At 52.4% G+C, this 230,686-nt stretch carries 153 protein-coding genes, 1 tRNA gene and 9 pseudogenes (2 of these 163 only partly in view); 85 read left to right on the forward strand and 78 right to left on the reverse strand.

Going from position 1 to position 230,686, the window contains the following annotated elements; translation table 11 throughout:
- The 14 genes from DCX48_20820 to DCX48_20885 form a co-directional block, all read left to right on the forward strand.
- Positions 1–203: the end of a thiamine pyrophosphate-binding protein gene (locus DCX48_20820; protein ID QXE16741.1), read on the forward strand. It extends 1,594 nt beyond the left edge of the window; only the last 203 of its 1,797 coding nucleotides appear in the window; the start codon falls outside the window, past its left edge; the stop codon is at positions 201–203.
- Positions 204–208: 5 nt separating this feature from the next.
- Positions 209–1,144, forward strand: coding sequence for an NAD(P)-dependent oxidoreductase (locus DCX48_20825; GenBank protein ID QXE16742.1), 936 nt, complete (start codon positions 209–211; stop codon positions 1,142–1,144).
- A 27-nt stretch (positions 1,145–1,171) separates the two neighbouring features.
- Positions 1,172–2,062 (forward strand): acetaldehyde dehydrogenase (acetylating), encoded by an 891-nt coding sequence (locus DCX48_20830; GenBank protein ID QXE16743.1) that lies wholly within the window; start codon positions 1,172–1,174, stop codon positions 2,060–2,062.
- 4 nt (positions 2,063–2,066) lie between these two features.
- Positions 2,067–3,098, forward strand: coding sequence for a 4-hydroxy-2-oxovalerate aldolase (gene dmpG / locus DCX48_20835; GenBank protein QXE16744.1), 1,032 nt, complete (start codon positions 2,067–2,069; stop codon positions 3,096–3,098).
- Between the two features lie 2 nt (positions 3,099–3,100).
- Positions 3,101–4,156, forward strand: coding sequence for an SDR family oxidoreductase (locus DCX48_20840; protein ID QXE16745.1), 1,056 nt, complete (start codon positions 3,101–3,103; stop codon positions 4,154–4,156).
- 237 nt (positions 4,157–4,393) lie between these two features.
- A complete protein-coding gene (locus tag DCX48_20845; GenBank protein QXE16746.1) occupies positions 4,394–5,713 on the forward strand; it encodes an MATE family efflux transporter in 1,320 nt (439 codons plus the stop codon).
- Positions 5,676–6,455, forward strand: coding sequence for a glycosyltransferase family 2 protein (locus DCX48_20850; protein QXE16747.1), 780 nt, complete (start codon positions 5,676–5,678; stop codon positions 6,453–6,455). Before DCX48_20845 ends, DCX48_20850 begins: the two co-directional genes overlap by 38 nt.
- A gap of 53 nt (positions 6,456–6,508) precedes the next feature.
- Positions 6,509–7,078: an acyltransferase gene (locus tag DCX48_20855; protein ID QXE17333.1), complete on the forward strand. Its 570-nt coding sequence runs from the start codon at positions 6,509–6,511 to the stop codon at positions 7,076–7,078.
- Between the two features lie 15 nt (positions 7,079–7,093).
- Positions 7,094–8,239, forward strand: coding sequence for a glycosyltransferase (locus DCX48_20860; protein ID QXE16748.1), 1,146 nt, complete (start codon positions 7,094–7,096; stop codon positions 8,237–8,239).
- A gap of 425 nt (positions 8,240–8,664) precedes the next feature.
- Positions 8,665–9,438, forward strand: coding sequence for a hypothetical protein (locus tag DCX48_20865; GenBank protein QXE16749.1), 774 nt, complete (start codon positions 8,665–8,667; stop codon positions 9,436–9,438).
- An 11-nt stretch (positions 9,439–9,449) separates the two neighbouring features.
- Entirely contained in the window at positions 9,450–10,580 is a 1,131-nt protein-coding gene (locus tag DCX48_20870; GenBank protein ID QXE16750.1) for a glycosyltransferase family 1 protein, read from the forward strand.
- 118 nt (positions 10,581–10,698) lie between these two features.
- Positions 10,699–11,616: a glycosyltransferase gene (locus DCX48_20875; protein ID QXE16751.1), complete on the forward strand. Its 918-nt coding sequence runs from the start codon at positions 10,699–10,701 to the stop codon at positions 11,614–11,616.
- 18 nt (positions 11,617–11,634) lie between these two features.
- The gene (locus DCX48_20880) at positions 11,635–13,044 is read left to right on the forward strand and encodes a mannose-1-phosphate guanylyltransferase/mannose-6-phosphate isomerase (GenBank protein ID QXE16752.1); all 1,410 of its coding nucleotides are present in this window, start codon (positions 11,635–11,637) and stop codon (positions 13,042–13,044) included.
- A 12-nt stretch (positions 13,045–13,056) separates the two neighbouring features.
- Positions 13,057–14,427, forward strand: a complete 1,371-nt coding sequence (locus DCX48_20885; protein QXE16753.1) for a phosphomannomutase — start codon at positions 13,057–13,059, stop codon at positions 14,425–14,427.
- 75 nt (positions 14,428–14,502) lie between these two features.
- Here the strand turns inward: DCX48_20885 and rfbD are convergent, their stop codons facing one another.
- The 3 genes from rfbD to rfbA are packed head-to-tail and all read right to left on the reverse strand — an operon-like array spanning position 14,503 to position 16,758.
- Positions 14,503–15,354: a dTDP-4-dehydrorhamnose reductase gene (gene rfbD, locus DCX48_20890; GenBank protein QXE16754.1), complete on the reverse strand. Its 852-nt coding sequence runs from the start codon at positions 15,352–15,354 to the stop codon at positions 14,503–14,505.
- Positions 15,351–15,887: a dTDP-4-dehydrorhamnose 3,5-epimerase gene (rfbC, locus tag DCX48_20895; GenBank protein ID QXE16755.1), complete on the reverse strand. Its 537-nt coding sequence runs from the start codon at positions 15,885–15,887 to the stop codon at positions 15,351–15,353. Before rfbC ends, rfbD begins: the two co-directional genes overlap by 4 nt.
- A 1-nt stretch (position 15,888) precedes the next feature.
- Complete coding sequence (rfbA, locus tag DCX48_20900) at positions 15,889–16,758, reverse strand: glucose-1-phosphate thymidylyltransferase (protein QXE16756.1); 870 nt, start codon at positions 16,756–16,758, stop codon at positions 15,889–15,891.
- A gap of 246 nt (positions 16,759–17,004) precedes the next feature.
- On the opposite strand from rfbA, the gene DCX48_20905 reads away from it, so the two are divergent.
- Both DCX48_20905 and gndA read left to right on the forward strand, forming a co-directional pair.
- Positions 17,005–17,901, forward strand: a complete 897-nt coding sequence (locus DCX48_20905; protein QXE16757.1) for a GalU regulator GalF — start codon at positions 17,005–17,007, stop codon at positions 17,899–17,901.
- A 230-nt stretch (positions 17,902–18,131) separates the two neighbouring features.
- Positions 18,132–19,538 carry an NADP-dependent phosphogluconate dehydrogenase gene (gene gndA / locus DCX48_20910; protein QXE16758.1) on the forward strand — a complete coding sequence of 469 codons (1,407 nt, stop codon included), beginning with the start codon at positions 18,132–18,134 and terminating at the stop codon, positions 19,536–19,538.
- A gap of 525 nt (positions 19,539–20,063) precedes the next feature.
- Here the strand turns inward: gndA and DCX48_20915 are convergent.
- Positions 20,064–20,129 (reverse strand): annotated as a pseudogene (locus DCX48_20915) (signal peptide protein).
- Positions 20,130–20,349: 220 nt separating this feature from the next.
- Between DCX48_20915 and DCX48_20920 the strand changes: the two are divergent.
- From DCX48_20920 to adrA, 8 genes are all read left to right on the forward strand, one after another.
- A complete protein-coding gene (locus tag DCX48_20920; GenBank protein ID QXE16759.1) occupies positions 20,350–21,009 on the forward strand; it encodes a YjbF family lipoprotein in 660 nt (219 codons plus the stop codon).
- Positions 21,010–21,018: 9 nt separating this feature from the next.
- Positions 21,019–21,801: a hypothetical protein gene (locus DCX48_20925; GenBank protein ID QXE16760.1), complete on the forward strand. Its 783-nt coding sequence runs from the start codon at positions 21,019–21,021 to the stop codon at positions 21,799–21,801.
- Entirely contained in the window at positions 21,798–23,915 is a 2,118-nt protein-coding gene (locus tag DCX48_20930) for a YjbH domain-containing protein (protein QXE16761.1), read from the forward strand. Before DCX48_20925 ends, DCX48_20930 begins: the two co-directional genes overlap by 4 nt.
- Positions 23,916–24,305: 390 nt before the next feature.
- The gene (locus DCX48_20935; protein ID QXE16762.1) at positions 24,306–24,863 is read left to right on the forward strand and encodes a chorismate mutase; all 558 of its coding nucleotides are present in this window, start codon (positions 24,306–24,308) and stop codon (positions 24,861–24,863) included.
- A gap of 19 nt (positions 24,864–24,882) precedes the next feature.
- Positions 24,883–26,502 carry a peptidase S53 gene (locus tag DCX48_20940; GenBank protein ID QXE16763.1) on the forward strand — a complete coding sequence of 540 codons (1,620 nt, stop codon included), beginning with the start codon at positions 24,883–24,885 and terminating at the stop codon, positions 26,500–26,502.
- A gap of 293 nt (positions 26,503–26,795) precedes the next feature.
- Positions 26,796–28,220, forward strand: coding sequence for a glycoside hydrolase family 1 protein (locus DCX48_20945; protein ID QXE16764.1), 1,425 nt, complete (start codon positions 26,796–26,798; stop codon positions 28,218–28,220).
- 95 nt (positions 28,221–28,315) lie between these two features.
- Positions 28,316–29,146 (forward strand): PRD domain-containing protein, encoded by an 831-nt coding sequence (locus DCX48_20950; GenBank protein QXE16765.1) that lies wholly within the window; start codon positions 28,316–28,318, stop codon positions 29,144–29,146.
- Between the two features lie 225 nt (positions 29,147–29,371).
- Positions 29,372–30,433, forward strand: a complete 1,062-nt coding sequence (adrA, locus tag DCX48_20955; GenBank protein QXE16766.1) for a diguanylate cyclase AdrA — start codon at positions 29,372–29,374, stop codon at positions 30,431–30,433.
- Positions 30,434–30,504: 71 nt separating this feature from the next.
- Here adrA and DCX48_20960 read toward each other — a convergent pair whose 3' ends face one another.
- Positions 30,505–30,792 (reverse strand): antibiotic biosynthesis monooxygenase, encoded by a 288-nt coding sequence (locus DCX48_20960; GenBank protein ID QXE16767.1) that lies wholly within the window; start codon positions 30,790–30,792, stop codon positions 30,505–30,507.
- A gap of 47 nt (positions 30,793–30,839) precedes the next feature.
- Positions 30,840–31,697, reverse strand: a complete 858-nt coding sequence (locus tag DCX48_20965) for a MurR/RpiR family transcriptional regulator (protein ID QXE16768.1) — start codon at positions 31,695–31,697, stop codon at positions 30,840–30,842.
- Positions 31,698–32,042: 345 nt separating this feature from the next.
- On the opposite strand from DCX48_20965, the gene DCX48_20970 reads away from it, so the two are divergent.
- The 12 genes and pseudogenes from DCX48_20970 (at position 32,043) to iolB (ending at position 46,290) form a co-directional block, all read left to right on the forward strand.
- A complete protein-coding gene (locus DCX48_20970) occupies positions 32,043–33,554 on the forward strand; it encodes a CoA-acylating methylmalonate-semialdehyde dehydrogenase (GenBank protein ID QXE16769.1) in 1,512 nt (503 codons plus the stop codon).
- Between the two features lie 356 nt (positions 33,555–33,910).
- Positions 33,911–35,842: a 3D-(3,5/4)-trihydroxycyclohexane-1,2-dione acylhydrolase (decyclizing) gene (gene iolD, locus DCX48_20975; protein ID QXE16770.1), complete on the forward strand. Its 1,932-nt coding sequence runs from the start codon at positions 33,911–33,913 to the stop codon at positions 35,840–35,842.
- A 29-nt stretch (positions 35,843–35,871) separates the two neighbouring features.
- Positions 35,872–36,060, forward strand: a complete 189-nt coding sequence (locus tag DCX48_20980) for a hypothetical protein (GenBank protein ID QXE16771.1) — start codon at positions 35,872–35,874, stop codon at positions 36,058–36,060.
- A pseudogene (locus DCX48_20985) lies at positions 36,057–36,149 on the forward strand (addiction module killer protein). The gene DCX48_20980 and the pseudogene DCX48_20985 overlap by 4 nt, the downstream one beginning before the upstream one ends.
- Positions 36,150–36,596: 447 nt before the next feature.
- Positions 36,597–37,583 (forward strand): inositol 2-dehydrogenase, encoded by a 987-nt coding sequence (iolG, locus tag DCX48_20990; GenBank protein QXE16772.1) that lies wholly within the window; start codon positions 36,597–36,599, stop codon positions 37,581–37,583.
- A gap of 74 nt (positions 37,584–37,657) precedes the next feature.
- Positions 37,658–38,596, forward strand: coding sequence for a sugar ABC transporter substrate-binding protein (locus tag DCX48_20995; GenBank protein QXE16773.1), 939 nt, complete (start codon positions 37,658–37,660; stop codon positions 38,594–38,596).
- A gap of 205 nt (positions 38,597–38,801) precedes the next feature.
- The gene (locus DCX48_21000; protein ID QXE16774.1) at positions 38,802–40,349 is read left to right on the forward strand and encodes a sugar ABC transporter ATP-binding protein; all 1,548 of its coding nucleotides are present in this window, start codon (positions 38,802–38,804) and stop codon (positions 40,347–40,349) included.
- A gap of 12 nt (positions 40,350–40,361) precedes the next feature.
- A complete protein-coding gene (locus DCX48_21005) occupies positions 40,362–41,393 on the forward strand; it encodes an ABC transporter permease (GenBank protein ID QXE16775.1) in 1,032 nt (343 codons plus the stop codon).
- A gap of 39 nt (positions 41,394–41,432) precedes the next feature.
- Positions 41,433–42,566 carry a Gfo/Idh/MocA family oxidoreductase gene (locus tag DCX48_21010; protein ID QXE16776.1) on the forward strand — a complete coding sequence of 378 codons (1,134 nt, stop codon included), beginning with the start codon at positions 41,433–41,435 and terminating at the stop codon, positions 42,564–42,566.
- Positions 42,567–42,608: 42 nt separating this feature from the next.
- On the forward strand, positions 42,609–44,513 hold the full coding sequence (gene iolC / locus DCX48_21015) for a 5-dehydro-2-deoxygluconokinase (GenBank protein ID QXE16777.1): 1,905 nt from the start codon (positions 42,609–42,611) through the stop codon (positions 44,511–44,513).
- Between the two features lie 35 nt (positions 44,514–44,548).
- Positions 44,549–45,439, forward strand: coding sequence for a myo-inosose-2 dehydratase (gene iolE / locus DCX48_21020; GenBank protein QXE16778.1), 891 nt, complete (start codon positions 44,549–44,551; stop codon positions 45,437–45,439).
- Between the two features lie 26 nt (positions 45,440–45,465).
- Positions 45,466–46,290, forward strand: a complete 825-nt coding sequence (gene iolB, locus DCX48_21025; GenBank protein QXE16779.1) for a 5-deoxy-glucuronate isomerase — start codon at positions 45,466–45,468, stop codon at positions 46,288–46,290.
- Between the two features lie 114 nt (positions 46,291–46,404).
- On the opposite strand, the gene DCX48_21030 is transcribed toward iolB, so the two are convergent.
- Genes DCX48_21030 through DCX48_21040 form a run of 3 tightly spaced genes read right to left on the reverse strand, consistent with a single transcriptional unit; the run spans position 46,405 to position 49,837 of the window.
- Positions 46,405–47,085, reverse strand: a complete 681-nt coding sequence (locus DCX48_21030) for an ABC transporter ATP-binding protein (GenBank protein ID QXE16780.1) — start codon at positions 47,083–47,085, stop codon at positions 46,405–46,407.
- Between the two features lie 21 nt (positions 47,086–47,106).
- Positions 47,107–48,804 (reverse strand): iron ABC transporter permease, encoded by a 1,698-nt coding sequence (locus DCX48_21035; protein ID QXE16781.1) that lies wholly within the window; start codon positions 48,802–48,804, stop codon positions 47,107–47,109.
- Positions 48,788–49,837, reverse strand: coding sequence for a Fe(3+) ABC transporter substrate-binding protein (locus tag DCX48_21040; GenBank protein ID QXE16782.1), 1,050 nt, complete (start codon positions 49,835–49,837; stop codon positions 48,788–48,790). The genes DCX48_21035 and DCX48_21040 overlap by 17 nt, the downstream gene beginning before the upstream one ends.
- 256 nt (positions 49,838–50,093) lie before the next feature.
- Between DCX48_21040 and DCX48_21045 the strand changes: the two are divergent.
- A pseudogene (locus tag DCX48_21045) lies at positions 50,094–50,351 on the forward strand (hypothetical protein).
- On the opposite strand, the gene DCX48_21050 reads toward DCX48_21045, so the two are convergent.
- Both DCX48_21050 and DCX48_21055 read right to left on the reverse strand, forming a co-directional pair.
- Positions 50,332–50,670: a DUF1869 domain-containing protein gene (locus DCX48_21050; protein QXE16783.1), complete on the reverse strand. Its 339-nt coding sequence runs from the start codon at positions 50,668–50,670 to the stop codon at positions 50,332–50,334. The pseudogene DCX48_21045 and the gene DCX48_21050 sit on opposite strands and share 20 nt — an antisense overlap.
- A gap of 8 nt (positions 50,671–50,678) precedes the next feature.
- Positions 50,679–51,011: a DUF1971 domain-containing protein gene (locus DCX48_21055; protein QXE16784.1), complete on the reverse strand. Its 333-nt coding sequence runs from the start codon at positions 51,009–51,011 to the stop codon at positions 50,679–50,681.
- Between the two features lie 241 nt (positions 51,012–51,252).
- Here DCX48_21055 and DCX48_21060 point away from each other — a divergent pair, with 241 nt between their 5' ends.
- Entirely contained in the window at positions 51,253–51,843 is a 591-nt protein-coding gene (locus DCX48_21060; GenBank protein QXE16785.1) for a flavin reductase family protein, read from the forward strand.
- Between the two features lie 86 nt (positions 51,844–51,929).
- Here the strand turns inward: DCX48_21060 and DCX48_21065 are convergent, their stop codons facing one another.
- Together DCX48_21065 and DCX48_21070 are read right to left on the reverse strand one after the other, a co-directional pair.
- Positions 51,930–52,334, reverse strand: coding sequence for a DUF4440 domain-containing protein (locus tag DCX48_21065; protein ID QXE16786.1), 405 nt, complete (start codon positions 52,332–52,334; stop codon positions 51,930–51,932).
- Between the two features lie 311 nt (positions 52,335–52,645).
- Positions 52,646–52,924 carry a hypothetical protein gene (locus DCX48_21070; protein QXE16787.1) on the reverse strand — a complete coding sequence of 93 codons (279 nt, stop codon included), beginning with the start codon at positions 52,922–52,924 and terminating at the stop codon, positions 52,646–52,648.
- Between the two features lie 132 nt (positions 52,925–53,056).
- On the opposite strand from DCX48_21070, the gene DCX48_21075 reads away from it, so the two are divergent.
- On the forward strand, positions 53,057–53,956 hold the full coding sequence (locus DCX48_21075) for an AraC family transcriptional regulator (protein QXE16788.1): 900 nt from the start codon (positions 53,057–53,059) through the stop codon (positions 53,954–53,956).
- 9 nt (positions 53,957–53,965) lie between these two features.
- A pseudogene (locus tag DCX48_21080) lies at positions 53,966–54,031 on the forward strand (MmcQ/YjbR family DNA-binding protein).
- Positions 54,032–54,108: 77 nt separating this feature from the next.
- Here DCX48_21080 and DCX48_21085 read toward each other — a convergent pair.
- Positions 54,109–55,011, reverse strand: coding sequence for a LysR family transcriptional regulator (locus tag DCX48_21085; GenBank protein QXE17334.1), 903 nt, complete (start codon positions 55,009–55,011; stop codon positions 54,109–54,111).
- A 91-nt stretch (positions 55,012–55,102) separates the two neighbouring features.
- Between DCX48_21085 and DCX48_21090 the strand changes: the two genes are divergently transcribed.
- The 3 genes from DCX48_21090 (at position 55,103) to DCX48_21100 (ending at position 57,414) form a co-directional block, all read left to right on the forward strand.
- Positions 55,103–56,119: an NADP-dependent oxidoreductase gene (locus tag DCX48_21090; GenBank protein QXE16789.1), complete on the forward strand. Its 1,017-nt coding sequence runs from the start codon at positions 55,103–55,105 to the stop codon at positions 56,117–56,119.
- Positions 56,112–56,372: an antibiotic biosynthesis monooxygenase gene (locus DCX48_21095; GenBank protein ID QXE17335.1), complete on the forward strand. Its 261-nt coding sequence runs from the start codon at positions 56,112–56,114 to the stop codon at positions 56,370–56,372. The genes DCX48_21090 and DCX48_21095 overlap by 8 nt, the downstream gene beginning before the upstream one ends.
- Positions 56,373–56,775: 403 nt before the next feature.
- Complete coding sequence (locus DCX48_21100; GenBank protein ID QXE16790.1) at positions 56,776–57,414, forward strand: thymidylate kinase; 639 nt, start codon at positions 56,776–56,778, stop codon at positions 57,412–57,414.
- A gap of 247 nt (positions 57,415–57,661) precedes the next feature.
- Here DCX48_21100 and DCX48_21105 read toward each other — a convergent pair whose 3' ends face one another.
- Positions 57,662–58,591 (reverse strand): LysR family transcriptional regulator, encoded by a 930-nt coding sequence (locus DCX48_21105; GenBank protein ID QXE16791.1) that lies wholly within the window; start codon positions 58,589–58,591, stop codon positions 57,662–57,664.
- A gap of 139 nt (positions 58,592–58,730) precedes the next feature.
- Here DCX48_21105 and DCX48_21110 point away from each other — a divergent pair, with 139 nt between their 5' ends.
- The 3 genes from DCX48_21110 (at position 58,731) to DCX48_21120 (ending at position 60,463) form a co-directional block, all read left to right on the forward strand.
- Positions 58,731–59,306 (forward strand): flavodoxin family protein, encoded by a 576-nt coding sequence (locus DCX48_21110; GenBank protein QXE16792.1) that lies wholly within the window; start codon positions 58,731–58,733, stop codon positions 59,304–59,306.
- Between the two features lie 15 nt (positions 59,307–59,321).
- Positions 59,322–59,600, forward strand: coding sequence for a hypothetical protein (locus DCX48_21115; protein ID QXE16793.1), 279 nt, complete (start codon positions 59,322–59,324; stop codon positions 59,598–59,600).
- A 134-nt stretch (positions 59,601–59,734) separates the two neighbouring features.
- Positions 59,735–60,463: an antibiotic biosynthesis monooxygenase gene (locus tag DCX48_21120; protein ID QXE17336.1), complete on the forward strand. Its 729-nt coding sequence runs from the start codon at positions 59,735–59,737 to the stop codon at positions 60,461–60,463.
- Positions 60,464–60,780: 317 nt separating this feature from the next.
- Here the strand turns inward: DCX48_21120 and DCX48_21125 are convergent, their stop codons facing one another.
- The 14 genes and pseudogenes from DCX48_21125 to DCX48_21190 form a co-directional block, all read right to left on the reverse strand.
- Positions 60,781–62,445 carry a cyclic peptide export ABC transporter gene (locus DCX48_21125; protein QXE16794.1) on the reverse strand — a complete coding sequence of 555 codons (1,665 nt, stop codon included), beginning with the start codon at positions 62,443–62,445 and terminating at the stop codon, positions 60,781–60,783.
- 86 nt (positions 62,446–62,531) lie between these two features.
- Positions 62,532–83,609 (reverse strand): annotated as a pseudogene (locus tag DCX48_21130) (non-ribosomal peptide synthetase).
- Complete coding sequence (locus tag DCX48_21135; GenBank protein QXE17337.1) at positions 83,602–87,435, reverse strand: non-ribosomal peptide synthetase; 3,834 nt, start codon at positions 87,433–87,435, stop codon at positions 83,602–83,604. The pseudogene DCX48_21130 and the gene DCX48_21135 overlap by 8 nt, the downstream one beginning before the upstream one ends.
- 2,683 nt (positions 87,436–90,118) lie before the next feature.
- A pseudogene (locus DCX48_21140) lies at positions 90,119–109,343 on the reverse strand (amino acid adenylation domain-containing protein).
- 607 nt (positions 109,344–109,950) lie between these two features.
- Positions 109,951–110,026: transfer RNA gene (locus tag DCX48_21145), tRNA-Asn, on the reverse strand.
- A 142-nt stretch (positions 110,027–110,168) separates the two neighbouring features.
- Complete coding sequence (locus tag DCX48_21150; GenBank protein QXE16795.1) at positions 110,169–111,431, reverse strand: MFS transporter; 1,263 nt, start codon at positions 111,429–111,431, stop codon at positions 110,169–110,171.
- A 142-nt stretch (positions 111,432–111,573) separates the two neighbouring features.
- Positions 111,574–114,696: a beta-galactosidase gene (locus DCX48_21155; protein QXE16796.1), complete on the reverse strand. Its 3,123-nt coding sequence runs from the start codon at positions 114,694–114,696 to the stop codon at positions 111,574–111,576.
- A 295-nt stretch (positions 114,697–114,991) separates the two neighbouring features.
- Positions 114,992–116,068, reverse strand: coding sequence for a LacI family DNA-binding transcriptional regulator (locus tag DCX48_21160; protein QXE16797.1), 1,077 nt, complete (start codon positions 116,066–116,068; stop codon positions 114,992–114,994).
- 150 nt (positions 116,069–116,218) lie between these two features.
- Positions 116,219–117,268 (reverse strand): ferric ABC transporter ATP-binding protein, encoded by a 1,050-nt coding sequence (locus DCX48_21165; protein ID QXE16798.1) that lies wholly within the window; start codon positions 117,266–117,268, stop codon positions 116,219–116,221.
- Positions 117,269–117,282: 14 nt separating this feature from the next.
- Positions 117,283–119,361 carry an iron ABC transporter permease gene (locus tag DCX48_21170; protein ID QXE16799.1) on the reverse strand — a complete coding sequence of 693 codons (2,079 nt, stop codon included), beginning with the start codon at positions 119,359–119,361 and terminating at the stop codon, positions 117,283–117,285.
- Between the two features lie 200 nt (positions 119,362–119,561).
- Entirely contained in the window at positions 119,562–120,596 is a 1,035-nt protein-coding gene (locus DCX48_21175; protein ID QXE16800.1) for an ABC transporter substrate-binding protein, read from the reverse strand.
- Between the two features lie 160 nt (positions 120,597–120,756).
- On the reverse strand, positions 120,757–122,082 hold the full coding sequence (locus tag DCX48_21180) for an MFS transporter (GenBank protein ID QXE16801.1): 1,326 nt from the start codon (positions 122,080–122,082) through the stop codon (positions 120,757–120,759).
- An 89-nt stretch (positions 122,083–122,171) separates the two neighbouring features.
- Positions 122,172–123,749 carry a sensor histidine kinase gene (locus tag DCX48_21185; GenBank protein ID QXE16802.1) on the reverse strand — a complete coding sequence of 526 codons (1,578 nt, stop codon included), beginning with the start codon at positions 123,747–123,749 and terminating at the stop codon, positions 122,172–122,174.
- Positions 123,750–123,752: 3 nt separating this feature from the next.
- The gene (locus tag DCX48_21190; protein QXE17338.1) at positions 123,753–124,382 is read right to left on the reverse strand and encodes a response regulator transcription factor; all 630 of its coding nucleotides are present in this window, start codon (positions 124,380–124,382) and stop codon (positions 123,753–123,755) included.
- A gap of 372 nt (positions 124,383–124,754) precedes the next feature.
- On the opposite strand from DCX48_21190, the gene DCX48_21195 reads away from it, so the two are divergent.
- Together DCX48_21195 and DCX48_21200 are read left to right on the forward strand one after the other, a co-directional pair.
- Complete coding sequence (locus DCX48_21195; GenBank protein ID QXE16803.1) at positions 124,755–125,570, forward strand: MetQ/NlpA family lipoprotein; 816 nt, start codon at positions 124,755–124,757, stop codon at positions 125,568–125,570.
- Positions 125,571–125,786: 216 nt separating this feature from the next.
- Positions 125,787–126,731 carry a pectate lyase gene (locus DCX48_21200; protein QXE16804.1) on the forward strand — a complete coding sequence of 315 codons (945 nt, stop codon included), beginning with the start codon at positions 125,787–125,789 and terminating at the stop codon, positions 126,729–126,731.
- A gap of 157 nt (positions 126,732–126,888) precedes the next feature.
- On the opposite strand, the gene DCX48_21205 is transcribed toward DCX48_21200, so the two are convergent.
- Positions 126,889–127,605, reverse strand: coding sequence for an aspartate/glutamate racemase family protein (locus DCX48_21205; protein ID QXE16805.1), 717 nt, complete (start codon positions 127,603–127,605; stop codon positions 126,889–126,891).
- Between the two features lie 222 nt (positions 127,606–127,827).
- On the opposite strand from DCX48_21205, the gene hypT reads away from it, so the two are divergent.
- The gene (hypT, locus tag DCX48_21210) at positions 127,828–128,727 is read left to right on the forward strand and encodes a hypochlorite stress DNA-binding transcriptional regulator HypT (protein QXE16806.1); all 900 of its coding nucleotides are present in this window, start codon (positions 127,828–127,830) and stop codon (positions 128,725–128,727) included.
- Positions 128,728–128,813: 86 nt separating this feature from the next.
- Here hypT and DCX48_21215 read toward each other — a convergent pair whose 3' ends face one another.
- From DCX48_21215 to DCX48_21230, 4 genes are all read right to left on the reverse strand, one after another.
- A complete protein-coding gene (locus DCX48_21215; protein QXE16807.1) occupies positions 128,814–130,121 on the reverse strand; it encodes a dicarboxylate/amino acid:cation symporter in 1,308 nt (435 codons plus the stop codon).
- Positions 130,122–130,803: 682 nt separating this feature from the next.
- Positions 130,804–131,697: a GntR family transcriptional regulator gene (locus DCX48_21220; protein ID QXE16808.1), complete on the reverse strand. Its 894-nt coding sequence runs from the start codon at positions 131,695–131,697 to the stop codon at positions 130,804–130,806.
- A 109-nt stretch (positions 131,698–131,806) separates the two neighbouring features.
- Entirely contained in the window at positions 131,807–133,120 is a 1,314-nt protein-coding gene (locus tag DCX48_21225; protein QXE16809.1) for a citrate transporter, read from the reverse strand.
- Between the two features lie 789 nt (positions 133,121–133,909).
- Entirely contained in the window at positions 133,910–136,060 is a 2,151-nt protein-coding gene (locus tag DCX48_21230) for a formate dehydrogenase subunit alpha (GenBank protein ID QXE16810.1), read from the reverse strand.
- Between the two features lie 537 nt (positions 136,061–136,597).
- On the opposite strand from DCX48_21230, the gene DCX48_21235 reads away from it, so the two are divergent.
- From DCX48_21235 to DCX48_21270, 8 genes are all read left to right on the forward strand, one after another.
- Positions 136,598–138,277, forward strand: a complete 1,680-nt coding sequence (locus DCX48_21235; GenBank protein QXE16811.1) for a methyl-accepting chemotaxis protein — start codon at positions 136,598–136,600, stop codon at positions 138,275–138,277.
- A gap of 545 nt (positions 138,278–138,822) precedes the next feature.
- The gene (locus tag DCX48_21240; GenBank protein QXE16812.1) at positions 138,823–140,727 is read left to right on the forward strand and encodes an FTR1 family iron permease; all 1,905 of its coding nucleotides are present in this window, start codon (positions 138,823–138,825) and stop codon (positions 140,725–140,727) included.
- A gap of 116 nt (positions 140,728–140,843) precedes the next feature.
- The gene (locus tag DCX48_21245) at positions 140,844–141,371 is read left to right on the forward strand and encodes an iron transporter (protein QXE16813.1); all 528 of its coding nucleotides are present in this window, start codon (positions 140,844–140,846) and stop codon (positions 141,369–141,371) included.
- A 223-nt stretch (positions 141,372–141,594) separates the two neighbouring features.
- Positions 141,595–142,992 carry a DUF2318 domain-containing protein gene (locus tag DCX48_21250; protein ID QXE16814.1) on the forward strand — a complete coding sequence of 466 codons (1,398 nt, stop codon included), beginning with the start codon at positions 141,595–141,597 and terminating at the stop codon, positions 142,990–142,992.
- A gap of 2 nt (positions 142,993–142,994) precedes the next feature.
- Positions 142,995–144,284: an ABC transporter permease gene (locus tag DCX48_21255; protein QXE16815.1), complete on the forward strand. Its 1,290-nt coding sequence runs from the start codon at positions 142,995–142,997 to the stop codon at positions 144,282–144,284.
- 7 nt (positions 144,285–144,291) lie between these two features.
- Positions 144,292–145,413: an ABC transporter permease gene (locus DCX48_21260; GenBank protein ID QXE17339.1), complete on the forward strand. Its 1,122-nt coding sequence runs from the start codon at positions 144,292–144,294 to the stop codon at positions 145,411–145,413.
- Positions 145,414–145,417: 4 nt separating this feature from the next.
- On the forward strand, positions 145,418–146,134 hold the full coding sequence (locus DCX48_21265; protein QXE16816.1) for an ABC transporter ATP-binding protein: 717 nt from the start codon (positions 145,418–145,420) through the stop codon (positions 146,132–146,134).
- The gene (locus DCX48_21270; protein QXE16817.1) at positions 146,121–146,618 is read left to right on the forward strand and encodes a TlpA family protein disulfide reductase; all 498 of its coding nucleotides are present in this window, start codon (positions 146,121–146,123) and stop codon (positions 146,616–146,618) included. Before DCX48_21265 ends, DCX48_21270 begins: the two co-directional genes overlap by 14 nt.
- Positions 146,619–146,668: 50 nt before the next feature.
- Here DCX48_21270 and DCX48_21275 read toward each other — a convergent pair whose 3' ends face one another.
- Together DCX48_21275 and DCX48_21280 are read right to left on the reverse strand one after the other, a co-directional pair.
- Positions 146,669–147,640, reverse strand: coding sequence for a DMT family transporter (locus DCX48_21275; GenBank protein QXE16818.1), 972 nt, complete (start codon positions 147,638–147,640; stop codon positions 146,669–146,671).
- 119 nt (positions 147,641–147,759) lie between these two features.
- Entirely contained in the window at positions 147,760–148,593 is an 834-nt protein-coding gene (locus DCX48_21280) for an AraC family transcriptional regulator (GenBank protein ID QXE17340.1), read from the reverse strand.
- A gap of 555 nt (positions 148,594–149,148) precedes the next feature.
- Between DCX48_21280 and cbl the strand changes: the two genes are divergently transcribed.
- From cbl to DCX48_21295, 3 genes are all read left to right on the forward strand, one after another.
- The gene (gene cbl, locus DCX48_21285) at positions 149,149–150,102 is read left to right on the forward strand and encodes an HTH-type transcriptional regulator Cbl (protein ID QXE16819.1); all 954 of its coding nucleotides are present in this window, start codon (positions 149,149–149,151) and stop codon (positions 150,100–150,102) included.
- Between the two features lie 423 nt (positions 150,103–150,525).
- Complete coding sequence (gene gltP / locus DCX48_21290) at positions 150,526–151,842, forward strand: glutamate/aspartate:proton symporter GltP (GenBank protein QXE16820.1); 1,317 nt, start codon at positions 150,526–150,528, stop codon at positions 151,840–151,842.
- Between the two features lie 170 nt (positions 151,843–152,012).
- Positions 152,013–152,909 carry a hypothetical protein gene (locus DCX48_21295; protein QXE16821.1) on the forward strand — a complete coding sequence of 299 codons (897 nt, stop codon included), beginning with the start codon at positions 152,013–152,015 and terminating at the stop codon, positions 152,907–152,909.
- Positions 152,910–153,532: 623 nt separating this feature from the next.
- Here the strand turns inward: DCX48_21295 and DCX48_21300 are convergent.
- From DCX48_21300 to DCX48_21315, 4 genes are all read right to left on the reverse strand, one after another.
- Positions 153,533–154,636, reverse strand: a complete 1,104-nt coding sequence (locus DCX48_21300) for an iron-containing alcohol dehydrogenase family protein (protein ID QXE16822.1) — start codon at positions 154,634–154,636, stop codon at positions 153,533–153,535.
- A 117-nt stretch (positions 154,637–154,753) separates the two neighbouring features.
- Positions 154,754–155,620 carry an ABC transporter permease gene (locus tag DCX48_21305; protein ID QXE16823.1) on the reverse strand — a complete coding sequence of 289 codons (867 nt, stop codon included), beginning with the start codon at positions 155,618–155,620 and terminating at the stop codon, positions 154,754–154,756.
- Positions 155,580–156,446 carry an ABC transporter ATP-binding protein gene (locus DCX48_21310; protein QXE16824.1) on the reverse strand — a complete coding sequence of 289 codons (867 nt, stop codon included), beginning with the start codon at positions 156,444–156,446 and terminating at the stop codon, positions 155,580–155,582. Before DCX48_21310 ends, DCX48_21305 begins: the two co-directional genes overlap by 41 nt.
- A gap of 57 nt (positions 156,447–156,503) precedes the next feature.
- Positions 156,504–157,526 (reverse strand): sulfonate ABC transporter substrate-binding protein, encoded by a 1,023-nt coding sequence (locus DCX48_21315; protein QXE16825.1) that lies wholly within the window; start codon positions 157,524–157,526, stop codon positions 156,504–156,506.
- A 326-nt stretch (positions 157,527–157,852) separates the two neighbouring features.
- On the opposite strand from DCX48_21315, the gene DCX48_21320 reads away from it, so the two are divergent.
- The 6 genes from DCX48_21320 to DCX48_21345 are packed head-to-tail and all read left to right on the forward strand — an operon-like array spanning position 157,853 to position 163,275.
- On the forward strand, positions 157,853–158,875 hold the full coding sequence (locus DCX48_21320; protein ID QXE16826.1) for a malate/lactate/ureidoglycolate dehydrogenase: 1,023 nt from the start codon (positions 157,853–157,855) through the stop codon (positions 158,873–158,875).
- Positions 158,876–158,933: 58 nt separating this feature from the next.
- Positions 158,934–159,947 (forward strand): taurine ABC transporter substrate-binding protein, encoded by a 1,014-nt coding sequence (locus DCX48_21325; GenBank protein QXE16827.1) that lies wholly within the window; start codon positions 158,934–158,936, stop codon positions 159,945–159,947.
- Positions 159,948–159,953: 6 nt separating this feature from the next.
- Complete coding sequence (locus DCX48_21330) at positions 159,954–160,727, forward strand: ABC transporter permease (protein QXE16828.1); 774 nt, start codon at positions 159,954–159,956, stop codon at positions 160,725–160,727.
- Positions 160,724–161,527: an ABC transporter ATP-binding protein gene (locus DCX48_21335; protein QXE16829.1), complete on the forward strand. Its 804-nt coding sequence runs from the start codon at positions 160,724–160,726 to the stop codon at positions 161,525–161,527. Before DCX48_21330 ends, DCX48_21335 begins: the two co-directional genes overlap by 4 nt.
- Positions 161,528–161,548: 21 nt before the next feature.
- Positions 161,549–162,562 carry a D-cysteine desulfhydrase gene (locus DCX48_21340; GenBank protein QXE16830.1) on the forward strand — a complete coding sequence of 338 codons (1,014 nt, stop codon included), beginning with the start codon at positions 161,549–161,551 and terminating at the stop codon, positions 162,560–162,562.
- Positions 162,559–163,275, forward strand: a complete 717-nt coding sequence (locus DCX48_21345) for an aspartate/glutamate racemase family protein (GenBank protein ID QXE16831.1) — start codon at positions 162,559–162,561, stop codon at positions 163,273–163,275. Before DCX48_21340 ends, DCX48_21345 begins: the two co-directional genes overlap by 4 nt.
- 303 nt (positions 163,276–163,578) lie before the next feature.
- Here the strand turns inward: DCX48_21345 and DCX48_21350 are convergent, their stop codons facing one another.
- The 8 genes from DCX48_21350 to DCX48_21385 form a co-directional block, all read right to left on the reverse strand.
- Positions 163,579–164,919 carry an anaerobic C4-dicarboxylate transporter gene (locus DCX48_21350; protein QXE16832.1) on the reverse strand — a complete coding sequence of 447 codons (1,341 nt, stop codon included), beginning with the start codon at positions 164,917–164,919 and terminating at the stop codon, positions 163,579–163,581.
- Between the two features lie 868 nt (positions 164,920–165,787).
- Positions 165,788–167,158: a peptidase gene (locus DCX48_21355; GenBank protein QXE16833.1), complete on the reverse strand. Its 1,371-nt coding sequence runs from the start codon at positions 167,156–167,158 to the stop codon at positions 165,788–165,790.
- Between the two features lie 2 nt (positions 167,159–167,160).
- Positions 167,161–168,519, reverse strand: a complete 1,359-nt coding sequence (locus DCX48_21360; protein QXE16834.1) for an HlyD family type I secretion periplasmic adaptor subunit — start codon at positions 168,517–168,519, stop codon at positions 167,161–167,163.
- 64 nt (positions 168,520–168,583) lie between these two features.
- Positions 168,584–170,443 (reverse strand): type I secretion system permease/ATPase, encoded by a 1,860-nt coding sequence (locus tag DCX48_21365; GenBank protein QXE16835.1) that lies wholly within the window; start codon positions 170,441–170,443, stop codon positions 168,584–168,586.
- Positions 170,444–170,702: 259 nt separating this feature from the next.
- Positions 170,703–171,320, reverse strand: coding sequence for a hemophore HasA (locus tag DCX48_21370; GenBank protein ID QXE16836.1), 618 nt, complete (start codon positions 171,318–171,320; stop codon positions 170,703–170,705).
- Positions 171,321–171,437: 117 nt separating this feature from the next.
- Complete coding sequence (locus tag DCX48_21375) at positions 171,438–174,116, reverse strand: TonB-dependent receptor (protein ID QXE16837.1); 2,679 nt, start codon at positions 174,114–174,116, stop codon at positions 171,438–171,440.
- A 259-nt stretch (positions 174,117–174,375) separates the two neighbouring features.
- Positions 174,376–175,344: a DUF4880 domain-containing protein gene (locus DCX48_21380; protein QXE16838.1), complete on the reverse strand. Its 969-nt coding sequence runs from the start codon at positions 175,342–175,344 to the stop codon at positions 174,376–174,378.
- Positions 175,345–175,443: 99 nt separating this feature from the next.
- Complete coding sequence (locus DCX48_21385; protein ID QXE16839.1) at positions 175,444–175,953, reverse strand: sigma-70 family RNA polymerase sigma factor; 510 nt, start codon at positions 175,951–175,953, stop codon at positions 175,444–175,446.
- A gap of 472 nt (positions 175,954–176,425) precedes the next feature.
- Between DCX48_21385 and patD the strand changes: the two genes are divergently transcribed.
- The gene (patD, locus tag DCX48_21390; GenBank protein QXE16840.1) at positions 176,426–177,850 is read left to right on the forward strand and encodes an aminobutyraldehyde dehydrogenase; all 1,425 of its coding nucleotides are present in this window, start codon (positions 176,426–176,428) and stop codon (positions 177,848–177,850) included.
- Positions 177,851–178,155: 305 nt separating this feature from the next.
- Positions 178,156–179,586, forward strand: coding sequence for a putrescine aminotransferase (gene ygjG / locus DCX48_21395; protein ID QXE16841.1), 1,431 nt, complete (start codon positions 178,156–178,158; stop codon positions 179,584–179,586).
- A 158-nt stretch (positions 179,587–179,744) separates the two neighbouring features.
- Here ygjG and DCX48_21400 read toward each other — a convergent pair whose 3' ends face one another.
- Entirely contained in the window at positions 179,745–180,731 is a 987-nt protein-coding gene (locus DCX48_21400) for a class I SAM-dependent methyltransferase (GenBank protein ID QXE16842.1), read from the reverse strand.
- Between the two features lie 122 nt (positions 180,732–180,853).
- Between DCX48_21400 and DCX48_21405 the strand changes: the two genes are divergently transcribed.
- Together DCX48_21405 and proP are read left to right on the forward strand one after the other, a co-directional pair.
- Positions 180,854–181,789, forward strand: coding sequence for an AraC family transcriptional regulator (locus DCX48_21405; GenBank protein QXE17341.1), 936 nt, complete (start codon positions 180,854–180,856; stop codon positions 181,787–181,789).
- Positions 181,790–182,071: 282 nt separating this feature from the next.
- Positions 182,072–183,574 (forward strand): proline/glycine betaine transporter ProP, encoded by a 1,503-nt coding sequence (gene proP, locus DCX48_21410; protein ID QXE16843.1) that lies wholly within the window; start codon positions 182,072–182,074, stop codon positions 183,572–183,574.
- Between the two features lie 106 nt (positions 183,575–183,680).
- On the opposite strand, the gene DCX48_21415 is transcribed toward proP, so the two are convergent.
- The 10 genes and pseudogenes from DCX48_21415 to DCX48_21460 form a co-directional block, all read right to left on the reverse strand.
- Positions 183,681–185,141, reverse strand: coding sequence for an AMP nucleosidase (locus tag DCX48_21415; protein ID QXE16844.1), 1,461 nt, complete (start codon positions 185,139–185,141; stop codon positions 183,681–183,683).
- A gap of 133 nt (positions 185,142–185,274) precedes the next feature.
- Positions 185,275–187,053, reverse strand: coding sequence for an ABC transporter permease subunit (locus DCX48_21420; GenBank protein ID QXE16845.1), 1,779 nt, complete (start codon positions 187,051–187,053; stop codon positions 185,275–185,277).
- 37 nt (positions 187,054–187,090) lie between these two features.
- Entirely contained in the window at positions 187,091–188,602 is a 1,512-nt protein-coding gene (locus tag DCX48_21425; protein QXE16846.1) for an ABC transporter substrate-binding protein, read from the reverse strand.
- Positions 188,603–188,612: 10 nt separating this feature from the next.
- Positions 188,613–189,860, reverse strand: coding sequence for an MFS transporter (locus DCX48_21430; protein ID QXE16847.1), 1,248 nt, complete (start codon positions 189,858–189,860; stop codon positions 188,613–188,615).
- An 87-nt stretch (positions 189,861–189,947) separates the two neighbouring features.
- Positions 189,948–190,775: an ABC transporter ATP-binding protein gene (locus tag DCX48_21435; protein ID QXE16848.1), complete on the reverse strand. Its 828-nt coding sequence runs from the start codon at positions 190,773–190,775 to the stop codon at positions 189,948–189,950.
- A complete protein-coding gene (locus DCX48_21440) occupies positions 190,775–191,551 on the reverse strand; it encodes an ABC transporter ATP-binding protein (GenBank protein ID QXE17342.1) in 777 nt (258 codons plus the stop codon). The genes DCX48_21435 and DCX48_21440 overlap by 1 nt, the downstream gene beginning before the upstream one ends.
- A 241-nt stretch (positions 191,552–191,792) precedes the next feature.
- Positions 191,793–192,185: pseudogene (locus DCX48_21445) on the reverse strand (transposase).
- Between the two features lie 398 nt (positions 192,186–192,583).
- Positions 192,584–194,377 carry a thioredoxin gene (locus tag DCX48_21450; protein QXE16849.1) on the reverse strand — a complete coding sequence of 598 codons (1,794 nt, stop codon included), beginning with the start codon at positions 194,375–194,377 and terminating at the stop codon, positions 192,584–192,586.
- A 16-nt stretch (positions 194,378–194,393) separates the two neighbouring features.
- Positions 194,394–195,203: an ABC transporter ATP-binding protein gene (locus tag DCX48_21455; GenBank protein ID QXE16850.1), complete on the reverse strand. Its 810-nt coding sequence runs from the start codon at positions 195,201–195,203 to the stop codon at positions 194,394–194,396.
- Positions 195,200–196,801 (reverse strand): ABC transporter permease, encoded by a 1,602-nt coding sequence (locus DCX48_21460; GenBank protein QXE16851.1) that lies wholly within the window; start codon positions 196,799–196,801, stop codon positions 195,200–195,202. Before DCX48_21460 ends, DCX48_21455 begins: the two co-directional genes overlap by 4 nt.
- A gap of 238 nt (positions 196,802–197,039) precedes the next feature.
- Here DCX48_21460 and DCX48_21465 point away from each other — a divergent pair, with 238 nt between their 5' ends.
- Positions 197,040–198,170 carry an alkanesulfonate-binding protein gene (locus DCX48_21465; GenBank protein ID QXE16852.1) on the forward strand — a complete coding sequence of 377 codons (1,131 nt, stop codon included), beginning with the start codon at positions 197,040–197,042 and terminating at the stop codon, positions 198,168–198,170.
- A gap of 12 nt (positions 198,171–198,182) precedes the next feature.
- On the opposite strand, the gene DCX48_21470 is transcribed toward DCX48_21465, so the two are convergent.
- The 3 genes from DCX48_21470 to DCX48_21480 form a co-directional block, all read right to left on the reverse strand.
- Positions 198,183–199,121, reverse strand: a complete 939-nt coding sequence (locus tag DCX48_21470; GenBank protein ID QXE16853.1) for a LysR family transcriptional regulator — start codon at positions 199,119–199,121, stop codon at positions 198,183–198,185.
- 147 nt (positions 199,122–199,268) lie between these two features.
- Positions 199,269–200,027 carry a CDP-diacylglycerol diphosphatase gene (locus DCX48_21475; GenBank protein ID QXE16854.1) on the reverse strand — a complete coding sequence of 253 codons (759 nt, stop codon included), beginning with the start codon at positions 200,025–200,027 and terminating at the stop codon, positions 199,269–199,271.
- Positions 200,028–200,518: 491 nt separating this feature from the next.
- Entirely contained in the window at positions 200,519–201,256 is a 738-nt protein-coding gene (locus tag DCX48_21480) for a LuxR family transcriptional regulator (protein ID QXE16855.1), read from the reverse strand.
- A gap of 551 nt (positions 201,257–201,807) precedes the next feature.
- Here DCX48_21480 and DCX48_21485 point away from each other — a divergent pair.
- Positions 201,808–202,422, forward strand: coding sequence for a TetR/AcrR family transcriptional regulator (locus tag DCX48_21485; GenBank protein QXE16856.1), 615 nt, complete (start codon positions 201,808–201,810; stop codon positions 202,420–202,422).
- On the opposite strand, the gene DCX48_21490 is transcribed toward DCX48_21485, so the two are convergent.
- From DCX48_21490 to DCX48_21510, 5 genes are read right to left on the reverse strand one after another with little or no spacing between them, the layout of a single operon-like run.
- Complete coding sequence (locus tag DCX48_21490) at positions 202,400–203,023, reverse strand: membrane integrity-associated transporter subunit PqiC (protein QXE16857.1); 624 nt, start codon at positions 203,021–203,023, stop codon at positions 202,400–202,402. The genes DCX48_21485 and DCX48_21490 overlap by 23 nt on opposite strands.
- Positions 203,020–204,666, reverse strand: a complete 1,647-nt coding sequence (locus DCX48_21495) for an MCE family protein (GenBank protein QXE16858.1) — start codon at positions 204,664–204,666, stop codon at positions 203,020–203,022. The genes DCX48_21490 and DCX48_21495 overlap by 4 nt, the downstream gene beginning before the upstream one ends.
- Positions 204,663–205,286, reverse strand: a complete 624-nt coding sequence (locus DCX48_21500; protein ID QXE16859.1) for a paraquat-inducible protein A — start codon at positions 205,284–205,286, stop codon at positions 204,663–204,665. The genes DCX48_21495 and DCX48_21500 overlap by 4 nt, the downstream gene beginning before the upstream one ends.
- A complete protein-coding gene (locus DCX48_21505) occupies positions 205,276–205,914 on the reverse strand; it encodes a paraquat-inducible protein A (GenBank protein ID QXE16860.1) in 639 nt (212 codons plus the stop codon). Before DCX48_21505 ends, DCX48_21500 begins: the two co-directional genes overlap by 11 nt.
- Before the next feature lie 35 nt (positions 205,915–205,949).
- Positions 205,950–206,612: a DUF3313 domain-containing protein gene (locus DCX48_21510; protein ID QXE16861.1), complete on the reverse strand. Its 663-nt coding sequence runs from the start codon at positions 206,610–206,612 to the stop codon at positions 205,950–205,952.
- Between the two features lie 544 nt (positions 206,613–207,156).
- Here DCX48_21510 and DCX48_21515 point away from each other — a divergent pair.
- A complete protein-coding gene (locus DCX48_21515; protein QXE16862.1) occupies positions 207,157–208,128 on the forward strand; it encodes a chemotaxis signal transduction protein CheV in 972 nt (323 codons plus the stop codon).
- 345 nt (positions 208,129–208,473) lie between these two features.
- Here the strand turns inward: DCX48_21515 and yghU are convergent, their stop codons facing one another.
- Both yghU and DCX48_21525 read right to left on the reverse strand, forming a co-directional pair.
- On the reverse strand, positions 208,474–209,313 hold the full coding sequence (gene yghU, locus DCX48_21520) for a glutathione-dependent disulfide-bond oxidoreductase (GenBank protein QXE16863.1): 840 nt from the start codon (positions 209,311–209,313) through the stop codon (positions 208,474–208,476).
- A gap of 400 nt (positions 209,314–209,713) precedes the next feature.
- Positions 209,714–210,718 (reverse strand): threonine/serine dehydratase, encoded by a 1,005-nt coding sequence (locus tag DCX48_21525; protein ID QXE16864.1) that lies wholly within the window; start codon positions 210,716–210,718, stop codon positions 209,714–209,716.
- Positions 210,719–210,770: 52 nt separating this feature from the next.
- Here DCX48_21525 and DCX48_21530 point away from each other — a divergent pair, with 52 nt between their 5' ends.
- Positions 210,771–211,121, forward strand: a complete 351-nt coding sequence (locus DCX48_21530) for a transcriptional regulator (GenBank protein QXE16865.1) — start codon at positions 210,771–210,773, stop codon at positions 211,119–211,121.
- A gap of 64 nt (positions 211,122–211,185) precedes the next feature.
- Here DCX48_21530 and DCX48_21535 read toward each other — a convergent pair whose 3' ends face one another.
- Both DCX48_21535 and DCX48_21540 read right to left on the reverse strand, forming a co-directional pair.
- Complete coding sequence (locus DCX48_21535; GenBank protein QXE16866.1) at positions 211,186–212,385, reverse strand: Bcr/CflA family efflux MFS transporter; 1,200 nt, start codon at positions 212,383–212,385, stop codon at positions 211,186–211,188.
- Between the two features lie 169 nt (positions 212,386–212,554).
- Positions 212,555–213,790: an MFS transporter gene (locus DCX48_21540; protein ID QXE16867.1), complete on the reverse strand. Its 1,236-nt coding sequence runs from the start codon at positions 213,788–213,790 to the stop codon at positions 212,555–212,557.
- A gap of 66 nt (positions 213,791–213,856) precedes the next feature.
- Between DCX48_21540 and DCX48_21545 the strand changes: the two genes are divergently transcribed.
- The 7 genes from DCX48_21545 to DCX48_21575 all read left to right on the forward strand — a co-directional run bounded on the left by DCX48_21545 (position 213,857) and on the right by DCX48_21575 (position 218,686).
- Positions 213,857–214,318 (forward strand): MerR family transcriptional regulator, encoded by a 462-nt coding sequence (locus tag DCX48_21545; GenBank protein ID QXE16868.1) that lies wholly within the window; start codon positions 213,857–213,859, stop codon positions 214,316–214,318.
- A gap of 332 nt (positions 214,319–214,650) precedes the next feature.
- Complete coding sequence (locus DCX48_21550) at positions 214,651–215,274, forward strand: hypothetical protein (protein ID QXE16869.1); 624 nt, start codon at positions 214,651–214,653, stop codon at positions 215,272–215,274.
- A gap of 365 nt (positions 215,275–215,639) precedes the next feature.
- Positions 215,640–216,179: a DUF2058 domain-containing protein gene (locus DCX48_21555; GenBank protein ID QXE16870.1), complete on the forward strand. Its 540-nt coding sequence runs from the start codon at positions 215,640–215,642 to the stop codon at positions 216,177–216,179.
- 159 nt (positions 216,180–216,338) lie between these two features.
- Positions 216,339–217,229: an oxidoreductase gene (locus DCX48_21560; protein ID QXE16871.1), complete on the forward strand. Its 891-nt coding sequence runs from the start codon at positions 216,339–216,341 to the stop codon at positions 217,227–217,229.
- A 189-nt stretch (positions 217,230–217,418) separates the two neighbouring features.
- On the forward strand, positions 217,419–217,901 hold the full coding sequence (locus DCX48_21565) for a cold shock domain-containing protein (protein ID QXE16872.1): 483 nt from the start codon (positions 217,419–217,421) through the stop codon (positions 217,899–217,901).
- A gap of 132 nt (positions 217,902–218,033) precedes the next feature.
- On the forward strand, positions 218,034–218,279 hold the full coding sequence (locus DCX48_21570) for a DUF2543 family protein (protein ID QXE16873.1): 246 nt from the start codon (positions 218,034–218,036) through the stop codon (positions 218,277–218,279).
- A 224-nt stretch (positions 218,280–218,503) separates the two neighbouring features.
- Positions 218,504–218,686 carry a hypothetical protein gene (locus DCX48_21575; GenBank protein QXE16874.1) on the forward strand — a complete coding sequence of 61 codons (183 nt, stop codon included), beginning with the start codon at positions 218,504–218,506 and terminating at the stop codon, positions 218,684–218,686.
- Positions 218,687–219,583: 897 nt separating this feature from the next.
- Here DCX48_21575 and DCX48_21580 read toward each other — a convergent pair.
- The 4 genes and pseudogenes from DCX48_21580 to DCX48_21595 all read right to left on the reverse strand — a co-directional run bounded on the left by DCX48_21580 (position 219,584) and on the right by DCX48_21595 (position 221,781).
- The gene (locus DCX48_21580) at positions 219,584–219,721 is read right to left on the reverse strand and encodes a DUF2256 domain-containing protein (protein ID QXE17343.1); all 138 of its coding nucleotides are present in this window, start codon (positions 219,719–219,721) and stop codon (positions 219,584–219,586) included.
- Positions 219,722–219,745: 24 nt separating this feature from the next.
- Positions 219,746–221,284, reverse strand: coding sequence for a cryptochrome/photolyase family protein (locus DCX48_21585; protein ID QXE16875.1), 1,539 nt, complete (start codon positions 221,282–221,284; stop codon positions 219,746–219,748).
- Positions 221,285–221,437: 153 nt separating this feature from the next.
- Positions 221,438–221,542: pseudogene (locus DCX48_21590) on the reverse strand (AraC family transcriptional regulator CmrA).
- A gap of 73 nt (positions 221,543–221,615) precedes the next feature.
- Positions 221,616–221,781, reverse strand: a pseudogene (locus DCX48_21595) (AraC family transcriptional regulator).
- A gap of 160 nt (positions 221,782–221,941) precedes the next feature.
- Between DCX48_21595 and DCX48_21600 the strand changes: the two are divergent.
- From DCX48_21600 to DCX48_21610, 3 genes are read left to right on the forward strand one after another with little or no spacing between them, the layout of a single operon-like run.
- Entirely contained in the window at positions 221,942–222,700 is a 759-nt protein-coding gene (locus tag DCX48_21600) for an SDR family oxidoreductase (protein QXE16876.1), read from the forward strand.
- Positions 222,701–222,747: 47 nt separating this feature from the next.
- A complete protein-coding gene (locus DCX48_21605) occupies positions 222,748–223,440 on the forward strand; it encodes a glutathione S-transferase family protein (protein ID QXE16877.1) in 693 nt (230 codons plus the stop codon).
- A 52-nt stretch (positions 223,441–223,492) separates the two neighbouring features.
- A complete protein-coding gene (locus DCX48_21610) occupies positions 223,493–223,876 on the forward strand; it encodes a limonene-1,2-epoxide hydrolase (protein QXE16878.1) in 384 nt (127 codons plus the stop codon).
- 129 nt (positions 223,877–224,005) lie between these two features.
- Here the strand turns inward: DCX48_21610 and DCX48_21615 are convergent, their stop codons facing one another.
- The 3 genes from DCX48_21615 to DCX48_21625 all read right to left on the reverse strand — a co-directional run bounded on the left by DCX48_21615 (position 224,006) and on the right by DCX48_21625 (position 229,986).
- Positions 224,006–228,802, reverse strand: coding sequence for an ATP-dependent helicase (locus DCX48_21615; GenBank protein QXE16879.1), 4,797 nt, complete (start codon positions 228,800–228,802; stop codon positions 224,006–224,008).
- Between the two features lie 7 nt (positions 228,803–228,809).
- Entirely contained in the window at positions 228,810–229,160 is a 351-nt protein-coding gene (locus DCX48_21620) for a TfoX family protein (protein ID QXE16880.1), read from the reverse strand.
- 88 nt (positions 229,161–229,248) lie between these two features.
- Positions 229,249–229,986, reverse strand: coding sequence for an MmcQ/YjbR family DNA-binding protein (locus tag DCX48_21625; protein ID QXE16881.1), 738 nt, complete (start codon positions 229,984–229,986; stop codon positions 229,249–229,251).
- 314 nt (positions 229,987–230,300) lie between these two features.
- Between DCX48_21625 and DCX48_21630 the strand changes: the two genes are divergently transcribed.
- Positions 230,301–230,686, forward strand: partial view of a helix-turn-helix domain-containing protein gene (locus DCX48_21630; GenBank protein QXE16882.1) — the 5' portion only. The gene runs 550 nt beyond the window's last position; only the first 386 of its 936 coding nucleotides appear in the window; it begins with the start codon at positions 230,301–230,303; the stop codon falls past the right edge of the window.

Here is a 230,686-nt window from a genome sequence, read left to right on the forward strand (position 1 = left end):
ATACAATTAAAGAAGCATTGGAAATAGATGGACCGGTGCTTGTTGAAGTCATCACAATGAAGAATCAGCGTATTATTCCTACCGTTGCGTCTAAACGCTTGCCAGATGGAAGAATGGTGTCAACTCCTATTCATGAGATGCAGCCTGCTTTACCTGACGATGTTATTGAAAAGGAAATGTCAGCGGCTATCTTAGAGGATTAATTACCATGCATATTGCGATTCTCGGGTGTACCAGCCAAATAGCTAAAGATCTTATTCGTTCTATCTATGTTTATAGCCAGCACGATTTGATTCTCTTTGGCCGAACACCTCAGCAGACACAGTCGTGGCTTGCTGAAAATGGCATAACATCACGCTGTAGCGTGAATCAATACGAAGAATATCCCAATATTGATCATGATGTGGTCATTAACTTCGTTGGTATTGGCGATCCCTCTAAAGCTGCTGCTATGGGGGGAAGTATCTTCGATATTACGCTGCATTATGATGAGTTAGTGCTTAACGAGCTAAAAAAACATCCCGATCGTCGCTATCTATTCTTATCCAGTGGTGCGGCCTATGGTTCATCATTTTTAGAACCTGCGGACGCCGACACACCATCAACGATTAATATTAATAATCTGCTTCCACAAGAATATTATTCGGTAGCAAAACTGCATGCTGAATGCAGACACCGTTCGTTAAAAGAGTATGCCATCGTTGATTTGCGTGTATTCAATGTCTTTAGTCGGACCCAAGACTTAGAGGCGCGTTTCTTCATTACCGATATCGTCAGAGCGATTCAGTCCGGTACGGAGTTGATCACCTCATCCGATATGATTTATCGCGATTTTATGCATCCTAAGGATTTTTATCAACTGGTTGAACGTGTGCTCAATACGCCGCCGATGAATATCTCCTTGGATTGTTATAGTCGGCAACCAGTGGACAAAGCTACATTACTTGACGAAATGAAAAAGACATTCGGTTTATCCTATCGCGTTAAGGAATCGAATATGTCTATTAATGCGACGGGTATTAAACCCTGCTACTACTCAAAGAACAAAAGAGCTGCCAAGTTTGGCTATCTGCCAGAGTATTCATCTCTTGAAACCATCATCGAGGAGACCAACGCTATTTTAGGTCTCCAGAAAACAGTCTAGAGAGAAAAATTCAGTAGAGACTAATAGATGACAAATCTAAATAAAAAAGTACGTGTTGGCATTATTGGTAGCGGTAACATTGGTACTGATTTGCTAATCAAAACTATGCGTTCTGAATCGCTTACATGCACAATTTTTGCCGGAAGAAACTTCAACTCTGCCGGCATGAAACGAGCAAATGAGCTCGGGGTACACATTTCAGATCGCGGGATTCAGGCTATTCTGGACGATCCTTCTATTTGCGATGTCGTTTTTGATGCAACTTCCGCTCAAGCTCATATTGAGCACTGGCGTGAGCTGGAACCGCTTGATAAAACCGTTATTGATATGACGCCTGCCAAGGTCGGTGGTTTCTGCATTCCTGCGATTAATGCTGAAGAGATATTGGCGTCAGGTAATCGAAATATCAATATGGTCACCTGTGGGGGACAATCCTCGATTCCCATTGCTAATGCGATTTCGTCCGTTCATCCTGAGTTTGAATATATCGAAGTGGCATCAAGCATTGCCTCTCGGAGTGCAGGGCCAGCCACGCGTGCAAATCTGGATGAATATATTGATACGACAGAAAAAGCGCTTAAGCAGTTCACTGGGGCTCATCGGGCGAAAGCCATTCTGATATTGAACCCTGCGGTGCCACCGATTGATATGCAGACGACGATTTACGCAAAAATAGATCGCCCAAATATTGCTGCAATTGATGCCGCGGTAAGAGAAATGGTTGAACGGCTAAAACGCTACGTACCTGGATATCAGCTAGTGCTGCCGCCAACACTTGATGGCAACCGTGTTGTCACTACGGTTAAAGTCATGGGTAATGGCGACTACCTGCCACAATACGCTGGCAACCTTGATATTATTAATTGTGCGGCGATTGCTGTAACGGAAATGATTTCTTCATTGAGATATGGGAAATAAGACGATGGCGAAGAAAATTCTATTATGTGATCCAACTCTCCGTGATGGTAATCATGCTGTAAGACATCAACTGACGCGTGAAAGCTTTGCCGCTTATTGTCAGGCGGCTGAGGCTGCCAATGTTCCGGTTGTGGAAGTCGGTCACGGTAATGGCTTGGGCGCCTCGTCAATGCTTGTTGGCGAATGCTTGTTGAGTGATGAAGATATTTTTACCATATCGCGTGAGCACTTACACAAGTCTCGTATGGCGATCCACCTGATCCCTGGGTTTTGCACCATCAAGAAAGATCTGACCCGAGCTCTGGAGCTTGGCGTCGATTTATTCCGTGTTGCATCGCATTGTACTGAAGCTGATATTACCGATCGTCACATTCACTTTGTCAGAAATTCGGGCAAAGAGGCATGGGGGATCTTGATGATGAGCCATATGACTTCTCCTGCGGTTCTTTTAGAAGAAGCCAGAAAGATGGAGTCCTATGGCGCAGAAGCGATTGTCATCATGGATTCGGCTGGGGCGTATTTCCCTGATGATGTGAAAGAGCGTATTTCGACGCTGGTCAATGGACTAACCGTACCTGTCGGTTTTCACGGTCATAATAATCTGGGTATGTCAGTCATTAACTCGGTGGTTGCAGTGCAGGAAGGTGCAACAATTATTGACGGAACTATTCGTGGATTCGGCGCTGGCGCTGGGAATACTCAACTGGAAGTCTTGGTTGCCGTGTTTGAACGCTTGGGTTACGAAACAGGTATCGATCTCTATAAAATTCTGGATGCAGCCGATATTGCTGAAAAAGGATTTAACCCTGTCGCACCGTCAATATCGCCTTTATCGATTGTAAGTGGTCTTGCCGGCGTATTTTCAGGATTTGCCAAACCTGTGGCAAAAGCTGCGAAAGATTACAATGTTGATCCCAGAGATATCTTTTTTGGGCTGGGTGAACGTAAAGCGGTTGCAGGCCAGGAAAGCTTGATTTACGAAGTTGCGCGGGATCTTGCCAAACGTAATGAAAACTCCGTTGAAAAGGGACAATAATAATGAAAACATCATCATTGTCAGAATGTCGTTCAGATTGCTTGCTTGCCTGTGCTGGGGCTGAAGACGTAAGAAAGGTATTAGCTGGAAAGCATATCAGCATAACCGGCGGAACCGGATTCCTCGGTACCTGGATTGCGGAAATGATATCGGCACTGAACGATGAATATAATGCGGGCATTACGTTAGATATCTATGCGACTCGAGTGCAGGAGTGGGCGAGACGATTGCCTCATTTGGCTGCAAGATCGGATATCAATATTTATAGTCAGGATGTCAGATCGCCTTTTGAATTTTCAAAGGCAACGAATTTTATTATTCATGCTGCAGGTATCCCTAATACGCGGGTTCATTCCTCAGATCCTCTGAGAGTTTATGAAACTACCGTCACAGGGACTGCAAATTGTCTGGAAGCGGCGACCAAGCTTGGTTCGCTTATTCGGATGGTCAATGTCAGTTCATGTCTGGTAAATGGTCAACCCGATCGTTCTGGAGCAACATCGGAAGATGATGCATTTATGCAGCGTTCCGGCGAATTGCACGGTGTGTATGCCGAAGCCAAACGTGCCTCTGAAACATTAGCGACTATCTACCGTAATCAGCATCGTTTACCTATTTCTACCGTTCGACCATTTACTTTGGCTGGGCCTTACCATGAGCTTGATCTGCCGTGGGCGATTAATAACTTTATGAGAGATGCGCTCAATGGTTCAACCGTTCGTATCCATGGCGATGGTAATGTTCGCAGAAGTTATTTATACGGTAGTGATGCGGCGTGGTGGACACTCACTGCTCTGGTAAAAGGAGGAGATGGTGATGTCTACAATCTGGGTAGTGCATATTCAATAAGTCATATTGAGCTTGTGAAGATGATTGGCGATCTTCTTGGAAAAGAACTCAATGTTGAGATTAATACTAATCCGGCTAAAAAAAATAAAGTTGATGATTTATATCCTAACACGCAACGTGTATCACAGCGGCTTAAGGTTGCTGAAACGGTAGATAGCTTAAGCATCCTTAGAAAAATGTACGCGTGGCACAAGTCGTCAACCAGATAGTGAGATAGGTATTACGCTTCTTGTGAGGATATCATCTCGTTCTATTTGGTACGGATATTTATTTTTGATGCTTTTTATTCCTATATCATTTTATATAGTCATTTATAACTAGCTTGAGATGCTTATTTTGCATCAATCCGGTTTCCTCAATTTTACATTGAGGTTTTTTGTTATGATTTTTAAGAAAAACCAGCCTGGCTATTTTCACCAGGCTGGGTGAAATAGAAGAAGAGCAAGATGATAAATGCGAAGTCAATTCTCATAACAACCCTATTTTCATGGCTTTCTCGTATAATAATAATTGCCGCGCAGCTAATAAGTATAAGAATATTACTTAAACACTCTAGCTTGGATGAATTTGCTGCATATTCGCTTCTGGTTAGTATTGGTGGTTGGTTTATATTAATGGACTTCGGGATTGCAATTGCTCTGCAAAATTATATTTCCGAACGGCTAGCGAACAAAGAGCGATATCAAGATCTAATATCTAAGGCAATGTACTTTATTATTCCATGGTACGCGGTTTTAGTCGCGATTTTATATCTATTTTCAACTAACATAGCATCTTTTTTGCTCCCGTTTAGTAATGTCAGTATTGATGTCAAAGCTGACATGATTTTTATTACAGGGCTAATTTTTGCCACGACAGGGATTGGCAATGTATGTTACAAAATTTGGTATGCTGAAAATAAAGGATACATATCAAATATTCTTCCGGCAATTGGAGCAATAATCGGATTTTTTCTCCTTTATTTATTTATTGACCGCATGGAGAATAAATCTCTTGGCGGAATAATGTTATTTTATTCTCCAACCGCGTTAATTGCTTTATTCGCTTTGTTGAAAAAGACCGCACCCTGCATCTCTCTTCCTAGGTTTGAATTATCTTTAGTCGTAAGAGGTAGTAAGTTTTGGGTGTTATCTATCATGGTGGCGTTAACGCTGCAGGTAGATTACGTTATTATGTCTCGATTCCTTTCTGCTGAAGATATTGTCATCTATACGCTAACAACGCGAATATTCGGTTTTGGATACTTTCTATATTCATCTGTACTTGCAGCAACGTGGCCAACTTTTACTGAACTCTCAGTAAAGAAAGATGCAGAAAAGATTTTAAGCATACTTAAGAAGTATGTTTTTTTTAGTTTGCTAGGTGTAGTGATTTTTACTTTCATATTTATTCTCACCAAAGATATCGTGGTAAGTATATTTACATCAGGAAGCGGGAAGGTAATAACCATACCCAACTCCTTTATTCTATTAAATGGCACTTACCAGCTCGTTCTGATATGGACTGCATTATTTTCAACCATTTTGCAAAGTGTTAATTTAGTGCGCCTCTTCCTGATTCTTACGCCTATTCAGGCGGCAATTAGTGCCTCACTCCAATGGGTGCTGGCTGAGAATATTGGGCTGTATGGGATTACGATCGGGCTATTGGTTTCATATCTGGCAATTGCGGTTTGGTTGCTGCCAATAAAATGCATAAAATATATAAAATCATTGGATAAGAACGAAGATGAAAAAGATATTAGTGGGCATACCAAATTACAATAATGCGGCCTATATTGTTGATACGATTGAGTCGGTATTGAAGCAATCTTATTCAGGAGTCGACGTTGTCGTTTTTGATAATGCTTCAACAGATGATTCTGTCGAAATAATAGAAAATACTTTTCTGAACAACCCTAAAGTTTTACTAAAGAAAAGCGCGAGTAATGTTGGTCCTACGATGAATCATAACCGCTGTCTTGAGTATGCTATCGACAATGAATATGATTATCTTAAAGTGTTATCGTCAGATGATGTATTACTGCCAAATATCATTCAGGAACAGTTTGAGTTACTTGAGTCTGAGCCGAGAGGGGCATTTGCTACGTGTAATATGATCGTTACCGATGACAAATTGACGAAAATAAAAGATCACGATTTTTTAGGCAGTAATACAGACGGAAATGCAGTTATTAAAAAATGTGCCTCGCATTCTGCCAACTATATTGGCGGTCCTTCTAACGGATTACTTCGAGTCAGCTGTATTGGCGCCACTCGATTCAGCCCTGAGTATAAATGGCTGTCAGACTTGAAGTTCTACTGTGATCTGTTAGCCAATCGGCCTTTCATCAATACCGGCACTAATGGTTTCTTTTACAGAAGACACGACAATACCGATTCAAGTCATGTTTCAAAGATAAAAAATCTGCAAAGGAAAGAGTCTATTCGATTTTCGGGGGAGTACGGTGGGAATTTCTTGACGAAAATAAAAATATACTTGAGGGATATCAAGTCAAGGTTATTATGAAATTAAAAAATAGCTACCCGGTTAAAACTGTTCTTTATTTTTTAGCCCTCTTAATGTCGGATACATTAAAAACGCTAAAATCTTATCTTCGAAGAGCTCAATTCAGGGCGAATGGTATTTATATTGATAAGTCCGCTATCATTAGAAGCGATGACAGAGGAAGTATAACGCTGAATGAAGGGGTAAGAATTTCTCATGGCGTTGTTGTTATCTGTACTAATGAGAAAGCAAGAGAGGGTGTTTCCTCTCAGTTGGTTATTGGAAAAGGAACCACAATTAATGAGTACTCAAATATAAGAGCATCAGGCGGGATAATTAGAATTGGCGAAAACTGTATGATCGCCCAATTTGTGAGTGTGGTCGCGTCCAATCATGTCGTCAATACTGAAAAACTGATGATTGATGAAAGCTGGGATGATAAAAAGAATGAGATCACAATTGGGAATGACGTATGGATTGGCGCAGGGGCCGTTATTTTGCCTGGCGTTACTATTGGTGATGGTGCAGTCGTTGCCGCTGGTTCCGTAGTGACGAAAGATGTAGATGCATTTACGATAAATGCTGGAGTGCCCTGCAAGAAAATAAAAGACAGGGAATTGTTTTTTAAAAATATCAATAGTTGATTTTTATAAGACCATATGAAAGAAAATAACTATACTTCATCCTTTATTTTCCCGAACCACCTGTACGGTGGACATGAAGTTATGACTATAAATATTTTGAATTATATCGCGAGTCATAACTCTTTTGGCATTGAGTGCCACGTAAATAAAAGAAACGATAAGGTATTGAATTCTCTGAGTGCACTGAATGAAAAATTTGGCTATGAGAGAATAAAAATATTTTCTCACTCTTGGTCATCAGACAAGAACCCGCTTCTTTCTTTTTTTCAACCTGCATCTTTTGTTAGAAAACTCCTTTTTATCAAGAAGCTCTTTGCTTTAAGACGCAGGGCTGTCCTTGTTCAGGGGAGCATTGAGCTTGGTGCTGAGTTCATTTGGATTTCTTATGTTCTTGGATGCCGAAATCTGTTGATAAGCTATATCCCAATGTGTCATACGTTTAAACATATGGGTTTTAAGCTTGGCGAGTTACGTGATGTGGTTTCTGCATTGACCTATAAAATGTGTATGAATTACATAACGATATCCAATCCTAACGAGGCTCTGTTAAAGAAAAGAAATGCTTCAGCGAAAGTCAATATTGTTAATAACTTCGTTTCTCCTCTTTCTAATGTCATTCCAGTCGATGGCCGCTCGTCTGAAACGATTAATCTAGCCATTATTGGCAGGGTGGAGATAAAGCAAAAAGGACACGATATATTAATCAATGCATTAAAATATATTGATGATGAAATCGTTAATCGAGTACATCTCATTATCGTCGGTGATGGACCAGATATGAGTACGTTGAAAGATATGATAGACAATAATCATCTTTCCAATAAGGTATCATTTACTGGTTGGGTCGACAAATGGTATAAAATAGATGAAAAAATTGATTATGTAGTTATGCCGTCGCGTTTTGAAGGTGTTCCTTTGACGATGCTGGAAGCGTTATCCCTTGATATTCCTTGCATTGGTGCAAATAGAGACGGTATGAGCGACTATATTTCGGATGAATTGCTATATGATGTAGGCGGTAGTGATGATATTGAGTCAAGAAATCTCGCCGAAAAAATTAACTATGCCTTATCTAACAATGAAATGACTAAAATGAAAATAAATCGCGATGATTTATTCTATCCTAAAGGCATTGAAGTATTAGACGAGACTTTTTTATGAAGATTGTATTTATATTGTCATCTCTTTTTATTTGGTCGATTCTATATTACTTTGTCTATAAAAGAAGCAAGAGTATCGTAAATATATTCACTCCTTTGGTTTTTATGATTGTACCGCAATACTTTATTTTTGAGTTTTTTTATGAGTATTATATTGGGAGTTCTTACAGTAACTTAAGTTACCTATTTATTTATTTATGTTATACGGCTTCTTTTTTATTTCTTTTTATTGGTTACTTTTTCCCATTAAAACTGAAAGATGTATCTAATCATGATGTCGCGCCAATAAATTATGATAAATATCTGATCTTCTCCATTCTGTTAACTGTTGTTGCGTTCTATTCATTCCTTCCTATTATGCGAGAGTTTAAAGAGTATCTTCTTACTCCTCGGATAATCTATGAGAGAACAAGAACAGGATATGGGATGAGTTTCTTCCTTTCCATATTGTTTAGTCAATTGGCTATATTCTTAAGTTTTTATACGACATCTAAATATCGTTTTTTATCGATCGCGATTATTTTAATTAATCTGATTCTTATCTATTTTCATGGTAATAAATCACCATTGCTTACGGTCGCCATAAATTATATTATTTATCAGCGCTATGTTTTGAATAAGATTATTTCTATCAAAAAGTTTTTTATCTTCTCTGCTGTGGTTTCTTTTCTTATCGCGTTTATCTTTGTTTTCACGTTCGGTATCGATTTTAAATCAGCCATATTAGTAATGGCGGGATATTCTGACTATACCAGAAACTTCGCTTTGCTTATCGATAGTGGTTATGAACCTCAATTTGGTCGATTACTAATGGAGAGTGAATTTTTCTCAAGGATTCCCAGGGCTATATATCCTGACAAGCCAGTTGATTTTGGTTACTTTGAGTTGGCTCGTCGCTTTTACTCTGAAAGTTTTTATAACAATCAGGGAGTCCCGTCCTTTGGACTCGGCGACTTTTATGCGGATTTTGGATTCTTTTCCATCGTCATTATTTCTGTTACTTATTTTATTAAAGGTATATTGCTTAAAGTAACCGTTCACATCCTTAAGGGTAATAAAAATATTTACTACTTTATTCCTTTCGCATTTTTATGTGGAGCGAACCTTCTCCCAATTGGTTTTGGCTGGTTATTCTTTGAGCATTGTGTTCTCGCGTTGATTTTGTATTTCTTTTTAAATGTACGTTTAAAAACAAAATAGGTCAGATAGTCATGAAAGTTGAAAAGATAGCATTGAATTTATCAAGGGTAGGAAAACATGGTACAGGGATGTGGAATTATTCCAAAAACATTGCTGACATGTTGCACGAATCTGGCTTTCTCGACTCAATCATATGTTCTAAAGACCACGTTGAGTACTTCTCCAATAGATATAAAGATCCCAAGGTTGATATCATTATCACGCCAGAAATAGTATCCAATACTATGAAGGTGTCAAAATTCAGGCCGTTAATATGGCTTTCATACAGCTATTTTCTGGGCTGTAAGCTTGTTCTGAGTAAAAAGAAAAAAGATGTAGCATTGCTAAGCACAACACACCACTCGATACCTTTTTTTAAAAATCAATTTATTACCATTCATGATTTGCGCCCGGCATTTTATCCAGACTCGAAACTGCAAGAAATCTATTTCTCTCATTACTTGCCACGTAAGGTCAAGGAGCTCAGAGGGGTGTTTACTGTTTCAGAGACAGTGAAAAATGAAATAGAAGAGCATATGGGCGTTGCACGATCTGATATACAGGTTGTTTATAACTCTGTCGATCCCTCTTTGCGTCCTGATGGTACGGACAATAGCGAACAAGCGACAATAAAAAATACCTTCTTAATGGTTGGGGCAAGCTGGAAGCATAAAAACGCGCATTCTTTTTTGAAAAATTTCCTTACATACCATAAAGACAATTACAGCGCCGTTATTGTTTGTGGCCAAACAGATTACTTTGATGAATTGAAATCACTGGTTGCCACGTTGGGACTTGAGAATAATGTAACATTTAAACATCATATCAGCGAACAGGAACTAAGTTCGTTATACAAAACCTCTTTTGCACTTGTCTATCCTTCATTGAGTGAAGGCTTCGGGATACCACCTATTGAAGCAATGAGCCTGTCTTTACCTGTTATTGTTTCAGATATCCCAGTGTTTAAAGAAATACTGGGGGAAGCCGCAGTATATGTCGATCCTAATGTCAGAGAAAGTTGGGAACATGCCGTTGACACGCTGAAAGTGTCTCGTGAAAACGTTATTGATACTGGGTTGCAACGAGTCAACTTATACAGCTACGATCGATGCAAGGATATGCTTATGCTTGCATTAAAAAACATCAATGAGAAGTCTCGCTGAGTCTTATATAAGTGGTAAGCACTTTTACTACTATATAATGATTATTTGAATTTATAGGCAACCTTAAAATAAATAACCTGATTAATTTAATTTTTGATTAAATTATTTGGAAGTGATTATGCAATTTTCTCTTGTTATACCGGTTTATAATGCAGGAATGATGTGGCCAGAGGTTATTCGTTCAATTAAATCTCAAACCATACAACCTGAATGCGTTATTATTATTGATTCAAGTTCTACAGATAATACCGTGGCGTATGCCATTGAAGCAGGCTTTGAAGTCTACCATATAGATAAATCTACTTTTGATCATGGCGGCACACGTTCCATGGCATTAGAGAAAGTTAACACTGAGTTTGTTATTTATATGACCCAAGATGCGATATTGCAGAATGATGAAGCGTTTTTCTATCTTCTCAGCGCATTTAATAATGAAGAAGTGGGAGCCGTCTATGGGCGTCAACTCCCTCATCATGATGCGAATCCGCTGGCCACACATGCTCGGTTACATAGCTATGGCGAAGTCGGATACGTGACATCCATGAAAGATGATTTTCCTCAGGGCTTCCGTAAAGCGTTTATGTCCAACTCCTTTTCTGGCTATCGAGTCAATACGCTGCGGCAGATTGGTGGATTTCCCGCGAAACTTATCTTGGGTGAAGACTCTTATGTTGCTGCGCGTATGCTATCGACAGGAGTGTCTGTTGGTTACATACCGCAAGCCCTTGCTCGACATTCCCATAATTATAGTGTTGGCGAAGAATTTAAGCGCTATTTTGACATTGGAGTCTTCCATAAAACACAAGAATGGATGTTGGCAAGTCTTGGTAAGGTCGAGGGGGAGGGGGTAAAATTTGCCCTTGGCCAAATTTGTTATCTGTTAAAAAGTAATTATTACCACTACATCCCTTTTTCTATTGTAAGTTCAGGTGCAAAATATTTGGGATATAAATTAGGCAAGAATTATCATCGCCTAAATCGTACGTTGTGCAAAAAATTGTCTATGTACAAAAGTTATTGGAATTCTTCTGTTTGAGATATATAAGGATGTAACATGATTGTTCCCGTTATTATGGCAGGTGGCTCAGGTACTCGCCTCTGGCCTCTATCCCGAGCCTTGTATCCCAAACAGTTATTGGCACTGCATAGCGATGTCACCATGTTGCAAGCTACGATTAGTCGATTAGCAGGATTTGAGTCAGAAGCTCCGCTCGTTATTTGTAATGAGGCGCATCGCTTTATTGTCGCTGAGCAACTTCGCGAATTGCGCTGTGAAGGGAAAATTATTCTTGAGCCGTGTGGCCGTAATACTGCACCGGCTATCGCTGTGGCTGCGTTGCAAGCAATGCGGTTTGCCCCAGATGTTGACCCCATCTTGCTTGTGTTAGCTGCAGACCATGTCATTGAGAATGAGGATGCTTTTACGCAAGCCGTAAATCAGGCGCAGCCGCTTACTGCTTTAGGGAAATTAATTACTTTTGGCATTGTCCCGACGGAAGCACATACGGGGTATGGCTATATTCGTCGAGGCATCAGTGTTAACGATGCGGCATTTACCGTCGATTGCTTTGTTGAAAAACCTGATGCGAGTACCGCAGAAGCTTATGTTTCATCAGGCGATTATTATTGGAACAGCGGTATGTTCATGTTCAAGGCGAGTGTCTACTTGAATGCGCTGAAAGAACATCGGCCTGACATTTTTGCCGCTTGTGAGCAGGCTTGTGCTAACTCGCGCGAAGATCTAGATTTTACTCGTCTTGATGAAGCCGCTTTTACAGATTGCCCGGATGATTCTGTCGACTATGCCGTCATGGAGAAAACCAGTGATGCGGTAGTTATTCCATTGGCCGCTGGATGGAGTGATGTCGGTTCATGGTCATCGCTATGGGACATTTTAGAAAAGGACGAGTCGGGTAACGTTAATATTGGTGAGGTAATCGCGCTCGATAGCCATAATAACTACATCTCTTCTGACTCAGCATTGGTTGCAACAATCGGCATTAATGATGTTGTCATTGTTAATACCGGAGATGCGCTTTTGGTCGCCGCTAAAGATAGATCGCAAGATGTAAAAAAAGTGGTCGATCGGCTGAAAGAAAGTAATCTCCATCACTACCGTGAACACCCTGAGTCATTTCGTCCTTGGGGTAAAATTAGCAATATTGATTCTGGCGATCATTACCAGGTAAAAAAAATAATCGTTCACCCTGGGCACGGCCTCTCTCTGCAACAACATTTCCATCGGGCAGAGCATTGGGTTGTGTTAGTGGGCACGGCCAAAGTTAATATTGATGAAAAAGAGTTTTTCCTTTCAGAAAATCAATCTACGTTTATTCCGCCTGGGGCTGTTCATACTTTAGAAAATCCTGGCGTTATTGATCTTGTAATGATTGAGGTACGTTCAGGACACTATTTGGCTGACGATGACATCGTCAGACTGCAAGATCGATACGGCAGAATATAAAAGGTATTATTGATGTCTACGCTCACCTGTTTTAAAGCCTATGATATTCGGGGTCGTCTGGGCGACGAACTTAATGAAGATATTGCTTACCGGATTGGTCGGGCTTATGGTCAGTTTACAAGAGCCAAAAATGTTGTTGTTGGAGGCGATGTCAGGCTAACCAGCGAGAGTTTGAAATTAGCGTTGTCCAATGGTCTACGGGACGCAGGGACAAACGTATTAGATATTGGATTAGCAGGTACAGAAGAGATCTATTTCGCGACACATCATCTGGGGATTGACGGAGGCATTGAAGTCACCGCAAGCCATAACCCAATTGATTACAACGGAATGAAATTGGTTTGCAAAGGTGCTAAGCCAATTAGTGGTGATTCTGGGTTGCGCGATATTCAGGTATTGGCAGAGAACAATGTTTTTATCCCGGTTCTTGCCGAAGAGAAAGGTGAATACACAAAAACTTCTGTGCTTGATGATTATGTTGAGCATTTGATGACTTATATAGAGCCTGCGAATTTTAAACCGTTAAAGCTAGTCATCAACAGCGGTAATGGTGCGGCAGGACACGTTATTGATGCGCTGGAAGCACGTTTCAACCAATTAAATCTTCCCGTAACCTTTATCAAAGTACACCATCAGCCCGATGGCTCTTTTCCTAATGGTATCCCTAATCCGCTCTTACCAGAATGTCGAAAAGATACCTCTGATGCGGTTATCGCCCATTCTGCTGATATAGGGATTGCCTTTGATGGTGATTTTGATCGGTGTTTCTTGTTCAATCATCTCGGTGAGTTTATTGAGGGATACTACATTGTTGGTTTATTGGCCGAGGCTTTTCTCCAAAAAGAGCCCGGTGCCAAAATCATTCATGATCCTCGACTGAGCTGGAATACCATTGATATCGTTAATTCCTGCCAAGGCGAACCGGTTATGTCAAAAACAGGGCATGCCTTTATCAAGGAACGGATGCGGCAAGAAGATGCCGTTTACGGCGGAGAAATGAGCGCTCATCATTATTTTCGCTCATTCGCGTACTGTGATTCAGGAATGATTCCCTGGCTATTGGTCGCTGAATTGCTTTGTGTAAAAGATAAAAGCCTGCGAGATTTGGTGAGTGAAAGGATGCTGGCCTATCCAGCTTCTGGAGAGATCAACTCTATATTAAGCGAACCCGCTAAAGCGATAGAACGTGTTAAAGCTGCGTACTTGCCGGAAGCGCTGTCTATTGATGAAACCGACGGTATTAGTTTGGAATTTGAAGACTGGCGTTTCAACCTTCGTTCTTCTAATACTGAACCGGTTGTTCGCCTAAATGTAGAATCTAAAGCTAATAACGCTTTGATGGTTGAGAAAACGGATGCGATTCTGCATCTGCTACGGCAGTGATAGGTTATTTTTAATCGTATAAATTTTAATAAATTAAGACCTGCTTTATTTCTTATATTAAAGCAGGTCTTTCATTCAACGTGCCAAGACTTGTGACAATGCGTCAGTCCAGTCTGATGGTTTTATTGTCAATCTCGCGATTTTTTCACACGATAATGACGAGTATTGAGGTCGATGTGCCGGGGTAGGGTACTGCTCAGTTGTTATTGCAGTTAACTGTGGCTGTTTATCGATAATGTCTTGCTGTTTTGCCATTTCAAAAATGGTTTTTGCAAATTCATACCAGCTAACTTCTTTATCACCGCAATAGTGATAAATTCCGCATTCCGCATTTTTCTCAATAAGAGAAATAATCGCCTGCGCTAAATCCCCTGCATAAGTTGGGCATCCCTTTTGATCGGCAACGATACTTAATGCGTCACGTTCTTTTGCCAGCCTCAGCATCGTCTTAACGAAATTATTACCGTATTCACTGAACACCCAAGCTGTACGAACGATAATGGCGTCGGGGGCTGCTTTCGTCACGGCCTGCTCGCCAGCTAACTTTGTTTTACCGTATACGCTTAAGGGATTGGTGGTACTGGATTCAAGATAAGGCGTCGTGGCATTTCCATCAAAGACATAATCCGTTGAAACGTGGACTAATCGGATCCCCTTTTCATGTGCTACGGTAGCCAAATTATGGGGACCTGTAACATTTATCTTTTCTGCTAATACTGATTCTGACTCTGCTTTATCAACGGCTGTATAGGCTGCCGCATTAACAATCGCGTCTGGTTGATAACGTGCTATAGCCGCTTCAATCTGCGTTAAATCAGTGATATCAAGTTCGTTAGCATCCGTTGACCATATTTGCCAGTGGGTGGGAAGACGATCCTGAAAACAGCGACCCAATTGCCCATTTGCACCCGTCAGTAATATTTTCATTTTGCTAGATCCTTGAATAACTTGCCTACTTTGTCTTTCTCGGATAACTGCGGGGTTGATATTGGCCATTCGATACCAAGATCAGGATCGTTCCATAATAGGCAACCCTCATCGCTAGGGTCATAATAATCCGTACACTTGTACTCAAAATCTGCGATATCTGAGAGGACAACAAAACCATGTGCTAGCCCCGGAGGGAGCCAAAATTGCGTTTTGTTCTCTTCAGAGAGGAGTGCTCCATACCATTTCCCGTAGGTAGGAGAATCTTGACGAATATCTACTGCAACGTCAAAAACCTCGCCACGTACAACGCGGACAAGTTTCCCCTGCGGGTTTGTTTTCTGGAAATGCAGACCTCGTAATACACCTTTACTTGAGCGGGAATGATTATCCTGGACAAAGTCTACATCGATATCCAGCATCTCCTGATAACGTCTCTTTTCAAACGTTTCCAGAAAAAAACCTCGCGCATCACCGAATACTTTCGGCTGAATGATTTTTGCGCCGTGAACAGCAGTATCAATGATTTGCATGTTATTTTTCTGCGATGAGTTGGGTTAAATATTGTCCGTAAGACGTTTTGAGCATCACTTTTGCTTCATCGGCAACTTGCTGTATAGATAGCCACCCTTTACGAAATGCAATCTCTTCCAGGCAGGCAACCTTCAGTCCCTGACGCTTTTCGATGGTGTGAATAAATTGGGAGGCTTCAATCAGGCTGTCGTGTGTGCCGGTATCCAGCCAGGCGAAACCTCTTCCCAGCAGTTCGACATCCAGTCTGTTTTGTTCAAGATACATTTGGTTCAGCGTGGTAATTTCTAACTCACCGCGGTGCGACGGTTTTACCTGTTTCGCCATCTCTACGACATCTCTGTCATAGAAATAGAGCCCAGTAACGGCCCAGCTTGATTTCGGTTTTACCGGTTTTTCTTCTATCGACAGCGCTCTGAAATCTTGATCAAACTCGACGACGCCAAAACGCTCTGGATCGGTGACTTGATAGCCGAAGATCGTTGCACCTTCTTCTTTTGCCGCCACGGCTTCAAGTTTTTTACCAAAGCTTTGTCCGAAATAAATATTATCACCGAGTACCAGCGCACAGCGTTCCCCATTGATAAATTCTTCACCGATGATAAAGGCCTGGGCAAGTCCATCAGGGCTAGGTTGAATCGCGTAGCTAAGTTCGATGCCAAAACGGCTACCGTCTCCCAGAAGACGCTGAAATGCTGGCATATCCTCAGGCGTAGTGATAACCAATATTTCACGGATACCAGCGAGCATAAGAACCGAAATAGGATAATAAACCATCGGCTTATCATAGATCGGCAGTAACTGCTTGGAAATTCCGCGAGTAATTGGGTATAACCGAGTACCACTTCCCCCCGCGAGCACGATCCCTTTCATCAACTAGTCCACCCTTTGTCTTTATTTCATTAAAAATACCTTTGAATAGTCGAGCCATTATATCACTCTGCTCCACCAGAATTGTCTGATGTATCAGAAAAAGTCGATGCTTGAGATCGCTTTGTGGCTGATTGGGTGTAATCTTAGTGTCATGCGTGGCGTGTGGCATGACCCCCCGCAGGGTGAAAACGATCGGCCAGATCAACACAGTTAGATAAAAACCATCAGATTGAAGAGAGTCAATCCATGACATCATTGAAAGCTATTATCCCTGTAGCAGGTTTAGGGATGAATTTGTTACCCGTGACCAAGGCAATTCCTAAGGAAATGTTGCCGTTGGTTGACCGCCCGGTGATTGAGAAAATCGTCAACGAGTGTGTGAGGGCGGGGATTAAAGAAATTGTTCTGGTGACGCATGCGTCGAAAAATGCTATCGAAAACCACTTCGATACCTCGTTTGAACTTGAGTCTCTGTTGGAAGAACGCGCCAAGCGCCAGCTGCTGGCCGAAGTACAGTCCATCTGTCCGAAAGGCGTGACGATCATGAACGTCCGTCAGGGTGAAACGCTGGGATTAGGGCATGCGGTCTCCTGTGCTCGTCCAATCATTGGGGATAATCCGTTTGTAGTGGTGTTGCCTGATGTGGTGTTGGATGAAAGTACAGCCGATCAGACGCAGGAAAACCTGGCGCTGCTGATTTCCCGTTTTGAAGAAACTGGGCGCAGTCAAGTGCTGGTGAAGCATCGTCCTTATGAGGTGTTGCCAGAGTACTCTGTTGTCGATTGTGAAGCACAGCTGGTGAACCCAGGCGATGCCTCAGCGATTACGTCAATGATTGAGAAACCTGAAGCACCGTCCGAAACTGGGTCTGACCTTTCTGCGGTAGGACGCTATGTCTTAACGGCCGATGCCTGGTCATTGCTCGATAAAGCCGAACCAGGTGCATGGGGACGTATTCAGTTAACGGATGTGATTGCTGATATGATTGCGACCCAGCAGGTTGATGCTGTACAGATGTCGGGCAAGAACTTTAACTGTGGCCGTAAATTGGGTTACGCGCAGGCATTTGTGTCTTACGGGTTACGCAATCCTGAGTTTGGTGCCGAATTTAAAGAAAGTATTAAGGCGCTGCTGAAAAAGTAATATTGAGTGGTAACATGCTGTAAAACCGCAGATCGTTGAATCGTTCTGCGGTTTTTTATTTTCCCCGCCATACGTTCGGATTGCGGGTGCTTTCGCTATCAAACCAATCACTACCCACTCACGCAAAGCTGAGTTACCATGTCGACCTGTTTTTAAATTGCTTGCGAGGTCGCAACGCGAGGCGTTGTCGCCGTTGTAGGCAGGTTATCCTTCAGACAGGAGTTGCTTTAATGTCCAAACAGCAAATTGGCGTTGTTGGTATGGCGGTGATGGGGCGCAATCTGGCGCTGAACATTGAGAGCCGTGGCTATAGCGTTTCCATCTTTAACCGCTCTTCCGATAAAACCGATGAAGTTATCGCGGAAAATCCGGGTAAAAAACTGGTGCCTTCTTACACCGTTGAAGAGTTTGTCGAATCCCTGGAAAAACCCCGCCGTATTCTGCTGATGGTGAAGGCCGGTGAAGCAACCGATAAAACGATTGAATCGCTGAAACCTTACCTGGAGAAGGGCGATATTCTGATCGATGGCGGTAACACCTTCTATAAAGATACCATTCGCCGTAACCGCGAACTGTCCGCTGAAGGGTTTAACTTCATCGGTACAGGCGTATCCGGCGGAGAAGAGGGTGCACTGAAAGGGCCTTCTATTATGCCTGGTGGCCAGAAAGAAGCTTATGATTTGGTGGCACCGATTCTGGAACAGATCGCCGCGCGTGCTGATGGCGAAGCCTGTGTGACCTATATTGGCTCTGATGGCGCTGGGCACTATGTCAAGATGGTGCATAACGGTATTGAATACGGCGATATGCAGCTTATTGCTGAAGCCTATGCATTGCTCAAGCAGGCACTGAATCTGGACAACGACGAGCTTGCTACCACGTTCTCTGAGTGGAACAAAGGCGAGTTAAGCAGCTACCTGATTGAAATCACGGCCGATATCTTCAAGAAAAAAGATGAAGAAGGTAAATATCTGGTTGACGTGATTCTGGATGAAGCGGCTAACAAAGGTACCGGTAAATGGACCAGCCAAAGCTCTCTGGATCTGGGCGAACCTTTGTCTCTGATCACGGAATCCGTTTTTGCCCGCTACCTTTCTTCACTGAAAGATCAGCGTGTCGCTGCATCTAAAGTACTGACTGGCCCAACGGCTCAGCCATTTGGCGGTGATAAAGCCGAGTTCGTTGAGAAAGTACGTCGTGCGCTGTACTTAGGCAAAATCGTTTCTTATGCTCAGGGCTTCTCACAGCTGAAAGCGGCATCAGACGAGAACAGCTGGGATCTGAACTACGGTGAAATCGCCAAGATTTTCCGCGCGGGTTGCATCATTCGTGCGCAGTTCCTACAAAAAATCACCGATGCGTATGAGCAGAAAGCGGATATTGCTAACCTGCTGCTGGCACCTTACTTCAAAAAAGTGGCGGATGAATACCAGCAAGCACTGCGCGACGTCGTCTCTTACGCCGTTCAGCAGGGTATCCCGACGCCAACATTCTCAGCGGCAATTGCCTATTACGACAGCTACCGCTCAGCCGTGCTGCCAGCTAACCTGATTCAGGCTCAGCGTGACTATTTCGGCGCGCATACCTATAAGCGTACAGATAAAGAAGGTGTATTCCATACCGAATGGTTGGAATAATCGTTTCTTATGCTTATGCTTAGGTAAAGTGATTTGTTAATAAAACGCCAGATTAGGAAATATCTGGCGTTTTTTTATATTGGTGAATCAATGGATTGATATCGCTAAGATATCTATGACTTTTTTTCTGGAATACTGTAAATTTCATTAAAGAAATCTGCTTTTTTACCGAGATCATTACTGTTTATTACATCGGGATCTTGCTATTTTTAACAGTGTTGCAAAAATTGAGTTGTAGTTTTGCTTTCTGGTATTGCTTATCAGAGGTGGTCGCCTCTCAAAAATGCTTTGCGTGATAGAGAGTTTTATCGCCATTGGATTGTAACGCATTGCTGGGAGGATCCCGGTAACGGTCAGTAACGCGCTAAATAGAGATATTTGCTGTTGTGCTGACTGGAATGAAGGACGGGGTATGGTCTTTTTGACGGTACTCCACCCTGAAGTACTTCATGTTAAAAAGGAAATCGTAATGAAGAAAACGTTAATCGCGCTAGCCGCTGTCCTGGCTATGTCGTCAAGCGTGTATGCAGCTGGTCCTGCTGGTGCTGCTGCCGCGGGTAGTGCTGGTGCTGGTGCTGGTGCTGCTGCTGGTACTACCGCTCTGATTGCTGTCGGTGTTGCTGCCGCTGTCGCTGTTGGTGTTGCTGTTGCTGTTTCCAGCAATGACAACAACGATGCTACGAGCACCACGACGGTAACTACTGGTACTGCTCGTTAATTCCGTTTCAATTCTAAGGCCACTTCGGTGGCCTTTCTTTTTCTAGGCTGCGCTGTTCAACGAGAACTGCATTTCATGACAAAAATAAAACGAATGGCAAAGGTACGTTCGCTGATTGCCATACCTCTTTTATCGATTGTGTTGACTGGCTGTTCCCAAAATGTGGAGCAGGTGGGGAAAACGTTCAAACTGGCGTTTTTTGGTCAGGATGATACCCATGTGACGGCCAAACGGGTTTCCGATACACCCTATGCGTCGGCCTATCTAAAAGTGGGAGAGGCGCCACAGGCGTTTGTCATTCTCGTTTTTGCCGAACAGAACCAATTGAAATGGATTGGGGCTGATAAAAATATGATATCGACCCAACATGGTCGTGTAGTGAAAACGCAAGGCTTCGGCGAAGACATTACCTATGTGGATAACCTGCAACAGGATCCCCTGACATTAGGTTTATTGAAGACATCGACGCCAATGACATGGCAAAGCCGGGCTGAATGGGCTCAAGTCTTCCGCGGTGGTTACGATACCCGCTCTGTTTTTCAGGCCCGTGGCAAAGAAACGATAAAAATTCTGGATACCTCGCGTGAGCTGTTGCGCTTTGATGAGCAGGTTACCGTCCCCGCTTTAAATGAATCTTACACCAATAGCTACTGGCTCGATCCGACTAACGGAAGTGTGGTTCAAAGCCAACAGTATATGGGGCCGAGTATGGCATTGGTAACATTCACCGTATTAAAACCCTACGTACAATAAGGGGCTACTATGTTGGCACTTAACCGTATCGCTACCTTGTTGTTGCTGATTTCCGGCGTCGCGATGTCTGCGCAACTGACTGTGAAATCGCCTCAAGAGACGATCGCCGTCGTTAAACTGGACGACGGTACACGGCTTGAAAAATTTTACGAACAGGTTTCCTGGCCACAGAATATCAACTGGCAAACGGCGTTTATTTCTGATTTTGCGACGACACAGAAAGTTCGTGTACAGGGCGATGTCTTGTTGCAAAAGCTGGCCGAACTGGAAACGCGCTGGCGTAATTCAGGTGATGGCGATCTGGCGATCTCCGCCTGGCTTCTGAGAAAGGCGATTAACCCAATTAATGTTGCGGGTCGTATCCGCACTAATTTGGATCCTGACCGCGTGCGTGTTTATAGTGAAAATAACCGACCTTTGGTGGGGGAGTATGCGTTATATGTGGCTCCTCATGATGATAAGTTGGCGCTAATTGGTTTGGTGAATACCTCTGCGGATGTGGGTGAGTTGGAGACGTCGGGAAATGTTGTGCTACGTGCAGGATGGTCGGTCGAGAATTATCTCGCTGGACGGCGGCTTTTAGCGGGAGCAGATAATAGTTACGGCTATCTGATTGGGGGAAATGGCCAGTGGCGCAAGGTACCGCTAGCGCTGTGGAATCGTCAGCATATTGAACCTGCTGCGGGCGAAACGATCTTCATCGGTTTCAATCCTTCTGTTTTACCACAGGATATGTCATCACTTAACGAGCAGCTTGCTGACTACCTTGCTAACCGGATCCCACTCGAATGACCAAGAACAGAAACGTTAAACTAGGCTGTCTGTCGTTGGCGATTGGCGGCATTCTGAGTGCGCAGGCTATGGCGGCTGAAACAGAAAACAGCCGTACTGCGACGAACCCGAATCTGCGTTTTCAGCCTGCGGGTGTGTCGCAGTCTGATTTCGGTGGCACGGGCTTATTGCAAATGCCAACCGCACGTATGGCGGAAACGGGCGAATTTAGCCTTAACTACCGCGACAATGATGAGTATCGACGTTACTCCGTATCCCTCCAGCTCTTTGACTGGCTGGAAACGACGGTGCGTTATACCGATATTCGTACCCGGCTTTATAGCGGCGACGCGTCTTTCAGCGGTAATCAAACCTACAAGGACAAAGCCTTCGATCTCAAGGCCCGCTTGTGGCAGGAAAGCTACTGGATGCCGGATGTATCGCTGGGGTTGCGCGATATTGCTGGTACCGGGCTGTTCGATAGTGAATATCTGGTAGCCAGTAAGCGTATGGGGCCGTTTGATTTCACCCTGGGTATGGGGTGGGGCAATATGGCGGAGAGTGGGAATATTAAAAACCCAGCCTGTTCGCTGAAAGCCAGTTTCTGCAATCGTACTCAGAATACAGAAATCGGTCAGTTTGAGGTTAAGAATTTCTTACACGGTCCGGCGGCACTGTTTGGTGGAATTGAATATCAGACGCCATGGGATCCACTGCGCTTAAAGCTTGAATATGACGGCAATGACTACAGCCGTGAATTCGCCGGTGCCATCAAGCAGGATTCTCCTTTCAACATCGGAGCGGTTTACCGCGTGGGCGATATACTGGATACCACGCTGTCGTGGCAGCGGGGCAATACCCTGATGTGGGGCTTTACCCTACGTACCAGCTTTAACAGTTTGAAACCAAACTATTTAGATGATGCGCCACCGGTCTATGCGCCGGTGCAGGATGGGAAAGGGACAAACTGGCAGTTAGTCTCGAAAGAGCTGAATGATAAGGCTGGCTTTAAGGACGCTGATATCTACGCGGACCAAAAACAGGTCACCATTGTTGCCGATCAGACAAAATATCGTGATAGCGATCAGGCGACACAGCGTGCGGCGACGGTATTGGCGAACCACGTACCGGGCAGTATTGATGAATACCATATTGTGCAGCGCAGCCAGCGCTTACCGATTGCCAGTACGGAAGTCGATGCCAAAGCCTTCCATCAGGTTCAACAGGCTGCTATTCCGCTTGGTCAACCTGAACCTGCTACGCATCGCAAAGAGCCGGTATCTGACGTGCGTGGTCAGCAAGTGCTGCTCGCAGAGCCCGATCGTCTGACGTATTCATTAGATCCGACGCTGGTGCAGTCTTTCGGTGGTCCTGAATCCTTCTATATGTACCAAATCGCGCTTAAAGGCAATGTGGACTACCGTCTAAGCGATCACTGGAGCGTGGGGGGAACCGCGCTGCTGAATCTGGTGAATAACTATGACAAGTTTAACTATAAATCACCGCCGGCCGATGGCGCGGCATTGCCGCGAGTCAGAACCTGGGTGCGTGAATATTCCACATCTTCCGATCTGTTATTGACCAATCTGCAATTGACCCGCAGGGATAATCCCGCGCAGGACTGGTATACGCAGGTCTACGGCGGTTATCTGGAAATGATGTATGCTGGCGTTGGCTCTGAAGTGCTGTATCGTCCGTTCGGTAAAAGCTGGGCACTGGGGCTGGATGTTAACTATGTCAAACAGCGTGACTGGAACGACATCATGAGAATGGCCGATTACGATGTAGTGACGGGCCATCTGACCGCGTATTGGGAACTGCCGTTTGTGGAAGGTGCGGTGGCGAAAGTGAGCGTAGGTCGTTATCTGGCTGGTGATAAAGGGGTCACGCTCGACCTGTCTCGCCGCTTTGACAGCGGGATTGTTGCGGGTGCCTTTGCAACCAAAACTAACGTCAGCGCTGCTGAATACGGTGAAGGGAGCTTTACCAAAGGCTTCTACGTCTCCATACCGTTTGACCTACTGTTCACTGAACCGACGGTGAAACGCGGGGCAGTCGGTTGGGTACCGCTAACGCGTGATGGTGGTCAAATGTTGCAGCGCCGTAGCTCGCTGTATGGCCTCACCGATCACTAATCGACCCAGTTAGTTTAGGGTTAATAAAGCCCGTCATGGCCGAGTGCCGCGACGGGCTTTTTTGTGCGCGTTTGCTTTGCAGGTCAATATCGTCACTTGATAACCAATTTGAACTATTTCATTTGGTCATTGTTTGTATCTTAATTATCCGATGTCGAGAGTTGCGACTCTGAGATCTGATTTCGCAGTTGCTTGTAATTTAAAACGTTAATAGCAGGAATCGCGACAGGCCGGAAAACTGTTAAGAGGAAGTGTGTCCTATAGGTAATGATTGAAATAGTTTCGTCATGGAAGATTCATATAGCGAAATCTATTATCTCCTGCCGCAATGGCAAAATAAAAACATAGCCATAGATGTTAATGGCAGTGCTGACAGGAGAGTGCAACCCAATGAATTTGCCTATTTCCGCTGTTATCTCGTTAATGATGAGTTCTGCCTGGTGTCTCCCTCTGCATGCGGCCGTGCAGGATAATTCTCTTGGTATCTACCAACTGATCCAAGAGAGGATGGTGCTCATGAAAGATGTAGCGGGGTATAAAGCCCGCCAACACCTGCCCGTTGAGGATTTAAAGCAAGAGGACCGTATTTTGAGTAAGGCGCGGGAACAATCTGCTGCCGTTGGGTTATCCCCTCAGAGTACACAGATGTTTTTTACTTCATTAATGAATGCCAGCAAAGCCATTCAGTATCGCTACATGGCGGACTGGCTTGCGACACCTGAGGGCGACTGGACGCCCCTTTCGTTGAACGACACCATCAGGCCCACGCTACTCACGATTGACGACCAACTTCTGATTAGTATTAAACGTTATCTCGCGAATGGCGGGCATTTTGCGCCTCAGCAAGAGGCTACGTTTCTTTCTTCTATTAATGTTGAGCATCTGTCACAGAACGACAAACGCCAGATTTATGCGGCATTAAGTCACATTGAACCAGACGGCAAATAGCTGAGTGGGAGAGAAGACGATGACTTACCAATTATTGAAAGGGAGTGAGCGCGGAAATATCGCTGACGCAGCGTACCGCGAGCGCTGTAATGTTAATGAAAGCGTCAGGGTCATGCTGGTACTGCGTTTTACTACGCCAGATGATGAGTATTACACCGAACTGCACGATAGCATCGATCCGCAATTTGGTGGCATCAACGCTAATAAGCCGCTGTCGCGTGCCAGTTATGCCAGAAAGTTCAGCGCGGATGATGCTGATATGGAGCACGTTCGCGCGTTTGCGCGACATTATCGGCTATCTATCGAACGTGAACATCCTGCCAGTCGTACTGTCTTCATGACGGGTACTGCAGGGCAGATAGAGCAAGCGTTTCGCGTGAGCTTAGCTCGCTATGATCACAAAAATGGAGCTTTTCGTGGGAGATCGGGAGGGATTTATTTGCCCGAATATCTACAGGGCGTGGTTGTCGCTGTGCTAGGACTTGATGAGCGTCTGGCGACGGATTGTTGCCTACGTATGAATCGTCCGTTCTCTAATGCAGAGATGCGTCCGTCGGGCTATACGCCGCTAGAGCTGGCTGAGCATTATCACTTCCCTGAACATGATGGCGCAGGGCAGTGCATTGGCATAATTGAACTGGGGGGCGGGTATCGCTTACCGCAGTTGGAGCACTATTTTAAACGAATGGGCGTTAATCCACCGCAGATTGTCGATGTTTGCGTGGGCGGAGCCAAGAATGCCCCAGCATCGTTGGATAGCGATAAAGAGGTGAACCCGATTGATATCGAAGTACAGATGGATATCGAAATTGCGGGCACGTTGGCTCCGGCGGCCAAAATTGTGGTGTATTTTGCCCCGAATACCGATGCAGGGTTTTTAGAAGCGATCAATGCCGCGATTCATGATGAGAAAAACGCGCCGTCGGTAATTTCAATTAGCTGGGGTAGTAGTGAGTCGAAATGGACAGCGCAATCGTTGCGGGTTTACAACCAGGCTTTTCAAACCGCCGCAGCATTAGGTATCACTGTGTGCGTGGCCTCTGGCGATCAGGGGGCGAAAGATGGCGAGCTGCACGGGCTGCACGTGAACTTTCCTGCTTCCAGCCCCTACGTTTTAGCCTGTGGTGGCACTCGGCTGCAAAAAACAATGGAAGAAACCACCTGGCATAGCCGAGACGGCAGCGCGACGGGGGGCGGCGTCAGCCAATATTTTGCGCTTCCCGGTTGGCAGTTAGGGCTGTCTCTGGCAGACAAATACGGTGGCCATCACCCTCTGCAACACCGTGGCGTACCGGATGTCAGTGGTAATGCCGATCCCGAAACGGGCTATCTGATTGAAGTCAACGGACGGGAAGGCGTGGTTGGCGGAACCAGCGCCGTCGCGCCGCTGTGGGCGGGATTGCTGGCGCGAATGCTGGCACTGACCGAGTCGGCATCGCTGTTTATTCCCCCCTTGCTGTACCGCAATCGTAATAGCTGCAAGGATATCGTGCGGGGGAATAATGGGGCGTTTGTGGCTTCAGAAGGATGGGATGCCTGCACGGGGTTGGGTTCGCCCGATGGAATGAAGCTACTCAGGCTGTTGAAGCGGCTTGTCAGACTTAACGGTGCACGAGACCATGATGGTGGTGAACGGTAGTCTGCATTCCTGGAATGGCTGGCGTAGGGGACAGAACATCGTCAGGTGACGGGATTATCGGTGATATTCATCACAGATTGCCCGACCTTGGTTTGAGTCTACGACGGTTAGCAGATATAACCCGATAAGAAGGACGTGATCGGGCTTAGGCCTGAGCGGAACCTGATACGACGCATGTGATTTAGACATGTCCGTATCAGGTTTTTTTTTGCCTGAATTCAACCCGATCGCGTGCCACCCATAACATCAGTGATGTCTGCTGACATTATCTCGTTAAGGAAAGGAGAAAAACTGTGAAATACCGTCATCTTAAACGTTTCCCTGAGGGGTTTTTATGGGGCGCGGCGACATCGGCTTATCAGGTTGAAGGGGCATGGAATGAAGACGGCAAGGGGCCATCGGTGATTGATGCCAGAACATCCTATCCTGAGGGTACAACGGATTTTAAAGTCGCCAGTGACCATTATCATCGCTACAAGGACGATGTCGCACTGTTTGCCGATATTGGCTTCAAAACCTACCGTTTTTCCATCGCCTGGAGCCGTATCATCCCCGATGGCAGCGGTGAGGTAAACCCGGCAGGCATTGCGTTTTATCACAATCTTATCGATGAGTTGCTGCATTACGGCATTGAGCCGATCGTCACGATGTACCATTTCGATCTGCCGCAGGCGCTACAGGAAAAAGGCGGTTGGTACAACCGAGAAACGGTGGACGCGTTTGAACGCTTTGCCAACGTGCTGTTTGATGAATATGGCGACAAGGTGAAGTACTGGCTGACCATCAATGAACAAAACATGATGATTTTGCACGGTTCTGCATTAGGCACGTTGGATCCGACGCCGGAAAATCCTAAGCAGAATCTCTATCAGCAGAACCACAACATGCTGGTGGCTCAGGCAAAAGCAATGAATGCGCTACATGAAAAAGTGCCCGGCGCGAAAATTGGGCCGGCACCCAACATTGCGTTGATTTATCCGGCATCAGCGAAGCCTGAAGATGTGATGGCAGCGTTCAACTATAACGCGATCCGTAACTGGCTCTATCTGGATATGGCGGTATACGGACGTTACAACACGGCGGCCTGGCGCTATATGGAAGAAAAGGGTTATACGCCGGAGATTCTGCCCGGCGATATGGATATTCTGGCATCGGCCAAGCCTGATTTCATCGCGTTTAACTACTACACCTCGCAAACGGTTGAAGCCAGCAAAGGCGACGGGTCGGATGAAATTGCACGCGGAGGTGACCAGCACCTGAAATCGGGTGAAGAGGGCGTACACCGTGGCGCGAGCAATCCGTGGTTGCAGAAAAACGCCTTTGGCTGGGAAATCGATCCCATCGGCTTCCGCAATACCTTGCGTGAGTTACACGATCGCTATCATTTACCGCTGATTATTACGGAAAATGGGCTGGGCGCGTTTGATACGCTGGATGAAAACGGTGAGGTTCAGGACGATTACCGCATCGACTACCTGCAACGCCACATTGAGCAAATTCAGCTTGCGATTACCGATGGTGTGGATGTCTTCGGCTATACGCCATGGTCGGCACTGGATCTCATTTCCACCCATCAGGGATGCTCGAAACGCTATGGTTTTATTTACGTCAACCGTGAAGAATTCGATCTGAAAGATTTGCGGCGCATCCGTAAAAAAAGCGCATACTGGTATGCTGATGTCATTAAAAACAATGGGCTGGATAGCTCAGAAGTGTAAATGATGAAAGAAGACGCCTCGGCAATACGACGTTCGAGGCGTTAAACGGCAGGGAAGGCCAGCGTGCCTTCCCGTGAGACAGGACGGCTGATGCGATGATCATTGAAAAAATACTGAGCAATAACGCCGTGCTGGCTGATGACCAACGGGAAATTGTGGCGATTGGTAAAGGTGTCGGCTTTGGCAAAAAGGTCGGCGACCCTATCGATCCGCAGCGCATTGAAAGTCAGTTCGTAAAGAAAAGTGACGGTATCGCGGACGTGTTGTCACAACTGCTGGCGGATATTCCAACTGACTGTCTGGCGGTCACGCAGCAGATTATTACTCTGGCGCAAAAAACACTGCGGCTCGATGTGCAAGACACGTTGTTTCTGGCATTAAGCGACCATATCAACTTTGCAATTCAACGCCATAAGAAAGGGCAGGTGATCAAGAATCTGATGCTGTGGGATATTCGTCAGTTCTATCGCGGTGAATTTGCCGTTGGGTTGGAGGCGCTGGCGCTGATTCGCTCCAGATTGGATATCGATTTACCGGAGGATGAAGCGGGGTTTATTGCGCTGCATCTGGCGAATGCGGCGAATAACAGCGACATGCAGAGCACGATGCAAAGCGCGGGTATCATTAAAGATATTTTGACTATTCTGAAGTACGACCTGCATGTCACTTTTGATGAACATTCTCTCAATTATCAGCGTTTGATTACGCACCTGAAGTTCTTCGCTCTACGCTTGTTAAATCGGGAAACAGTGAGCCACGGTGATGACTCCATCTATCAGGGAATTACCGAACTGATGCCGCGGGCGTATGCCTGTGCGATGAAAGTGTATGACTATGTGGAGAAAAATTACGGCTGCCAGCTGACCACCGACGAAGTTATGTTTCTAACCATTCACATTAACCGTTTACAACCCTCTCTATCTTAGTCACGTCGGCCATCATGACAGGCATGGCTGCGGCAATAACAGGTACTGAACGAAGCCACGGGTAAGACCAGCTACCGTTAACATCCGTGTTACTCTGTTCAGCCGTTACGACACGAGTTCGTTATGTAACAGAATAAATTAAAATACTGCTCACTGATGCTGACATGCTTTCAGTCATAATGTTTTTTTTCTCACTATTCGTTAGTGAACCGCATGGGGGTCGTTATGTCAGCCTCGTCGCCGATGTTTTTGACGGTAGATGTACGTCGCTCAGGGTTACGTTTTTCCCAGCGGGTCTATATTCCACGTATTATCGGTACGATACTGTGCTCTCTTTTTATTTCCTCGGTATTGATTGTCAAACCTGTGCCAATTTTCGCGTGGGGACTCCTCTTTCTTAATGCCTTTGTCTGGCCTCATATTGCTTACACACTATCTCTTCGTTCACACGATCCGATGCGGTGCGAGAAACGTAATTTATTGATTGATGTGGTATTTGGTGGCATCTGGATAGGGTTTATGGGCGTGAATCTTTTGCCCAGCGCATTGATTGTCGCGATGGTTGGTATGAACGGGACGGCGGGTGGTGGAATCAAACTGTTTGTTCAGGGTATCGTATTACAGTGTGTTGCCTGCTTGCTGGTTCTTGTGCTGTTTGCTGTACCTATTTCTCTGAATACCACGCCGATACAGCTTTATGCCTGCCTGCCGATGTTACTGATCTACCCGATTTCTTTGGGCTATGTTACCTACACCACTGCGCTGAAGCTGGCGGAGCACAAGCGTATGCTGATGGAAGTCAGTATTCATGACGGTATGACCAGTCTCTATAACCGTCACCACTGGGAACGCCTGCTTAAGCACGAGTATGAGATTTGCCAGCGTTATAAGCGTATTGCGACGTTAGTCCTGTTCGATATCGACCATTTTAAAGCCTTTAACGATAACTTTGGGCATAACGTCGGCGATCAGGCGATATTGCTATTGGCGCGTGAGCTGACGTCAGGTTTTCGGGAGACGGATGTGATTGGGCGATTCGGCGGTGATGAGTTTGCCGTTATTTTACCCCAGACCAGCGCGGGGGATGCGTTGGACGCGGTGAATCGTATTCGAGAGAGTTTGTCGCTGAAGTTCCTGAACCAGACGCCACAGTTGGCGGTTTTTGTCAGTGTCGGGATTGCGGAGATTTCACCGGATATGGGCCAATATATTGACTGGTTAAAGGCGGCGGATATGGCGCTTTATCGGGCAAAAAATAAAGGCCGCCGCCGAACTGAAGTGGCTTGAGGATGCAAGATAACAGTCTGTTGTTCCGTCATTGTTACCGAGATAGGTTTTCCTCAGTGGGCGGTGAATCGTTACTCAAACGGATCCATCAACAGGAACGTGCACTCGGCCCGCTGGTGGCTATTTATCATGGGAACCAGACGCTGGAAGTGTTCGGTCTGGCAGTGAATGTCCAGAGCGGCTCTATCCGGCCAGGTTTCGATAAAGGTTAAGTGCCCTGGGTCTTTTTGATTGATAAAAAGCGCATACGAGATGCACAACGGCTCTTGTCGCGTTTTCTCTACTAACTCGCGGTACAGCGGCATGACGATCTCAATGCTCTCAGGCTTAATAAAATCCTGGGCTATGACTTGAAGCATAAAACGGGTCTCCCTACATGTTCATTCTGCTAAGTAAATAGTTCCGGCTAGCCGCGCTGCTGTTTTTCGCTCTGTTCTGCGCCGTTTCCCTGACGGTAGGCCAGTGATACCATCAACGACTGCACCAGACACAGCGTGGCAGACTGTGAACGGAACGCATCAACCTGCGCTTCTTTCACCACAAAACAAACGTCGCTGAGCGTTGCCAGCGGGCTGATCTGACTGTCGGTAATCACAATTTGTCGCGCACCGGCTTTCGCCGCCATCTCACTGACCATCACGGTTTCCTGTGAATAGGGTGAGAAGCTGATGGAGACCACCACATCGCGTGAGTTAACGCGGCTGAGCTGTTCGCGAAACATGCCTCCCAGGCCGTTGACCAGAATCGCACTGCTTTCCAGATGGCTGAGCGCATAGGCGAGGTAGGTGGCGACGCTGAACGAGCGTCGTAGCCCCACGATATAGATCGTGTCCGCCTGCGCCAGCAGATCGACCGCTTTTTGCAGATCCTCTTGCGGGGTGCGTGCTGCCAGCTGTTGCATTGCCTGCGCGTTTGAGCGTGCAAACTCATGCAGAATATCCAACGGCGTTTCTGGCACCGCGTCAGCTTCCATCGCCCGAAACAGCCGTGCCCGGTCGGTATAGCTGGCCGTTTCCTCCACCAGATTCATACGGAATAGCTGTTTCATCTCGTTGAAGCCGCTGAAATCAAAGGCGTTGGCGAAGCGAATCAACGTTGAGGGAGGAACATCCGCGCGTTCGGCTATTACCGCAACGGTATCGAACGCGATGCTGTTGGTATTATCCAACACATAGTGCGCCACCTGCTGTAATCGTTTGCTGAGCGAATCGTAACGCTCGCGGATCTGTTCCTGTAACTCTCTCAGGCTGGTTGCCATGGGCATATCGGGTCATCTCCCAAAGACGTGTAAGACTCACATATCACAATTCTGCTTGGTTTCCGTCACGCCTGTGATGATTGGCGTTTGAAACGGAACAGAAAATTCATTTCTGGATACGACTGTTTTATCTGTACGACATTTCTGGCGGCAAACCTTTTATCGATGAGGCTATTTTCAGAGGCTGCTCGCCTGTCTTTGTGGACAGCTGGCTTCAAGTTTACATAAAAATTCGCAGCGGATCACAATAATCAACATTTATTTTATTTTTCCATTAAATGGAATATTCATTTCATATACTGTAATCCGATGTCAGCCGTTTGTCTCCTCAAAACCCACAAAGGTGTAAACATGGAAACCGTATCTAACTTCATTCAGGGGGCGATTGCCTCCAGCAACAGCCAGCGCTACGCGGCGGTGTATAACCCGGCGACGGGCGAGCAGATTCGCCAGGTTGTGATGTCTGATAAGGCGGAAGTAGAGCAGGCCATTGCCAGCGCGGCGGCGGCATTCCCTGCGTGGTCGAAGCACTCTCCGTTACGCCGTGCGCGCGTCCTGTTTCGCTTCAAGGCGCTGTTGGAAGAGCGAATGGATACGCTGGCTCGGCTGATTTCACAGGAGCATGGCAAGGTCTATTCCGATGCTGTGGGAGAGGTGACGCGCGGGCTGGAAGTCGTTGAGTTTGCCTGTGGTATTCCGCATCTCCAAAAAGGTGAACACTCGGCGAATGTTGGCACTGGTGTGGATAGCCATTCGCTCATGCAGCCGCTCGGCGTGTGCGTCGGGATTACGCCGTTTAACTTCCCGGCGATGGTGCCCATGTGGATGTTCCCGATTGCACTGGCGACGGGCAATACCTTTGTGCTTAAGCCGTCGGAAAAAGATCCGTCGTTCTCGCTGTTGTTGGCGCAATTGCTGAAAGAGGCAGGCCTGCCGGATGGCGTGTTTAACGTGGTTCAGGGCGACAAAGAAGCGGTGGATGTACTGCTTACCGATCCACGCGTGCAGGCGGTGAGCTTTGTGGGATCGACGCCGGTGGCGGAATACATTTATCAGACCGCGTCGGCGCATGGCAAACGCTGTCAGGCGCTGGGCGGGGCGAAAAACCATTGCACCCTGATGCCGGATGCTGACATGGATATGGCCGCTAGCGCGATTATGGGCGCGGCGTTTGGTGCGGCGGGCGAGCGCTGCATGGCGCTGTCGGTGGTGGTGGCCGTTGGCGATGACACGGCAGACGCGCTGCACCAGCGTCTGAGTGCGCAGATAAAAGCGATGCGTGTTGGACCGGGTCTGGTTGACGGGCAGGAAAATGAAATGGGGCCGGTAATCAGCGCGCCGCATCGGGCGAAAATTGCCGACTATATTCAAAGTGGTGTCGATCAGGGCGCGACGCTGCGCATCGATGGCCGCACGCTGTCTGTTCAGGGGCACCCGCAAGGCTACTTTATCGGGCCGACGCTGTTCGATAACGTCACGCCGGAGATGAAGATCTATCAGGAAGAAATTTTTGGCCCAGTGCTGTCCGTGGTACGCGTGCCGGATTACCAGACGGCGGTGACGCTGATTAATAACCATGAATACGGCAATGGCACGGCTATCTTTACCCGAGATGGCGAAACGGCGCGTCAGTTCTGTGAAGAAGTACAGGCGGGCATGGTCGGTGTGAACGTACCGATTCCGGTGCCGATGGCGTTCCACAGCTTCGGCGGCTGGAAGCGCTCCATTTTTGGGCCGCTCAACGTCCACGGCAGCGACGGCGTGCGCTTCTACACCCGCATGAAAACCGTCACCAGCCGCTGGCCCGCCAGCGTCCGTCTGGAACACCACACCAGCAGCTTCATCATGCCCACGCTGGAGTGAGGATTTGACTGCTAACAGGTGATGAATGGAGTGCACTGGTTGTGCTCTTCCGGCGTCAAAAATTATGCTGAGGTAGGTGCACCGCCGAAAGAGCGACAAGGATGTTGCGAAAGCCAGTGCCGCGGAGGGACCGCGTCACTGGCGGTTCGGATGACGGTGACACATACCGAAGGGCCCGCGTAGCGGCATAATTTATCGCCATAAGCCTGGGTTCTCAGGGCGGCGGCGATTGAGCGCCCTGAGTCGGGCGCGTGCTACAACGTAGCATAAGAATAGCTAAATTTTTGCGCACGAAATACTCGCTGAATATACATAGTTCATTATAGAAATCAGATCCTTATTTAAGGAGTAGATCAATGGATACGTGTCGCATCACCATGGCGCAGGCGCTGGTCAGGTTTCTCAACCAGCAATACATCAGCATAGATGGTGAAGAATCCCCTTTTGTGCAGGGTGTCATGACCATTTTTGGTCACGGTAATGTGCTGGGCATCGGCCAGGCGCTGGAGCAGGAGGCAAACCGTCTCACCGTGCATCAGGGGTGCAACGAGCAGGGGATGGCGCATATTGCCGTCGGGTTTGCTAAACAGCACAAGCGGCGGAAAATCTATGCGGTGACCTCATCGGTGGGGCCGGGTGCGGCGAATATGGTGACCGCTGCGGCGACCGCGACCGCCAACCGCATCCCGGTACTGCTGCTACCTGGCGATCTCTTTGCCTGTCGCCAGCCGGATCCGGTGTTGCAACAGGTCGAGCAATATCACGATCTGTCGATTAGCACCAATGACTGCTTCAAACCGGTTTCCCGCTACTGGGATCGCATTAATCGCCCTGAACAGCTGATGAGCGCGTTGATTAACGCCATGCGCGTACTAACCGATCCTGCAGACACCGGTGCGGTAACGCTGTGCTTACCGCAGGATGTACAGGCGGAAGTCTGGGATTATCCGGCATCGTTTTTCCGCAAGCGCGTCCATCACCTCGAACGTCGTCCGCCGGATGCCGCGCGGCTGGATGAAGCCGCGGCGCTGATTGCGAGAAAACGTCGTCCAATGCTGATTTGCGGCGGCGGCGTTCGTTATTCCGGCGCCCATGATGCGCTGGCACAGTTTGCCGAGCAGTTTGCGATTCCGTTTGGCGAAACACAGGCGGGCAAGGGTGCACTTGTTTCATCACATCCGCTGAACTGTGGCGGCATTGGCGTCACGGGCGGGCTAGCGGCGAATCGGCTGGCGCAAGCGGCGGATCTGATTATCGGCGTCGGGACGCGTTTAACCGATTTTACTACCGGCTCCAAATCGCTGTTTCAGAACCCTGATGTCGAATTTTTACTGCTCAACGTTGCCGAGTTTGATGCGCTAAAACTGGACGCGTTGCCCCTGATTGCCGATGCTCGTATCGGGCTGGAAGCGTTGAGCGAACGGCTGGCAACGGTGTCGTATCATAGCGGCTGGCAGCAGGCTGTCGAACAGGTTCGTGCGGAATGGGAGCGCGAGCTAGGGCGGCTGTTTACCGTGCAGGATAAGGGTGAACTGGTGCCAGAAGTGGTGGATGGTCTGGAAGATAAGCTGGATGAATACCGCCAGATGCTGAATACCCATCTGACGCAAACGCGCGTGCTGGGCATACTGAATGATGAACTGGAGGATAACGCGATTGTGGTTGGTGCGGCGGGATCACTGCCGGGCGATCTACAGCGCGTGTGGCAGGTGAAAACACCGGACAGCTATCATCTGGAATATGGCTACTCCTGCATGGGGTACGAGATTGCGGCGGCCATTGGCGCACGCCTTGCGGCACAGCAGCAGCCAGTCTATGCGATGGTCGGCGATGGTTCCTATTTGATGCTCCATACCGAACTACAAACGGCGGTACAGGAGGGCATCAAAATCACCGTACTGCTGTTTGACAACGCGGGTTTTGGTTGTATCAACAACCTGCAAATGAGTCAGGGGATGGGCAGCTTCTGTACAGAAAACCGCTACCGCGATGCGGAATCGGGGCAACTGCGCGGTGCGCTTATTCCGGTGGATTTCGCCAAGAATGCGGAAAGCTATGGCTGCAAAGCGTGGCGGGTGCATGATGAAGCCTCGCTCAAGCAGGCACTGGTGGAATCACGCCAGCACTCAGGACCGGTGCTGCTCGATATCAAGGTGCTGCCGAAGACCATGACGCACGGCTATGAATCCTGGTGGCGTACGGGAACGGCGCAGATTGCCGACAACCCAGAGATTGAGTCTGCTGCCAATAGCGTGAAAGCCGCGCTCTCCCGTGCGCGGCAATATTAGGGGGCTATGCCAAGTGGCTGGTATGAGTTTTGCCGTTTCATTCCAGCCTCTGCGAAGGTTTCGGGCGTATTAAGCATACTTATTTCCTCAGTGTGTCCACACACGCCCGACAAGGCGCGCTCAATCGCCGCAGCGCCTTGACCACTGGCTTTTCGGCGCTAATGGCGTCGCTACGCGATACCTTCGGCGTTCGTGACCGCTGTTCGGGCCGTCAGTGACGCGTTCCCAACGCGGCACTGCCTTTCGCGGCGTCCATGCCGCTCACCCGGCAGTCACGCCCACCTCAGCGCAATTTTTTACGCCGAGGAAATAGAAACAGCAAGACACTCATACGGCTTTAGATATTGTTAGCTTAGCGTCATAGTGCTGCTTAGTGCTGCTTAAGGTTTCTCTTTGCTCTCACATGTAACATTAAACTGAAATATTTATTTCATTTTTAAACCGCGGTTTCATTTTCCCTCCTGCTATACGCCAACACCTGACCGATCCGCTGATAGTCATGTATATCCCCATAAACGTTCTCACCCGATGTGTGATTGTGGTTGCAGAAAACAGCGAAGATGTCATGAAAATGTTAACTGACGCGCAAAAACATAATTTTCAATTTATACAAAACTGAAATAAATGTTTTATTTTAGCTATCGGGATTTGCGGTAAAAAGTGAGTGATGGGGCTGGAGAGAATGCGACTAGCCGTTATCCCGTCACTTTATCAGTCTGGCGTTAAATACCACTCAGGTAGCAAGGGAGCATCTATGTTTAACATCGCTTTACTGGGCGCGGGCCGTATTGGCCAGGTCCACGCAGTGAACATCGCGGCACACAAAGAAACCAACCTGTACGCGGTGGTCGATCCCAACCCAACCAATGCCACCGCACTGGCCGAACGTTACCATACCAAAGTACAAACAGTTGACGAGGTCATGAACGATCCCGCCGTGCACGCCGTCCTGATTGCCTCCGCGACTGACACGCACGCCGACCTGATTGAGCTTGCTGCCAAGCATGGTAAAGCCATCTTCTGTGAAAAACCGGTACATCTGGATATTGCTCGCGTTCGCGACTGCCTGACCGTCGTCAAACAGCAGAACGTGCCGCTGTTTGTGGGCTTCAACCGCCGCTACGATCCGCAATTCCGCCGCGTCAAAACGCTGGCTAGCGAAGGCAATATAGGCAAGCCGGAATCTCTCCTGATTATCTCCCGCGATCCGTCCCCACCGCCTGCTGAGTATGTCCGCGTTTCCGGCGGTATGTTCCGCGATATGACGATCCATGATTTCGATATGGCGCGCTTCATTATGGGTGAAGAACCCGTGTCGGTCTTTGCACAAGGCAGTAATCTGGTCGATCCGGCGATTGGTGAAGCGGGGGACATAGATACCGCGTTTATCGTGCTGAAATTTGCTTCTGGCGCGATGGCGACCATCGTTAACAGCCGCCGTTCTGGTTACGGCTACGATCAGCGCCTTGAATTGCACGGCGCGAAAGGCGTGCTCACCGCAGGCAACATCCGTGAAAACGTAGTCGAGCAGTGGACGGATGACGGTTGTCTGTCTGCGAAACCTGAATATTTCTTCCTGCAACGCTATCACGCGGCCTACGCGGCAGAGTGGCAGCACTTTGTCGATGTGCTAAATGGTCGTACGCAGCCTGAGTGCTCTGGTCTGGACGGTGAACGCGCGTTGAATCTGGCGGATAAAGCGTTTGAATCACTGGCTCAGGGCAAGGAGGTCGCCGTGTAACCGCATCGGCACAGCGCGTTTTACCTGCTTTCAACCCTACAACCATACCCATAACAGAAGCAGAGAAAAGACATATGAAAAAGATCATTAGCGTTACCGCAATTGCCATCGCACTGGGTCTGTCTGGTCTTGCTCAGGCCCAAAATGAACAAATCGTTTTCAGTACGCCGAATCTCGCTATGCCGTTTGAAGTTCACATGCAGCGCACCGCCGTCAAAGCCGCCAAAGAATTGGGCGTGAATTTGCAGGTGCTGGATGGGCAGGGTAGCTCGCCGAAGCAGGCCGCCGATTTGGAGAATGCCATCACACGCGGTGCACAAGGTTTCGTGGTGTCACCGAATGACGTCAATGCAGTTTCCAGCGCCGTGACCGAAATTCAGGATGCCAAACTGCCAGTGGTGACGCTGGATCGTTCGGTGAAAACGGAAAAAGCGGTGCCGCATTTTGGCGCTAACAACTACAAAGGCGGTCAGGCGATTGCTGATTACGTCAAAACCAAATTCCCGAACGGTGCAGAGATCATTCTACTGACTGGTCAGCCGGGTTCTTCTTCCAACATTGAACGGACGCAGGGGATTCGTGACAGCCTGAAAGCGGGCGGCAGCAAGTACCGTATTGTGGCTGACCAGACGGGGAACTGGATGCGTTCAGAAGGAATGCGCATCGTTGAAAGTGTTTTTCCATCATTACCAAAACGCCCGCAGGTGATTCTCTCTGCGAATGACGATATGGCGCTGGGCGCGATTGAAGCGTTACAGGGGCAAGGTCTGAAACCCGGCGAGGTGCTGGTGACGGGATTTGATGCCGTACCGGAAGCGCTGGCTCGCGTACGCGACGGCTGGCTTGCGGTTACCGCCGATCAGCGTCCGGGCTATGCCGTGACCACGGCATTAACGCAGTTAACCAATAACATCCGCAGTAAAGCGCCTATCACCGGGGCAGACTACCAACCGACCATGATTACCAAAGATAACCTGAACGATGCCGAACGCATTGGTGAAGCGGGTAAATAAATCGTTTTCCACGCCATTGTTAAATCATATACCCCAAATAATTCGAGTGGCAGGAAGGCGGCAAGAGAGGGAATCCCGATGAGCTTACTCAGGTAAGTGATTCGGGTGAGTGAACGCAGCCAACGCACATGCAGCTTGAAGTATTACGGGTATAAAAGGTATTCAGCAGGCCGCATCCGTGCGGCCTTGCGGGAGGAAGGTACGCATGACGGAACCCCTACTGAACATCACCAATCTGGCAAAGAGCTTCTCTGGCGTCTGGGCGCTGAGCAGTGCGCAACTGACCGTACAGCCGGGAGAGATTCATGCGCTATTGGGAGAGAACGGCGCGGGTAAATCGACGCTGTTAAAGGCGCTGGCAGGGGCGCAGCCGCAGACCAGCGGTGATATCTGGTTTGGCGGCCAGCAGCTGTTACCGCTTGAATCGCCGGTTGAACGCCAAAAACGAGGGATTATCACCATTTATCAGGAGTTTAATCTGCTGCCTAACATGAGCGTCGCGGAAAACATGTTCCTGGGGCGTGAGCCGCAGCGCAGTGGATTATTTGTCGATGCACTGGTGGTCAATCGCGAGGCGAAAGCGGTACTGGATTACCTGAAATTAAATATTGCGCCGACGACGCAGGTGGCGCGTTTGAGCGTGGCCCAGCAGCAGATGGTGGAAATCGCCAGAGCGCTGACGCTGAACGCCAAACTGATTGTGATGGATGAGCCATCGGCGGCGCTGAGCGATAGCGAAGTTGACAGCCTGCACCGTGTGGTGCGTGAGCTAAAAGGGCGCGGTGTGAGCGTGGTGTATGTGACGCACCGACTGCATGAAGTCTTCCAGCTATGCGATCGCTTTACCGTATTTCAGGACGGCCGCTACACCGGTTCTGGGGATGTCGCCAGCACCAACGTGCAGGAAATTATTCGCTTGATGGTCGGTCGTGACGTGGTGTTTAACCGTCGTCCGCCTTCAGAAACGCATCATCAGGATAAGCCAGTTCGATTGGCGGTAAAGGGGTTAAGCCGGGAAAAGCCGCCACTGGATGCGCACGGCATTGCGCTAAAAGACATCAGCTTCCAGGTGCATGCCGGAGAAGTGCTCGGCATTGCTGGGCTGGTCGGTGCAGGGCGCACGGAAATCGCACGCTGCCTGTTTGGTGCCGATGGGTTCTCTACCGGTGAGTTTGTGCTGGATGATGCGCCTTATCATCCGTCCACGCCACTGCATGCGCTGTCGCAGGGTATTGCTCTGGTGCCGGAAGACCGCAAGAAAGAGGGCGCGGTACTGGGGTTATCGATCAGGGAAAACATCTCGCTCTCCAACCTCTCATCGCTCATGCGCTGGCGCTGGTTTGTGAACACCCGTAAAGAAGACGATTTGATTGACGCCTATCGTCAGGCGCTGCACATCAAGATGGTGAACAGCGATCAGGAAGTGCGCAAGCTGTCGGGCGGTAACCAGCAAAAGGTGATTCTTGCTCGCTGTATGGCGCTGAACCCTAAGGTGTTAATTGTGGATGAACCCACGCGCGGCATCGATGTCGGCACCAAGTCCGAAGTCCATCAGGTGCTGTTTGATATGGCGAAACGGGGTGTTGCCGTGATTGTGATTTCCTCCGATTTACCGGAAATCATGGCGATTTCCGACCGTATCATCACGCTCAGCGAAGGGCGGATCAGTGGGGAAATTCATGGCGATGACGCTACAGAAGAAAAACTGATGACGATGATGGCCATTTGCCACGACGCATTACACGCAGCATAACGGAGGTGACGCATGTCCCAGCAGCCGCTTTCTAAGACGATTACGCCGCCCAACACGCGTGGACGTTTTGACCCCATTGGCTTTTTTGAACGCTTTGGCGTGTTTATTTTCATGATTTTGCTGCTGATTTTCTTTCAGTCGCAGAACAGCAACTTTTTGTCCGAACGCAACATCACCAACATCCTTACCGAAGTGTCCATCTACGGCATCATGGCCGTAGGAATGACGTTCGTCATTTTGACTGCTGGGATCGACCTGTCTGTCGGCTCGATTCTTGCGGTATGTGCAATCACTGCCGCGTCGGTGATTAAAGGCGACAACTTCACCACCGTCGACCCCGATGCCTGGTACGGCTTGAGCTGGCTGGTCGCGTTGGGCGTCTGTCTGGCAATGGGCACCTTTATTGGTTTCCTGCATGGTTTAGGGGTGACCAAACTGCGTCTGCCGCCGTTCATCGTCACGCTGGGCGGGATGACCATCTGGCGCGGATTAACGCTGGTGATGAACGACGGTGCGCCGATTGCGGGCTTTGACCCCGGCTATCGCTGGTGGGGACGAGGAGAAATCCTCGGTATTTCGGTGCCGATCTGGATCTTCGCGCTGGTCGCCTTACTGGGCTATCTGGCGCTGCATAAAACCCGCTGGGGACGCTTTGTGTACGCCATCGGCGGCAACACCGAAGCGGCGCGACTGGCTGGTGTGAATGTGCAGCGTGTACTCGTCAGCGTCTACGTGGTGATTGGCTGCCTGGCTGGACTGGCGGGCTTTATTCTCAGCGCTCGTCTCGGCAGCGCAGAAGCGGTCGCGGGGATCACCTTCGAACTGCGCGTGATCGCTTCGGTGGTCATCGGCGGCACCTCGCTGATGGGCGGCTATGGCCGGATCAGCGGCACGATTATCGGCTCGATCATCATGGGCATTCTGATTAACGGACTGGTGTTGATGAACGTATCGGCCTACTACCAGCAGATTATCACCGGGTTGATTATCGTGCTGGCCGTGGCGTTCGACACCTATGCCAAGAGCCGTCGCGGCGCTATCTGATCCGCGCCTGTACCGAATCTTTTTTGCACTGAGGTGGATATGAAGGATGTACGCATTGGGTTAATCGGCACTGGCTACATCGGGCGTGCGCATGCTATCGCCTACGCGCAGGCACCGACGGTCTTCCCGCTGAAAGGGAATCTGGTGAAAGCCATGCTGGCGGAAGTGTCGCCGGAACTAGCGGCTAAACGGGCGCAGGAGTTCGGTTTTCAGCGTTCAACCGGTGACTGGCGTGAACTGGTGGCCGATCCCGACATTGATGTGGTGGATATCTGTGCGCCGAACTTTCTGCATAAGACGATGGCGATGGCGGCCATCCAGCACGGTAAGCATGTTTACTCAGAAAAACCGCTGGCGCTGAACGCGCGTGATGCCAGAGAAATGGTTGATGCTGCACAGCGGGCGGGCGTGAAAACGCTGGTGGGCTTCAACTACATGAAGAACCCGACCTCACAGCTTGCCAAAGAGATTATTGCCAGCGGAGAAATTGGCGAGGTAGTGCATTTTTACGGCACGCACAATGAGGATTATCTGGCCGATCCTAACAAACCTGCAGACTGGCACTGCTTTAAAGAAACGGCAGGGCTAGGGGCGTTGGGGGATCTGGCGGCGCACATCGTCAACATGGCGCAGTATCTGGTTGGCGATATCGCCAGCGTCTGTGGCGATCTGCAAACGGTAATTGCGCAGCGTCCGACGGCATCGGGCAGCAGCGAATGGGTACAGGTGGAGAATGAAGATCAGGCGCATGCCATGGTGCGGTTTGCTAGCGGCGCGCGCGGCGTGATTGAAACTTCGCGTATCGCCTGTGGGCGAAAAATGGGTCTGACCTACGTGGTGACCGGCACCAAAGGCTCGCTGAGTTTCACGCAGGAACGCATGGCGGAGCTGAAGCTGTATCGGCATGACGAGCCGGAAAATCGGCAGGGATTTAAAACGCTGCTGACCGGGCCACAACACCCGGATTACGCGGCCTTCTGTGCCAGCGCCGGACACGGTATTGGATTTAACGATCAGAAAACGGTGGAAGTGCGCGATCTGATCGATGGTATTGCGGCCGACGTACCCCTATGGCCGGATTTCGAAGAGGGCTGGAAAGTATCGCGAGTTCTGGATGCGATAGTGCAGTCACACGAAACGGCGCGCTGGGTGAACGTGGACGAGGTGGGCTAATTAAGGCTTTTTTTACGCGACTTTTTTACAGGGCTTGCTGCTATGAGTAAGGAAAAGACGTTTGATGTGATTTGCATGGGGCGCGTTGCTGTCGATCTGTACGGGCAGCAAATCGGCGCGCGTCTGGAAGATATGGGCAGTTTTGCCAAGTATCTGGGCGGGTCGTCCGGCAACGTGGCTTACGGTACGGCGCGGCAGGGGTTACGTTCTTCCATGCTAGCGCGGGTGGGCGACGAGCATATGGGGCGTTTCCTGCGCGAAGAGCTGAATCAGGTCGGCTGTGACACCAGCCATTTGATTACCGATAAGGAACGCCTGACGGCGCTGGTGCTGTTGGGCATTAAAGATCGCGATACCTTTCCGCTGATTTTCTACCGCGACAACTGCGCTGATATGGCGATTTCGTCGGAGGATTTCACCGAAGATTACATCGCATCGTCCCGCTGTCTGGCGATTACCGGCACGCATCTCTCTCACCCTAACACGCGTGCCGCGGTGCTGACGGCGCTGCAATATGCACGGCGCAACGGGGTGAAGACGGCGCTGGATATTGACTACCGTCCGGTGCTGTGGGGACTGACGTCGCTGGGCGATGGCGAAACCCGTTTTGTTGAAGCGCAGGCAGTCACGGCGCAGTTGCAGCAGGTGCTGTCGCTGTTCGACGTGATTGTCGGCACCGAAGAGGAATTCCACATTGCTGGCGGCAGCACGGATACCTTGCAAGCGCTGCGCACGGTACGGCAGCATACGCAGGCAGAGCTGGTGTGTAAACGTGGAGCGCTGGGCTGTTCGGTGTTTAGCGATGCCATTCCCGACCATCTGGATAAAGGCATCACGATCAAAGGGGTACGCGTGGATGTTCTCAACGTGCTGGGCGCGGGCGATGCGTTTATGTCCGGCCTGCTGCGCGGCTATCTCAACGGTGAAGGTTGGGAGAAAGCCTGTGCTTACGCCAATGCCTGTGGTGCGCTGGTGGTATCACGCCACGGCTGCGCGCCAGCAATGCCAAGCAAGATCGAACTGGATAACTATTTAGCCCGTGCGGCGAGCGTTCCGCGTCCCGATCTGGATGAAGAGCTTAACCATCTACATCGCGTTACGACACGCCGTAAACAGTGGAATGAACTGTGCGTGATTGCGTTCGATCACCGCAGTCAACTGGAAGACATGGCGCTGAACTGCGGCACGGAAATCAGTCGTATTCCGGCGCTGAAGATGCTGATTTTGCGTGCCAGCTATTATGCGGCTCAGCAGGCGGGGCTGGAGGGCAAAGCGGGTCTGCTGTGTGACGGCACGTTCGGTCAGGATGCGCTGAATGATATCACCGGAAAAGGCTGGTGGATTGGTCGACCGATTGAACTGCCGGGTTCGCGCCCCTTAATCATGGAGCGGGGCAACATCGGCTCACAGCTGGTGAGCTGGCCGCTGGAGCACGTGGTGAAATGTTTGGTGTTCTTCCACCCGGAAGATGCCCACGCGCTGCGGCGCGAGCAGGAAATGAAGGTGATGGAGGTCTATCAGGCCTGCCGTCAATCCGGCCATGAACTGCTGCTCGAAGTTATTCTTCCCGCAGGGATGGCGCACAGCGATGCGCTTTATCTACGCGCCATTCAGCGCTTCTATAACCTCGGCGTGCGGCCAGACTGGTGGAAACTGCCACCGCTGTCCGCCGAAGGCTGGGAGCAACTCACGCCTCTGTTGGCACAGCGCGATCCTTACTGTCGCGGCGTGGTCATCCTTGGGCTGGATGCGCCGCTGGAAACATTGCAACAAGGCTTTAGCGCCGCCGTCAATTTCCCGATCGTGAAAGGGTTTGCCGTCGGGCGCACCCTGTTTGCCCAGCCTGCGCAAAAGTGGCTGCGCAATGAGATCGATGACGCCGAATTGATTGAGCAAGTTAAACATAACTACCTGCAACTGATCGCCGTCTGGCGTCAGCGCGGTTAACCCGTTTCTATGTGATCGAATAAAGGGAAAATAACATGACTGTTCAACTTGGTATAAATCCACTCACCTGGACAAATGACGATCTGCCTTCTCTGGGCGCGGACACGCCACTGGAAACCTGTTTGACTGAAGGGCGGCAGGCGGGTTTCGCTGGTTTTGAATTAGGTAACAAGTTCCCACGTCAGGCCAGCGTGCTGGGGCCAATCCTGCAAGCGCACGACTTGCGCTTAGTTTCTGGCTGGTATTCCGGTGAACTGCTAACCCGCTCAGTAGAAGAAGAAATCGAAGCGGTGCAGGGGCATCTGGCGCTGTTGCGCGATCTCGGAGCGACGGTGCTAGTGTTTGCAGAAGTGACAGGTGCGGTCCACGGCGATCAGCAGAAACCGGTTCATCTGCGTCCGCGTTTCCCTGAAGAACGCTGGCCAGAATATGGCAAAAAGCTGACCGAATTTGCGCGCTACACGCAAAGTCAGGGCGTGCAGATTGCTTATCACCACCATATGGGCACGGTAATTGAAAGCGCGCAGGACGTGGACAATTTGATGGAACACACCGGGCCGGAAGTTGGACTATTGCTGGATACCGGTCACCTAACGTTCGCGGGGGCCGATCCGGTAGCGGTGGCCAAACGCTGGATTAATCGCATTAATCACGTTCACTGCAAAGATATCCGCCCAGACGTGCTGAAAGACGTGAAAAACCGCAAAACCAGCTTTCTGGACGCCGTGTTGAGCGGTGTCTTTACCGTGCCGGGCGATGGCTGCATTGACTATCCAGCGGTGTTCAGCATCCTGAAAGCCAATAGCTACAGCGGATGGTTGGTTGTTGAAGCGGAACAGGATCCGGCCGTCGCACATCCGCTAACCTATGCCACGCTGGGCTACAATAACTTGCAACGTTTCGCCCAGCAGGCGGAATTGATCTGATTTGTGGTGGTATAGGAGGTAACAAGATGTCCCGACTCTTATCTCGTCATCGTGCGCCTGATGAATACGGGCGTACGCAACACATCACACCGGAAACGGCGGGCTGGCGATATGTGGGGTTCGATATGTACCAACTGGCACTGGAGCAGGTGCTATCGCTACCCGCTAGCGATAACGAACGCTGTCTGGTGTTGGTCAGCGGTAAAGCTACCGTTGTCACGCCAAGTGAGCGTTTCGAGCAGATTGGCGACCGAATGAGCCCGTTTGAGCGCAGAAAGCCCTATGCGGTTTATGTCACTGCTGGCGAAACGATTACGGTGATGGCACACACCGCGCTGGAGCTGGCAGTGTGCGCTGCACCGGGGTTCGGCACACATCCGACCCGGCTGATCGCGCCGCAGGATATTGACGCCGAGCAGCGTGGTGTCGGCAATAACCAGCGCTACGTGCATAACATTTTGCCGGAGGATAAAGCGGCGGATAGCCTGTTGGTGGTCGAAGTGTACACCGACGAGGGCTGTACCAGCTCCTATCCTAGCCACAAGCATGACGTCGATAATCCGCCGCAGGAAACTTATCTGGAAGAAACCTATTACCATCGGTTGAATCCAGAACAGGGGTTCTGCCTGCAACGCGTCTATACCGATGACCGTTCATTAGATGAATGCATGGCGGTATACGATAGGGATGTGGTGCAGGTGCCGCGCGGCTACCATCCGGTCGCCACGATTGCGGGTTATGACAGCTATTATCTGAATGTGATGGCTGGCCCCACGCGCCAGTGGCGTTTCACTTGGGAAGCGGATCACCAGTGGATCAATAGCCCGGAATACGCGGATAAACACAGGTAGGGCAACGCGTAGTTATGCTGCGCCGGTAACAAACAAAAACAGGGAGCGTTGTTATGTGCTCCCTGTTTTTTCTTGTGTTTAAATTATGTGGTTTTTTAAATCATGTCGCCGCTGTTAGCGTTGTTCCCGCCATTGCAACGCGCCTTCTTTCAAATAACCAATATGGCTGGCCATGAGTTCGGCTTCCTGTTCGCTGTGCGTGACTAAGAGCGCGGTTTGTCCAGCGTCGCGCAGGATGTCGCGCACCTCCTGTCCTAGCCGCTTACGGCTATCGGGGTCGAGGCTGGATAGCGGTTCGTCGAGCAGCAGTACGGCAGGTTGGGGAGCTAATGCACGTGCCAACGCGATACGCTGCTGTTGTCCGCCGGACATCTCATGCGGATAGCGCTGCCCTAGCGCAGCGAGATCGACCAATTCAAGCATGGCTCGGACGCGCGATTGCTGAAGATCTTTCGGCTGTTTTCGCAGGCCAAACGCAATGTTCTGCGCGGCAGTCAGATGGGGAAACAGCGCGTAGTCCTGAAACACCATCCCGACGTTGCGCTGTTCCGGTGGTAGATGCATGTCTGGGCCCGCCACGCAGCGTCCGCCGACGTGAATCGTTCCCTGAGTCACGTGTTCGAAACCGGCAATGGCGCGCAACGCTGTGGTTTTGCCGCATCCGGATGCACCTAGCAAACAGGCCAACTCACCCGCTACTACCTGCATGGAGAAACCGTTCAGCACATGATGGAAATTATGCTTGTGCCCGTAGGCGACGTGGACATTATTCAGAACGAGTGTAGCCTCAGACACCTTGACTCTTCCTCATGATTTTCATTCTTTCTCAATCGACGTTTTTAACTGACTGCGTGCCAGCAGCACAACGGGGAGTGTACCGGCCAGCACGATCAGCAGTGCGGCAATCGCGCCTTCCTCATAGGTACCTCTGGCGGCCTCGGCATAGAGGACGGTCGCCAGCGTCTCGAAATTGACGGGGCGGAGCAGCAGTGTCGCAGGAAGTTCCTTCATTGCATCGGCAAACACCAGCAGCGCGCTGGTCACCAGTGCTGGGCGCAGCAGGGGAAGATGCACGCGGAAAAACGTCACCAACTCGCTTTCACCCAGCAGACGCGACGCCTGTTCCATCACGGGCGGAATGCGTGTCAGCCCGGCATCAAGCGCGCCTACCCCAATCGCCATAAAGCGAATAGCGCAGCAGACCACCAGCAGGATACCGGCGGAAAGCAGCGGTAATCCTTTATAACCGATCAGGTCGGCGAGGAAATTATCCGTCGCCATTCCGGGCGTCAGCAGGCCGATCGCCAGTACGGTACCGGGAACGGCATAGCCCAGTGAGGCGATTCTCAATAGGGTACGGCGTCGCTCTGGCGTTCGGTCAGTAATGGCAGAATGGCGGGCATACCACGCAATAATCAGGCTAATGACGGTAACGACCAGCGTGACACCAACGGCCAGCAGCAGCGAGTTCTGTAACGACTGTATCAGGCCCGCGGAGATCGTCACGCTATCGCCCAGTCGTTTTGCGCTTTCCCATGCGAGAAAGAGGGCTGGGGCGATAAAGCCAAGCAGAATCGGTAACGTGGCTGCGCAGGTCGCCAGCCCAGCACGGACGCCTTTCAATGGTGTCGGTATGATGCCGCGCATTTGTCGGCTGGTGCCGTAGCGCTGGTTTTTCCGACCATAATATTCCAGCGTCAGCAGCAGGATGACCACCGTTAGCATGGTGCAAGCGATCTGTGCCGCAGCGGGTAAATCCGAACGGGTGACCCAAGTCGTGTAGACCGTCACGGTCAGCGTATTCACCCCAAGGAATTCGGACGCGCCAATATCATTCAGCGTTTCCAGCAACGCCAGACTGGTGCCGACGGCCAGCGCAGGACGTGCCATCGGCAGGGCAACGTGCAGAAAGGTGCCCGTCGCGCTCAAGCCCAGTGTGCGTGCGGCTTCCAGCAGGTGTGCGGGTTGGCTGATAAACATGGCGCGCATGGTCAGGTAAACGTACGGATAGAGCACTAGCCCGAGCAGTAGAATCGCGCCCGTCATGGAGCGTAGGTCCGGTAGGCGGAACTGCCGTGGGCTGTCGTAGCCCAGCACGCTGCGGATCGCTTCCTGAATCGGGCCGATAGGGTGCAGCATATCGAGCCAGGCAAACGCGACAATATAAGTTGGCATCGCCAGCGGTAGCAGCAGCGCCCAGCTAACGAGCTGTCTGCCGGGGAAATCAAAGGCGGTCACCAGCCAGGCGCAGCCCGCACCAATCACCATCACTAATGTGCCGACGCCGACCAGCAGAATCAGCGTGTTGAGTGCAGCATCGGGCAGCACGTAGCGCATCAGGTGATCCCAATGACCAACACCTGCGCCCGCCGCTAGCCAAAGCAGGGAAACCAGCGGAGCCAGTACGCCAAGCGCAATAATGATAGCGGCGATGCGAAGCGGCGAAAAAAAGAGGCGCGGCCGCCCGAAGGCGCCGCGCCGGGTTGACGAACCGGTCTTATTGATCGAATCCAACTTTATCTACCAACTGACTAGCTTGTTTACGGAATTTAACGATATCAGTCAGCGGAATGCTATCCACATTCACTTCACCAATCGCGCTGCCGATGGTTGAATCCAGCGTAACGCCTTTGCGAACCGGGTATTCATAGTTCGCCTGTGCGTAGAGCTGCTGGGCTGGGGCGGAAACCAGATATTCCATCAGCTTCACGGCCTGATCTTTATGCGGAGCATGGCGTGCAACGGCTGCGCCGGTGATATTGACGTGCGTGCCGCCGTTTTCAAAGGTAGGCTGAACCACCTTGATGGCATCGCCCCATTTACGGGCATCTGTGCCTTCTTTGGCGTTCTTCATATGGCCGACGTAGTAGGAGTTAGCCAGACCCACATCACAGATACCGCCGAGGATATCGCGTGCGACGTCACGGTCACCGCCAGTGGCTTTACGTGCCAGATTATCTTTCACTCCGCGCAGCCAGGTTTCGGTTTTAGCTTCGCCATGGTGTGCGATCATCGCGGCAACCAGCGCGGTATTGTAAGGGTGTTGACCCGCACGGATACACACTTTGCCTTTCCATTTCGGATCGGCGAGATTTTCGTAAGTAATGCCGGTCAGCGGCAGTGATTTTTCCGCATAAAGTACGCGGGAGCGCATCGACAGGCCAAACCACTGATTGTCTTTATCGCGCAGCGCAGCTGGGATGACGTCGGTCAACGTGCTGGACTGAATCGGCTGTGTGACACCCGCTTCCACCAGATCGATCAGGTTGCCAGCATCAACGGTCATCAGCAGGTCAGCCGGTGAGTTTTGGCCTTCCGCCTTCACGCGTTCCAGCATGCCGTCCTTAATGAACACGGTGTTTACTTTGACGGATGTCTCTTTGGTGAACGCATCAAGCAGCGGCTGAATCAGCCCAGGCTCGCGCGTGGTGTAGAGGGTCAGGGAATCTTCTGCGGCGACAGCTGGCAATGCATAAGCCACCATCAGCGATGAGGCTAGCGTGAGCAGGCGCGCTTTTTTGCGCAGAACAGACAGCGTTTTTGACATGTTATTATCTTCTCCAGAGTGAATGTGATGCATAAATTAATAAAATAAGGAGATATTTTCGGCAGGCGATTAAAACAATATATGATAATCACTCTTGTTTGCAATCTCATTAACGCAGTTTGTTCACTATCGTGATAAGGGTCAACCTAGGCGTGCATCAGGAGAAATCAGCGTTTTACTTGTGGGCATCTTGATAAAAACAGTGATGATTGGCTGTCTTGAGTAAGACTATTGCTACGGCTTCAGGTCTTGCCTGGAAAACGAGTACGTGGTTTCTTCCTTTAGAGACAGTATTACGCTCCTGTTGAAGGGGAATTATCCGCTTGGTACGGTCAATATCGAATACTTAGGTGCAAGCATGGGGATCGTCACGGCAGATCCTTCCGTTGATGAGCCTGATGGTGTGATCCGTCGAGCCGATGCTGCAATGTACGCCAATAAAGTCATGCGAAAAAAAGCGCAAGCCAGCGCGGATCAGGATGACGCTATGCCGTTTACCAGCCGCAGACGTTAGTTTCTTCATCCGCATCGTAACCACGTACGATATTAACCAATTCTTTCACCGATTCAGCGGAAATCGTCTTATCTTTTAATTCTGCAAGCGCGGAGAAATCCTTATCAACGGATACGCCATTATTATTATTGGTTACCGTCAGCAAAAATCCGTTGTTATTATCGCTGGTTAAAGACAGATTGTTGACTAATTCATCAACCGCGCCGGCAGCGAAATCGGGTACATAAAAAGCCATCGGTTTAAGGTAAACCTTTTCTGCTTTTTCATTATTATTGCGGTTCAATAGTGTTAATGAGTACCCTTTATTTTCAGTTGTCATTTTTTACCTCAACCTTCTATCAGAATTTTTGGATCGACATAAAAATCTACGTTGAATAACGTATCATCAGATAACGCTTCAATTCTGTGCCATTTCTCTGGAGGGAATACGCCAAATTGTCCTGCTTCAATGGTCAGCGTTTCGACTGGCTCCGAACTGGTTTCATCGGCATAGCCATAATAACGAATTGTCCCTTGCATCACGCACAAACGCGGGTAAACACCTTGTCGTGTTCCTGCATCCAAATGGCGCCGCCAAATAGACGCGGGAGCAGTCTCCTTTGTCCAAAACGGTGTTGTACGGGTATGAACATAATTCGCTGGTATGACAATTCGTTCCATGTTTAAACCTCATATTTTACCCAACCACATTGTGGATCGGGAAGGAAAAAATCATATGATGCATAGCATATACCTCTTTTAATGCTTGTGAATTATTTTTTGCTAGTTAATTTTTACAATATCGAAATTCCTCGTGCAAAGGTTGTATTACCGATACTCAATTGTGGTTATTGTTAAGTGGAAATCAAAAGAGTAAAAATGGAAAGGTATAACGATAATCTATTATGAGGCCTGAACTAAAATGAAAAAGAATGTAAAACTCAGTTCGTTTTATTATGGATTTCCTGTTTTTCTTGTTACGACGACGGATAATAGTAACGGGGATACCAATGTCGCTTCTATATCATCATCAATTTCTCTTGGTGATAAAATTATTATTGGTGTCAGTAAAGGAAGTAAGACTTACAGTAATTTATTATCCGGTTCTGATGTCGTCATCAATATTCCTGATTACAAACTTTGGGAGAAGGTTGAAGAACTCGGTAAATTGACCGGAAGCGACACGCTATCTGAAGGGCAGATAAAATGGGGCGTTCAGGTATGCCACGATAAATTCTCCAAAGTAGGCCTTCATACTGAAGCCTCTACAGATATTACGCCACCTCGGGTTATTGAATGTCCTATCCAGGCAGAATGTAAGACTGTCAGTACCACAGACAAAGGTCGTTTTATTCTTGTCGAACTAGATATTGTCAATGTCTGGGTGGATAGCGAGCTATTAGGATCAAATGATGTCATCGACTCGTCAAAATGGAAGCCGCTGATCTACAACTTCCGCGAATACGACACCACCGGTGACGCCTTAGGATTTAATTTTAAATACGGTCATTAATCGCATAAAGTGAAGATTCCCGCTGTGTTAGCGGGTCATCTGAGCCTCTGTAAATTACCTGTTCCCGTGAGTCTGTTGATCAGACTTTATGGGCTGATCTTTGACGTGCAGTATCGCGCAGTCTGCCATGATCCGGTAGCCGACTTACGTAGCAGAAAAAGCTCCTGATAAGCCGCAGGTGTGACGACACCGGTCGCTTTGTTTGTTTCAGTTCCCTCGGTGGCGCTCCGAACGAAGGCCCAGTCAGAGCTAGTTTGCACAACCTCCTTTATTTCATAGGCCATGTCGAAGCCGACTGTTTCAAAGACGCTGAGATAGACCTCAGCAAGCTCGTCCTTCCCCACTGCCGCTGGCCTGCCAGGCCCCATCAGTACACCGTCATCAGTGTATGTTGCTATTACGGCCGGGATATCGGCACGATTGAAGGCGGTCAAGTAAGCGACCGCCGCCGCTTCAATAACGGCCAGTTCTTCATTAAATATCTTACTCATTATCATTCCTCACCAGTATTACTTTGAAGCCAAAAGAGTTCTTTCAAACAATAGTAAATTCACATGTCGCTAAACTGTGTCTTTCCTTTGCTTGTTCAATGCGGATTGAACACCGGTTGCGAAGTGTCATGCCATTTTCACATCGGAAATGCTCGAAAAGGAGGCCTAAATAGGGCATGAGATTTTCCATACAATGGATGCGGCAAAATTTTGATCCGGTAGGATCTAGCCACGGTGTTGCCGAGTAAGATAAGGGGGATCGATTAGGTAGACTAGATGTATAAAAACACTTAGCCTTATCATTTCAGTGATTAATCGTGAAGGGGAAAGCTTTGCGTCGTGCCAGCTATTTTCTGCATGAAGCTGGTATCAAAGTAATCTCTCCAGGCGATGATTTTATCGCCGTCAAGCTTGAGTATGCCCATCACTTTTGCTGCGCCAATCTCGCTGCCATCAGCACGTTCAAACCTGTCAAAGCGTCCAGTGAGCATCTTATTACCGTCAGCGGCGATCGAAAGCATTTCAATACGTACTGTCGTGATGCCAAATGCCTCTTCGAGTTTGTCAATTAGCGCCAATGCTTCATCGATGCCGGTAGTGGTGGCACGCCCTCATTGATTCAGACTGTGTGAGCTGTGTAGCCTACGCCTGATAAGCTCTTTTTCTTGCCTGATTATATCAGTCATCTTGCGTGGTAATGGGCCGTTGATATAATCAGCCTTATGAATAACGATCTTACACCGCACCTTGATATCGCCCTGCGGCACGCGTCGCTGGGATTGACTGTCACACGGATCCCGCGTGTAGACCTCTGCGTCGGACAAGGCTCGACAGACAAGGCTCCCTGCCTGTATCGCTCGATGATCTGTTTCATCCTGCAAGGCTCAAAGCGCGTTGCAATTAACGACACGCTTCTGAGTTACAACAGCGAACAGTATCTTATCAGTGCCCTTGATTTACCTCTTAGCGGACAGATCCTTGATGCTGAAGGGGGGCGGCCCTACGTTGCACTATCGCTGGTGCTGGATCCGGCCATACTAGCGGAATTAGCGGCAAACATGCCGCCGGTTCGCGAAAGTGAACAGAAAGGGATTGGCATCATGATAAATCCCATGACCGCTTCGCTCCGCAATACGTTACTCCGCCTAATGTCGTTGCTTGATACGCCTGACGATATCCCGATTCTTGGCCCCATGCTCGAACGGGAATTGCTTTATCGTCTCTTGCAGGGCCCTCAGGGGCGACTGTTGCGTCAGATTGCCCAACCCGATGGCGCACTCAGTCGCATCCGGCGCGCCGTTGGCTGGATCAGGGACAATTACAGTACCCGTCTTCGCATCGACGCGTTGTGCGAGGTAAGCGGTATGAGCCGAGCAAGCCTGCATCGCCATTTTCTGTCGATGACTGGCCTCAGTCCTGTCCAGTATCAGAAACAGCTTAGATTGCAGGAAGCTCGCCAGCTTTTGCTTGCCGGTGAGCATCGCGCGTCTGACGTGGCATTTGTTGTTGGCTATGAAAGCGCATCACAGTTTAGCCGTGAATATCTCCGGCAATTTGGCGCGCCGCCTGTCCGAGATGTGCGCGCCATACGGATGGCGATAGACGCGCTAGGTAAGGCGTAAACGGGAGTTATGATGAAAAGAGAGACATTATTCAGGTACGCTCGGGAACATTTTAAATCTGAGCCTGAATATATCGGATCATTACGCCAATATGCTGGATAAGCTCAATTAATATCATGGCATTCATTGCAACAGTGAGCATGTTTAAATAATTAAAACTGCTCAAGCATGAGATCTATAAATGCACGTACAGCAGGGTTAGAGCGACGGCTCTCATGCCAGACCGCCGAAATATTGTGACGCTCTATGGCAAAATCTGACAGAACAGGAATTAACGCTTTTTTCCTAACCAAAGAAGCGGTCATAAAGCTGGTAGCCATTCCTATCCCAGCACCGGCAGAAACTGCCGCTATTACTGCTTCACTTGCATCGACGATGATATTCGATGATGGCACGATTTCAATCTCCCTCTCTCCTACCCGGAAAGGCCAGCGAAAAACCTGCCCTGTATTTTGGTAACGCAGATTTACCGTTTTATGCCCTATCAGTTCATTGGGATGGCGTGGCGGCGGACATTTGGCCAAATATTCAGGAGATGCATAACAACACAACTTATATGGCGAGAGGCGACGCGACAGGAGATTTGAATCAGCGAGGTCGCCAAGTCTGATAGCAATATCAATACGTTCATCAATGATGCTTATCACGCGATCGCTCAAGCGTAGGTCAATTGCCACTTTTGGATGAAGTGCGCAGAACGTTGGGAGCACGGGAGCAATCATATGGAGGCCGATCGGAAACGATGCAGCTATTCGTAGTGTACCCGAAGGCTCAGCGCGTGAGCGCTTGGCTACCTGCTCAATCTCTTCAGCATCGAGCAGCAACCTTATCGCTCGCTCGTGTAATTCACGGCCTTCAGCAGTCAAAACCAGAGAGCGTGTTGTTCGGGTGAATAACGTAACGCCAAGATGCTGCTCCAGTCGCTGGATACTCTTACTGATCGCTGAGGGTGAAACTGACAGCGAGCGAGCAGCAGCGGTGTAGCTGCCGAGAGCTCCCGCACGTGCGAATGCAATTAGACCTGTGAGTCTTTCAAAACCTATTTGTTCCTTCATGGCAACATTAAAGCGAAATATAGGCTCATTATCAACCATCAGCATTGGTCATATTATCTCGCAACTGAACCCCTGTAGGAGTGAGATTGTGATGAGTGAAATGATGAAAGTAGTGCAACTAAATGCGTTCGGTGGCCCAGAAACTCTTCAGTATGGGGATGCACCTTTGCCCACTGTGGGATGTGACGGAGTACTTGTTCGAGTGTATGCGGCCAGTATCAATCCGCCAGACTTGTATTTGCGTGATGGTTATCGCGCTCTTCCGTCTGAATGGTGGCCCAATTCCTCCTTTCCACTCATCTTGGGAACTGATGTATCAGGTGTTGTCGCAGCGATCGGCGAAAATATTTCCGAATTCAGCCTTGGGGATGAGGTCTATTCAATGGTGCGTTTTCCTGAAGGAGTAATGCAAGGTAGTGGTGCGTATGCCGACTACGTGTGTGTTCCTTCGTCAGATCTGGCGTTAAAACCTCAGGGCATCGAACATGTCCAGGCTGCGGGCGCACCGATGTCACTGCTCACGGCCTGGCAGTTCCTTGTCGAATTAGGCCATAACGCTCCAAATCCTTTCCAGCTGTTCACACATACACCCGTTCAACTTGAGGGTCGTACGGTGCTGGTTAATGGTGCCGGAGGTGGCGTAGGACACCTTGCGGTTCAGATTGCCAAGTGGAAAGGTGCGCACGTGATAGCGGTAGCCAGTTCCCGGCATGAGGTGCTTTTACGTGATCTGGGGGCGGATGAGTTTATCGACTACACCAAAGTCGCTGTCGAGACTGTAGTTAAAAATGCCGATCTCGTCATTGATGCTGTGGGCGGGACTCACATGGAGCGCTTTCTAAGCTGTATCAAGCAAGACGGAGCACTATTTCTTGTTAATCCTTTAGGTTTTTCCGGACAGAATGAGGCCGCCACAAAAGGAATTACTGTGTCAGCAACGCAAGTGCGTTCCAGTGGTGCGCAGCTATCAGAAGCGGGTCAACTTTTGGAAAAAGGGGTTATCCGTGTCGTCATTGATAGTACTTACCCGCTAGCAATGGCATCAACTGCCCATCAACGCGCTTCATTAGGCAGTATTCAGGGAAAAATAGTGCTCACCAATTTTTGATTATCACATTGCCGTTCTGCCATTGGCTATATCCACTCGACAACGTGAAGGAAACCTCTCATATGATGTCGCCGTAGATAACCATTTGGGCGGACGATTGCTCATATCGAAACGCTGGAAAGATCACGACTCACTAAGTGCCTATCTCAAAACAACCGACATTATAGAATTTATCAACCGCTGGCAGGAACGAATGAAGGGGAAAGTCCTAAAGTATGGCGCCTTTAACGAAAGGGATTTGATGGAAGAGTAAGCATAAATTTGTTTACGACTAAGCCAACCCTTGTTATTGCGGTCCAGCACAATGATCGTCCGCTTCACGCTCAATGCTGCCCGTCAACGCCTGTCTACTTAAAAAACAGGCCTAACGTGGGATATTTTCCGTTTTCCAAGCAGATCTCTTAAACTACACCGCACAGGTCGTAACATATGAGCAATGACCACAAACGGCGATAATTCTGGGTTTTTAGACCCGTCAGTCAGAAGCATTGCTAGAGTGTTCATCAGCGTCTGTTTATAAGAACCCTCGATTCGTGCTGACGCGCCAGGCGTATCCAAAGAACGAAGAGGGTGGTCAGCGGTTCATACGAAGGAAGTAAGATGCTTTTGCCAGATTTGAGCTTTACAAAAACCGCATATCAATCGTCATTTCAAGAATGAGTCGTCCGCTGTTTATTTCTCTGGATGGGCCCAAGGGAGCCGGTAAAACCACACTGTTAGAGGCCATTACGAAAGTACTCAGGGCGGACAACAAGAAGGTGATCCGACTTTGCGAGAAAAAAAGCGACCCCTATAGGGGTGAAACTATGGCCCTCGTTAACAAGCTCGCCAGAAATCCCACTCTGGATTTGGAATGGGAGATTTGTGAGCGCTTTGCTGACAGCCGTGCCTGGATTTCCCTGCACGTGCTGACTAAACAGCCACCTGACAGCATTATCTTGATGGATCGCTGGTACCCGTCTGATGCCGCGTTTCGCCGGATGGTTCCATTTGCAGAGATTTTACAGCTTAACATTGAACGAAACGTGCGAACGCCAGACCTGCATGTCGGGGTTGTTACTGCGCCTGATATTTCATGGGCAAGGGCCGCGGCCCGACCGCGTGGGCTAAGCAGTACAGTGATTCATAAATTCGAAGAGCATGTCGCCTGTACTAAGGCGTTCGAGCGAGAAGTTGCAGAGCAAGGCTGGGTTTTATGCCGTAACGAAGGAATGATCGAAGACGCAACGATGCAGGTGATTTCTGAGATCTACAGAGTGCTCGGATGTCCCACCGACATGGTTTTTTCGGGCTGAGTTTTCGCCGCATTTCGCCAGTAATTGTACCCAGCTCGACCAGCTTCAGAGCAAAGACAATCTGTTCTTCGGTGAATCGTGAATTTTTCATCGGCGCCCCCTCCGTTTCGGGGAGTGTCGGTATTCTGTTTCTGAATGAGGCAGGATTTAGGGTCAGGGTCACATTTGTGCGAACAATTGACAACTTCCGCTTTTCGCTCGCAGCAGTCTGATGGCTCTATTTCGGGCCGTTTAGCGTATCAAACTGCTATGGACGTTTAGACTGGTTATGTGGATAGCTATTTTTTGTTTTCATGATTAAAAAATCAATCAGCGCTTTGACTCGCTTCGCCTTGCCGGTGCTTTTTAAGTAATAGAGATAAACCGGTGGATAGGTTTTCCAGTAAGGCATCATAACTGGGATAAATTGCTCTTTATCAGGCTGCAATTCATACACCGGCTCAAACATTCTGCCTATTCCAAGACCACTGCGTATTCCGTCGGCCATCACGTCAATATCATTACTGATTAGCTGGCCGGGCATATCAACGGTTAATTTCTCACCTTGATCGTCCAGCATCAGTGGGAGTATTCGGTTATTGGTAATAAAGCGGTAGCCGATAAGCTGGTGCTGATGCAAGTCCGCCGGTAGAACGGGTGTGGGGTGTTCTGCAAGATAGGCCGCTGAAGCATACAGGCCTTCACGAAATGGTTTCATCAGCTGACGAGCCACAACGCTCTCTCCCAGGATATCGCCAAAACGAATGCCTAAATCAAAGCGTTCATCAATCATGTTCACGGTTCCGTCATAAACGGAAATCTCAAGCTGTATTCCAGGATAGCTGTGGCAGAACTCGGCCATAAAAGGCTTCAGAATAAGCAGGTAAGCAAAGCGTGACAGCGTAATTCTGACCAGCCCAGACGGTTCCTGATTCAAGCTTTTGATACTTTCCAGCGCATTTTCCAGCGATTCCACAGCCCGCGACGTCTGTTGCAACAGTTGTTCCCCCGTATCCGTCAACTCAATGCGCCGCGTGGTGCGCAAAAAAAGCGGGTGGCCAATATGCTGCTCAAGGAGTTTTAGCGATTTGCTTACGGAAGGCGGCGTTATCTCAAGTTTCCTGGCCGCTGCAGTGATACTGCCTTCACGAGCGATGCTCTGGAAAATACGGATTTGATTGTAAATGACATTGTTCATGGCGTCATCCCGAGGAGGAAACAGAGTTTGATTATTAGCTATTGGCTAATAGTGTATAAGTTATTACTGTTCTAAAAAACAGAGTAAGGGTTGTTTATACTCACTTCCAGTTAAACAAACCTCTGTTAAGGAAGCCAAAATGCAAAATGTACTGATTATTTCGGGGCATCCAAATCTTAATGAGTCCATTGGCAATGCCACTATCCTGTTGGAAGTCGCGAAAGCATTGCCCGATGCAGAAATTCGCTTTCTTGACGCCCTGTACCCTGACTACCAAATCAACGTGGTGCAGGAGCAGGAAGCCTTACTCAATGCCGATGTGATTGTCTGGCAGTTTCCTTTTTCCTGGTATTCGGTGCCAGGGTTAATGAAGTTATGGATTGATCAGGTTTTTGTTCATGGTTTTGCCCATGGTTCAACCGCAAGACTGGGTGGCAAAAAGCTGATTATTTCCTTTACCGCCGGAGCACCAGAGAGCCTGTATTCCGCTGAAGGTTTGTTCGGTCACGACATTCAGCAATACATGACTCAGTTTGAAACCACAGCAGCGATGTGCAATCTGGATTTGCAGGGCAAGGTTTACACCTTGGGTATCAGCTATGCGGGGCGTGATGAAGCCAAAACTCGCGAACAGAAAATCATGGCCAAAGATCACGCTACACGCCTGATTACTGCGATTAAAGAAATTGCGCCTGCTGTAAACATGGCTGTGTAAAAAAGAGGAAGAAAAATGTATCTCATCAATATTGTGGTAAATGACGATATTTCTCCTGATCAACATGACGCGCTTTTCGCTCGCCATGTCAGCTGGTTTCAGCAGTATTTCAACGCAGGTAAGTTTGTTCTGATCGGCCCCTATTCGGATCGCGAACGGGCAGGGGTCATTATTGCTCAGACCGCAAGCCGGGAGGAACTGGACGCCATCCTGAGTGAAGACGCCTATTTTCCAAATCTAGCTCAATATGAGATCCGCGAATTTATCCCGAAAATGGTGGGAAGCTGGCAATAAAAGACGCCGCAATTCTCATTAAAAAACGTGGTAAGGAGCTAAGAATGCAGTATATGGCTGAGCGTAACGGCTGGACGCGCTTTGTTGGGAATAATGGTACAAAATTTAATGCAGCCGAAAAAGAGAGGTCGTTTATGAAAGCTGGGATTTCGTTGTCACTTTCATTGGCTCTGAGTTGTTCTGCCGTTGCGCAGGGGCAGAAAATATCTGTCCCACCCGTGTTTAATATTTTTGAGCTCGTCATCAGGCAGGATAAAAATAACGCCTACGACAGCCTGGCTGAAAAAAATATTACTGCTTCGGTAACCGGTGAATCTGGAACGCTGGCGATGTATTCAGCCAAAAAGAAAACGAACCCGGTAGTTGCTTATATGTATGAAATTTATGCTGACAGTGATGCCTACGATAAACACCTGAACTCAACGAGTTACAACGAATTTTTGCGCAATTCACCTGATATTCTGGAAACGAGTCAAACGCGTAGAATTGATGTGATACCGCAATTTCTGGCGGACAAAAAGATTGTGCAAAACGATAGCACGATAAATAACTTTGTCATCGTGGATGTGAAACCAGAGCTTGGGCAGGCTTTTCGCCATGTCGTTTTACCCGAAATGGTACAGTCGATTGAGCGAGAAGAGGGTGTTCTGGCAATGTATGCCGCTATCGATAAAGCTAACCGTAATCGCTGGTATTTTTATGAAATATACGCCAGCGAAAATGCTTATCAGGCTCATCGCCTGACACCACACTTTAAAGCCTACATTAATCAGACCGCAGAGATGACGACCTATAAAGAGGCCATTGCTATTAAGCCTGGCTTGTTGATGAATAAAGGCGGCATGCGGTATGAAAATGAGTGAGTTACGCCGTGTTACTGAAAATGCGGTAAAAAGTGTGAAAAAATGTGGTTATTACTTTTCCTGATTCTCTCAGTGTGTGGGAGGCGGTGACATCAGGCTGTCAGCCCATCGAAAATTCAGGCGGTGCGCTGAGCCGTTCGTTCACGGCTATTCTCTGACCCACCAAACCCCGGAACGCAAAAATCCCGCTTAAGTTTCCTTAAGCGGGATTTCTAAATTTTGCTCCTCTGACTGGGATCGCCTTCGCCATTAACTGGCTAATAAGTAAGCTAAGCCCGAATCCCCTTTCTGCCAAGACCACCAGAATGACCCCAGTGCTAAACAGTATTACCTTCATCAGCGATGAGTCGACCGTTTTCGAGCTTGATGCAATGATCGGCCAAGTGGAAAAAACGATCGTCATGTGTGATAGCCAATACGGCTTTACCACGAGCGGCCAACTCAGGCAGAAGTTCCTGATAAAACACGCGTTTGAATAACGGATCCTGATCGGCTGCCCATTCATCGAACAGATAGAAAGGGCGATCCTCAAGATAGGTCACGACCAGCGCGAGGCGCTTACGTTGCCCCTGCGAGAGGTTGCGAGTAGAAAAATAGCCGTTTTCCACCGTGACCTTATTCTCCAGATGCAGCTTGGCCAGTAGTGCATTAGCGCGTGAATCCAGCGTTGAGTCGGCATCATTCAACCCAATCAGTGATTCGAAAAGGTGAAAGTCAGAGAATACGGCGGAGAAAAGCTGCCGATAGTTGGCACGATTGCTGTCAACGACCTCGTGGCCGTCGACAGTAATGGTGCCACTTTCCGGCGTGTATAGACCGACCAGCAGCTTGGCGAGCGTTGTTTTTCCGCTTCCGTTACCGCCAATCAGAAACGTAATTTCCCCCCGCCTGAGCGTCATATCAATCGGCCCCAGTTGAAACACGCGGTCTTCTTTTTCACGGTAATAGCTATGGATAACGCCAGACAGACTGATAGTGTCGGCATTGCCAAATTCATTCGCGGAGACGGTATGATCGATGGAATCGCGTTCGTCCAGCTCAGATAATATCGCGCTAATTCTTCGTAATGAGACGCGCGCAGAATTTAACGTTGGAATGCTATTGAGTAATCCTTCCAGCGGCATCAGCATGAATAAAAATACGATGACATAGCCCGCCAGTGCTGTTGATTCAAGCCCCGGTATTATGGTCGGGGAAAAGATGACCAGACCAAGGAAACTATAGAAAAGGAAGAGGATCCAGCCAACGCCGAAAGCATAAACGCCGAAGGCGCGGGTACGATTTTTGCGTACGGCGTCGATTTCTTTACCGAGTGACTGATTGAGAAACGCATGCGCACGGGAGACATGCAATTTGAGTTCTTTTGCACCGGAAAATAGCGCATTGAAGTGGGTAAATAAGCGATCTTGTGCCTGACCTGCTGCTTTCAGGGAGGTGAACGCCGTGCTTCCGCCCAGACTGTAACCCAGTGAACCAATGACAACGATTGTCAGTGCCAGAAAGAAGATAGGGAGCGATAGCCAGGCAAGGTATCCCAGACAGCCGACGACGATAGAACCTTGCATCACGATGTTCGGCAGGGTGAAGAACAAGAGTGATACGCTGGTTGAGTCATCCGTGATGATCGACTGCGCACGTGAGGCACCCAGTTCTTCTATCTGACGGAAGGGCGCGCGAGCCACGCGGCTTGAAATTAGTTCGCGCATTTTTGCCATGGTGCCTTGGCTTAATCTGGCGAAAATGACGCCGCTGAGAATACGGCAGGAAATTGCCAGGACAGTCAATATGGCAAAATACCAGGCGAGTGGCACATAGTCATCGGTGGGCGTCAGCAGCGCTTTGTTGATTAAGGTAATCAGTAAAACGCTGGCAATGCCATTGGTGACACTGGCTACTGTGGCAATCGTCAATACCCGCCGTGAATCAAACAAGAGTGAGAGTAAAAGCTTTAGCGCTGGATTTTTGGTTGTCGACGTATTCATATTATGTCCATACGTTATTGAGGCCTACAAGATACCGAGATTCGCGACCAGCGTTGTAAGCTGGTCGCGCCAACAGCCAGCTTTTGCTATTTCCTAAGGTTCAGAGTCCTCCATAGCCAATCGGCAAGCCGTTCGACCTGTGGCATGGAGAGCATGGTCATGTGGTTGCCCGGCATTAAAACAGGGTCTAATTGAGTAACATGTGTGCTCCATTCGCTTTCGTTCGTCGTTCTTTCATCCGTGTCTCCCTCTTTGGCGCTGACCAGATAAACCGCACCGTCGTAGTGAGCGCGTGGCGTATACACCGTATTCAGGTTGGCCTGCATTACTTGAACAATTCCCTGCAACAGAGCAGTGGTTGTGTGCGTAGAGAAAATACCGGCTTTTACCAGCGCGCGGTGCAACCGTGTGATCTGTTCCTCCGGTGCCATATCCACAAATTGAGATCGCGTCAGCGCTAAAGGCTGCGCCAGAATCATGTTGTAGATGTCGATCAATTTCATGATCGTCTCAACGCGATCGATCGCTTTCGGCGGACACGCCTGAACGTCGGGAGCATCAGTATCGACCAGTATCAGACTGGCTACCGATTCCCCCTGTGCCTGTAGCTGTAATGCGATTTCAAAAGCTACCCATCCACCAAAGGAATGTCCTAGCAGGTGATAAGGTCCATGGGGTTGCTTTTGCCGTATTCCCTGAAGATAGGCTCGTGCTGCGCCCTCTACGCTGATATAAGGCGGTTGGCCGATTTCTGTCAGGCCGCGAGCCTGTAAAGCACTGACGGGTTGTTGCGTCGGTAGCGCCAGCGCCAGTTCAATAAAGCTGGAAGCATTGGCTCCTGCCCCAGGGATACAAAAGAGCGGAGGAATCCCTGGCGTACCGTTTTGGATAACGATGTTTGGCACATAGTCAGTGGGTAACAGGAACCCGCTAAACGAGTCGGCAACCTGATTCAGCAAAGGCGGCTGCATTATCGTGTAGTGGGTTCCACCGATAGGATGAAGCACCGAGTCCTTACCGACGATGCCTTGCCATTCTCCCCAGATATCATCATCGGTGATGTGCTCTGCACGGTAGAGGTGAACCGGCAGGGCTGACGCGGGAGCACGATAATGCCGGGATAACTGCAAGATCGTTCTTTGGCTGTTGAGGCGTAGAAGAATATCTTCTTTGGTGATGCCGGAAGGGAGCCATTGACGCTCATGGCAGCGTGCGATGGTTAGCTCGATGTCTCCCAATGCGCGTAGATCCTCCAGATCTTGTTCATCGGCTGTCGTCATGTGATTACGTAAATAGACGAAGAGGATATTAATGTTTTCCTGCTCATCACTTAAATCCCCGGAGGAATAGACGATTTTTTGCTCGCCAGACTGAGCGTCTGCCCGATTGAAATTATAGGAATCGATCATGCCAAGAAACGCGACCTCCTCGCCGCTATTAAGCAGCTGTAGCCCGATTTCATAGGCAATCGATCCACCTAATGACCATCCGGCAAGGCGATAAGGGCCGTGAGGCTGAATACGACGGATCGCATTCAGATGGTCAGTCGCCAGTTCCTCAATAGACGCTGGCGGTGACGGTAGCGTATGCAGGCCTAGAGACTGTAGCGCGTAAACAGGCAAGGCGGGTGGTAGCAGCGTGGCGAAGGTTGAATAAACCAACGGGTCACCGGTTGATTCGTGTATCAGGAAGAGCGGCAGAAGATTACCTTCAGGGCTGAGCGGCACAGGGTTCATATCAAACGGAGAACTTGATGTCGCTGAGGTATCACTGCCAACCACGAAGGCCAGATCGCATAGCGTTGGATGAGAGAAGAGCGTGGCAAGCGATACCTCCATGCTCTGTTCACGCATATGGTTCAGCAACTGCACCGCCAGCAGCGAGTGACCACCAAGTTCAAAGAAGTGGTCATGACGTCCTACCCGTTCCAGACCCAGTAGCATCTGCCAGATATGCGCCAGCTTCATTTCCACCTTGCCTTGTGGCGCTTCATAGCCATGGCTGACGACGGCCGTTTGGTCTGGTGCCGGTAGGGCTTTACGATCCAGCTTGCCGTTCGGCGTAAGTGGGAAAGTATCGAGCATGACAAAGGCCGACGGGATCATATAGTCGGCTAAATGTGTCGAGAGCTGCTGACGTAGCTCGGCAGGCATCAGTTCAATACCGGGCTGAGGACAGAGGTAGGCGACCAGCCGGGTGTCGCCGGGGCTGTCCTCGCGGGCGACGACCACGGCTTCCTGCACGCCGGGACATTGCATAAGGCGGGCCTCGATTTCCCCCAGCTCGATACGGAAGCCGCGCAGCTTGACCTGGAAGTCATTACGGCCGAGGTATTCGAGGCTGCCATCGGGCAGCCAGCGGGCCAGGTCACCGGTCTTGTAGAGACGGGCACCGGGCTGGTTGATGAACGGGTCGGGAATAAAGCGCTCGGCGGTGAGGTCGGGGCGGTTGAGATAACCGCGGGCGACGCCGACGCCGCCGATATGGAGTTCACCAGCGACACCGAGGGGCACAGGCTGGCCGAGGGTGTCGAGGATATAGAGCTGGGTATTGGCGATGGGGCGGCCAATGGGAACAAAACTGCGGTGGTCGTCAGGCTGACAGGCCCAGAAGGTGACGTCAATGGCGGCTTCGGTAGGGCCATAGAGGTTATGGAGCTGGGCGTTGAAGCGGGCAAAGAAGCGCTGCTGCAACTCGGCAGGCAGGGCTTCGCCGCTGCAGATGACACGACGCAGGGAGTCACAGGCACAGTCTGCATCGGCCCACTGAACGAACTGCTGGAGCATGGAGGGCACGAAGTGCAGGGTGGTGATGCCGGTACGCTCAATGAGCTGCGCGAGGTAGGCCGCATCCTTGTGTCCGTCAGGGCGGGCCATGACGAGGCGTGCACCGTAGAACAGGGGCCAGAAGAACTCCCAGACGGAGACGTCAAAGCTGAAGGGGGTCTTTTGCAGCACGCGGTCATCGGGGGTGAGACGATAGGTGTTCTGCATCCAGACGAGGCGGTTGCAGAGTCCGCGGTGGCTGTTCATGACGCCCTTGGGCTTGCCGGTGGAGCCGGAGGTGTAGATGACGTAGGCCAGATGGTGGGCATCCAGACCGGGGACGTGAGGGTTGTCCTCACTCAGGTGGCTGAAGTCGGCGGTATCGAGCAGGATGCGCGGGATGTCTCCGGTCAGCAGAGCACTCTGGTTCGCCTGAGTCAGCAGTGCCACGGGGCGGGCATCGTCAAGCATGTAGGCGAGGCGCTCGGCGGGGTAGCCGGGGTCAAGCGGGACATAGGCGGCGCCGGCCTTGAGAATGGCGAGCAGGCCGATGACCATGTCGAGCGAGCGCTCGACGCAAATGGCGATGCGGTCATCGGGTTTTACGCCGAGGTCGATGAGGTGATGCGCGAGCTGGTTGGCGCGGCGGTTGAGCGCGTCATAGGTAAGGTGCTGGTCTTCAAAGAGCACGGCGGTGGTATCGGGTGTGCGAGCGGCCTGGTCTTCGACGAGCTGATGGATAAGGGCATCGTGCGGGAAGTCGGCCTCGGTGGCATTGAAGTCGAGCATGACCTGCCGGCGCTCACTGTCCGGCAGTATCGGCAGCGACATGATAGGGCGCTCTGGCTCCGTGGCCAACGCTTCAATCAATTCCTTAATAGCAGTTTCCAGATAGTGGGCAATACGTGCCGAGTCGATTTCTGAGTTGGTTTGGGTAACCAGACGGAAATTTTTGCCGAGATCGTCTACCGATACGGTTAACGGATAGTTGGTGCGTTCCTCCACGGTTAACTGGCGCATACCCTGCCAGACTCCGGTGGTGGCGTCGTTGTTAGCCGCACTGTGCTGGCTGTGACGGTAGTTAAACAGCGTACTGAACAGTGGCAGAGGCGGTGTGACGCCGCTGCATCGTTGCGCTAATGCCAGCGGCGTTTGTTCATGCTCCAGAAGCGAGATGAGTTCATCATAGGTTGAACGGATTACATCAAGTACGCTGTGATCGTTAAGGGAAATACGCAGCGGCAACGTGTTAATAAACATGCCCATTACCCTGTCTGCGCCATCTGTACCCTGTAAGCGACCGAGCAGGACAGAGCCAAAAACCACATCATCACGATTGCTGATATGTGCCAGCACCTGTGCCCAGGCCACGTGGAACAGGACGCCGGGGCTGACTCCCAGTCGGTTTGCCCGGTGTCGTATCGCTTGGGCTAATGCAGGATCGAGATACTGCACGGTTTCATCCATATTCTCGCCACCGGATTGTATATCGACCAGACCAAAAGGCGCGGTAGGCGCATCGACATCGGCCAAACGGGAGCGGAAATACGTTTCATGAGCGGTCATTGGGACGCTTAAAATCTGAGCGATAAAGTTACGATAAGGCAGCGGCGTGGGCAGATCATTATCGCGACCCTGTAAGATCGTTCTTATTTCGTCAATCATCAGGGCGAGAGTGATGTGGTCGCAGACCAGATGATGGAAGCCTAGCGCCAGCAGCCATTCCTGATTTGCCACATCGTGAGCGATATCAGCAGTAAGCAACGGCGCCTCACCGAGATTGATGCGGCGCGTATGCGAATCGGTATGGGTGCGTAGCTGACTGAGCACATCGTTTTCCGAATCAGTCTCCAGCGTGTTTATCGGTAACTGCGCGTGACGCCAAACGACTTGGATCGGTTGGCTAAGACCTTGCCAGCAGACGGCGGTGTGCAGAATATCATGGCGATTGATAACGCGTTGCAGTGCGCTGAGGAAGGTATCAAGGCGCTCACGGGTATCAAAAGCAATCACGGTTTGCGACAGGTAGGTATCTCCCTGTTCCTGAAGCAGATAGTGGAACAAGATCCCCTCTTGCAGCGGCGCAAGCGGGTAAATGTCCTGCACATTAGCCGCGCCGCCGGGGACGGTCGCGACAATCGCGTCAATATCACGTTGTGAGAGGGAGAGCAGCGGCAGCAGTTCCGGTGTAATCGCCGTACAATCCGGTGAAATCAGGCTAGGAGGAACGACCTGGGGTTGTTTTGTGTGATTGGCCAGTATGGCCTGCGCCATATCGCAGAGTATGGGGGCAGAGAAAACACTACGAACGTCCAGTGTCTGACCGATATTGCGTAACCGCTCAATCAGGCTGACGGCCATGAGTGAATGACCGCCAAGTTCGAAGAACTGATCGTGGCGGCCAACGCGATCCAGCCCCAATAGGTCTTGCCAAATTTGTGCCAGAGCGGTTTCGAGTTCTCCCTGTGGTGTGACATAACCGCGTGTGGCAACGGCAGAGTGATCCGGAGCGGGTAGCGCTTTACGGTCAATCTTGCCGTTCGGCGTGAGTGGGAAGGTGTCGAGCGTGACAAAAGCGCTGGGCACCATGTACTCCGCCAGATGTTCGGCCAACTGTTGGCGCAGTTCCGTTGGATTGAGCTCAGCGTCAGGCTGGGAGCGGAGATAGGCAACCAGACGCGTATCGCCGGGGATATCTTCGCGCGCGGCGACCACCGCTTCCTGCACGCCGGGAAGCTGCATGAGGCGAGACTCAATCTCACCCAGTTCAATGCGGAAGCCGCGTACCTTGACCTGAAAATCATTACGGCCCAGATAGTCGATATTCCCGTCTGGCAGCCAGCGGGCAAGATCGCCCGTCTTGTACATCCGGGCTTCTGGTGAACTTGAGAAAGGATCGGGAATAAAGCGTTCCGCCGTCAGATCTGGGCGATTCAGGTAGCCCCGTGCCACGCCTGCGCCGCCGATATAAATTTCCCCCGCGACGTTGAGCAGCGTCGGACGCCCTTGCGGATCCAAAATATAGATCTGGCTATTGGCGATAGGGTGACCAATCGGCACGGTGAGCCGATTGCGTGAAGTCTCAGTTGACGTCACGTGGTAGACAGAGGCCCACACGGCGGCCTCTGTTGGGCCATATTCGTTATACAGTGCGGTTGACAGGCCGAGCTGTTCAATCGCGGTTTGAATTTCCGGCGGACAGCGTTCACCCGCAACAATCAGCGCTTTCAGAGAGGCCAGTTCCTCATTCTGGCTCATCTGCAAGAGGCTCAAGGCCAAGGACGGCACGCACAAAAGGCAGCAAATGTGGTGTTCATGCAGCATATGCAGTATGGCGGTTGGATCGACGGTTATCTCCTGCTGTGGCAGGTAGAGACTTCCCCCTCGGGTAAGCGTACCAAATACGCTGGCAAGCGCGCTGTCAAAGGCAATCGAGGACAGCAGCAGTACCCGCTCGAACATGGGGTAGGTTAATTGTCGGGCGTAGGTCGATGCCACAATGTTGCGGTGTTCGACCATGACGCCTTTAGGTTTGCCCGTCGAGCCCGAGGTATAAATGATGTAGGCCAGATGGTGAGGCGTCAGCCCGATTGCCTGAGCCGCTGGGTTGCTGTCTGAGCAGGCCTCGAACAGTGCCGTGTTATCCAACAATATCGTCGGAGCCGTGCTACTCAATGACGCCACCAAAGATGAGTGGGTCAAGAGTGCAACTGGGGCGGAATCCTCCAGCATATAAGTGAGACGTTCTGTGGGATAGGACGGATCAAGTGGTACATAGGCCGCGCCGGCTTTGAGGATACCCAGTAGACCGATCACCATTTCTGGGCTGCGCTCGACGCAAATCGCGATACGGTCATCAGGTTTTACGTCCAGAGAAAGCAGATGATGAGCCAACTGGTTGGCGCGGTGGTTGACTTCCGCATAGCTGAGTAACCGGTCTTCGAACACGATAGCGATGGCATCTGGCGTCTGCACGACCTGTTGTTCGAACAGATGATGAAGCAGCGCAGGTGGGATTTCGGCTTCGGTTGCGTTGAAGTCGACCAGCAACGTTTTGCACTCCGCTTCTGGCAGGACAGACAAGCTGAGAATAGGCTGCTGCGGATCAATCGCTAACGCCTCAACAAGTGCGCGTAAAGCCGTCATCATATAATTCACGATTCGGGCGGGATCGATCTCGCTCACGGTCTGAGCCACCAAGCTAAATCCTTCACCCAGATCGTCTACGGATAGTGTGATCGGGTAGTTGGTACGCTCTTCGGTTGCCAAAAGCTTGATGCCGTTCCAGGCGCTGTTGTCATGTGTTCCCGTCTGGCTATGACGGTAATTGAGCAACGTACTGAACAGCGGCATCGGGGGTGTCACCCCGCTACAGCGTAGCGCTACGGAAAGTGGCGTTTGCTCATGCTCAAGCAGGGCTGTGAGGTCGCGGTAGGTGGACTGTACGACATCCCGTACGCCGTGCTCGGCAAGGGAGAGGCGTAGCGGCAGTGTATTGATAAACATCCCCATGACCTGATCCGCACCTGCCGACCCTTGAAGGCGACCAAGTAAGACCGAACCGAAGACAACATCATCACGACCACTGGTTTGCGCCAGTACCTGTGCCCAAGCAACGTGGAACAGCACTCCCGGGCTGATCCCCAACTGGCGGCACTGTTTACGAATTGCCATGGCTAATGACGGGGCGAGTAACTGGCTGGCTTTCATCACATCGTCCCCGTCACCTTGCACATTCAGCAAATCGAAGGGGGCGGTTGGTGCATCGATATCCGCTAATCGGTCACGGAAATAGTCCTCATGTGCAGACGTTGGTACGCTGAGGTTTTGCGCAATAAAGTTACGATAGGGCAGCGGCGTCGGCAACGCTTCAGTATGACTTTGTAAGATCAGTCGAATTTCCTCAATGATCAGTGCCAGCGTCATATGGTCGCCGATCAAGTGGTGGAACGTCAGCGCCAACAGCCATTCATTACGCTCGCCGTCGTGAACAATGTCGGTAGAAAATAGCGGTGCCTGATTAAGATTAAGTCGACGCACGCTGGGATCGGTATAGGCCTTTAACTGCGCCAGAACCTGTTCTTCCTGCGCAGGAACAAACGTATTCACGCTCAACGGTGCCTGACGCCAGACAACCTGTACTGGCTGATTTAACCCCTGCCAGTAGAGAGCGGTACGCAAAATGTCGTGACGGTCAATGACGCGCTGTAGCGCATCTAAGAAGGCATCGAGACGTTCACGGGTATCAAAAGCGACAAGGTTGTTGAGCAGATAGGCGTCTCCCTGAGCCTGTAACCGGTGGTGGAATAAAATACCTTCCTGCAGCGGAGACAGCGGGTAGATATCCTGCACATTGGCTGCGCCGCCGGGGACACTTGCCACGATAGCGTCGATTTCGCCCTGAGAGAGTGTGACCAACGGCAACAGGTCGGGCGTAATTTGTTTGCAATCTCTAGGGATGATATTAGGCGCAACCTTGCTGAGACTACTCTCCTGATGTACCTGTATAGACTCCGCCATGTCGGCTAGCGTGGGTAATGAAAAGACGCTACGCACGTCAAGCCGGTAACCCAGATTACGCAATCGCTCAATCAGGTTGACCGCCATTAGTGAATGGCCGCCGAGTTCGAAAAACTGATCTCGGCGTCCGACATGCGTTAAGCCCAGCAAATGTTGCCAAATAGACGCCAGAATGGTTTCTTTTTCACCCACTGGTGCCTCGTAGGTACGCGTGACGATGGCTGTCTGATCGGGAACGGGTAACGCTTTGCGATCGAGCTTGCCATTCGGCGTGAGCGGGAAAGCCTCCATGGTGACAAAAGCACTGGGCACCATATATTCGGCTAAATGGTGAGCCAGTTGCTGACGGAGTTCAGCAGGCACCAGTTCAACACCGGGTTGTGCAATGAGGTAAGCGACCAGACGCGTTTCTCCCGGAGTGTCCTCACGGGCGATCGCGACGGCTTCTTTCACGCCAGAGCACTGAATAAGGCGTGCTTCAATTTCCCCCAGTTCTATACGGAAACCGCGTACCTTCACCTGGAAGTCGTTACGACCCAGATAGTCGATATTGCCATCGTTTAGCCAGCGACCAAGATCACCCGTTTTGTAGAGGCGAGCATCGGGATCGTCGGTAAACGGATCGGCAATAAAATGCTCTGCCGTTAATTCCGGGCGATTAAGGTAGCCGCGTGCGACGCCGACGCCACCAATATGAATTTCTCCGGTCGCGCCGATGGGAACCAATTTACCTTGCGGATCCAAAATATAGATGCGCGTGTTGGCAAGCGGGCGACCAATACAAGGCTCTCTTTCATCTTGAATGCGGCAGGGATAAAGCGTGGCGCAGACGGTGGTTTCCGTCGGACCATAAGCATTAAACATGCATCGTCCGGCTGCCCAGCGTTTGACTAACGCAGGCGGACAAATTTCACCGCCGACGACCAGCGTCTGTAATGTCTCAGGGATCTCATCCAGCGCTGCCAATGCCGTTGGTGTTATCAGCATGTGCGTAATCGTATTGTCTTCCAGCGTTTGACGAAGTGCTGCCCCCGGCAGGATAGCCGCACGTTCGGCAAGGTAGAGTGTCGCGCCTGTTAGCAGTGTCATGTAGCATTCCTGCATACAGACATCAAAGCTGAAAGAAGCCAACTGAATCACATGACTGTCTGCGGCAATATGCAAAGACTCGATCTGTCCGTTAAGCAGGTTACACATACTGCGATGCTCAACCATCACCCCTTTGGGTTTACCCGTAGAACCCGAGGTATAAATCACATAGGCCAAATGGCGTGGTGTGAGGCCAAACGCCTGAGGGACAGGATTGCTGTCTTGTCCCTCATCAGCGATAGCCGCAGGCAGATTATCGAGTTCGATCACGGGAAGATCGCTATGCAGCAGGGCGACTAGATCGGTCTGCGTCAGCAGTGCGACAGGGGCGGCGTCCTCCAGCATGTAAGTGAGGCGGTCAGCGGGGTAAGACGGATCTAACGGCACATAGGCACCGCCGGCTTTGAGTACCGCCAGCATGCCAACAATCATCTCCAGACTGCGCTCGACGCAAATCGCGACCCGATTGTCCGGCTGCACGCCGAGTGATAACAGATGGTGGGCGAGACGATTGGCGCGCCGGTTAAGCTCGTCGTAGCTGAGAGATTGTGTATCGAATATTACCGCCGTCGCGTCAGGGGTACGTTTAACCTGTGCCTCGAACAACACGTGGGCAAGTGCTGATTCTGGTAGTGCGACACCGGTGGCATTGAAATCGACCAGCAGTGCCTGGCGTTCATTTTCCGGCAGGACGGATAACGTCAGGACTGGGCGCTGTGGCTCATTCTCTAGTGCCTCAACTAGACCGTGGATCGCGGTGAGCAGATAGTGAGCGATTCGTGCAGGATCAATTTTTGTGCTGGTTTGCGCCAGGAAACTGAACCCGTCGCCGATATCATCCACCGAAAGCGTAAACGGAAAGTTGGTGCGTATATTCTCCGCCAGTACCCGAATGCCTTCCCAAGGGCGGGTATCTTTATTTATCTGCGTATGGCGATAGTTAAGCAAGGCGCTGAATAGCGGCATGGGTGGTGCTACGCCGCTACAGCGTTGGGCGAGCGCCAGCGGTGTCTGCTCGTGTGCTAACAGCGTTGTCAAATCGTGATAGGTTTCTTGTACCACGTCCAAAACGCTGCGCTCGGCAAGAGAAATCCGCAGCGGCAGCGTATTGATAAACATCCCCATGACCTGATCCGCACCCGCAGAACCTTGCAAACGACCTAGCAGTACCGTACCGAAGACGATATCGTCACGGCCGCTGGTCTGTGCCAGCACCTGCGCCCAGGCCACATGGAACAGCACGCCTGGGCTGATACCTAAGCGGCGAGACTGCTGATATATCGCGTTGGATAATGGCGCAGGAAGTGGCACGCGGACTTCAGCGATATTTTCGCCTTCTCCCTGTGTATCCAGTAAATCGAAAGGAATCGTCGGCGCATCGATATCCGCTAGTCGTTCGCGGAAATAGGCCTCATGTTCCGTGTTCGGAACGCTTAATATTTGGGCGATAAAGTTACGGTACGGAAGTGGGGTTGGCAGGGTGTCCTGCTGACCCTGCAACAGATGGCGGATTTCACCGACGATCAGCGTCAGCGTCATATGATCGCTAATCAGATGGTGTAACCCTAAGGCGAGCAGCCATTCACCTGTTGCAGCGTCGTGGGCAATGTCGGCCGAGAGTAACGGTGCCTGATTCAGATCAAGGCGACGGGTGCGTGGATCGGTCTGTTTCTTCAACTGAGCTGGAACATCATCTGCTGAGGTCGGCTCAAAGGTATTAATGGGTAAGACAGCCTGACGCCAGACAACCTGTACTGGCTGGCTTAGCCCCTGCCAGCAAACGGCGGTGCGCAGAATGTCGTGGCGATCGATGACTTGTTGCAGTGCGCCGAGAAACGCATCAAGCCGTGCGCGATCCTTGAATGCAAGCAAGTGGTACAGCAAATAAGTATCGCCCTGCTCCTGAAAGCGGTAATGGAAGAGAATGCCTTCCTGCAAAGGCGAAAGCGGGTAGATATCCTGCACGTTGGCGGCCCCGCCAGATACGGTATCCACCACTGTATCGATCTCCGGCTGGGTGAGCGTCACCAGCGGCAGCAGATCGGGCGTGATGGCGATACAGTCTGCCGGGATACGGTTGGCCGGCACGACAAATGCCGGTTTATCCTGATGCGCCAGTATCGCCTGTGCCATGTCGCTGAGCACCGGTGCGGAAAAAATGCTGCGCACGTCAAGCGTGAGTCCGGCATTACGCAGCCGCTCAATCAGGCTGACCGCCATCAGTGAGTGGCCGCCGAGCGCGAAGAAGTGGTCATGGCGGCCGACGCGCGTCAGACCCAGCAGGTCCTGCCAGACGGCGGCCAGCGCGGTTTCGACCTCACCCTGCGGGGCTTCATAGTCGCGGGTCGCCACGGCGGACTGGTCAGGGGCCGGCAGGGCCTTGCGGTCGAGCTTGCCGTTCGGGGTGAGCGGGAAGGCATCGAGGGTGACAAAGGCACCGGGCACCATGTATTCGGCCAGATGTTGCCCGAGCTGCTGGCGCAGGTCGGCCGGGTCGGGCGTGATGCCGGGCTGCGGGCAGAGGTAGGCGACCAGCCGGGTGTCACCGGGGCTGTCCTCGCGGGCGACAACCACGGCTTCCTGCACGCCGGGACACTGCATAAGGCGGGCCTCGATTTCCCCCAGTTCGATACGGAAGCCGCGCAACTTGACCTGGAAGTCGTTACGGCCGAGGTATTCGAGGCTGCCGTCGGGCAGCCAGCGGGCCAGGTCACCGGTCTTGTAGAGACGGGCACCGGGCTGGTTGATGAACGGGTCGGGAATAAAGCGCTCGGCGGTGAGGTCGGGGCGGTTGAGATAACCGCGGGCGACGCCGACGCCGCCGATATGGAGCTCACCGGCGACGCCGAGGGGCACCGGCTGGTCGAGGGTATCGAGGATATAGAGCTGGGTATTGGCGATGGGGCGGCCAATGGGAACGAAGCTGCGGTGGTCGTCCGGCTGACAGGCCCAGAAGGTGACGTCAATGGCGGCTTCGGTGGGGCCATAGAGGTTATGGAGCTGGGCGTTGAAGCGGGCAAAGAAGCGCTGCTGCAACTCGGCAGGCAGGGCTTCGCCGCTGCAGATGACACGACGCAGGGAGTCACAGGCACAGTCTGCATCGGCCCACTGAACGAACTGCTGGAGCATGGAGGGCACGAAGTGCAGGGTGGTGATGCCGGTACGCTCAATGAGCTGCGCGAGGTAAACTCCCAGACGGAGACGTCAAAGCTGAAGGGGGTTTAGCAGCACGCGGTCATCGGGGGTGAGGCGATAGGTGTTCTGCATCCAGACGAGGCGGTTGCAGAGTGCGCGGTGGCTGTTCATGACACCCTTGGGCTTGCCGGTGGAGCCGGAGGTGTAGATGACGTAGGCCAGATGGTGGGCATCCAGACCGGGGACGTGAGGGTTGTCCTCACTCAGGTGGCTGAAGTCGGCGGTATCGAGCAGGATGCGCGGGACGTCTCCGGTCAGCAGGGCGCGCTGGTTCGCCTGAGTCAGCAGTGCGACCGGGCTGGCATCGTCGAGCATGTAGGCGAGGCGCTCGGCGGGGTAGCCGGGGTCAAGGGGAACATAGGCGGCGCCGGCCTTGAGAATGGCGAGCAGGCCGATGACCATGTCGAGCGAGCGCTCGACGCAAATGGCGATGCGGTCATCGGGTTTTACGCCGAGGTCGATGAGGTGATGCGCGAGCTGGTTGGCGCGGCGGTTGAGCGCGTCATAGGTGAGGTGCTGGTCTTCAAAGAGCACGGCGGTGGTATCGGGGGTACGAGCGGCCTGGTCTTCGACGAGTTGATGGATAAGGGCGTCGTGCGGGAAGTCGGCCTCGGTGGCATTGAAGTCGAGCATGACCTGCCGGCGCTCACTGTCCGGCAGTATCGGCAGCGACATGATAGAGCGCTGTGGCTCCGTGGCCAACGCCTCAACCAATTCCTTAATAGCCGTTTCCAGATAGTGTGCGAGGCTGAGCGGATCGACCCCTTCAATAGTCTGGGAGACCAGGCGGAATTGCTCGCCAAGATCGTCGACTGAAAGTGTGAAGGGGTAGTTAGTGCGTTCTTCCGCTGTCAGCAAACGCATTCCACGCCATACCCTGTCTGTCGTTGTTCCCAACTGGCTATGGCGGTAGTTGAACAGCGCACTGAACAAAGGCATCGGTGGCATGACGCCGCTACAGCGTTGCGCCAAGGTGAGCGGTGTCTGCTCATGCTCTAAAATAGCCGTCAGATCGCGATAGGTATCCTGTACGACATCCAGCACGCTGCGGTCGCCAAGGGTGATGCGCAGAGGGAGCGTATTAATAAACATCCCCATGATTCGACTTACCCCTGCCGTACCTTGCAAGCGACCGAGGAATACGGAGCCAAAAACCACATCATCACTGCTACTGACATGAGCGAGCACCTGAGCCCACGCGACATGGAACAACACGCTTGGGCTGATGCCGAGCTGGCGAGCCTGTTTGCGAATCGCCTGCGCTAATCCGGTATCCAGAGCAAGACGCGCTTCCGCAATATGTTCACTGTCGTCTTGCGTATTCAAGATGCCGAAAGGCGCGGTCGGCGTATCGATGTCCGCCAGACGAGAACGAAAGTACTGCTCGTGAACAGAAGGCGGTACGCTCAGAATTTGGGCAATAAAATTCCGGTATGGAAGCGAGGGAGGTAACGTCTCCGCGCGTCCCTGAAGTAGGGTGGTGATCTCACTGACGATAAGATCCAACGTCATATGGTCGCCAATCAAATGGTGGAAACCAAATGCCAGCAGCCATTCCCCTGTCGCCGGATTATAGGCGATATCAGCGGAGAGCAGCGGTGCCTGATTCAGATTAAGGCGGCGGTGACGCGAGTCGGTGTAGGCTTTCAACTGCGAGAGAATATTGTCTTCAGAGACAGGGGAAAACGTACTCACCGGCAGCGGTGCGTGACGCCATACGACCTGAACCGGCTGAGTCAGCCCGTGCCAGCAGAATGAAGTACGTAAAATGTCGTGGCGGTCAATAACCTGTTGCAGGGCGTTCAGAAAGGTATCAAGTCGTTCGCGGTTATCAAAGGCCAATAAACTGTTAAGCAGATAAGCATCTCCCTGCTCTTGCAGGCGGTGATGGAACAAAATGCCTTGCTGAAGCGGCGAGAGAGAATAGATATCCTGCACGTTGGCCGCGCCGCCGGATACGGTAGCGACAACGGTGTCCAGCTCTGCCTGAGTGAGTGTAGCCAGAGGCAGCATTGTGGGGGTAAGCGCCGAGCAGTGTTTTGGAATACGGTTAGGCGGCACTGAGAACGCCGGTTTGTCCTGATTCGCTTGTACCGCCTGCGCCATTTCACACAGCACGGGCGTAGAGAAGATACGGCTGACATCAATCGTCCAGCCCAGATGGTGTAGCCGCTCTATCAAGTTGACGGCCATTAACGAGTGCCCGCCAAGCTCAAAGAAATGGTCATGGCGACCCACGCGATCCAGCTGCAGTAAGGTTTTCCAGCTATCCGCTAATGCGATCTCCACGTCCCCTTGCGGCGCTTCATAGCTGCGGGTTGCGACAGAAAGCAGGTCGGGAGCCGGGAGCGCCTTACGGTCGAGTTTTCCGTTAGGGGTCAGTGGAAACTGTTCCAGTGTGACAAAAGCGGCGGGCAACATATATTCAGCCAGATGCTGTGAGAGCTGTAGGCGCAATGCTGCGGGTTCGATTTCAGCACCGACATGGGGCCGGATATAGGCAACCAGCCGTTTATCGTTAGGATTATCTTCCCGGACGATAACGACGGCATCTTGCACTCCAGAACAGCCCATGAGACGCGCTTCGATTTCGCCAGGCTCAATACGGAAACCACGCAGTTTGATCTGAAAATCATTACGGCCTAAATATTCTATATTGCCATCGGCCAGCCAGCGGCCAAGGTCGCCGGTTTTGTACATCCTCGCACCGGGTTGGTCGGAGTACGGATCGGGAATAAAACGTTCAGCGGTCAGTTCGGGGCGGTTGAGGTAGCCGCGTGCAATGCCAACGCCGCCCAAATACATTTCGCCAGCAACGCCGAGTGGCGCGAGCTGACCCTTCGCATCAAGAATATAAACGTGGGTATTGTCGATCGGTTTCCCGATGGGCAAAAAATCGTCTCCGGTACGATGGTAATGATAGATCGTCGCACAGACGGTGCTTTCCGTCGGGCCATACGCGTTAATGACCTGTTTCGCCGTTGCCCAGCGTTTAGCTAATGCCGGAGGGCACGCTTCGCCCGCGAATATCAGCGTCGTCAAATCAGGAGGCTCAGCGGAGGCATCTAACGCACCCGCCGCAATCGGTGGAAGCGTCACATGAGTAATCGCCTGCGTTTGCAGTGTGTTGAGCAATGCATCGCCGGGCAAAAGCGCCTCACGAGAGGCCAGAATGAGGCTGGCGCCTTGGCACAGCGTGGTTGTCACTTCGGAAATGCAGGCATCGAAACTGAAAGAGGCAAACTGTAAAAGGCGGCTGTTTGCCGTGATGCCAAATGCGCGAATCTGTGCGTTAGCGAGATTACACAGACTACGATGCTCGATCATCACACCTTTCGGCTGACCAGTTGAGCCCGAAGTATAGATGACGTACGCCAGATGATGTGACGTCAACCCCAGCGCATGCGCATCCGGATTGTCTTGCGAGGCATGCTTAAAGACAGTGAATTGCGGATCGTCCAGTACCACCAGCGGCAACGTGCTGTTCAGCGTCTCAATCAGCGCCGTCTGGGTTAACAGTGCGACCGGTTTAGCATCATCCAGCATGTAGGCCAGACGCTCGGCTGGATAAGCAGGATCGAGTGGGACATAAGCCGCACCTGCTTTAAGAATACCCAATAGACCGACGATCATTTCCACGCTGCGTTCTACACAAATGGCAATACGATCATCCGGCTGCACGCCGAGTGACAGGAGATGATGGGCTAATTGGTTGGCACGACGATTAAGGCCGTCATAGCTGAGCGTCTGCTCCTCGAACACGACCGCAATAGCGTCAGGCGTTTGGGCAACCTGTTGTTCAAACCGTTGATGGATTAAGGCATCGTATGGGAAATCGCTATGGGTGGCGTTGAAACCCACCGATAATTGCTCGTATTCAGCAGCGGGCAATATATCGATAGCCTCTGCGAGCGTTTCCGGCGCATCGGTTAATAGGGTGACGAGCTGTTCTATTGCCTGCAACAGATAGGCATTCACCCGATTAGGATCGATAGGGCTGATGGTTTGGGTCGAGAGCGAAAAACACTCACGGTTATTATCAATTGAGATGCCCAATGGGTAGTTAGTGCGCTCACGGCTAAACAGGCTCTCTACACCGAACTGTCTTAAATTCGGCGCGTCGGCACCTCTGTCATTGGTGTGTCGACAATTGAGTAGGGTGCTGAACAGCGGCATAGTACCGAGCCCGCTGTATCGCTGGGCCGTGGACAGCGGTGTTTGTTCATAGCGTAATAAATTGGCGCAAATATCATTCGCGGTGTTGACTAGCGTTGCTACGCTCATACCCGCCAGTTTTATCCTGAAGGGCAGCGTATTGATAAACATGCCTAATGCGGTTGTACTGCCTTCAAGACCCGACATTCGTCCCGATAATGTCGTGCCGAACACAAGATCGTCTCGTCCACTGGTTCGTGCGATAACCAACGCCCAACTGGCGTGAAACAGCGCCGCTGGACTGATGCCGAACCGGCGGGCGGCGTCACGAATCGTTTGTGAAAGTTCAGGGCTAAGCGACTGACGTGCTTCTGCCGCGTTTTCACCGCTGGCTTGAACATTTGCTACACCAAATGGTGCTGTAATTTCGTCGATGTCCGCCAAATAGTCTTGGAAAAATGCTTCTGCTGCATGGTTTTTATCTTCCTGACGGGTATAAGCCACAAAGTTTCTATACGGGAATGATGGTGGAAGTGCCTCACCTTTTCCCATCAGAAACGCGGTCGTTTCCGCGAGTAGCTGACGCAGTGAAAGGTTGTCATCAATGATGTGGTGAAATTGAAGCAGTATATAAAGCGCCGGTGATGTTGAGTCAGGCGCTACGTACAGATGCATTAATGGTGCCTGTGACAAATCCATTGAGGCGTGTGAGGAGACGACTCTTTCCCGCATCGTGGTGACCACATCAACGCTGTTTTCTGGTTCCAGACGATGCACATTCAGCGTTGCATGGCGATGTACCACCTGAACCGGCTGCGTCAATTCCGTCCAGTGAATCGACGTACGTAGAATGTCGTGCCGGTTAATGACGGATTGTAGTGCTGCAATAAACGCATCCAGCTTTGTCTCATTCGCAACACGCAAGAGTGACGATACGACATAGGGATCGTTATCTGGGTGCAAACGATGATGGAAGAGAATCCCTTCCTGTAGTGAAGCCAGAGGGTAGATGTCTTGAATATTGGCGGCACCGCCAGAAACGGTGTCAGTAATGGCATCAATCTCCTGCTGCGACAGGGCTACCAGAGGCAGCATCTCAGGCGTGATTCTTTCAGCACCGTTGGGGATAAGGTTGTCTGGCGTAATGAAACGGGATTCGCCCCGATCGTGTTGAATGGCATCAGCCAGTTCGATGAGCGTCGGCGCGGTAAATACGCTGCGAACGTCGAGTTTTAAGCCGAGGTGACGCAGTTTTTCAATCAAACTGACGATCAGCAATGAATGGCCGCCGAGTTCAAAAAAGTGGTCATACCGTCCCACCCGTTCTAACCCTAGCAGGTCTTGCCAGATTTCAGCCAATGCCGTTTCAATGTCACCGACAGGCTCCTCATAGCCGCGTGTTACCACGGCGGAGCGTTCAGGCGCAGGCAGGGCTTTACGATCCAACTTGCCATTTGGCGTAAGCGGGAAGGCCTCAAGTGTGACAAACGCCGCCGGGATCATATAGTCGGCTAAATGCGTTGACAGCTGCTGGCGTAGATCGGCTGGTTCCAGCACCGCTTTGGGCTGAGGCTGAATGTAGGCCACCAGACGGGTATCTCCCGGAACATCCTCACGGGCGAGTACCACCGCTTCCTGAACGCCTGGGCACTGTACCAGGCGGGACTCGATTTCCCCCAGTTCAATACGGAAGCCGCGTACCTTGACCTGAAAGTCATTACGGCCCAGATAGTCCAGCGTACCGTCGGGCAGCCAGCGGGCGAGATCGCCGGTTTTGTAGAGTCGGGTTGCGGGGCTGTCAGAGAAAGGGTCGACAATAAAGCGCTCGGCAGTCAGGTCAGGACGGTTGAGGTAGCCGCGTGCGACACCTGCTCCGCCGATATAGAGCTCACCGGCGACGCCGACCGGCACCGGTTGGCCGTGCGGGTCAAGCAGGTAGGCACGTAGATCCGGCAAGGGCCGGCCAATAAGGCTACCGCGCCCGGCGGTGATATCGGCGGCGCTCAGTTCGCGGAAGGTGGCGTGAACGGTAATCTCGGTGATGCCGTACATATTAATCAGGCGGGTGCGCTCAAGCGGATTATCCGCTATCCACGGGGCCAGCATATGTAACTCTAGCGCTTCCCCGCCGAAGATGATGCAGCGCAGCGAATGATCGGTATCATCTCGCGCAGCAATCAACTGGCGGAACGCCCCCGGCGTCTGGTTAAGTACCGTCACACGCTCCCGACAGAGCAGGGAATAGAATTCCTGCGGTGAGCGGGCACAAAGCGTCGGTACGACAACCAGTTTGCCGCCGTAAGCGAGCGCTCCCCATATTTCCCAGACGGAAAAGTCGAACGCAAAGGAGTGGAACTGGGTCCAGACGTCGTTGCTGTCAAAGTGGAAATAGTCCTGCGTTGCGTCGAGCAGGCGGGTGACGCTGGCATGCTCGACCATGACGCCTTTGGGTTTACCGGTAGAGCCGGAGGTGTAGATGACATAGGCCAGATGGTCGGGCGTGACGCCCAGCGCGTGCGCGTCGGGATTGTGGTCAGGCTGCGCATCGAAGACGTCGTGCGCGTCAAGCAGTACGGTGGGCAGCGCGGTATCCGGCAGTGTAGCGGTCAATGCCGACTGGGTAAGGAGCGCTACGGGCGTGGCATCGTCGAGCATATAGGTGAGGCGCTCGGCGGGGTAGGACGGGTCGAGAGGGAGATAGGCGGCACCCGCCTTGAGGATGGCGAGCAGGCCAATAATCATCTCGGGGCTGCGTTCGACGCAAATGGCGACGAGGTCGTCGGGTTTGACACCGAGGCTGATGAGATGATGTGCGAGCTGGTTGGCGCGCTGGTTAAGTGTCTGATAGGTGAGCGAGTGTGATTCGTAGACGACGGCGATAGCATTCGGGAAGCGCTGTGCCTGATCTTCGACGCGAGCCTGAATCAGCGCAGGCGTTGGGCATACGGCATCGGCTGGATTAAAGTCAACCAGCACCTGCTGGCGTTCGCTGTCCGACAACATAGGAACGGACCAAAGAGGCTGTGTAACATCGGTGGCAATGGCCGTTAATACGTTCACTACGTAGCCAGCCACGCGTTCAATCGTTTCTCGATCGAAGAGATCGATGGCATATTCCAGTGAGCCAGTCAGACCATTTTCCGTCTCGTTAACCGATAACATCAGGTCAAATTGAGCGCTGTGTTTGGGTTGTTCAATAAAAGAGACGTCCAGATCGGGCAGCATTAATTTCTGTGAAGCTGTGTTATTCAGAGCCAACATCACCTGAAAGATGGGGCTGTAGCTGAGGCTGCGTGCTGGCTGTACCACTTCTACGACCTGATCGAACGGAAGATCCTGATGGGCATAAGCGGAAAGTGATTGTTCTCTAACCTGCGTCAGCAGTGCTTCCAAGGTTTTACATTCATCCAGTTCAATGCGGAGTGCCAGCGTGTTCACAAAGAAGCCTATCAGCCCTTCCAGCTCGTGGCGGGTGCGGTTGGCGATCGGCGTGCCAATAACGATATCATCTTGGCCACTGAGGCGAGACAGCACGAGACTCCATGCGGCAAGTACGGTCATAAACAGCGTGGTTCCCTGCTGATGACCTTGTGTTTTGAGCGCATTAAGAACATCAGCACTGAGACGGAAAGACACGTGGCTGCCCGCATAGCGCTGCACCGCGGGGCGTGGACGGTCAGTTGGCAGTTCTAACAGCGCGGGCGCGCCCTGTAACTGGCTATGCCAAAAATCACGTTGCTCGGCGAGCGTATCTTCTTTGAGCCAGCCGTGTTGCCAGGCGGCATAATCGGCGTACTGAATCGGTAGCGGTGGTAAATGTGCCGCATGGCCGCTGAGTGCGGCGCGATACAGGGCAGAAAATTCACGCACGAAGATCCCCAGAGACCAGCCATCGGAGATGATATGGTGTTGGGTAATGAGCAAAACATGTTCTTCATCGCTCAGCTGCAATAGCTGTCCACGAATTAGCGGGCCTTGCATAAGGTCGAATGGTTCACGCGCTTCACTCTCGGTCAACTCGGCCACCCGTTGGGCTCGCGCCGTCTCGTCAAGGTCGCGCAGGTCGAGGCTGGATAGACAAAAGCGGGTTTCTTCAGGGGCAATCTGTTGAGAGGGTTGACCATCAACCAGCGCAAAGTGTGTGCGAAGGCTTTCATGGCGAGCGATCAGACCATCTAGCGCCGTCGTAAGCGCCGGTTTATCGAGTTTGCCGGTCAGCCGTAGAGCCGCAGGAAGATGATAGGCCTGACTAGCGGCCTGATCGAGCTGACCAATAAACCACAGCCGCTGTTGAGCGAAAGAGAGTGGCAGCGGCATGTTCCGATCGACTTTCTTAATCGATGGGCGCTGTTGGTGTCCACGTTGCTTTAGCTGTTCTTTAACTTTTTTCTCCAGAACGGCGCGTTTTAGCTCTTCAATGCTCATGTTTTCTTTATTCATCGTTCGTATCTCCGTCTAAAATCGCCATTAATTCTTCTGCTGACATTGAGTCGAGATCGTGTGTGAGTGCATCGGTGTCATTTCCCCAGGCTGCGTGTATTTGTGCGGCCAAAATGACCTCCGCCAGCGCGGATAGCTGGGGATGTTGGAAAATGGCAACGATGGGGATATCGGTTAAAAATTCTGCGCGTATACGGGCATTCAATTGAACCGCAAGGAGCGAGTGCCCGCCGAGCTCAAAGAAATGGTCATGACGTCCTACACGCTCCACTCCCAGTAGCGTTTGCCAAATTTGAGCCAGCGCGTGTTCCAGATCACCTTGTGGCGCTTCATAGCCGCGAGTCGCCATCGCCGACTGGTCTGGTGCCGGTAGCGCCTTGCGATCAAGTTTGCCATTTGGTGTGAGCGGGAAGGCGTCCAGTGTGACGAACGCACTCGGGATCATGTACTCAGCCACCCCCTCGCTAAGTCTTTGTCGTAGATCGGCAGGTTCGAGCACCGTATCAGGCTGAGCGAGTAGGTAGGCAACCAGTCGTTTGTCGCCGGGGCTATCTTCACGGGCAATGACCACGGCATCGTGTACTCCGTGACACCGGGCGAGGCGAGTTTCAATTTCGCCCAATTCAATGCGGAAACCGCGTACTTTGACCTGAAAATCGTTACGGCCCAGATACTCAAGGGTACCGTCAGGCAGCCAGCGGCCGAGATCGCCGGTCTTGTACATCCGGGCTTCTGGTGCTCCTGAGAACGGATCGGTAATAAAACGTTCTGCCGTGAGATCGGGGCGACCAAGATAACCGCGCACAACGCCTGCACCGGCGATATGGATTTCGCCCGCGACGCCAAGAGGAACCACGCGCCCCTGCGCGTCCAGAATATAGATTTGGGTGTTGGCGATGGGGTGACCAATATAAGGCGTTGGTGTCGTCAGGCCGTTTAGCGTGGACCAGATCGTGGTTTCTGTCGGACCATACAGATTCCAGAGCGTCGTTACCTTCTGAAGCAGCGCCGTCGCCAGATTCTCAGGCAGAGCTTCCCCTCCACACAGCGCTTTAAAGCCCGGCGGCAGAGCGAAGTCGCGTAACTCCACTAACATACGCCAGGTCGACGGCGTGGCCTGCATGAAGGACACCGCATGGCGTTCGATCAGCATGGCCAACTGTTGTGCATCCGCCGCCTGTGCCTGTGTAGCCAGAATCAGCCGTGCACCGTTCAATAACGGCAGGAAAATTTCTAATATGGAGATGTCAAAAGAAAGTGATGTGACGCCGAGCAAAACATCCTCTTGGGCGATACCTGGTTCCTTACGCATTGAACAGAGGAAATTAACCATGTTGGCATGTTCAACCATGACGCCTTTAGGTTTACCCGTCGAGCCTGAGGTGTAAATCACATAGGCCAGATGGCGTGGCGTGAGCCCCTGTTTCCGGGCGTCAAGCGGGGTATCCGGTTCGTTATCAAACGGACGGGTTTCTCCGTCATCAAGCAGGATCACAGGCAGGCTGCCGTTCATTATCCCGAGATGGGCTGACTGGGAGATCAGTGCGACGGGTTTGGCATCATCAAGCATGTAGCGCAGACGCTCTACGGGATAAGTGGGATCTAATGGCACATAGGCCCCGCCGGCTTTGAGAATACCGAGCAGCCCGACAACCATGTCCAGACCACGCTCGACGCAAATCGCGACCCGCTCATCGGGCCGTACGCCGAACGAAATAAGGTGGTGGGCAAGGCGATTAGCCCGGCGATTAAGCTCGTCATAGCTGAGGGAGGCTTCCCCGAATACCACCGCGATGGCGTCGGGCGTGCAGGCAACCTGTGCTTCAAACAGCTCGTGGATAAGCGCGTGCCGTGGGATATCCGCGTCGGTTGCGTTGAAATCAACCAGCATCTGTTGACGTTCGCTGTCCGGCAGCACCGGTAGGTTCAGTATGGAACGCTGCGGTTCTGTTTCCAGCGCGTCGACCAGACTGCTGATTGCCGTCATCAGATAGTTCAACAGACGATGAGGATCGATGTCTTCCAGCGTCTGCGCAACCAAACTAAATCCTTCGCCCCGGTCGTCAACTGCAAGCGTGAGTGGATAATTGGTTCGTTCCTCTGAGGTCAGCACACGAATGTCGCTCAAGGTATTGTCGGTCGAGCTGGCCTGTGTATGGCGGTAGTTGAGTAAGGTACTGAATAGCGGCATGGGTGGTGCTACGCCGCTGCAGCGTTGAGCCAGCGCCAGCGGTGCTTGCTCATGCTCCAGTAGCGTCATCAAATCGTGTGAGGTGCGCTCAACCACCTCCGCTGCGCCGCGATCCGCAAGAGAAATTCGCAGCGGCAGCGTATTGATAAACATCCCCATAATACGGTCAGCCCCTTCAGCACCAGCAAGGCGGCCGAGCAGAACAGAGCCGAATACCACGTCATCACGACCGCTGGTCTGCGCCAGAACCTGCGCCCAGGCCACATGGAACAACACGCCTGGGCTGACGCCAAGATGACGTGCCTGTTGTCGAATAGCGGATGCCAGTGTGGCATCCAACACCAGACGAGCTTCGTGGATATCCCCGCCGCTACCTTGTACGTTGAGTAACCCAAAAGGTGCGGTCGGTTCATCAACATCAGCTAGCTTGTCGCGGAAATACGCTTCATGTGCTGAGTTCGGTACGCTTAGCGTCTGGGCGATAAAATTGCGGTACGGGAGCGGCGTCGGTAACGCGTCAGCCTGATGCTGCAATAACAAACGGATTTCACCGACGATCAGCGCCAGCGTCATATGATCGCTAATCAGATGATGGAAGCTCAGTGCCAGCAGCCATTCGTTTTGCAGGGGATCGTGAGCGATATCTGCCCTAAACAACGGCGCCTGACTGAGATCGATCCTGCGTGTACGCGGCTCGGTATGAGCCTGCAACTGTGCCAATACATCTTCCGGTGACGTCGGTTCAAAATGGTTGATTGGCAGTATTGCCTGACGCCAGACGACCTGCACCGGCTGGCTTAAATCCTGCCAGCACACGGCGGTGCGCAGAATGTCGTGGCGATCGATAACTTGTTGCAGTGCACTGAGAAACGCATCAAGACGTTCGCGGTGGGTAAAGGCCACCATGCTGCGGAGCAGATAAGTATCGCCCTGTTCTTGCAGGAGATGGTGGAAGAGAATGCCTTCTTGCAACGGTGCGAGCGGATAGATGTCTTGTATATTGCTCGCACCACCAGACACGGTATCGGTTATCCGGTCGATCTCCGGCTGAGTGAGCGTCACCAGCGGCAGCAGGTCGGGCGTGATGGCGGTACTGTCCGCCGGAATGCGGTTAGGTGGCACCACAACGGCCGGTTTATCCTGATGCGCCAGTATCGCCTGTGCCATGTCACTGAGCACCGGTGTGGAGAAAACACCGCGTACATCAAGCGCCAATCCTGCTCGGCGGAGTCGTTCAATCAGGCTGACGATCAGCAGCGAGTGGCCGCCGAGCGCGAAGAAGTGGTCGTGGCGGCCGACGCGCGTCAGACCCAGCAGGTCCTGCCAGACGGCGGCCAGTGCGGTTTCGACCTCACCCTGCGGGGCTTCATAGTCGCGGGTCGCCACGGCGGACTGGTCAGGCGCCGGCAGGGCCTTGCGGTCGAGCTTGCCGTTCGGGGTGAGCGGGAAGGCATCCAGGGTGACAAAGGCGCCGGGCACCATGTATTCGGCCAGATGTTGTCCGAGCTGCTGGCGCAGGTCGGCGGGGTCGGGCGTGACGCCGGGCTGAGGACAGAGGTAGGCGACCAGCCGGGTGTCGCCGGGGCTGTCCTCGCGGGCGACGACCACGGCTTCCTGCACGCCGGGACATTGCATAAGGCGGGCCTCGATTTCCCCCAGCTCGATACGGAAGCCGCGCAGCTTGACCTGGAAGTCATTACGGCCGAGGTATTCGAGGCTGCCATCGGGCAGCCAGCGGGCCAGGTCACCGGTCTTGTAGAGACGGGCACCGGGCTGGTTGATGAACGGGTCGGGAATAAAGCGCTCGGCGGTGAGGTCGGGGCGGTTGAGATAACCGCGGGCGACGCCGACGCCGCCGATATGGAGTTCACCAGCGACACCGAGGGGCACAGGCTGGCCGAGGGTGTCGAGGATATAGAGCTGGGTATTGGCGATGGGGCGGCCAATGGGAACAAAACTGCGGTGGTCGTCAGGCTGACAGGCCCAGAAGGTGACGTCAATGGCGGCTTCGGTAGGGCCATAGAGGTTATGGAGCTGGGCGTTGAAGCGGGCAAAGAAGCGCTGCTGCAACTCGGCAGGCAGGGCTTCGCCGCTGCAGATGACACGACGCAGGGAGTCACAGGCACAGTCTGCATCGGCCCACTGAACGAACTGCTGGAGCATGGAGGGCACGAAGTGCAGGGTGGTGATGCCGGTACGCTCAATGAGCTGCGCGAGGTAGGCCGCATCCTTGTGTCCGTCAGGGCGGGCCATGACGAGGCGTGCACCGTAGAGCAGGGGCCAGAAGAACTCCCAGACGGAGACGTCAAAGCTGAAGGGGGTCTTTTGCAGCACGCGGTCATCGGGGGTGAGGCGATAGGTGTTCTGCATCCAGACGAGGCGGTTGCAGAGTGCGCGGTGGCTGTTCATGACACCCTTGGGCTTGCCGGTGGAGCCGGAGGTGTAGATGACGTAGGCCAGATGGTGGGCATCCAGACCGGGGACGTGAGGGTTGTCCTCACTCAGGTGGCTGAAGTCGGCGGTATCGAGCAGGATGCGCGGGACGTCTCCGGTCAGCAGGGCGCGCTGGTTCGCCTGAGTCAGCAGTGCGACCGGGCTGGCATCGTCGAGCATGTAGGCGAGGCGCTCGGCGGGGTAGCCGGGGTCAAGGGGAACATAGGCGGCGCCGGCCTTGAGAATGGCGAGCAGGCCGATGACCATGTCGAGCGAGCGCTCGACGCAAATGGCGATGCGGTCATCGGGTTTTACGCCGAGGTCGATGAGGTGGTGCGCGAGCTGGTTGGCGCGGCGGTTGAGCGCGTCATAGGTAAGGTGCTGGTCTTCAAAGAGCACAGCGGTGGTATCGGGTGTGCGAGCGGCCTGGTCTTCGACGAGCTGATGGATAAGGGCGTCGTGCGGGAAGTCGGCCTCGGTGGCATTGAAGTCGAGCATGACCTGCCGGCGCTCACTGTCCGGTAGTATGGGCAGGGTGGCGACAGGTTGCGTCACATCGTCGGCCATCGCCATCAGGATATTCTCTACATAACCCACCACGCGAAGGATGGTTTCGCGGTCGAACAGGTCGGTGGCGTAGACCAGCCCACCGTTGAGGCCATTTTCAGTCTCGATAAGCGACAGCGACAGATCAAAGTGGGTGCTATGCTGCGGCCGCTCAACGGCAGAGAGCGTAAGATCGGGCAGCGTCAGGGCCTGTGCTGGGGTGTTGTTCAGCGACAGCATCACCTGGAAAATGGGGCTGTAACTGAGGCTGCGAGCGGGCTGCAGGATCTCTACGACCTGTTCGAACGGCAGGGCCTGATGGGCGTAGGCGTCCAGCGCCCGCTCACGCACCTGATCGAGCAGATCTGCGACGGCGTGGCAGCGGCCCGGCTCGGTGCGCAATGCCAGCGTGTTGACGAAGAAGCCGACCATGCCCTCCAGCTCCTGACGGGGACGGTTGGCAACCGGGGTGCCGATGACGATATCGTCCTGCCCGCTGAGGCGGGACAGCACCACCGACCAGGCGGCCAGCAGCGTCATAAACAGGGTCGTGCCCTGCTGCCGGTTCAGTGCATGAAGGCGACGGAGCTGTCCCGCATCCAGATGGAAGGGAACCTGATCGCCCGCATAGCGCTGTACCGACGGGCGGGGCCGGTCGGTCGGGATCTCCAGCAGGGCCGGTGCCCTGCAACTGATCGCGCCAGTAGTCACGCAGGTCGTTAAGTGTTTCCCCCTGCAGCCACTGACGCTGCCAGACGGCGTAGTCGGCGTACTGAACCGGCAGTGGCGGTAAGTTCGCCTCGCTACCCTCCAACGCGGCCTGATACAGGGCTGCCAGCTCACGTGCCAGAATGCCGATGGACCAGCCGTCGGAGATAATGTGGTGCTGGGTCAGCAGCAGCACATGGGTGTTGTCATCCAACTGCAGCAACTGACCGCGGATCAGCGGCCCCTGCGTCAGATCAAAACGCGCCCGCGCTTCCTGTTCGGCCAGTTCTGCCACGCGTGTGGTGCGGGCCGCCTCGTCCAGCTTACGCAGGTCATGGCTGGACAGGCTGAAGCCGAGCGTATCCGGATCAATCTGCTGGGCGGGCTGCCCGTCGATTGAGGTAAAGCGGGTGCGCAGGCTTTCGTGACGGGCGACGAGCCCGTTGAGTGCGGTCGTGAGTGCCGGGCGGTCAAGCCGGCCGGTAAGATGCAGTGCGGCCGGCAGGTGGTAGGCCTGACTGGCGGCCGGATCGAACTGGGCGAGGAACCACAGCCGCTGCTGGGAAAACGACAGCGGCAGGGGCTGAGTGCGGTCGGCCACGGGCAGGGTGAACGGCGCATCGTGCGCGGTGGCCGTGACGGCGGCGGCCAGATCGCACAGCGTCGGGTGGGCAAACAGTGTCGCCAGTGCGACGTCCATGCCGGCCTTGTTCATGCGGTTCAGCAACTGCACCGCCAGCAGCGAGTGACCGCCGAGGGCAAAGAACTGATCGTGACGACCGACACGATCCAGCCCGAGCAGCTCTTGCCAAAGCGCGGCCAGCGCGGTTTCGATCCCGCCCTGCGGCGCTTCATAGTCGCGGGTGGCAAAGGCAGTCTGATCCGGGGCCGGGAGGGCCTTGCGGTCGAGCTTGCCGTTCGGGGTGAGCGGGAAGGCATCGAGGGTGACAAAGGCACCGGGTACCATGTATTCGGCCAGATGTTGCCCGAGCTGCTGGCGCAGGTCTGCCGGGTCGGGCGTGACGCCGGGCTGCGGGCAGAGGTAGGCGACCAGCCGGGTGTCGCCGGGGCTGTCCTCGCGGGCGACGACCACGGCTTCCTGCACGCCGGGACACTGCATAAGGCGGGCCTCGATTTCCCCCAGCTCGATACGGAAGCCGCGCAGCTTGACCTGGAAGTCGTTACGGCCGAGGTATTCGAGGCTGCCGTCGGGCAGCCAGCGGGCCAGGTCACCGGTCTTGTAGAGTCTGGCTCCGGGCTGATTGCTGAACGGGTCGGGAATAAAGCGCTCGGCGGTGAGGTCGGGGCGGTTGAGATAACCGCGGGCGACGCCGACGCCGCCGATATGGAGTTCACCGGCGACACCGAGGGGCACAGGTTGGCCGAGGGTGTCGAGGATATAGAGCTGGGTATTGGCGATGGGGCGGCCAATGGGAACAAAGCTGCGGTGGTCGTCCGGCTGACAGGCCCAGAAGGTGACGTCAATGGCGGCTTCGGTAGGGCCATAGAGGTTATGGAGCTGGGCGTTGAAGCGGGCAAAGAAGCGCTGCTGCAACTCGGCAGGCAGGGCTTCGCCGCTGCAGATAACGCGGCGCAGGGAGTCACAGGCACAGTCTGCATCGGCCCACTGAACGAACTGCTGAAGCATGGAGGGCACGAAGTGCAGGGTGGTGATGCCGGTGCGCTCAATGAGCTGCGCGAGATAGGCCGCATCCTTGTGTCCGTCAGGGCGGGCCATGACGAGGCGTGCACCGTAGAGCAGGGGCCAGAAGAACTCCCAGACGGAGACGTCAAAGCTGAAGGGGGTCTTTTGCAGCACGCGGTCATCGGGGGTGAGGCGATAGGTGTTCTGCATCCAGACGAGGCGGTTGCAGAGCCCGCGGTGGCTGTTCATGACACCCTTGGGCTTGCCGGTGGAGCCGGAGGTGTAGATGACGTAGGCCAGATGGTGGGCATCCAGACCGGCGATGTGAGGGTTGTCCTCACTCAGGTGGCTGAAGTCGGCGGTATCGAGCAGGATGCGCGGGATGTCTCCGGTCAGCAGGGCGCGCTGGTTCGCCTGAGTCAGCAGTGCCACCGGGCTGGCATCGTCGAGCATGTAGGCGAGGCGCTCGGCAGGGTAGCCGGGGTCAAGGGGAACATAGGCGGCGCCGGCCTTGAGAATGGCGAGCAGGCCGATGACCATGTCGAGCGAGCGCTCGACGCAAATGGCGATGCGGTCATCGGGTTGAACGCCGAGGTCGATGAGGTGATGCGCGAGCTGGTTGGCGCGGCGGTTGAGCGCGTCATAGGTAAGGTGCTGGTCTTCAAAGAGCACGGCGGTGGTGTCAGGAGTACGAGCGGCCTGATCTTCGACGAGCTGATGGATAAGGGCATCGTGCGGGAAGTCGGCCTCGGTGGCATTGAAGTCGAGCATGACCTGCCGGCGCTCATTGTCCGGCAGCATGGGCAGGGTGGCGACAGGTTGCGTCACATCGTCGGCCATCGCCATCAGGATATTCTCTACATAACCCACCACGCGAAGGATGGTTTCGCGGTCGAACAGGTCGGTGGCGTAGACCAGCCCACCGTTGAGGCCATTTTCAGTCTCGATAAGCGACAGCGACAGATCAAAGTGGGTGCTATGCTGCGGCCGCTCAACGGCAGAGAGCGTAAGATCGGGCAGCGTCAGGGCCTGTGCTGGGGTGTTGTTCAGCGACAGCATCACCTGGAAAATGGGGCTGTAACTGAGGCTGCGAGCGGGCTGCAGGATCTCTACGACCTGTTCGAACGGCAGGGCCTGATGGGCGTAGGCGTCCAGCGCCCGCTCACGCACCTGATCGAGCAGATCTGCGACGGCGTGGCAGCGGCCCGGCTCGGTGCGCAATGCCAGCGTGTTGACGAAGAAGCCGACCATGCCCTCCAGCTCCTGACGGGGACGGTTGGCAACCGGGGTGCCGATGACGATATCGTCCTGCCCGCTGAGGCGGGACAGCACCACCGACCAGGCGGCCAGCAGCGTCATAAACAGGGTCGTGCCCTGCTGCCGGTTCAGTGCATGAAGGCGACGGAGCTGTCCCGCATCCAGATGGAAGGGAACCTGATCGCCCGCATAGCGCTGTACCGACGGGCGGGGCCGGTCGGTCGGGATCTCCAGCAGGGCCGGTGCCCCCTGCAACTGATCGCGCCAGTAGTCACGCAGGTCGTTAAGTGTTTCCCCCTGCAGCCACTGACGCTGCCAGACGGCGTAGTCGGCGTACTGAACCGGCAGTGGCGGTAAGTTCGCCTCGCTACCCTCCAACGCGGCCTGATACAGGGCTGCCAGCTCACGTGCCAGAATGCCGATGGACCAGCCGTCGGAGATAATGTGGTGCTGGGTCAGCAGCAGCACATGGGTGTTGTCATCCAACTGCAGCAACTGACCGCGGATCAGCGGCCCTGCGTCAGATCAAAACGCGCCCGCGCTTCCTGTTCGGCCAGTTCTGCCACGCGTGTGGTGCGGGCCGCCTCGTCCAGCTTACGCAGGTCATGGCTGGACAGGCTGAAGCCGAGCGTATCCGGATCAATCTGCTGGGCGGGCTGCCCGTCGATTGAGGTAAAGCGGGTGCGCAGGCTTTCGTGACGGGCGACGAGCCCGTTGAGTGCGGTCGTGAGTGCCGGGCGGTCAAGCCGGCCGGTAAGATGCAGTGCGGCCGGCAGGTGGTAGGCCTGACTGGCGGCCGGATCGAGCTGGGCGAGGAACCACAGCCGCTGCTGGGAAAACGACAGCGGCAGGGGCTGAGTGCGGTCGGCCACGGGCAGGGTGAACGGCGCATCGTGCGCGGTGGCCGTGACGGCGGCGGCCAGATCGCACAGCGTCGGGTGGGCAAACAGTGTCGCCAGTGCGACGTCCATGCCGGCCTTGTTCATGCGGTTCAGCAACTGCACCGCCAGCAGCGAGTGACCGCCGAGGGCAAAGAACTGATCGTGACGACCGACACGATCCAGCCCGAGCAGCTCTTGCCAAAGCGCGGCCAGCGCGGTTTCGATCCCGCCCTGCGGCGCTTCATAGTCGCGGGTGGCAAAGGCAGTCTGATCCGGGGCCGGGAGGGCCTTGCGGTCGAGCTTGCCGTTCGGGGTGAGCGGCAGGGCGTCAAGCGTGACAAAGGCTGACGGGATCATGTAGTCCGCCAGCGAGGCGGCAAGCTGCTGGCGCAGCGCCGCAGGATGCAGCTCAGCATCAGGCCGGGCGCAGAGATAGGCCACCAGACGCGTATCGCCGGGGCTGTCTTCGCGGGCTATCACCACGGCGTCCTGTACCCCCGGACAGCGCAAGAGACGGGACTCGATTTCACCCGCTTCGATACGGAAACCGCGCACCTTAATCTGGAAATCGTTACGGCCCAGATAGTCAATGTTGCCGTCGGGCAGCCAGCGGGCCAGATCGCCGGTCTTGTAGATCCGGGCCGCTGGGTCGGCGGAGAACGGGTCGGGAATAAAGCGTTCGGCGGTGAGGTCGGGACGGTGGAGGTAGCCGCGGGCGACGCCGGCCCCGCCGATATGGAGTTCACCGGTGACGCCAATCGGGACGGGCTGGTCCTGCGCATCCAGAATATAGAGGCGGGTATTGGCGAGCGGTTTGCCGATAGTCGGCAGCGGCTGGGTGCGGTCGACCACACAGGCGGTGGCATCAACGGTACATTCGGTCGGGCCGTACACGTTGATAAAGCGGGTGTCGGACAGCGACTGCAGGCGCGACCAGACGGCGGGCGAAATCGCCTCACCGCCGATGAGTACCTGCGCGGGCTGGTAGGCCGGGTCGCTGCCCAGTCCAGCGTCGAGCAGCCACTGCAACTGCACTGGGGTGCAGTCAAACAGGTCAACGGCGTGGCGGGCGAAATAGCGCCAAAGCTGATGGGCATCGGCGCGGAGGGCGTCGGGAACCAGCACTAGGGTGTGGCCGGACAGCAACTGTATCCAGTTTTTCACCGAGGCATCGAAGACAATGCTGGCGTTGAGGGCAATGCGGCTGGGGTGGTCGAGTGCCAGCAACGTGTGTAACCCAGTGGCGAGGTTAATCACGTTCCGGTGTGCGACCATGACGCCTTTGGGCCTGCCGGTAGAGCCGGAGGTGTAGATGACATAGGCCAGATGGGCGGCGTGCAGCCCCTGAACCACGGGATTGGTGTCCGGGCAGGCTGCGGCGGCAGGCGTATCGAGCAGCACGGTAGGCAGCGTGCTGTTGAGCTGCGCCACTTGCGCGGACTGGGTGAGCAGGGCAACCGGGGCGGCATCGTCGAGTATATAGGCAAGGCGCTCCGCCGGATAGGCGGGATCCATCGGGACGTAGGCGGCCCCGGCTTTGAGGATGCCTAGCAGGCCAACCATCATCTCCAGGCTGCGCTCGACGCAGAGGGCAACGCGGTCATCGGGCTGGACGCCGAGGGCGATGAGGTGGTGCGCCAGCTGATTGGCGCGGCGGTTGAGTTCGCGGTAGGTAAGGTGCTGATCTTCAAACAGCACGGCGATAGCCTCGGGTGTCTGTTCGGCCTGTGCTTCAAACCGTTGCTGAATCAACATCTCACGCGGGAAGTCTGCATCGGTGGCGTTGAAATCAACCAGCACCTGCTGGCGCTCGGATTTCGGTAATATAGGCTGACTTAGCGCTGGCTGCTGCGGTGTTTTCTCCAGCGACGTGACCAGATTCTCGATCGCGGTAAGCATATAGTGAACGATCCGTTCAGGGTCGACGCCCATGACGGTTTTTGCGGTCAGGTTAAAGCCATCGCCCAGATCGTCCACTGACAGCGTGATCGGATAGTTAGTACGCTCTCGCCCACTCAATTGGCGCATACCTTCCCAGAATTGACTGCTGGCATCTTTCTGAGAATGACGATAGTTGAATAGCGTGCTAAACAGCGGAAGAGGAGGAGGAACTTGACTGCACTGCTGAGCCAATGCCAGCGGTGCCTGTTCATGGGCTAATAACATCATCAGCTCATGAGACGTGGCCTGAACAACATCGTGTACGCTGCGTTCACGGAGCGATACGCGTAGCGGCAGCGTGTTGATGAACATCCCCATCACCCGATCGGCCCCCAAGTTCCCCTGCAAGCGCCCCGAAAGCACGGAACCAAAGACCACGTCATCACGACCGCTGGTCAGTGCAAGGACCTGTGCCCAGGCAACATGGAATAGCACACTTGAGCTAATCCCCAGATGGCGTGCCTGACGGCGGAGGGCATCAGCCAGTGAGGAATCGAGTGAAAGACGCGCTTCAGTGATGTCCTCGCCGTTACCTTGTACATCCACGAGATCGAAAGGTGCTGTCGGCGTGTCAATATCCGCCAGTCGGTTGCGGAAATACTGCTCATGTTCAGAAAGCGGGACGCTCAGGATCTGCGCGATAAAGTTGCGATACGGTAGCGGTTTAGGCAGGGCTTCCGGCCTATCCTCCAACAGCAGGCGGATTTCATCGATGATCAACGCCTGTGTTATATGGTCGCTGATCAAATGATGGATGCTCAACGACAATAGCCATTCGCCGCAAACCGGATCATGCGCTGTCGTCGCCGAAAGCAACGGTGCATTGCTGAGATTGAGCCGATGATTACTGGGATCGGTAGCCGCACGTAATTGCGCTGGGACAGTATCTGATGATGTTGTCGTCAGGGTGTTTACCGTCAGCGGCGCCTGCCGCCAAACCACCTGCACGGGTTGATGGAGCCCTTGCCAGCAGATAGCGGTACGCAGAATATCGTGGCGTGCGATAACCTGTTGCAATACATCGAGAAAAGCATCAAGGCGTGTCTGCGAGTCAAAGGCAAGCAGACTGTTTAACAGATAAGTATCGCCTTTCTCCTGTAACTGATAATGGAACAGAATGCCTTCCTGCAAAGGGGCTAGCGGGTAGATATCCTGCACATTGGCTACGCCGTCGGGTACCGTAGCGATAACGGTATCGATCTCTTCCTGAGACAGTGTGACCAGTGGCAACAGCTCAGGCGTAATGGCTGTGGCGTCTATGGCAATATGATTAGGCGGCACGATGAACGTTGATTTATCCTGATTCGCCAGTATTTCCTGTGCCATGTCGCAGAGAATCGGGGTAGAAAAGAGGCTTCGGGCTTCAGGTGTCCAGCCAAGGTTGCGTAGACGTTCAATGAGTCTGACTATTATTAGCGAATGGCCACCGAGTTCGAAGAACTGATCGTGTCGTCCGACGCGATCCAGCCCCAGTAGGTCTTGCCAGATTTGTGCAAGTGCAATCTCCAACTCGCCCTGCGGTGCTTCATAGTCGTGACGAGCGACGGCCGTTTGGCCGGGTGCTGGGAGCGCATTGCGATCGAGTTTACCGTTCGACGTGAGTGGGAAAACATCAAGAACGACAAATGCAGAAGGCACCATATACTCTGCCAGATGCCGACTGAGCTGTTGGCGCAGGTCGGTAGGGTGCAGTTCTGCACCTGGTTGCGGGCAAAGATAGGCGACCAGTCGGGCGTCGCCGGTGCTGTCTTCACGGGCAATCACCACGGCTTCGCCGACGCCGCTGCACTGTATCAAGTGCGTTTCGATTTCACCCAGTTCAATACGGAAACCGCGCAGTTTGATCTGGAAGTCGTTACGGCCCAGATAGTCGATATCACCGTTGGGCAACCAGCGGCCGAGGTCGCCCGTTTTGTAGAGGCGAGCATCAGGAGTATCGGTAAATGGATCGGCAATAAAACGCTCTGCTGTCAGTTCCGGACGATTAAGATAGCCGCGTGCGACACCCGCGCCGCCAATATAGATTTCACCGGCGACACCAAGGGGAACGGGCTGTTTTTGCTCATCCAGAATGTAGATTTGTGTATTGGCAATCGGGCGACCAATCGGCGGTGTTCCATTATGGCTTGCATCGCAGCAAGACAAGGTGGCACAGACGGTAATTTCCGTTGGACCGTAAGCATTAAACACTCGTCGGCCTGATGCCCAGCGCTTAACCTGCGCGGCTGTACAAGCTTCTCCTCCCAGAATCAGGGTCTTCAGCAGAGGTAATTCGGCATCGGATGGTAGGGCACTGGCGGCAATAGGCGGTAATAACGCATGAGTCACCGCTTGCGTTTTCAATGTCGTCAGCAGCGCCTCACCGGGCAATAATGCTTCTCTGGGTGCAAGTACCAAACAACCACCATGAGAAAGGGTCGTCGCAACTTCAAACACACAGGCATCAAAACTGAAAGAAGCAAACTGCAACAGGCGGCTGTCACGGGTGATATTGAAGGCATCAGCCAGCGCATCAACCAAATTACACAAGCTACGATGTTCAACCATGACCCCTTTGGGTTTACCCGTAGAGCCGGAGGTGTAGATCACATAGGCCAGATGATTTGGCGTCAGGCCGAACGCCTGTGGTGTCGGGTTACTGTCTGGTGTCTCGTCAGCGATAGCGGCTGGCAGATTATCGAGTTCGATCACAGGCAGAGGGCTATCCAGTAGCGTGACGAGAGCGGTTTGCGTCAGCAGCGCGACAGGGGCGGCATCCTCCAGCATGTAAGTCAGACGATCGACAGGGTAAGAGGGATCCAGCGGGACATAGGCGGCACCGGCTTTGAGGATGCCGAGCAGACCAACAATCATCTCCAGACCACGCTCGACGCAAATCGCGATCCGATCGTCCGGCTGCACGCCGAGCGTGAGCAGATGATGGGCGAGGCGGTTGGCACGGCGATTGAGTTGATCGTAACTGAGAGTGTGCTTACCGAATATAACCGCAACGGCATCCGGCGTCTGGCTCGCCACGTGTTCGATGCGCTCGTGAATCAGCGCGTGCGGCAGGCTATCCGTATCGGTGGCGTTAAAGCCAATCAGCAATTGTTGACGTTCTGATTCCGGTAGCACAGATAGGCTGCGTATCGGTCGCTGGGGCTCTGTTTCCAATGCGGCAGTCAGGCCGCTGAGCGCCGTGATCAGGTAATTCACCACGCGCTCAGGATCGATACCCTCAATAGCCTGCGCTTCCAGACTGAACGCGTTACCCCGATCGTTGACAGAAAGAATGAGTGGATAATTGGTGCGCTCTTCCGATGTGAGTAAACGCATTCCGCTCCAGGCAAGATCGTCAATATCTTGTGAGCTATGGCGATAGTTGAACAGCGTGCTGAACAACGGCATCGGCGGCGTCACACCGCTACAGCGTTGAGCCAATGCCAGAGAGGCTTGTTCATGTTCCAGTAGCGTCATCAAATTGTGCGAGGTGTGCTCAACCACATCTGCTACGCCGCGATCCGCAAGAGAAATTCGTAGCGGCAGCGTATTGATAAACATCCCCATGATCCGATCGGCATCGGCGGTGCCTGCGAGGCGTCCAAGCAGAACGGAGCCGAATACCACGTCATCACGACCGCTGGTCTGCGCCAGCACCTGCGCCCAGGCTACATGGAATAGCACGCTGGGGCTGACGCCGAAACGGCGAGCCTGACTGCGAATCGCGGATGCTAATACAGTTTCCAGAGGTAAATGTGCTTCGGTGATGCCGTCGCCGTCGCCTTGTACATCTAGCACCCCAAAAGGCGCGGTCGGTGCATCGATATCCGCCAGTCGTTCGCGGAAATAGGCCTCATGTTCTGAGGTCGGTACATTTAAGGTTTGGTAGATAAAATTACGGTACGGGAGCGGCGTCGGCAGAGCGTTCTTTTGTCCCTGTAACAGATGACGGATTTCACCGATGATCAGTGCCAGCGTCATATGGTCACAGACCAGATGGTGGAAACGCAGCGCCAGCAGCCATTCGTTTCGTTTAGGATCGTGGGCGATATCGGCCTGAAACAGGGGAGCCTGATTCAGACTGACGCGATAGGTGCGTGGGTCGGTATGGGCCTGCAACTGTGCCAATACCGCCTCTGGTGAAGCGGGTTCAAAATGACTTATCTGCAGTGAAGCCCTACGCCAAACCACCTGTACCGGCTGGTTTAGTCCCTGCCAGCACACGGCAGTACGCAGAATGTCGTGACGTTCAATAACCTGCTGAAGTGCGGTAAGGAAAGCATCGAGATGTTCACGGGTATCAAAAGCTGCCAGATTTCTTAATAGGTAGGCATCGCCATGTTTTTGCATTTGATGATGGAAAAGAATGCCTTCCTGCAAAGGCGAAAGCGGGTAGATATCCTGTACGTTGGCGGCTCCGCCAGATACGGTATCCACCACCGTATCGATCTCCGGCTGGGTGAGCGTCACCAGCGGCAGCAGGTCGGGCGTGATGGTAGTACTGTCCGCCGGAATGCGGTTAGGCGGCACCACAAGGGCCGGTTTATCCTGATGCGTCAGTATCGCCTGTGCCATGTCACTGAGCACCGGTGTGGAGAAAACACCGCGTACATCAAGCGCCAATCCTGCTCGGCGAAGTTGTTCAATCAGGCTGACGATCATCAGCGAGTGGCCGCCGAGCGCGAAGAAGTGGTCGTGGCGGCCGACGCGCGTCAGTCCCAGTAGGTCCTGCCAGACGGCAGCCAGCGCGGTTTCGACCTCACCCTGCGGGGCTTCATAGTCGCGGGTCGCCACGGCGGATTGGTCGGGGGCCGGCAGGGCCTTGCGGTCGAGCTTGCCGTTGGGGGTGAGCGGGAAGGCATCCAGGGTGACAAAGGCGCCGGGCACCATGTATTCGGCCAGATGCAGGCTCAACTGCTGGCGCAGGTCGGCGGGGTCGGGCGTGATGCCGGGCTGCGGACAGAGGTAGGCGACCAGCCGGGTGTCACCGGGGCTGTCCTCGCGGGCGACAACCACGGCTTCCTGCACGCCGGGACAGTGCATAAGGCGGGCCTCGATTTCCCCCAGCTCGATACGGAAGCCGCGCAGCTTGACCTGGAAGTCATTACGGCCGAGGTATTCGAGGCTGCCGTCGGGCAGCCAGCGGGCCAGGTCACCGGTCTTGTAGAGTCTGGCTCCGGGCTGGTTGCTGAACGGGTCGGGAATAAAGCGCTCGGCGGTGAGGTCGGGGCGGTTGAGATAACCGCGGGCGACGCCGACGCCGCCGATATGGAGCTCACCGGCGACGCCGAGGGGCACCGGCTGGTCGAGGGTATCGAGGATATAGAGCTGGGTATTGGCGATGGGGCGGCCAATGGGAACGAAGCTGCGGTGGTCGTCCGGCTGACAGGCCCAGAAGGTGACGTCAATGGCGGCTTCGGTGGGGCCATAGAGGTTATGGAGCTGGGCGTTGAAGCGGGCAAAGAAGCGCTGCTGCAACTCGGCAGGCAGGGCTTCGCCGCTGCAGATGACACGGCGCAGGGAGTCACAGGCACAGTCTGCATCGGCCCACTGAACGAACTGCTGGAGCATGGAGGGCACGAAGTGCAGGGTGGTGATGCCGGTACGCTCAATGAGCTGCGCGAGGTAGGCCGCATCCTTGTGTCCGTCAGGGCGGGCCATGACGAGGCGTGCACCGTAGAGCAGGGGCCAGAAGAACTCCCAGACGGAGACGTCAAAGCTGAAGGGGTCTTTTGCAGCACGCGGTCATCGGGGGTGAGGCGATAGGTGTTCTGCATCCAGACGAGGCGGTTGCAGAGTCCGCGATGGCTGTTCATGACACCCTTGGGCTTGCCGGTGGAGCCGGAAGTGTAGATGACGTAGGCCAGATGGTGGGCATCCAGACCGGCGACATGGGGGTTGTCCTCACTCAGGTGGCTGAAGTCGGCGGTATCGAGCAGGATGCGCGGAATGTCTCCGGTCAGCAGGGCGCGCTGGTTCGCCTGAGTCAGCAGCGCCACCGGGCTGGCATCGTCAAGCATGTAGGCGAGGCGCTCGGCGGGGTAGCCGGGGTCAAGGGGAACATAGGCGGCGCCGGCCTTGAGAATGGCGAGCAGGCCGATGACCATGTCGAGCGAGCGCTCGACGCAAATGGCGATGCGGTCATCGGGTTTTACGCCGAGGTCGATGAGGTGATGCGCGAGCTGGTTGGCGCGGCGGTTGAGCGCGTCATAGGTGAGGTGCTGGTCTTCAAAGAGCACGGCGGTGGTATCGGGGGTATGAGCGGCCTGGTCTTCGACGAGCTGATGGATAAGGGCATCGTGCGGGAAGTCGGCCTCGGTGGCATTGAAGTCGAGCATGACCTGCCGGCGTTCACTGTCCGGCAGCATGGGCAGGGTGGCGACAGGCTGTGTCACATCGTCGGTCATCGCCATCAAAACATTTCGCAAATAGCCTCTGAGACGCACAATCGTTTCGTGATCAAACAGGTCGGTGGAATAGATCAGCCCGCCTTCGAGACCGTTTTCTGTTTCTGTCAGGGAGAGCGTCATATCAAAGTGGGTACTACGCTGTGGACGCTCAACGGCAGAGATCTCAAGTCCAGGTAGTGTAAAATCCTGCATAGGGGTGTTGTTCAGCGACAGCATCACCTGAAAAATAGGGCTGTAACTGAGACTGCGAGCGGGTTGTAGTGTTTCTACCACTTGTTCGAAAGGCAGATCCTGATAAGTGTAAGCTGCAATCGCCCGTTCACGGATTTGAGCAAAGAGATCGCCGACAGTCTGGCACTGGCTGGGAGTAATTCGCAGAGCTAGCGTATTGACAAAAAAGCCTATCAGCCCTTCCGTTTCGCTGTGTTTACGGTTAGCGAGTGGTGTACCAACGACGATATCCCCCTGCCCGCTGAGACGAGAGAGCACCACACTCCAGACGGCCAGAAGCGTCATAAACAGGGTTGTCCCTTGCTGGCGACATAATGATTTCAACGCTGCCAGTTCTTCTGGATCGAGACTGACGGGAAGAATGTTGCCTTCATAGCGTTGTACCGACGGGCGGGGCCGGTCGGTCGGGATCTCCAGCAGGGCCGGTGCCCCCTGTAGCTGGTTACGCCAGAAATCACGCAGGTCGTTGAGCGTCTCGCCCTGCAACCACTGACGCTGCCAGACGGTATAATCGGCGTACTGAACCGGCAATGGCGGTAAGTTCGCCTCGCTACCCTCCAACGCAGCCTGATACAGGGCTGCCAGCTCGCGTGCCAGAATGCCGATAGACCAGCCGTCGGAAACGATGTGATGCATAGTGAGCAGCATCACATGTATCTCATCGCCCAGTTGCAGCAACTGGCCGCGGATTAGCGGACCTTCTGCCAAATTGAAGGGGGCACGCGACTCCTGAGCGGCCAGTTCAGACACGCGCTGCGCACGAGCCTTATCGTTCAATGTGCGCAGATCGAGACAGGATAGGCTGAAGCCAATTGTGGCTGGGTCAATTTTCTGGCAGGGCTGCCCGTCGATTGAGGTAACGCGGGTGCGCAGGCTTTCGTGACGCGCGACCAGCCCGTCAAGCGCGGTGATGAAAGCTTTCCTATCGAACCGTCCAATAAGGCGTAGCGCGGCGGGCAGGTTATAGGCTCGACTGGCTGTTGGTTCGAGCTGGATAAGGAACCATAGCCGCTGCTGAGAAAACGAGAGCGGTAGCGGCTGGCTGCGATCGGCAAGCGGGATGGCCGTGACCGCAATCGTTGATGTATTGGTAAGCTCTTGTGCGAGATCGCTGAGCACGGGGTTGGCGAAAATTTTCTGTACCTGAAGGTCCAGACCCAGCATTTGACGTACACGAGTGACACATTGTACGGCGAGTATCGAATGACCGCCGAGTTCGAAAAAGTGGTCATGACGACCGACACGCTCCAGCCCCAGTAGATTCTGCCATATCTCTGTTAATGCCATTTCCAGCTCACCGACAGGGGCTTCGTATCCACGGCTGACAATAGCGGATTGCTCAGGCACCGGTAGAGCTTTACGGTCGAGCTTGCCGTTCGGCGTGAGCGGGAAAGCGTCAAGGGTGACAAAGGCACTGGGCACCATGTACTCGGCCAGATGGAGAGCAAGCGCCTTGCGTAATACGGAAGGAATGAGCTCGCTTCCGGGCTGTGCAATGAGGTAAGCCACCAGACGGATATCTCCCGGACTGTCTTCGCGGGCAATAACCAGTGCTTCCCGTACGCCGGGATACGCCATCAGACGAGCCTCTATTTCACCCGGCTCAATGCGAAAGCCGCGTACTTTAATCTGGAAATCGTTGCGGCCGAGATATTCGATATTACCGTCTGGCAACCAGCGTCCGAGGTCACCGGTCTTGTAGATCTGGGCGTTTTCCGAGTCAGAGAACGGGTCGGCAATAAAGCGCTCGGCGGTGAGGTCTGGGCGATTGAGGTAGCCGCGTGCAACACCAGCCCCGCCGATGTAGATCTCACCAGCCACCCCGACCGGCGCGGGCTGGCCTTTCGCATCGAGAATATAAATGCACGTATTGGCAATGGGTCGGCCAATAGGAACGTTATCTGTGAGCGAGTTGGGTGTGCAGGCATCAAAGGTGATACAACCGACGACGGTTTCGGTCGGCCCGTATTCGTTGATGATACGGGAACCGGAAGAAAGCGTCTGCCAGAGTGCGACGGTGGCAGAGGACAGTGCTTCGCCGCCGACGACAAAGAGCAGGTCCGGGCAGACCCGGTGAGTAGACTGTAGTTCCTGACCGAGAGCGGCAAGGTGAGTGGGGGTGATTTTAATCAACGTGCCGGGTTGCGTTGCGAGCAGGGCGGGCAGTAATTCGGTCAGTTCCTGTCCGTCGTGAATGAGTTGAATTTTACCGCCGCATAACAGGGGTAGGTAGAGGCTCGTGACGGTAGCATCGAAGGCGACAGGGGAGGATACGATACTGTCGAGGCTGTTCGATGTGACGTAATATTCACGCGCCCACTGGATATAATTGCTGAGTCCACGGTGTTCGACCATAACGCCTTTAGGTTTACCGGTAGAGCCGGAGGTGTAGATGATATAGGCGAGATGGGCAGCGTTCAGCCCCTGAATCACGGGATTGGTATCCGGGCAAGCGTCGAACGGGGCGGCATTATCCAGCACAATTGTCGGTGACGTGTGGCTAAAAGACTCAATCAGGGATGAATGGGTCAAAAGCGCGACCGGGTCTGCATCGTCGAGCATATAAGCGAGGCGTTCGGCCGGATAGGATGGGTCCAGTGGCACATAGGCGGCACCGGCCTTCAGAATCCCCAGCAACCCGACCACCATGTCTGGGCTACGTTCGAGACAAATCGCGACGCGGTCATCGGGTTTTACGCCGAACGAAAGCAAATGGTGTGCCAGCCGGTTGGCCCGGCGATTGAGTTCGTCATAAGTGACGTGCTGTTCTTCGAACACGATGGCGGTGGCATCAGGCGTCTGTTCCACCTGTGTCTCAAAGAGTGAGTGAATCAGGGAATTGTCGGGGAAGTCGATAGCGGTAGCGTTGAAATCGACCAGCAGTTTCTGACGTTCTTCAGCAGGTAAAATCGATATGCTGAGGATCGGGGTCTGTGGATCGGATTTTAGTGCCTCAACCAGACCGTGTAAGGCCGTTTCCAGATACCGGGCGATACGCGCTGGATCAACGCTTGCGATGGTCTGAGAAAGTATCTCAATGCTGTCGCCTTGATCGTCCACAGAGAAATTAAATGGATAGGTGGTGCGTCGGCTTTCAGCCAACAGCGTCATCCCTTCCCATGTTGTCGCTGCCGTATTTGCCTGAGTTCGGCGATAATTCAGAAGTGTGCTGAAAAGCGGCATGGGAGGCGCAACGCTGCTACAACGTTGTGCTAGCGCCAGAGGTGCTTGCTCATGTTCCAGCAGGGACAAAAGCTCGTTGTTAGTGCTATTTACAATGTCGAGTACGCTGCGATCGTTAAGGGGAATACGTAGCGGTAACGTATTGACGAACATCCCCATTACACGATCGGCACCCGTGAAACCTTGCAGGCGTCCCAACAATACCGAGCCAAAGATAACATCGCTACTGTCACTGATTTGTGCCAAGACCTGTGCCCAAGCGACATGGAACAAGACGCCTGGGCTGACACTAAGTTGACGGGCGTGGTGGTGAATAGCGTCTACTAGGTTGTGATCCAGAGAGAGCGTTGCTTCAGCCATCTCTCCGTCATAGTCCTGAACCTCTGCCAGACCAAAGGGGATCGTAGGGGTATCGACATCGGCCAGACGAGAACGGAAGTATTGTTCGTGAACGGCGTTGGGAATGCTAAGCACATGAGCGATAAAGTTACGATAAGGCTGGGGGGGCGAAAGTTCATCCGTTTTCCCCCAGAGCATAAGCCGGACTTCCGCGATGATCAGGTCAAGAGTCATGTGGTCACTGACGAGATGATGGACTCTCAATGCCATCAGCCATTCGCTGCGTGACGGATCGTAGACGATATCAGCAGCCAGCAGCGGTGCCTTATTCAGATCGAGACTGAGTGTCTGAGGGGAAATATAGGCCTGCAATTGAGCGGTAATATCCTCTGAAGATGCTGGCTCGAAGGTGTTCACCGGCAGCGGCGCGTGACGCCAGACTACCTGTACTGGCTGGCTCAGACCTTGCCAGCAGATAGCGGTGCGAAGGATATCGTGGCGGTCGATAACCTTCTGTAAGGTGTTCAGAAAGATATCAAGACGTTCTCGGGTATCGAAGGCAACTAATAGGTCTAACTGGTAAACATCGCCCGTTTGCTGATACAAGCGGTGGAAAAAAATGCCTTCCTGTAACGGAGCAAGGGGGTAGATATCTTGTACATTGGTGACCCCACCCGGCACTGTGCTAGTGATGGTGTCTATTTCAAATTGCGAAAGCGCGATCAGAGGTAACTGATCCGGCGTAATGGTGGTGCAATCCTGATGTATAAGGTTAGGAGGAATGACCAGAGCGGTATCATCTTGATGGTTCTGTATCGCGCGAGCCATTTCATACAGCACAGGGGCTGAGAAGGCGCTGCGGACGTCGAGGGTTTTTCCTTGATTACGCAACTGTTCAATCAGACTGACGACCATCAGCGATTGACCACCGAGTTCAAAGAAATGGTCATAGCGACTAACGTGATCTATGCCCAACAATGTTTGCCAAATAGAGGCCAGCATTGTTTCCATTTCCCCCTGTGGAGCCTCGTAGTGACGCGTGACCATAGCCGATTTATCGGGCTCGGGCAGCGCCTTACGGTCGAGTTTACCGTTGGGTGTGAGCGGGAACGCATCCAATGCGACAAACGCGCTGGGGATCATGTATTCAGCCAAACGTTGTGAAAGCTGTAAACGCAGGTCTGCCGGGGTAGGTTGAGTATCCGGCTGTGCCTGAAAATAGGCCACCAGACGTTTATCACCGGGTATATCTTCGCGAAGGATGACGACGGCTTCCTGAATCCCTGGATATTGTATTAGGAGCGTTTCAATTTCACCGAGTTCAAGACGGAAGCCACGCAGTTTGACTTGAAAATCATTACGTCCCAGATAGGTAATACTGCCGTCGTGGCGCCAGTATCCAAGATCGCCGGTCTTGTAGAGTCTAGCCTCCTGTTCATCGACAAAGGGATTAGTAATAAAGCGCTCGGCGGTGAGGTCTGGGCGATTGAGATAGCCGCGTGCCACGCCAGCTCCACCAATGTAGATCTCTCCGGTTACACCGATAGGTACGGGCTGACCCTGCGTACCCAGGATATAGACTTCTGTATTGGTGAGAGGACGGCCGATAGTGGGAGCCGATTGTGAGGAATCGATAGGGCATGCGGTGGCGTCGACGGTACATTCTGTCGGCCCATATACGTTGATAAATCGGGTATCGGTAAGCTGCTGTAAACGGGACCAGATACCCTGTGAAATGGCATCTCCACCAATTAGAACCTGCGCAGGTTGATAGTCAGGGTCGGTGCCGAGGCCAGCGTCCAGTAACCATTGCAGTTGGACTGGCGTGCAGTCAAACAGATCTATGGCATGGTGGGAAAAATAGTGCCAGAGCTGTCGTGCATCGGTGCGGATTGCGTCGGGGACGATCACCAGCGTGTGACCTGACAGTATTTGAATCCAGTTTTGCACCGAGGCATCGAACACAATGCTGGCATTGAGGGCAATGCGGTTAGAGTGTTCGAATGCGAGTAGCGTTTTCAGACCGCTAGCGAGGTTGAGTACGTTTCTGTGCGTGACCATCACCCCTTTGGGCTTACCCGTGGAGCCGGAGGTATAAATTACATAGGCCAAATGTGTTGACGTCACACCCAGCGCCTGAGCGTCAGGATTCGATGTGGCGTAAGCGTCAAAGCTATCCGTATCAAGCATGATCGCCGGAATATCTGCGGTCTGTATTGCTATTTGGTTCGCCTGAGTCAGCAACGCTACGGGTTTGGCATCATCGATCATGTAGGCTAGTCGCTCAGCTGGATAAGTCGGATCGAGCGGTACATAAGCGGCACCCGATTTCAGTATCCCCATCAGGCCAACGACCATTTCCAGACTGCGTTCGACGCACAGCGCTACCCGGTCGTCTGGCTTAATGCCCAAAGTAAGCAGGCGGTGCGCTAGCTGGTTCGCACGACGGTTGAGTTCCGCATAGCTGAGCGATTGCTCTTCAAAGATAACTGCGGTTGCATCAGGCGTTAGTTCGACTTGTTGCTCGAAACGCTCATGTATCAAGGTGTGTTGCGGGAAGTCGGCATCGGTGGCGTTGAAATCCACGACGACTTGTTGGCGTTCTGTTGGCGGCAGGATAGGCGCATGCTCAACCGTCATATCCAACGAGGTAATGGCTGCATCAACCAGCGTAGCCAGACGTGACTGGATGGCCATCACGTCTTCACGGCTCAGGTAGCGAGTATCAAAATTGAATTCTACTGTGACGGGGTGATTTTTATTTTCAAAATCATATTGATAAATACTGATGGCGAGAGGGAACTGTGTCGCCCGATGTGGTGTCTGGAAGGTCGTATTCGTCCCTTCCATATGTACGTTAAACTCAAACCATTCAAGCGATAACGTAATATCAAAAAGCTGTGCGCGACCCGTTTTTTGTCTGATTCGTGTGTGCTGGTTAATTTCTGTGATGGGTAAGCGCTGATGTTTATAACAGCGGCGCAGCTCGGCCGCTACGTTCCGCATAATATCAAGGAAAGAATCTTCTTTCTTAATGCTCACGCCGATAGGAATGACGGACGAAAACATTCCTATTGTATTCTTTTGTTTTGCATTTCTACGATTATGAATCGGAATGCCAATAACAATGTCTTCTGTTTCTGTCGTCCGGGAAAAATAACAGGCCAGAATGGCGTACATAAAATGAAGAACCGAGAGCCCATGTTCCGCCGCAATATTTTCAATTTTATGAAAATATTCATTTTTTAATTGCCAAAGATGAGGAGGAGGAAGCTCGTTCGTCAGTTCCTTGTTTTGGCTTGAGGGAGGAATCAATGCTGGCGGTAGCGTTTTATAACGATCCAACCAGAATTTCAGGTCAGACTGATAATGCCTGGAATCAAGATAAATTAAATCCTCAGAGATGTAATCGAGGTAGGAAGGAGCGACTTCGCCAGCATTATCATCGCTGTTTTTCAATTGGTTGTAGGTAGCGACAAGCTCATTGACCAGTAATTTTAGACTCCATCCATCGGCTATCAGATGATGACAGCAGAATTGCCAATAGCGGTGTGTATCGCTAACCCTCAACAGCTCGGAAGCCCATAGCTTTCCACGGAGATCAAATGGACGCATAAATGTGGCGTGGATGTGCTGCTGTGCGCGCTCCTCAGCATCATCATAGTGCGAAAAATCGTACACGTTTATCGATGAGGGGGATGCATCCGTCAGGGCCTGTAAGGGGAGACCGTGAGTGTGGATTAACTGTAAATGTAATGCATCATGGCGAGCGACAAGTCTCTCAAAAGCTTGGTTAAAAAGCGTTTCATCCAGATGTTCATCGATACGGAGTCGTGTGCCAATGTTGTAATTAGGTGATTCAGGATTGAGTGTCTGATCGAGCCAGACAACTTGCTGAGTGGAACTGAGAGGTAACTTGTTAGAGTCGGAGGAATGATCGCTGTTTAAGATGGATTGGTTTTCCAGAGGATTGTTTTGAATAGATGACATTGAGGTGCTCCAATTCTGATTCACATAGGCTGTGTTTTTAGCTAAGTTCGCATTCCTACTAAATTTTTATAACTTAATTTGCCTGCTATTAATTAAAATAATTAATATTTTATTTTTGAGCATAGCTCGACTAAGAGAAGTAATTTCACTCATTATTTTGTGTTTATATCATTAATTACGTAGGTTTTTATCTGTTTAAAATAAAATGTAACAGGGTGTTTTTCCGAAGGTTTGGGTTAAATATAGACGTGGATTTTAGTTTATCAATTAAAAATACTAATTAATTGTTGGAGGGGAAAAGTAATACGTAGAATATGAACTGTCACGATAGATGCCATGACTTGCCTAAGATATAGAGAATCATGTGAGTCGGAGATATTAGGGCGTTTACCAAGGGGTTTGGGACTGCGGATTTTTGCGTCATTAAGAGACATTTGGGGGTCACTCCGCCATCGAACCAACTTGACCCCAAATATGACCCCAAAATTATCCCGATGCGGAGTGAAAATGGAATGCGTATCGGGAGCGCTTTGAACATGAATTTATTGAACAAAGTGCTAAAAAGCAAAACGCCCGCTTAAGTTTCCTTAAGCGGGCGTTTCTAATTTGGCTCCCCTGACTGGACTTGAACCAGTGACATACGGATTAACAGTCCGCCGTTCTACCGACTGAACTACAGAGGAATCGTGTGAACGGGGCGCATGATAACGGCGTGTGCCGTGCATGTCAAAGGCGTAAACCACAAAACTGCACCGTTTGGTGAGAGAATGTGCAATCTGCCGATATTTTTGGCAAATACCGGCGTTTTATCGCGTACTGCTGCCGCTAAAGTGTATTCACCGATGTTTTCTGTTTATCCGAAAAGGCATATAACGGCCCTTTTCCTGACAGAGTGAAGAGGGATATCGCCGTAAAGGAGAGGGCAATACCGCCTAAGATCAGGTAAGTGCCATGAAAACCGATGCTGTCATACATATTGCCAGCAAAGATGGACATGAAAATGATCGATACCTGTTTAAAGAAGCAGAAGCACACCAAATAAATCGTCGCAGAAAAGCGGACTTCAAAAACGCTGGTAATGTATTTGAAGCAGCCAACGATCAGGAAGGGGACTTCGAACATGTGTAGCGTTTTCAGCACAATCACTTCCAGTACAGAGTCGGCAAAAGCAGAGCCAATAATTCGCACGGACATAATTGTACCGGCAATGAGAAGGGCATTCTTGCCGCCGATACGGTTCACAATAAGCGGCGCAAAAAACATGATAGTGGCATTAAGCAATTCACCCAATGTTGTAACGTAGCCGAATACTCGTGTACCTTCCTGTCGGGTTTCAAAAAATGAGGTGAAGAAGTTGGCAAATTGCTGATCGAACACATCATAAGTGCAAGAAACGCCAACGACATAGAGGGTCAGGAACCAGATTTTGCGTTCTTTTAACAACTCAACGGCCATTTTCAGGTTGAACGGTTTCTGGTTGGAGCCTACTTGATCGGCAACGATAGCGCTGGAGGAGGCCTCTGGCTTTGCTAGCAGCAATAGGATGGCGAGGATGACGGCACAACCGGAGCCGAGCCAGAAAACAAACTGGTTATTAATGGTAAACATGATGCCGACAATAGACGCGCAGAGCGCCCAACCGAGGCAGCCGAATAGACGTGCACGACCAAATTCAAACTGGCTGCGGCGGCTGACTTTCTCGATATAGGCCTCAATGGCCGGTGCGCCGCCGTTGTTGATAAACCCCAGATAAATTCCACCGACGATAGAACCTAAAACGATATTGTATTTTAACAACGGGCCAAAAACATAGATAAAGAACGGAGCAAAAAACACCAGCATTATGGTGATAATCCATAACAGGTGTTTTCTCAATCCTAATTTATCAGATAGTAAGCCAAATATAGGTTGGGATAGTAAGGCGAAAAAAGAAATACAGGCGAAGATAATTCCTGTATCGCTTTTGCTTATTTGATTAATATCATGAAGCCAAATAGGGAAGAAGGGAAAGTAAGCCCCCATGATGAAGAAATAAAAAAAGAAAAACAGGCCAAATATCCAGAAATTCTTATTATGTAGGTAGTACATGTTGTCTTCTCCGATATGTATATATTCGCAACATTTACTTTGATGGCGGATATATACTTGCTGGATACAACCAAGATGGAAAGAAGCAGCGTAGCCGCTCTCTTTCGTTGTTTTTTAATACGGTTTTTTCATACCAATATGGTTAGTGACGTTGAATAGCGACGCGATAGTGATAATGCGTTGCTGTGAGCAAATCATCACAATGAACGCTGGGGCTCCAGGAGTCATCGCCACCAATTCCCATATGGAAGCCATCCAGATTGAGCCAAACGCCTTTTTCCTTTTCTAATAAATGATGGTGGGTACACGTCATCAACTGAGTTAGTCCGTAGCGGCTTAGCCCGAAGTGGAAATTTCCGGTGATAGCCCATTTGCCATATGTCAGCGCACGCGTGTTGCAGCGCAACCCGTTCTCCGATGGGAAAATGTAGGGCGTGTGAAGGTCATCCAATGGCAGATTCCAATGCCCATGCTGTGCGGCGAGCTGTCGGTCGGGATAATTTTCATGTGGCCCAAGCCCGATCCAACTGACCTGAGGCGCGACGTCAGCCAATTGGCAACTCAAACCGACTCTGGCCAGTGACGGAAGTACAGTCGCGACATCAACGTCGACATCGACGGTCATTACGCCATATGCATCAATCTGCCAGCGCTTTTTACTCCGTAGCAGAATCTGCCCTGCATGGCGGAATACATGCTCGGTGACAATGTGTACGGCATCGGCGAGTTGGTCTGCCTGAATCGCAACACACTGTGTCTGCAATTGATAAAGCCCAGCTGATTTCCAGCGTTCGGCCCACGCGTGTGGATCGATGCGATCGACTTCGCTGATACCGATGTCGTTATCCAGTGGTGCCCGAACGAATTGATCCTGCAACGGAGTCAGTAGTGCTGGGGTATCGGCTGTCCACCATTGCTCCAGCAAGCCGCTCTGGCGGTTAAATCGCCAATGTTGTTCGCCCTGAACGACGTCAAAATAGATATCGGACGCTCGTAAAACCGGTGGGATTTTCTGCTTAGAGCATGATGCCTCGGGCAGGTGAAGCGGTATAGGGAGTTGCCACTGATCCCAGGCACAGCGATGGTTTGCTTTCGACCAGGCGGTTTCTTTGGGTTGCACGACTTCAACATTGAGCCAAATCTCCCCTGCGCGATCGACGGTGGGAAGTGATTCCAACAGCGTCAGGGTTTGGGTGGCCTGCGGAGCGAGCTTCAGTGGCAGCGAACCTTCTACCAGGGTCTTATCGTCCAGCGTAATGTGCCAATTCAGCTGCTCGTTGTCCGTATGACGGAACAGGTATTCACTGGTAACACGTAATTCACAGGGGGATTCAGCCTGCCAGACGAATTGAATATGCTGCTGTGCTCGTTGGGCTTCATATAGGCTGGGATGTGGAGTGCGATCGGGGAAAAGTAGACCGTCCAGACAGAACTGGCGATCGTTAGGCATATCGCCAAAATCTCCGCCGTACGCCCAGTAGGCATTACCTTGTTCATCATGGCGGATCAGTGCCTGATCGACCCAATCCCAGATGAATCCACCCTGTAACCGAGGGTATTGGCGGAATGCTTTCCAGTAGCGGGCGAATCCCCCCAAACTGTTGCCCATCGCGTGCGCGTACTCGCAGAGGATGAGTGGCCGATGTTCATTCGGCATGCTAATCCATTTCGAGATCGACCATTTGGGTACGTTGGGGAAGGGCTGATCTTCATCAACACGGGCGTACATTGGGCACACAATGTCGGTCGCACGACTATTCGCACCGCCGCCTTCGTAATGCACGGGCCGGGTTGGGTCGTGGCGTTTGATCCACTGGTAAAGCGCATCATGATTTGCGCCGTAACCGGATTCGTTCCCCAATGACCAGATAATGATGCAAGGGTGATTGCGATCGCGCTGCACCATCCTTGATACGCGTTCGCTGTAGGCTGGCAGCCACATGGGATCGTCAGAGAGACGGTTCATTGGCTGCATGCCGTGCGTTTCAATGTTCGCTTCATCCACCATATACAGACCATAGCGATCGCACAGTCGATACCACAGCGGATGGTTGGGGTAATGGGAGCAGCGCACCGCGTTAAAATTATGCTGCTTCATCAGCATAATATCGCGCCGCATCGTGTCTTCATCCATCACCTGACCGTTCTGCGGGTGATGCTCATGGCGGTTAACGCCGCGGATTAGCAGCGGTTTACCATTCAGCAGCAGCAAGCCGTTGCTAATTTCAACTTTTCTGAAGCCGACATCATAGGCTTCCGCTTCGAGCAGTTCGCCTTCCGCTGTTTCCAGTGCGATGACGGCGCGATACAGATGCGGCAGTTCGGCGCTCCACAGATCGGGCCGTTGCACGTCAAGACGGAGTGCAGCCCTGTCATGGTAGGCACCACGTTCATCCACAATGTCGCTACCGAACGCCTGTCGTGTCTCACCAATGAGGTTATTACCGCGCCAAAGCTGTGCGTGTACGCGATAGTTTTTTGCCTCAGACTCGGAGAGTGTTGCCTTTACCTGAATATCCAGTGTGCCATGGCGGAAATCGGCGCTGAGCGGCGTAGTGAGTTGAATATCGCCAAGATGAACCGTCGGTTTATGTAGAAGTGTGACGTCGCGGAAAATACCACTCATACGCCACATATCCTGATCTTCCAGATAACTTCCGTCAGACCAACGTAACACCATCACCGCCAGTCGATTCTCTCCTGTCGTCAGATAGCGACTAATATCAAACTCCGCAGGCAGGCGACTATCCTGCGAATATCCCACCCAGTGTCCGTTACACCAGAGGTAAAACGCGGAATTGACGCCATCAAAAATAACCCGCGTTTGTCCGCAGCTGAGCCAGTCATGATTGACTTTAAAAGTGAGCGAGTAACAACCTGTGGGATTATCTTCCGGAACATAGGGCGGATTAACGGGGATCGGATATTTTACGTTGGTGTAAATCGGTGTGTCATAGCCCTGTAACTGCCAATTGGAAGGAACCGGAATGGTAGCGGAATCAGGCAGGTCCTGCTGCAGCCAGCTTTCCGGCACGGCTTCGGGGCGAGTAAAATAACTAAACTTCCACTCGCCATTCAAGCGACGAAGACGCTGAGATGGTTCATCTTGGTGTGCAGCAGCCACGTTTCTCCAGCTGTTGAATGGCGGGTGAGCAGGAAGCCTCTGATAGTTTGTACAAGCTGGGTTTTCCCAATCACGTCGGGCAAGAATTTCTCGCAGCGTAGCATGCTGGCGTGTTGGATTCGATAAAACGCTGTCGCTCATGATGGCTTTACTCCTGAACGTCTTGAGTCTGTCATTGTGATTGGTTAAATGAAATTGTTATCCGCTCACAATTTGTGTTTTCCATAACATATCGACTTGCCAAAGTGAGTAAAGAGGAATGTGACAATAAAGTGGAAGCGATCACAAAGATCGTTTGCAAAACGAATGAGATAACATCGAATTTGGAAAGCTGCGCGCAATAAATTAACAGGAGTTAAAGACTAAATTATTGTTTATAAGCTTATTTTGTTAGGGTTAGGCAGGCGAGGTGAAAACAGCGCTGTCGTGTAATGGGTTACAAGCGCTGGAGCTGGCGTGTAATGTCCAACAGATTTTTTGTTAATTCTTGCAGGGAAGCATGGGTTGATGAATGGATGGCGGTGCTATGGCGTACGATCAGTTCGGTGGGTAACAGTAGTGAAGTGGCCTGAGTAGGATCGCGCAGCGTAGCGAGCAAACGGGTGACGCCTTCTTTACCTAATAGCCTGAAATCCTGGCGAATGGTCGTCAGTGGCGGGGTGTAATAAGCGCTGTCCTGAGTATCGTCAAAGCCGATCACCGACATCTGCTCCGGCACGCGCAGGCCATATTCGTGCAGTGCGCGTAGAACGCCAAGCGCCATTTGATCGTTCGCTACAACAATGGCGGATATGCGCAGGGATTGTCCCAGCAGGGCCAGTGTTTGGTAATAACCGGAAGCAGCGCTCCAGTCACCGTGCAGTACCGAAGCGGGGGACAATTGCTGTTTTTCTAGCTCGGCTAGCCAGCCTTCATAGCGTAGGCGTGCGGAAATCGAGGTCATTGGCCCAGTCAACAGAGCGATATGTTGATGCCCTAGTTCCACCAGATGCGCGATAGCCAACCGCGCACCGTGGTCGGGATCGAACATGACATTGAGTATGTCGGTATGGGGATCGGCATCCATAAACAGCACGGGCGTATCGGCACAGGTTTGGCTAATGTGGGCGACTTCATCCGTCGATAGCGGAACATTCACGATGACGCCGCTAACCCGCTGAGAAAGCAGGTCGTTAACGGCGTTATTACACGTGTTGACATCCGGGCTGCTCAGCATGGACATCACGATGTTGATCCCCAGCTGGCTGGCGGTACTCTTAATCGCGGCAGCAATTTGTGATGGTGCATGGAGTGAAAGATCGGTTGTTACCAGCCCCAGCGTGGTGATGGTTTTCCCTGCTAGCTGCTGTGCGACGCGGTTAGGCGTGTAATTCAGCGCCGCCATCGCCTGTTCCACTTTATTGCGAGTACGGGATGAAACATGAGGCGCTTGATTCAGCACTCGGGAAACCGTCTGATAGGAAACCCCTGCGTACTCGGCGACATCATGTAATGTTATGGGTTTCTGTTTCATGGCGATCATTCCGTGCGTGAAAGGGCATTATCATAACAAATCGCGCGGGGAATCCGTAACCGGTGTATGTACTCCGGCGCAATTGAAGCAGGTCAACAGTAAAACCGGGAGCGAACGCTCCCGGTATGTGGGTAGTGAGTTATCCGATATTTACTGTTCGGACAGGACAAACATGCCGTAAGGGTGAATTTGCAGATAGTAACTGTCGCCCGGATTCGGCTGAAGCTGAGTGGCGTTAACCTGCAACAGCATCGACTGACCGTGCCAGTCCACCTGCACTTCGTACTGTGGCCCCATATAGGCGACCTGCGTGATGGTGCAGCGCTGGCTTTCTTCACCCTGATGGCTGAGTGTAATAGCTTCCGGGCGAATACCGACGGTCGATTCACTTAATCCCGCAGCAAACCCCTGCGGGCGCGGAATGAGGTAGCCATAGATATTTACGCTGTCTGCCGTGAAGGTGGCAGGGAAGATATTGGCATCTCCCATAAAGCTGGCCATGAAGCGGGAAGCGGGCTGGCGATAGAGTTCCTGTGGTGCGCCCAACTGCATGATTTTGCCTTTGTTCATCACCAGAACCATGTCGGACACCGCAAAGGCTTCGCTCTGATCGTGCGTGACGTACAGCGAGGTGATGTTGAACTGCTGCTGAAGCTCACGGATTTTCTCACGCATACTGCGGCGCAGGTTGGCGTCAAGGTTACTCAGTGGCTCATCGAACAGCAGGACTTTAGGTTTAAGGATCAGCGCACGCGCCAGAGCGACACGCTGTTGCTGCCCACCGGAAATCTGGTCGACATAGCGATCTTCAAACCCTTCCAGATCGACCAGCGCCAGCGCTTCTTTCACGCGTTGATTGATTTCTGCCTTCGGGCGACCGAGCATTTTTAGCCCGTAGCCGATATTTTCGCCCAACGACATATGCGGGAAAAGGGCGTAAGACTGGAACACCATGCAGATATCACGCTGTTGAATCGAGCGCTCGGTGACGTCTTCGCCGTCGATGAAAATCTGGCCTTCTGTCGGTTTTTCCAACCCGGCAACCGCGCGGAGTACCGTGGTTTTACCGCAGCCTGATGGCCCGAGCAGCGTGACCATTTTTCCCTGTGGGATCGCCAGATTCAAATCATCAATGACGGTGTTGTTGCCGAAACGTTTAGTGATGTGCTTCAGTTCGACAAAGCTTTTTTCAGTATTCAAGGTAATCACTCCGCTTAGGCATTATTCTTGGCTTTCGTGCGGGAAACCCGCGCTTCACCGACCAGATAATCGAACAGGAAAATAATGGCCAGCATGACCACAATCAGGATGGAGCCGTAGGCAATCGCCATACCGTATTCACCGTCTTCCACGCGGTTAAGAATGTAAGACGTGGCGACGCGAGTATCCGGTGTAACCAGAAAGATAATGGCGCTGACGGTGGTAATAGCACGCACGAAGCTGTAAATCAGTGCGGACAGAATGGCCGGACGTAGCAGCGGTAGCAGAATATAAAACACCGTGCGCATCGAACCCGCCCTCAGGCTGAGCGACGCCTCGTCCAGTGATTTATCCAACTGCCCCAGCCCAGCGATACCGGCGCGAATACCGACCGGCACGTTACGCATGACCATCGACATGATGACGATCACCGCGGTTCCCGTTAAGTAAACCGGCGCGCTGTTAAAGGCCAGGATATAAGACACACCAGCAACGGTGCCCGGCACCGCAAAGCACAGCATGGTAGTGAACTCGATAGCCTTCTTGCCGTAGAACTGCTGACGGACCACGATGTAGGCGATCAGTAGCCCAAACAGTGCCGTAATCGGTGCGGCGATGCCCGCGAACAGCAGCGTATCCAGTAAGGAAGGCCAGGCGCCTTCGCTAAAGCCTTGTCCGAACAGCTTGCTGAAGTTTGCCAGCGTCAGGGTGTAATCCACGCCCCAGTTAACGGTAAAGCTGCCGTAGAAAATGCTGCCGTACAGCAGAACGTTAAAGGCAATCCAGACATAAAGCAGGATGCTGACGATCCACACCAGCGAAACCGGCAGCGGCTGCACATCACCCCGGGAGGATTTGCCGGAAATCGTGACGTAGGAGCGTTTACCGATCCACAGATATTGCACGCAGAACACGGCCAGTGAGAACAGCAGCAGGACAACACCGAGCGTACTGGCCGACTGGTAATCCAACTGTGCCCCGGTGATGTAGAAGTAAATCTGGGTAGCGAGTACGTCGAAGTTGCCGCCCAGCACCAGCGGGTTACTGAAATCGGCCAGCGACTGGACGATCACGATCAAGAACGAGTTAGCCAGCGCCGGTTTTAGCAAGGGCAGGAACACTCGCTGAAAGGTTTGATAGCGGTTGGCTCGCAGCGTATACGATGCTTCTTCCAGCGACGGATGAATCGTCTTCATCGCGCCTTCGAGAATCATAAACGACATCGGTGTGAAGGCGAGCACCTGCGCCAGCCAGATACCGGTAAAACCATACAGCCAGTTGGTGTTCGTCAGACCAAACCAAGTCACCATCAGCTCGGTGATATAACCGGAACGGCCCATCATCAGCGTCACGCCTAACCCGACGACAAACGGTGGTGTAACGATAGGCAGGATGGAGAAAATGCGGCCGATAATTGCGGAACGTCGTGCAATACGCGAGGTATAAATCGCCAGCACCATACCGAAGAAGGTACAGCCGATACCGACGGCAACCGACAGCAGGAATGAATTCCAGATCACCCGTAAAATGTGGGCCTGACTTAGAATCTGCATAAACGACAGCGGCGCGAATTCACCACTGTCGTTGGTGAACATCGGAATGAAGATAGCGATGCTGGGGTAAAGAATAAACACGCTAATCAGCGCAATGATGCTGATGAGCGAGCCGATGACGAAGCGATCGCCACCCAGCCAGTCAAGCCGCGAGAGCGCCAGCGTAATAATCGCACTCAGCGCAACAAATAGCCCAAGGGTGCCATAGCCCATGCCACGGCCTTCAATGGTCGCACTAATGACTACAAAGAGGGCGCAGAACAACGCATAAGCCGCATCAAAACGGTGGCGACCACGCTGTTCCCGGCTGGGCGTAAGCAGTGGACGCGCCAGTAATCCTAACGGGAGCAGAAACCAAAGCAGGCTGATATTCAGGTTCGACCAGCTGTAGGCCGCCAGCAGTTCATCGCGTGAGGCATCGAGCAGGCCATAATCCAGGCTCCACGCTGGCAGCAGCAAAAATGTCGCTGCAATCAGCGCCAGCCACAGGAAAACGGGATCCCGTTTAGGCGTCGGTGAGAGAGTTAGTGTGTGTGACATGATGGTTCCCTGGTGCGTGCAAGTTTTATCGAATTGTTTTATGAGATTGAATCGTCACAGGTATTGGTTGGTTAATAATATTGAGTAATGGTTAATCAGCGATGTTGAGAACACTGCGTTAAGCGAAACGCGCATATCGCAGTGTTCCCGTTCTTTTTACAATGAATCAAAGGCAATCAATCAAGGGCAATCAGTCGAGATTATTGGCCCATTTTGACTTCGTTAACCCACTTGGAAATCAGCTCTTTACGCACGTCTGCCGCGCCGTATTTGTCCATGTCGTAGTTGATCAGTTTCAGGTCCTGCAACTTCAGCGACAGTGGGGACGCTTCTGCGGTGGTGTTAGTCAGAATCTGGTAGGACTGGCCTTTCTTCCAGGAGAGTTCCTGTGCTTCTTTTGACAGCGCCCAGTCAACGAACAGCTTGGCGTTATCCATATTGCGCGCGCCTTTCAGGATGCTGACGCCGCCAATTTCATAGCCAGTGCCTTCACACGGGGAGATCAGTGCCAGCGGTGCGCCTTTCTCTTTTTCCAGCGAGTAGTCGTGCAGGAAGCCAATGCCGATAGCGGTTTCGCCACGCGCGGCGTTGCGTGCCGGGGCAATACCGGATTTGGTGTATTGCGATACGTTGGTGTTCAATTTCTTCAGATAATCAAAGGCCTGATCCTGACCCCAAAGCTGGGAGAAGGTCGCCAGTGCGGTATAGGCTGTACCGGAACTCTGTGGGTCAGCAATCTGAATTTCGCCTTTGTAGATAGGGTTGGTCAGATCTTTCCAGCACTGTGGCACCGGCAGATTTTTCTCTTTCAGACGGTCGGTGTTAACGCCGAAGCCGAGAATGCCGACGTAAACCGCAGACGAGTAGTTGCCTTTACGTTTGGCGGGATCGCGGAACTGCGGCATGATCTGATCAAGATTTTTAGACTGATAGGGTTCCAGCAGATCCATTTCGCCCGCTTGAGATTGCGGATCCAGCGTGCCGCCGTACCACACATCAGCTTGTGGGTTCTTCTTCTCCGCATCGACTTTCGCCAGCGTGCTGCCGGAACCGTTGCGGATAAAGGAAGTTTTAACGTTGTGTTTTTCACCGAAGGCCTTGGCTTCCTCCTCGCAGAAGGCGTTGGTGGCGCTACAGTAAATGACCAGGCGACCTTCAGCCCGAGCGGTAGTGGTGGTAACGGCAGCAACGGTCAGTCCAGCGGCGATGAGGGTCGTTAAGGTAGTCAGTTTCATGATGTTTTCCTTTGTATATCCCCGTCATACTTCAAGTTGCATGTGCGTTGGCTTTCCTCGCTCACCCCAGTCACTTACTGGAGTAAGCTCCTGGGGATTCGCTGTGTCGCCGCCTTCCTGAAACTCGAATTATTTAGGGTATAGTTATCGATTATTATTGCTATTTTGATGTCATCAAACGTTCCCGGCGGCTGACACCTGCCATCAGCAGCGGCATCAATAACAGTCCGATGCAGGCTGAGGCCAACGCCAGCAGAGTAAAAAATCCCGACCATCCGTAGTGTTGCAGCACCTGTGCCAGCGGCCAGCCCGCCAGCGCCGCCCCCAGATAGGCAAACAACGCCAGAAAACCTGTCACCGTGCCTGCGGCATCCTTATGGCTGTATTCCGTCGCAGCCAGACCGATCAACATCTGTGGTCCAAAAACAAAAAAACCGATACTGAAGAAACAGGCTGCGAGCAGTGAATAGTGGTGAATCGGTGCCAGCCACAGCGCGGTCATGGTTAAAAACAGCCCAAGTGCGAACAGCAAAATCATCGGTGCGCGTTGACCACGAAACAGCAGATCCGAACCCCAACCAGCAAACAGCGCTCCCAGCAATCCACCCAGTTCAAATAGCGACAGCGTGGCGTTAGCGCTGAGTAGGTTGAATCCGTGGCTCTCCGACAGCCAGATGTTTCCCCAGTCATTCAGTGCGATACGAATCAGGTACACCAGAATGTAGGAAAACCCGAGCAGCCAGATGGTACGGTTACGCAAAATCGCATCGCGCAGAATCTGACGCATCGGCATCGGCGGGCTCTGCTGCTCCTGACGAAGCTCCAGCGCGTCGCGTCGCCACTGACCGACGCTTGGCAACCCTTGCTGCTGCGGTTTGTCGCACAACTGCCAACACAGCCACAGCCCGATCACAATCCCGATAATGCCCGGCACCAGCAGCGCCGCTTGCCACCCCCATTCGGAGGCCAGATAGCCTGCGAGTAAGGGAACCGCCGCGCCGCCGATGTTGATCGACGTATTCCAGCATCCCCACCAGAGGCCGCGCTCATTACGCGAATACCAACTGCTCAGCAGTCTGGCGCAAGGGGGCCAACCCCAGCCCTGAAAGAAACCGTTCAGCGCCCAGACAATCAGCAAACCGGTGAGTGACTGGCAGTACATGAACAGAATGTTCAGCACGCCGGTAATCATCAGTCCGACACCCATAAACCAGCGCACCTGAGTGCGATCGCACACGATGCCGGAGATAAATTTAGACGCGCCATAACAGAGGTAAAACAGCGTCCCCAGCAGACCGATATCGCCTTTGCTTAACCCTAATTCCAACTGCATCACCGGCATGACGAAGTTGATGCTTTTACGCGTCAGGTAAAACGTGGCGTACCCGATAACCATGGAAATCAACAACCGCGGTCGCCAGTAGCGATAGCGCTGACTGATTTGTGTTGGTGAAAGCTGTCCCTTTGGAAACATGGGTGCTTGCATGGGGTTCTCCGTCGCGTTGAGAGAAGAGTAGGGGGATACGAATTAAAAAGGATGAGACAAGGTTTTAGATGGCTAAGAATAATTCCTAGCTAGTCGTCTTTTTGTTTAAATTTTGTGGGCAGGTTAACAATTATGTGCGTGCCGCGCGGCGTTGTGGGTTCACCGCTGACGGCGGCTTTCACCAACCAATTTCCGCCCAGTGCCTGCACGCGTTCTTCAATACCCCGTAGGCCGAAGCCGCTGCCTGTCGAATGTGTACTGCCTTTTTGTGCGATGCCTACGCCGTTATCAATGACGTCGAGCGTAATCAGGTCATCCTGCTGGCTGAGACGGACGGTAATCTGTGTGGCGCTGGCGTGTTTGTTGATGTTGTTGAGCAGTTCCTGCACCAGCCGATAAAGCGTGAAAATTACCACGTCATCATGAGGGGGCGTGGGGAGCTGATAATCCAACTGAAACTGGATGCCGCGAGCCGCAAAGGCGAACTCATCTGCCAGATGATGCAGTGCTTTATCCAGCACCATTTCATCCAGCACCGGCGGGCGCAGCTGGCGCAACAGCTGGCGTGTGGTGTGGTGGATTCGCCGCGACAGCTCGCTGATTTGTCCGGCTGCATGTTGGGCTGCATCGGCAGGGGCACTGTGTTTCACCAGCATGGCCTGAATCTGAATCGCGGTGATGTTTTGGCCGATATCATCGTGCAGCTCGCGCGCGATATCTTTGCGCACGGCTTCTTCGGTATGGATGATACGTTCCATCAGCCGCCGCCGGGTTTTTAGCTCCTGTTCCAACTGCTGACGATAGCGCTGGAGCCGCTGTGCCAGCTGTTGCTGACGGCTGATAGCGATACCCAATCCAATGCCGAGCAGCGCCTGCGTAGAGAGAAACAGTTCGAGCTCGCGCAGGTCATCAAAGGCTCCGCTCACTTGACGCGTGACGGCAATCATCAGGCTGCCGAGTACGGCGGACAGTACGCCACCTTGCCAGCCGAATTTATACGCCATCACCACATTAGGCAGAAAAACGAAGATCAGCAGCAGGCGTTCCATCTCGGGTGTGAACGCCATTTGCAGGCAAACGCCGATAGAAAAAAACAGCGAGCACCAAATCAGCAGCGAAGTACGCAGCGGTGGATCGGGAATCTCCTGCGCCAGCAAGGTCTGCAAATGCTGCTGTTTGATGTATTCGTACAGCAGATAGATGAACGGAATCAGGAGTACGCCGCCGGTAAACGTGGCCAGCAGCGTTTGTGTCAGCTGCGAATGTAACCAAGGGCCAATGGCGATGCCGTGCAAAATGCTGTTGAGCGTCAATGCCGCCAGCAACAGCAGCAGTCGTTGCCAATAAAGCGTATAGCGGTGCCAGATTTTATGTGTGATGACGGCCGGAATCAGGCTCAGAAAGGGAGAAAGCAGTAATAGCGAGCGCGTCATGAGCTGCTCGCTGATAAGCCAGCTCTGGATAGCGATTTCTGAAAGCAGCAAGGTCGGCCAGTATTTGCGCGGCAGCAAAATCATCAACGCCAGCCGCAGCCCTTGCGGTAACAGCAGCGTAGCCTGCTGGCCGTTATTGCTCAGATAGAAACTGATGGTCCATAGCGCCAGCCAAATCAGGCTGTAGAAAAAGGCCAGAAACAGCGTCATACCGATGACGTGCAGGCGGCGCATGGCCTATTTCCCGGCCAGCAACTGGTGTTGCAGTGCAAAGTGCACCAGTTCTACCGTGGATTCACACTGTAATTTACTGAGAATATTGGCGCGGTGAACATGAACCGTCTTATGGCTAAGTTCGAGCTGTTCAGCGATGCTTTTGACGCTAATCCCGTTGATCAGCAGGCTGAATATTTCTCGCTCGCGTGGTGTCAGCGTCAGTAACTCCTTCGGTGGCTGCTGCTGATGGCGAATGGCGTGCAGCGCATCGGCACACAGGTAAAGGCCACCGCTGCTGACCACGCGAACCGCCTGCACTAACTCTTCTGGGCCACAGCGCTTCGTTAGGTAGCCGCCCGCGCCCGCATCCAACGCACTTTGTACAAACGCAGTGGTGTCATAGATGCTTAGAATAATGGCGCGAAAATTGGGGCGCTGCTGACGTAGGCGGGTTAATAACGACAGGCCGCTTTCATCGGGCATGGCGATATCAATCACGGCAACGTCAATCGGCTGTTTGAGCAGATGCGGCCACGCCTGTGCCGCCGAGCCATATTGGCCAACGACCTGAATGTCATTCTCTAATGTCAGAAGCTGTGCAAAGCCAGACCGTACAACGATGTGATCGTCAACCAAAGCCACATTAATCATGGTTTCGCCGTGTGAATCCAAAGTCATCAAAGCGCCATAATGCGGGGGAATGCAGAGGCGAGCAATAGCAGATAATTAAAATGGAATCGGCTTAACAGATATACCCGTCATACTTCAAGCTGCTTGTGCGTTGGCTGCTCTTACTCACCCCAGTCACTTACTTGTGTAAGCTCCTGGGGATTCGCTCGATTGCCGCCTTCACGCAACTCGAATTATTTAGGGTATATACAATTCTATTTATTGATCGAATGGTGAAAGGCATATTGATAGAACGCGGAGTTATTTGACTCATTTTATCGAGAGACATACTGTTTTTCTCCTTAAATCTATGTATTTAGAAATCGATGTGTTTACGATATCAGGTGAAACAGAATGATGAATAAATGGCGTATAACGCTGGTGGCGGGAATGGTCACAGCCGCAATGGCGTTGACCGCGTGCGATAATGCAGGTAGTTCTGCCAATCATATTAAAGTTGGTGTGATTAACGGCGCAGAGCAGGATGTCGCCGACGTCGCGAAGAAAGTTGCAAAAGAAAAATATAATCTGGATGTCGAGCTGGTTGGGTTTAGCGGTTCGCTATTGCCGAACGAGGCAACGGATAAAAGCGATCTGGATGCGAACGTATTTCAACATCGTCCTTTCCTGGAACAGCAAAATCGCGAACACGGTTATAAACTGGTGGCGGTAGGGAACACCTTCGTTTTCCCGATGGCAGGCTATTCGAATAAGATCAAAAACATCAACGACCTGAAAGACGGCGATACGATTGCGATTCCTTTCGATCCCACTAATCTGGGACGAGCGCTGCTATTACTGGAGAAAACTGGATTAATTACCCTTAAGCCGGATACAGGTTTATTGCCGACGGTGCTGGATATCACGACCAATCCACATAACCTGCGTATTATGGAGGTGGAAGGAGCGCAGTTGCCACGTTTGTTAGACGATCCACAAGTGACGGTGGCGATAATCAGTACGACATATATTCAGCAAACGGGCTTAACACCAACCAAAGACGGTATTTTCATCGAAGGTAAAGAATCACCGTATGTGAATATCATCGTAACGCGTGAAGATAATAAAACGGCGGAGAACGTCAGAAAATTTATTAAAGCCTATCAGTCTGATGAAGTTGAGCAGGCTGCCGACCGTATTTTTAACGGTGGTGCAGTGAAAGGTTGGTAATACGCATTTTGATGCTGCCATTTTTACTAAAAAGATGGTAGCGCATTAATTTGTATTTGAATTATTCGCAAGATTGTCTTTTTTATTAAACTCAATTAATAAGCTTAATGAAATCCCTTATATACACTCTTTAATTGTCGGCGGTGTGTTATTTATTATCGATTAAATAATGCATCGGAAGACACTACTATTCACTAATTGTAAAGAGGGATATTTATGGCTTACCCAACAACAAATCTTACTGGGATTATCGGTTTTGCAAAAGCAGCGAATGTTACCGGAGGGTCGGGCGGTAAAGTTGTTACGGTAAATTCTCTGGCCGATTTTAAGTCCGCCGTGAGCGGTTCCACAAAAACCATCGTGGTGCTGGGAGCATCGCTAAAAGCATCAGCCTTGACTAAGGTCGTATTTGGCAGCAATAAAACCATTGTCGGTTCTTTCGGCGGGGCTAATGTACTGACTAATATCCACCTGCGCGCTGAGAGCAATTCAGCTAACGTCATTTTCCAGAATCTGGTTTTTAAACATGATGTCTCAATCAAGGACAATGACGATATCCAATTATATCTGAACTACGGTAAGGGATATTGGGTGGACCACTGTTCATGGCCGGGGCATACGTGGAGTGATAGCGACGGCAGCCTCGATAAACTGATTTATATCGGTGAAAAAGCGGATTACGTCACGATCAGTAACTGCTTATTCTCAAACCATAAATATGGCTGTATTTTCGGTCATCCGGCAGATGACAACAATAGTGCATACAATGGCTACCCACGTTTGACCATCTGCCACAACTATTACGAGAATATTCAGGTTCGTGCGCCAGGCCTGATGCGTTATGGTTATTTCCACGTATTCAACAACTACGTCAATAAATTCAACCTGGCCTTTACGGTTGCGCAGAATGCCAACGTGCTTTCTGAACGTAACGTATTTGGCACCGGCGCTGAAAAGAAAGGCATGGTTGATGATAAAGGTAATGGCTCAACCTTTACGGATAATGGCAGTTCACCGGCGGCTGTAGCGAGCAAATCAACTGCGGCTAAATGGACGGCATCATCTAACTATTCATACAGTTTGATGACAACTGCGGCGGCTAAATCCTGGGTTGTTTCTAATTCTGGAGCGCAAAGCAGTGCGCTGAAATTCCCGTCATAATCATTGACTATTTTTATTACGATCTTGTCTGCTGAGTATTTTATTAGGAATTGAAACTCTTTAAATATTGAGTATGCCGTAATATGCCACTCGGCGAACATGTTAATGTTGAGTGGCATATTTATTTGAATGAATTAATATAAATAACTAAGGCTAATTAAGCGGCGATGTTATTTTTTTGGTTGTGGGTAAAATACCACTCAACCGTTTTCTTGATTAACTCTTCTGTGGCATCGATATAGTGCTGTGGTGAGATCCTGACTTCCTGTTCCAGAATCAGTGGAAGCTCGGTGCAACCCAAAATGATTTTCTCGACGCCAGCCTGCAATAGGCGATCTTTGACCGGTGACAGCATGCTATAGGCCCCGGAAATATCACCGGATTTATAGGCATAGATACTTTCCATTACCTGGTGTTGGTCAGCATCATCCGGCGTGTAGCACTCAATATTATCGGTTATCAGATTGTCCTGATAAATTCTCGCTTTCACTGTTGCCGTCGTCGCTAATAAGCCGACGCGTGTTGTATTGGTATTCCTAATTGCCTGACAGGTCACATCAATAATGCTGATCATTTCCGCACTACACTGTTGTTTTAATTCATTGAACCAATAATGTGCGGTATTACACGGAATAATGATGCATTCAGCGCCTGCGTTTTCGAGAATTTTCATATATTGCAGCATTTTACCCAGCGGTGACGCGCTGTGCTGGAGAATGCACTGTGTTCTGTCTGGGATATCAGGAATAGAAACCGCAATCATTGGAATGTGGTCTTGATCCCGATACGCTGGCGTGTTTTTGATCAGTTTTTGCATCGCATCGACGGTGGCACCCGGCCCCATACCACCCAGAATTCCCACGAGACTGTTCATGCTGTTAACCCTGTAGCATTATGAAATTAAAAGGATAATCGCATACTGGCGGGCAATGTGAATTGCTAAATTCCCATCTGCTATGTATGATTTGCATAACTATTGGCATCTCTATGCTTTTACTGGGTTTAACGGCACGCGGTGGGACGACTCTTTGTTGGCGATGTAAAACACGGGTATAGGGAACGAAAACATGACGCTGAGCGTTTTGAGTGAGGGGTGATGCTAAACAATATCGAAACCAAGTGGCTCTATGACTTTATCATGTTGGAAGAGCACCGTAGTTTTACGCTGGCTGCCGAGAAGCGGAATATCTCTCAATCCTCATTTAGTCGGCGCATTCAGGCGCTGGAAGCGGCGGTCGGGTTTGATATTTTCGACCGCAGCGTGCTGCCGCTGCAATTAACCGAACAGGGTCGCGTGTTCCACGCCTATATCCGCAATACGCTGGACGACTTGGAGTATCAGCTCAATAAGTTGCACGGTGGAGATAATTACAAAAATAAGATCACTATTGCGGCAGCGCATTCGCTGTCGGTGTTTATCATGCCGGAGCTGTTAAAAGACGTGCCGGACCCGCAGGAAAAAATCTTCTATGTTGAATCGATCGATGTGGATGAAGCGGTGCTGAATCTTAAAGAAGGACGCAGCGACTTCATTTTCTCGTTTTACAATGAGGATCTGATGGGCGAGCCCTTTATGCACGAGAAGATACTGGAATCTCGGCTTTATCCAGTCTGCGCGTGCGACAGTGCAGGGAAGCCGCTGTTTGATGTAAGCGCCTCATCGGTGCCGTTACTCAATTATACCGAGACGAGCTATATGGGGCGTCAGGTCAGCCGTTACTTATCTAGCGTCGATAGCGATAAGTTTACGGTCAACTTTGTTTCTTCCATGAGCGACTTGCTCAAGCGTATGACAAAGAAAGGGTATGGCATTGCCTGGCTGCCGGACTATTCGATTCAAGAAGAGCTGAAAAACAAAGAGCTGGCGATCCTGAACATGGAAAATGCCGTGATCCGCATGGGCGTTTATCTGTATCGGCTTGATGCGCGGCTGAATGTGGCTTCGGAGAAATTCTGGCGCTATATGAAAGGGCTGTCATCGACGTCTGGGCTATAAACGTCGCGATAATATGATTGTACGACGAGAGCTAAAAAAATAGCGGCCCGAAGGCCGCTATAGATGAAGCATTCACTCATACAGCATTAGCTATTTTGTGTTGCCTGCTGAGGTTCTTTATAAGCGACGACCTCATCGGTAGCCTCTTCCTCATCATCGTCGTGGATGTCTTTTTCCAGACTGGCCACAACGGCGGTAGAGATACTGTTACCGATGACGTTAGTTGCAGTACGGCCCATATCCAGGAACTGGTCGATACCGATAATCAGCAGAATACCGGCTTCTGGCAGGCTGAACATTGGCAGCGTTGCGGCGACGACTACGATAGAGGCACGCGCTACGCCCGCCATTCCTTTACTGGTGATCATCAGCGTCAGCAGGATCAGGATTTGCTGGGTGATGCTTAGGTCGATGTTGTAAGCCTGTGCGATAAACAGAATCGCAAAGGACTGGTACATCATGGAACCATCAAGGTTGAACGAATAACCCAGTGGCAGCACAAAGCTGGTGACTTTTTTCGGTACGCCGAATTTGGTCAGTGCTTCCATGGTTTTCGGGTAAGCGGACTCACTACTTGCGGTAGCAAAAGCCAGCATGGTCGGTTCACGAATCAGCTTCGCCAGAGTCACGATGGCTTTGCCCAGGAACAGGTAGCCAACCAGGAACAGAACGCTCCACAACACGGCCAGGCCGAGATAGAACTCACCGATCAGTTTACCGAAGTCGTAAAGCAGTCCCAGGCCTTGTGTGGTAATCGCGGAAGCGATTGCGGCAAACACAGCAATAGGGGCCAGCGCCATTACGTAGTCGGTCACGCGGAACATCACTTTGGTCAGTTCTTCGATCATGGAAATGATCGTGGTCGCGTGTTTGTTTTTGCCTTTCACATAGGCAAGTGCGGAGCCGAAGAACAGAGAGAACACCAGAATTTGCAGGATCTCATTGTTCGCCATCGCTTCTACGATGCTTTTCGGGAAGATATGGCTGATGAAGATCTTAAGCGTGAATCCGTCCGTATTCAGGCCAGTTGCAACCTGCTGTACAGGGATTTCGAGATTCATGCCTGCACCGGGTTGGAACAGGTTCGCGAAGAGCATACCGATAAGCAGAGAAATGAATGATGCGCTGACAAACCAGATCATTGCTTTCATACCGATACGGCCAACGGCAGAAGAGTTTCCTCCCATGCTTGCCAGGCCAGAAACCAGCGTAGCGAAGACCAATGGTGCGATGATCATTTTAATCAGGCGCAGGAAAATATCGGTAACCATGTTGAAATAAGATGCAATTTCTTTTGCTCGACTGCCATCAAGATACTGATGGCAGGCCCATCCGATTAATATCCCCAGGACGATAGCCAAGACTATCTGTACAAGTAACTTCTGCCTTTGCATATAAACCTCATGTTGATGAATTGATTCAGACAACACAATATTATTGCCGCGTGATGGTTGGTGCTTTCCCTGAATACACCAAGCCCTCACCCGAACCTGTTATTGGGGTGTTGTGTCTGCCCGCCGATATTACAACGATTCTTGTTTTTTACATTTTTTTTCTGCGGATTGTTATGCAATTGTGATCGTTGTCATGCGAAAAATGCATATCCGCACCGCTTGTAATGATAAATAGGGATGTAGTGAGCAGTTCGAGAGAAAGCTATAAAATCAATTAACTTTTTATTAAACAATATGTTGGGTTGATTTTCTCCGGGTAAGAAAAGGTGGGGTAAGGTGTTGAATTAGTGTTGCTAATGATGCGGTGAGTTACATCAATAAAATACATGGTCAATTGGTTAAAAACTGGGTAGTAATAAGGAAACAATCAACGAAAGAATGATATATGTCGCATTTATTGGTTACATTAGTTTTTTAATTATTTTAACTAGTGGTTTGATTTATTAATTATGATAGCCAATAAAATCGCATGAAATAAAGTGTAATTATTAATCAAAGTGTTTCTGTTTTGTAATGTTTACCGTGTTTGGTTATTCAGAACGGTGTTTTTTGTTGTTTAAATTGGCGTTATTGGTTATTTAAAATGTTGTTTTTTTTATTTAAAATACTGTTGTTGGTTATTTCACCGAAAAAGGGCGATGCTCACTTTATCGTGACACGCTTTTTCCAGATGTTTTTTCATCCTATCTGCCGCCGTTTCGGCCTCTCCCCGTTGCAGGCAATCAAGAATGACCAGATGTTCAGCTATCTGTTCCAACCTCTTGGGGTTGAAGGCGGGACTGCCTTGCCGATATTCCACCAGACGCCGTAATTGATTGATTCGCTGTAGACTATGGTGGGCGAAACGATTGCCGCTACAAGCGAGCAGCGTTTCATGAAAGTGCGTATTAGCATCGAACATTTCATGGGCCGTGAGCGTCAGATACCCACCATTAAGGATGTCTTCCTGCTGTTTACGGCAGGCGTTGAGCGTGTGCGGATCGATATGAAACTGCGGCGACAGCAGGCTGACCGGCTCAACCAGTAGGCGGAAGGTGAAACTCTCCTCATAAGCGGCCACGGAATCGATAATCGGCGTGGTTCGCCAGCCTTGACCGGTACGAAATTCTAGCCAGCCTTCCTGTTGAATTCGAGTCAGAACGTTACGTAGTACGGCGCGGGACACCTGACATTCTCGCATGAGATCCACTTCTGAAAACTGCTCGGGCAACCGCCGAGCGAGACGCATATCGACAATCTTCTGGTAGAGCGGATCTTCACTGCTGGCGGCTAATTCTGAGACCAGTCGACCTAGTTCATGGGCATGGCGGTCGAGATAAAACCCTCGGTTGCGGTGGTAATGCAGCATACCTCTTTCTGTCAGGTACAGCAGGGCAGCCTTGACCGGTGTGCGGGAGGCGTTCAGCACTTGCGCCAGCGATGATTCGATCAGGTGAGCGCCGAGTGGGAGTTGCTCACGGCGAATATAGGCGACAATCTGCCTGACAATCCTTGTCTGTAGGGGAGTTAAAGCCATCGCTATCCTGCCATGTCGTTTAGGGTGTTACGGAGATATCGTTTTGCTCTTGCCAGCAAGGAGCACTTACCAAAAGAATGTGCTCCGGCCAAACCGGAGCACTCCTGACTTACTGGTGATAGAACGGAAATGCGCCGAAGACAATACCACCGACCAGCAGCGACAGGCTGACAAAAATCGCCCATTTGATCGCAAAGCGTTGGTGATCGCCGATGTCCACTTTTGCCAGACTGACCAATAGGTAGAGCGATGGCACCAGCGGGCTGAGTAAGTGGAACGGTTGGCCGACAATCGAGGCACGGGCGATCTCCTCTGGGGTAATACCGTAGTTGGCTGCCGTCTGGGCGATAACCGGTAAGATTCCGAAATAGAACGCGTCGTTGGACATCAAAAAAGTAAACGGCAGGCTAATCAGCGCTGTGAATACTGCAAGATAAGGGCCGAAACTCTCGGGTATCACCTGCAACAGGCTCTTCGCCATCGCATCGACCATTCCCGTCCCAGATAAAATCCCGGTGAAAATCCCAGCGGCGAAAATAAGCGATGTCACCGCTAACACGTTAGCCGCGTGTGAACCGATTCGCGCTTTTTGTTCTTCCAGCTTGGGATAGTTGAGCATAACGGCGATGGCGAAGCCGGTCATAAACAGCACCTGAATGGGCAGAAGGCCGATCACCAGAAACAACAGAAGCAGGGTGGTGAGAATAAAGTTGGGCCAGAACATTTTAGGGCGGCGATTAGCGTCGCTTTCTTCGTCACTGCCGTTGCCCAGATTGATCGAGACATTCTGGAAGCTGCTGATATCAATGATCCCCAAGCGTTTACGCTCTTGTAGACCCAGAAAAACGGCTACGCCGACCAGCGTCAGGCTGGCTAAAATAATCGCGGGCAGCATGGGAAGGAATACGTCCAGCGCATCAACGCGCAATGCGGCGGCGGCACGCGCCGTCGGTCCGCCCCAAGGCGAGAGGTTCATTACCCCGCTGGCAATGTTAACCAGACAGGTCAATCCCAGCACGCTCATACCCAGCCGTTGATAAAGCGGCAGAAAGGCAGCAATTGCTATCATGTAGGTGGTAGTACTGTCACCGTCTAGCGCGACCATCAGCGTTAATACGGCGGTGCCGACCAAGACTTTTAGCGGATCGCCTTTAACCAAACGGAGAATGAAGCGCACTAGCGGATCGAACAACCCTGCATCGATCATAATGCCGAAGTAGAGAATAGAAAACGTCAGCATAACGCCGGTTGGTGCCAGCGTTTTGATGCCGTCTAGCATCATCGCGCCCAGCCCCTGATAGAAACCAGCCGCTAGCGCAAACAGCGTAGGGACGAGAATTAGCGCGATAAGCGCAGACATTCGTTTGGTCATGATCAGGTACATAAAGCAGATGACCATAGAGAAACCGAGAATAGTGAGCACAATACGTCTCCTGTTTTTTATTATTTCCCAAATAATTTACTGCCTTTCTCTATGGCAAATTGAAGGTGCAAAAAGCCATGCGATTTTTTATATACCCCAAATAATTCGAGTCGCAGGAACGCGGCCAACGCACATGTAGCTTGAAGTATTACGGGTATAACCGCATATCGAAAGGTATAGGGTCTAGCTATTTCCCAACGTCAGAGACGTTCAGGAGAATACGAATAAAAGGAGAGGGTTAACTTCCGGGGTCGATACGAATAATAAATAACAGATAATGAGAGCGCGATAAGGTAACGGTAATCGGTAACATAAATGACCTCTATGCGAGCAATAATAATATTCCTTTTATCCCCGTTAGCGGCCATGTAACCGATTGTTTGGTCATGACTTTACGTGTAATGCAGATGATTTGATAATCACGGCTAACAGGGGCTCTTTTTGTTAAAAACAAATTAAAGCATTGTAAAATAAAACGCAAATTGCGCTAAATTGGAATAAAAAACAATTGAACGATGGGAAGGTCAGCGATAACCAACATAATTTTAAAAGATAAACAGAGATGTGGGGATTTAATGTCTGCGTAGAAATTTATTAGCGGTTAACGGGAATTCATCCGTTTTCATTAATAAATACTTACAAGATGGGACGGGGAATAAATATATTATCGGTGAGGAGAGTTAAACGTTGTCTAAACCGGCACGTATTTTCTGAATCACTCGAACGTTCTAAACCCAATAATTACCTAAGCCGCCACGTAAAAATGGGTGACGGCTTAGGTAAGGGAGATTAGCTGACGTTTTCTGCGGTGGTACGCAGGCGTTCTTTCAACTGGCTGTATTCCTGCTGAACGTAATTCTCCGCTGCCTGCTGATCGTCAATGGCTTCCAGCTTAACGGCACAGTGTTTGTATTCTGGCGTTTTGGATACCGGATCGAGATGATCCAGCGTCAGCTCATTGCAGGCACCGATCCACCACTGGTAAGTCATGTAGACGGCACCTTTATTGATGCGCTCGCTGACGGCAACGCGAGAAATAACCTTGCCGCGTCGCGATGAGATCCAGACCAGTTGTTGATCGCATATTCCTAAACGTTCAGCGTCATGTGGGTTAACCTGCACGTAACCTGGCTCATCTGCCAGCGTTTGCAGGGCGGTGCAGTTGCCTGTCATGGAACGGCAGGAGTAATGGCCGACTTCGCGCACGGTACACAATACCAGCGGGTAGTCTTCATCGACCCGTTCCATCGGCGGCCGCCATTCTGCGGTTAGCAGCAGGCCTTTCCCGCCGGGGCGATCGAAGTGATTGTTTGCATACAACCACGGGGTGCCGGGGCTGTCTTCCGTCGGACACGGCCACGGCACATAACCCAGCCCCGCCATTTTCTCGTAGGTTGCGCCGTAATACAGCGGGCAGAGCTGCCGCAGTTCGTCCCAGATTTCCTGCGTATTGTTGTAGTGCATCGGATAACCGAGAGCCGTCGCCATCAGGCTGATGATTTCCCAGTCAGGTTTGACATCGCCCTGCGGTTCCACGGCTTTATAAAAACGCTGGAATCCTCGGTCAGCGGCGGTATAGACCCCTTCGTGTTCGCCCCAGGATGTTGCTGGTAAAATGACATCGGCAATCGCGGCGGTTTTGGTCATGAAGATGTCTTGTACGATCAACAAGTCCAGCTCGTTGAACGCATCACGCAGCATCGACAGGTCCGGCTCGGTTTGCAGTGGATCTTCACCCATCACGTAATTGGCTCTGATTTTCCCTTCTTTTATTTTGTGCGGGAGGTCGGTCAGCGAGTAGCCAATTTTGTCAGAGAGCTCAGGCACGCCCCAGGCATCGGCAAATTTCGCCAGTACCGCCTTATCTGTGACGTTTTGATAACCGGGGAACATATTAGGCAGCGCACCCATATCGCAGGCACCCTGTACATTATTTTGTCCACGCACCGGCCCGACGCCAACGTTCGGACGTCCCAGATTACCGGTCAGCAGTGCCAGACCGGATAGCCCTTTGACCACATCAACGCCTTGGCCCCACTGTGTCACGCCCATTCCCCATAGAATAGTGGCTGACGGCGCCGCGGCATACATCCGCATTGCGTCTCGAATCAATTTCGGTGATAAACCGGTAATGTTGGCGACGTACTCCGGCGTGTATTTTGCGACGGTCTGGCTGAATTCCTCGAAGCCTTCGGTATGGCGGGCGACGTAAGCCTTATCGTAGCGACCTTCGTTAATCAGCACGTTAGCAAACGCGTTAACCAGCGCCATGTTGGAGCCATTTTTCAACGGTAGCCACAGATCGGCGATACGCGCGGTTTCGATACGGCGTGGATCGCACACGATGATTTTTGCCCCGCGTGCTTTTGCTTTCAGGATCCGGCGCGCCACGATAGGGTGCGAGTCTGCGGCGTTGTAGCCAAAAATCAGGATGCAGTCGGTCTTTTCGATTTCACAGATGGAGTTACTCATCGCGCCGTTGCCCAGCGTGACCTGTAGCCCGGCAACCGAAGGGCCGTGGCAGAGTCGGGCGCAACAGTCGACGTTGTTATTGCCGGTTACCGCTCGGGCAAATTTCTGCATCACGTAGTTGGTTTCATTACCGGGGCCGCGGGATGATCCCGTATGCATGATCGACTCGGCGCCGTACTTCTCTTTGATGCCTTTTAGTCGAGAGCTGGCGAAGTCGATGGCTTCATCCCAGGAGACCGCTTCAAAGGGGGCGCCTTTTTGACGGCGAATCAACGGTTGTTTCAACCGAGGCGTGAGAAGCTTGGTGTCGTTGAGAAAATCCCAACCGTAATAGCCTTTCAGGCACAGTTCACCTTCGTTGGTGACGCCGTTTGCCCCTTCCGCACCAACCACTTTGCCGTTCTCTACCAGCAGGTTTATTTTGCAGCCTGACCCGCAATACGGGCAGACGGTAAGCACTTTCTGCATGATTGTTCTCCAAAGCCGAGTCTTGGATCGTAAGAACTGCATTCTTGCGGCAGGCTGTTGATGCAGTTATTTAATCCTCGATAATCGCCGATAAAGAAAATTAATTTACTGATCGTGGTCATGCTCAGCGCGTGACAAATTGTCCTAACGCCTTGAGCATCACGACCTTTTTCCATAGGACATTTGTCTGGAAAATAACGTGCTGGTGTACTCCTCCTCTTTATCTGTTAATGCCTATACTGTTTTTGACGATACTAACTCTATGTGCCACCGACTAGGCTGATGCATTCATGCCCATCGGCTGTTTAAAACAACGGAAACTGGCCTCTCAAGGAAGATAACGCATGCTGTTCGTTAATTTTTTGAGCATAACTTCCCATGTAATGGGTACTGAATCAGGGAATTCCAGAACGTCTGTCAGATCGCGCGGGATAAAGGGCGTGATAAGACTGACGGCACCGTCATGAGCAAAAAAGTAAATACTTTCCCGACAGCGCGTGCGGGCGGGAAATATTTTTTAACGTCGCGGAGTGCATTATGGAATTTCTAAGAAACGTCAGCATAAAAATGATGGTGCTGGTCATAGTGGCTTCCCTGCTAGTGGCGTGGGGAGTGGCATCTGGGTTAAGTCTTTACTCGCTTTATCAGGTCACCAATTTGCTTGATAAAAGCGAGACTCAGCGCAAAACGTATTCCCATCTGGTTTATGGCGCCGATCAATATTTTCGGGCCGTAACGCGGATGGAAAGAACCATGGACTATTTGCAGCGTAACGAGCCAGAAAACGCCAAACAGACGTTGGAAATGGCACAGCGTGCAATCAAAAATACCAAGGATTCGCTGGAGAAATTCCAGGCAGCGGAGCACGTTGGTGTCAATCAGGCAACGGTTGATGCAGTTAAAAACACGTGGAACACCCTGATCTCCTCTTCTATCGAGCCGATGAATTCAGCATTGCAACGCAACGATCCTGAAGCATTCCGGCAAATTTTCCGATCCGTTTACCCTCCCGTCAGTCTGACATTCGGGGACGATATCAAACGTTATTCGGACGGCATTACCGCCTCATCGTTGATTCCAAGTGTGAATGAACACAATGATAAAAACCGCAATGTGCTTATTGTGGTTATGTTGATTGGGGTTATCGTGCTGATTTTCACCGAGTATTATCTGAGAAATTATCTGGTGATACCGATTGCCGTACTTAAATCGCACCTGTCGCAGCTGACAGCGGGTCGTTTAGGCTGTGAACTGGCGGAGTTCGGCAAGAACTGTGCAGGGCGACTGATTCCCGATATCAAGCGGTTGCAGAAAAGTTTGCGGGATACGGTGACCGTCATCCGGCAAAGCACGACGGAAATCAACAATGGGACGTCCAGCATTAAGGATGGCAACGATAATCTCTCTAGCCGCACAGAGCAGCAGGCGGCGGCATTGCAAGAAACCGCCGCCAGTATGGAAGAGATTAGCTCCACGGTACGACAGACTACCGATCACGTGCATCAGGTACGCCAACTGGCGAAGGATGCGGCTGACATGGCGCAAAAAGGCGGAAATATCAGCACCAACGTGATGGCAACAATGGATGGTATCAGTGCCAGTTCGCGACAAATCTCCGATATCACCTCGGTTATTAACAGCATTGCGTTCCAGACCAATATTCTGGCACTGAATGCGGCTGTTGAGGCGGCGCGTGCGGGGGAGCAAGGGCGAGGGTTTGCCGTGGTGGCTGGGGAAGTTCGAACGTTGGCGCAGCGAAGTGCGCAGGCGGCGAAAGAGATCGAGGCGCTGATTGCGGAATCCGTTTCACGGGTTGAAACCGGTGCAGGGCAGGTAAGGCAATCCGGCGAGGCGATGACGGCAATTATCGCTTCCATCGCTCATGTGAACGATCTGATTGGTGAAATCGCGGCGGCTACGGATGAGCAAACGCGCGGTATTACGCAAATTAGCCAAGCGGTGCACGAAATGGATAGCGTCACACAGCAGAACGCGTCGTTGGTGATGCAATCGGCTGAAGCCGCCGCGCGTCTGGATGAACAAACCAGTGAATTGTCTGCCGTAGTGGACGTGTTTAATCTGGATTCGGATAGCGATCAGCAAACCGCTTTCTCCCGTCCGGCCATTGCCGCTCCTGTTCACCGCGCGGTCGCGCAGAGCACTACGCCGTTGTTGTCGGTGCATGGCCGTCACGGTGAGGGATGGGAAAAGTTCTGATCCGCAGTGGGTTGAATGCGCGAGAGACGTTGAACGCATGTAGAGGTTGAGTACGACATAGCCAATAAGTTTGATGACGAACAGGGCAGAAAGGAGTCTGCCAGGTTCCCTTGCCTTCCGGTTTTCGTCTGACTTCTTGTGGACCACTGCTCAAAAAATGGTGGTGAAAAACGTTATGTCGATGTGCGTAATACCTTGGATTACTGAGAAAAAATGGCATTTTTTTCTGTAAAAATGACTGCGGTAGTGTAAAGAAATGCCATTTTAAGACGAGGATCTCTAGCGAGAAAGTGATTTTAATTAAATGATGGTATGATTATTGCTTTGTTTTTGCTGGGTGTATTTTGCCGATTTTGCGATCAAAAAACCGCACTTCCCCAAGGATATTGAAAGAGAATGGGGTTTTTGACGTTAAATAAATGATTGAAACTATTTGTTACATACTAAAGTCATTCTTGCTTATCTTTTCGTGACGTAAATCAAGACAGATGACGACTTCAAAGTGATAATAAGAATAAATATCATTTGTGCTTCACCACACGCTTATGTCTATCTGGCAAAAAACGCTTCTGTTGTTGTGTTGGTTGTTGAGCTGTTCAGTGGCAGTTGCCGCGACCGATTACGCCACATTCATTCAAGATATCGAAACCAGGCTGGATAAAACGGCTCAGCTCTATGAGCAGCAAAAGCCGGATGACGCCCGCACTGAAGTTCAGATGGCCTATTTTGAGGTATTTGAAAACCTCGAAGGCCCTATCCGCATCAATATCTCCGCGCAAAAAAGCTATCAGCTAGAAGCGACCTTTGGTGAAATTCGCCGCATGATTGGCGAAGGAAAACCGCAGGCTGACGTGCAGGCAAAAATCTCATGGCTGAAGGGTGAACTGGATGCTGTTTTGCCCGTGCTGTCGGAAGGGCACAAGCTGGTTGCGCAGGAGCAGCACGGTGCCTACGACAATGCTGATATCGCGCCGTACTGGCAACAGAGTTTTAAAATCATTGATGACCAGCTCGCGCTGGCCGTGACGGAATATCAGGCTGGCGATTACAAAAAAGCCAGCCAGAGCGTGCAGCAGGCGCACTATCAGGGATTTAAAAACTCTGAAATGGAAATGTCTGTCCGGCAGAATCGCTCGGCGCAGCAGGCCGCTTCCATTAATCAACAATTCTCTGCATTGATTACGTTAGCCAGCCAACCCGAGCAACTGACAGACGTTGCCTATCGGGTCACCACGCTGTTGCAAGATATCGAGGATGTCTTACCGGGGTTGCCGACAACGCGCGATAGCCAGCAGGCAACGGCGGCACCTGCCGCGAATGCCGATACCGGCGCTGTGCCGGATGCAAACTGGGCGAAAGTCTCCGACGATATTAATCAGGCCATTGCCGCCGCTATCGCACAATACCGTGCGGGTCAGATTAAACCCGCCATCATGGCGGTGCAGGACACCTACTTCGATCTGTTTGAAGCGACAGGCATGGAGAACAAAGTCGGTTCTCGTGATGCGGCGTTCAAATCGACGCTGGAAGGGTATTTCACCCGTCTGGTGAGCATGATGAATGCCAAACAGCCGGTGGATCAACTGCAAGGGCAGGCTGACGCGTTGCAGCAGGAACTGGCGAAAGCGGTCACCATGTTGGGCGACGGCGGCGAAACGCATTGGAGCCTGTTGATATACAGCCTGATGATTATTGTGCGTGAAGGGCTGGAAGCCTTGCTGATTGTGGCGGCGATCGTGGCCTATCTGGTGAAAAACAATCAGCAGGACAAACTGCCGCTGATTCGCCAGTCAGTTTACGTCGCGCTGCTGTGTAGCGTGATTACCGCTTTTATTTTCCAACTCGTGTTCACCAATTCCGGAGCCAGTCGTGAGCTGCTGGAAGGCATTACGATGCTGATCGCCGTAGTGATGCTGTTCTTCATGAGCTACTGGCTATTGTCCAAAGTGGAAGCGCGGCACTGGAAGGCTTATCTGGAAGGTAAGCTGTCCCATTCGCTGAGCAGCGGTTCCATGATCGGGCTATGGTTAACCAGCTTTCTGGCTGTGTACCGCGAAGGTGCGGAGACCGTGTTGTTCTACTACGCGCTGGTCGGTGATGCCAACAATATGGCAGGGCACCTCTCCATTCTGGCTGGGTTTGCCATCGGCTGTGTGATCCTACTTATCGCTTACTTCGTGATGCGCTACACCATCGTCAAATTACCGCTGAAGCCGTTCTTCATGTTTACCGGCTGCTTTATGTACCTGATGGCGTTTGTGTTCGCAGGAAAAGGCGTGCTGGAACTGATCGAAGGCAAGCTGTTTGAGCCGACGTTGCTGACTAGCGTGCCGGAAATCAGCTGGCTGGGCATTTATCCTTATGTGGAAACGCTGATTCCACAAGTTGTGTTGGTTGTCGCGGCGTTACTTGCCCTGTGGGTGATGCGACGCAGAGCGTCAGCCATCTAATAAAGCATGAATCCAATATTAAATACTGAAAGCAATAAGAGCAGAAAATAACCATAACAACCCCAATCGCTTAGCGAATTAAGTGAGTAGGGACGACTGAGATGAGGATAGGTTTGATGAATATGCAAAAAAGTCTGATTGCGGGTGCCATTATTGCCGGTATTTTTACAGCGCCTGCTGCGCTGGCGTTTAAAGAATATCCAGCGGGTGAGCCTGTTTCCCTGAACGAAATGGAAATTGCTGCTGTTTATCTGCAACCTATCGACATGGAGCCACGTGGGATGGGGCTGCCTGCCGCTAAAGCAGACATCCATCTGGAAGCTGATATTCACGCTGCTGAAGGCAACAAGAACGGTTTTGGTGCCGGTGAGTGGATGCCGTTCCTGACGATTGCTTACACCCTGACCAACACCGATACCGGCGCGAAGCAAGAAGGCACCTTCATGCCAATGGTTGCTAGCGATGGTCCACACTACGGTGCGAACATCAAAATGATGGGGGTGGGTAACTATAAAGTGACTTACCACATCGATCCGCCATCAAAAGCCGGTATGCACCGTCACACCGATGGTGAAACGGGCGTAGGCCGCTGGTGGAAACCGTTTGATGTCAGCTTTGACTTCAAATACGTCGGCATAGAATAAGGTCTTCTGTCCGCGATGCACTGTCGCGGCCATGTTCACGCCTCTGCGGATACATTATTGCTGCCCGCAGAGGCGGTGATTTTCTGGTTAGTGTACTGATGCCGCCAGACAGCATGCTTAACCAACGCACCTGCAACTTGAACGCGGTTTGCAGCGGCGAGGCCCATGTGTGGGCCGAGTAACAAAGCCAACACACCTGCAACTTGAAAGGTGACGGGTATATATGAGTTATTTCTTTATCGCGACACTCCAATCTTTCCTGCCGATTGCACTATTGCTCGGGTTGAACTGGAGCCATCGTTCTACGCCGACGATCGGGCCGCTGGGCTGGGTCACGCTACTGGCGCTGTGTGCCGGTACATTTATTGGCGTTCACTTTCCTAACGGGCAAGCGTTTCTGCTTGGGTTTACGGCACTTCAAGCGCTTGCTTTGATCCTGTTTCTTGCCTGTCAGTGTTTTTCACATCCGCGTCTCGGCTATCTGTGGCAGGCGCTGTTAGTGGCAGGCGCGGCGGTGCAGTGGGGCGGCGATCCTAATCTGACCGCGTTGACGACCACGCATGTGGTGAATACCGATCTGCTGCTGAATTTCAGCGCCGTGATAGTGGCGTTTGGCTGGCTGGTGTTTTGCGCCGCGCTGTGCGGCATGATTGTGCGCCGCATTCGTTTACTGCGCTGGCCACTTTTGGCCTTGCTAGTCGCACTCTTGCTGTTGCCGATAAGCGGTAATCTACTGCTGTTACTGATGAAATTACAGGCGCTAGGGTTAACCAAACCGCGCCTGAGCTATGTGGCGCATGTCACCAATAGCGCCTATTTATTGAATTATCTCAGTGCGTTAGTTATGGCGATTTTAGCCGCCAGTCTTGCCTGGCCGCTGTTGCATGCGCGCCGTGAGATGCAGGCCGCGTATGAGGCGATTGAAAAACGCAAAGCGACGGCAGGCTATCGTAATGTGCGCCGCACGCTGCTGGCGACGGTAGCGGGGCTGCTGGTTGTCGTCTTCGCTCAGCTCTATTGGGACAAGGTGGCGTCACAACCGCCTCGCCTGTCGGAAGCCCAGCCAGTGACGCTGGCGGCCGATGGCAAAGTGCATATTCCGATTGATCAGGTGCGCGATGGCAAGTTGCATCGCTTCGTTTGGATTGCCGATGATGGCAAGGCGGTGCGCTTTTTCATCATTAACCGCTATCCCGATCGCCTGCGTCTGGGGGTGGTGTTTGATGCCTGTCTGCTGTGTGGCGATCAGGGCTACGTGATGGAAGGCAATCAGGTGATTTGTGTTGCCTGCGGTGTGCATATTTTCATTCCTTCTATCGGGAAAGCGGGTGGCTGTAATCCGGTGCCGATTGAAGGGTGGAGTAACGACGATAATGAACTGGTGATTGGACGTGCTTCGCTGGCGGCTGGCACTAACTACTTCTCGACGGTGGTATCGATGGAAGTGATCGATCCGGTTGATGGTTCCAAGCTGACCAACGTGAATGCAGAGCATAAATATCGCTACGGCGGTAAAACCTACTTCTTCTCGTCAGAAGCGAACTATAACCGCTTCCGCGAAAGTCCCGCTAAATTTGCCACGGCCAAAGCGGCGGTTGGCGAACCGGTGGAGGAGGAATAATTATGCTGTGGCGACTATTACGTCAGTCCTGGCGCAGAAATGTTCGACGCAAATCGCTGGCGGTGTTGACCGTGTTTTTGGCGGCCGGATTGATTTCCGCACTGCTGGCGGTGTCCATCGATATCGGTGACAAGATGGCGCGTGAGCTGAAGTCCTACGGTGCGAATATCTTGATTGAACCCGCAGGTCAGGCGGCGCTGCCTGCGCTGTTTGGCGAGCGCAGTAATCCGCTGGAAGGGCAGGATTTTCTTGATGAAGCCGAACTGCCTAATATCAAAGATATCTTCTGGCGCAATAATATTGTCGGTTTCGCACCGCTGCTAAGCGGCGATGTTGAGATCAATGGTCAGCCAGTTGCCGTATTGGGCACGTTCTTTTCTCAGCCTGTCGCCGTGCCGGATGAGGAAGACTATCGCACAGGGCAAATGACCGTTAGCCCTTACTGGCAGGTGGCAGGACAGTGGCCACAGGAGCCGGTGACGACGGAAAATGTGGCGCAGGCGCTGGTGGGAAAACAGCTGGCGACCCAAACGGGCTGGAAAGTAGGGGATAAACTCGCACTGCGCGGCTCGAAAGGGGACGCGACGGTAGAAATTAGCGGCATTCTGAACAGCGGTGGCGATGAAGAAAGCCGGCTGGTGATGCCGCTGGCAACGGTGCAATCGCTGCTAGGGCTGGCGGGTAAAATTCAGGCCATTCGCGTGTCGGCGCTAACTGTACCGGAAAATGAACTGTCGCGGCGGGCGCGTGAAAATCTGGAAGCGCTCAACGCCGAAGAATATGACCTCTGGTACTGCACTGCGTATGTGTCTTCGATTGCACACCAGTTGGAAGAGGCGATTTCCGGTTCGGTCGTGCGCCCCATCTGGCAGGTTGCTGCGTCGGAAGGTGTGGTGATCGACAAGATTCAACTGCTATTGGCGGTGGTGACCTTTGCGGCGCTGGTGGCGTCTGCGATGGGGATTGCCTCGCTGATGACCAGTACCATCATGGAACGCGCCAAAGAAATCGGGCTGATGAAAGCGCTGGGTGCACGCCAGTGGCAAATCATGCTGCTGTTTTATCTCGAAGCGGCACTGAGCGGGTTGGTGGGTGGTATCGCGGGCTGTGTCGCTGGCTGGGGGCTGGCGAAAGCGATTGGCCTGATGCTGTTCGGCGTACCGTTGAGCTTCGCGTGGATCGTTATCCCTTGCGTACTGGTGATCTCGATGTTGATTGCCATTATCGGAACGTGGTTCCCAGCGCGGAAAATTGCCAAACTGTATCCGGTGGAGGTGCTGTATGGGCGCTAACGGTTGGATGAACAGCATGTTCTGGCGTTTGGTGTTCCGCGCGCTACGGCTCCGTATGCAGCGCGTCAGCGTGGTGTTTGCCGCACTGACGGTAGGGGCGGCGATTGTGACGGCGATGTCCGCCGTCTATTTCGATATCAACGCCAAGATGAGCCAGGAACTGCGCACCTTTGGCGCAAATTTTTACATCGGCCCGGCGCGTGGGAACTCGATTCCACAAAGCACGTTTCAGCCGATAATTGACAATGCACCAACTGGGTTAATCAATGCAGCCAGCCCTTATCTGTATGGCATGGCGCGTACGGAGTTGGAGAAAGTGGTGCTGATGGGCGTATGGTTCGAATCGCTACGCCAACTGGCACCGTACTGGCAGGTCACGGGTAACTGGATTGGTGTTAGCTTCGACGATCGTAATGCCATGATCGGGGTGAAGCTGGCGGCGCGGTTGAACGTCAAAGTCGGCGACAGTATTACGCTAGTGGACGACGGCGGGAAGCAGCGTTTGCAGATTAAAGGCATTGTGGAATCCGGCGATGCGACAGACAACATGCTGATTGTGAATCTGGATCTGGCGCAAAAGTGGCTGGATAAAGAAGGCGCGATCAGTAATGCCTTGCTCAGTGTTAGCAACGATCTGGGACAGGTCGATCGTTTCGCTGCCCAACTCCAGCAGCAGTATCCGCAACTGGAGATCCGCCCGATTCTGAAAGTGTCGGCGTCGGAAGGTCAGGTGCTGAATAAAATCAAAGGGCTGATGGGGTTGGTCTCGGCGGTGATCCTCGTCTTGTCTTCACTGTGCGTGAACACCACGCTGATGGCGATAGTCGGTGAACGTGCACGCGAGTTCGCGCTACAGAAAGCGCTGGGCGCAAGTGGACGAGACATCATTAGGCAGATGCTGGCAGAAACCGGCATTATCGCGCTGGCTGCCGTGGTGTGCGGTTCGCTGCTGGGTTATTTGTTGGCACAGGTGTTGGGGATGGCGGTATTCAACGCGACCATTTCGCTGCGTTTGCCGGTGTTCCCGCTCACGCTGGGGCTGTCTTTGCTGGTTGCTGCGGTTGCGGCAGTGGTTCCTACCCGGCGGGCGATTTATGTCGAACCAGCCAAAGTCTTGAAAGGAGAGTAGTGCGATGTCTGTAGAGGTAAACGTGCAGGAAAAGGCGCAGGCAACGGAGGCGGTGATTGAAACTCGCCAGCTCTATAAACGCTTTGGTCAGGTTACCGCGCTGGAAGATATCAATATCCGCATCGCACGCGGTGAGTTTGTCGCCATCATGGGCGCGTCCGGTTCCGGTAAAACCACGCTAATGAATATTCTCACCTGTCTGGATACGGTAAGCGAAGGGCAGGTGCTGTTGGACGGTGTCGATGCTGCGGCGCTGGATGAGGAAGGGCGACGTCAGTTCCGTGCCGATAAAATTGGGCTGGTATTTCAACAGTTCCACCTGATTCCATTTTTGACTGCGCTGGAAAACGTGATGCTGGCGCAGCATTACCACAGCGTGGTGGATGAAGCCGCAGCGCAGCGCGTACTTGAGCAGGTTGGGCTGGCGCATCGTGTGGATCACTTACCGAGCCAGCTTTCTGGTGGCGAACAGCAGCGCGTCTGTATCGCTCGCGCGTTGGTGAATGAGCCTCCGGTGATTTTCGCCGATGAACCGACGGGAAATCTGGATGAAGAGAACGAACAGCGCGTGTTGGATCTACTGAAAGATCTGCATCGGCAGGGGCGCACTATTGTCATGGTGACGCACAATCCTGAGCTGGGGCGTTTTGCTGACCGCATTATCCGCCTGCAACACGGTAAGTATTTCGGTGAAGAGGTGAATCATCATGAAGTGGCGTAACGGTATTACCGCGCTTTGCCTGCTAGGCGTATTGGCACTGAGCGGCTGTAAGGAAGAGCAGGTTAGCGTTGGAGCACAAGCGCCTGCGCTGGCAGCCTATGATCTGGCGGGGCAGCAGGTGGATCTGTCGCGCTGGCAGGGGAAAAACGTGTACCTAAATTTCTGGTCGTCGGGCTGCGGCGGCTGCATGGTCGAAATGGGCGCGCTGGAGAAGCTGAGCAAGGAGTATGGCGATAAAGTGGTCGTTGTGGCGGTCAACACCGATCCTGATGGCGTAGATATCACCTCAATGTTGGCACATCACAGCGTGACGTATCCAGTGGTGCGGGATCAGTTAGGTATTACCAAAGAGCGCTATCAGGTTAGTGGTACGCCGACCTCATTTATTATTGATGCCAACGGCAAGGTGACCGATCAGCATCAGGGCGTAAGGGATGAAGCGCAACTGACAGAACTGTTTCAGAAGCTGGCAAGCCGGACATAACGACCGGCTTGTCCCACATCTTATTTTCTCACACCTTTCGCGGTGTACGTTTATTCTGCCCGTGAAACCGGCACCTGCACCACTACAGATTCCGGTTTCACCCGCATAGCGTAGATCACGCCGATAATCAGGCAGGTGATGCCGCAGAGCGTCAACAGCGGCGGCCAGGATTGCCGGATGATGAAGGCATAGGTTAGACCCGCGAGCGTTTCAAACACAATTAGCGGCCCTACCAATACTGTCGGTAGGCGCTGGCTGGCCTCGTTCCAGAATAGCGTGCCGATCCACGAGCAAAACAGACCAATCGCAATCATTAGCGGGATGAAAATCTCAGGTCGTGGGCCGAACGGCTGCGTAAACGTCTCATCCGTCAGCGCCAGATGACCACACACCAAAATATAACCCAATAGTGCCAGCGGTAGCGTGACCAGACCTTGTGCGGTGGCCCAGGTCATCGGCGTATTACTTTTGTGGTCGCGTAGCCAGCGTGCATTGCGCAGCGGATACCAGGTCCAGCAAATGACCGCGCAAAACGCCATTGCAATGCCGCTGGTATAGCGCCATAAATCGAATGTGTCCGTATTGCCTTTCAGCTCGGCAATATTGACGCAGACCAGTCCGGCGGCAATCAACAGCAGCGAAGGGAGAAGCCGACGCCAGGCCACACGGCCGTCATGCTTGCTGTACAATATATTCGCGGTCACGGAAATCACGACGGGCAGCGTGCCGATAATCATCGTTGATATCGGTGCCCCAGTGCGTTGAATCGCGCTGGCGAGCAGAAAGTAGTACAGCAGGTTGCCGATAACGGTGAGCTTCATGGCTTCCAGCCAGTCGCTGCGGTTGAGCTTGCGCAGGCGGCGGCGATCGAGCCAGGCCAGCGGCAGAGCAATCAGCCCAAAAGCCAGATAGCGTCCAGTGGACTGCAACGCGGCAGAATAGTCCGGTACGAGCAGCGGCCCAACGAAAATCAGCCCCCACATTAGTCCGGCGGCAAGTGCAAATAAAACACCAGTCAGCATGATAAACCTGTTTGTTCGCAATATTTCATCGCACCAGTCTAGGGAGAGTCGGCGACGAATTATTGTAGGATATTGCTGTTTGTCATCGGGGGGCGCTGAAAGTATTCGCGCTAAAAAGGCTAGCGCAGAGCCGGATAAACCTGCTTTTGATAGCGAATAGGCGTGACGCCATAGCGCTGAGCAAAGGTGCGAGTCAGATGTGCCTGATCGGTTAACCCGACGGCGACAGCAACATGGGCGGCAGCCATACCGCGCGTCAGCATCTGTTTGGCTTCATACAGCCGAATCGCCATTAGCATCTGGTGTGGCGTCACGTGAAACTGAGCTTTGAACTGGCGCAGGAAGTGGTAGGGGCTAAGGGAAACCAGCGCCGCCAGCTCTTTTAAGGTAATAGTGTGGGCGAAATTCTCCCGCAGATAGGCTTTCACCACATCAAAGCGATGAAACGGTTCAACGAGCTGACGTTGTGCTATGTGCGCGTGGGGCCGGAAAAGTGCAATCAGCGACAGCAGTAGGCTTTCACTCGCTAATGGGTCGGTCGTCTGCCACAGCGCAGCCAGCGTCATGGCCAGTTGACGTGCAGTAGCGGGATCGTGACGCACGACGTCGGTAAACCACCAGCCTTTCTCGCCGGAGACGCTCTCCAGCACATCGGGCGGGATGTAGATCATGCGATAGCGCCAGCCGTCTTCCGTGGCGGACTCCCCCGTGTGCAGTTCATCGGGGTTCATCAAGACTAATGAATCGACAGGCGCAATATGTTTGGCACCACGGTAGCGGAATTGCTCTGCGCCGTCGTCAATGGTGCCGATGCCAAACGCCTCGTGCGTGTGTGGCTCAAAGGCATAGCGGCAAATATGCGCGTGATAAAGCTCTATGCCGGGCAACGTCGGCAAGTGCCGAAACTGGGCATAGTCTCTTTCATCGGTAAAGTGTTCCGGTACGCCCTGCATGCTGCCACCTTGTCTCTGGTTCTGACCGTCATCATAGCAGCGATAGCACGCCAGCTTGAAGTAGGACGCTATCTTTAGGATGCGAGGAAATACTGAAAACGAAAATATACTCGTCATACTTCAAGTTGCATGTGCGTTGGCTGCGTTCACTCACCCGAATCACTTACCTGAGTAAGCTCATCGGGATTCTTTCTCTTGCCGCGTTATTCGGCCTTATGGCCTCACCCCTTCGGGGTCAGCGCAAGCGCTGTTCAAAAACGCCTTGCCGTTTTTGTCCTGAAACTCGAATTATTTAGAGTATAAAAGCGGGGAAGCAAATAGATCAGAAAGGCATAAATCATATCTAAATGGTTGATTGACTCTGCGTGAGACATAAAACTGATTTTATCTAACATTTTGATTTTACTATTTATGTCTATTCCTTGTTAGGTAATCTAGCGCGGCAGACATACCGTTAGTATAAAAAAATATAATCAACTCCATTTGCTTATTTGTTCTGCCTCTCATTACTTGGATCAATGTTGCTATCTGTAATAAAGAACAAGGGAGTGAAAGGTGAACTTTCAGCAACTGAAGATTATTCGTGAATCAGCACGGTGCAACTACAACCTGACCGAGGTAGCGAATACGCTGTTTACCTCTCAATCCGGCGTGAGCCGCCACATCCGCGAGTTGGAAGAAGAGCTGGGGATTGAAATTTTTATCCGTCGCGGTAAGCGTCTGTTAGGGATGACCGAGCCGGGAAAAGAGCTGCTGGTGGTGGCAGAGCGCATTCTGAATGACGCCAGCAACATTCGTCGGCTGGCGAATGTCTTCACCAATAACGACACTGGCCAGTTGGTGATCGCGACCACGCATACGCAGGCGCGCTACAGTCTACCGCCGGTAATTAAAGCCTTCCGCTCGCTGTATCCGCAGGTTCGCTTGGTGCTGAATCAGGGCACGCCGGATGAAATCGTGGCGATGCTTCATTCTGGCGAAGCCGATATCGGTATTGCCAGTGAGCAATTGATTAACGATCCCTCGTTGGCGGCATTCTCCTATTACCGCTGGCACCATTCGGTGATTGTGCCGGAACACCATCCGCTGACGCAGAAGCCGCTTATTACGCTGGAAATGCTCAACGCAGAACCACTGATTACCTATCGTCAGGGGATTACGGGGCGTTCGCGCTTGGATCGGGCGTTTCAGGCGGTGGGCATGTCGCCGGATATTACGCTCAGCGCGCAGGATTCGGATGTGATTAAAACCTATGTTGAACTGGGGCTCGGCGTTGGGATTGTCGCCGATATGTCATACGATCCAGTGCGTGACAAGGGGCTGGTACGGTTGAATGCTGAGCACTTGTTTGAAGCCAACACAGTTTGGCTGGGACTGAAAAAAGGTCAGTTACAGCGTAACTATGCCTGGAAATTTATTCAGCTGTGTAATACAGAGCTGTCGCTGGATGATATTAAGGACAAGGTCTTTTCTGATAACGATGAAGCGGTGATTGATTACCAAATCTGAGTAATTGCGCACTTTCCTAACCTGATGCCCAGCCAGCGTTTTTTCTGACTGGGCGGACGTTTCCCTTTCTACTTCGTTGCGATTTCTTGTTCCGCGACGCTTGCCGTTTTTTGTACTCAATTCAGCATAAATATGGTTTATCGTGCCGATAATCTGCTTGATCTGATCGTGGTGGAATAGTAGCATTCCTGTCATAACAATAGCTTATGCGTTTGTTTTTGTTAAGCTATACAAATAGTTGTGCGTTTTTATTGAATAATTATGTTAACGACTTTTGTGTCGCAGTAGAAAGATAACGCTAGCAACCAATCAGGTATTCTTACTAGTCAATTACCTCCACGTTGATTTTTTCGGTTCGTATTGCGCCGGAGTCGCGCTAGCGCCATGTTTGTGATGGCGGGGAGTTTAAAACGGAAAATGACGATGAAAACACAAAAAATCAGCCTAGCCTGGCAAATCCTTATTGCGTTAGTTCTTGGTATTGCACTCGGTGCCGTACTGCATGAACAGCAAGAAAGCCGTCAGTGGCTTATCAGCAATATTCTTAGCCCTGCCGGTGACATCTTTATCCGCCTGATTAAAATGATTGTCGTCCCCATTGTTATCGCCACGCTGGTTGTCGGGATTGCGGGCGTAGGGGATGCCAAAAAGCTCGGACGTATCGGCTTCAAAACTATCCTCTATTTTGAAATCATCACGACGGTGGCGATTATCCTTGGCATCACGCTAGCCAATGTTTTCAAGCCGGGGCTTGGCATCGATATGTCGACGCTGACTGCTGTTGATATCTCTCAATATCAAAAGACCACCGAGCAGGTGCAGAGCGGCTCGCATAGTCTGGTGGGGACGGTACTGTCGCTGATTCCACCGAATATCTTCGCAGCGATGGCACACGGTGAAATGCTGCCGATCATCTTCTTCTCGGTGCTATTTGGTCTTGGGTTATCTTCGTTGCCTAAAGAACATCGTGACCCGCTGCTGAGCGTCTTTCGCGGCGTGTCGGAAACCATGTTCAAAGTGACGCACATGATCATGCGCTATGCGCCAGTTGGGGTGTTTGCGCTGATTTCTGTTACGGTTGCCAACTTCGGTTTCGCTTCGCTGTGGCCGCTGGCCAAGTTGGTGATGTTAGTGTACGCCGCAATTTTCTTCTTTGCGCTGGTGGTGCTCGGTGCGGTCGCGCGGCTGTGTAAGCTGCGGATCACGATGCTGATCCGTATTCTTAAAGATGAGCTGATTCTCGCGTACTCTACAGCCAGTTCAGAAACCGTGCTGCCGCGCATCATCGAAAAAATGGAAGCCTATGGCGCACCGAAGTCGATTACCAGCTTCGTAGTGCCGACGGGGTACTCCTTTAACCTTGACGGCTCTACGCTGTACCAAAGCATTGCCGCGATCTTCATCGCGCAGCTGTACGGCATTGAATTGTCGATTGGGCAGGAAATCGTGCTGGTGTTGACGCTGATGCTGACCTCCAAAGGCATTGCCGGCGTACCGGGTGTGTCGTTTGTCGTACTGCTCGCCACGCTAGGCAGCGTCGGTATTCCGCTGGAAGGTCTGGCGTTTATTGCGGGCGTTGACCGCATCCTCGACATGGCGCGTACCGCGCTGAACGTGGTGGGAAATGCGCTGGCGGTGCTGGTGATTGCCAAGTGGGAACATCAATTCGACGAGAAGAAAGCGCAGGCGTACGAGCGTGAAATCAAAGGCATCAGTACACAGCCTGCCCAGCAGGGATAACACCGGCACACTTCAAATTGTATGTACAACGGGCGCATCGAATGATCGATGCGCCCGTTTCTTTTTAGTACCAACGTAATAGTAGAATACTGGGAAAGCTATTCTATGTATTATATTAAGTAGTTAGCTGTTGAATAATAGGAAATTGATTTCTGAATACGTGAGGGATTATGGGAAATGGAAATAATATTTACCGGTGGTTTGCTGGTCAAACTATTGAGGGAGCAAAGGGGATTAAGAGCAAACCCCAATCTTACTTTAGGGATGATCCTGTTTATCTTCCCCCCAAAAAAAATGAATGGACTGCTCTGGTTGAACAATGTAAGCCGGAGGTAAATCCAATAGCAAATGGTGTATTTGTTTGGACTGAAATCAAAGGGGCCGGACATGTATTTGTTTCAGTTCATGAGAATAATGACGCTCATGTGTATACCTATGGTCGATTTGGCCGGCGATGGTTCGGGGCCCTTTTAGGCGATGGAATTCTTAATTCTTTGAAATATGAAGATGCGAGAACGTATTATAGGAATGAATTATACAAAATGGAAGCTAAGGTATTTCGCATTGATGACGCAGATCTATTTATCACGAGAAAATACTTTGAACGGCTGTGGGAAAATGGCGCTCCTGCCACCCAAACTCCAGACATGCGTGATGCGACTCAAAGACGTGGAAAAACAGTTGATCAGTATGATGTGACAGGTAAGAACTGTACCACTCACACCATGGATGGAATTAAGTTTGCTGGTTCGAACGTGTTTAGCGCAGGGTACAGCACAAACTCTCAAATGCACGTTGATCTGAAAGAGAATTTCGCCGTACCTGTATCTTTGCAGCGATATTTAATGGGGAAAAGTGCTAGTGTATCAATGCAGGTTGCAGAAGTGACTAGCGAGTTCAAAAAGCAATACCCCAACATAGATAACTTTATGCCAACAGAAGAGACGCTAAGGTCAAGGGGAGAGTCAGCTGTTGCGGAAGTGGCTTCAGTTTTAGGTTATGGCTCATCTTATTCTGGTGGTTCAGTGGGCGGTTTATTAGGTGGCTTTAGCGATGCTAACAAATAAAAGAAAAACTATCGTTAGATGGTCTGGGATTATGTTCGTCTCATGTTGCTATTTTATCGTACTTCATTTTTCCAAAAGATCGTTTTTCAGTCTCATTGAGAAAGAGTCTATGCGAGTTTCAGGTGCTATGACAATTAGCGAATACAGTAATGCGATCAATATAGTGCAAGTTCAGTCGGAGGTAATCGATAAAGTTGGTTTTCTTGGTTTTTTTATCTGTATCGCGCTAATTCTATTTATTTTCAAAAAAGTAAGGTGATCTACATGAGGGGGAATAGGTCAATGTGCTTTTTGAGATGGGGAAGTATTCTATTTGTACTATTCTGTTATTTGGTATGGTTGTTTATATCATTACAGCCTATGTCTGTTTTTATGGAGAATGAAACCCTACAGTTTTCTAATTCCGTTTCAGCAGAGCGGTATTCATCCTCTCTCCGCCAGATCAAGGACGCAACAGAGAGTGTTTTTGATGGATATGTGTATGGTTTTTTAGTCTGTGTACCAGTGATATTGCTCCTTTTCAAAAAGATTCGTTAGTTTGCCCTTAGCGAGATGACATGCCCGATGGTTTTTTCCCAACAATGCCTGTGCTCCATATTATTGGGAAAAAGCGTTTTCTACCGTCATGCCGCGTGGCTGTCTACCACATGGCCTTCCAGTGTTTGCGTGTGCCATAGCGCTTGTTGAATTCGTTCGGCATCCGTTGCGAACGGCAAACGGGCAGCAATTTTAGGGGCGATTTTCACGTTCTGCGCGATGCTTTCAACCAGCAATGGACGTTCGTTCAGACCAAGGGCGCTTAGCGTGATCGGACTACCGTAGCGGCGCAACTGGGTGAACAGTTCTTCGCGGTCAGCGTCGTTATCGTGTTCCAGAAAAGCCTGGGCAGCCAGACCAAAACCCACTTTCTCTCCGTGCAGCCAGTCATGCAGTTCCGGCAGGCGAGTCATGCTGTTGTGAATCGCATGCGCGACGCCGATGCGTGGCACCTCATCTTTCATGCTATTCGCGACGCCAGCCAGTGCGATAACGGCATCGATCACACGGCGCAGGGCAGGGGTGACCAACCCTTGTTCATTATCCGCGATGGCCTGCTCGCCGTACGTATTAAACGTTTCTACGGCTAGCTTTGCCGCTTGTGCTTTGAGCGCTAACGCCAGCCCATCATCACCGTGGCGCAGATACGGTTGAAACTCGTACCACTTTGCCAGTGCATCCACGATACCAGCCTTGAGGTAACGTGAAGGGCTGTGGGCGATGATTTCACTGTCTACCAGCACCCACACTGGTAAACGCGTCAGTGGAAAGGGGCCGTTGTGCGCACCACTCTCATTGTAAATAACGCTGATCGGTGACCAAGCGGCGCAGGTAGCGGCAATGGTGGGTACGGCGATGACGGGGATCTGCCCCAGAATATCGCCGACGGCTTTGGCGACATCCAGCACACGCCCACCGCCAATGCCTAAAATCAGTTCTGCACTGAATGTGCGCGCCTGTGCGGTTAGCGTCTCGATCGCGGGTTTGGTGCAATCGCCCGGCAAAAATTCGACCTGATAGCGTAAGCCGTGCTCATTGAGGCTGTGTTCGACGGCATCCGCCGTCGTTTTCCATGCCTGCGGACTGGTAATAATCAGTATTGTGCTGGCGTAAGGGGCAGCATATTCGCCGACAGAACGAATGACGCCATCACGATTTAGATAGGTTTGTGGCGCTTGTATTGCAATCATGCTCGCGATCTCTCATCTCTGTGGGAAAAGATAAATCAGTTGTAACAGCGATATCGAACGCTGCAAAAGAACAATTCTGGCTATAAATGGGCAGATTTCGCATAACCAGAATGGCGTTTAGCGCTGCATTCCCCAGCGTTTCACCGTGACTTTTTCGATGGTGGAAAACACCAGCCCTTCAACCAGCAGCCCGATGATGATGACGGAAGCCAGTCCGGCGAAAACACGATCGGTGTAAAGCTCGTTACGGTTCTGGAAGATGTACCACCCCAAACCGCCATTGCCGCTGGATGCGCCGAACACCAGTTCGGCGGCGATCAGGGTGCGCCAGGCGAATGCCCAGCCGATCTTCAGGCCGGAGAGGATCGATGGCAGAGCAGCAGGGATCAAGATCGCGCTAATGTAGCGAAAGCCGGTCAGGCCGTAGTTGCGGCCCGCCATGCGTAGCGTTTCCGAGACGCCGAGAAAGCCAGAATATGTGTTCAGTGCCATCGGCCACATCACGGAGTGGACGAGCACGAATACCAGACTCTTTTCTCCTAGCCCAAACCACAGCAGCGCCAGCGGCAGTAACGCAATCGCAGGCAGCGGGTTGAACATGGAGGTTAATGTGCCTAAGAGATCGCGCCCGAAACGTGTGGATACTGCCAACGCGCTGAGCGCTAGCGCCAGCAGGCTACCGATGACATAGCCTTTCAACAACGTGCCGAGTGACACCACCATCTTATGTGGCAGTTCGCCGCTGGCGACATCGTCGCGAAATGCCTGAAACGTTTGCAGGAAGCTGGGCAGCATCAGGTCGTTATTTTGCCAGCGTGCACCTATTTCCCACAGCAAGATCAGCCCAGCCAACAGCACCAGCTTGCGAATCCAGGTCTGATTCCACAGTCTGGTTGCCAGTGGCAGAGGTTGGGCGAGAGTAAAATCTTTCAGCGGCGCCAGTTCACGCTGATACTCGGGCCGCACGGGGGGCTGGATGCTCATAAGTTTTACCTTGCGTGGATGTGACAGGTGAAGGTGCGTCGACATCGGTTGGAAAAAGAAGATGGTGAATGCGCTGTGCCGTGCTCTGAAAGGCTTCGCTGCCCTGATCGTTTAACGCGAACTGATGGCAGTTGATTTCCGCCCGCACGCGACCCGGATGCGGTGAGAGCAGTAAAACCCGGCTGCCGACGATCAGCGCTTCCTCAATCGAGTGGGTGACAAACAGCAGCGTGAAGCGTACCTCCTCCCACAGCGCCAGCAATTCCTCCTGCATTTTGCGGCGGGTCAGCGCATCCAGTGCGGCGAACGGCTCATCCATGAGCAGCACTTTCGGCTGCATGGTCAGCGCCCGTGCGATGGCAACACGCTGCTTCATCCCGCCGGATAAGGTATGCGGATAGGCATCGGCAAACTTCGCCAGCCCGACCTTATCGAGAAAATAACGGGCGCGATCTTCTGCTTCGGCTCGCGTTGCCTGACGGCTGGCAACCAGCGGAAATAGCGTATTTTCCAGCACGGTTTTCCACGGCGGCAACTGGTCAAACTCCTGAAAGACCATGATACGATCTGGGCCGGGACGTGTGACGCGCTGGCCGTCTAGGCGAATTTCACCGTCTACCGGAGACAAAAAGCCGCCGATAGATTTGAGCAAGCTGGATTTACCGCAGCCGGAAGGCCCTAATAGCACAAACCGTTCGGCGGGAAAGACGTCAAAACTGACATCATGGGTGGCGCGTACCAGACTGCGCCGCGTGCGGTATTCCAGCCCGACGCCGTCCACCTGCAACAGCGGCTGGCCGACAGTGTCGTGAGAATCGAGTGTCATGCTTGTTCTCCTGCGTAGCGACGATGGTTCTCGTCGAATGAAGCTGGTTCTGACCGTTTAGCTACCCGGCTGGTCGTGGATTTCAGCAAAGAAATAGTCCTTCCAGGAGGCGGCTTTGTTTTTCAACACGCCAAGCTGTTGCAGCTTTTCGGCATAAACGTAGGTGCGTTCTGGGGTGATGGTAAAATCGATCTCGGGGTCGGCGACGATGCGTTTAACCAGTTCAGGGTTCAGCTTCGATTTCTCTACCCGAATATAGGTGTCGGCCGCCGCGGCTTTATCTGCTTTGATGATCTGCGAAGCTTCCTTCAGTGCGTCGTAGAAGGCGCGGTAGGTTTTCGGGTTCTCATCATGGAATTTCTGCGTGGTATACAGCACGTTGAACGTCGCCTGACCGCCCAGCACATCATAAGAGCTCAGAATTTTGTGCACATTGTCATGCTCCAGCGCCTGATATTGGAAAGGCGGGCTGGAGAAGTGGGCGTTAATTTCGGAACCACCCGCGATAAGCGCCGCGCTGGCATCGGGATGCGGCAGGCTGACGGAAATCTTGTCGAAACGTTTGAAATCTTCTGCACCATAGAGCTTTGCGGTTTCAATTTGCAGCGTGCGCGACTGGAAGCCTACCCCTGCGGCAGGCACGGCGATGCGATCTTTATCGCTCAGATCACGGATGGATTTCACCGCCGGGTTATTGCTGAGTAAATAGTTGGGCATGGAACCGAGCGAGGCGATGGCTTTCACATTCTGACGGCCTTGCGTGCGATCCCACACGGTGAGCATCGGCGGAACTCCTGCGGAGGCCACATCCAGGGCACCGGACAGGAGCGCTTCGTTAATCGCCGTCGCGCCAGAAAGCGTGCGCCAGTCTACCTTGATATCCAGCCCTTGCTGCTTACCGTGTTTTTCTATCAGGTTTTGGTCGCGCACCACATCCAGAATCAGATAACCAATGCCAAACTGCTGTGCAATGCTAATGGTGCCTTCCGCATTGGCACCTAATGCCGTTAACGTCAGGCCGATCATGGCCGCAAGGCGAGTGAAACGCGTCGATTTTTTCGCGGGTAGTGAGTGATTCATTATTGTTATCTCTCATGGTTAAACAGTAATAAAAAAGGGTATGAAATAAATAATAAAAACGGCAGGTTAATATTTAAATAAATAACGTGCTGTAAATAATGTACTAAAGAAAACATCCTATTTTCTTGGTGCGTTGCTGATAAAGTGTTTTTTGGAATAAGTTAGAATAAATGTGATTTTAATCGGTGATGCATAAGGGAAAACAAGTAAATAACCGCCTTAGCTAAATATTCGCTATAGATAGTCTTATTTGTCAGTTATGGATAAAAATCTGCGCGTTATAGTGACGCTAATATTCATTGTTATGGTGGTATACCGAGAAAAATATGCCTGTTTTTACTCATCATTATTTACGCGATTATTTACGCGATCGGCTGACAGAGAATGACGTGGACGCGTCAATTGCAGGAATTGTGGCGGATAATCTTGTCGAATCTAGCCTGAAAGGGCATGACTCGCACGGTGTAAGTATGCTGCCGCGCTATATCGACGCGATTCGAGAAGGTGGGTTATCGCCTCATGCACAGGCAGAAAAAACGCTGGATTTCGGCCCGTTAATTTCGTTCGACGGTCAGCAGGGCTTCGGGCAACTGGTAGCAAGGCAGGCGCTGGCTGAAGGCATTGCGCGTGCACAAACGCATGGTCTGGCGGTGGTGAGTTTAGCCAATGCTCATCATCTAGGGCGCATCGGGGCGTGGGCGGAACAGGCCGCAGAGGTCGGGCTGGTGTCGCTGCACTTTGCCAACGTGTATACCAAGCCAGTGGTGCTGCCATGGCAGGGCCAGCAGGCGCGTTTCGGGACGAACCCGTTCTGTGCCGGTATTCCGGTTGAACACGACGAACCGGTGATTCTGGATTTTGCTACCAGCGTGATTGCCGGTAACAAAGCCCGTATTGCGTGGAATGAGGGCAAATCGGTTGCACCCGGTTGCATCGTTGATAACGAAGGTCATCCGACGGTGGATCCGCGCTGGCTGATGGAACACCCTTTGGGGGCACTGCTGCCGTTTGGCGAACATAAAGGATCGGGGCTTTCGCTGGTTTGCTCTCTGCTTGGCGCCGCGCTGACTGGCGGGAAAACCGAACGCACGGCGAAAGGTGAGGGTAAGCAGATTATTAACAGCATGCTGTCAATTTTAATCGATCCGCAGAAATTAGGCGGTGCGGCAACCTATCAACAGGAAATTCCGGCTTTATTGGAATGGGTGCGCCAATCCCGCGATGACGATGGATTATTACTGCCAGGTGATAAAGAAAAACAAACCTATCGTCAGCGGGTAGATAATGGCATTTTTGTCGATGATGTGAGTTGGGGGCAGTTATCTTATTTAAATAAAAACGTGGCTTGATGAATTAATTTATTAACTTATTTAACTTTTTATTTATTTATCTCCATAGGGAAAAACAATGAAAAATATATTGAGTGCGGTCGGTGTCGGTGGCTTGTTATTAATGACAACATCCGTACTGGCGGCAGAAAAGCATCCTGATGAAATCCGCGTGGCCTACAGCGGTGGCTCACAGGTATTAGTCTTAGCCAAAGCCGACGGTTCGCTGCAAAAAGCATTGGGTGCGCCAGTAAAGTGGGTGCAGTTTGCTTCCGGTGCTGATGCGCTGAATTATTTCGCCAGTAATGCGATAGATATCGCCAACTTTGGTTCCAGCCCGGCGACGGCCGGTATTGTCAGAAAACTGCCTGTGGAGATCGTCGGCGTATCTGGCGTTATCGCTACGTATGAACGCCTAATTGCCAAATCTGGCATCACTACGCTGAAAGATATCGAAGGTAAACGCGTCGCCTATCCGCCAAATTCCACTGCGCAGTACGCGCTTGAGGCGGCAATCGCGGTGAATAAACTCGACCGCAGCAAGATTACCCTTATTCCGCTACGCCCGGCTGAGATGGTAGCGGCATGGAAGCGTGGCGATATTGATGCAGGCTACGTCTGGGCGCCGTTCGCGCAAGAGCTGGAAGCTTCCGCCGGACACGCGATTTTTGCGACCAAAGATCTGCAAAAAGATGGCTATCTGATTTACAACAACTATGTAGTCAGGAAGGCATTTGCCCAGCAGTACCCAGAAACTGTGGCGCGCTTCCTGCGGGTACACCAGCAGAAAGTGGATGAGTTCCGTCAGGACCCAGAAAAAGCAGCGGCGATTGTGGCAAAAGAGGTCGGTGCGCCAGTCACGACGGCAACCAATACGCTATCAGGGCTGGAATACCCGACGCTGGAACAGCAGGTGACGGCGCAATGGTTGGGTGATGGTAACAACACGGATCGGAGCGGCATCGGTCAGGCGGTCGCGAAAACGGCGCATTTTCTGGAGAGTATCGGCGAAGTTCGCCAGCGTGATATTCCCGCGTCGTTCGCCGACTCCATTAATTCCTCTTATTTGAAGCAGGCTGCAAAAGGGAATTAACGGGTCGTGAAAAGAACGTCTTATGTGTTATTGAGCATCACGTCCGTGGCGGCGGTGCTCGCGTTGTGGCAACTAGCGGGGGCGAAGCAGTGGGTCGATCCGCTGCTGTTACCGCCGCTGTCGGATATCATCCTGACCGCCGGGGAGCTGGCGCAGGACGGCTATCGGCAGGTCTCGCTATGGGAACATATTGCCGTCAGCGTTGCTCGGGCGCTGAGCGCCTTCAGCATCGCCATTATTCTAGGCGTCCCACTTGGCCTGTTGATGGGGCTATCGCCTCCGACTGCTGCCGTTTTTAATCCTTTCGTTCAGTTTCTCCGGCCGCTGCCTAAAATTGCACTTATTCCTCTGGCGGTGGTCTGGCTGGGAATCGGTGAGGCATCCAAATTCTTTCTGATCTTCATCGCTACCTTTCTCAGCGTCGTGGTCGGTGCCTGTGCCGCCGTTGAGCGTGTGGAACGTTCCCGTATCCGCGTCGCACAAACGCTCGGTGCCAGTCGCCGACAGATCTTTTTCCACGTCGTTTTGCCCGATACGCTGCCGGAGTTGTTCACCACGGTGCGGTTGGCTATCGGTATCGGCTGGACGTCCTTGATTGCGGCGGAAATGGTCGCCGCTACGTCAGGCATTGGCTGGATGGTGATGAACGCAAGCGCCTATCTGCGTACCGATATCGTTATGTTGGGCATCTTATTACTAGGCGGCATTGGCTATGCGCTCGATTTGCTGTTGGTCGGTGCTCAGCGCGTCTTCGTACCCTGGGCGGGGAAATCGTCATGACAGAACATGCTCAGCCTGATGCACCACACATTGTCGTGGAACGCGTAAGTCTCACGTTTCCGTCACAAAGTGGTCCTTTAACGGTGCTAGATGACGTTTCCCTCCAGATCGCTAAAGGTGAATTCGTCGTGCTGCTGGGTCCTTCTGGCTGCGGCAAATCAACCATTCTCAATATGATCGCCGGTTTTGAAACTGCCGATAAGGGGCGCGTGCTGTGCGGTGGTGAACCTGTGCGCCGTCCGGGACCCTCGCGCGGCATGGTATTTCAGCAGGCCAATTTATTTCCCTGGCTCACGGTGCTGGAAAACGTGACGTTTGGCCCACGAATGCAGGGCGCGAATAAAGCCCAGCTTCAGCGTGATGCGGAAAACTATCTGGCGTTGGTCGGGCTGGAAGGATTCCAACAGCACTATCCCTGGCAGCTCTCTGGCGGAATGAAACAGCGGGTGGCTCTGGCGCGAGCCTGGCTGCCGAACCCTGAGGTGTTGCTGATGGACGAGCCGTTTGGTGCGCTGGATGCACAAACCCGTTTGATGATGCAGGAGCTGCTGCTTTCTGCCTGGCAGAAAACCGGCACCACGCTGTTATTTGTCACGCATGACGTGGACGAAGCGCTGTTTTTAGCCGACCGGGTATTGGTGATGTCCGCGCGTCCCGGTCGTATTGCGGAGGCGATCTCGCTGCCATTTGGCCGCGAAAGAGAAATTGAAACTCTGGCTCAGCATCCTGACTACGCCGCATTGAAGCAGCGTATTTTACATCGCGTTCGTGAAGAAGCGCGTCGTCACCTCAATCTGTAATCCGAATTTCAGGAGAATATTATGCATCTTGCCCGATTCCCCCGTTTATCACTGGGTCATTTCCCTACGCCGTTGGAAGTGTTGCCGAACCTGTCTGCTTATCTGGGCGGGCCGACGATTTATATCAAACGTGACGATGCTACAGGCTTGGCAACTGGCGGGAATAAAACCCGCAAGCTGGAGTTCCTGTTAGCCGATGCGCAGCAGCAGGGTGCGGACGTCATCATCACACAGGGCGCGACACAGTCTAACCATGTGCGGCAAACCATTGCGGCGGCGGCAAAGCTGGGGCTGAAAACCAAAGTGCTATTGGAAAAGCGCGTAGAGGATTATGGCGAAGATTATCAGCGCTCCGGTAACGTGCTGCTGGATAACCTGCTTGGCGGTGACATTATCGATCACCTTCCTGCGGGTACAGACATGCAGCAGGCGATGGAAACACTGGCGGAATCGCTGCGTAAAGAAGGATTTAAGCCTTATGTCATCCCCGGCGGCGGTTCCAGTCCGGTAGGCGCGTTGGGCTATGTCGCCTGTGCGGAAGAGCTGTTGTTCCAGTCTAGCCAGCAGCGCTTGCGCATCGATCATATTGTGCATGCGACGGGCAGCACGGGTACGCAGGCGGGATTGGTTACCGGGCTGGCGGCAACACACAGCCAGATTCCGCTGTTAGGCATCAGTGTCAGAGCGCCCAAAGCAAAGCAGGAGGAGAATGTTTACGCGTTAGCGCAGCGCACCTGGCAACTGCTGGGCATTCCGGGCGAACTGCCGCACAGCGCCGTACGGGTGAACAGCGACTACGTTGGCAAAGGATATGGTATTCCCACTGAAGGAACGCTGGAAGCACTCAGACTGTTGGCGCAGTTGGAAGGGATTTTGCTCGATCCGGTCTATTCAGGAAAAGGGATGGCGGGACTGATCGATCTGATCCGTCAGGGACATTTTCGCGCCGATGAAAACATCGTCTTTATTCATACCGGTGGCTCAGCGGGGCTGTTTGGCTACCGCCAACTGTTCGAACAAACGGCAGCACAATGAGCACACCGCTGATTGGCGTGTTGGGTGGCATGGGGCCTCTGGCAACGGTCGATCTGTTGCATAAAATCATTGAGGAAACGTCTGCCAGCCGCGATCAGGAGCACGTGCCGGTGATTGTCTGGAATGTACCGCAGATTCCCGACCGCCAGCAGGCGCTGGCAGGAACCGGTGAATCACCGTTACCGACGCTATTGCATGCTGTCCAGCAGCTTAATCGCTTATCGGTCAGTCATATTGTGGTGCCGTGTAATACGGCACACCACTGGTTTGACGCGTTGGCTGAGGCAAGTCATGCGCCGCTGGTGCATATGGCCGATGCCACGCTGCATGCCATCACACAACCTGCGAAGACAAAGAAAGTGCCGCAAAAAATCGGGCTGATCGCGACCCACGGGACGCTAAATGCCGGATGGTATCAGCAGCGTTTTGCCACGCAGCTAGATGCTGAAACCGTGGTGCCGGACGAGCAGGAAATGACGACACTCTTCGTGCCAGGGTGCTATGCGGTAAAACGTGGCGAACTCCAGCACGGTGGGCGTTTGTTAGAACAGCTTGCGGCACAGTTGGTGGAACGCGGGGCAGAGCGTCTGGTGCTGGCCTGCACGGAAGTCCCCCCTGCGCTGGAGGCAGTGGCGTCACGCTGGAGAGATATCAGCATCGATCCAACACGAGCATTGGCACAGGCCTGTGTTCGCATCTGGCAACAGAGATAAAAAAACGCATAGTGCGTTTTTCAACGTCGCTTGCGACGGCCCGTGAGGGTGGCGTGCCGGAGGGCACGCCATAAAAAAGCCGCCCATTGCTGGACGGCTATACGGGTAAACAACCTATTTACAGAACGAGAACGGTGATAATGGAATAGAAGAGTAAAGCGTTTGCGCCATGGATGGCGCAAGCCGAGCGCACAGGGATGTGTTTACAGCGTCTTTACGATCTATCCATTATCACTGCTCCACTGGCTTTGTCTGTAATCTCACCGTCCATTGCTGGACGGCTTTTAGGTACAAAGAACCGAATTACAGGAAGCCGTACATCGCGGCGAACACCCAACCAAAGACGCAGGATGTGCTCACGCCGATCAAGCCAGGAAAAATGAAGCTGTGGTTGATAACGAAACGGCCAATTTTGGTGGTGCCGGAGCGGTCGAACTGGATAGCAGCCAGATCGCTTGGGTAGGTCGGCAGAATGTAATAACCATAGCAAGCTGGTGCAGATGCCACGATATACGCCGGATCCACACCGATGGCCAGCGCAACAGGGACAATCGCCGCCAGCGCTGCCGCCTGCGAGTTAACGAACTTGGACACGATCAGCAAGATAATGGCGTAAGCCCAAGGATAGACTTTCACCAACGACCCGAGCGTGGCTTTGATCTCTTCCAGATGCGCACCGAACATGGTTTCCGCCATCCAGGCGATACCGTATACCGCGACGATGGCAATCATCCCCGAACGGAACACTTCGTTTTTCGATATCGATGACGGATTGGTTTTGGTTGCGATAATGATGATAGCGCCGGAGAGCAGCATAAACATCTGAATCACCAGCACCATCGACAGCGGCTTGCCAGCGAACACTGGGCGCAATTCTTCAACAGCACCCAGAACGGCTACCGCAGCGATGGTTGCCAAAAAGATCCACATGGCGACCCAGTTGCTGCGCGGCAATTTTCTGTCCAGCAGCGTGGCGGTATCGCCATACACATACTGTTTGTTTTCTGGATCGGCGATGAATTTCTGGAAGTCTTCATCCTTGTCCAGATCCTTACCGCGGAACCAACTGAAAATCCCTATCGCCAGAATACCCAGCAGGGTAGAAGGGATGGTAATAGACAGCAGGTCGAGGAATCCCAGATGTTTACCCTGGAAGGTGAAATTAGCCAGCATGGCAACCAGCGAGACAACCGCAACGGATACAGGGCTGGCAATAATCCCCATCTGTGCGCCGATTGAACTGGCAGCCATCGGCCTTTCAGGTCGAATATTATTTTTGATGGCGACATCATAAATAATCGGCAGGATGGTATACACCACGTGTCCTGTGCCACACAGGATAGTCAGAATACAGGTGACAAACGGTGCGATAATCGAAACGTATTTTGGGTTACGTCTCAGCATACGCTCCGCGAGTTGCAGCATGACATCCAGCCCGCCTGATGCCTGAAGTGTTGCCGATGCGGCCACCACGGCAATGATAACCAGCATGACGTCAACGGGCGGTTTACCCGGTTGCAGTTTAAAGATAAAGACCAGAATAACGAGTCCGACCCCGCCTAATAAACCCAGCGCGATCCCGCCTTTTCTTGCCCCATAAAAAAGGCAGATAAGGACAATGACTAATTGAATGATGAAATCCATAGTAGCCCCATTGAATTGCTCAATATACTCGCCACAATTTCAAGTTGTATGTACGTTGGCAACGTTCAGTCACCCGAGTCACTTACTTGAGTAAGCTCATCGAAATTCCTTCTCTTGCCGCCTTCCTGAAACTTGAATTATTTAGAGTAGTTAATGAACTGATTAGTTAGAATTAAAATAAGTTGGTTTTTACTGCGGGTACTATATGGACGGGTTGTTATTTGTTTTCTTGATCTAAATCTATTAATTTTTATCTTTGTCCTATTTCATGAAAATAAAAGATCTCGCTCGCAATAATTATGTCTTTCTGGTTTCTTTAGTTTTTTAAGTGTAATTTTAATTTATTAATTATTGCGGTGAGCGTTCGTTGGCGCGGTTGTTAATGATCGGTGGGGTGTTTTTAATAGTGATTAAATTCCTGTTCTTATTTTGTTGTGGTTTGTGTTGTTTTATTTTTTATTTTCGTTAACGATCACCACAAAAAATCATACCTTAATGCCAATCGATCTACCTCTAATGGAGTATTTACTCATATTTCGTTGTTTTTAAATGATTAGTTTAAAAATGATAAAATGAATCCCTTTTTGGTAATGAAGTCAACGCCAGACCATCGTGGGATTGTCGAAAAATAAAAATAACTGCTCCGTCACCGCTATTCACCTCAGAAATATAGCTAACTTGTTCTCTGCTATGTTTGCATTAGATGCGAAGGGGAACGCTCTTTATAGTGTGATTAGTTATTAATATAAAATTTCTATAATTTTTTTAGAATATCTGGATGCAAACTATTTTCATTTAAAAGAGGAATGTGGCCGAATATCGGCACGTCAGCGACCCTATTTTTTTTCAAACGGCACCCTTTCTGCTGTTAGATATGCACAAAATAGGTCGCTAACTGACGCAGCGTCTGCTCATCCAACGTGCCAGCGTAGTAACGCAACTGTAGCCAAGCCGTCAGCCAAGTATAGCGTGCCTCGGTCAGGTCGCGTCGTGCGCCATAAAGCTGCTGTTCGGCATTCAGCACATCAAGGTTCACACGCTCCCCACCCTGAACGCTCTTCTGGGTCGCAGTGACCAACGCCAGCGCCGATTTTTCCGCCAGTTCATAGGCGCGAATTTTCGCCTGACTGCTGGTGACCAAATTAAACTGGCGACGCAATTCCGTCTGAATGGTTGCCGTTTGCTCATCTTTTTCCCGCGCGGTTTGCTGATAGCGCTCCTTCGCCTGACGCGTCGCCGCAGAAACGCCGCCGCCAGCAAAAATCGGTACGCTGACACGGATGCCAATCGATCGCGTATCGTATTTTTGGTTGTAGCTGTTTTCGGTATCGGACTGGGTGTTGCGGGTGCTGGCGACCAGCGTGACCTGCGGCAGGTGACCCGCTCGGTTACGCTCAATGCCGTATTTCGCCACGGCAAGTGATTGGTTCAGCGCCAGTAGCTGAGCGTTGTGACGTAACGCCAGCGAGTGCCAGTGCTGATAGCCCGCAGGCTGAAGCGGTAGCGGTGTGAAGTGTGAGGTTAACGCCGCAAGCTGCTCCACGCCAACTGGCATCCCCAGCAGCGTTTCCAGTTCACGCAGGCTGATATCCAGATTGTCCTGCGCTTCGATGAGCTGCGCCTCTGTCAGATTGACCCGCGCCTCGGTTTCCAGCATATCTGTACGGGTGCCTTCTCCCTGCTGGAAGAGACGTTGATTCAACTGATACTGCTCGCGATAAGCACGTTGTTGTGCCTGAACCAGCGTAATCTGCTCACGGCTAAACAGCACGTTGGTGTAGGCCTGAAACAGACGTACCAGTAACTGCTGGCTAGCATCGCGCAGTTGTTCGTCCGCCAGCACCGCACTGGCTTCACCTTGCTGATAGCGCGACCACGCCGCGTAGTCGATCAGTGGTTGTTGCAGGGAAAAGCTGGAAGCGCGGCTGGTGTAATCCCGCTCCGACTGTTGGCCGCCTGCGGTGACCGTGGAATCGTTGCGAGACTGATTGTAGTCATAGGTGACTTTCGGCAACAGTCCGGCACGCCCGATGTTCTTCTCTTCGCTGTCGGCGTTGCGTGCATGCACGGCAGCCTGAAAAGCCGGATCGTGTGTCAGCGCATGCTGCCAGGCTTCCATTAACCCCAGAGCCTGACTCGGTGCGCTGTAGATCAGCGCGAGGAAGAAGGGAGCGGCATAAACGAGTACGGCACAGCAGGAGCGGATCGCCGCGCGGTAAATAGATGAAAGGCGCAGCATGATTACTCCTCGGTCAGCGCCAGATGCAGGCGATCGGAAAGTGGTTTGAACAGGTAGTTGAGCAGGGAACGCTCGCCAGTGCGAATAAAGGCTTCCACTGGCATACCGGGGCGAACATCTAGTCCGGCGAGCTGCTGCTTACCTTGTTCATCGACGTGAATACGCAAGGCGTAATACGGTTTTCCTGTCTGTTGCTCGACTAATTGGTCGGCACCGATGAGCGCGACAACGCCGGAAATACGCGGTGTGGTACTTTGATTGAAAGCGGAAAACAGCAGCTCGACCGGCAGCCCGTTATTGACTCTGTCCACCAGCTCGATAGGCAGTTGTGCGTCAATTAATAACGGTTGCCCATCGGGAACGATCTCCATCAGCATCTGCCCGCTATTCACCACGCCGCCTTCGGTATGCAGCGCCAGCCCGACGACCGTGCCGCTGGCGGGGGCGCGAATGTGCGTGTGCTGAAGCTCATACTCCGCGGTTTTCAGCCGCTGGGTGAGATCCTGAATGGAACGCTGGGTATCAGCGAGCTGGGCGCGTACGTCTTTTTGATATTCGTTCTGACTTTGCTGGATCCTTTGTTCCAACTCGACGACCTGCTGCTGGAGTTGCACCTGATTATTGCGTTCCTGCGCAATCGCGCCTGCCAACTGAGCGGCCTGTCGCTCGACGTCCAGCAGGCGATTACGGGCGATATAGCCTTCTTGCGCCAATGGACGCAGCCCGCGTAGCTGTTCATTGACGATCTGGAACTGCGTTTGACTGCTGGCAAGCAACGCCTGTGAACCCTGCGACTGGGCTTTTGCCCCGATTATTGCAGCCTGCATGGCGGCGCGTTCCTGTTGCAGCGCCGCGCGACGACTGATGAAAAGCTGCTGTTGGGCGATCTGAATTTGCTGTGTGACGGTGCTGTATGGCTCTATGGCGGCAGGGAAGAGGATTGTGCTCAGATCGTCGCGTTCCGCCAGCAGGCGCGCTTCGCCTGCGTGTGCTTCCTGCAACTGCGTGGCTAAATTATCGCGCTGTGCCTGAGCGGGAATTTGATCCAGCGTGGCAAGAATTTGCCCAGCCTGCACACGGTCGCCATCTCGCACGGTAAGCGAGGCGATGCGTCCGCTACTGACGGGCTGCACTGCTTTGCGGTTATCCGCGACGACGACGCGACCGGACACAGCGACGCCTTTATCCAACGGTGCCATGCCTGCCCAAAGTAGCAGGCCACCAAAACCAACCAGAACCAGCCAGAGCCCATGTTTCAGATAGCGTCCGGCATCGGTATGTAACGGCATCGCTGCGACATTATCCTCCACCGGATGCTGTGGGGCTGTCGGCTGTGATGTGACTTCGCGTAACGCGGACATGGTTATCCTCTTCTTTCCGTGATGCTTTCCTGACGACAGGCGTTGGTGACCAATGCGCTAAGCCTCATTTATCTGGTGTGGCATGGCGAGGCGTCGGCGCGCTGTACACCATGCTGAGACCCGTTGAGCCGGGCTCCTTTGGGCTAAAGGCATTCGCGGCGTCGGCTGTTTTAACCGGTGCGGGTTTGGCGCTGACGGGTTTAGTCATCGGTTTGGTCATAGACGCATTGGCGGGCTTGGCACGCTGGAGTTCTTTCAGCACCTGCTCTGTTGCGCCGAAATACTGGATCTGCCCAGCGCGCAGGACTAACAGCTTATTGGCGCAGGACAGTAGGGCGGGTTTATGCGTGATCAGTACCTGCGTGCTTTTGGCCTCCTGCTGCGCGGCAATCGCGGCTAATAAGGCTTTCTCGCCGTCGTCATCCAGACTGGCATTCGGTTCATCCATCACGATTAGGCGTGGCTGGTTGTAAATGGTTCTGGCAAGGGCGACGCGCTGTTTCTGTCCGCCGGACAGCCCGGCACCACCTTCGCCCAAAAGTGTATCGTAGCCCTGCGGCAGCCGTAGAATCATCTCGTGAACGCCTGCCGTGATGGCTGCGGCGACGATTTTCTCGGGATCCGGTTGAGTGAAGCGCGCGATATTTTCGGCAATCGTTCCGCTGAAAAGCTGCACATCTTGCGGCAGATAGCCGACAAAACGGCCTACGTCACCTTTGTCCCACTGGTGCATGTCGGCACCGTCCAGCCTGACTTTGCCGCCGAGTGCAGGCATGGCAGCAACCAGCAAGCGGGCGAGGGTGGATTTACCTGAACCTGACGGGCCTAAGATGCCGAGTACATCGCCGGGAGCCAGTTCAAATGTGATATTGGCGAGGATGGGAGTGCGGGTGTTGGGCGCGTTGGCGCTGAGCTGTTCCACCTGAAGTTTACCCTCTGGTGCGGGCAGTGCCATGCCAGCAGGTCGCGCGGGGTGATTATCGAGCAAGATATTGACACGCTGCCAGGCGAGACGCGCCTGCATCCACTGTTTCCAGACGCCAATGATCTGATCGATCGGGCTGAGTACGCGTCCCACTAGAATGGAACCCGCAATCATCATTCCGGGTGTGATATCGCCGTTGACGGCCAGTAGTGCGCCCAAACCTAGCATTAGCGACTGAAGCGCCAGCCGGGTACTCTTCGTCAGCGAGGTAATGTTGGCGCTCTTTTCGCTGGCAACATTCTGATAATAGAGAAACGCTTTATGCTGTGTCAGCCAGCGCTCGCGCATGGCAGGTAGCATTCCCATCGCTTCGATAGCGTCGGCGTTGCGCAGGTTGGCATTGGCTTGATGAGTCGCCTGAACGGTGTTTTGTGCGGCTAATGCCAACGGTTCGCGCGTCAGTTTTTGATTCAGCCAGGCGAGTACAATCAGCACGATAGCCCCCGCCAGCGCCATGACGCCCAGCCAGGGATGCAGTAAGAAGATCACTAAGAGATAAACGGGAAACCACGGCGCATCAAAGAAAGCGAACAGCGCGTTCCCAGTGGCGAACTGACGCAGGGCAGTAAGATCGTTTAAGGCTTGTCCGGCACCTGCCGTTCCGTTCTTGAGGTTGCTTTCAAATGCCGCATTGTAGACACGCTGATTCAAACGCATATCCATCTGCGTACCGAGGCGGATTACCACGGCGCTGCGTATCCATTCTAATAATCCCATCAATAAAAACAGCACTAGCATAATGATCGTCAGCATCGCCAGCGTCATAGTGCTGCTGGACGGCAGTACGCGGTCATAGACCTGGAGCATATAAATAGCTGGTGCCAGCATCAGCAGGTTGATGACGGCGCTGAACAGGCCAATTCCCCAGAACCCCTGGCGATAGGCGGCCAGCGCGGCAATAATCTCCCTGCCTGATGAAGCTGGATGGGGTACGGACATGGGATGTTCCTTCTTCAATAAAATCGCCATCGTTCTCATTGTGGGGTGCCCACAACGTGGAAGAGGGAGGAAGTGGTTAGCCGTACCGCTATTGACGCGGCTTCCCAACGGTTATTACACTTAATAGACCGCCGCGGTGCCGTACCCGTCAGACTTTAAGCTGCTTCCCTGCAACTCGAATTATCTGGGGTATATACTCTCTCCGTACCGCGACGGTGTTCACTCAAACGGCTAAAAGCGTCATCTTTTAGCCGTTTTCTTATGCCGCCAGCAGATCGGCCGTTTCGGCGACGCCGACAACGTCAACCACGGTATCGGCAGAGAGTGCCGCATCAGAGGTTGCTGTCGCGAAGCTCAAGCTATCCAGGCTGGCGTTAATATCGATACCGGCATTCGTCAGTGCATCTAGCAGCGGCTGAACCTGACCACCCATCAAGCCGTAAATCACGTCATGAACCACACCGCGATCGCTAACGGTCAGGTTGGCCACATCGGTGGAGAGATCCAGACCGCTGAAGGTGACTTCCGGTTCGACAAGAGAATACGTGGTGCCCGCTGTGGTGCCACCTTGCAGAACATTACCGAATGACAGGCTGTCCAGATCGCCGTACAGCGTATGAGCGGGAGGGGAGAAGAGGCTATAGGTCAGATCGCCTCCTGCAATGAGCGCGGAGAAATCGTTCTGCGTACTCGTGATCGCATATTGAGAACCGTCTATAAAGGTATCGCCGCCGTAAAAGCCCCCAGTGTTATTGCCACCGACTTGTGTATTACCCGTGGTATGGTTAACGTCACCAAACGCTGCTGACCATTCAGTCAGGTAGTTGGCAATGCTGTAATTGGCATAGTAGGCATCGTAGGTAATTGCAAAACTCATAATAGATTCCTCATTAACTAACGATCGACAGGCACGGTCATCCGTGTCTGTTGTGAAAGAGGATGAGCCATCCCATCCCCTTTGTTTTCCTGTCTCCCGCGTTGGGAAACAGAGAAATCAGAATCGGTATTCCACACCAGCCTGCACCGTTCTGCCTCGGCTTGGCGTGTAACCCAGTGATTCGCCATAGCTCACGATGTAAGTACGGTTAGCAATATTCTCGACGGAACCGCGCAGCGTCAGGCTGTCGGTCAGGCGATAGCTAGCGTAAAGATCGTAAACTTCATATTTGGGCCAATCGGCTAAATAGGCGGAATTGCTCGGTGCGGCGGTATCCTGATAGCCGGGAGCAAAACGCATCGTGACGCCCATATCCAGTTTGCGATCGAAGACGCGTGTCCCCAGCGTGACGGAACCGCGGTCACCGGGTAGATAGGCGGCGTTGCTGAATAACAGCGTTTTCTGGCAAGAAGAATCGCTGGCGGTGGTATCGACCGGCGTGGAGTAATAGTTACCTCTGGAGCCACCAACGTTTGTGACGCCGCCCATCCAGGCCACTGGCGCACAGAAATCGTTATTGCCGATCATGTGGGTGTAGGTGGCATCGACATATAAAAAGCCCGCGTCGTAATTAAGCTGGTATTCCATGCCGCGGAAACGACTTTTCGCCAGATTGTTCTGGAACACGGAATTGCTGAGGGAATAGCCGTTGTAGCCCGGTTTATTGCGCGCGCCGTTCAGGCTGATGTAGTTGTTTATCCGCGTGTCGAAGTAGGACACCTTGGTGACCAGCCTGTCGCCATCAATGAACAATTCGGGTTTCTGAATATTGAACCCGACCTCCCAGGCGCGTGAGCGCTCCGGCTTGAGGTTGGGATTCGGATACAGGTAATAGTTGCCCGCGCTGTAGGTGCCGTTGGCGAAGGTTTCACTGACGGAAGGTGGCCGCCAGGACAGGCCGTAGCTGGTGAACAGCTGTAGCCATTCAATGCCAGGGCGGACGCCAGCAAACAGCGTGGGGGAAAGTTTGCCGTGCTCGTCATCGACATTCCAATCCTGCGTAGTAGTCACGAACGATGGACAGCGCGCGATCGATCCTTCCTTACAGGGATCCGCGATGGTATAGGGAATTTCCCGATAGCTGATGCTGGTGGTGCCGCGTAACTGGTAGCGATCGTAACGCAGACCACCTTGCAGCGTCACCCACTCGTCGTAGGCGTAATTCAGGTTAGCGAACAGGCTGGCCATCGCACGGTTCCCTTCTGGGGTCGCGTTACTTGCTGTGCTGTTGGTGCTGTCCGTGGTGATTTTGTCGTAATAGAAGTCCAACCCATAATCGGCTTTCAGATCGTGCGCGCCCTGTTGCCACAGCGTCGACGTGTTTTGCGCCTGCGCGCCGTAGGTGCGTAATCGCGTGCTTTCGTGATACGCGCTCGTATTGGAGAGGGCGTAATTATCGGTGTCGTTATTGGTATCGGCGTAATAAATCTTGGCCTTAAAATCCAGCCAGCGCTGGTTATCCGGCTTCAAGCTGTAATCCAGTGCGGTACTGCGTGCCATAATGTCGCTGTGTCCGCTGGCTCGCCAGCCCAGTTCGGTATTGGAGAGGTTGGACAACGTCCCTGCATTTTCGGAAGACGTTTGCGTTTGCATATAGCTGAGCTGGACGCGCTGGTTGGCGGGCAGATTCCAGCCGACTTTCGCCAGCCGTGAGCGCATGGTGTAGGCTGCATTGCTCACTTTCTGATGCTTTAAGTTATTCGCCCACGTTTCGTAATTGCTTGAACTGCCCGGGATACGAATACTCCCGAGGTTGCCGTCATTACCCGGCCAGTAGTCGCCCAAATGGCGTTCGCTGGCACCGAGCAGAATATCGCCGCTCTCGTTGCCTAGTGCGAGAATGCCGCTACCGATAAAATGCGTTCCGTTGTCGCCCGTGCTGGCGTGTAGTTTTCCGCCCAGCTCTTTACCCGGAGCCAGAAAATCGCGAGCACTGGCCGTATTAAACGTGGCGACGCCGCCCAGCGTGCCCGCGCTGCCCATCACGTTTGTTGCACCTTTTTCAATGGTCGCGCCGGAGAGCAGTTCCGAGTCGATATACATCTGTCCGTTACGCTGGCCGTAACCCGTTTTTTGGAAATTCTGCCGCACGCCGTCGATATTCATATTCACGCGACCAAAATCCTGTATCCCGCGAATGTTCACCGACAGCGCAGGATCCTGCTGGCTGACGCTGGAGTAAACGCCAGCGGATTGTTCCAGCATATCGGCGGCGTGGCGGGCAGGGCGGTTATCCATCTGCTCGCGTGATATGACGCTGATGGCACGCGGTTGTTCGTAGATCCAGTCACCCGGATTGGCGACGGTAAAGGCGCGAACTGTCATCACATCGTCTATTTTTGCCGTATCGACGTGAGTTGAACGAGGGCGCAGAGTAATCACGCCATTGCTGCCGATCTGAAAATCAACTGGGTTGGCACCGATCATCTGGCGCAGTCCTTGCTCGGGTGTGAAACGTCCTTGAAGCCCGGCGGCCTGCATATCTTCCAGTTTTACGTCAGCAAAAAAGACCTGTAACCCAGCCTGTTCGGCGAAGCGCAGTAGCGCGCTGCTCAGTGGCTGCGCGCTGATGGAAAAGGCGACGCTCTGACGAGTGGCTTCCTGAACGTTGGTGGCCTGTGTCTCCGCTTGCGCATAGTGGAGCGAACCCGACAGCGAAAGTGCGATGCTGACGGCAAGGGAAAGTGGATTAAGCTGTAACAAACGGCTGTCTTGCTGTTGTGTTTTTTTAAACATTTTTCGCCTGGTCTGTCATCCGTTAAATCATCAATAAGCATTAATAACAAAGGGATAATTACCCTTTTTTTCTTAATGAAAATGATAATAAAAATCATTACCTAAATATGAAGACGGCTGAGATGACAGAACCCGTAAAAAAATATTTAAATTTTTTTCTCCGCTGAGTTGCGACTTTGTGAACGTAAAGGGTTTTTTCGGGTGATTGCCACTCCCGAGCGGCATGGCAGGAGTGGGGAATACAGGCAGGAGAAGGGGATCAGTACAGAATCGTGATGCCGGGGAGTGAAACCGTTTTGGCACCCAGTTCGGCAGCCATGGTTTGCAGCGCGCCATCTAGCTCGTTCAGCGAAAACATGCCGCTAACCTGACGCTGGCGCAGCGCAGAGCTGGAGATAACGATGGTGCCAGAGCGATACTGATTGATCCGGGCGATCACGATAGCTAGCGGTTGTTGATCAAATATCAGTAGGCCGCGCCGCCAGTCGCCGCGCTCGCGACTATTCCAGCCGGGGAGGCGAGTCATGCCTTGTTCCGTATAGCGTGCCGCCTGTTGTTCATCAAGCCGCAGTGCTTGCCCGTTTGCCGTTACCTGAACGCTGTGTTCCACCACGCCGACGGTCGTTGTCTGTGATGAATTCTGCACCATAAACTGTGTGCCCAACGCCTGTGTGGTGCCAGATGCAGCATCAACCAGAAAAGGGCGTTTTTCCTGTGCATTCGTCGGTGCGACAGTGAACCAGGCCGAACCTTGCAGCAGCGTAACTCGCCGTTCTTGCGGTGTGTAGGCGAGAGCAATGGCGCTGCCTGCATCTATATCGACTTCACTGCCGTCCGGTAGCGTGACGTGTTTGACCTGATGATCTGCACGATAATCTGAGCGCAGTATGATGATGCCGTCGGAAATCCACGTCGTGCCGAGACTGAAACCCAGTAGTAATAGGGCCGCGATTTTCCACTGCGTCACGCGATTGACGCGTCTGACAGGCAATATTGCTAACGGCTGTGGTTGCAGGCCCTGACTTTGTAGAGCTTGTTTTTGCTCGGCGCTGAGCGACCCGAGCCCATGCCAGAGCATCCCAGCCTGTTCCAATGCGTGGCGATGGCGCGGGTCCTGTGCCAGCCAGCGCTGGAATGTCAGTTCCTGTTCATCGTCCAGCGGCGCTTCGGCCAAACGTATGGCCCATCGCGCTGCCTGCTGATGGATGTCAGGGGGATAATCGTTCATGTTGTAGGCCTGGAGTATGTAGGGTCTCTAAATAAGTAGACGTCTGACGGCAATAAACCCGTAAATAATTTGTGATTATTTCATGTTGGGCGATTTTCTTCACGAGGCGCGGATCGTCATCATGGCGTGCAGAGTCATGGCAAGATGCTTCTCGACGGTGCTGAGGGAAATAGCCAACTGCTGAGCAATTTGCGCCTGCGTCATGTGTTCAAACCGGTGCAGATGAAATATCTGCTGCGTACGTTCAGGCAATGTTGCCAGTACGTTTGCCAGATGCTCCAGTTCCTGTTGGGCGATCGCCGCCTGATCGATCTGGGGAGCCGCATCCGGCAGATATTCCAGCGTCGCATCCACGTCGTCAACCGACGTCGCCATCTGCCAGCGCTGCTGGTGGCGGATGTGGTCGAGCAGCAAATTATTGGCTGTTTTATAGAGATACGCTTTCTTGTCGTCTACATCATCTTGCTGTTCCAGCCGTTGCGCCAACCGTAAAAAACTCTCTTGCATCAGGTCTGCCGCTGCCTGAGGGTCGCGCAGTTTATGATTGAGATAGCGTTCTAACCGCTCTGCATAGTGGTTGAACAGCATTCTGAGTTCAGACTCTGACATGCCAACGTCCCGTCAGGTGACCTTCCCGCCGCCTCTGCGGCAAATTTAGGGCATAAATGTGATGTAATTGATAATTATTATCACATATGAAGAATGGGAAAGCAGAGTTAAATCTTCTTCAGATTGGCGGATTTTTGCCGTCGACTACACTTATCTTTGTTGACGTATTATTTGATTGAGAGGAATGACGATGACGACGAAAGACGATCCCAAAGAGGTAACGGTCAGCGAAGGGCTGGCAAAGGTACATGAGGCGTCAGATCAACTGACGGAAGAAGAGATCGACGCGCTGGCGGAGGAAGCCAGACAGGCCGCGACGCAGACGAAGAAAGCGTCGGGTAATACGCCCTGAACTGAGGCTGCTTGTGGCAGAACTGATTGACTGTCAAACATAAAGTGGCAGGTTTTTTGCACAGACATTTTGCAGATAGTGATGAAAAACACGATCGTTTTCTCTCTGTAAGGAAAATGTATGCATGACAAATTACTGATAGAAGGCAAGCTGGTTGCGGGAAACGGCGAGGCGTTGGCGGTATTCAACCCCGCGACGGGAGAGCAAATTGCCGCCATTCCGCAGGCCGATTTGCACCAGATTGATGCAGCCGTTCTGGCTGCGGAGTCCGCTTTTGCACATTGGGGACAGACCACACCGAAAACGCGCGCGACGCTGCTGCTAAGCATTGCCGATGCCATCGAAGAAAATGCTGAGACGTTCGCCGAGCTGGAATCACTGAACTGCGGTAAGCCCTATCATGCGGTGCTGAATGATGAAGTGCCTGCGGTGGCGGATGTCTTTCGCTTTTTTGCCGGGGCGGCGCGCTGCCTGAGTGGTTCGGCGGCAGGAGAATATCTGGAAGGGCACACGTCCATGATTCGGCGCGATCCGGTTGGCGTCGTGGCGTCCATCGCTCCGTGGAATTATCCGCTGATGATGGCGTCGTGGAAGCTGGCACCCGCGTTGGCGGCAGGAAACTGCGTGGTGCTGAAACCGGCGGAGCAAACCCCGCTGACGACATTCTATCTGGCGCACCTGCTGGCGGACATACTCCCCGCTGGCGTGGTCAATATCGTGTTCGGGCGCGGTGCAGACATCGGTGATGCGCTGACGGGACATGAGAAAGTGAACATGGTGTCGCTGACCGGTTCTATTGCGACTGGCGCGCATATCCTTGCGCATATCGCCGCGAGCGTAAAACGGACGCATATGGAGCTGGGCGGCAAAGCGCCGGTGATTGTGTTCGACGATGCCGATATCGATCAGGTGGTTGATGGGATTCGCAGCTTCGGTTTCTACAACGCGGGGCAAGACTGTACCGCCGCCTGTCGGCTGTATGTACAGCGTGCCGTCTACGATGAAGTCGTGGAGGCATTAGGAAAAGCGGTAGCGACGCTGAAAATTGGCGATCCACGCGATGAAACGACCGAGCTGGGGCCGTTGATTACCGAACCGCAGCTTGAACGCGTGATGGGTTTTGTCGAACGTGCCAAAGCGCTGCCGCATATCACGGTCGTGACTGGTGGCGAGCGGGTGAAAGGGACGGGATTCTATTTCCAGCCTACGGTGCTGGCGGGGGCGAAACAGGACGATGAAATCGTCCAAAAAGAGGTGTTTGGCCCGGTGATATCCATCACGCCGTTCGACGATGAAGCGCAGGTGATTGGCTGGGCGAATGCCTCGAATTACGGGCTGGCGTCGTCGGTTTGGACGCGCGATATCGGGCGAGCACACCGCTTGGCCGCGTGCCTTCAATATGGCTGTACCTGGGTGAATACCCACTTCATGTTAGTCAGCGAAATGCCACACGGCGGACAGAAGCTGTCCGGCTACGGCAAGGATATGTCGATGTACGGACTAGAGGATTACACCATCGTGCGTCATATCATGATCCGGCACTGAGGTTATTCACTCTGCTACAGGAATCCTGTTTGTCCTTAGAGATAAGTTGAGTAATGAGATAGCGCATTTGTCCAACCTTGGCGCGCCCCAAAAGAGGGCGCGCTGAGCAAAAGCAGGGCAGCGCAAGATACGGTAATTCCCTTCATACTGACATTCACTCTGTCATTCGGTTATTAATTTCAAATATCTGCATTTAGTTCAAATTATCTGCTGGATTTTTGGTTTAGATCGCGTTTTTGTATTTTATTTTGATTTGGGGCAGGTGACTGGCGTGTTATGTGCATTAATTAAATTGGCATCGCGTGATGTTCGTTTTCAAGGAGCGCATTTTGTCCAGATCAAACGCCCACCTTAACCCGCTAGAGTGTACTCAGCAGGCACTGCATTGGATTCATAGTGACACGCTATCCCCAGATGACATGGCGGCACTGAATCAGGAAGTCTTGAGTTGTTTTCGTGAATACGTCAACCCGGGTTTTCTGGAGTACAGAAAATCTGTCACTACCGGCGGCGATTACGGTGCAGTCGAATGGCGCGCCAGCGGCCCGAATACGCTGATTGATACCCAAGGGAATGAATATCTGGACTGTCTGGGCGGTTACGGCATTTTTAACGTTGGGCATCGTAACCCTAACGTGATTGCCGCTGTTGAGAGCCAGCTTGCCAGGCAACCGCTACATAGTCAGGAACTGCTTGACCCACTACGGGGGCTGTTGGCAAAAACGCTGGCGGCACTGACGCCGGGTAATCTGAAATACAGCTTCTTCAGCAATAGCGGAACGGAATCGGTTGAAGCTGCCCTGAAGTTGGCGAAGGCTTACCAGTCACCGCGCGGTAAATATACCTTTATCGCTGCGACAGGGGCGTTCCACGGGAAATCGCTAGGCGCGCTTTCCGCCACTGCCAAGCCTGCGTTTCGTCGTCCTTTTATGCCGCTGTTACCCGGTTTCCATCATGTTGCTTTTGGCGATATCAGCGCCATGCGCAAGCAGGTTCAGCAATGTCAGAAGACCGGCGATGACGTTGCAGCTATCATCCTTGAACCCATTCAGGGGGAAGGCGGCGTGATTGTGCCACCGGAAAATTACTTGCCTGCGGTCAGAGCATTATGCGATGAGGTTGGGGCATTGCTGATTCTGGATGAGGTGCAAACCGGCATGGGGCGCACGGGCAAGATGTTCGCCTGTGAGCATTATGGCGTGCAGCCCGACATTCTGTGTCTGGCGAAGGCGTTGGGCGGTGGAGTGATGCCGATTGGCGCAACGGTGGCGACGGAAGCCGTATTCTCCGTGCTGTTTGAAAACCCGTTCCTGCACACCACCACGTTTGGCGGCAATCCGCTGGCCTGCGCGGCGGCGCTGGCAACCGTCAATGAACTGCTGACGAAAAATCTGCCAGAACAGGCGGCAATCCAAGGGGAATTTTTGTTACAGGGCTTACAGCAACTGGCGGCCGAGTATCCTCAATTGATTATCGAAGCACGGGGAATGGGGCTGTTGCAGGCTATCGAGTTCAGGAAAAACGAGATCGGGTACGCGTTCGCGAAAGAACTGTTTCAACGTAATATTCTGGTCGCGGGTACCCTGAATAATTCCAAATCGGTCAGGATTGAGCCACCGCTTACCATCACGCGCGAGCAATGTGCCCGAGTATTGAAGGAAGCGAAGGACGTGCTAAAAAAGCTCAATGGCACGATGCCTGACGAAAATAAAATGAAGGAATATGCGGTAGAGTGAAAAACCAGACGGAAATAGGCAGTACCCCATTACGTCCATCCCGAAAGCCAGTCAGCATTCACTGACTGGCTTTTTTAGCAAAACCCCTACGGATTCACCAAACAGGGGGTCGTTTTGCTGATTGTCATGGATGCCCTACCGTTGATGAGCAGATGTGGTTACCTGTGTTTACGCGCGATCAGCACATTTAATGGTGCCATGGGAAATGCCTGATGACGCCGGGTTTCGACAGAGGTAAAACCTGCTTCCACTAGCCACTGTGTCAGTTGCCCTTCCTGCGTGACGTGGCGGCCACTTATTTGCATCGGCAGATAGAACGGCAGAATCGGTGCGGCATCGTCGGCTTCTTCGGGAATCTCCGCCTGTGCCAGAACCAACGAGCCATCCGGCGTTAGCGTGTTGTAAAGCGTGGACAACATGGCGGGAATATCCTCGACAAAATGCAGGAATGAAGAGCTCCAGATTAGATCGTATTTCTCGCTGGGAAACGCGCCGCTTTGTGCTGACAGTCGTGCGGATAATCCGGCAGCGTTGATATTACGCTGTGCTACGGCGGCAGTTTGCGGCAAGTCATAGATCGTGCCGGAGATCTGGGCATGGCGCAGCGCCAGCGTAATCGCCACCCAGCCGGGGCCACCGCCCAGATCGAGAACGTGCCTGATTTGCGGGAAATCCGGCAGTCTGGAGAGCAGTTGATCGGCAAGGTCTGCGGTTATCGATCGCTGCTCCTGTGCGATTTGCTGTTCTGCCGCACTGGCCCACGCGGCATCGCGGGGTAACTCGCTCAACTGCGCAGGCAGCGGCTGGTGCATACCGTCGGCGAGCCCCTGACCAAACTGGCGCAGGCTGGTGAGGCGAAAACGCCAGGCGTCACCGAGAAAACGCGGGCTGCTGCGACAGAGCACGGCAGAGCTGGCGGATGCGGTGCGATAACCGCCATGATGGCGCGTCAAAAGCTGCATACTCCATAGGATTTCAAGCAGAAATCCGGTTTTCTCCGGCTGCCATCCCAGTGATTCCGCCAGTTGTTCCGGCGCGGTGACATCCTCCAGTCGGTCGAAAATCTGCTGTTCCAAAGCCAGATGTAAAACGTCGGCTTTCACGCTGTTGGCGGCAAGCTGCCATAATGTCTCTAGTGGGTTCATAAGCGGTCTTTCTCATTGATGGTCTGTCGATAGGGAGTATGCTATCTATAAATGAGAATGGTTATTATGTTCATTGTTATGCGAAACGGCGTTTTTCATATGCGAAACGGCGAAGGAAGATGATGCAAAGACAGCGACAGAGGCGAAGTGAAAAACCCGCAGGCGATCGGTGCTGTACGAGTGAGGCGGATATCTCGGGCTCACGCCGTACTTTGCCAGATGGCATCGGTGAATGCTGGTCGGATTTCAGCCGTATTGATGCCGATCTGTCATTGGCTCGTTCACAATACCGTCCTCGTCGCGCGTTGGTGGAGGAAACACACAACCCACATTCACAGCCGATGCTGGTCATGACGTTTGCGCTGGCAGGGGAATCGGCCTATTACGATAGCCATGGTTCACAGGTCTGGTTTCGTCAACAGCATGTCACTATCACGACGTTTGGTGCTAGCGTGGGCGAACGCCATTATCAGGCTCAGCAGCAGGTCGATCAGCTACGGCTACTGGTGGGGAAAGCAGCGGCTATCCGCTATTTTGGCGCGCAATGTGCGGAACAGTTGTTTAGTGATGATGGGCTACAGCAGCGAGCATTTGCGTCTGTCTCTGCGGCCAGCCAAGTGCATGTGAATGCGCTGTGCGGCGACGCCGATCCGCTGAATCGCCATATCCACGCCTTAAGTCTGTTATCGCAGTATCGACATCTTCTGCAACCGAAGGGCGAACGCGGCGGCATTCATCCACAGGAACGGCAGCAGTTGGATCGAGTATGCCATTGGATGCGTGAACATCTGGCTGAACCGTTGACGCTAGCCTGTATTGCAGCACAGTCTGGGATGAGTGAATCCAAACTCAAACTTGGGTTTCATCGCTGCTTTGCGAGCACGCCGGGTCAAATGTTATTGCGGATGCGAATGGAGCGGGCGCACCAGCTATTGGAACAAGGGTTTCAGGTGGCGCAGACTGCCTGGCAAGTTGGCTATCGACATCCGGCTAATTTCAGTCTGGCATTTACGCGCTATTTTAACCGTAATCCGAAAATGATTGCGTCGCGGAAGTAAATTACGTTCAGGAGATAATATAACCGTTCTGTCATAACCTTTTACCATTATTTTCCTTTCATTATATTCCCGTGCGTTATTTAAGCATGCAGCGTCATTCTGGGGCGTGAAACTGAGCCTTTATCCAAACTCTTCTATACTCCATTCAGCAGTATCAACGTGTAACGAATATTGCGGCCAATAAGCGGTTGTTTTTCAATGTGCAGTCGGGTGGTTCCCTGTGCATGAAATAAGTCGTTTTATTTTTAATAAATTGCCGCTTTTTAAGCAAAGGAAAAAGGGATGAGATTAAGAAAGAAAAAAATTGAACCGATGAAAATTCAGGATATTACAATCATCGATAATGCCAGACTCAAAAAAGCCATTACCGCCGCCGCGTTGGGCAATGCTATGGAATGGTTTGATTTTGGCGTATACGGCTTTGTGGCGTATGCACTCGGACAGGTCTTTTTCCCCGGAGCCGATCCGGGTGTGCAAATGATTGCGGCGCTGGCAACGTTCTCGGTTCCCTTTTTGGTTCGACCGCTCGGCGGGATATTCTTTGGTGCAATGGGGGATAAATTCGGTCGCCAGAAAGTGTTGTCGATCACCATTATTATCATGTCGGTGAGCACATTCTGTATCGGCTTGATTCCGTCCTATGAATCTATCGGTATTTGGGCGCCGGTATTGTTGCTGTTAGCGAAACTCGCGCAGGGTTTCTCCGTCGGGGGAGAATATACCGGTGCGGCTATTTTCGTTGCCGAATATTCCCCAGACAGGCGACGCGGCTTTTTAGGTAGCTGGCTGGATTTCGGCTCTATTGCTGGGTTTGTAATGGGGGCGGGCGTTGTGGTAGTGATTTCCTCCATTGTCGGGGAAGAAAGTTTTCTGGAATGGGGATGGCGTATTCCATTCTTTATTGCCGCACCGCTTGGATTAATCGGGATTTATCTGCGCCATGCGCTGGAAGAAACGCCGACGTTCCAGCAGCACGTAGACAATATTGATAAAGAATCGAAAGACAGTATTCAATCTCCGCCGAAGATTTCTCTGCGTGAGATCGTGACTAAACAATGGAGAGGGTTGCTGGTCTGTATTGGGATGGTGATTACCACCAATGTTACCTATTATATGCTGCTAACCTATATGCCGAGTTACCTTTCACACAGCCTGAATTACTCCGAAGATCATGGGGTGATGATTATTATCGCCGTCATGATCGGGATGCTATTTGTGCAGCCGGTGATGGGGCTGATGAGCGACCGTTACGGGCGAAAACCATTTGTTATTTGCGGTAGTATCGGGCTGTTGCTACTGTCAGTTCCCAGCTTTATCTTGATCAACAGTGATGTAATTGGGCTGATTTTTTGTGGATTACTGATGTTGGCCGTACTGCTGAATTCGTTTACTGGTGTGATGGCATCGACGCTTCCTGCACTGTTCCCTACGCATATTCGTTACAGTGCGCTGGCGACGTCATTTAACGTTTCCGTGCTGGTGGCAGGTTTTACGCCGACGGCGGTAGCCTGGCTGGTGGAGTCGACCGGCAATCTGTATATGCCAGCGTATTACCTGATGGTGATTGGGCTGATCGGTCTGATTACTGGGATGTCGATGCGAGAAACGGCAAACCAGCCGCTGAAAGGTGCCACGCCTGCGGCGTCGGATCGCACCGAAGCCAAAGAGCTGCTGCAGGAACAGTACGACAATATTGAGCAGAAAATAGAAGACATTGATGAGCAAATTGCTGAACTGGAGAAGAAAAGAAAACGGCTGTCTGAACAGCACCCTGAAATTAACTAGCCTCGTCTCACTGAACGAGGAAAGCGCCACATCCGTGGCGCTTTTGCTATGTCTCATTCTGCCAGAACAGCCGACTGCGGTCGGCCGCCTGAGCAATATCCTTCGGTTAGCGGAACGGAGGCTCGTTAAAGGTGCGTAGCTTACGCGAGTGCAGTTTGTCGCTTTCCGCCCGCAGCAGATCGATGGCGCAGATGCCAATCTGCAAATGTTCCGAAATCGCTCCTTCATAGAAACGGTTCGCCTGTCCCGGCAGTTTAATCTCACCGTGCAACGGTTTATCCGAGACGCACAGCAGCGTACCGTAAGGCACACGGAAGCGATAACCCTGTGCGGCAATCGTCGCGCTTTCCATATCCACCGCGACAGCGCGACTGAGGTTAAACCGCAGAGCGGATGCCGCGTAGCGCAATTCCCAGTTGCGGTCATCGGTGGTGACAACGGTGCCGGTACGCAGGCGCTGTTTAACCTCTTCCCCCGGCATCCCGCTGACCATCTTAGTGGCGTCATACAGCGCGCGTTGCACTTCAGCGATGCTCGGAATCGGGATATCCGGCGGCAGAACGGCATCCAGAACGTGGTCGTCACGCAGATAAGCGTGTGCCAGCACGTAATCGCCGATGGACTGACTTTCGCGCAGGCCGCCGCAGTGGCCGATCATTAACCAGGCATGCGGGCGCATGACGGCGAGGTGATCGCAGATGGTTTTAGCGTTAGATGGCCCGACGCCGATATTGACCATCGTAATTCCTTTACCCTCGCGGGGAATGAGATGATAGGCGGGCATCTGGTGGTTTTTCCAAGCCAGATCGGAAACCGCCTGCTCGGGGTTAGGCGTGTCGGCGGTAATATAGATGCCACCCGCGCAGGACAGCGCCTCATAGGGGCTATCAGGATCGGCAATCTGTGCACAGGCCCAGCGCACAAACTCATCGACATAGCGGGTGTAGTTGGTGAAGAGAATGAACGGCTGAATATGTTCCACCGGCGTACCGGTATAGTGGCGGAGCCGCGCCAGCGAGAAATCGGTGCGCAGCGCGTCGAAGTGCGACAGCGGCGACGTAGTGGTGGAGTGAAACAGGCCATCTGCCGTTTCATCCCCAATCTGTGACAGTTCCGTGGTTGGGAAATGTTTGGCGATGCCGGCGCTCATAGAGCGGTCAAGAATCAGATCGGAACCGTCGAGCACGTAGGGGAACGGAATTTCCTGCTGTGACGGGCTGACTTCAATGGTGACGTCATAATCCCCTTCCAGCAGCGCCAGTTGTTCCGCCAGATAAGCACGCAAGAATGCGGGACGGGTGACGGTGGTGGAATAACTGCCGGGATGGGTAAAACGGCCATAGGCGCGATGTCGGGGATGGCTGGTCGAGTTGCCATTCCAACTGACGCGTAAGGCTGGGTAGGCAAATAGTCCTGCGGCACGTGCAGTGGCGTCGGGCAACGAGCCATCATTGATGAAGCCCCCGATGGCGTCGCGCAGTGCTGAGACGGCATCATCATACAGCGCTTCCAGTTTATCCAGAGTCTGAGTGACGGTAAGACTGACGTGGGATCCGCTGTTATGCATGTTCTCTCCTTTATTCACACTCTGCACTATTCACATTCTGTATTTCGGCAGAAGTTAGCTCACAGCGTAACTGAAGATGTGCAGACCCGCCATCGTGAAATCTGGCGGGTCTGCGATCGTGAAGAGAAGAGCGCTAGTGCTTGTGGCGACCAGAGAGGTTTGCCGCGCTTACGGCCAGTATCGACAGCACACCGAGTGCAGCAGCCGGTGCCAGCACGCCCCAGAATGCGCGTTCGATATACGGCATACCTTCCGCCAGTACGCGTCCCCATTCCGGCGTCGGCGGTGATGCGCCCAGCCCTAAGAAGCCGAGAGACGCCAGCGCCAGCGCGATGCCGGGCAGTCGCAGCATCGCGTGACGGAAAAGCGGGCCAACCAGCGCGGGCAGAATATAGAATAGGCTGCGCCGTATCGGCCCCACGCCGAGTATCGGCAGCATCCGAATATAAGGGCGTGCATTGATTTCAGCGACCAGCGCCGCCGTGTGGGCAGCCAGCGGTGCCCAACTGACGGCAATCACGGCAATCGCCGCCCCCGTTGCCGTTGGGCCATTGACGGCGGCAACCAGCAGTCCGGCAATCACCGGTGGCAGGGCGTTAGTGACTTCTATAGGACCGGTGAGCAGACGCGGGAATAATCCAACTAACAGGCCAATCGCCAGACAGGCTAGCGATACCGCCAGCGCCAACAGACAGGTATTTAACGTACCGTGCGCAACGCGTGCCAGCAAATCACGCCCCATGGCGTCTGCGCCGAAAGGCAACAGGAACGATGGCGGTTGCAGACGTAGAAAGGCGGAGCTATAAGGATCGCGCGGTAACCCTGCCAGCAACAAAAATACCAGCAGCAGCGCGCAGATAATCGGTAGCCAGATGGCATGACGAGACACGGAATTATCGCGTTCTTCTGGCACTGGCATTGCACCGCTGTGCAGCGCGCGTCCGAGAATCAGCAGCCGTACGCTGCTTGCTGCCATACCCGCTAGAGAAGCGATGAGTAAGAGAATCAGCACGCCGACCTGCAAGGCGGGGAGGTCCTGCGCCGCCGCCGCACCCAGCGTTGCGCGACCCAGACCGGGAATAGCGAACACTTTTTCGACGGCAATTGCCCCGCCAGTTAACGATACTAGTACCAGCCCGACGAGCGGCATCACGCTGGGCAACGTGCGTTTCAGCACTGCCAGCGCGATATGACGACGGTTCACCCCCGCGACGCTCCAGGTCGTTAACCAATTCTCGCTAAAGGTGGCGGAGAGCGCATCTGCGATAATCCGACCAAGATAACCACCTGCCGGGATACCCAGAGCCAGCGACGGTAGCACCGCATAGTGCAAGCCCAGCCAGCCATAGGGTGGGAACCACTGTAGCCAGACGGCACCGACGATCAGCAGGAACGACGCCAGCAGAAACTCTGGCAATGCGGTAAATAAGGCAGCGAACAGGCCGCCTGAACGATGAACCTGACCGCGCAACCCCTGTCGAAAGGTAGAAGCACACAGCACGGCAGCCAGCGTGAAGGCCACCAGCGCCGAGGAGGCCATCAGCGTGAGTGATACGCCAGCCGCCTGCAACATACCTGGAAGCACCGGTTGGCCTGAAACCCAGGAATTGCCCGCATCGCCATGCAACAGGCCAGTCAGCCAGTTCAATAGCAGCTGCAGTGGGCCTTGATCCAGCCCGAGAGAATGGCGAATCGCATTTAGCGTCTCCGCTGTCGCTTCCTGCTCGCCGGAGCGAGCACGCAGCAGCGCCAGCGCTGGATCCTGACCGGATAACCACGGCAGCATACCAATTAATACCACAATCCCCGCTAGCGTCAGCAGCCGCGAAAATAGCGGGATCAGCACGCCGTATCGCGGACGTTGTGTCTGGTTGATGGTCGCGCAGGTGCGGCAATATAGCGATTCGCTCATAAACTCGTCATCTTTCTGGTTGCAGGTGCGTTACCTGTTATTTCGTGCCGGTAGCAATGCGCGTGGCGGTGTTAATCAACGTGCGTTCACGCGGATCACGCAGTGCGTCTTTTACCTGAGCACTCTCACCTTGAATCACTCGCTCATGCAGCATCGGGATTGCGGCATCACTGGCGAGGATCAGGTTTTCTGCCTGCATGATGGCCTGTCGGCGCGCTTCTCCTGCGGGGATCGCGGCAGCTTTTTGCAGCGCTTGATCGATTTCCGGTTGGCACAATTGTGCGATATTGAATGACCCTTCACAGGCAAAATCGCTGTACAGATAAGCCACCGGATCGCCTGAATCCAGCACAGTAGCGCGGGACAAAATAAAGGCGTCAAACTTGCCAGCCTGCGCGTCAGACTCGATCTGCGCATATTCACGCACCACCTGCTTCACCGTAAATCCGGCGGCGGTGAGCTGCTGTGCCAGATAGACCGCGACTTCAGGCAGCTCGGCGCGATCGCTGAAGGTTGCCAGCGTGATGGTCGCGCCAGCGGGCGTTCCGGCTTTAACCGGATTTGCCACAGGCTGGCGCAGCGTCGCCGCCCACGGTAGTGCTGGTCCCAACAGACCTTGTGCGACATCGGCACGCTTCTCATACACGTTATCCACCAACTGTTGACGATTGATGGCATCGCGTACGGCAGCACGCATGGCAGGGTCTTGCATCACGCCATGACGCGTATTCAGATACAGCGTGTTGGTACGTGGCATAGGCACTTCATGCACCAGCGATTGATCCAGCAGCGGTGCCTGAGAAACGGGAATGGCTTCGACAATGTCTGCCGTGCCAGTGCGCAGAGCGGCGGCACGTGCCGCGCCGTCGGACACAAAGCTGACGTCGATACCGCTGGACTGTGCTTTCTCGCCCCAGTAACCATCGAATCTATCCAACACTGCGCTGCTGGTGCCCGTGACAGTACGCAGAACGAACGGGCCGCTCCCGGTATTGATCGGGTTGACGACGCCATTCTTACCGTATGCCGTAGTGGAAAGAATCGCCAACTGTGGGCTGGATAAACGCTGCGGTAGTAGCGGATCTACTTTGGCGGTGGAGACAATGACGGCGTTATCGCCATCGGCTTTGACCGTTAACTGCACGCCATCCAGAATTCGAGGTTTAGGTGAGGCGGTAGAGGCCACCGTAAGCGCATTGACCACCGTGGCGGCGTTTAACGTGGTGTTGTCATGAAAATGGACGTTCGGACGCAGTTCAAAACGCCAGGATTTATCATCGATCTGCTGCCATTTCGTCGCCAGAGCGGGTTGTGCCTCACCGAGTTTATCGAGCACCACCAGCGTTTCTGCCGTACTCCAGCGCGACAGTTTAAAGGCGTCATCGCTCAGCGGCGTCAGACCTGAACGCGGTGGCTGGAGCATCGCCAGCTTGATTCGACCGTCATGATGCGAGGTGTGGTTTTCTTCAGGTTCATTAAAGCAGCCTGAAAGCAGCAGCGTAGCTGAGAGCAGACCGGAAATAGGCCACAGGGTATTACGCATATTCATCAGTCTGTCCTTATTCATTCACGGTTGAAGTGGATTTAAACGGGCGGCAGATAACCATCATCGCCAGTGAGCTACACAACGGTACGGCAGCGAGCAACACCCATGGAATCGCAGCCTGCGGCGATGGCGTTAGCGCGCGATCGAGCTGGCTGCCGAGCACAAAGTTGCCGACCAGCACGGCGATGCCGCCCATTGACGCCAGTGCGCCATAGTGCGCACCCAGGTTCTTGTTGTTGGCAAAGCGTGGAATGAGGTCCATCCCGACGGGGACGATAAGCATCTGTCCCAGCGTCAGCAGAGTAATTAATGAGATCGCGGGGAGCAGGCGCTGCCAGCCTTCCGGCGGCGTGGTGGAGGCAAACAGCGCGACGCTAAAGAAGGACGCGGACAGCAGCGCGAAACCTAATGGCAGCATGCGTGCCGCACCAACCCGACGAGCAAAACGCGCCAGTGGGAGCTGTAATCCGATCACCAGTAGAGAGGCCAGCACAAACAGCGTGCCGAGATCTTTTTCGCTACTGCCGGAGCGATGCAGTTCAACCGGTAGCGCCAGATAGAGCTGGTTATAGCTGAACAGGTAAGCGCTGTAGGCAATGATGAAGGCGACAAAACGCCGCTGGCGAAAGGTTTCCCACCACGGAGCGATGTGCAATTCAGCTTGATTTCGCTGTGTTGGCGGCAGGCTGAAAAACAGCACGATGAGTGCGATAACAAAAACGCCTGCACCCGCCAGCGCCACGCGCTGGAATCCGTATCCGGCCAGCACCGAACCGAGCAATGGCCCCAGCACCGCACCCAGCTCGCCGCAAATCGCAAACAGGGCGAACCACTCGGAGCGGCTGCGTTTTCCCTCTTTTTCACTCTGCGTACCGGCCTGTGCCATCAGCGCTTCAATGGCTGGGGAGAACAGGGCACCGCCGACACCGGTCAGGCAGGCACCGAGGATTATCGGCCATAGCGAGTCGCCCAACGCCAACAGGAGATAGCCGCTGATACGCACGACACAGCCGCACAGGATAGTTACGCGTGCACCGAAGCGATCGGCCAGCGCGCCGCCGACTAAAAATATGCCCTGTTGAGAGAAGGTGCGAAAGCCAATTACCAGCCCAATAGCCCAGCCGGAAAGCAGCATGTCGTCGCGCAGGAAAATAGCCAGAAACGGCACGACGGCATAAAAACCAATGTTGAAAACAAGCTGGCTACCCAGAAGCAACGGGGGATAAGGCCGTGGGGCGCGGTTGGCGGTAAGGTCTGACATTCAATCATCCGTTATAAAAATCTCCGCAATGGGGAGATGTGTTATTGACGTGGTTTTTTATTTTGTAAAACGTGTGTTTTTAGCGAGCTAATAGCCGGAGGCCGACAGCCCAGGTACGGCCTGCAATAAACGGGCGGTGTGCGCCTGTTCTGGTGAAGCCAGTATCTCGGCGGTAGGGCGATCTTCAATGATGCATCCGCTGTCCATGACCAGCATTCTGTCGCACAGTCCGGCGAGCATGGAAATATCGTGCGATACCATCAGTAATCCCATCTTGTTTTGTTCAGTGATCTGTTGAAGCAGGGTTTTGATCTGTTCACGTAGCGGCAAGTCCAGACCGCTGACGGGTTCATCTGCCAATAAAAACTCAGGCCGGATAATCAGTGCTCGCGCCAGTGCAACGCGCTGTGCCTGCCCACCGGAAAGCTGCCCAGCGACCTTGTCCAGAAGCGTGATGCTTAGCTCTACTTGATCCATAACCTCACGTAAATTCTTTTCACTAGCGCGACTGCGCTCGTCGGGACGGAGCCGCTTCAGTGGCTCAGCGAGGAGATCGGCGACGCGCTGGCGTGGGGCGAGGGAGCCTGCCGGATCCTGCGGAATATACTGAACGCGGCGGCGATACCAAAGTAGCGAGCGTACCGAACCGGGCTTAATCAGGTTGCCGTCGCAGTACACCGCGCCACTCTCTGGCGCTTCAAGCACAAGCAGGGTTTTTAGCAGCGTGGATTTACCACAGCCTGAGGCACCGACCAGCCCGACGCGTTCATGCTGTTGCAAATTCAGCGACAGGTCGTGAAAAATGGCGCTGGCAGGATCGGCCTTTTGCCACGGCAAACGCGGCGTCTGGCGATAGCGGCTGACGTGCTCAAGACTTAAAAACGGTGAGGACACCGCATGCAGGTGGTGATTCATCAGGCAAGCGCTCCCGCAACGGCGGTGGGGAACACATTGCTGGATAAGGCAGTGGTTGATAAAAAATTGTCAGCGCGACGCGCGGCAGCGACCAGACTACGAGTATAGGGATGCTGTGGTGCATTCAGGAGTTGCCGCATACTGCCGGATTCAACGATCTGGCCGTTTTCCATCACCAGACCGCGCTGGCAGAGTTGGGCGGCCACGGCGATATCATGCGTAATAAATAACAGGGCAGGCGCATCTGGCTGCGCGCTACGTTCCTGTAACACCTGCAATACCTGCTGCTGGGTAATGACATCAAGCGCGGTTGTTGGTTCGTCCGCGACCAGTAAGCGAGTTTTGCCGAGCAGCGCGAGGGTAATACAAATACGCTGCCGCTGACCACCTGACAGTTCGGCAGGATAGCGTTGCAGCAGATTGGGAATATCGTCCAGCTTCATGGCAGCCAGAAGCGCAGAAAGCTCAGCAGAAGAGGGAGCTTTCAACGCCAGCGAGAGCTGCTTTCCTAACGGCATGAGGGGATTAAGGGCTGTTGCAGAATCCTGAAAAACGGCAGAGACGCGACTGGTATGCGGGCGTGCCAGCGCTTTCAACTGGCTGACATTCTCGCCATTAACCCAAATACTACCGCTAATCTGGCATCCTGCGGGTGGGGTGCCGATTACCGTTTTGGCGGTGAGGGATTTACCTGAACCGGACGCGCCGAGTAAACAGACAAGTTCACCTGCGAACAGCGTAAAGCTGATATCGCTGACTTTTGTTTCACCACCAATAGACAGGCTAAGATTCTCTACCTGAAGCGTGGCGTCTGTATGTCTGTCCCAGTTGATCATGGCTTGCGTATAGGGTTGATGTAAATCGATATGTAATAACATAACAAATTAAGGCGAAATGATGCAAAGGAAATGTGATCCAGAGCGAATAAATCACGCTATCAACGCAGCCTTAACCCCTTGCGTCGGTGATGAGAAAGGGGAGAGTAAATCGTAGGGAAACGCGGTGTATCTTGAGTGGTTACTCGTTAGATTCATTACTGAGTTGTGCCAGTTCTGCTGCGCTCAACTGAGTCATCTGACAAACCTGAGCCGGTTCCATGCCGCTTAACAGGAGTTGGCGAGCAATCTGGCGAGCACTGGTTTTTATACCTTGCTCCATACCCCGTTGCATTCCTTGCTGCATGCCATGTTTGATGCCTTTTTCAAACCCGATTTTCTCTAGCTGCTGCGCGATGGTCATGATTGCCTCCCGATCCGTTGACAGAGATTGCGCGACGGCCTCAATAAACTCTGCGGGTTTTGATGTGTTACCGCTTCGTGCGATGTAAAACAGTATCGCTCTTTTTTGCGGCAGTGGTATCTGCCAGCGTTCAAATAATATCCCGATATCTTGCGCCAGTTCCAGCATATCGTGGTGTATCGCCATCCTTTGATCACACTTCTATGGAAATTCAGAGATGGTTTCGTGCGCTGCCCAGTCGCTATTCATCTTTGATACCGTACACGCGCCCGACTCAGGGCACTCAATTGCCGTAGCCCTGAGAACCCTGGCTTCCGGCTAAATTATGTCGCTACGCGATGCCATCGGTGTCCATGACCGCTAATCGAACCGCCAGTGACGCGCTCCCTGCGCGGCACTGGCTTTCGCGGCGTCCATGCCGCTCACTCGGCGGTCACGCCCACCGCTGCATAATTTTTTAAGCCGGATGATGGAGAAACCATCATAAGTTGTGACATGTGCGTAGAAATCAATGTGGATGGATAGAAGCGATCTCACTGGAAGCGAGATCGCGTTAAATGTCGTGAGGTTTAGGCTTGCTGCTCTGCCAGCCATTGGCGTAGGCGTTCGGGCTGTTGTGCGCCGCTCAGTCGAGCCTGTTCTTCACCGTTTTCAAGCCATAGTAGGGTCGGTAGTGTTCTTACCGCCAGTTTCTCCGCCAGTGCAATGTGATGATCGGCGTCCAGATAATGGCTCGGCAACTGGCGGTATTCCTCGTTATCCAGAATTGTTTCCAGTTGGCGGTAAAGGCTCTTACAGTGGACGCAGCGCTCTGCACCGATTAGCAACAGCTGTGGGCCAGCCTGTGTTGCCAGTTCTGTCCAATCGTCGGCGGTAAGCGGAGCAAAGCGCTCACGGTTGACGGCAAAGAGTTTCGGGCTGCGCTTGAGGTCTTCGCTGTCGGTCGCGACGCACAGGGCATCGCCGCTCTTTTTATAAGGGCGCGTGCCGTCAATACGAATGACGCTGGCGAAGCCGGGCGCGGCGGCTCCGGGCTGGCGTAGCTGAGTGTTGTCGGGGGCTATGACTGGCGTTTCCTGCGGGCGCGATAGCTGTGGCACCCACTCGTAGGGCACGCGATAGGCGCGATACAGCATGTTGGTGTTCACCGTCTTACCCCAGTAGGGGGAAATAAACTCCCAGACAATCTCATGATCGACGGTGACTTCAAACAGCCGGCCGTTGGCCCCTTCATTAATCAGCGTATTGCCGTTCGGCAGGCGCTGGATGTTGCTGATGTACGGGCTGTAAAAACGGAAGGCGTCGGTAGGGTGTGGAATGTCCGCTTCGTAAGGCGAATAACGCCAGACAATATCCAGCGTTACCGGATTGATTTCCAACACGCGGGAATGGTCGCGCCAGGCATTTTTCACCCCATCGGGGGATGCCGGATTGGGTGTGCCGTAGCCTGCCCAACCGCCGTTATCAAACACCAGAATATTGCCTGCGCCCGGCAAACCCGCTGGGATCATATGCGCGTGGTGCTGGCCGATAATCCAGCCGATGTGTTTGAGTTCAGGTGTGTTGTAATTGGGGCCAAGCTGCCAGACGATGTTACCGCTCAGCTTGTCGATGATGGCGATAATGTTGGATTCGCGTGCGTCCCAGATGATGTTATCGGGGTGGAAACGGGTATCGCCCTGATCGAACCATGGATTGGGGCCGAGTGCCGACATCGAGTTGATATGCATCCAGTCGCCCATCCCGCCGCCGCTCTTGCGCAGGTTGGGATTGTTGTACAGCGCGGTTTTGGCATCGTCATCAAAGCCCAGCTCGTCGAAATGGTCGCTGCACCGCCACTCCCATAAAATATTACCCTGCCAGTCCACCTCTATGATGGTGTCATCAAGCAGTAGTTTGTCGCTGATGCGTTCATTGTGCAGGTTGGTGTGCGCCAGCAATAGCGTGTTGCCGCCAATCGACTGCGGTTCTTGCCCCGGTGCGTAATAGCCGACCGGATTGCCGCTGCGCTGGTAATCATGATGGACGCGCGCCATCCATTCGGGTGGAAGGTCTGGATCGGTAATGTGTTCATAACCGTTGAATTTCCAGACGACGTTGCCATCCCAGTCCACCTGAATCAGATCGACCATGTCCTGCATACCGTAGCGCGAATCACGTTCGCCGCTGTGTCCGAGGATGTAACCGCCGGGCAGAATTTTGTTAGGGAAACCGTGCAGGCCTTCCCACAGGCGCAGTTCGGTGCCGTTCATATCCACCAGCACTGCGCCGCGCTCCAGTGCCTGAAAGACGGTGTAGCCGCCCCAGGCTTTTTCCGGGTTGAAAATTGTCGTGCCGGTTGGGTAGACGGAAGGGTGTCCCATGATGGTGCTCCAGTATTTACGTGTTCAGAGAAGAGAGGGCGGTAGCCATGTCGGCAGGCTGCGTCAGTAGCGCAAGTAGATCGCTGCACTGCTGGTGAAAAGCTTGGCTGTCACGCTGACGCGGATGTGGTAGCGAAATGGTTGCAATCTGTCGGATACGGCCCGGTCGCGGTGCCAGCACGACAACGCGGTCGGCGAGGTAGACCGCTTCTTCGACGTCGTGTGTCACCAACAGCGTGGTGGTGCCTTCTGCCTGATGAATACGACGCAGCTCCTGTTGCATCTGCTGACGGGTCAGGGCGTCCAGCGCGCCAAAAGGTTCATCCAGCATCAAGATGCGTGGATTGCCGACAAGCCCGCGCGCGATAGCCACGCGCTGCGCCATGCCACCGGAAAGTTGGGCGGGCAGGGCGTCGGCAAAATCCTGCAAATGCACTAACTGAATGAAGTGGTCGATCAGGTGTTTGCGATCTTTTTCGCTGATTGACTCATTCGCCAGCCCGAGTGCGATGTTTTGCCGCACCGTCAGCCATGGAAACAGGCGCGGTTCCTGAAACACCATGCCGCGCTCACGTCCGATGCCGCGCACGGTTTTTCCTTCTACCAGCACACGCCCTTGATAGTCGTTATCTAACCCGACCAACATGCGCAGCAGTGTGGATTTGCCGCAGCCGCTGCTGCCGACAATTGCCACCAGCTCACCGCTGTGAATCGACAATGAAAAATCTTCAATCACCGTTAGTGCTTCGCCCTGTACGCGAAACTGTTTACGCAGGTGGTCGAACTGCACCACTGGCGGTGGCACATCAGGGGTTATGGACGTCATTCGATTTCTCCTGCGGAACGCCAGCGCGTCATCCGCTGTTCCAGACCTAATCCGACGCGGTCGAGCACCGCGCCCATTAATCCAATCAATAACATGCCGCTGATAATCAAAGGCATGTCCAGCAGTTGCTGAGCGTTGATCATCAGGCTGCCGATTCCGGTGCCGGATGACATGAAATATTCTGCGCCGATGGTGCCAAGCCAGGCGTAAATCAGCGACAGGCGTAAACCCGCAAAGATGGCAGGTGCGGCTCCCGGCAAAATTAGGACTCGCAGACGAGTCGATAAACGCAGTTGCAACACCAGCGCGACTTCCTGTAAGGCCTGCGAACGTTGGCGAATGCCGCGATGGCTGGCCACTAGCATGGGAAAGAAAGAGGCGAGTGCGACAAACGTGATTTTTCCAGCTTCATCGTTACCGACCCAAGCGGTCAGCAGTGGCAGCCAGGCAAATAGAGCAATCTGGCGCAGCGTCGCGACCGTGGGGGTGAAGAGGGCGTCGCTGGTGGCATTCAGTCCCAGCAACACGCCGCCTACGAGACCCGCGACAATGCCGCATACCGCGCCGGCGAGCGCGCGCGTCAGACTGGCCTGCATCGCCTCGGGCAGTGAGCCATCGTGGATGCCTTGCAGCAGCATGTGCCACACGTCGGCGGGTGGGGGAAGTAAGAGCGGATCGATCCAGCCGAAGCGGCTGGCCTGCTGCCATAACAGCAGAAGCAGAAACGGTAAAACCAGTGCCGATAGTTTGCGAGACGGTGTTGTGGTTAATTGGCTGAGTGGCGGATGCGGCCAGAAGACCAGACGGCGCTCCAGTTGATTGATCAACCACTCCATTGTCAGTCCAGCTAGCCCGATGACGGCGATGCAGACAAACACGATGTCTAGCTGAAACAGCTGACGCCCCCATACCAGCAGATAGCCAATGCCCTGAGATGATGCCAGCAGCTCGACCACGATCAGCGACACCCACGCCTGCGAAAGCGCGAGCCGCAAGCCGGTTAGCCAGGTTGGGAACGCGGCAGGTAGCGTTAGTTTGACGAGGCGCTGGTGCCACGGAAGACGTAGGGTGCGGGCGACTTCTTGTAGCGCATGCGGCACGTTGCGCACGCCTGTTTGCGTATGTAGCGTCACTGGAATAATCACGGCCTTGATGATAACCGCCAGTTTTAGGCCGTCATCAATGCCAAACAGCACCATAAACAACGGGATCCAGCCTAGTGTCGGAATTTGCGCCAGCGCGTATACCGTCGGATGCAGCAGGTGTTCGGCACGGCGTGATGCTCCCATGAGCGCACCGAGCAGCGTGCCTGCCAGTAAACCTGCCAGTAAACCTGCCAGTAGGCCGCCGACTAGCCGTTGCAGGCTGATAAAGAGTTGTGGCAGAAGATCGTTATGCCAAAGTTCGACAGCGGTGTTGGCGACGATATTGGGGGCAGGAAGAATCTGAGCGGGCATCCAGCCGTAGTGGGTGCTGGTGTACCACAGCGCCAGTAACGCCAGTGGCACTACTATTGGCACTACAAGAGAATAGACCCGCGCTATCGGCAGAGCAGGCCAGAGGGTCACTGTTTTTTTCAGCACTATAGACTTATTCATTTTATTTCACGAAATCCCCACGGCTGGATGAATAAGTAATAAAAAACAGGTTTACACGCGGAAGGCCAATGCAATAAAGCGATGGCCGTCGTGCAAGAAATGCATATGCGTAGCCTGAGCCCGCCCGCGCTGATTCATGCTTTTTTCCGCTGAGCAAACCTGTAAATGTTATTTAAGCCTGACGCCGACGGTTCGTTAGTTTTCATGGCAGATGAAACGGATTATTGAGGAAAACCGTATGCAGCATGCAATCCCTTTAGCGTTGATAACCCCTTATTCTCGCTGGCGGCTGGGAATGAATAAGATTCTTGGCATGACGTTACTGATGAGTGCCGCACTCGTTTCAGCGGTACAGGCGGACGATAGCGTAACGCCGGATGCACAGAAGCCGACGGAGATTCGTATCGGTTTGCCGGACCAAAGCGCAGGCAGTAAACCCTTTATCCGCGGGCCGTTGGGGCTGGCACATATTCAAAAACAGCTGGAGAAAGAATTTGAGCCACAGGGCATCAAAATTCAGTGGTCGTTCTTTAAAGGCGCAGGGCCAGCGGTGAATGAGGCGCTGGCAAACAAGCAGTTGGACGTGGTGTATCTGGGCGATCTGGCCGCCATTATTGGCCGAGCGGGTGGTCTGCCGACGCGGGTACTAGTGGGATCGCGTGGTTCTAATTCTTATCTGGCGGTAACGCCGGAATCGGGTATTCAACGCATTGAGGATTTACGCGGCAAGCGGATTGCGGTCTACAAAGGAACGGCCGATCAGCTGTCGTTTGAACGTGCAATTAAAAGTGTTGGGCTGAATGAACGCGATGTGCGGGTGATTAATCTCGACTGGACGGCGGGCAAAGCGGCGCTGGCAGCCAGACGCGTTGATGCGGTGTGGGGCGGCGTCTCTCTGCTGGCATTGCGCAAGCAGGGCATCAATATCGTTACCACCAGCCGTGCGCTCGGTTGGACGAACACCACGCAGGCTGCGGTGCTGGCGACGCAGGATTTTATCGATCGCTACCCAGGAACGACGCAGCAACTGGTGAATGTATTGGTAGATAATGCGCAGTGGAGCGGCGATGCGCAGCACTTGCCGGAATACACGGCACTGATGTCCGAGCAGAGCCAGATTCCACAGGCTATTTTTCAGGAAGAGCTGAAAGCGGAAGATCTCCCATTCCAAAGCTCGCCACGCCTCGACCCATTCCTGCTCAGCAGCTTGCAGGACAGCATCGAGCGGGCGAAAGCCGCTGGGCTGATTCGCAATACGTTCTCGGCCAGCGACTGGTTCGACGGTCAGTTTGCCGATCGAGCATTAAAGGCCAAAGGGCTGGAATCGAACTGGTCGGTGTATGACGCCAGCGGCAATCCCGTGAAATAATCATCAAGGCGTTCAGATGGTCGGCAGTGCTGGAGCCGGTGAGCGCAGCCTGTCTTGTGCCAGTAGGGTTTCAATCATCAGTTCGGCCAGTGGCGGCAGTGTTCTCTGCAAACAGGTGACAATACCGAAGCGGGTTTGCATGTTTCCCCATTCCGGTGGTGTTCCCGTCAGCGGAATTTCTACCAGTTGATGGCTTAATCGTCCTAGCGCGAAGCCATCCTCGCTGGCGAAGCTGATAGCCTGCGTGTGGCGCAAAATACTGAAGACGGAATAGATATGGTCACACTGAATCTGCGGCCGGTAGTCGGGCTGGCGCGTTAGGGCAGCCAAAACCTTGCGCATGCCGACGGGCATAAAAGGGGAGGCGAGCGGAAAGCGTAGCAAATCGTCCGGCGTCACGTTTGTCTGCTGTGCCAACGGATGTGAGGAGTGGCAGATAAAGATGCAGCGCTGTTGGCTTAATGGCTGCACATGGAGGTTCGTTTCCATTTCGGCCTGCCAGGTATCGGCAACGATGAAAGGCCACTCGTCGGCCAACAGCCGCTCACGCAGCGATTGCCAGTTATCCACGCTGTAGGTGACTCTGGCTCGTGGACGAAGGGCATGGAAATGTGCGACCGCTTTGGGGATCAGCGAGGTAGACGGTGCAGGGCCGCAGCCGAATGTGAGTTCGCCTTCCTGCGCCTCGCTGATTTGCTGCATGTCGGTCATCAACTCCCAGGACAGCTCCTGCATACGCCGCGCAAACGGCAGCAACGTATTGCCCTGCCATGTCAGCGCAAAGCGTCGGCTCTGACGATCGATAAGCGGATGTCCCATCGTTTGTTCCAGCGCTTGAATACTGCGGCTGAATGCCGACTGCGACAGACAGACCGCTTCTGCGGCCTGTACAAAACTCCCGTGTTCGGACAGTGCAAGAAAATTGCGTAATTGCCGTAAATCCAGATGCATATTGCAGCTACCTACCAGTATCGATTTTCCCCACTTTTTAGGCGGAGGTTGGATAGCAACGCAATGAACAAAACGTTATAAGTTATAGCGAATTGATTGCTATGGGCCTCCAACACGCGAAGGCGGCCGTCAGGCCGCGGTCAGCGGCTATCTTGCCAGCGCACAAGAAAAATCCTGAATTTCTTCCACTGAGCCGAGACTCATATTGAACACGTCAAGGCTGCTGGCGAGCAGCACCTTCTCGCCCGTCGGCGTAGAAACCATCGCAAGGCCGTATTTGCCGATAGATTCATTTCGCTGCTGTGCGTAGCGATCCAAGGTTTTGAACGGATCGCTTTGCGTCAGTTCGTTCGCTGTGAGCGTTTTTGCCAGATAGGTGTGCCCGTTAATTTTCACGGGCAGCGCTTTCCAGTCGCCAGAGAGCGTAGGGAACTGCTGATTTAGCGTTTGATAAATTTCGGGGCGCAGGCAAGCAATGTGGATATGCAACTGGTTTTGCGTGCGGCCATAGCGTGAGTTAATCGCCAGCGAAATATAATCATCTTTGATCGGTTTACCTGCTTCGCGCGACAGATGGCCGCGTCTGTCCCATGCCTGCATGAAGAGATTGGGCGTGTTTTGCTGTAAGAGTTCGGGACTCTCGATGCCGCTGATTTTATCTGCTGGGAGCAGCAGGTCGTGATAGGGGCCATTTCTGTCATCAAAGAGCACGTAGCCCTCTGCCAGATTGACCTCCAGACAGGGTGCCGGATTACCGCTGTGTTGCTGGTTGGGCACGCACTGTTCACTGACTATTTCCCACAGCGCATTACTGTTTCCTCGGACAACCTTCCACCCTATTGTTGTGGCCGCTGTGAGCAAAATGATGGCAGAAACAGTGAAGATCAGGATCGTGTTGCGTTTCATGACGGGTCTCCGGCTGGCGAAAAATATCAGGATAAACGGAGCATGAGAAAGTACCGATGATCAGTATGGAACAGGGGCGATGTCATTAATATGACCCTGCGGCAAAAGGCCAAAGCCTAATCGGTAACGGATTGTAAGGGGAGTAAGCGGCAAGAGGAACGGATGATAACGTGCCGGGATGACAGAAAGTTATCCCAGCAGAGCATTGTGTTATGGATGCTCGACGATAGGAATCAGAACAAATAGACCCGCACGTCCACGTCGCCATAAATAATGCCGTCATAACCACGAGGCTATCCGCGTGGTGGCACTTGTATCGTCAACGGGATCGCAGTCGAGGGTATTCCGCTATGCCTGCTGGCGGCGGCTATTGCGAGCCTTGTAGCGCTGGCCCGAAGGGTGAATCTCGTTTATGGGGTGAGTAAGGGAAACCAACGTACAAGCAGCTTGAAGTATGACGGGAATATAAGGTGAAGTAGATTTGCTGGCGATTATAACGGCTCAGGTTTAATGAGCTGTAATTCCACACCCAGTCTTATGGCATGTTTGGCATTCAGCACGCCCAGTTTTTTTACCACATTACCAATATGGAATTTAACGGTGCTGATTTTGATATCTAGAATCAGCGCAATTTCCGGGTAGGTTTTTCCCATGCTGGCCCAGTAAAGAATTTCGTTTTCACGCTGAGAGAATATCTCTTTGTCACCTTGTTTTTTGCTCTGGGGGCTTTGTGTCATCTCTTTGTAAAGCGTGGTGATTTTCTCATGAATGGCAATGAGCAGCATTTGCAGTTTGTCTTTATTTTCCTCAACAATACTTTCCATATCCGTTGGCGCATGTTCTTCAAACATAATCGAGAGCGCCGCCAGATGATTATTGTTGTCATGCAAGACAAAGGTGTAGCCATTAACAATATCGTATTCTTTTGACAGATTAAAAATCTTGGAGAATTTCAGCTTAGAATTAATAACGATGTTGTCTTCCCAAGAGAATGGCGAGACGGTGTTTATCGCCGTCAAAATAACCGGATCAATATGCTGATAATTATTTTCTTTATAGGTATCAACCCATTCCTGCGGGTAATTTGAAATGATCACAACCTGAGACGGGTTCTTTTTATTCATGATCATATAGGCGTATTTCAGGTCGCCATACTGCTTTAACTTTCGGCCGAGATAGCTTTTTATCGTGTTATTGATAATTTCATTGTCAGAGCAAAATACAGACATGTAACGGCCTCAATAAAAGCGAGAATGTACCCATGATATAGATGACGTCATAAAAGTATAGTGCTGACCTATACCTAAGTCTAACTACTGTTACCCCATGATATCACTTATAATTTTTTCGTGAACAGGACAATTTATAAAAAAATTTAAGAAAGTAAATTTTAAAAAAATTGTTACAAATTGATTTGCCAACCCAGGGAATTACTCATACGTTGTTCCTGTTCTGTCGACTGAATTTAGGGTGTGTGGTGCTAAGCCATGCGCCCTAAAAGCAGTTTCCCCGTCATACTTCAAATTGCCTGTACGCTGGCTCTCCTGCAACGAACGGCTAGAAATGCCTGTCATTCGGAGCTGGATAGTAAATAATCCGTTTTTCCTTATCAACCCCCGTCATCCTTTGATATTCATCATTGTGCTTTTCTTGTCTTTCTCCCGTTTTTACAGACTGTGATGTGGCTTTGTGTAAAGAGGCGGCGGTGAGGCTAATGTTTTGATAATATTGCTATATCGAATCCTATTTTGCTCGTCAGCACAGTCTGGCAGGAGTGGTGATGAAAGTCCGAACTACGGCTCGCCGTGAGGCCATCGTTAAAACGGCGGCGCAGCTTTTTCAGGAAATGGGCTATGAGCGCGCCACCATGAATGAACTGGCGAAGCGGGTCGGCGGTTCCAAGGCCACGCTGTATGGTTATTTCTCAACCAAAGAAGCGCTATTTACGTCCGTCGTTCGTGAACATGCGACCATGCATTTGTCCGAGGCAACGGCAGAGTTGATGACGCATGATCTGGCATCTGAGACGCTGGAAGTGCAGTTGACGCGCTTCGGCGAGCGTATCCTCTATGTGTTGACCAACGATAGCAGCGCCATGGCGATTTATCGGATGGTGGTCGCGGAGGCCGGACATTCTGATATTGGTTCGCTGTTTTATGAGTCAGGCCCGAAAGAGAACGTTGATAAATTGTCTGAGCTGATGGCGGCGGCGATAGCGCGGCAGGCGCTGAAACCGGGGGATTCACGTGTGCGAGCATTGCAGTTTCTGGCGCTGCTGACGGCAGAAATTGATGACCGCATATTCCACCGCCATTTACAACCACTAAGCCTTGAACGCATCCGCGAGATAGTGGGGGATGCGGTTAGTATGTTTATGGCTGGGGCGGCGGCGTAACACAGGTTCCTTTTCTATCCGGCATCCAGCGGGTCGCCGTTGCTGCGATCTGCTCCGCCAGCCGCGTGATGACCTGCTGCTGAGCCTGTAACATCGCGATGTCGTCCCCCGTCGCCTGCTCAGTAAACTGGCTTCGACAGAGCAAACGTGCGCGATCTTCTCCCTCAATGGCGCTAAGGCTCCAGTCTGCCTCGAACGTTACAAATTGGCCGGGCCAGCTATCAAATCGTCGAACCTGTAGGTGGATTCTGACCACTGGCGTTTCTGCCGCGCGTACCAATCCTGAAACATCCTGCGTGTTGAGACGCTGTGTCAGCCCGACGGAAAGCGCGGTGCGAATTTCTTCCCCCAGCGGGCTGAGCCAGCGCTCGTTATCCAGCACGACGGCGCCGCTGTCGCCCTGTCGAATAACGAGCTGTGATGTATCAATTTGCGTCGGTACGCCAACAGGCAGCACATCGATGAAAAAGGGAGCGGCATGCGCGGTGGTTGCAACTGGTGATGCTGGTGCGAGTAGGGTGTGATAATGCACCGGAGGCGATGAGCAGGCGCTCAATAACGCGATGACGATCAGCGTGCAGAATGATGCCACTCGCTTCATTTTGAGGCTCCTTTTGGGGTGGCTGTGTCGTGAGTAAATGTCGATGGTGATGGGGCGTTCGAGCGCCCCTGCAGCAGCGATTCTGGGTGACGTTCGATCTGCTCAGCCAGACTGCGCAAGGCGCGTAAGGTGCGCTGAATTTCTTGCAATGACTGTGTGATGCCCAACTGCAATGGCGAATCCTCTTCCAGTACATCCTGTACGCGACGTGTGGCCTGCTGCATGTGTTTCATCAACCGGCTGGCCTCTGGCAACGTCTGCCCGTTAACCTGTCGAAGCGCTTTATTGGCTTCGATCAGCGTGGTGTTCATGTTGCGGCCTATGGCATCCAACGGCATGTTATCGATCTTGCCGATGATGCTCGCTATCTGCGTTTGTAACCGATCGAATCCCCCATTGACGGTGGGCAGAACTAACGGCTGAGCATTGATATCAAACGGCACCTTCGCTGCATCGTGCACAAAATCGAGTGAGATATAGAGCTGTCCGGTCAGCAAATTGCTTGGTGCAACCTGTGCTCGCAGACCGTGTTCAACCAGATCGCGGGTGAACTCGGCCGTCTGCTGTTCGAGTGACATCGCCTGCTTAGGTAGCTTATCCAGTACATTACCAAGACGGTTAGGAAACACCTCAATATTGACGACGGTAGGGAAGCGATAGCCTGTTTTGCTGTAATCCAGCTCAATGGTGGCTACGTGGCCGATTTTGACGCTGGAAAATTCCACGGGCGCACCGACCTCCAGGCCGTGTAACGATCGGTCAAAACGGAGTTTGAAGAGGATGGGCGGGCCATCAGGTGGCAATAGGGCCGATTCCTGATCGCGAGCCAGTTTGTAGGTGGTCAGTGGTTCCGGTCGGGCGATAGCGTTGTCCAGATCGGGGGTGGAGAAATCAATACCGCCAGCCACGACGGCTGCGAGGGTTTGTGTTCTAAGGCGAAAGCCGTTGGCGTCAACGGAAAGGTCCATCCCACTGGCATTCCAGAAGCGAGTATTCGGCGTGACAAACCGGTCATAGGGTGCATCAATAAAAACCTGAAGCTGGACACCGTGGCCATCGTTATTCAACTGATAGGACGCAACGCGGCCGACGGGGATGCGGCGATAATAAACTGGCGAACCGCTATCCAGCGATCCGAGATCATCCGCCTGAATGACAAAACGGCTGCCCGGCATACCATTAATCACCGCAGGGGGCGACTCCAGACCGGTAAAGCGAGTTTCTCCCTGCGTTGATTCACCCTTATCCGCGCCAATGTAAGCACCAGAAAGCAAGGTATCAATACCCGTCACGCCGTTGATGCCGACGCGCGGACGAACCACCCAAAAGCGGCTACCCGCATGGGCCAGACTTTCCGCATTTTTATTGAGCAGCACCGTGACGAGAACCTGTTTACTGTCCTGACTCAGCGTGATGTCTTTTACGATGCCTACCGCCACGTCTTTATATTTAACGACGGTGCGATCGGCTTCAAGACCGGTTGCGCTCTGAAAGGAAATCACGATTTTCGGCCCGCTACCTGACCAAGTGTGAATCAGCATGGCGAGCCCCGTTAGCATCGCGAGCGCGGGTACCAGCCATATCAATGAGATTCGCCAGCGTTGACGGATAATCACCGGATCACTGGGTTGTTCGTGGATCATTTTTTTTCACCTTTCCAGATAAGACGCGGGTCATAGCTCATGGCAGATAACATGGTCAGTATCACCACCAGCCCAAAAAAAAGAATGCCGCTGCGAGGTTCCGCTTCACTCAGGGTAGGAAATCTGACCAGCGCAGAGACGGCGGCAATGACGACGACATCCAGCATGGACCAGTAACCGACCCATTCCGTTAGCCGATAAAGCACAGCACGCTCGGCCATCGCCTTACGACTTTTTTGGCGTGACATAAAGAGCAGCAGGCCGAGAATCAAAAATTTCATACAGGGGATGACGATGCTGGCGGTAAATATCAGCAGGGCAATGCCGTAGTCGCCGCTGTGCCAGAAATCAATCACGCCGCTTAGGATGGTGCTTTCACTTCCCAATCCGAACAGGCGGGTATACATCACGGGCAACACGTTGGCGGGAATATAGAAAATCAGGGCGGTGACCAGTAGTGCAGAGGAGAATGCAGTGCTGTCCTTATGGGGAGATGTCAGCCGCGACTGGCAGCGTGGGCAGCGCACCGCATCGTGCGGGTTTGCATCATGCAGGCAGACGAGGCCGCACAGCGGACAGGCGATCAACGGTAATGGCTGGTCGGGTGAATTACTTTTCATGACGGACCACGCTGTGGTTACTGTCCGTAGGCACCAGCGACCATAATGGACGAAGATCGATACTGTTGACGACAACGAGCAGCAACATCAGTGCCGCTAGCGCCCAGCAGCCTGCACCGGGCATTACCTGCATAAAGCCGGAGAGCTTGATGGCGGTGATCAGAAAGCCCAACGTCGCAATTTCCAGCATGCTCCAGGGACGAAGCCACAGCAGTATCTTCATCACAGGAATAAAGCCGGGGGCACAGCGATCTTTATTGGCAAACATCAGCACCCAGCCGGTCAGCATGATTTGCAGAAAAGGCGCCATAATCAGGATAAAAAAACAGCCTATCGCCAGCGGCAGGGTCGCACCGTTAGCCAGCGCGAGCGCTGCTTGCCAGAGTGTTGCCGTATTCTGTAGCGCATGGAAACTGACGGTCAGTACCGGATAGCTATTCGCGATAAAAAAGACGATGGCCGCCGTTTGTATCAGCGCCAGGCTATGCCCGGTATTTATCCATCCTGACCGATAAAGTGTGGCCTGACAGCGTGTGCAGCGCGCTGCCTCACCGGGATTTAACGCCCGGTAATGGTGCACGCTGTCGCAGTGCGGACAGATAATTAAGTGTGGGTAGATTGTCATCATGCTGTTCCGCACCGTTTGTATAGGTTCTTCTTCGCTTACTTCAGCATGTCGGCCAGTTCTTCAGCCGCTTTATCGATTCCGACTTCTGCGGCGCTCAGTGCCCCCACGCTGGCGCTGACGTTCATGGCGTTTGGATACTGCTTCGCAAGATAGGCATTGAGCAGTTTGTTGGTCGTCGCATCATAAATTTCAACGGCATAGTTCACTGACCCATTGAGCAGGCCTTCTTTACCGCGAATGGACTGCACGATGTTGTAGGGGCCGCCAGCCAGGTCGAATTTGGTAAACGTACCGGCAACGGGGGTGGTGGTATCGGCACCCGTCAGCGTCAATTTCAACCGTAATGTACCGGGAGCTGGTGAAGTCACTTCGTTGAAACGGGAGCGTAAGGTTTTACTGAACGTATCCTGCATATAGGTGGCCAGAGACTGCTTGTCCTGCTGTGACATGTCGTTAAATTGGTTATCGCTTCCCTGATAGATGCTGACTGGATCGATGATGATGTGGGTGTATTGCTTCCAGTCGACGGGCGTGGTGTAACGGTAAGGAATGCGATCCGCGTGCTCACCTGAGTTTTGCGCCAATTGCGAAGATGATGCGATACCGCTGTAGCGTACGGGGGGATTGCTCGCGCAACCTGCGAGTACGACAGCCAAGGCCAATAGGGTAGGACGTGCAACCCGAGATAATGTGAACATATGAGAATCCTGTTAAAGAGAACCGCTGAATAGCGTGATGACACGCCGCCTTAGCCACATGACGTCCAGCAACATCAACTGTTTATTTGCCAGAGCACTTTTACTGTCGCTATGCGTAAATGTCGGTAGATGTACTTTTTATAAAACCGAACTGTACGGTATGTTTTTAGTTTTTTCTGGCTGCGGTGTCAAGAGATGTGTGAGGTTTTCTTTCCAAGCAACATTTCTGTCACGATTTGGGATAAGGTGTTGGCAAAGTCTGCCGATATTAATGGTTCAGGGAATGTTATCTGCGCCTTAAAGGATGTGAGCCGACCGCTATACTGAGAGGGTTGATATCCGTCTACTGGTCCGATGATTACCATCGTTGGATGATGAAGTTGACACAACTAACAAATATTTTACGTTTGACGCTGGATAAGATTGAAGAACACGACTATCACGTACAGTGGAGCGGTCAGATGTTAGTTCATGTTTACTCACATCTCGAATGTTGCCTGATTACGCTATACCTATATAAATAATGACTCGCACTGAGGAAAGCATGGATAATTTTCAAAAAGAGATTGATGAGAGAACAAACCTTACCTCTGCAAATAAATTCGAACTCTTATTATTCCAGCTGGGCAAATCACCTGAAGGTGGCAAATCTGAGCTGTTTGGCATCAACGTGTTTAAACTGCGTGAAATTGTGCCAATGCCTACGTTGACCAAAGCGGCTGGCATGAAATCGCCGATGCTGGGCATGGTCAACATTCGTGGACAAATCATTCCTGTTATCGATCTTCCTGCTGTAGTCGGCAGTGCAACGGATACGGGCCTGAACATTCTCCTTATCACTGAATATGCACGTAGTACGCAGGCATTCGCAGTGGAATCGGTAGACGATATCGTTCGTCTGGAATGGAGCCAGGTTCTGACTGCTGAAGCGGGCGTGAGTAGCTCCTATATCACCAGTATTGCTCGCCTTGATACTGACAAAGACAGTAATCGTCTGGCGCTGGTGCTGGATGTTGAACAGATTCTGTTCGATATTATTCCCGGCGATCGTGAAACCAAACTCAAGAACGCAGAAGATAAGACCTATCCCTACACGCCTGGCGCGATCGCGATCGTGGCGGAAGACTCCAAGGTCGCCCGTTCGTTGCTTGAGCAGGGGCTAACCCAGATGGGTATTCCGTTTAGTATGCACATCACCGGACAGGATGCCTGGAACAAGATTCGGCAAATTGCGCAAGAAGCACAGTCAGAAGGGCGCCCTATTTCAGACAAGATCTCACTGGTCCTGACTGATTTGGAAATGCCGGAAATGGACGGTTTTACGCTGACCAGAAATATCAAGCGTGAAGAATTCCTGAAGAATATTCCCGTGGTGATTCACTCTTCACTGTCTGGTAGTGCCAACGAAGATCACGTACGTAATGTTGGTGCAGATGCTTACGTCGCGAAATTCGAGATCAATGAACTGTCGACGGCGATTCAGACTGTGCTGAATAAAGTGAAAGTACGCCGCTAATTAGCAGAGCGCTCGTATAACAACATTCGGCCTTTGCCTCCTCCTTTACGGGAGAGGGCAGAGGCCGATTTTTTTCGTCTCTGAACGCTGCTAGCCACCGACGCTTATCCTGAGAACACACTTTCTGGTTACTGAACACGCGGGAACCAGAAAAACGTAACTGTCAGAAAAGTATGACTATCAGAATGAGGGTGATCCCCGCATAGTAGGCGCGGCCCGGTTTGTTATAAGTAGATGCACCTTTCGCTTCACCGATTTCGCGTGAAAAAAGCCCGCTGTTGCATTCTGTCATCAGCACTAAGGGTTAATCGGAATGCCGCCTGTTGATCGACAGGCGGCGGAGGATTAATCCAGATCGGATGCCTGATGGCGTTCGGTGACCTGCTCTGACTCTTCGCCCCATGTGCGGTTGACCTTCCGACCGCGAATTACCGCCGGACGGGCGGCAATCTCGTCGGCCCAACGAATCACATGCGTGTACTCGTGTACGGACAGGAACTCGCCAGCGGAGTAGATCGCGTTCTGTACCAGCCCGCCGTACCACGGCCAGACGGCAATATCAGCAATCGTGTAGCTATCACCAACCAGATAACGGCTCTCTGCCAGTCGACGGTTGAGAACATCCAGTTGGCGCTTAGTTTCCATCGTGAAACGGTTGATCGGGTATTCAAATTTTTCCGGCGCGTAGGCGTAGAAGTGCCCGAATCCACCGCCAACGTAAGGGGCGGAACCCATCTGCCAGAAGAGCCAGTTCAGGGTTTCAGTGCGCGTGGCGAGGTCGTTCGGCAGCAGTTCACCAAATTTCTCGGCCAGATACACTAGAATGGAGCCGGACTCGAATACGCGAATCGGCTTGTCGCCGCTTTGGTCAAGCAATGCGGGGATCTTTGAGTTCGGGTTGACGTCAACAAATCCGCTGGAGAACTGATCCCCATCGCCTATCTTAATCAGCCAGGCATCGTACTCGGCACCCGAATGGCCCAGCGCCAGCAACTCCTCCAGCATGATGGTCACTTTCACGCCGTTTGGCGTCGCCAGCGAATAAAGCTGAAGCGGGTGCTTGCCAACGGGCAGGGCTTTTTCGTGCGTCGGACCGGCTATCGGGCGGTTAATATTGGCGAAAGCACCGCCGGAAGACGCGGGCTGCCAGACTTTTGGTGGCACATAGGCTGGGGACGTAGCCATTCAAAAACTCCTTATGCGTGAAAAGAGAGCGAGTTAAGCCAACACCATAACAAACTCACGCAGCTCGCTGATACCGTTCTGTTCTATCTCTACCTCATATTGATATAACACGAGAACCGCACATTGTTCAGGGAAAGCGGCCAATGTGCGGATCGTCGTCAGGGCTTAATAACCGACGGTAAAGTGTTGACGAGTGTGTGCTGGGGTTTCAATAATGACTAATGACACAATCATCAATGACACGGTTAGCCAAAAGACATTGCCAGCGGAAAGCCATGCCGAAATTTGTCGCTCTCGCCGCCAGGCCAAAAAACGCGATGCCTGAATGACCATTTGACTCTTAATCAATTGGCCTATCTACGCTAAATATCACTGCATCGTGCGACCTTGCTCGCACATCCTACTTATCTACACCGGCCGTCGCCTCATTAAGCAGCGTGAGATAACGTGAACTCGAAATGTTCCTACCGGTGACAACGCAGACGGTTTTACGTCCCCCAATCTCCTTCGCGTAGCGAATGGCTCCCGCGACGGCTGGCACCCCTGAAGGTTCGACAACATGACGGTGAAGTTCGAGCATTGACAGCATTGCGGCTTTGATTTCAACTTCTGATACCGTGAGCACGCGATCGACACGGTCACGAACCAGCGGCCAGGTCATCGCACTGGGCTCAATATAGCCGCTAACGCCCTCAGCGATGGAGGGAGTCAGTTCGACGGGAAGCGTTTCACCGGCGTCTTTCCAACGGGCAAATGTCGGGCTGACTTCACTTTGTATCCCCCATACTTCGATAGCGGGGTTGATTGCTTTTACTGCCGTCGCAATCCCCGAAATAAGCCCGCCGCCGCCGATATTCACCAGGATTATCTCTGCATCCATCCAGTCTTCCATAATCTCAAGGCCGACGGTGCCGCCACCAGCAATCATATGCGGATTATCGTAGGCTGAAACGAAGGTAGCACTAGACTGTTGCGCTGCTGCTATTGCCGCCTGCCTCGCTTCTTCGATGTCATCAAAAAACGTAATGTGGGCACCACAACCTTTCATGGCCGCGACTTTCATCGGGTCTGCTGAGCGTGGCAAAAAGATGGTTACGGGGACGCCCGCCACTTGTCCGGCATAGGCGAGCCCTAATCCGTGATTTCCTGCCGTTGGGGCGATGACGCCAATACGGCGTTGTTCTGCACCCAGATTGGCAAGAACGTTTGCCGCGCCACGTAACTTGAAGCTACCGGTCTGTTGGAGGTTTTCCATCTTGAGCCGAATTTCTGCACCAACAAGAGCGGATAATTCCTGCGAGCGGTCTAGCGGCGTTCTGCGTATCGTCGTTTTAATCTGCTGAGATGCCGTGTAAATATCTTTCAACGTTACAGAGTCGGTTGCTCTTTGGTATTTGCTTGTCATAGTATTTTCCTATCAACTGTATATGGAAATAACTATATAGGTGTTTGGCTATATGAACAAGTATGCAACGACAGCCGCCGATCTACTACGTGCGCTCGGCAATGAGCAGCGGCTCATCATTCTGGAATGGTTGGCCAATCCTCGGGCAAATTTCCCGGAACAGCAGGATGGCGACTTGGTTGAGGACGGGGTATGTGTAGGGTTTATCACTGAGAAAATTGGCCTGAGCCAACCGACCGTCACTGGCCATCTTCAATATCTATCGAAAGCCGGAATTGTCACATCGAAACGCATCAAGAACTGGGTGTTCTACAAGCTCGTCTCTGAGCGTTTAGACGAGGCAATCGCCGTATTGTCTGATCTTGCGAAGGTTGCCGCGCGTCACCATAAACCGTCAGAGTAAACCGTTAACTATCTGTTTTTACTTCGGCTATTGATTTTATTATTTATGGTATCGGCAGCAATATTTAACTGCTCGATTTCGTAACGCGTGTAGTTAGCGCTGTTATCGCACTGGCTGTGGTAAACAATGCGATGATCCATGCCATCGTCCACGGTGTCCCATCGCTCAGTAGCGCAAGTAGCAGGGAAGATATAATGCCGCTGCCGTACTGTAGCGCCCCGATTAATGCCGATGCCGAACCAGCAATGTTTGGCACTGCATCAAGCGCTGCGGCAGTTGACGTTGCGGCGATGATGCCGTTCATCGAAAAGAACACAAACACTGAGATCACAATCAGGGGCATTCCGCCGATATTCAGTTTTGCGCCAATAGCAAGAATGAACGACGCGACGGTTGCGATTAGCACGGCAAATTTAAGCAGCGTCTCAAGCGGATAGCGCTGAACCAGACGACGATTTACCATGCTCATGCCCATCACGCCGACGATATTCAGCGCAAATAGACAGCCGTAGTGCTGTGGCTCGACGCCGAAATAGGTGATGTAGACGAAGGCCGAACCAGTAATAAAAGCGTAGGCGGAGACATAATAGAACGTCAGGCATAAGGTGAAACGCATGAAGTTAGCGTTTGTCAGCAGTGCATAATAGTTGCGAAAGGCGCTGGGCAAAGAAGCCTTTACCCGCCTGTCTTCGGGTAATGTCTCGGGCAGCCAGCGTAATGAAATCAGCATCATGATACCAATAATCGCCAGCAGCCAAAAAATAGCGTGCCATGACGTTACTTTGATCAACTGCCCGCCGAGTAATGGCCCTGCAATCGGGGCAATTGCCATCACGATGATTAACGTAGAGAGCATTTGCGCCGCACGGGTACGACTAAAGAGATCGCGGATCATCGCGCGGGCCAGCATAGGGCCTGTACACGCCCCCAGCGCCTGAAAGACACGCCAAAAAACCATTTGCGATATATCCGTAGACAGTGCGCAGCCTACCGATCCGATGATAAACAACACCATACCAATAAATAGCGGTGTGCGGCGGCCCAGATGGTCGCTTAACGGCCCCCAAACCAGCTGCGCGATGCAAAAACCCATTAAAAACCCGGTGATGGTGAGTTCTGCATCGCCTTGTAAATCTTTTGCCATGATGGGCATGGCGGGTAAATAGATGTCCGTCGATAAAGAGGTAAACGCCATCAGTGCACTGAGAATGGCAATGAAAAGTAGCCCTGAAGTTTTTTCTGAGCGCGTTTGAACGTGAGTCATATCTATCCGTCTGGTTTTACATGCTTTGGATTATCTTACCGGGATTGCGCCCAGTGATAATCGTGCGCTGCAGGATAGACGTTATGAATGACACTCATAAATCAGCGGTGATTTAAGCAGAAAGGGGGATGTAATCCCCCGTGAATCCCAAAGGCGTATGTTTAGCGTGTTATCGGGTAACCCGTTTCCACCTTGGCAGGTGGGTGAATGCAAGGACGGCAAGTATCATTCCGCCAGACAGAAAAAAGGTCAGTTGCATCCCGTTAGCGAGGGAAGCGGGCGTGGCATGGGTAAAATCTTCCGTTCCGACGCCTAACGCGAAGGCCTGTCCCATGACTGAGGCTCCGGCGATCAGCCCAATGTTGCGCGACAGGTTAAGCAGACCAGAGACCGTACCTCGCTGGTTCCCAGGAACGTCGGCAAGAGTCGCAGTGTTATTTGCAGCCTGAAAGAGCTGGTAGCCTGGCGTCAGGACAATAACGGAAAGGATATACCCCGTGACGCCGAGCAGAGGAGGCAAGATCGCCAGCATCAAGGTGCCAGTAACCACGAGGGAGAGTCCGGCGGTGAGCGCGCGACCAAATCCCCAAGTGTCTACCAGCCGCCCAGACGGAATTCCGCAGAAAATCGCAGTAGCAGGGCCAATTGCCATAACAATCCCTACCAGCGTTTCCTTCAAGCCCAGGCCCGGACCAAGATAGTAAGGGCCGACGATTAACGTCGTCATCATGACGGAAGTGACGGCCGCATTGATAGTGAGATTCGATAAAAGCGTGGGGTTCCGAATGGGTGATACACGTTGAGCGAGAACCTTCTCTTTAACCGATGCGGTTGGCAACAGGGTAAAAGCCAGAAACAGGACGATCGCTACCAGTGGGATCTGCACCCAGAATAGGCTACGCCATCCCGCTGTCGTAAGAATAAATCCTCCGACAGAAGGGCCAAGCGCAGTACCCAGTGCGGATACCGTTCCCAGTACCCCCATCGCGCGCCCAACATGCTTTTCACCGGCAGTTTGCCTCAGCAGTGCCATGCCGAGCGTCATCAGGAAGGCTGCACCGATCCCCTGAAGTGTTCTTGCCCCGATGAGTTGCCACAGATGGGGCGCAAGGGCACACAGCAGTGACGCGACAGCAAAGAGCACAAGGCCTGCAATGAAAACGGGCTTCAGTCCATAACGATCGCCAAGGCGGCCTGCGATGACAACCGAAAGCGCCATGGCCGCAAGATAGGCGATGACGACGGCCTGTACCTGTGCGAATGGTGCAGAAAATACCGCCGTTAGTGTCGGAAGGGCAATATTGGCAATACTCGTTCCCAGCGAGGCCGACAGTATCGACAGTGCCAGTGTGATGGTGATCCCCGGTTTGTTTTTCTCCGGTTCGCCCAGACTATTAATTGCCATTTTTTATCCTTGTCAGAATGTGAGTTCCAGAGCATGCTACAAAGTAAAGTCGACTTGAGGTCAAGCATGAAATTTCTGGATATTGGCGACGTCTCGGAGAAGAGCGGAATCAAGCCTTCAGCGTTGCGCTATTACGAAGATATCGGCCTGATTGCTTCGGTATCCCGGCACGGGCTCCGGCGGCAGTTTTCTGAAGACATACTGCTGCAACTCAGGTTGATCTCGATGGGGAAATCGGCGGGGTTTTCACTTCAGGAAATCGCTGGCATGTTTAACAAAAATGGGATGCCGGATTTGCCGCGTACCGCGCTTCATCTGAAGGCTGACGAAATCGACCAGCAAATCCATGAGCTACGGGTATTGCGTGATACGCTGCGGCACGTCGCCGACTGTTCTGCGCCATCGCATATGGAATGCCCAACCTTCAGGAAACTCGTTGAGGTCACGCACCGAAGGGGCCAGATGCGTGAAAAGACGAGCACCGCAGCCATTCGAAAAGTGCCGCAAAGTATGAAAAAGAAAGTTTGATACTCCGTTTGGGGCGAGTTCTTATTCACGTTTATATTCGAGTTGTCATATCTTCAACCTTTTAAATGCGTTGCTGCACATATACTGGCAGGTGAAACTATCACGCTGCTAATGGGTAACGACATCATTTATAAAAACCACAAAGTGGACGGCTGGCTAAAGTGGATCAGTAATATGAGACGTTATTTAGTTAAAACTTTTGGGAAGTAAATCATTATTATAAAATGGTTATTGGTTATTCATGATTTTAATAATATGCTATAGGTGGCACCATGTTATTGACTGCAAGAAAAGTCTACGTAATACATGGTATTTTAGGGAGTTATATTTAAATGGGAGTATTTTACTTGAGATTTTTCATGGGGATGGTTGGTGTTTTATTGTTAACAGGATGTTCGTCAATCTCGACTGTCCGTGACTATAATAAAAATATAACGAATTACACAGGAGATAAAAAAGTGGGAGTTGCATTTGACACTGATAACAATCAGGTCAGAGTTTACCCTGAAACGAAGGCTTGTATTGATTTGTATTCAGCGAGTAATGGTTTTTTGCCGCGCGGTGCTTTTGATTTTCGAGGGTTGTCTGACAAGAAAAGAATAGGTATTCCAGAAGTAGAGGGTATGAGAAAAATCAGTCAGGAGTATTGGGTTAGTGCTAATAATAATATAGCCATAAGAGTCATTTATACTGGGGATACGGGAACTAATAATTTCTTTTCACTTAAACAAATCGTGTCTGAAAGCGTTATAGTTTTCAAACCCCAACCTGGAGCATTTTATTATGTGAAAGTTGACTTTGATAATCAGAGTGTTGAAGCAAGAAAATACCTGAGGGTCTATCAGATTATTGAGGGCAGTACAGGGGGGGAACAGCTTAAACATGTGGAAATCTTGAATGTTAAAAACTGTCCGGGACAGAAACCATGGTATATGAAGGGTGGTGCCATTATTTAGTATCCTTGTTTTTTTGATAATTACGTGGGCACCTTGTTGAATAGATAATATGCCTTTTGGTTCTATAGGCGAATTGAATCGTTGCGGGTTTGTTAGACACCTCGGAGTCATTTAAAATTGCTTAAAAAAGAGGTGCCCATGAGCGGTAAACGTTATCCCGAAGAGTCCAAAACTGAAGCAGCTGGGTGAGATCGTTCCGTCCCAAGTGTCCAAATGTCGCTTAATGAATATGAACAGCAGCACTATCAACGGCTAGGAAGTGTCTAGACTACGTATAGCGACTCAGAGCAGGTCCAGCAATCTGGTACAGTCTCAAAAATTACAGGTATAATCCCACACATTATTTAACGGGTTTAGGAACGAAGATGACAAAGCTCACCTTACAAGAGCAGATGCTAAAAGCTGGATTAGTGACCAGCAAAAAAATGGCCAAAGTCCAGAGAACGGCTAAAAAATCACGCGTTCAGGCTCGTGAGGCAAGAGAGGCTGTGGAAGAAAATAAAAAAGCACAACTTGAGCGTGATAAACAGCTAAGCGAACAACAAAAACAAGCTACTTTATCTAAAGAATATAAAGCTCAGGTGAAACAGCTCATTGAAATGAACAGAATCAACATTTCAAAAGGCGATGTTGGTTTTAACTTCACAGATCAGAATTTAATTAAAAAAATTGTTGTGGATAAGCTTACTCAAGCTCAGCTGATTAGCGGTCGTCTCGCCATTGCTCGTTTGGTGGTTGATAACAGTGGAGAGAGTGAATACGCCATTATCCCCGCGATCGTAGCCGATAAAATTGCGCAGCGAGATGCGAACAGTATTGTATTAAACAGTGCGCTGAGTCAGGAAGATCAAGATGAAGAAGATCCGTATGCCGATTTTAAAGTGCCCGATGATTTGATGTGGTAATTAACATTTTGCATGTGCTTATGTATGAAAAGCCCTTCAGGGCTTTTCATTAAGATTTTATGTTCAGCCAGTTGATGAAAAATAGAGTGTTATTGTCGTTGCCAATACCTTTTCCGCCAGCACACTGATGATGGGTTAATCAAATCAGGAGAACACAAGATGTCAGACCATCCCACAATTGCTCTTATTGGTCCGGGTGCTATCGGTACCACCATCGCTGCTGCATTGCATGAAGTTGACCGAACGACAGTCCTTTGCGGGCGCACCGCGCATCCGCAGTTAATTTTGCGTCACGATGATGGTGAAGTTGTGGTGCCAGGTCCGGTATTGAACAATCCTGCGGCGATCAGCCACCCGTTCGATTTGGTGTTTGTCGCAGTGAAAACCACTCAGGTAGCTGACAGTGCAAACTGGTTGGCCGCGCTGTGCGATGAAAACACCGTAGTATGTGCGCTGCAAAATGGTGTCGAGCAGAAAACCCTGTTGGAGCCTTTTGTCAACGGTGCAGAGGTGTTGCCTTCGGTAGTGTGGTTCCCGGCACAGCGCGAGCCGGATGCCTCCGTCTGGCTGCGCGCCAAGCCGCGCCTCACGCTGCCGGATGTGCCGCAGGCAAAACGAGTAGTCGATGTGCTTAGTTGCACACGCTGCGTGGTTGAGCTGTCGACCGATTTTACCTCCATCGCATGGCGTAAACTGCTGCAGAATGCGGTTGCTGGTCTGATGGTACTAGCTAATCGCCGTGCTGGGATGTTTTCACGTGGGGATATAACTGAACTGGCACTGGCTTATCTGCGCGAGTGTCTGACGGTGGCGCGTGCGGAAGGTGCGGTACTGAACGATGACGTTCCGCAGGAGATCGTTGACGGTTTTCATCATGCCCCTGTGGATTTAGGCACCTCCATTCTCGCCGACCGCCAGGCAAACCGCCCACTGGAGTGGGATATCCGCAACGGCGTGGTACAGCGTTATGGTCACTTACATAATATTTCTACGCCCATCAGCGACGTGTTGGTACCGCTGCTGGCGGCAGGGAGTGAAGGCCCAGGTTGAAGCCGTTAACTCTTCTGCCACGACTGACCACAGTGTTTCACTTCGTGTCGCTTATGCTTTCATCTGGCCGACCCTCGCACACCAGAAATTTATCGTCCAGACTTAAACCAAAGACGTAGTCTGCGCAGGCATTGTGCTTTACACTGCGCGCTGCAAAAACTGAGTAGATAAACGATTAAGTAGGCGGTAATGGCGATGAACGGAACGATCACAACCTGGTTTAAAGATAAAGGTTTTGGATTTATCAAAGATGAAAACGGTGATAACCGTTATTTTCATGTGATTAAGGTCGCCAATCCTGATCTGATTAAGAAAGATGCGGCGGTCACTTTCGAACCCACCACGAATAACAAGGGTTTGTCAGCTTATGCTGTGAAAGTCGTACCGGAAAGCAAATACATCTATATCGCGGGTGAGCGCCTTAAGCTCACGTCGATCAAGTCTTATCTGGTTTACAGCGAAGAAGTGCCTGCCGATACCCGCATTGACAAAGAAAATACGGTGCTGTCTGTGGGGGTACTGATGAATAGTATCAGACCGAAATCAGTCGCTGAGCCTGATGAAATACGCTCACTGAAAAAACTGGCAATAACCACCTTCCAGGGAACGACGTTAATCTTCTCGGAAGATGAGATAGACGTGGATGCCACGGTGAAAATGCTCAAGGTCTGAAACAATACGGACTGACTCTATGCCGAAATCCTATGCCGTGCATAAGCCAGGTTTCGGCATTGCTTACTCACCGCAGTGCGCCGTGATATACGGCTTTTTCACAAACTCCGCCAGCAACCTTGGGAGCGATTTATGAACAATGAAGTATCACTTAAATATTATGACATCGTGGATGAGTATTCGACGGAATCAGCAGAGCCGGTGAGCGAGTCTGAACGTGAATCCCTGGCGCGCTATTTCCAACTGCTGATCACCCGTTTAATGAATAACGAGGAAATCAGTGAGAATGCGCAGAAAGAGATGGCCAGTGAAGCCGGTATCGACGAGCGACGTATCGATGAGATAGCTACGTTCCTGAATCAATGGGGCAATGAATAGCTTATTAAGGCCATCTGGAAAGGGTTAACGTTCGCGCTGTTATGCCGAGGTCCCGCTCTTAACCTACAGTCAGAATCTGCTAAAAAATCCCGCTTAAGTTTCCTTGAGCGGGATTCTCTAAATTTGGTTTCCTTACTGGGATTACTTTTGCTAGAGGTGGCTAATATTTGAGCTAAAGGTTGCATTCCTTTCTGTCAAAACCACCCGAATGACCGCCATTTAGCTTGAGTGCTACGTCTTCGTACGGTCGGCCGCATCGTTATGCTGAGTTGGCTATTCCCACTGTACTGATGCTTAAGCGAGTTTTTTGCCTCACCCTGCCTGGATTGACTGATAAAGTACTGAAAAATATTGTATTTCATGGTCTGAGTGATGGCTGTCCGTTGCTTTATGACACACCAGTTTGACAGGAACCCGCAGCCTGCGTTTCTTTAGCAGAGAGAACAATCGGTCACGTCCGATATGCAATCCATCATCTGATTGTTTATTCAGCAGGTAATTTAACGAGGACGGGGTACAGATACAATAAAAGCCCTGACCATTGCAGTCAGGGCTTTTAAGGTACTACAGACTTAAGATTTAACATTAATGGACTTAATATGGATACTGCTAATGATACTGCTTTTAAATGTACACGTTTATCACAGATAATATTGGGTACTGATACTAACTAAATCCTCCCTCTATTTTCTTTGTAACCTATTCCGCCATCTTAATAACACTAATAAATGGCACTTTAAACAAGTACATCTCCCCTCGCGACATAAAATATTTGATGCGTGGCCTTACTTTCGTTGCGATAAATTAACTCAACTGACTTACGCTACCCAATCGCAAACAATAACTCTTAAAACAGGGCCTCACATCGTCGCGCTATCTTCACAAATTTACGATTAACTATTATCACTACATAACCTTGAAGCATTACCGACGTAAAAATACTTATCTTATCGTCAGTTATCCCATACAACAAACTACGTAACCTTTTATCGTAAATTACTTTTCGTGCTTTACCAATACTATTAACTTAACAGCGAACTACCATTTAACCGCTGTTGAAAGCTAATTTACGGATTTTGAAAACGCTGTCAATACTGTTTTTAATAACATGTTTTTATTTACAGCAGGAATATAAACCCTCTATGGAATGGCTTCTGAGAACTTTCTTGTTTATTCATCAAGCAAGAACATCACTGACGTATTTCCTGATGACTTGTTTCACGGTGGAAAGACTTACCGTGCCTGAACGGGCAGCAATAAAATAACAGGCTGCCGTTTACCCGTTCCAATCGGGCATTTAAATTTCATAACTGCTTGTTTTGTAGGTGCTGTTTTTTCGTCTCTTTTTGACGCCGACAACGCTCAGAGCACTTACGCACGTCCTCCCAGCATTTTTCCCACTTCTTCCGCCAGCTAAACGGGAGTCCGCATACTGTACAAATTTTTGTCGGAAGTTCGCTTTTTTTTCAAAGTGACTCTCCAGCGTCAAGTTTTGCCAGCAGCATTTGGCCGCGCTGCCAGAGTGCCTGCCGCTTAGATTCAGACAAACGATCGAGGTTTTTGTATGTCATGCCCATGCGGTGATTGCCGCGCAGTAGTTCGCCGTGTCGCATGATGAAATGCCAGTAGAGCGCATTGAAGGGGCAGGCATTATCCGCAGTGCTCTCACTGACTTTGTACACGCAACTGCGGCAGTAGTCAGACATACGATTTATATACTGACCGCTCGCGCAGTAGGGTTTAGAACCCAGATAGCCCCCATCGGCGTGCATTACCATGCCGAGTGTGTTGGGTAGCTCAACCCAGTCGAACGCATCCATATAAATGGCAAGATACCATTCGCATATCTCAGCCGGTGCAATGCCAGCGAGCAGCGCAAAATTGCCCGTCACCATCAGCCGTTGTATGTGGTGGGCATAGGCGTGTTCAAGACTCTGACCAATGGCTTGCTGCATGCAGTTCATTTGCGTTTTACCGGTCCAATAGAACTCAGGCAGTGACCTGGTGTTACCAAAGACGTTGCCACCTGCATAGTCAGGCATCTTCAACCAGTAAACGCCGCGAACATATTCACGCCATCCTATAAGCTGGCGAATAAATCCCTCGGCCGCATTGAGCTTAATTCTGCCAGATAAATAGGCGGATCCCACATCACTGCATAACTGCCGCACATCCAGTAGACCGATATTGAGAGCGGCACTGATACGGGCGTGGAATAGAAAGGGTTCATCACAGGCCATCGCATCCTGATAATCTCCAAATCCGGCCAGACCATAATCAAGAAAATAATCCCACAGCGCCTGTGCATCAGCGTGCGTCACCGGATAATCAAAAACGTCGATTGAACCGTAATGGTTTGCAAAATGTTCACGTACCAGTCGAAGCACTTCCTGAGTGATGGCATCTGCACTAAATCGTGCCGGATAGGGCGCGGCCACGCCTTTGGGGAGAGCCTTCCGGTTGTCTGCATCAAAATTCCAATTGCCGCCTATCGGACTGCCATCGATATTCATCAACAGCCCGCTTTTGCGGCGCATCTCCCGATAGAAAAACTCCATGCGCAACTGTTTTTTATCTTTAGCCCAGGATGAGAACTCATCACGCGTGCACAAAAAACGTGTGTCGGGATGCCACTGTATTGACAAGCCGCAATTTTTAAGCGACTGCTCAAGACGCCAGTCACCGCATTCTGTCAGGTGCAGTTCCTCAGGCTGTAACAGCGACTGCCAGCGCATCAATTCACTCGGTACAGACCCGGTATTGAGCGGGTCATCGAAGCTAACGTAATGCACACCAATACCCTGCTGCTGCAACGCGCTGGCAAAGTGGCGCATTGCACTGAAAATGAGAACTATTTTTTGCGGATGGTGGGGGACATGGCGTGCTTCCTCCCTGACTTCGACCAGAAGAACGGCATCTCGTTGGGCATCCAGTTCCGTCAAAGAAGCGAGGTCAAATGATAGCTGATCGCCCAGAACCAGGCATAACCGGCGGATCTTATTCATTAGATTGAACCTTGCAGTAAAGGCAACGGGCTCTCTGAGCGTGATAACATTCTTTCTTCATGGGGGGAATTCTCAGGGGACATAATCAGTATGTCAGAAGATCTCTAAAAGTGAATGGTTCGGTTAGTCAGGATGCTTAAAGAAGGTTGACGATTAATCGCCTGGATTATTGAGTAATGACTCCCTTAATAAGTCTGCGTCTCGTGCTGGTGGATGGCCAAATAAGCGTTTGTACTCCCTTGAAAATTGTGGGCTATCTCGTAACCACCAGAGAATCCAGCCATTTACCTCGCACAACGCGTCGATACGAAGGCGGGTACTGTAATTGTCCCTGAGGGCCCTGCAGGATGAAACAGTTCATCGAACGATACGGGCAGGGCGCTTTGTCTGTAGAGACATGTCCAATGCAGAGGTCTGCAAGGGATCCGTGTGATAGTCAAACCCTATGGTCCATGTCGTAGAGCAATATCAAGATGTGCTGCAAGAGAGTCATTCATGGCACGATTATAGCGATGACCCAGCACTGCGTAAGACGACTGATACAATCAGGCAATAAACTGAGCTTATCAGGCGTAGGTTACCCGCCGGTCATTATCTATTATGAGCAGGTCGAGAAAGCACCAACAGGTGCACCTAACAACCTGAAAGAGACAACTCATGACTCACCCTATCGCACTTATCACCGGCGCCAGCCGTGGCCTCGGCCGCAACATGGCACTTCACCTCGCCAGACGCGGCGTCCACATCATCGGTACCTATCGCAGCGGCGCAGCAGAAGCCCAGACGCTGAAACAGGAGATCGAAGCACAAGGCGGCAAGGCCGTCATGTTACCGCTCGACATCACCGATAGCGCCAGTTATCAGGCTTTTTCAGACGCCGTGACGGAAACGCTGAAAACCGATTTTGCCCGTGAGCGCTTCAACTTCCTCGTCAATAATGCAGGCAACGGCCTCTTTGCAAACTTCGTTGATGCAACCGAAGAACAGTTTATTTCACTGGTAACCACCCATCTTCAGGGCCCGATGTTTCTGACTCAGAAGCTGTTGCCGCTGGTTGAAAACGGCGGACGTATCCTGAATGTATCGTCCGGTTTTGTACGTTTTACGTTGCCTGGGTACAGCATTTATGCGGCGGTGAAGGCTGCCGTTGAAGTTCTGACCCGCTACATGGCCGTAGAGCTGGGTTCACGTCAGATCCGTGTCAATGCCATTGCCCCGGGTGCCATCGCAACTGATTTTGGTGGTGGCGCGGTGCGCGATAATAATGATGTGAACGCCTGGGTGGCGCAGGGGATTGCTCTGGGCCGTGTCGGTCTGCCGGACGATGTAGGTGGTGCAGTAGCCGCCATCCTGTCCGATGATATGGCCTGGGCTAACGGCACGACCTTTGACATTTCGGGCGGGCAGTTGCTGTAGTAACCGCACGTTATTCCATCACTTCGCCACCTTATTAGGGGATTTATATGCTTAACGCTCAGTTGACGCTTATCAGCCATCCGTTGTGCCCGTTCGTTCAGCGGGCGGCGATTGTGCTGCTGGAAAAAAACGTCTCCTTTGAAAGGATCGACGTCGATCTCGCAGCTAAGCCTGACTGGTTTCTGGCGCTTTCGCCTATGGGTAAGGTGCCATTGCTCAAGGTGGAATTAGCGGGCCATTCTGACGCGATTCTGTTCGAGAGCGCAGCTATTTGCGAATATCTCAACGAAACGCAGGCAGGAGCCAGCCTTTATTCCAGTGATGCACTTTCCCGTGCACAGCAACGTGCCTGGGTAGAGTTTGGCGTGGCGGCTCTCTCCGATGCCTGGCAGTTCCTGAATGCTAAGGAGCTCGCCGTTGCTAACGATAAGAAAGCTGCCTTTCGCGATAAGTTGCAGCGACTTGAGAGCACTCTTGAGCAAGGTCCCTATTTTTCAGGCTCCGCGTTCAGTATGGTCGATGCGATGTTTGCCCCGGTCTTTCGCTACTTTGACTTGCTAAGCCCCGACGTTTCGCAGCCGATTTTCGACAATCTTCCCCGTGTATCGGCGTGGCGGGCTTCACTGGCACACAGGCCAAGCGTCATTGCTGCCGTGCGAGACGATTACGTCGACAGATTTAAGCAGCACCTTGTTAAGCAGCAGGCAATACTCTCAGACTCAATGTGTAAGACAACCTGAGTTTACAGAGCATCGGCATTTAAATTTAGCTAAGCCTTTAAAGGACATCGATATGGCAACGCCGATTAATACCGTAAATGCATTTTTCAACGCTTATCCTAAAGCAAAAGGTAAAATTGCCATACAGCGGTGGTTCACACCCTACAGCGTCTGGGTCAATGAAGGCGTCGCCACTACTACCGGCATTGATGAAGCGTTCGCGCTGATTGATAAACTCGAAGAGGCATTTGGCATCACGACGGTACGTATTGAAATGCTTTCGATTGCCGCTGACGGTAATAAAGTGCTCACTGAACGGCTTGACAGGTTCGAACGTGCTGATGGCAGCGAGATTGGCGCAGCAAAAGTGATGGGGATACTTGAAGTCGAGGGCGATAAAATCATTGCCTGGAGAGATTACTTTGATACCAGCTTCATGCAGAAAACGGCTGAATAGCGGATTAATAATCATGAAACGGCAGTAAGCGTCATGCTGGAAAGTAAAATAGGGTAGTCAGACTGACGCTGTGGTTGTGTTGTTTCCCCTCCACAGCGGTTGATATATTAACAATGTTGCGAGTCAATTTCAGTTACCCCAGTACAAGCCTTTAGGCGCGCTGGAAAAGCCAATCGCCTTCAACGCTGGGGTCAGTTTGCTCATACGTACCGGCACACCGTTGACCAACTCGAGTGTGAACCGATTACGCTTGTCGCGCGAAAGTGCAGTGGATAGCGCTGCCAGTGCTGCGGCAATAGCTTCCGTTTGTGCTGCATCATCCGGGTCAATATAGGTGAACAATTGGCGGCCGCCTTGCGGCAGATAAAACACGAGATGACCGCCATCAATGACTACGATGGCTCCTGTTCTTCGGGCCGGCCGCATCAGGGATGCATGAGAGGGCCAGGGCAGAATAGTCCCGAAAGGATTACCGGGATCCACGGCACTGAGAGCGACTGGAGTGGGTACCGAAATCGTTTCTTCGGCCAGTTCGCGCAGGCGGTCCACTGTTGCGCGCTCGGCGAACTGGGCAGCCCCAAGTCCGAGCACAAAGCGACCACGGATCACGCGTCCGGTGTCTTCCATGCCTCTGAACACGGGTTGCAATGCCGAAAAGCCGCCGGGGACGTTTTCATAGACGGTGACATTGCGCGTTACCACAGCGTAACGATCCAGCAGACCTTCGGTCCAGGCGATAGCCTTCACTGTATCGGGAAGGGGGTCTGTGCGTATCATCGACCACCGGCCCGCCAGGGTTGTCGCATTGAGTGCCGTGAATTCAGGATGCAACGTTTCGGAAACCGCGGCCGACGAGAGTCCGCGCAGACCCCGCCTTCTGCGCGAGGACAATGCACGAGGCCGGGGTTGTTGCGCTACCTGTGCAAGCGCACGTAACAGTGTCAATGTGTCATTCGTGATACAACCCGCCCAGACGAGATCCCACAGGGCTGTGTGTAAATTATCAATCAATATGTCGGGGGATCCGTGTCGTTCGGAATATTCCTGGGACTGCGTGATCTGCACCTGCGCAGCCAACTGACGCACAAAATATGCGCCCCCGCCGGAGAGCAATTCTAGGATCGCCGACTGCAGAGGTGACATGTCTAGCGTACCAGCCGTGTGTGCTGTCATGGACAGAGTTTCGGGGGCAAACTCCTGGAGGTGGAAAGCCACCAGACCGTCGTCGTTACCCAGTCTGCCGTGGCCCGACCATAATACCGTACCGCTGGAGAGTAGTGCGTCGAGCATGTCAGGCGCGTAGTCGCGTACGCGTACGGGCAGGATCTGTTGTTCCCAGACCGACACTGGCAACGGTATCCCCGCCAGTTGCTCGATGACGTGCAGTACGCCTTCCTGGCCTTCCAGCGCACCGCGCGCCAGATTCCAGCCCTTCACAACGACACTTTGTGATGAATCGGCAACAAGCCCTTGCCGTTCGAGCAGAAGGCGGGCGTAGGCATGGCGGGGTACCGGCTGGGTAGCCTTGCGGGCGGCCTGTAATGACCGGACACGTAAACGCCGGAACACCTCGTCGCCCACCCATTCGTTCTGTGCGAGCGTTCCGGTATCACCGCTGACCAGAGGGGGGGATTTCATGCCGCGCCTGACCCCGAAGCGACCGGAGAGAAGCTTGCCCTGTTCGGCAATCTGCCGCAGTACGGCCTCGGCCACCGATGCACCCAGGCCGAAGGCCGAGGCCGCGTCACCCGTGGTAAATGGCCCGCGGGTGCGGGCGAATCGTGCGATCAGACTGCGCAGCGGATCGGCTGTGGATTCCAGAAATGCCGCCGGTAGCCCGATAGGAAGAGGCACACCCAGCGCATCGCGCAGTCGTCCGGCGTCCTCGATACTGGCCCAGTGCTCCCGTGCGCCGATCATGACACGGATGACACGTTTCTCGGACTCGAGACTGCTGAGGAAAGTGGCCGCTTCGTCGCCCTCACTGTCCAGCCGCGCGGCAACGTCCTGCGTGCAAAGTGGCCCAATTTCGCGCAGCAGATCGGCCACTCCCTCCTTGCCCTTTGCTCTGTAGCCAGTCGCCAGCCTCTGCAGCTCCTGATCAAGCTGAGCCATCACCAGAGGATCGAGCAGTTCACTCAGTTTGACCCGTCCAAGAAGCTCCCCCAGCAAGGTACTGTCGAGGGCAAGCATCGAGGCACGTCGTTCGGCCATCGGCACGTCCGTCTCGTACATGAACTGTGCCACATAGCCGAACAGCAGGTCAGTTGCAAAAGGGGAGGGTACCTCAGTGGTGACTTCAACCAGCCGCACCGAACCTGTGCTCAGTCGCCGCATGAGTTCATCTAGCGCATCGAGGTCATACACGTCCTGCAGGCACTCGCGTGCGGTTTCGATCAGTATCGGGAACTCTGGATAATCCCGGGCGCTTTCCAGTAACTGACTGGCACGAAGCCGCTGCTGCCAAAGTGGAGAGCGACGTCCGGGCGTTCTCCGCGCAAGCAGCAGCGCACGCGCGGCGCACTCACGAAACCGTGCGGCAAACAGTGCTGAGCCCCCGACTGCCACGGCAACGGTGCGGCGCAGCTTGTCAGGATCGAAGAGGAACAGTTCCGCGTCGGGAACCCGGCCAGTATCCGGGAGGCGCGCCACGATACCATCGTCACTGGACACGACGGCCGGATCGATTTTCCAGCGCTCCCGGATACGCTGGGCAATGGCCAGCGCCCAGGGCTCATGAACCCGACGCCCATAGGGCGAATGCAGGATCAGACGGCAGTCACCCAGCTCGTCACGGCATCGCTCGATGATTAGCGTGCGATCGGTGGGCAGTACGCCCGTGGCGGCTCGCTGTTCTGACAGGAGAGCCAGCATGTTGCCGATGGCGTTCCCGTCCAGGCCGATGGCCTCCAGGCGCGTCCGGGTATCGAGTTCGGAAAATGGGGTGTTAGTGGCCCCGGAGATGTCTGGTTCGAGCTGGCCGAGGAAAGCACCGATGGCTGCCCCCAGCTCAGCAGGACGGCCGATACCGTCTCCGCGCCAGAATGGCAGGCGGGCGGAACGGCCCGGAGCTGGGATGACGACCACTTGGTCGCGGGTGATTTCCTGAATGCGCCAGGAGGTCGCCCCTAGAGTGATGACATCGTTGATGCGCGACTCGTAGACCATTTCTTCGTCGAGTTCGCCCACGCGGCGTGAGCCAGCACGTTCTTCACCTTCGGGCAGAACGACGCTGAACATGCCGCGGTCGGGAATAGTGCCCCCGCTGGTGACCGCCAACTGCTGTGCGCCCGGACGTGCCGACAGTTGGCCGGTTTCCCTGTCCCAGACCAGCCGGGGCCGAAACCCAGAAAAATCGTCAGAGGGATAGCGACCTGCCAGCATATCCAGCGTGGCATCGAACGCTGTGCGAGGCAGTGTGCGATAGGGCGCGGCGCGGCACACGGTGGCATACCAGGCGTCGATATCAAGCGGCTCCATCGCGACGGCGGCGACCGTCTGCTGTGCAAGCACATCCAGTGGATTGCGAGGTGGGGCGATAGCTTCAATACGTCCGTTCAACATCGCATCGACGATAACAGCGGAGTCGATGACGTCGCGTCGTGAACGAGGATATACGAGCCCGGTAGAAATGCCGCCAACCTGATGCCCGGCACGCCCAACACGTTGCAGTGCGCTGGCGACAGACGGGGGGGCTGATACCTGAATCACCAGGTCGACCAGGCCCATGTCAATGCCCAACTCCAGGCTTGAGGTAGCGACCACGCAGCGTAACTCACCGGATTTGAGGGCTTGCTCGATCTCAGCGCGATGCTCTTTGGACACCGATCCGTGGTGAGACCGGGCGATGGTAGCGGTAGCGGCAGCGGAACGCGCCTGGGTGCTGCCCGCTATCGATTCGTACTGTGTGGAAGGGAAACTGTCCGCAGTGGATGCAGTCTGCCCGGCACCTGCCAGTCTTGCTGCATACGCCTCATTGAGGCGCGCGGTGAGCCGCTCTGCCACGCCGCGGGAATTGGCGAAAACGATAGTGGAGCGGCGTGAAAGCACCTGATCCAGAATACTGGCCTCCACGTGCGGCCAGACAGACCCAGGTCGGCCATTGCCAGCGTCTTCGCCGGGTTCAGATTCCGGGATGTTCGACATGTCTTCCACCGGTACTACGATGCGCTCGTCAAGGTGACGACTTGCTGGCGGAGCCACGATAGTGACAGGACGTTCGCCTCCCAGGAACTCAGCCACCCGTTCCACAGGGCGTACGGTGGCGGATAACCCGATGCGCTGCGCAGGCGTTTCAAGCAGCGCGTCCAGCCGTTCCAGGCTCAGTGCCAGATGCGATCCGCGTTTGGTACCCGCCACGGCATGGATCTCGTCGATAATGATGGTACTGACGTCGCGCAGCGCGTCTCTTGCCCGGGAGGTCAGCATCAGGAACAGTGACTCCGGCGTCGTGATGAGAATGTCGGGAGGCCTGCGTACGAGACGGGCTCGTTCGGCTGTCGTCGTGTCACCGGTACGCAGGCCTACCGTTAGCACCACTTCGGCATCGCCCCGTTGCTGACGCGCCTGCATGATCCCCTGAAGTGGCAAAGACAGATTGCGCTGGACATCCGCCCCCAGAGCCTTAACAGGCGAGATGTAGAGGATCCGTGTTTTCGTTGCAGGTCGCCGAGCATTTTCAGGAGCCGGGGTGAACGTCTCAGTCTGCTCAATGAATAGCCGATCGATGGCATGCATAAACGCGGCAAGCGTCTTGCCTGAGCCGGTGGGGGCGATGACCAGCGAGTGGTGCCCTCCACCGATTGCCGTCCACGCAGCATCCTGTACTGCTGTGGGCGTACCGAACGTGGAGACAAACCAGTCTCGGGTGGCTGCTGTGAACTGTCCGCCCGACAGAAATTCGTTTGATTGGGAGTTTGTCGTCACGAGATAATCAGCCCTTAGCCGTTTTGAGAGCGGCGCTCCATGCCTGCTGTGCCCATACCGTCAGTGTTTCATTATCTTCAAGCACATCTACAGGTACTTCCCAGTACGATTTTAGCGCATGGTCGTTGCCATCGGCGACATAGCCCAACGCATGTGAGCCTGCCGCCACGTAGTCGGCCCGGCTTGCATCGTCCACCTTGAAATACAGAGATCCCTTCCAGACCATCGCGAATACGAGCCCGTCACGATAGAGTGCGACAGCGCCAAACAGGGGCCGTGTTGTGATGGGAGCCCAACCTGAGAGCTCCCCGGCGTAGTGCGCGGCCAGTGCTTTGCCTTGTCCGGTGAGTTTGGTCATTAGTTACTCCTGTTAAATTGAAAATGGCCTTCGACGACACTTAGCAGGACCCGGCCACAGGGTGACGTATCCGGCTTGTCGGGCGGCTTTACACCGGAGGCTTTAAACGTTGAGGCACTGCTTTGAGCGCCAGTCGGTAGGACTGTTTGATCAGGTCTTCTACCAGTTCCCGGGTCACTCCTTTGCCACCTTCAACGGACACCCAGTGGTGCTTATCGAGATATCTCCCGGGCGTTACGTTTTCATACTGCTCACACAGGGTACCAATCTGGCCCGGTTCTGCCTTAACCGTGATGATCGGTTCACCAGGATCATCGGTGACGATGAGAAAGACTTTGTTGACGACCTTGTAGACGTCAAGTTTTTCGACAAACGGGCGGCTATGAGTGACGCCAGGCAGTTCAGTCGCCAGACGACGCGCCAGAGGCTGCAACTGGCGTCTGGATACGCTTTTATGTGCTGGCTGTCCGACATTGCGTATGCGTTTTTGCGGCAGGCTCGCCTTGACCAGCAGGTAAGACTCCTTGATCTCCCGATGCAACAACGCTTTCGTGATGGACTTGCCCGCAACGATTGACAGCCAGTGCCGTTTGCTCATGCGATGACCCGGTGAGATTTCCTCAAATTGCCCGCGCAGGATCGCAGCCCTAATGGGATCGGCCTTGACGATAATGGTGGCCTTTCCGTCCACCTCGCTGATCAGCATGAACACTTTGCCATGCAACTTGTAGGTCGCCCATCCGCTCCCCAGAGAGTGGTCAGCCGTGATGCCCGTAAGCGAACGTGCATAGTCATCGGCGACGTGAACCAGGTTCTGTGTATCCATGGGAACTCCTGACAATATCTGCGCGACTCAGCGAACTCGGGAATGGATGTATGTACCAGATATTCTGGACCGCTTTTTCCGCTTCGGGGAAGCGGGTAATGAAGAATGGCCAGTTATGTATCATCCCGTCCCCGCTAGCCTGCGATACCGGTACAAGGCTGCTCTTTCGTGCCCATATATCCGTGGACAGAGACCGCAGTAACGTTCTCAGTAATTGCTATTATGGGCCATAAATGGCATGGTTTGTACAGTTTAATGGCTTTTTAATTGCAAATATCGGACATTTGGTGGGGCGATAGTGAAAGAGGTAGTCGATGAGTGCGATGGTGCGACCTACAGTTGAACGGCTGACGTATAGCCCAGTCAGCCCCTATCCTTATGATCTTGAGGTGTTCCGTTTGTCGGACCTCAAGCTACGCTCGACGGTACAGGCCATGCGTAGGACGTACTGCTACGAGTTCTACATGTTGATCTGCGTGACCGAAGGGCAATGTACGCACTTTGTCGATTTCGAGCCGGTGGAATGCAGCGCGGGGACATTGCTCACGTTGCTACCCGGTCAGGCCCACAACTTCGGAAGCGAGGAGGGCTGGGATGGATGGATGGTGCTGCTGCGTCCAGAGTTTCTGCTGTCGGCAGGGGCTGAAATAGCCCCTGTTCTGGATCGCTTGCCTGGAAGCATTTGCCTTGATCCGGCGGA

The organism is Pectobacterium atrosepticum (assembly GCA_019056595.1).
Classification (GTDB): domain Bacteria; phylum Pseudomonadota; class Gammaproteobacteria; order Enterobacterales; family Enterobacteriaceae; genus Pectobacterium; species Pectobacterium atrosepticum.

Bases quoted from the DNA above. Each gene is read 5' to 3' on its own strand.
- DCX48_21605 (QXE16877.1), top strand. From the start codon at position 222,748: ATGCTTAACGCTCAGTTGACGCTTATCAGCCATCCGTTGTGCCCGTTC.
- gltP (QXE16820.1), top strand. From the start codon at position 150,526: ATGAAAACACAAAAAATCAGCCTAGCCTGGCAAATCCTTATTGCGTTA.
- DCX48_21305 (QXE16823.1), bottom strand. From the start codon at position 155,620: ATGAGCATCCAGCCCCCCGTGCGGCCCGAGTATCAGCGTGAACTGGCG.
- DCX48_21005 (QXE16775.1), top strand. From the start codon at position 40,362: ATGTCCCAGCAGCCGCTTTCTAAGACGATTACGCCGCCCAACACGCGT.
- DCX48_21175 (QXE16800.1), bottom strand. From the start codon at position 120,596: ATGAAACTGACTACCTTAACGACCCTCATCGCCGCTGGACTGACCGTT.
- DCX48_20860 (QXE16748.1), top strand. From the start codon at position 7,094: ATGAAAGAAAATAACTATACTTCATCCTTTATTTTCCCGAACCACCTG.
- DCX48_20930 (QXE16761.1), top strand. From the start codon at position 21,798: ATGACCAAGAACAGAAACGTTAAACTAGGCTGTCTGTCGTTGGCGATT.
- ygjG (QXE16841.1), top strand. From the start codon at position 178,156: ATGTTCGTTTTCAAGGAGCGCATTTTGTCCAGATCAAACGCCCACCTT.
- DCX48_21415 (QXE16844.1), bottom strand. From the start codon at position 185,141: ATGCATAACAGCGGATCCCACGTCAGTCTTACCGTCACTCAGACTCTG.
- DCX48_20950 (QXE16765.1), top strand. From the start codon at position 28,316: ATGATCATTGAAAAAATACTGAGCAATAACGCCGTGCTGGCTGATGAC.
- DCX48_20845 (QXE16746.1), top strand. From the start codon at position 4,394: ATGATAAATGCGAAGTCAATTCTCATAACAACCCTATTTTCATGGCTT.
- DCX48_21100 (QXE16790.1), top strand. From the start codon at position 56,776: ATGAGTCGTCCGCTGTTTATTTCTCTGGATGGGCCCAAGGGAGCCGGT.
- DCX48_21530 (QXE16865.1), top strand. From the start codon at position 210,771: ATGAACAAGTATGCAACGACAGCCGCCGATCTACTACGTGCGCTCGGC.
- DCX48_21300 (QXE16822.1), bottom strand. From the start codon at position 154,636: ATGATTGCAATACAAGCGCCACAAACCTATCTAAATCGTGATGGCGTC.
- DCX48_21195 (QXE16803.1), top strand. From the start codon at position 124,755: ATGATGAATAAATGGCGTATAACGCTGGTGGCGGGAATGGTCACAGCC.
- DCX48_21370 (QXE16836.1), bottom strand. From the start codon at position 171,320: ATGAGTTTTGCAATTACCTACGATGCCTACTATGCCAATTACAGCATT.
- DCX48_21495 (QXE16858.1), bottom strand. From the start codon at position 204,666: ATGATCCACGAACAACCCAGTGATCCGGTGATTATCCGTCAACGCTGG.
- DCX48_21160 (QXE16797.1), bottom strand. From the start codon at position 116,068: ATGAAACAGAAACCCATAACATTACATGATGTCGCCGAGTACGCAGGG.
- DCX48_21375 (QXE16837.1), bottom strand. From the start codon at position 174,116: ATGTTTAAAAAAACACAACAGCAAGACAGCCGTTTGTTACAGCTTAAT.
- DCX48_21180 (QXE16801.1), bottom strand. From the start codon at position 122,082: ATGCAAGCACCCATGTTTCCAAAGGGACAGCTTTCACCAACACAAATC.
- DCX48_20905 (QXE16757.1), top strand. From the start codon at position 17,005: ATGACATCATTGAAAGCTATTATCCCTGTAGCAGGTTTAGGGATGAAT.
- dmpG (QXE16744.1), top strand. From the start codon at position 2,067: ATGGCGAAGAAAATTCTATTATGTGATCCAACTCTCCGTGATGGTAAT.
- DCX48_21600 (QXE16876.1), top strand. From the start codon at position 221,942: ATGACTCACCCTATCGCACTTATCACCGGCGCCAGCCGTGGCCTCGGC.
- DCX48_20830 (QXE16743.1), top strand. From the start codon at position 1,172: ATGACAAATCTAAATAAAAAAGTACGTGTTGGCATTATTGGTAGCGGT.
- DCX48_21405 (QXE17341.1), top strand. From the start codon at position 180,854: ATGCAAAGACAGCGACAGAGGCGAAGTGAAAAACCCGCAGGCGATCGG.
- DCX48_20870 (QXE16750.1), top strand. From the start codon at position 9,450: ATGAAAGTTGAAAAGATAGCATTGAATTTATCAAGGGTAGGAAAACAT.
- DCX48_21455 (QXE16850.1), bottom strand. From the start codon at position 195,203: ATGACGTCCATAACCCCTGATGTGCCACCGCCAGTGGTGCAGTTCGAC.
- DCX48_21265 (QXE16816.1), top strand. From the start codon at position 145,418: ATGTCTGTAGAGGTAAACGTGCAGGAAAAGGCGCAGGCAACGGAGGCG.
- DCX48_20840 (QXE16745.1), top strand. From the start codon at position 3,101: ATGAAAACATCATCATTGTCAGAATGTCGTTCAGATTGCTTGCTTGCC.
- DCX48_21585 (QXE16875.1), bottom strand. From the start codon at position 221,284: ATGAATAAGATCCGCCGGTTATGCCTGGTTCTGGGCGATCAGCTATCA.
- iolE (QXE16778.1), top strand. From the start codon at position 44,549: ATGACTGTTCAACTTGGTATAAATCCACTCACCTGGACAAATGACGAT.
- DCX48_21190 (QXE17338.1), bottom strand. From the start codon at position 124,382: ATGATTAATGTGGCTTTGGTTGACGATCACATCGTTGTACGGTCTGGC.
- DCX48_21555 (QXE16870.1), top strand. From the start codon at position 215,640: ATGACAAAGCTCACCTTACAAGAGCAGATGCTAAAAGCTGGATTAGTG.
- DCX48_20855 (QXE17333.1), top strand. From the start codon at position 6,509: ATGTCGGATACATTAAAAACGCTAAAATCTTATCTTCGAAGAGCTCAA.
- DCX48_21200 (QXE16804.1), top strand. From the start codon at position 125,787: ATGGCTTACCCAACAACAAATCTTACTGGGATTATCGGTTTTGCAAAA.
- DCX48_21120 (QXE17336.1), top strand. From the start codon at position 59,735: ATGAAAGCTGGGATTTCGTTGTCACTTTCATTGGCTCTGAGTTGTTCT.
- DCX48_21085 (QXE17334.1), bottom strand. From the start codon at position 55,011: ATGAAGGAACAAATAGGTTTTGAAAGACTCACAGGTCTAATTGCATTC.
- DCX48_21090 (QXE16789.1), top strand. From the start codon at position 55,103: ATGAGTGAAATGATGAAAGTAGTGCAACTAAATGCGTTCGGTGGCCCA.
- DCX48_21065 (QXE16786.1), bottom strand. From the start codon at position 52,334: ATGAGTAAGATATTTAATGAAGAACTGGCCGTTATTGAAGCGGCGGCG.
- DCX48_21380 (QXE16838.1), bottom strand. From the start codon at position 175,344: ATGAACGATTATCCCCCTGACATCCATCAGCAGGCAGCGCGATGGGCC.
- DCX48_21275 (QXE16818.1), bottom strand. From the start codon at position 147,640: ATGCTGACTGGTGTTTTATTTGCACTTGCCGCCGGACTAATGTGGGGG.
- DCX48_21205 (QXE16805.1), bottom strand. From the start codon at position 127,605: ATGAACAGTCTCGTGGGAATTCTGGGTGGTATGGGGCCGGGTGCCACC.
- DCX48_21400 (QXE16842.1), bottom strand. From the start codon at position 180,731: ATGAACCCACTAGAGACATTATGGCAGCTTGCCGCCAACAGCGTGAAA.
- DCX48_20880 (QXE16752.1), top strand. From the start codon at position 11,635: ATGATTGTTCCCGTTATTATGGCAGGTGGCTCAGGTACTCGCCTCTGG.
- DCX48_21435 (QXE16848.1), bottom strand. From the start codon at position 190,775: ATGAATCACCACCTGCATGCGGTGTCCTCACCGTTTTTAAGTCTTGAG.
- DCX48_20920 (QXE16759.1), top strand. From the start codon at position 20,350: ATGGCAAAGGTACGTTCGCTGATTGCCATACCTCTTTTATCGATTGTG.
- DCX48_20935 (QXE16762.1), top strand. From the start codon at position 24,306: ATGAATTTGCCTATTTCCGCTGTTATCTCGTTAATGATGAGTTCTGCC.
- DCX48_21245 (QXE16813.1), top strand. From the start codon at position 140,844: ATGAATATGCAAAAAAGTCTGATTGCGGGTGCCATTATTGCCGGTATT.
- DCX48_21345 (QXE16831.1), top strand. From the start codon at position 162,559: ATGAGCACACCGCTGATTGGCGTGTTGGGTGGCATGGGGCCTCTGGCA.
- DCX48_21425 (QXE16846.1), bottom strand. From the start codon at position 188,602: ATGAATATGCGTAATACCCTGTGGCCTATTTCCGGTCTGCTCTCAGCT.
- DCX48_21240 (QXE16812.1), top strand. From the start codon at position 138,823: ATGTCTATCTGGCAAAAAACGCTTCTGTTGTTGTGTTGGTTGTTGAGC.
- DCX48_20885 (QXE16753.1), top strand. From the start codon at position 13,057: ATGTCTACGCTCACCTGTTTTAAAGCCTATGATATTCGGGGTCGTCTG.
- DCX48_21610 (QXE16878.1), top strand. From the start codon at position 223,493: ATGGCAACGCCGATTAATACCGTAAATGCATTTTTCAACGCTTATCCT.
- DCX48_20850 (QXE16747.1), top strand. From the start codon at position 5,676: ATGAAAAAGATATTAGTGGGCATACCAAATTACAATAATGCGGCCTAT.
- DCX48_21360 (QXE16834.1), bottom strand. From the start codon at position 168,519: ATGTCCGCGTTACGCGAAGTCACATCACAGCCGACAGCCCCACAGCAT.
- DCX48_21135 (QXE17337.1), bottom strand. From the start codon at position 87,435: ATGCAATGTCCCGGCGTGCAGGAAGCCGTGGTCGTCGCCCGCGAGGAC.
- DCX48_21220 (QXE16808.1), bottom strand. From the start codon at position 131,697: ATGGCTTTAACTCCCCTACAGACAAGGATTGTCAGGCAGATTGTCGCC.
- DCX48_21235 (QXE16811.1), top strand. From the start codon at position 136,598: ATGGAATTTCTAAGAAACGTCAGCATAAAAATGATGGTGCTGGTCATA.
- DCX48_21365 (QXE16835.1), bottom strand. From the start codon at position 170,443: ATGTCCGTACCCCATCCAGCTTCATCAGGCAGGGAGATTATTGCCGCG.
- yghU (QXE16863.1), bottom strand. From the start codon at position 209,313: ATGGCTACGTCCCCAGCCTATGTGCCACCAAAAGTCTGGCAGCCCGCG.
- DCX48_21270 (QXE16817.1), top strand. From the start codon at position 146,121: ATGAAGTGGCGTAACGGTATTACCGCGCTTTGCCTGCTAGGCGTATTG.
- DCX48_20960 (QXE16767.1), bottom strand. From the start codon at position 30,792: ATGCTTCAAGTCATAGCCCAGGATTTTATTAAGCCTGAGAGCATTGAG.
- patD (QXE16840.1), top strand. From the start codon at position 176,426: ATGCATGACAAATTACTGATAGAAGGCAAGCTGGTTGCGGGAAACGGC.
- DCX48_21510 (QXE16861.1), bottom strand. From the start codon at position 206,612: ATGTTCACATTATCTCGGGTTGCACGTCCTACCCTATTGGCCTTGGCT.
- rfbD (QXE16754.1), bottom strand. From the start codon at position 15,354: ATGAAAATATTACTGACGGGTGCAAATGGGCAATTGGGTCGCTGTTTT.
- DCX48_21515 (QXE16862.1), top strand. From the start codon at position 207,157: ATGGATAATTTTCAAAAAGAGATTGATGAGAGAACAAACCTTACCTCT.
- DCX48_21115 (QXE16793.1), top strand. From the start codon at position 59,322: ATGTATCTCATCAATATTGTGGTAAATGACGATATTTCTCCTGATCAA.
- DCX48_21325 (QXE16827.1), top strand. From the start codon at position 158,934: ATGAAAAATATATTGAGTGCGGTCGGTGTCGGTGGCTTGTTATTAATG.
- DCX48_21525 (QXE16864.1), bottom strand. From the start codon at position 210,718: ATGACAAGCAAATACCAAAGAGCAACCGACTCTGTAACGTTGAAAGAT.
- DCX48_20940 (QXE16763.1), top strand. From the start codon at position 24,883: ATGACTTACCAATTATTGAAAGGGAGTGAGCGCGGAAATATCGCTGAC.
- DCX48_21540 (QXE16867.1), bottom strand. From the start codon at position 213,790: ATGGCAATTAATAGTCTGGGCGAACCGGAGAAAAACAAACCGGGGATC.
- DCX48_21230 (QXE16810.1), bottom strand. From the start codon at position 136,060: ATGCAGAAAGTGCTTACCGTCTGCCCGTATTGCGGGTCAGGCTGCAAA.
- DCX48_21385 (QXE16839.1), bottom strand. From the start codon at position 175,953: ATGTCAGAGTCTGAACTCAGAATGCTGTTCAACCACTATGCAGAGCGG.
- DCX48_21125 (QXE16794.1), bottom strand. From the start codon at position 62,445: ATGAATACGTCGACAACCAAAAATCCAGCGCTAAAGCTTTTACTCTCA.
- DCX48_21420 (QXE16845.1), bottom strand. From the start codon at position 187,053: ATGAGCGAATCGCTATATTGCCGCACCTGCGCGACCATCAACCAGACA.
- DCX48_20995 (QXE16773.1), top strand. From the start codon at position 37,658: ATGAAAAAGATCATTAGCGTTACCGCAATTGCCATCGCACTGGGTCTG.
- DCX48_21010 (QXE16776.1), top strand. From the start codon at position 41,433: ATGAAGGATGTACGCATTGGGTTAATCGGCACTGGCTACATCGGGCGT.
- DCX48_21315 (QXE16825.1), bottom strand. From the start codon at position 157,526: ATGAATCACTCACTACCCGCGAAAAAATCGACGCGTTTCACTCGCCTT.
- DCX48_21170 (QXE16799.1), bottom strand. From the start codon at position 119,361: ATGTCACACACACTAACTCTCTCACCGACGCCTAAACGGGATCCCGTT.
- DCX48_21110 (QXE16792.1), top strand. From the start codon at position 58,731: ATGCAAAATGTACTGATTATTTCGGGGCATCCAAATCTTAATGAGTCC.
- DCX48_21625 (QXE16881.1), bottom strand. From the start codon at position 229,986: ATGGATACACAGAACCTGGTTCACGTCGCCGATGACTATGCACGTTCG.
- DCX48_21310 (QXE16824.1), bottom strand. From the start codon at position 156,446: ATGACACTCGATTCTCACGACACTGTCGGCCAGCCGCTGTTGCAGGTG.
- DCX48_21535 (QXE16866.1), bottom strand. From the start codon at position 212,385: ATGACTCACGTTCAAACGCGCTCAGAAAAAACTTCAGGGCTACTTTTC.
- DCX48_21250 (QXE16814.1), top strand. From the start codon at position 141,595: ATGAGTTATTTCTTTATCGCGACACTCCAATCTTTCCTGCCGATTGCA.
- DCX48_21050 (QXE16783.1), bottom strand. From the start codon at position 50,670: ATGACAACTGAAAATAAAGGGTACTCATTAACACTATTGAACCGCAAT.
- DCX48_21055 (QXE16784.1), bottom strand. From the start codon at position 51,011: ATGGAACGAATTGTCATACCAGCGAATTATGTTCATACCCGTACAACA.
- DCX48_21490 (QXE16857.1), bottom strand. From the start codon at position 203,023: ATGAAGCGAGTGGCATCATTCTGCACGCTGATCGTCATCGCGTTATTG.
- proP (QXE16843.1), top strand. From the start codon at position 182,072: ATGAGATTAAGAAAGAAAAAAATTGAACCGATGAAAATTCAGGATATT.
- iolC (QXE16777.1), top strand. From the start codon at position 42,609: ATGAGTAAGGAAAAGACGTTTGATGTGATTTGCATGGGGCGCGTTGCT.
- DCX48_20825 (QXE16742.1), top strand. From the start codon at position 209: ATGCATATTGCGATTCTCGGGTGTACCAGCCAAATAGCTAAAGATCTT.
- DCX48_21550 (QXE16869.1), top strand. From the start codon at position 214,651: ATGGGAGTATTTTACTTGAGATTTTTCATGGGGATGGTTGGTGTTTTA.
- iolD (QXE16770.1), top strand. From the start codon at position 33,911: ATGGATACGTGTCGCATCACCATGGCGCAGGCGCTGGTCAGGTTTCTC.
- DCX48_21450 (QXE16849.1), bottom strand. From the start codon at position 194,377: ATGGGACACCCTTCCGTCTACCCAACCGGCACGACAATTTTCAACCCG.
- DCX48_21000 (QXE16774.1), top strand. From the start codon at position 38,802: ATGACGGAACCCCTACTGAACATCACCAATCTGGCAAAGAGCTTCTCT.
- iolG (QXE16772.1), top strand. From the start codon at position 36,597: ATGTTTAACATCGCTTTACTGGGCGCGGGCCGTATTGGCCAGGTCCAC.
- DCX48_21255 (QXE16815.1), top strand. From the start codon at position 142,995: ATGCTGTGGCGACTATTACGTCAGTCCTGGCGCAGAAATGTTCGACGC.
- DCX48_21480 (QXE16855.1), bottom strand. From the start codon at position 201,256: ATGTCTGTATTTTGCTCTGACAATGAAATTATCAATAACACGATAAAA.
- DCX48_21470 (QXE16853.1), bottom strand. From the start codon at position 199,121: ATGCATCTGGATTTACGGCAATTACGCAATTTTCTTGCACTGTCCGAA.
- DCX48_20925 (QXE16760.1), top strand. From the start codon at position 21,019: ATGTTGGCACTTAACCGTATCGCTACCTTGTTGTTGCTGATTTCCGGC.
- DCX48_20970 (QXE16769.1), top strand. From the start codon at position 32,043: ATGGAAACCGTATCTAACTTCATTCAGGGGGCGATTGCCTCCAGCAAC.
- DCX48_21460 (QXE16851.1), bottom strand. From the start codon at position 196,801: ATGAATAAGTCTATAGTGCTGAAAAAAACAGTGACCCTCTGGCCTGCT.
- adrA (QXE16766.1), top strand. From the start codon at position 29,372: ATGTCAGCCTCGTCGCCGATGTTTTTGACGGTAGATGTACGTCGCTCA.
- DCX48_21075 (QXE16788.1), top strand. From the start codon at position 53,057: ATGAATAACGATCTTACACCGCACCTTGATATCGCCCTGCGGCACGCG.
- DCX48_21500 (QXE16859.1), bottom strand. From the start codon at position 205,286: ATGAAAAGTAATTCACCCGACCAGCCATTACCGTTGATCGCCTGTCCG.
- DCX48_21340 (QXE16830.1), top strand. From the start codon at position 161,549: ATGCATCTTGCCCGATTCCCCCGTTTATCACTGGGTCATTTCCCTACG.
- DCX48_21150 (QXE16795.1), bottom strand. From the start codon at position 111,431: ATGTACTACCTACATAATAAGAATTTCTGGATATTTGGCCTGTTTTTC.
- DCX48_21485 (QXE16856.1), top strand. From the start codon at position 201,808: ATGAAAGTCCGAACTACGGCTCGCCGTGAGGCCATCGTTAAAACGGCG.
- DCX48_21570 (QXE16873.1), top strand. From the start codon at position 218,034: ATGAACAATGAAGTATCACTTAAATATTATGACATCGTGGATGAGTAT.
- DCX48_21105 (QXE16791.1), bottom strand. From the start codon at position 58,591: ATGAACAATGTCATTTACAATCAAATCCGTATTTTCCAGAGCATCGCT.
- DCX48_20965 (QXE16768.1), bottom strand. From the start codon at position 31,697: ATGCCCATGGCAACCAGCCTGAGAGAGTTACAGGAACAGATCCGCGAG.
- DCX48_21295 (QXE16821.1), top strand. From the start codon at position 152,013: ATGGGAAATGGAAATAATATTTACCGGTGGTTTGCTGGTCAAACTATT.
- DCX48_21350 (QXE16832.1), bottom strand. From the start codon at position 164,919: ATGGATTTCATCATTCAATTAGTCATTGTCCTTATCTGCCTTTTTTAT.
- DCX48_20865 (QXE16749.1), top strand. From the start codon at position 8,665: ATGAGTTTCTTCCTTTCCATATTGTTTAGTCAATTGGCTATATTCTTA.
- rfbA (QXE16756.1), bottom strand. From the start codon at position 16,758: ATGAAAGGGATCGTGCTCGCGGGGGGAAGTGGTACTCGGTTATACCCA.
- DCX48_21465 (QXE16852.1), top strand. From the start codon at position 197,040: ATGCAGCATGCAATCCCTTTAGCGTTGATAACCCCTTATTCTCGCTGG.
- DCX48_21560 (QXE16871.1), top strand. From the start codon at position 216,339: ATGTCAGACCATCCCACAATTGCTCTTATTGGTCCGGGTGCTATCGGT.
- DCX48_21545 (QXE16868.1), top strand. From the start codon at position 213,857: ATGAAATTTCTGGATATTGGCGACGTCTCGGAGAAGAGCGGAATCAAG.
- DCX48_21040 (QXE16782.1), bottom strand. From the start codon at position 49,837: ATGTCAAAAACGCTGTCTGTTCTGCGCAAAAAAGCGCGCCTGCTCACG.
- DCX48_21505 (QXE16860.1), bottom strand. From the start codon at position 205,914: ATGATGACAATCTACCCACACTTAATTATCTGTCCGCACTGCGACAGC.
- DCX48_21355 (QXE16833.1), bottom strand. From the start codon at position 167,158: ATGCTGCGCCTTTCATCTATTTACCGCGCGGCGATCCGCTCCTGCTGT.
- DCX48_21185 (QXE16802.1), bottom strand. From the start codon at position 123,749: ATGCGCCGCCTGCACGTCATCGGTATGACGCTGTTTCTGGCCTTTTTC.
- iolB (QXE16779.1), top strand. From the start codon at position 45,466: ATGTCCCGACTCTTATCTCGTCATCGTGCGCCTGATGAATACGGGCGT.
- DCX48_21565 (QXE16872.1), top strand. From the start codon at position 217,419: ATGGCGATGAACGGAACGATCACAACCTGGTTTAAAGATAAAGGTTTT.
- DCX48_21215 (QXE16807.1), bottom strand. From the start codon at position 130,121: ATGCAAAGGCAGAAGTTACTTGTACAGATAGTCTTGGCTATCGTCCTG.
- DCX48_21430 (QXE16847.1), bottom strand. From the start codon at position 189,860: ATGTCAGACCTTACCGCCAACCGCGCCCCACGGCCTTATCCCCCGTTG.
- DCX48_21320 (QXE16826.1), top strand. From the start codon at position 157,853: ATGCCTGTTTTTACTCATCATTATTTACGCGATTATTTACGCGATCGG.
- DCX48_21280 (QXE17340.1), bottom strand. From the start codon at position 148,593: ATGCAGGGCGTACCGGAACACTTTACCGATGAAAGAGACTATGCCCAG.
- DCX48_21335 (QXE16829.1), top strand. From the start codon at position 160,724: ATGACAGAACATGCTCAGCCTGATGCACCACACATTGTCGTGGAACGC.
- DCX48_21620 (QXE16880.1), bottom strand. From the start codon at position 229,160: ATGACCAAACTCACCGGACAAGGCAAAGCACTGGCCGCGCACTACGCC.
- DCX48_21260 (QXE17339.1), top strand. From the start codon at position 144,292: ATGAACAGCATGTTCTGGCGTTTGGTGTTCCGCGCGCTACGGCTCCGT.
- DCX48_20875 (QXE16751.1), top strand. From the start codon at position 10,699: ATGCAATTTTCTCTTGTTATACCGGTTTATAATGCAGGAATGATGTGG.
- gndA (QXE16758.1), top strand. From the start codon at position 18,132: ATGTCCAAACAGCAAATTGGCGTTGTTGGTATGGCGGTGATGGGGCGC.
- hypT (QXE16806.1), top strand. From the start codon at position 127,828: ATGCTAAACAATATCGAAACCAAGTGGCTCTATGACTTTATCATGTTG.
- DCX48_21060 (QXE16785.1), top strand. From the start codon at position 51,253: ATGAAAAAGAATGTAAAACTCAGTTCGTTTTATTATGGATTTCCTGTT.
- DCX48_21475 (QXE16854.1), bottom strand. From the start codon at position 200,027: ATGAAACGCAACACGATCCTGATCTTCACTGTTTCTGCCATCATTTTG.
- DCX48_21155 (QXE16796.1), bottom strand. From the start codon at position 114,696: ATGAGCGACAGCGTTTTATCGAATCCAACACGCCAGCATGCTACGCTG.
- rfbC (QXE16755.1), bottom strand. From the start codon at position 15,887: ATGCAAATCATTGATACTGCTGTTCACGGCGCAAAAATCATTCAGCCG.